This is a genomic window from Shewanella marisflavi (assembly GCF_023283925.1).
GTDB lineage: Bacteria > Pseudomonadota > Gammaproteobacteria > Enterobacterales > Shewanellaceae > Shewanella > Shewanella marisflavi.
Window position 1 is genome coordinate 172,205 of sequence record NZ_JAKIKX010000001.1, and the last position, 230,686, is coordinate 402,890.

General features: G+C 50.8%; 189 protein-coding genes, 2 tRNA genes, 1 pseudogene and 1 riboswitch (2 of these 193 cut by a window edge). Of the genes and pseudogenes, 91 read left to right on the top strand and 101 right to left on the bottom strand.

What is annotated here, in order from left to right; translation table 11 throughout:
• On the bottom strand, positions 1-726 hold the 5' portion of the coding sequence (locus tag L2712_RS00780; protein ID WP_248976595.1) for a S46 family peptidase. 1,479 nt of this gene lie to the left of the window's left edge; 726 of the gene's 2,205 nt are visible here — the first part of the coding sequence; its start codon is at positions 724-726; the stop codon falls past the left edge of the window.
• A gap of 116 nt (positions 727-842) precedes the next feature.
• On the opposite strand from L2712_RS00780, the gene dnaB reads away from it, so the two are divergent.
• From dnaB to L2712_RS00795, 3 genes are all read left to right on the top strand, one after another.
• Positions 843-2,249 (top strand): replicative DNA helicase, encoded by a 1,407-nt coding sequence (dnaB, locus tag L2712_RS00785; protein WP_033540760.1) that lies wholly within the window; start codon positions 843-845, stop codon positions 2,247-2,249.
• Between the two features lie 155 nt (positions 2,250-2,404).
• The gene (alr, locus tag L2712_RS00790; RefSeq protein ID WP_248976596.1) at positions 2,405-3,481 is read left to right on the top strand and encodes an alanine racemase; all 1,077 of its coding nucleotides are present in this window, start codon (positions 2,405-2,407) and stop codon (positions 3,479-3,481) included.
• Between the two features lie 13 nt (positions 3,482-3,494).
• Entirely contained in the window at positions 3,495-4,766 is a 1,272-nt protein-coding gene (locus tag L2712_RS00795) for a BamA/TamA family outer membrane protein (protein WP_248976597.1), read from the top strand.
• A 25-nt stretch (positions 4,767-4,791) separates the two neighbouring features.
• On the opposite strand, the gene L2712_RS00800 is transcribed toward L2712_RS00795, so the two are convergent.
• Positions 4,792-5,256: a chemotaxis protein CheX gene (locus L2712_RS00800; RefSeq protein WP_033540758.1), complete on the bottom strand. Its 465-nt coding sequence runs from the start codon at positions 5,254-5,256 to the stop codon at positions 4,792-4,794.
• Positions 5,257-5,564: 308 nt separating this feature from the next.
• On the opposite strand from L2712_RS00800, the gene L2712_RS00805 reads away from it, so the two are divergent.
• Both L2712_RS00805 and L2712_RS00810 read left to right on the top strand, forming a co-directional pair.
• Positions 5,565-6,578, top strand: a complete 1,014-nt coding sequence (locus tag L2712_RS00805) for an NAD(P)H-quinone oxidoreductase (RefSeq protein ID WP_248976598.1) — start codon at positions 5,565-5,567, stop codon at positions 6,576-6,578.
• A gap of 297 nt (positions 6,579-6,875) precedes the next feature.
• Entirely contained in the window at positions 6,876-7,310 is a 435-nt protein-coding gene (locus L2712_RS00810) for a hypothetical protein (protein ID WP_033540756.1), read from the top strand.
• A 133-nt stretch (positions 7,311-7,443) separates the two neighbouring features.
• Here L2712_RS00810 and L2712_RS00815 read toward each other — a convergent pair whose 3' ends face one another.
• From L2712_RS00815 to cutA, 5 genes are all read right to left on the bottom strand, one after another.
• Positions 7,444-8,481 (bottom strand): aldose epimerase family protein, encoded by a 1,038-nt coding sequence (locus tag L2712_RS00815; RefSeq protein ID WP_248977051.1) that lies wholly within the window; start codon positions 8,479-8,481, stop codon positions 7,444-7,446.
• Positions 8,482-8,600: 119 nt separating this feature from the next.
• The gene (gene galK, locus L2712_RS00820) at positions 8,601-9,767 is read right to left on the bottom strand and encodes a galactokinase (RefSeq protein WP_033540768.1); all 1,167 of its coding nucleotides are present in this window, start codon (positions 9,765-9,767) and stop codon (positions 8,601-8,603) included.
• A 400-nt stretch (positions 9,768-10,167) separates the two neighbouring features.
• Positions 10,168-11,796, bottom strand: coding sequence for a cation:proton antiporter family protein (locus L2712_RS00825; protein ID WP_033540755.1), 1,629 nt, complete (start codon positions 11,794-11,796; stop codon positions 10,168-10,170).
• 140 nt (positions 11,797-11,936) lie between these two features.
• Positions 11,937-13,742, bottom strand: a complete 1,806-nt coding sequence (locus L2712_RS00830) for a protein-disulfide reductase DsbD (protein WP_033540754.1) — start codon at positions 13,740-13,742, stop codon at positions 11,937-11,939.
• Positions 13,739-14,062: a divalent-cation tolerance protein CutA gene (gene cutA, locus L2712_RS00835; RefSeq protein ID WP_088905475.1), complete on the bottom strand. Its 324-nt coding sequence runs from the start codon at positions 14,060-14,062 to the stop codon at positions 13,739-13,741. Before cutA ends, L2712_RS00830 begins: the two co-directional genes overlap by 4 nt.
• Before the next feature lie 259 nt (positions 14,063-14,321).
• On the opposite strand from cutA, the gene L2712_RS00840 reads away from it, so the two are divergent.
• Positions 14,322-14,921, top strand: coding sequence for an FxsA family protein (locus L2712_RS00840; protein WP_033540752.1), 600 nt, complete (start codon positions 14,322-14,324; stop codon positions 14,919-14,921).
• 52 nt (positions 14,922-14,973) lie between these two features.
• On the opposite strand, the gene L2712_RS00845 is transcribed toward L2712_RS00840, so the two are convergent.
• Positions 14,974-16,815 carry a protein kinase domain-containing protein gene (locus L2712_RS00845; RefSeq protein ID WP_248976599.1) on the bottom strand — a complete coding sequence of 614 codons (1,842 nt, stop codon included), beginning with the start codon at positions 16,813-16,815 and terminating at the stop codon, positions 14,974-14,976.
• A 212-nt stretch (positions 16,816-17,027) separates the two neighbouring features.
• Between L2712_RS00845 and L2712_RS00850 the strand changes: the two genes are divergently transcribed.
• Positions 17,028-17,372 (top strand): hypothetical protein, encoded by a 345-nt coding sequence (locus L2712_RS00850; RefSeq protein WP_033540750.1) that lies wholly within the window; start codon positions 17,028-17,030, stop codon positions 17,370-17,372.
• A 72-nt stretch (positions 17,373-17,444) separates the two neighbouring features.
• Positions 17,445-18,101 (top strand): thiopurine S-methyltransferase, encoded by a 657-nt coding sequence (locus L2712_RS00855; RefSeq protein WP_248976600.1) that lies wholly within the window; start codon positions 17,445-17,447, stop codon positions 18,099-18,101.
• 90 nt (positions 18,102-18,191) lie between these two features.
• Here the strand turns inward: L2712_RS00855 and L2712_RS00860 are convergent, their stop codons facing one another.
• Positions 18,192-19,214 carry a porin gene (locus L2712_RS00860; protein WP_248976601.1) on the bottom strand — a complete coding sequence of 341 codons (1,023 nt, stop codon included), beginning with the start codon at positions 19,212-19,214 and terminating at the stop codon, positions 18,192-18,194.
• 438 nt (positions 19,215-19,652) lie between these two features.
• Positions 19,653-20,711 (bottom strand): porin, encoded by a 1,059-nt coding sequence (locus L2712_RS00865; RefSeq protein ID WP_088905470.1) that lies wholly within the window; start codon positions 20,709-20,711, stop codon positions 19,653-19,655.
• Positions 20,712-21,067: 356 nt separating this feature from the next.
• Between L2712_RS00865 and tcdA the strand changes: the two genes are divergently transcribed.
• Together tcdA and pepT are read left to right on the top strand one after the other, a co-directional pair.
• Positions 21,068-21,892, top strand: coding sequence for a tRNA cyclic N6-threonylcarbamoyladenosine(37) synthase TcdA (tcdA, locus tag L2712_RS00870; RefSeq protein ID WP_033537793.1), 825 nt, complete (start codon positions 21,068-21,070; stop codon positions 21,890-21,892).
• A 125-nt stretch (positions 21,893-22,017) separates the two neighbouring features.
• Entirely contained in the window at positions 22,018-23,247 is a 1,230-nt protein-coding gene (gene pepT / locus L2712_RS00875) for a peptidase T (RefSeq protein WP_248976602.1), read from the top strand.
• Here the strand turns inward: pepT and L2712_RS00880 are convergent.
• A complete protein-coding gene (locus L2712_RS00880) occupies positions 23,236-24,876 on the bottom strand; it encodes a sensor histidine kinase (RefSeq protein ID WP_033537795.1) in 1,641 nt (546 codons plus the stop codon). The genes pepT and L2712_RS00880 overlap by 12 nt on opposite strands.
• A 229-nt stretch (positions 24,877-25,105) precedes the next feature.
• Between L2712_RS00880 and L2712_RS00885 the strand changes: the two genes are divergently transcribed.
• Positions 25,106-25,717, top strand: a complete 612-nt coding sequence (locus tag L2712_RS00885; RefSeq protein WP_033537796.1) for a superinfection exclusion B family protein — start codon at positions 25,106-25,108, stop codon at positions 25,715-25,717.
• Between the two features lie 86 nt (positions 25,718-25,803).
• Here L2712_RS00885 and L2712_RS00890 read toward each other — a convergent pair whose 3' ends face one another.
• Positions 25,804-25,932: a DUF3149 domain-containing protein gene (locus L2712_RS00890; RefSeq protein WP_081953754.1), complete on the bottom strand. Its 129-nt coding sequence runs from the start codon at positions 25,930-25,932 to the stop codon at positions 25,804-25,806.
• Between the two features lie 314 nt (positions 25,933-26,246).
• Here L2712_RS00890 and L2712_RS00895 point away from each other — a divergent pair.
• Together L2712_RS00895 and L2712_RS00900 are read left to right on the top strand one after the other, a co-directional pair.
• A tRNA-Leu gene (locus L2712_RS00895) sits at positions 26,247-26,331 on the top strand.
• Between the two features lie 46 nt (positions 26,332-26,377).
• A tRNA-Leu gene (locus L2712_RS00900) sits at positions 26,378-26,464 on the top strand.
• A gap of 343 nt (positions 26,465-26,807) precedes the next feature.
• On the opposite strand, the gene L2712_RS00905 is transcribed toward L2712_RS00900, so the two are convergent.
• The 3 genes from L2712_RS00905 to L2712_RS00915 all read right to left on the bottom strand — a co-directional run bounded on the left by L2712_RS00905 (position 26,808) and on the right by L2712_RS00915 (position 30,907).
• Entirely contained in the window at positions 26,808-27,854 is a 1,047-nt protein-coding gene (locus tag L2712_RS00905; RefSeq protein ID WP_248977052.1) for a site-2 protease family protein, read from the bottom strand.
• Between the two features lie 169 nt (positions 27,855-28,023).
• Positions 28,024-29,694, bottom strand: coding sequence for a flagellar assembly protein A (locus L2712_RS00910; protein ID WP_088905466.1), 1,671 nt, complete (start codon positions 29,692-29,694; stop codon positions 28,024-28,026).
• Between the two features lie 184 nt (positions 29,695-29,878).
• The gene (locus tag L2712_RS00915) at positions 29,879-30,907 is read right to left on the bottom strand and encodes a methyltransferase (protein ID WP_248977053.1); all 1,029 of its coding nucleotides are present in this window, start codon (positions 30,905-30,907) and stop codon (positions 29,879-29,881) included.
• Between the two features lie 202 nt (positions 30,908-31,109).
• On the opposite strand from L2712_RS00915, the gene L2712_RS00920 reads away from it, so the two are divergent.
• Genes L2712_RS00920 through L2712_RS00930 form a run of 3 tightly spaced genes read left to right on the top strand, consistent with a single transcriptional unit; the run spans position 31,110 to position 35,158 of the window.
• The gene (locus L2712_RS00920; protein ID WP_346347559.1) at positions 31,110-31,529 is read left to right on the top strand and encodes a hypothetical protein; all 420 of its coding nucleotides are present in this window, start codon (positions 31,110-31,112) and stop codon (positions 31,527-31,529) included.
• Positions 31,513-32,676 carry a hypothetical protein gene (locus L2712_RS00925; RefSeq protein ID WP_033537800.1) on the top strand — a complete coding sequence of 388 codons (1,164 nt, stop codon included), beginning with the start codon at positions 31,513-31,515 and terminating at the stop codon, positions 32,674-32,676. The genes L2712_RS00920 and L2712_RS00925 overlap by 17 nt, the downstream gene beginning before the upstream one ends.
• A gap of 52 nt (positions 32,677-32,728) precedes the next feature.
• Complete coding sequence (locus tag L2712_RS00930; protein WP_248976604.1) at positions 32,729-35,158, top strand: putative bifunctional diguanylate cyclase/phosphodiesterase; 2,430 nt, start codon at positions 32,729-32,731, stop codon at positions 35,156-35,158.
• 9 nt (positions 35,159-35,167) lie between these two features.
• On the opposite strand, the gene L2712_RS00935 is transcribed toward L2712_RS00930, so the two are convergent.
• The 6 genes from L2712_RS00935 to L2712_RS00960 form a co-directional block, all read right to left on the bottom strand.
• Positions 35,168-36,652 (bottom strand): alkaline phosphatase, encoded by a 1,485-nt coding sequence (locus tag L2712_RS00935; protein WP_248976605.1) that lies wholly within the window; start codon positions 36,650-36,652, stop codon positions 35,168-35,170.
• A gap of 12 nt (positions 36,653-36,664) precedes the next feature.
• Positions 36,665-37,612: a glutathione synthase gene (gshB, locus tag L2712_RS00940; RefSeq protein WP_248976606.1), complete on the bottom strand. Its 948-nt coding sequence runs from the start codon at positions 37,610-37,612 to the stop codon at positions 36,665-36,667.
• Between the two features lie 40 nt (positions 37,613-37,652).
• The gene (rsmE, locus tag L2712_RS00945; protein WP_248976607.1) at positions 37,653-38,384 is read right to left on the bottom strand and encodes a 16S rRNA (uracil(1498)-N(3))-methyltransferase; all 732 of its coding nucleotides are present in this window, start codon (positions 38,382-38,384) and stop codon (positions 37,653-37,655) included.
• A gap of 3 nt (positions 38,385-38,387) precedes the next feature.
• The gene (locus L2712_RS00950) at positions 38,388-39,149 is read right to left on the bottom strand and encodes an endonuclease (RefSeq protein WP_428619562.1); all 762 of its coding nucleotides are present in this window, start codon (positions 39,147-39,149) and stop codon (positions 38,388-38,390) included.
• Between the two features lie 151 nt (positions 39,150-39,300).
• A complete protein-coding gene (locus tag L2712_RS00955; protein WP_248976608.1) occupies positions 39,301-39,858 on the bottom strand; it encodes a SprT family zinc-dependent metalloprotease in 558 nt (185 codons plus the stop codon).
• A gap of 57 nt (positions 39,859-39,915) precedes the next feature.
• A complete protein-coding gene (locus L2712_RS00960) occupies positions 39,916-41,064 on the bottom strand; it encodes a C15 family peptidase (RefSeq protein WP_033537805.1) in 1,149 nt (382 codons plus the stop codon).
• 416 nt (positions 41,065-41,480) lie between these two features.
• On the opposite strand from L2712_RS00960, the gene blaOXA reads away from it, so the two are divergent.
• Entirely contained in the window at positions 41,481-42,197 is a 717-nt protein-coding gene (gene blaOXA / locus L2712_RS00965; RefSeq protein WP_248976609.1) for a class D beta-lactamase, read from the top strand.
• Positions 42,198-42,274: 77 nt separating this feature from the next.
• Here blaOXA and L2712_RS00970 read toward each other — a convergent pair whose 3' ends face one another.
• The gene (locus L2712_RS00970) at positions 42,275-43,186 is read right to left on the bottom strand and encodes a LysR family transcriptional regulator (protein WP_088905458.1); all 912 of its coding nucleotides are present in this window, start codon (positions 43,184-43,186) and stop codon (positions 42,275-42,277) included.
• Positions 43,187-43,306: 120 nt separating this feature from the next.
• Between L2712_RS00970 and L2712_RS00975 the strand changes: the two genes are divergently transcribed.
• On the top strand, positions 43,307-47,857 hold the full coding sequence (locus L2712_RS00975; protein WP_248976610.1) for an ATP-binding protein: 4,551 nt from the start codon (positions 43,307-43,309) through the stop codon (positions 47,855-47,857).
• Between the two features lie 61 nt (positions 47,858-47,918).
• Here L2712_RS00975 and L2712_RS00980 read toward each other — a convergent pair whose 3' ends face one another.
• Positions 47,919-49,112, bottom strand: coding sequence for a cation:proton antiporter (locus L2712_RS00980; protein WP_248976611.1), 1,194 nt, complete (start codon positions 49,110-49,112; stop codon positions 47,919-47,921).
• Positions 49,113-49,234: 122 nt separating this feature from the next.
• Between L2712_RS00980 and L2712_RS00985 the strand changes: the two genes are divergently transcribed.
• Positions 49,235-50,107: a universal stress protein gene (locus L2712_RS00985; RefSeq protein WP_033537809.1), complete on the top strand. Its 873-nt coding sequence runs from the start codon at positions 49,235-49,237 to the stop codon at positions 50,105-50,107.
• On the opposite strand, the gene L2712_RS00990 is transcribed toward L2712_RS00985, so the two are convergent.
• Both L2712_RS00990 and L2712_RS00995 read right to left on the bottom strand, forming a co-directional pair.
• Positions 50,073-52,664: a cation-translocating P-type ATPase gene (locus tag L2712_RS00990; RefSeq protein ID WP_248976612.1), complete on the bottom strand. Its 2,592-nt coding sequence runs from the start codon at positions 52,662-52,664 to the stop codon at positions 50,073-50,075. The two genes, L2712_RS00985 and L2712_RS00990, sit on opposite strands and share 35 nt — an antisense overlap.
• A gap of 125 nt (positions 52,665-52,789) precedes the next feature.
• Positions 52,790-53,050 (bottom strand): DUF5062 family protein, encoded by a 261-nt coding sequence (locus tag L2712_RS00995; protein WP_033537811.1) that lies wholly within the window; start codon positions 53,048-53,050, stop codon positions 52,790-52,792.
• Positions 53,051-53,193: 143 nt separating this feature from the next.
• On the opposite strand from L2712_RS00995, the gene L2712_RS01000 reads away from it, so the two are divergent.
• The gene (locus L2712_RS01000) at positions 53,194-53,601 is read left to right on the top strand and encodes a VOC family protein (protein WP_346347557.1); all 408 of its coding nucleotides are present in this window, start codon (positions 53,194-53,196) and stop codon (positions 53,599-53,601) included.
• Between the two features lie 412 nt (positions 53,602-54,013).
• Here L2712_RS01000 and L2712_RS01005 read toward each other — a convergent pair whose 3' ends face one another.
• Positions 54,014-54,643 carry a hypothetical protein gene (locus L2712_RS01005; protein WP_248976613.1) on the bottom strand — a complete coding sequence of 210 codons (630 nt, stop codon included), beginning with the start codon at positions 54,641-54,643 and terminating at the stop codon, positions 54,014-54,016.
• A gap of 458 nt (positions 54,644-55,101) precedes the next feature.
• Between L2712_RS01005 and L2712_RS01010 the strand changes: the two genes are divergently transcribed.
• Positions 55,102-56,304 (top strand): IS4 family transposase, encoded by a 1,203-nt coding sequence (locus L2712_RS01010; RefSeq protein ID WP_248976614.1) that lies wholly within the window; start codon positions 55,102-55,104, stop codon positions 56,302-56,304.
• 93 nt (positions 56,305-56,397) lie between these two features.
• Here L2712_RS01010 and L2712_RS01015 read toward each other — a convergent pair whose 3' ends face one another.
• The 4 genes from L2712_RS01015 to L2712_RS01030 form a co-directional block, all read right to left on the bottom strand.
• A complete protein-coding gene (locus L2712_RS01015; RefSeq protein ID WP_248976615.1) occupies positions 56,398-56,928 on the bottom strand; it encodes a hypothetical protein in 531 nt (176 codons plus the stop codon).
• A gap of 851 nt (positions 56,929-57,779) precedes the next feature.
• Positions 57,780-58,526 (bottom strand): pseudouridine synthase, encoded by a 747-nt coding sequence (locus tag L2712_RS01020; protein WP_248976616.1) that lies wholly within the window; start codon positions 58,524-58,526, stop codon positions 57,780-57,782.
• Positions 58,527-58,533: 7 nt separating this feature from the next.
• Positions 58,534-59,235, bottom strand: coding sequence for a DUF998 domain-containing protein (locus L2712_RS01025; protein ID WP_248976617.1), 702 nt, complete (start codon positions 59,233-59,235; stop codon positions 58,534-58,536).
• A 246-nt stretch (positions 59,236-59,481) separates the two neighbouring features.
• Positions 59,482-60,822, bottom strand: a complete 1,341-nt coding sequence (locus tag L2712_RS01030; RefSeq protein ID WP_033537815.1) for a Na+/H+ antiporter NhaC family protein — start codon at positions 60,820-60,822, stop codon at positions 59,482-59,484.
• A 364-nt stretch (positions 60,823-61,186) separates the two neighbouring features.
• Between L2712_RS01030 and L2712_RS01035 the strand changes: the two genes are divergently transcribed.
• The gene (locus L2712_RS01035) at positions 61,187-61,711 is read left to right on the top strand and encodes a DUF3087 family protein (RefSeq protein ID WP_248976618.1); all 525 of its coding nucleotides are present in this window, start codon (positions 61,187-61,189) and stop codon (positions 61,709-61,711) included.
• 14 nt (positions 61,712-61,725) lie between these two features.
• On the opposite strand, the gene L2712_RS01040 is transcribed toward L2712_RS01035, so the two are convergent.
• Complete coding sequence (locus tag L2712_RS01040) at positions 61,726-62,664, bottom strand: LysR family transcriptional regulator (protein WP_033537817.1); 939 nt, start codon at positions 62,662-62,664, stop codon at positions 61,726-61,728.
• 131 nt (positions 62,665-62,795) lie between these two features.
• On the opposite strand from L2712_RS01040, the gene L2712_RS01045 reads away from it, so the two are divergent.
• The 3 genes from L2712_RS01045 to lgt all read left to right on the top strand — a co-directional run bounded on the left by L2712_RS01045 (position 62,796) and on the right by lgt (position 66,521).
• The gene (locus L2712_RS01045) at positions 62,796-64,253 is read left to right on the top strand and encodes an NAD-dependent succinate-semialdehyde dehydrogenase (protein ID WP_248976619.1); all 1,458 of its coding nucleotides are present in this window, start codon (positions 62,796-62,798) and stop codon (positions 64,251-64,253) included.
• A 17-nt stretch (positions 64,254-64,270) separates the two neighbouring features.
• Entirely contained in the window at positions 64,271-65,551 is a 1,281-nt protein-coding gene (gene gabT / locus L2712_RS01050; RefSeq protein WP_248976620.1) for a 4-aminobutyrate--2-oxoglutarate transaminase, read from the top strand.
• 178 nt (positions 65,552-65,729) lie between these two features.
• Complete coding sequence (gene lgt / locus L2712_RS01055; protein WP_248976621.1) at positions 65,730-66,521, top strand: prolipoprotein diacylglyceryl transferase; 792 nt, start codon at positions 65,730-65,732, stop codon at positions 66,519-66,521.
• Between the two features lie 89 nt (positions 66,522-66,610).
• On the opposite strand, the gene L2712_RS01060 is transcribed toward lgt, so the two are convergent.
• The 4 genes from L2712_RS01060 to L2712_RS01075 all read right to left on the bottom strand — a co-directional run bounded on the left by L2712_RS01060 (position 66,611) and on the right by L2712_RS01075 (position 70,463).
• A complete protein-coding gene (locus L2712_RS01060) occupies positions 66,611-67,327 on the bottom strand; it encodes an oxidative stress defense protein (protein ID WP_248976622.1) in 717 nt (238 codons plus the stop codon).
• Positions 67,328-67,722: 395 nt separating this feature from the next.
• Positions 67,723-67,968, bottom strand: coding sequence for a hypothetical protein (locus L2712_RS01065; RefSeq protein ID WP_052125459.1), 246 nt, complete (start codon positions 67,966-67,968; stop codon positions 67,723-67,725).
• 464 nt (positions 67,969-68,432) lie between these two features.
• Entirely contained in the window at positions 68,433-69,332 is a 900-nt protein-coding gene (gene rluF, locus L2712_RS01070; RefSeq protein WP_248976623.1) for a 23S rRNA pseudouridine(2604) synthase RluF, read from the bottom strand.
• A 162-nt stretch (positions 69,333-69,494) separates the two neighbouring features.
• A complete protein-coding gene (locus L2712_RS01075) occupies positions 69,495-70,463 on the bottom strand; it encodes a sensor domain-containing diguanylate cyclase (protein ID WP_248976624.1) in 969 nt (322 codons plus the stop codon).
• A 425-nt stretch (positions 70,464-70,888) separates the two neighbouring features.
• On the opposite strand from L2712_RS01075, the gene L2712_RS01080 reads away from it, so the two are divergent.
• Complete coding sequence (locus L2712_RS01080) at positions 70,889-71,905, top strand: glucosaminidase domain-containing protein (RefSeq protein WP_248976625.1); 1,017 nt, start codon at positions 70,889-70,891, stop codon at positions 71,903-71,905.
• 3 nt (positions 71,906-71,908) lie between these two features.
• On the opposite strand, the gene nrfD is transcribed toward L2712_RS01080, so the two are convergent.
• The 4 genes from nrfD to L2712_RS01100 all read right to left on the bottom strand — a co-directional run bounded on the left by nrfD (position 71,909) and on the right by L2712_RS01100 (position 74,629).
• Positions 71,909-72,850 (bottom strand): cytochrome c nitrite reductase subunit NrfD, encoded by a 942-nt coding sequence (gene nrfD / locus L2712_RS01085; protein WP_248976626.1) that lies wholly within the window; start codon positions 72,848-72,850, stop codon positions 71,909-71,911.
• Positions 72,847-73,539 carry a 4Fe-4S dicluster domain-containing protein gene (locus L2712_RS01090; RefSeq protein ID WP_248976627.1) on the bottom strand — a complete coding sequence of 231 codons (693 nt, stop codon included), beginning with the start codon at positions 73,537-73,539 and terminating at the stop codon, positions 72,847-72,849. The genes nrfD and L2712_RS01090 overlap by 4 nt, the downstream gene beginning before the upstream one ends.
• Positions 73,540-73,549: 10 nt before the next feature.
• A complete protein-coding gene (locus L2712_RS01095; protein ID WP_033537827.1) occupies positions 73,550-74,017 on the bottom strand; it encodes a cytochrome c3 family protein in 468 nt (155 codons plus the stop codon).
• 102 nt (positions 74,018-74,119) lie between these two features.
• Positions 74,120-74,629 (bottom strand): PDDEXK family nuclease, encoded by a 510-nt coding sequence (locus L2712_RS01100; protein ID WP_033537828.1) that lies wholly within the window; start codon positions 74,627-74,629, stop codon positions 74,120-74,122.
• Positions 74,630-75,009: 380 nt separating this feature from the next.
• Here L2712_RS01100 and L2712_RS01105 point away from each other — a divergent pair, with 380 nt between their 5' ends.
• Positions 75,010-75,984: a LysR family transcriptional regulator gene (locus L2712_RS01105; protein WP_248976628.1), complete on the top strand. Its 975-nt coding sequence runs from the start codon at positions 75,010-75,012 to the stop codon at positions 75,982-75,984.
• Between the two features lie 10 nt (positions 75,985-75,994).
• Here the strand turns inward: L2712_RS01105 and L2712_RS01110 are convergent, their stop codons facing one another.
• Entirely contained in the window at positions 75,995-76,972 is a 978-nt protein-coding gene (locus tag L2712_RS01110; RefSeq protein ID WP_033537830.1) for a LysR family transcriptional regulator, read from the bottom strand.
• A gap of 1,055 nt (positions 76,973-78,027) precedes the next feature.
• Positions 78,028-81,069: a DUF2339 domain-containing protein gene (locus L2712_RS01115; RefSeq protein WP_248976629.1), complete on the bottom strand. Its 3,042-nt coding sequence runs from the start codon at positions 81,067-81,069 to the stop codon at positions 78,028-78,030.
• Between the two features lie 1,123 nt (positions 81,070-82,192).
• Between L2712_RS01115 and mpl the strand changes: the two genes are divergently transcribed.
• The 5 genes from mpl (at position 82,193) to L2712_RS01140 (ending at position 86,624) form a co-directional block, all read left to right on the top strand.
• The gene (gene mpl / locus L2712_RS01120; protein WP_248976630.1) at positions 82,193-83,578 is read left to right on the top strand and encodes a UDP-N-acetylmuramate:L-alanyl-gamma-D-glutamyl-meso-diaminopimelate ligase; all 1,386 of its coding nucleotides are present in this window, start codon (positions 82,193-82,195) and stop codon (positions 83,576-83,578) included.
• 27 nt (positions 83,579-83,605) lie between these two features.
• Positions 83,606-84,265 (top strand): flavin prenyltransferase UbiX, encoded by a 660-nt coding sequence (locus tag L2712_RS01125; protein WP_088905438.1) that lies wholly within the window; start codon positions 83,606-83,608, stop codon positions 84,263-84,265.
• Positions 84,266-84,283: 18 nt separating this feature from the next.
• Positions 84,284-84,814, top strand: coding sequence for a hypoxanthine phosphoribosyltransferase (hpt, locus tag L2712_RS01130; RefSeq protein ID WP_033537836.1), 531 nt, complete (start codon positions 84,284-84,286; stop codon positions 84,812-84,814).
• Between the two features lie 83 nt (positions 84,815-84,897).
• A complete protein-coding gene (locus L2712_RS01135) occupies positions 84,898-85,839 on the top strand; it encodes an ABC transporter ATP-binding protein (RefSeq protein WP_033537837.1) in 942 nt (313 codons plus the stop codon).
• Positions 85,840-85,853: 14 nt separating this feature from the next.
• Positions 85,854-86,624: an ABC transporter permease gene (locus tag L2712_RS01140; RefSeq protein WP_033538003.1), complete on the top strand. Its 771-nt coding sequence runs from the start codon at positions 85,854-85,856 to the stop codon at positions 86,622-86,624.
• A 99-nt stretch (positions 86,625-86,723) separates the two neighbouring features.
• On the opposite strand, the gene L2712_RS01145 is transcribed toward L2712_RS01140, so the two are convergent.
• The 12 genes from L2712_RS01145 to sfsA form a co-directional block, all read right to left on the bottom strand.
• On the bottom strand, positions 86,724-87,035 hold the full coding sequence (locus L2712_RS01145) for a DUF4144 domain-containing protein (protein ID WP_248976631.1): 312 nt from the start codon (positions 87,033-87,035) through the stop codon (positions 86,724-86,726).
• Positions 87,035-87,451, bottom strand: a complete 417-nt coding sequence (locus tag L2712_RS01150) for a hypothetical protein (protein ID WP_033537839.1) — start codon at positions 87,449-87,451, stop codon at positions 87,035-87,037. Before L2712_RS01150 ends, L2712_RS01145 begins: the two co-directional genes overlap by 1 nt.
• Positions 87,452-87,472: 21 nt before the next feature.
• The gene (locus tag L2712_RS01155; RefSeq protein WP_248976632.1) at positions 87,473-88,015 is read right to left on the bottom strand and encodes a DUF4124 domain-containing protein; all 543 of its coding nucleotides are present in this window, start codon (positions 88,013-88,015) and stop codon (positions 87,473-87,475) included.
• A gap of 322 nt (positions 88,016-88,337) precedes the next feature.
• Complete coding sequence (locus L2712_RS01160; protein WP_248976633.1) at positions 88,338-91,142, bottom strand: FAD-binding and (Fe-S)-binding domain-containing protein; 2,805 nt, start codon at positions 91,140-91,142, stop codon at positions 88,338-88,340.
• Positions 91,143-91,209: 67 nt separating this feature from the next.
• Complete coding sequence (locus tag L2712_RS01165) at positions 91,210-92,856, bottom strand: L-lactate permease (protein ID WP_088905433.1); 1,647 nt, start codon at positions 92,854-92,856, stop codon at positions 91,210-91,212.
• A gap of 785 nt (positions 92,857-93,641) precedes the next feature.
• Positions 93,642-94,487 carry a pantoate--beta-alanine ligase gene (panC, locus tag L2712_RS01170; RefSeq protein WP_033537843.1) on the bottom strand — a complete coding sequence of 282 codons (846 nt, stop codon included), beginning with the start codon at positions 94,485-94,487 and terminating at the stop codon, positions 93,642-93,644.
• A gap of 17 nt (positions 94,488-94,504) precedes the next feature.
• On the bottom strand, positions 94,505-95,299 hold the full coding sequence (panB, locus tag L2712_RS01175) for a 3-methyl-2-oxobutanoate hydroxymethyltransferase (RefSeq protein WP_248976634.1): 795 nt from the start codon (positions 95,297-95,299) through the stop codon (positions 94,505-94,507).
• Positions 95,300-95,642: 343 nt separating this feature from the next.
• Positions 95,643-96,131 carry a 2-amino-4-hydroxy-6-hydroxymethyldihydropteridine diphosphokinase gene (gene folK / locus L2712_RS01180; RefSeq protein WP_248976635.1) on the bottom strand — a complete coding sequence of 163 codons (489 nt, stop codon included), beginning with the start codon at positions 96,129-96,131 and terminating at the stop codon, positions 95,643-95,645.
• Positions 96,131-97,573 (bottom strand): polynucleotide adenylyltransferase PcnB, encoded by a 1,443-nt coding sequence (pcnB, locus tag L2712_RS01185; RefSeq protein ID WP_248976636.1) that lies wholly within the window; start codon positions 97,571-97,573, stop codon positions 96,131-96,133. Before pcnB ends, folK begins: the two co-directional genes overlap by 1 nt.
• 92 nt (positions 97,574-97,665) lie before the next feature.
• Positions 97,666-98,571 carry a tRNA glutamyl-Q(34) synthetase GluQRS gene (gene gluQRS, locus L2712_RS01190; RefSeq protein WP_248977056.1) on the bottom strand — a complete coding sequence of 302 codons (906 nt, stop codon included), beginning with the start codon at positions 98,569-98,571 and terminating at the stop codon, positions 97,666-97,668.
• Between the two features lie 107 nt (positions 98,572-98,678).
• On the bottom strand, positions 98,679-99,122 hold the full coding sequence (gene dksA, locus L2712_RS01195) for an RNA polymerase-binding protein DksA (protein ID WP_011866925.1): 444 nt from the start codon (positions 99,120-99,122) through the stop codon (positions 98,679-98,681).
• A 158-nt stretch (positions 99,123-99,280) separates the two neighbouring features.
• Positions 99,281-99,985: a DNA/RNA nuclease SfsA gene (sfsA, locus tag L2712_RS01200; protein WP_248976637.1), complete on the bottom strand. Its 705-nt coding sequence runs from the start codon at positions 99,983-99,985 to the stop codon at positions 99,281-99,283.
• Between the two features lie 263 nt (positions 99,986-100,248).
• Between sfsA and pepB the strand changes: the two genes are divergently transcribed.
• Positions 100,249-101,526: an aminopeptidase PepB gene (pepB, locus tag L2712_RS01205; RefSeq protein ID WP_248976638.1), complete on the top strand. Its 1,278-nt coding sequence runs from the start codon at positions 100,249-100,251 to the stop codon at positions 101,524-101,526.
• Between the two features lie 45 nt (positions 101,527-101,571).
• Here the strand turns inward: pepB and thpR are convergent, their stop codons facing one another.
• Positions 101,572-102,090: an RNA 2',3'-cyclic phosphodiesterase gene (thpR, locus tag L2712_RS01210; RefSeq protein ID WP_248976639.1), complete on the bottom strand. Its 519-nt coding sequence runs from the start codon at positions 102,088-102,090 to the stop codon at positions 101,572-101,574.
• A 235-nt stretch (positions 102,091-102,325) separates the two neighbouring features.
• On the opposite strand from thpR, the gene L2712_RS01215 reads away from it, so the two are divergent.
• The 3 genes from L2712_RS01215 to mrcB all read left to right on the top strand — a co-directional run bounded on the left by L2712_RS01215 (position 102,326) and on the right by mrcB (position 109,484).
• Positions 102,326-104,524, top strand: a complete 2,199-nt coding sequence (locus L2712_RS01215; RefSeq protein WP_248976640.1) for a putative bifunctional diguanylate cyclase/phosphodiesterase — start codon at positions 102,326-102,328, stop codon at positions 104,522-104,524.
• Positions 104,525-104,624: 100 nt separating this feature from the next.
• Positions 104,625-107,117, top strand: a complete 2,493-nt coding sequence (gene hrpB / locus L2712_RS01220) for an ATP-dependent helicase HrpB (protein WP_248976641.1) — start codon at positions 104,625-104,627, stop codon at positions 107,115-107,117.
• A gap of 30 nt (positions 107,118-107,147) precedes the next feature.
• Complete coding sequence (gene mrcB / locus L2712_RS01225; protein ID WP_248976642.1) at positions 107,148-109,484, top strand: penicillin-binding protein 1B; 2,337 nt, start codon at positions 107,148-107,150, stop codon at positions 109,482-109,484.
• 79 nt (positions 109,485-109,563) lie between these two features.
• Here the strand turns inward: mrcB and L2712_RS01230 are convergent, their stop codons facing one another.
• From L2712_RS01230 to L2712_RS01245, 4 genes are all read right to left on the bottom strand, one after another.
• On the bottom strand, positions 109,564-110,367 hold the full coding sequence (locus L2712_RS01230) for a PepSY domain-containing protein (RefSeq protein WP_248976643.1): 804 nt from the start codon (positions 110,365-110,367) through the stop codon (positions 109,564-109,566).
• A 148-nt stretch (positions 110,368-110,515) separates the two neighbouring features.
• Positions 110,516-111,031: an FMN-binding protein gene (locus tag L2712_RS01235; protein ID WP_248976644.1), complete on the bottom strand. Its 516-nt coding sequence runs from the start codon at positions 111,029-111,031 to the stop codon at positions 110,516-110,518.
• A gap of 129 nt (positions 111,032-111,160) precedes the next feature.
• Positions 111,161-112,330: a porin gene (locus tag L2712_RS01240; RefSeq protein WP_033538005.1), complete on the bottom strand. Its 1,170-nt coding sequence runs from the start codon at positions 112,328-112,330 to the stop codon at positions 111,161-111,163.
• 362 nt (positions 112,331-112,692) lie between these two features.
• Positions 112,693-114,885, bottom strand: a complete 2,193-nt coding sequence (locus L2712_RS01245) for a TonB-dependent receptor family protein (protein ID WP_248976645.1) — start codon at positions 114,883-114,885, stop codon at positions 112,693-112,695.
• Between the two features lie 198 nt (positions 114,886-115,083).
• Between L2712_RS01245 and L2712_RS01250 the strand changes: the two genes are divergently transcribed.
• The 7 genes from L2712_RS01250 (at position 115,084) to L2712_RS01280 (ending at position 127,231) form a co-directional block, all read left to right on the top strand.
• Positions 115,084-115,797, top strand: coding sequence for a DUF3581 domain-containing protein (locus L2712_RS01250; RefSeq protein ID WP_033537856.1), 714 nt, complete (start codon positions 115,084-115,086; stop codon positions 115,795-115,797).
• A 303-nt stretch (positions 115,798-116,100) separates the two neighbouring features.
• On the top strand, positions 116,101-119,772 hold the full coding sequence (locus tag L2712_RS01255; RefSeq protein ID WP_248976646.1) for an ATP-binding protein: 3,672 nt from the start codon (positions 116,101-116,103) through the stop codon (positions 119,770-119,772).
• Complete coding sequence (locus L2712_RS01260; RefSeq protein ID WP_248976647.1) at positions 119,773-120,426, top strand: condensin complex protein MksE; 654 nt, start codon at positions 119,773-119,775, stop codon at positions 120,424-120,426. It begins immediately after the preceding gene.
• Between the two features lies 1 nt (position 120,427).
• Positions 120,428-121,648, top strand: coding sequence for a phosphoenolpyruvate carboxylase (locus L2712_RS01265; protein ID WP_248976648.1), 1,221 nt, complete (start codon positions 120,428-120,430; stop codon positions 121,646-121,648).
• 530 nt (positions 121,649-122,178) lie between these two features.
• A complete protein-coding gene (locus tag L2712_RS01270; protein WP_140946940.1) occupies positions 122,179-123,456 on the top strand; it encodes a dicarboxylate/amino acid:cation symporter in 1,278 nt (425 codons plus the stop codon).
• A gap of 257 nt (positions 123,457-123,713) precedes the next feature.
• Positions 123,714-124,274 (top strand): hypothetical protein, encoded by a 561-nt coding sequence (locus tag L2712_RS01275; RefSeq protein ID WP_033537861.1) that lies wholly within the window; start codon positions 123,714-123,716, stop codon positions 124,272-124,274.
• Complete coding sequence (locus L2712_RS01280; RefSeq protein WP_248976649.1) at positions 124,271-127,231, top strand: prolyl oligopeptidase family serine peptidase; 2,961 nt, start codon at positions 124,271-124,273, stop codon at positions 127,229-127,231. The genes L2712_RS01275 and L2712_RS01280 overlap by 4 nt, the downstream gene beginning before the upstream one ends.
• 77 nt (positions 127,232-127,308) lie before the next feature.
• On the opposite strand, the gene L2712_RS01285 is transcribed toward L2712_RS01280, so the two are convergent.
• Together L2712_RS01285 and L2712_RS01290 are read right to left on the bottom strand one after the other, a co-directional pair.
• A complete protein-coding gene (locus tag L2712_RS01285; protein WP_248976650.1) occupies positions 127,309-128,691 on the bottom strand; it encodes a sigma-54-dependent transcriptional regulator in 1,383 nt (460 codons plus the stop codon).
• Between the two features lie 9 nt (positions 128,692-128,700).
• Positions 128,701-130,665, bottom strand: a complete 1,965-nt coding sequence (locus L2712_RS01290) for an ATP-binding protein (protein ID WP_248976651.1) — start codon at positions 130,663-130,665, stop codon at positions 128,701-128,703.
• A 387-nt stretch (positions 130,666-131,052) separates the two neighbouring features.
• On the opposite strand from L2712_RS01290, the gene L2712_RS01295 reads away from it, so the two are divergent.
• From L2712_RS01295 to L2712_RS01305, 3 genes are all read left to right on the top strand, one after another.
• On the top strand, positions 131,053-132,843 hold the full coding sequence (locus L2712_RS01295; RefSeq protein WP_088905414.1) for a flavocytochrome c: 1,791 nt from the start codon (positions 131,053-131,055) through the stop codon (positions 132,841-132,843).
• Between the two features lie 873 nt (positions 132,844-133,716).
• On the top strand, positions 133,717-134,061 hold the full coding sequence (locus tag L2712_RS01300) for a hypothetical protein (protein WP_248976652.1): 345 nt from the start codon (positions 133,717-133,719) through the stop codon (positions 134,059-134,061).
• A 65-nt stretch (positions 134,062-134,126) separates the two neighbouring features.
• The gene (locus L2712_RS01305) at positions 134,127-135,155 is read left to right on the top strand and encodes a hypothetical protein (RefSeq protein ID WP_033537868.1); all 1,029 of its coding nucleotides are present in this window, start codon (positions 134,127-134,129) and stop codon (positions 135,153-135,155) included.
• Between the two features lie 84 nt (positions 135,156-135,239).
• Here L2712_RS01305 and L2712_RS01310 read toward each other — a convergent pair whose 3' ends face one another.
• Complete coding sequence (locus L2712_RS01310) at positions 135,240-136,229, bottom strand: class 1 fructose-bisphosphatase (protein ID WP_248976653.1); 990 nt, start codon at positions 136,227-136,229, stop codon at positions 135,240-135,242.
• Positions 136,230-136,444: 215 nt separating this feature from the next.
• On the opposite strand from L2712_RS01310, the gene L2712_RS01315 reads away from it, so the two are divergent.
• Positions 136,445-138,697 (top strand): S9 family peptidase, encoded by a 2,253-nt coding sequence (locus L2712_RS01315; protein WP_248976654.1) that lies wholly within the window; start codon positions 136,445-136,447, stop codon positions 138,695-138,697.
• A gap of 601 nt (positions 138,698-139,298) precedes the next feature.
• Here the strand turns inward: L2712_RS01315 and arcA are convergent.
• Positions 139,299-140,018, bottom strand: coding sequence for a two-component system response regulator ArcA (gene arcA / locus L2712_RS01320; protein ID WP_033537875.1), 720 nt, complete (start codon positions 140,016-140,018; stop codon positions 139,299-139,301).
• 576 nt (positions 140,019-140,594) lie between these two features.
• On the opposite strand from arcA, the gene L2712_RS01325 reads away from it, so the two are divergent.
• From L2712_RS01325 to L2712_RS01335, 3 genes are all read left to right on the top strand, one after another.
• Positions 140,595-141,026, top strand: coding sequence for a DUF3293 domain-containing protein (locus L2712_RS01325; RefSeq protein WP_088905409.1), 432 nt, complete (start codon positions 140,595-140,597; stop codon positions 141,024-141,026).
• Positions 141,027-141,130: 104 nt separating this feature from the next.
• Positions 141,131-141,307, top strand: a riboswitch (Lysine riboswitch).
• A gap of 129 nt (positions 141,308-141,436) precedes the next feature.
• Complete coding sequence (gene lysC / locus L2712_RS01330; RefSeq protein ID WP_248976655.1) at positions 141,437-142,789, top strand: lysine-sensitive aspartokinase 3; 1,353 nt, start codon at positions 141,437-141,439, stop codon at positions 142,787-142,789.
• A gap of 2 nt (positions 142,790-142,791) precedes the next feature.
• Positions 142,792-143,898 carry a succinylglutamate desuccinylase/aspartoacylase family protein gene (locus L2712_RS01335; RefSeq protein WP_248976656.1) on the top strand — a complete coding sequence of 369 codons (1,107 nt, stop codon included), beginning with the start codon at positions 142,792-142,794 and terminating at the stop codon, positions 143,896-143,898.
• 89 nt (positions 143,899-143,987) lie between these two features.
• On the opposite strand, the gene L2712_RS01340 is transcribed toward L2712_RS01335, so the two are convergent.
• From L2712_RS01340 to L2712_RS01365, 6 genes are all read right to left on the bottom strand, one after another.
• Positions 143,988-147,836, bottom strand: a complete 3,849-nt coding sequence (locus tag L2712_RS01340) for a S8 family serine peptidase (RefSeq protein ID WP_248976657.1) — start codon at positions 147,834-147,836, stop codon at positions 143,988-143,990.
• Between the two features lie 220 nt (positions 147,837-148,056).
• Positions 148,057-148,518 (bottom strand): transcriptional regulator AsnC, encoded by a 462-nt coding sequence (gene asnC / locus L2712_RS01345; protein ID WP_011864588.1) that lies wholly within the window; start codon positions 148,516-148,518, stop codon positions 148,057-148,059.
• 115 nt (positions 148,519-148,633) lie between these two features.
• Complete coding sequence (gene rluA / locus L2712_RS01350) at positions 148,634-149,311, bottom strand: bifunctional tRNA pseudouridine(32) synthase/23S rRNA pseudouridine(746) synthase RluA (protein WP_248976658.1); 678 nt, start codon at positions 149,309-149,311, stop codon at positions 148,634-148,636.
• 116 nt (positions 149,312-149,427) lie between these two features.
• On the bottom strand, positions 149,428-149,715 hold the full coding sequence (locus L2712_RS01355) for a hypothetical protein (RefSeq protein WP_033537881.1): 288 nt from the start codon (positions 149,713-149,715) through the stop codon (positions 149,428-149,430).
• A 25-nt stretch (positions 149,716-149,740) separates the two neighbouring features.
• A complete protein-coding gene (locus L2712_RS01360) occupies positions 149,741-150,271 on the bottom strand; it encodes a class I SAM-dependent methyltransferase (protein ID WP_248976659.1) in 531 nt (176 codons plus the stop codon).
• Complete coding sequence (locus L2712_RS01365; RefSeq protein ID WP_248976660.1) at positions 150,246-150,662, bottom strand: hypothetical protein; 417 nt, start codon at positions 150,660-150,662, stop codon at positions 150,246-150,248. The genes L2712_RS01360 and L2712_RS01365 overlap by 26 nt, the downstream gene beginning before the upstream one ends.
• Positions 150,663-150,883: 221 nt before the next feature.
• Between L2712_RS01365 and L2712_RS01370 the strand changes: the two genes are divergently transcribed.
• Entirely contained in the window at positions 150,884-151,873 is a 990-nt protein-coding gene (locus L2712_RS01370; RefSeq protein WP_088905406.1) for a 2-hydroxyacid dehydrogenase, read from the top strand.
• Between the two features lie 80 nt (positions 151,874-151,953).
• Entirely contained in the window at positions 151,954-152,691 is a 738-nt protein-coding gene (locus L2712_RS01375; protein ID WP_248976661.1) for a dienelactone hydrolase family protein, read from the top strand.
• 117 nt (positions 152,692-152,808) lie between these two features.
• Here L2712_RS01375 and L2712_RS01380 read toward each other — a convergent pair whose 3' ends face one another.
• Complete coding sequence (locus L2712_RS01380) at positions 152,809-153,777, bottom strand: magnesium transporter CorA family protein (RefSeq protein WP_088905404.1); 969 nt, start codon at positions 153,775-153,777, stop codon at positions 152,809-152,811.
• Between the two features lie 16 nt (positions 153,778-153,793).
• Complete coding sequence (locus L2712_RS01385) at positions 153,794-154,339, bottom strand: mechanosensitive ion channel domain-containing protein (RefSeq protein ID WP_033537886.1); 546 nt, start codon at positions 154,337-154,339, stop codon at positions 153,794-153,796.
• A 255-nt stretch (positions 154,340-154,594) separates the two neighbouring features.
• On the opposite strand from L2712_RS01385, the gene L2712_RS01390 reads away from it, so the two are divergent.
• The 4 genes from L2712_RS01390 (at position 154,595) to L2712_RS01405 (ending at position 159,121) form a co-directional block, all read left to right on the top strand.
• Entirely contained in the window at positions 154,595-155,341 is a 747-nt protein-coding gene (locus L2712_RS01390; protein WP_033537887.1) for a spermidine synthase, read from the top strand.
• A 195-nt stretch (positions 155,342-155,536) separates the two neighbouring features.
• Positions 155,537-156,106, top strand: coding sequence for an alkyl hydroperoxide reductase subunit C (gene ahpC, locus L2712_RS01395; protein ID WP_248976662.1), 570 nt, complete (start codon positions 155,537-155,539; stop codon positions 156,104-156,106).
• Positions 156,107-156,277: 171 nt separating this feature from the next.
• On the top strand, positions 156,278-157,843 hold the full coding sequence (gene ahpF, locus L2712_RS01400; RefSeq protein ID WP_248976663.1) for an alkyl hydroperoxide reductase subunit F: 1,566 nt from the start codon (positions 156,278-156,280) through the stop codon (positions 157,841-157,843).
• A gap of 126 nt (positions 157,844-157,969) precedes the next feature.
• Complete coding sequence (locus tag L2712_RS01405; protein WP_248976664.1) at positions 157,970-159,121, top strand: GGDEF domain-containing protein; 1,152 nt, start codon at positions 157,970-157,972, stop codon at positions 159,119-159,121.
• 57 nt (positions 159,122-159,178) lie between these two features.
• Here the strand turns inward: L2712_RS01405 and L2712_RS01410 are convergent, their stop codons facing one another.
• From L2712_RS01410 to L2712_RS01420, 3 genes are all read right to left on the bottom strand, one after another.
• Positions 159,179-159,376 carry a hypothetical protein gene (locus tag L2712_RS01410; RefSeq protein ID WP_011864602.1) on the bottom strand — a complete coding sequence of 66 codons (198 nt, stop codon included), beginning with the start codon at positions 159,374-159,376 and terminating at the stop codon, positions 159,179-159,181.
• A 104-nt stretch (positions 159,377-159,480) separates the two neighbouring features.
• A complete protein-coding gene (locus L2712_RS01415) occupies positions 159,481-160,902 on the bottom strand; it encodes a cytochrome C biosynthesis protein (protein ID WP_248976665.1) in 1,422 nt (473 codons plus the stop codon).
• 217 nt (positions 160,903-161,119) lie between these two features.
• A complete protein-coding gene (locus L2712_RS01420; RefSeq protein ID WP_033537892.1) occupies positions 161,120-161,557 on the bottom strand; it encodes an OmpA family protein in 438 nt (145 codons plus the stop codon).
• Between the two features lie 322 nt (positions 161,558-161,879).
• Between L2712_RS01420 and ohrR the strand changes: the two genes are divergently transcribed.
• From ohrR to chrA, 4 genes are all read left to right on the top strand, one after another.
• The gene (gene ohrR / locus L2712_RS01425; RefSeq protein WP_269768262.1) at positions 161,880-162,335 is read left to right on the top strand and encodes a transcriptional regulator OhrR; all 456 of its coding nucleotides are present in this window, start codon (positions 161,880-161,882) and stop codon (positions 162,333-162,335) included.
• A 26-nt stretch (positions 162,336-162,361) separates the two neighbouring features.
• Complete coding sequence (locus L2712_RS01430) at positions 162,362-163,591, top strand: glycerol-3-phosphate dehydrogenase/oxidase (RefSeq protein ID WP_248976666.1); 1,230 nt, start codon at positions 162,362-162,364, stop codon at positions 163,589-163,591.
• 42 nt (positions 163,592-163,633) lie between these two features.
• Positions 163,634-164,770, top strand: coding sequence for a 23S rRNA (uracil(747)-C(5))-methyltransferase RlmC (gene rlmC / locus L2712_RS01435; protein WP_248976667.1), 1,137 nt, complete (start codon positions 163,634-163,636; stop codon positions 164,768-164,770).
• A gap of 68 nt (positions 164,771-164,838) precedes the next feature.
• Positions 164,839-166,011, top strand: a complete 1,173-nt coding sequence (chrA, locus tag L2712_RS01440) for a chromate efflux transporter (protein ID WP_248976668.1) — start codon at positions 164,839-164,841, stop codon at positions 166,009-166,011.
• Here the strand turns inward: chrA and L2712_RS01445 are convergent.
• The 4 genes from L2712_RS01445 to L2712_RS01460 are packed head-to-tail and all read right to left on the bottom strand — an operon-like array spanning position 166,004 to position 169,134.
• A complete protein-coding gene (locus tag L2712_RS01445) occupies positions 166,004-167,215 on the bottom strand; it encodes an ATP-binding protein (protein WP_248976669.1) in 1,212 nt (403 codons plus the stop codon). The genes chrA and L2712_RS01445 overlap by 8 nt on opposite strands.
• On the bottom strand, positions 167,215-167,916 hold the full coding sequence (locus tag L2712_RS01450; RefSeq protein WP_248976670.1) for a response regulator transcription factor: 702 nt from the start codon (positions 167,914-167,916) through the stop codon (positions 167,215-167,217). Before L2712_RS01450 ends, L2712_RS01445 begins: the two co-directional genes overlap by 1 nt.
• Positions 167,913-168,308 (bottom strand): DUF3019 domain-containing protein, encoded by a 396-nt coding sequence (locus tag L2712_RS01455; protein ID WP_157705010.1) that lies wholly within the window; start codon positions 168,306-168,308, stop codon positions 167,913-167,915. Before L2712_RS01455 ends, L2712_RS01450 begins: the two co-directional genes overlap by 4 nt.
• The gene (locus L2712_RS01460) at positions 168,298-169,134 is read right to left on the bottom strand and encodes a MipA/OmpV family protein (RefSeq protein ID WP_248976671.1); all 837 of its coding nucleotides are present in this window, start codon (positions 169,132-169,134) and stop codon (positions 168,298-168,300) included. The genes L2712_RS01455 and L2712_RS01460 overlap by 11 nt, the downstream gene beginning before the upstream one ends.
• A gap of 625 nt (positions 169,135-169,759) precedes the next feature.
• On the opposite strand from L2712_RS01460, the gene L2712_RS01465 reads away from it, so the two are divergent.
• The gene (locus L2712_RS01465) at positions 169,760-174,880 is read left to right on the top strand and encodes a S8 family serine peptidase (protein ID WP_248976672.1); all 5,121 of its coding nucleotides are present in this window, start codon (positions 169,760-169,762) and stop codon (positions 174,878-174,880) included.
• Between the two features lie 219 nt (positions 174,881-175,099).
• A complete protein-coding gene (locus L2712_RS01470) occupies positions 175,100-176,764 on the top strand; it encodes a methyl-accepting chemotaxis protein (RefSeq protein ID WP_248976673.1) in 1,665 nt (554 codons plus the stop codon).
• 68 nt (positions 176,765-176,832) lie between these two features.
• Here L2712_RS01470 and fdhF read toward each other — a convergent pair whose 3' ends face one another.
• Both fdhF and L2712_RS01480 read right to left on the bottom strand, forming a co-directional pair.
• Positions 176,833-181,065 (bottom strand): formate dehydrogenase subunit alpha, encoded by a 4,233-nt coding sequence (fdhF, locus tag L2712_RS01475; protein ID WP_248976674.1) that lies wholly within the window; start codon positions 181,063-181,065, stop codon positions 176,833-176,835.
• Positions 181,066-181,320: 255 nt separating this feature from the next.
• Positions 181,321-182,301, bottom strand: coding sequence for an ion channel (locus L2712_RS01480; protein ID WP_033537903.1), 981 nt, complete (start codon positions 182,299-182,301; stop codon positions 181,321-181,323).
• 252 nt (positions 182,302-182,553) lie between these two features.
• Here L2712_RS01480 and prfB point away from each other — a divergent pair.
• The 3 genes from prfB (at position 182,554) to L2712_RS01495 (ending at position 187,942) form a co-directional block, all read left to right on the top strand.
• Positions 182,554-183,652, top strand: a protein-coding gene (gene prfB, locus L2712_RS01485; RefSeq protein WP_161783148.1) for a peptide chain release factor 2 whose coding sequence is annotated in 2 segments (ribosomal slippage) — positions 182,554-182,628 and positions 182,630-183,652 — 1,098 coding nt in all. Because the reading frame shifts where the segments join, the coding sequence is not laid out codon by codon here.
• Between the two features lie 12 nt (positions 183,653-183,664).
• On the top strand, positions 183,665-185,167 hold the full coding sequence (gene lysS / locus L2712_RS01490) for a lysine--tRNA ligase (protein ID WP_033537904.1): 1,503 nt from the start codon (positions 183,665-183,667) through the stop codon (positions 185,165-185,167).
• A gap of 294 nt (positions 185,168-185,461) precedes the next feature.
• On the top strand, positions 185,462-187,942 hold the full coding sequence (locus L2712_RS01495) for a putative bifunctional diguanylate cyclase/phosphodiesterase (protein ID WP_248976675.1): 2,481 nt from the start codon (positions 185,462-185,464) through the stop codon (positions 187,940-187,942).
• A gap of 93 nt (positions 187,943-188,035) precedes the next feature.
• On the opposite strand, the gene L2712_RS01500 is transcribed toward L2712_RS01495, so the two are convergent.
• Positions 188,036-188,581: a pseudouridine synthase gene (locus L2712_RS01500; protein ID WP_248977057.1), complete on the bottom strand. Its 546-nt coding sequence runs from the start codon at positions 188,579-188,581 to the stop codon at positions 188,036-188,038.
• Positions 188,582-188,835: 254 nt separating this feature from the next.
• On the opposite strand from L2712_RS01500, the gene nagB reads away from it, so the two are divergent.
• From nagB to L2712_RS01530, 6 genes are all read left to right on the top strand, one after another.
• Positions 188,836-189,639 carry a glucosamine-6-phosphate deaminase gene (gene nagB, locus L2712_RS01505; RefSeq protein WP_033537906.1) on the top strand — a complete coding sequence of 268 codons (804 nt, stop codon included), beginning with the start codon at positions 188,836-188,838 and terminating at the stop codon, positions 189,637-189,639.
• Positions 189,640-189,872: 233 nt separating this feature from the next.
• A complete protein-coding gene (locus L2712_RS01510; protein ID WP_033537907.1) occupies positions 189,873-190,409 on the top strand; it encodes an SRPBCC family protein in 537 nt (178 codons plus the stop codon).
• Positions 190,410-190,437: 28 nt separating this feature from the next.
• A complete protein-coding gene (locus L2712_RS01515; RefSeq protein ID WP_248976676.1) occupies positions 190,438-190,755 on the top strand; it encodes a cupin domain-containing protein in 318 nt (105 codons plus the stop codon).
• A 166-nt stretch (positions 190,756-190,921) separates the two neighbouring features.
• Positions 190,922-192,835, top strand: a complete 1,914-nt coding sequence (locus L2712_RS01520; protein ID WP_248976677.1) for a peptidase U32 family protein — start codon at positions 190,922-190,924, stop codon at positions 192,833-192,835.
• A gap of 40 nt (positions 192,836-192,875) precedes the next feature.
• The gene (locus L2712_RS01525) at positions 192,876-193,250 is read left to right on the top strand and encodes a PH domain-containing protein (protein ID WP_033537910.1); all 375 of its coding nucleotides are present in this window, start codon (positions 192,876-192,878) and stop codon (positions 193,248-193,250) included.
• 214 nt (positions 193,251-193,464) lie between these two features.
• On the top strand, positions 193,465-194,442 hold the full coding sequence (locus L2712_RS01530; RefSeq protein ID WP_248976678.1) for a catalase family peroxidase: 978 nt from the start codon (positions 193,465-193,467) through the stop codon (positions 194,440-194,442).
• 22 nt (positions 194,443-194,464) lie between these two features.
• Here L2712_RS01530 and L2712_RS01535 read toward each other — a convergent pair whose 3' ends face one another.
• The 4 genes and pseudogenes from L2712_RS01535 to L2712_RS01550 form a co-directional block, all read right to left on the bottom strand.
• The gene (locus L2712_RS01535) at positions 194,465-194,746 is read right to left on the bottom strand and encodes a helix-hairpin-helix domain-containing protein (RefSeq protein ID WP_033537912.1); all 282 of its coding nucleotides are present in this window, start codon (positions 194,744-194,746) and stop codon (positions 194,465-194,467) included.
• 63 nt (positions 194,747-194,809) lie between these two features.
• The gene (locus tag L2712_RS01540; RefSeq protein ID WP_248976679.1) at positions 194,810-195,403 is read right to left on the bottom strand and encodes a LysE family translocator; all 594 of its coding nucleotides are present in this window, start codon (positions 195,401-195,403) and stop codon (positions 194,810-194,812) included.
• A gap of 3 nt (positions 195,404-195,406) precedes the next feature.
• The gene (locus L2712_RS01545) at positions 195,407-195,568 is read right to left on the bottom strand and encodes a hypothetical protein (RefSeq protein ID WP_248976680.1); all 162 of its coding nucleotides are present in this window, start codon (positions 195,566-195,568) and stop codon (positions 195,407-195,409) included.
• 41 nt (positions 195,569-195,609) lie between these two features.
• Positions 195,610-196,514 (bottom strand): annotated as a pseudogene (locus L2712_RS01550) (LysR family transcriptional regulator).
• Positions 196,515-196,619: 105 nt separating this feature from the next.
• On the opposite strand from L2712_RS01550, the gene L2712_RS01555 reads away from it, so the two are divergent.
• A complete protein-coding gene (locus tag L2712_RS01555; protein WP_248976681.1) occupies positions 196,620-197,249 on the top strand; it encodes an NAD(P)-dependent oxidoreductase in 630 nt (209 codons plus the stop codon).
• Positions 197,250-197,361: 112 nt separating this feature from the next.
• Here L2712_RS01555 and rpiA read toward each other — a convergent pair whose 3' ends face one another.
• Positions 197,362-198,021 (bottom strand): ribose-5-phosphate isomerase RpiA, encoded by a 660-nt coding sequence (rpiA, locus tag L2712_RS01560; protein ID WP_248976682.1) that lies wholly within the window; start codon positions 198,019-198,021, stop codon positions 197,362-197,364.
• 301 nt (positions 198,022-198,322) lie between these two features.
• Here rpiA and L2712_RS01565 point away from each other — a divergent pair, with 301 nt between their 5' ends.
• Positions 198,323-199,246 (top strand): DUF808 domain-containing protein, encoded by a 924-nt coding sequence (locus tag L2712_RS01565; protein ID WP_033537917.1) that lies wholly within the window; start codon positions 198,323-198,325, stop codon positions 199,244-199,246.
• Between the two features lie 177 nt (positions 199,247-199,423).
• On the opposite strand, the gene L2712_RS01570 is transcribed toward L2712_RS01565, so the two are convergent.
• Positions 199,424-200,317 (bottom strand): LysR substrate-binding domain-containing protein, encoded by an 894-nt coding sequence (locus L2712_RS01570; RefSeq protein ID WP_248976683.1) that lies wholly within the window; start codon positions 200,315-200,317, stop codon positions 199,424-199,426.
• 102 nt (positions 200,318-200,419) lie between these two features.
• On the opposite strand from L2712_RS01570, the gene L2712_RS01575 reads away from it, so the two are divergent.
• Both L2712_RS01575 and L2712_RS01580 read left to right on the top strand, forming a co-directional pair.
• A complete protein-coding gene (locus tag L2712_RS01575) occupies positions 200,420-200,839 on the top strand; it encodes a CidA/LrgA family protein (RefSeq protein WP_088905378.1) in 420 nt (139 codons plus the stop codon).
• A 1-nt stretch (position 200,840) separates the two neighbouring features.
• On the top strand, positions 200,841-201,542 hold the full coding sequence (locus L2712_RS01580; protein WP_248976684.1) for an LrgB family protein: 702 nt from the start codon (positions 200,841-200,843) through the stop codon (positions 201,540-201,542).
• A 76-nt stretch (positions 201,543-201,618) separates the two neighbouring features.
• Here L2712_RS01580 and L2712_RS01585 read toward each other — a convergent pair whose 3' ends face one another.
• Positions 201,619-202,038, bottom strand: coding sequence for a CBS domain-containing protein (locus L2712_RS01585; RefSeq protein WP_248976685.1), 420 nt, complete (start codon positions 202,036-202,038; stop codon positions 201,619-201,621).
• Positions 202,039-202,384: 346 nt separating this feature from the next.
• On the opposite strand from L2712_RS01585, the gene L2712_RS01590 reads away from it, so the two are divergent.
• Together L2712_RS01590 and L2712_RS01595 are read left to right on the top strand one after the other, a co-directional pair.
• Positions 202,385-204,157 (top strand): alkaline phosphatase D family protein, encoded by a 1,773-nt coding sequence (locus L2712_RS01590; RefSeq protein ID WP_248976686.1) that lies wholly within the window; start codon positions 202,385-202,387, stop codon positions 204,155-204,157.
• Positions 204,158-204,561: 404 nt separating this feature from the next.
• Complete coding sequence (locus L2712_RS01595; protein WP_088905374.1) at positions 204,562-205,128, top strand: phosphoribosyltransferase; 567 nt, start codon at positions 204,562-204,564, stop codon at positions 205,126-205,128.
• Between the two features lie 59 nt (positions 205,129-205,187).
• Here the strand turns inward: L2712_RS01595 and L2712_RS01600 are convergent, their stop codons facing one another.
• From L2712_RS01600 to L2712_RS01625, 6 genes are all read right to left on the bottom strand, one after another.
• Positions 205,188-205,400 carry a hypothetical protein gene (locus L2712_RS01600; RefSeq protein WP_248976687.1) on the bottom strand — a complete coding sequence of 71 codons (213 nt, stop codon included), beginning with the start codon at positions 205,398-205,400 and terminating at the stop codon, positions 205,188-205,190.
• A 68-nt stretch (positions 205,401-205,468) separates the two neighbouring features.
• A complete protein-coding gene (locus L2712_RS01605) occupies positions 205,469-208,057 on the bottom strand; it encodes an ERAP1-like C-terminal domain-containing protein (protein ID WP_248976688.1) in 2,589 nt (862 codons plus the stop codon).
• 289 nt (positions 208,058-208,346) lie between these two features.
• Positions 208,347-208,940: a penicillin-binding protein activator LpoB gene (gene lpoB / locus L2712_RS01610; protein ID WP_248976689.1), complete on the bottom strand. Its 594-nt coding sequence runs from the start codon at positions 208,938-208,940 to the stop codon at positions 208,347-208,349.
• A 25-nt stretch (positions 208,941-208,965) separates the two neighbouring features.
• A complete protein-coding gene (locus tag L2712_RS01615; protein WP_248976690.1) occupies positions 208,966-210,375 on the bottom strand; it encodes a COG3014 family protein in 1,410 nt (469 codons plus the stop codon).
• A gap of 78 nt (positions 210,376-210,453) precedes the next feature.
• On the bottom strand, positions 210,454-210,666 hold the full coding sequence (locus tag L2712_RS01620) for a SlyX family protein (protein WP_033537926.1): 213 nt from the start codon (positions 210,664-210,666) through the stop codon (positions 210,454-210,456).
• 8 nt (positions 210,667-210,674) lie between these two features.
• The gene (locus tag L2712_RS01625) at positions 210,675-211,646 is read right to left on the bottom strand and encodes a WD40 repeat domain-containing protein (RefSeq protein WP_248976691.1); all 972 of its coding nucleotides are present in this window, start codon (positions 211,644-211,646) and stop codon (positions 210,675-210,677) included.
• A gap of 186 nt (positions 211,647-211,832) precedes the next feature.
• On the opposite strand from L2712_RS01625, the gene fkpA reads away from it, so the two are divergent.
• Complete coding sequence (gene fkpA, locus L2712_RS01630) at positions 211,833-212,591, top strand: FKBP-type peptidyl-prolyl cis-trans isomerase (RefSeq protein ID WP_033537928.1); 759 nt, start codon at positions 211,833-211,835, stop codon at positions 212,589-212,591.
• A gap of 168 nt (positions 212,592-212,759) precedes the next feature.
• Entirely contained in the window at positions 212,760-213,134 is a 375-nt protein-coding gene (locus tag L2712_RS01635) for a YacL family protein (RefSeq protein WP_033537929.1), read from the top strand.
• 66 nt (positions 213,135-213,200) lie between these two features.
• On the opposite strand, the gene L2712_RS01640 is transcribed toward L2712_RS01635, so the two are convergent.
• Positions 213,201-213,830: a response regulator gene (locus L2712_RS01640; protein ID WP_248976692.1), complete on the bottom strand. Its 630-nt coding sequence runs from the start codon at positions 213,828-213,830 to the stop codon at positions 213,201-213,203.
• Between the two features lie 62 nt (positions 213,831-213,892).
• A complete protein-coding gene (gene narQ, locus L2712_RS01645; RefSeq protein WP_248976693.1) occupies positions 213,893-215,596 on the bottom strand; it encodes a nitrate/nitrite two-component system sensor histidine kinase NarQ in 1,704 nt (567 codons plus the stop codon).
• 247 nt (positions 215,597-215,843) lie between these two features.
• On the opposite strand from narQ, the gene nrfA reads away from it, so the two are divergent.
• Positions 215,844-217,244 (top strand): ammonia-forming nitrite reductase cytochrome c552 subunit, encoded by a 1,401-nt coding sequence (gene nrfA, locus L2712_RS01650; RefSeq protein ID WP_248976694.1) that lies wholly within the window; start codon positions 215,844-215,846, stop codon positions 217,242-217,244.
• A gap of 56 nt (positions 217,245-217,300) precedes the next feature.
• Here nrfA and L2712_RS01655 read toward each other — a convergent pair whose 3' ends face one another.
• Positions 217,301-217,843: a hydrolase gene (locus tag L2712_RS01655; protein WP_088905368.1), complete on the bottom strand. Its 543-nt coding sequence runs from the start codon at positions 217,841-217,843 to the stop codon at positions 217,301-217,303.
• 252 nt (positions 217,844-218,095) lie between these two features.
• On the opposite strand from L2712_RS01655, the gene L2712_RS01660 reads away from it, so the two are divergent.
• The 4 genes from L2712_RS01660 (at position 218,096) to L2712_RS01675 (ending at position 221,404) form a co-directional block, all read left to right on the top strand.
• Entirely contained in the window at positions 218,096-218,434 is a 339-nt protein-coding gene (locus L2712_RS01660) for a P-II family nitrogen regulator (protein ID WP_033537934.1), read from the top strand.
• Between the two features lie 12 nt (positions 218,435-218,446).
• Positions 218,447-219,697 (top strand): ammonium transporter, encoded by a 1,251-nt coding sequence (locus tag L2712_RS01665; protein WP_088905367.1) that lies wholly within the window; start codon positions 218,447-218,449, stop codon positions 219,695-219,697.
• A gap of 107 nt (positions 219,698-219,804) precedes the next feature.
• A complete protein-coding gene (locus L2712_RS01670) occupies positions 219,805-220,131 on the top strand; it encodes a hypothetical protein (RefSeq protein ID WP_248976695.1) in 327 nt (108 codons plus the stop codon).
• 91 nt (positions 220,132-220,222) lie between these two features.
• Positions 220,223-221,404, top strand: coding sequence for a tetratricopeptide repeat protein (locus L2712_RS01675; RefSeq protein ID WP_248976696.1), 1,182 nt, complete (start codon positions 220,223-220,225; stop codon positions 221,402-221,404).
• 44 nt (positions 221,405-221,448) lie between these two features.
• On the opposite strand, the gene L2712_RS01680 is transcribed toward L2712_RS01675, so the two are convergent.
• Positions 221,449-222,147 (bottom strand): substrate-binding periplasmic protein, encoded by a 699-nt coding sequence (locus L2712_RS01680; protein ID WP_248976697.1) that lies wholly within the window; start codon positions 222,145-222,147, stop codon positions 221,449-221,451.
• 379 nt (positions 222,148-222,526) lie between these two features.
• Here L2712_RS01680 and aroG point away from each other — a divergent pair, with 379 nt between their 5' ends.
• The gene (aroG, locus tag L2712_RS01685) at positions 222,527-223,579 is read left to right on the top strand and encodes a 3-deoxy-7-phosphoheptulonate synthase AroG (RefSeq protein ID WP_248976698.1); all 1,053 of its coding nucleotides are present in this window, start codon (positions 222,527-222,529) and stop codon (positions 223,577-223,579) included.
• A gap of 54 nt (positions 223,580-223,633) precedes the next feature.
• Here aroG and L2712_RS01690 read toward each other — a convergent pair whose 3' ends face one another.
• Positions 223,634-223,810, bottom strand: a complete 177-nt coding sequence (locus L2712_RS01690; protein ID WP_088905362.1) for a hypothetical protein — start codon at positions 223,808-223,810, stop codon at positions 223,634-223,636.
• Positions 223,811-224,218: 408 nt separating this feature from the next.
• Between L2712_RS01690 and L2712_RS01695 the strand changes: the two genes are divergently transcribed.
• The gene (locus L2712_RS01695) at positions 224,219-225,994 is read left to right on the top strand and encodes an ABCB family ABC transporter ATP-binding protein/permease (protein WP_248976699.1); all 1,776 of its coding nucleotides are present in this window, start codon (positions 224,219-224,221) and stop codon (positions 225,992-225,994) included.
• Positions 225,995-226,068: 74 nt separating this feature from the next.
• On the top strand, positions 226,069-226,332 hold the full coding sequence (locus L2712_RS01700) for a hypothetical protein (RefSeq protein ID WP_248976700.1): 264 nt from the start codon (positions 226,069-226,071) through the stop codon (positions 226,330-226,332).
• Here L2712_RS01700 and L2712_RS01705 read toward each other — a convergent pair.
• Both L2712_RS01705 and L2712_RS01710 read right to left on the bottom strand, forming a co-directional pair.
• On the bottom strand, positions 226,329-226,538 hold the full coding sequence (locus L2712_RS01705) for a hypothetical protein (protein ID WP_248976701.1): 210 nt from the start codon (positions 226,536-226,538) through the stop codon (positions 226,329-226,331). The two genes, L2712_RS01700 and L2712_RS01705, sit on opposite strands and share 4 nt — an antisense overlap.
• 114 nt (positions 226,539-226,652) lie before the next feature.
• Positions 226,653-227,189 carry a histidine phosphatase family protein gene (locus L2712_RS01710; RefSeq protein WP_248976702.1) on the bottom strand — a complete coding sequence of 179 codons (537 nt, stop codon included), beginning with the start codon at positions 227,187-227,189 and terminating at the stop codon, positions 226,653-226,655.
• Between the two features lie 154 nt (positions 227,190-227,343).
• Here L2712_RS01710 and L2712_RS01715 point away from each other — a divergent pair, with 154 nt between their 5' ends.
• The 3 genes from L2712_RS01715 to L2712_RS01725 all read left to right on the top strand — a co-directional run bounded on the left by L2712_RS01715 (position 227,344) and on the right by L2712_RS01725 (position 229,405).
• Positions 227,344-227,925 carry a DUF5610 domain-containing protein gene (locus tag L2712_RS01715; protein WP_033537941.1) on the top strand — a complete coding sequence of 194 codons (582 nt, stop codon included), beginning with the start codon at positions 227,344-227,346 and terminating at the stop codon, positions 227,923-227,925.
• Between the two features lie 129 nt (positions 227,926-228,054).
• On the top strand, positions 228,055-228,795 hold the full coding sequence (locus tag L2712_RS01720) for a ferredoxin--NADP reductase (protein ID WP_248976703.1): 741 nt from the start codon (positions 228,055-228,057) through the stop codon (positions 228,793-228,795).
• A gap of 10 nt (positions 228,796-228,805) precedes the next feature.
• Positions 228,806-229,405, top strand: coding sequence for a glutathione S-transferase N-terminal domain-containing protein (locus L2712_RS01725; RefSeq protein ID WP_248976704.1), 600 nt, complete (start codon positions 228,806-228,808; stop codon positions 229,403-229,405).
• Here L2712_RS01725 and L2712_RS01730 read toward each other — a convergent pair.
• The gene (locus L2712_RS01730; RefSeq protein WP_052125467.1) at positions 229,395-229,865 is read right to left on the bottom strand and encodes a hypothetical protein; all 471 of its coding nucleotides are present in this window, start codon (positions 229,863-229,865) and stop codon (positions 229,395-229,397) included. The genes L2712_RS01725 and L2712_RS01730 overlap by 11 nt on opposite strands.
• 171 nt (positions 229,866-230,036) lie before the next feature.
• Here L2712_RS01730 and L2712_RS01735 point away from each other — a divergent pair, with 171 nt between their 5' ends.
• A protein-coding gene (locus tag L2712_RS01735) for a Fe(3+) ABC transporter substrate-binding protein (protein WP_248976705.1) crosses the window boundary here: on the top strand, positions 230,037-230,686 show its 5' portion. 358 nt of this gene lie beyond the right edge of the window; only the first 650 of its 1,008 coding nucleotides appear in the window; the start codon lies at positions 230,037-230,039; its stop codon lies beyond the right edge, outside the window.

The following is a 230,686-nucleotide window of genomic DNA, read 5'->3' on the forward strand; positions in this document are numbered from 1 at the left end:
CTTAGGCTTGAAGGGCACGTTATCTGGCGAGTAGGCCGCGGGCTTACCATCTTTGCCGACATAGGCGCGCAGGAAGGTAAAGTCGCCCGAATGGCGTGGGTATTCATAGTTGTCTATGTCGCCGCCGAATGAGCCGACGCTCTTTGGTGGCGCATACACCAGACGCACGTCGCGAATGATCAACTGCTTGATCAGATAGTATTCCAGGCCATTGTGGAAGCTGCGCACCGAACAGCGATAGTTGTCATCGCTCTCACACTCTTTAATCAATGCCTTACGATTGGCTTGGATCTCTTCGTAGCGCTTTAGCGGGTCGTCGCTGAGATCTTTAGTGACCTGCTGGCTCACATTGGTCACCGCCTCGGTGATATAGAGTCGCTCGTTAGGACCGGCAGAAGGTTCGTCCGCTTGTTTGCTCGCCAGGAAGCCATCGGCGATATAGTTATGCTCTTTTTTGCTGTTGTATTGAATCGCACGGTAGGCGCAGTGGTGATTCGTCACAACTAACCCTTGGGGGGATACGAAACTGGCGGTACAATACCCGAGTCCGACAACTGCATTCATCGGATATTGCGTCAGATCGGCAAGTTGCTTTGCTGGAATTTCGATACCGCGTTCGCTCAGCTTGTCGGCGATCGAAGGCATTTGATACGGTTGCCATTGCCCTTCATCGGCAATCACAGCGCCAGATGACAGCATTAAGGCTGCAACCAATGCTTTGCGCATGTTTATTCCTTAATTATTATGTGTAAGTTTGTAGGACGAACAGGTTAAGCGCCTGTTTCTGCTTGACCCCGGTTTTATACCATATTTTGCCTAATCGTTGGAAATTTGGAGAGTTAATGTCACAGCAAGGTGGATTTCAGGCTAAGAAAAAGCCTAGAGATATTCAGATCGATGCATTGAAGATGCCGCCACATTCGATTGAGGCCGAGCAGTCTGTGCTCGGTGGCTTGATGTTGGATTCAGAAGCCTGGGATAAGGTGGCTGAAGCCGTGGTGAAGGATGACTTTTATTCCCGTTCCCACAAGATGATCTTTACCGCCATGGAATCTTTGGTGGCGGCGGGTCAGCCAATCGATCTGATCACCGTCTCCGAGCAGTTGGAGCTGGAAGATCACTTAGAAGATGCCGGTGGTTTCGCTTACTTAGGCGAGATAGCCAAAAACACTCCAAGCGCGGGTAACATTCTCTCCTACGCGGCCATCGTGCGTGAGCGCGCCGTGGTGCGTGAGATGATCAAGGTAGCCAACGAGATCGCCGATGCGGGCTTTAACCCCGAGGGGCGTAACTCCAGTGAGCTGCTGGATCTGGCCGAGAGCAAGGTATTTAAGATCGCCGAGCAGCGCGCCAATGCCAACGAAGGCCCTGAGGGGATCAAGACCATCCTCGAGAAGACGGTCGATAAGATCGAGGCGCTGTATAACAACCCCCACAATGGTGTGACCGGGGTGTCCAGCGGCTTTGGCGATCTCGATCGCATGACGGCGGGTTTCCAGTCGGGTGACTTGATCATCGTCGCGGCGCGTCCCTCTATGGGTAAGACCACCTTCGCCATGAACCTGTGTGAACAGGCGGCGCTGCACGAAGATAAGCCAGTGCTCATCTTCAGCTTGGAGATGCCCTCGGAGCAGATCATGATGCGTATGCTGGCCTCTCTTGGCCGGGTGGATCAAACCAAGATACGTACGGGTCAGCTCGACGATGACGATTGGGCAAGGGTTTCCTCGACCATGGGGATCATGCTTGAGCAGGGCAAGATGTATATCGATGATGGCTCGGGCCTGACACCGACCGAGGTGCGTAGCCGTGCCAGACGTATTGCCCGCGAATATGGCGGCCTGTCGATGATCATGATCGATTACCTTCAGTTGATGCAGGTGCCCGCTCTGTCCGATAACCGAACGCTGGAGATCGCCGAGATCTCACGCTCGCTGAAGGCCTTGGCTAAAGAACTCGAGATCCCCGTGATCGCGCTATCGCAGCTTAACCGTTCTTTGGAGCAACGTGCCGATAAGCGCCCAGTAAACTCAGACTTGCGTGAGTCAGGCTCTATTGAGCAGGATGCGGATTTGATCATGTTTATTTATCGTGATGAGGTGTATAACGACGACTCAGAAGATAAGGGCACCGCGGAGATCATCATAGGTAAGCAGCGTAACGGTCCCATCGGGCGTGTGCGTTTGACCTTCCAGGGCCAGTTCTCTCGTTTCGATAATTATGCCGGTCCGCAGTTCGAAGAAGATTAATCCGATTCATACCAATCACAATGAGTGAGCTGTTATTTATTGCGCTTGGTATAAGCTCATAGGGTGAGATTAAACTTGGTTTAAACTGCCCTATGGGTCGCTATTTTGCGTTACCCTCATCAGAGTCTCGACGTTATTAACATTAAGGTTATTGTTTGAAACCCTTTCCCCGAGCAGAGATTAGCGGCGATGCGCTGAAGTCTAATCTGCAGCGATTACGCCAATTGGCCCCCCAGAGTAAGGTGATGGCCGTGGTGAAGGCCAACGGTTATGGACATGGCCTGTTGAATGTGGCCAAGTGTCTCAAGAGCGCCGACGGTTTCGGTTTGGCGCGCCTGGAAGAGGCGCTGGAACTCAGGTCTGGCGGGGTGATGGCCAAATTACTGCTGCTCGAAGGCTTCTTTCGAGCAAGTGATGTCGCGACTCTGGTCGAGCACGATATCGATACCGTGGTGCACCATGAATCTCAGCTGGAGATGCTAGAGGCCGCCGAGCTGACTAAGCCTGTGACCGTCTGGATGAAGATAGATACCGGCATGCACCGCCTGGGCTTTACCTTAGATCAGTTTGAGGCCGTCTATCAGCGGCTAATGGCCTGTCCCAACGTGGCTAAGCCTATTCATCTGATGACCCATTTTGCCTGCGCCGATGAGCCGGACAATTCAGCCACCGCCGAGCAGGCACGCCGCTTTAGCCAATTAACCAAGGCGTTGCCGGGCGATCGCACCCTGGCGAACTCGGCAGCCACCCTCTATTGGCCTACCACTCAGGCCGATTGGATCCGCCCTGGGATAGCGCTCTACGGCGTGTCGCCGGTCGTTGGCGATCTTGGTCGCAACCATGGTCTGGAGCCCGCCATGGAGCTGGTGTCGCAGCTTATCGCGGTGCGTGATCATAAGGCCGGTGATCCGGTCGGCTACGGCAGTTACTGGCACGCCAAACAAGATACTAAGCTAGGCGTAGTCGCCATAGGCTACGGCGACGGTTACCCCCGTAATGCCCCAGAAGGTACACCTGTGTGGGTTAATGGCCGTCTGGTGCCTGTGGTGGGGCGCGTTTCTATGGATATGCTTACCGTCGATCTGGGGATTGATGCCACAGACAAGGTAGGGGATACTGCCGTGCTTTGGGGTAAGACGCTGCCGGTGGAAGAGGTGGCCGAACATATCGGTACCATCGCCTATGAGCTGGTGACTAAGCTCACGCCTCGTGTGGCCGTTTGCCTCGAATAGTAAGGTGTCTGGCTTGTCATTTTTATTAGTCGGCGCTAATCGCATCGCGCCGCGACTCTCTCGTTTTATCTTGTTACTGCTTACCCTGTCGCTGGGCAGTCATGTTCAGGCCAATGAAGATCTGGCGCCTCGTGTCCAGGTGAGCAGTCAGGATGAAGGTTTAGCGCCTGATTATGTGGCTGTGCCCTTTATCTTCTCCACAGAAAGCCTAAGCACCTCAGTGGGCGCTGCTGGGGTGATCAAACATGCCGGTCAGCAACAGGCATCCTTATTTGCCATCGGGCTGGTTACGGCTAATGACTCCTGGGTGACCTATCTCGCCGCTAACGATTATCAGCTACCGGGAGTGACCAACTGGTTATTCTCGGCGGAGGTGTATCGTGGCCACTACAGCGAAGGGATCTATTACCTGACACCTCCAGGGGATACCACGCCACAGCGGGTGGTGGCCCAGGGGGATGAATCTTTTGCCAAGCTGCACCTTAAATATGTGCTGCCTTGGGGACGAGGCGCCGACGGGGCGGCGGCGAGTCTGCGCCCTGCGAGCTCTAATAGCCTGAACTGGAACCCGCTGACCTCTGGGGTGAGTAGCGTTGAATTGACCCCTTTCTATAACCAGCAAAGCCTGCAAGGCTTTGAGTTTTTACCCGAGTCCGCCAAAGGCTTGGAGCTGGAGCTTGCCTGGGATAATCGTGATAACCGCGAAAACAGCAAGCGAGGTGGACGAACCAGCCTCACACTTACCCGAGACTGGGGCAGTGCGCGGCGTCAAAGCTGGACGACCTGGGAGTTTGAACAGAGCCTCTATCTCTCATTAGGCCAAAGTGATTGGTTTGACTCCAGGGTATTGGCCGCCAACATTTACTTAGCCGATACTCCGACCTGGAATGATTTTGATGAGGCCAGTCAGCTTTATCATCGCCCACCGGGATTTGCCGGGGTTAGTCTGGGGGGATTTAATCGTTTGCGTGGTTATAGTGGCGATCAGTTTACCGGTCGCAGCGCATTGCTCTACGCCGCCGAATATCGGGTGCAACCTAAATGGCAGCCTCTTAAAACTTGGCCGCTATTTAACCTGTTTGAGATCCCTTGGTGGCAATGGACGCTGTTTGCCGAGGTAGGTAAGGTGAGCGATGAATTTAGCTTAGATAGTTTGCACAGTCAGATGAAAGGCACCCTGGGTGCAGGCATACGCTTCGAGGTCGAGGGCGTAGTGGTGCGCACCGATTTGGCGTTTGGGGAAGAGGAAGGCCAGTTCTGGATCATGGTCAACCAGCCTTTTTAGGGCATCTTTCGGCGAAGGCTATCAGTTAGCCTTCGAAACAGATCTCAATATAGGCGGTGCCATAAAGACTGTTAAACGGCATGATGAGCTTCTGGCCGTCTGATTTGTGCGCTATGGTGTGGTCCTTGCCCGATACCACAACTGGAGTCGCCATATCGAACTCATAGCCTTTGTCGCTTAGCAGGTTTTTAGCCCCGCCAGTGACCATATTGGTCAGCTCGCCAACGAGATCTGTGACCTCTTCATTGATACTTTCCGGTTTTTCCCCCAACATCTTGTTCATGATCTCTAAGATCAGGGGCTCTTCGAAGGTGATCGATAGCGAACCTTTGGTTTGCGGGCCGACCATGCCGATGAGGCCGGAGACATCCCCCTTAGCCAGATTGTCTTTTTTCAGATTGGGCTTGCCGGGTTTTAGCTCTATGTTAGCCATAGTGTTGAGCACATTGAGCAGAGATTCGAGAAAAGGATTGATAAAGTCTACGTTCATCGCAAATGTGGCTCCTCATTGTGGTAACAGATTGAAGCATATCGGACTATAAGCTTAGGTGAGAAATAGCGTTAAAGCCTCTCCTCTTTGCACCACCATAACATAAAGCTCGGTAGGGGCGACAAGTGTTTTCTTGCTAACTCTCTAATGAGAAAGAAATTTGTGACGCCTTGACGGTTTTCGCTTTTCCAATTGTTCCAGTGTGGGGTTAGTTTGCAATACTTGCCCTTTACATGAGTTTCGCGCTAGCCTCTGCTCATCTTCTTTTTAGGGCGCCTAATACGCCGCCCCAAGAGTCTGGAGCCTTTATGACTGCTCTTCCTTCTCGCTATACCCATATTCAATTTGCCGCCCCCGGCGGTCCAGAGGTGCTCAGTCTGGGGCAGAGCCAGTTGCCTGAGATAGCATCGGATCAGGTGCTCATTAAGGTAGAGTATGCCGGGGTCAATGGCCCGGATGTCGCGCAGCGTCGCGGTCTCTATCCGCCACCACCAGGCGCCAGCGACATTCTGGGGTTAGAGGTCTCGGGTACCGTCGTCGCCTTGGGCTCTCAGGTGACAGCTTGGCAGCTGGGCGATAAAGTCTGCGCCTTGGTGCCTGGGGGAGGTTATGGTGAGTATGTGGTGACCTGGGCGGCGCACTGCCTGCCCATTCCCACTGGGGTGACCATGGCTCAGGCGGCGGCCCTGCCGGAGACCTTTTTTACCGTCTGGGGACATCTATTTATGCGCGGCGGTCTCAAACCCGGTGAGACACTGCTTATCCATGGTGGCTCAGGGGGCATTGGCTCGGCGGCAGTCACTTTAGCGAAACAATTCGCTGTTAAGGTGCTGGTCACTTGCGGGAGCCAGGAGAAGATAGGTTATTGTCTGGGGCTCGGCGCCGACCAAGGCTTTAATTATCACGATGAGGATCTGCTGGCCCAGATAAAGGCGGCGGCGCCCCAAGGGGTGGATCTGGTGCTGGATATGGCTTCAGGGGATATGATCGATCTCAACCTCAAGGCATTGGCCATTGAGGGCAGGTTGGTCACTATTGCTCTGCAGCGTGGCAGGCGTGCCGATGTGGATGTAGCACTACTGATGGCAAAGCGCATCTGGTGGACCGGGGCGACCCTAAGGCCACAGTCTGTGGAGGCTAAGCAGGCGATTGCCCAAGGATTACTAGAGCAGATATGGCCGAAATTTGCCACGCCCCAAGGGGATAAATTAGTGCCTCATCTGTTTGCCGAATTTCCTTTGGGTGAAGCCGCTAAGGCTCACGCGCTGATGGAGTCGGGACAACATAGAGGAAAGCTAGTGTTGAAGGTGTCGTCAAATTAGTGCAAAAGCCCTTATCTCAATGGCGAATGCAGTTTTTTCACTTTGAGAAGAAGCGCGTCAGAAAAAACTTGAATAACTGATTTGATCGGCTAAATTCGTTACTAGTAAGTACCGAGTGAACATTTTGATAGCAATTGAATAAAATAGATCTATTTGGCTATTGATTTCTGGCGGTATTTATTAAAAATGTGTGGGCTATTGTCCAGAGGCGTTTCTGACGATGGCAGCGACTAAGCTAACAGTTGTCAGCTTTATAATTTTATATTGGTATGTGTTGATTTAAGGGTATTAGCATATATGTATGACACGTCTAAAGAACCTGTTTGGTATGGTGAACTTCGTACGGCTCGAGGTAATACTATCCTCATTCACGACAAAGAGTTTCCCGAGGCTACTGCGGGGCGAGTTTATCTCTATAACACGGTAAGAGATGCCGTGATTGAATATGCCGAGGACATCGTAAAGGTGAACTTGCATGACCTTACGGACGAGGAGCTTAAGGCAGCTAAAGCTGAATATGATGCAAACTGGTTAGCGACCCGAGCAGCTTTCATGCAGCAGCATGCGGGATGGGTTGAAGCGATACATGCTAAACCTGCGCCAGCGCCGAAAAAGGTTAAGATCGATCCCGAAGACAGTGCCAGCGATGATGACGACGATGATGTCGAACTCGAAGTCGATAGCCTGGATGACGGTTATGACGATTGGTCTGATGATGACGACCGTAACTAGGGGTCTCGCTTAGTCAGCCGCCATCTTTAGGTAAGAGGTTCTGGGCACTCTGGAACCCCTACCTAAAATTTTTATCTCTCTTCTGTTTGTTTTCCTATTCCAGCCTCGCGTTTGTTTCCGCGACAGTTATCGCTTAACCCACATCAAACTGATAGCGACTCATGTGGTGATATACCTCTCCTGGCATGAGCCAAGGTGTACCCGGAAGGCTTGGTTGATTAGGGGCGTCGGGTAGCTGTTGGGGCTCAATACAGACCGCCTGATAAGAGGCTAGTGTCTGTCCCTGTTTCCCTTGCGTGCCGCCGAGGAAGTTACTGCCGTAGATCTGTACCCCAGGTTGATTGGTATAGAGGGTCAGACGGCGTCCCGAGTTCGGCGCGCTAATTGTGCCAAAGCGGCTCAGTGCCTTGCCATCATGATGGGGCGTCAGATAGCAGTGATCGATTCCTTGAGTCTCCTCGCTTGCCAGCTGCTTGCGCAGGTCGCCAAGTGCCTGACCTTCACGCAGATCCAGTGGCGTACCAACAACAGAGGCGATCGCCTGTGGGATCCCTTGACCATCTGTGGTCAGGTAGTGCTGACTGTCGCTTTGGATAAGATGCGCGGCGCTGCTGATCTCGCTGGCGCCTTCTAGGTTGAAGTAGCTGTGCTGGGTCAGGCTAATGGGGCAGGGCTTATCTGTGCTAGCCAGGATCTCCACGTATAGATTGTTACCCACCAAGCGGTAATCGAGCTGAATATTGGCGTTACCGGGAAAGCCCATGTCGCCATCTGGGCTAAACAGGCTGAGACGGACGCCATCATTTAGCTGGCCGATATGCCAAAGCTTGCGATTGAAGCCCTCACGGCCGCCGTGAAGACAGTTGCTTTGGTGATTGTTATCCAGTGAAAAGCGCTGACTATCTCTGTGCAGCTGGGCACCGGCGATACGATTGGCGTAGCGTCCGGCGATGGCGCCGAGATGGGCGTCTTGTTTCAGGTAGTCTTGGGCGCTGTCACATCCTAGTACGATGTTGCCGCGTTCTCCGTCACGATCCGGCGTCCACAGGGAGCGGATAATACCGCCCAGGCTGAGGACCTCCAAGGCCAGCGTGCCATTGTCGATAATGACGCGCTCAATCTGGCCACCACGGGGATCGTTCCAGGCATCGAGTGGGCGAAAACGTACCATGATCATCTTTTCCTTAAGCGATTAAAGTTGGGCCCTATTGTATTATCTCGCCCTTTGACGAGGGGATGAATACGTATGCCAAACAGCGATTTAGAGCCCTTTAGTTTAGCGACTCGCTATCAGTAGAGTTCGTCGTCCAATCTGGAGGCGCCCTGGCTGGCCGAGCAGAGATAGACGCTGGCTTCTATGCCTGTAGCTGCCTGATATTCGCGCTCTACCGCCTCGACGACGGCATCGGTGAGGTCGTGATCCACCAGTGCGACCACGCAGCCACCAAAGCCGCCACCTGTCATACGCACACCACCGCGATCGCCGACCACGGCGTGGATGATATCAACCAGTTTGTCGATTTCTGGCAAGGTAATTTCAAAATCGTCACGCATGGATTGATGGGATTGAGCCATGAGCTCACTTAGCTTGGCGATGTTACCCGCCTCTAACGCGTGGGCGGCATTTTGGGTGCGGCGGTTTTCGCTTAGCACGTGGTGGGCGCGGCGATAGCTGACTTCGGGCAGCTGGGCTTTGGCGCTCTCCAGGGAGCGAAGCTCCAGATGGCGCAGACTTTCAACACCAAAATGTTCGGCGACCTGATGGCATTGCTCACGGCGCAGAGATAATTCAGATTCCACCGGGCCGCGGGGTAGGTTGGAGTTAACTATGATTAGGCTAAGACTTTCTGGGATGGGGACTGGCTCACAGTCCAGATCTTCGCAGTCGATCAGCAGAGCATGTTCCTCTTCGCCCATGGCGCTGATCATCTGATCCATGATGCCACTGGCGTAGCCGACATACAGGTTTTCGCCGCGCTGTGCCATTTGAGCGACCGCCAGGGGAGATAGTCTGAGCTGGCTGCAATCATTGAGAGCCGTACCAAAGGCCAGCTCTAAAGCCGCCGATGAGGAGAGGCCTGCGCCTAAGGGTACATTGCTCACCACCGCCAAATCTAACCCCTTGGCGGGCAAACCACTGGCCGACAGGGCTGCGGTAAAGCCTTTGAGGTACTTGACCCAGCTGTCATGGGGATCCATTTCGCCCTCTTGGCCGAAGTGCCAGGTGTGGATCTGGCCTGGAAAGGCGTCGGACACGGCGCGGAATTTATCATCGTCACGCTGTTTCACGGCGATGACGGTGTGAAAATTGATGGCTGCTGGCAGGACGAACCCGTCGTTATAGTCTGTATGTTCGCCAATCAGGTTAACCCTTCCCGGCGCCTGATAGAGATCGTCGGCCGTGGTCCCAAAGGTCTGCACAAATAGTTTATTGGCGCGCTGTGCGGTATTCGACATTGGTGTTGAACTTCTCAGAAAAAAGTTAGCGTACTCTGCCCAGGTGGTGGCAGCCTTGTTCATGGTTGTTGCTACCATGAGTCATCCTTGTCATTTTTATATCACGTCTCACTATTTGATGTAACTGAGATTTGTTTGCTATGAACGGGAAAATGTTGTGATTTGACAGGATTTAGGGAAATCCGCTTTCGCTAGGCAGTCATTTAGCCTGTTTAGATGGGGATTCTTTGGTCCTTTGGCTGGGGCGCTATTTTAGAGCTATCTCTCAAGGGGAGAGGTAAGTGACTCTCCCCCTTTTATGCCTATGGCAGCACCGCATTGCACGTGCCACTTTTTCTCAGGCTGGCAAGTACACTCCTAGATACATAGGATACAGTCTCTAGGAGTGTAGGAGGTGGAGTTAACTGCTGCTCTCTATGGGCTCGACGGGGATGTCGGCGTCATGTTGCTTGCCCGATTTAAGCTCGGAGATCACATGGTCGACAAAACCGGCACCGGCGGCCTCGTAGAGGTTAAACACGCTGTGTACTCCAGCGGCCTTGAGCGACTGGGCATCTTCGCTGTACTGTACGATGGCGCTGAGCTTACCTTGGTAATCCAGGCGTTTTAGTTGCTCTACCGCAAATTGATTACCCACATGGTGAGGCATGGCCAAAAGCACCAGCTCCAGGTTAGGGGCTCGGTCGAGTTTCTCCCAGAAGTCGGTATCCGAGGCATCGCCTTGCACTACGTTGCGCCCTTGCTCCCGGTGGAAGTCCACCAGTTCCTGTTTATGCTCAATGCCTAGGATCTCACCGTCAAACTGATTGGCCAGTTCGTCATAGGCACCGCTACCGATACGCCCCATCCCCAAGATAAGAAAGCGTGGATTGCCCACGGGGATCTGCCTGTCTTCAGGATGCAGCGGGTGTTTTTCCAGCTTCTGCAATCGGCTCTGAAACTTCTGATACAGGCGGGCAGAGGAGGCATTCAGTGGTGCGGCAAACAGAAAGCTCAGGCTCAGGGCCACGGCCAGGATCACCATCCATTGCTCTGGCAACCAGCCTTTGCTGGTGGCCACGGCGGCGACGATTAGGCCGAACTCGCTGTAGTTACCCAGGTTAAATGAAGTCATCAAGGAGGTGCGCGAACGCAGCTTGAAGTGGGTCAGCAGATAGAGGAAGAGGACTATCTTTATCGGTACGACTAGCACTAAGAGCGCTGCGAGGCCGATATCGCTAAAGCTTGGTAAACCGTTGAGACCGACGGTGAGGAAGAAGGCCACCAGAAACAGTTCTTTAAAATAGAAGAGGGATTTAGCCAGCTCAGAAGACTTGGCATGGCCTGCCAGCAGGATACCAATAATAAGCGCGCCCAGATCTGGCTTGAGTCCCACCAGTTCGAACAGACCGGCGCCGACCACCAACGCCATGACCAGACCGAACAGCACCAGTAGCTCGCCATGACCGACCTTATCGAAGGCCTTATAAATAAGGGGCTTGGCAAAGGGCAGCAGTAATAAGCCTAAGGCCCAAATTGAGGGAATATCCCCCTTAGAGATCGTCAGGAAGGCGACGGCAAAGATATCCTGCATGATCAAGATACCTATGGCGACGCGGCCATAGAGAGATTGCATGTCACCTTTATCTTCGAGCACCTTGACGGCGAAGATGGTGCTGGAAAAGCTCAGGGCGAAGGCGAGCAGGGCGAGTTGATTAAAGTCTAGTCCGCTCAGTTGCTCTAACCCCAATAGGCCCAGGAGCTTTAGCAGGGGGACCAGGAAGATCATAGAGCCCATCAGATGCAGGCTGGAGCCCGCCCAGACCTCGGCCTTAAACAGGCTGCGAATGTCCAGTTTGAGGCCAATGGCGAACAGCAGTAGGGTCACCCCTAGCTCAGCCAGCTGTTCCAGCAGTGGCAGGCTACTCTCGTCGATACCAAAGAGAAACAGTGCAAAACCCGCGACCAGATAACCTATAAGCGGTGGTAAACCGATACGACTGACTAGCATGCCACAGGCTAAGGTGATGATGAGAATGGCGGGTTCCATGTTGCTCCTAAAGGTCCATGAGGTTGGTATACCCCTGATTGTATAAGAATTGGGTTAACTTTAAATGAAAAATTATCATTTTATGGCGTAATAAAAAGCCTCCCGAAGGAGGCTGTTATCTAATGTACTACGACGGCAAGCTATTGCCCTAGCAGATGATCCAGATGGGCTGCAAACTCAGCCGGCTTCATAAAGCCAGTGACTCTGAGATCGTCACGGATCTCGCCACTGGCATCGAACATCAGCAGAGTGGGAAGACCCAGTACATCATAATGCTCCAGCAGTTCGATATCGATAGCGTCATTTTTAGTCACATCTGCCTGTAGGAAGACCATCTGCGCCAGGCGTGATTGCACGTCCGGGTCGACGAAGGTGATATTCTCAAACTCTTTACAGGCGACACACCAGTCGGCGTAGAGATCCAGCATCACAGGTTTACCCTGGGCACTGGCGCTGGCCACCTCGGCCTTAAGCTCTTCGAGCGACTTAATGGTCTTGTGAGTCACGCCATGGCTAGCAGCGCCTGTTTGCATCTGATAGCCAAGGCTATTCATCACCGCTTGGAAGCCATAGGAGAAGCTGGCCAGCAGAGTAAGTAGCAGTAAGACTGAGCGCACCGTCTGCTTCCAGTTAAACTCGGTGAGCTTATTTTGGTGCATCAGGTAAGCGGTCAAGCTGATGCCCCATAGCGCCCAGAGAAGATCTGAAACCAGACCCGTCCAGATACGCCCTAGCATCACGATAGAGACGGCGATCAGCAGGAAGCCGAAGATTGTCTTAATCACATCCATCCAGGCGCCCGCGCGCGGCAGTAGTTTACCGCCAGAGGAGCCGATGATCAGCAAAGGTAAGCCCATGCCCATGCTCAGCACATACAGCGCCAGAAAGCCCTGCATCAGGTCGCCGGTTTGCGCCACATAGACCAAGGCACCAGACAGTGGTGCCGTGGTGCAGGGAGATGCCACCAGACCCGAGATGATCCCCATAACGAAGACGCCAATTACATTGCCGCCTTTTTGGTTGTTGGAGAAGCGGTTCATCTTCTCCTGCCAGCTCGATGGCAGCTTAAGATCGTACAGGCCAAACATGGAGAGGCTGAGTACGAAGAAGAGGATGGCCAGCACGATAAGCACCGCTGGGTGTTGCAGCGCGGCCTGGTATTTCATGCCCGCCGAGGCGACGATAAGCCCCAGCAAGGAATAGGTGATCGCCATCCCCTGGACATAGACCATGGAGAGGCTAAAGGCTTTAGCTGTTGAGAGCTTTTCGCCTTGGCCTACAATGATGCCCGACAGGATTGGGTACATGGGGAAGACACAAGGTGTCAGCGCCAGTCCTACACCTAGGCCGAAGAAGATCACTAAGGTCCACAGCAGGTTGTCGCCCGACAGCATCTGGCTGAGGGAGTCTTGTTGGGTGATCGGGCCTGTACCCGCTGGCGTGGTCGCGGCAGGCGCGGCCTTTAGTGCTTCAGGTAAGAGCCCCGCATTGGCACTGACTTGGGTTAGAGGCGCGCTTCGCGTGGTGGGTGGGAAGCACAATTTACCCTCGGCGCAGCCCATGAAGGTGACCTTGATGTTGGATTCATTGGCGGCTTCTTTGAGAGCGACAGGGATCTCGACATAGCTATAATAGACTTCTTGCTCACCAAAATAGTCATCGGTGTGAGACTTACCCTTTGGCAGCTGGATCTCGCCTAGGGTCGCGCCATCGGCCTCAAACTTGAGTTTGTCGCGATATAGGTAGTAGCCGTCGGCGATCACCCAGCTTATCTTGACCAAGTTGCCTTGCTGCTGCGCATCGAAGACGAAGGCTTGATCCACCGGCATTAGCTGGGGTTCATCTTTAAGGAAATCAAACTTACTCTTACTGAAGATGCCTTCGCTTTGTGCCCCTGGGGCGACTAGCAGCAAGGTTGAGAGCAGGAGGAACAGTATTTTCTTCATGATAGTGTGGTTTCTTTTATCCATGCTAAATAGGCCGCTGAACCTGTGTGGATCTCTGTTGCGATAAGTTCAGGGACTTCGTAGGGATGTAGTGACAGTAACTTGTGTTCGACTTTTTCATAATGACGGGCGAGGCATTTTAACTGTAATACCACCTCGGTCTCCTGGCACACTTTACCTTCCCAGGTGTAGAGTGAGGTGACGGGGGCAGAGATCTGAACGCAGGCAGCCAACTTGGCCTCGACTAGGGCGTGTGCCAGAGTGTTGGCTGTGGCCTGATCTGGGCAGCTGGTGGTCACGAGTAAACATTTTTCCTGCATCTGGTATTTGGGCCCTGCTTGCTCATTCATCGGGAGTTAAGTTAAACGGGTTATACTGCACCGCGACAGTGTCACGAGTGCTGCTACTTTACGTGTTTTGTCGTCGACTTGCATTAAGCTATTACTAAAATAGTGAGCTTATCCTAAGTTTGTGGCGTCCTCAAAATCGCGCTAAAGTTGACCTGACTTGAAAGTAGACCCGTTCGCCCCCATTTAGTTTTCAATGAATTAGAAATTTACGTCAATTTGTGAGGTCAGTGTGTTTTTTATCCTATTGATAATCTTTGTTCTCATACCCGTTATTGAGCTCAATGTGCTGATCCGCGTTGGCGAAAGCTTAGGCAGTTGGACGACAGTGGGCTTAGTGCTCTTTACTGCCGTGGTGGGAGTTTCTTTGGTGCGCAGCCAGGGGATTCAGACCCTGATGCAGGTGCAACAAAAGTTAGCTCGCGGAGAAGCGCCGGGTAAAGAGATTGTCGAAGGCATGATGTTGGCGATGGCCGGCTTATTGCTGTTGATCCCAGGGTTTGTCACCGACTTTATTGGTCTCTTGCTGTTAACGCCGCTGACCCGTAGTCCAATAGCGGGTTTTCTTTATCAGCGCATGCAGATCAAGGTTAGCCAGCAGGGGGGCTTTCATGGTGGTTTTGGTCAAGGGCCTTTTGGGCCAAATGGCTCGGCTGGTGGCCGTTCACCATTCGATCGCTCACCCTTCGATGAGCAGGGTAACACCTTCGATGGTGACTATGAGCGTAAGCCTGATCCCACAGATAAAGTCGATGAGGCCAATCAGTTAGATGACAAGCCGTCTAAAGCGGATAAATCGGCGCAAGAGGATAAGGATCAGCCTAAGTCTTAATGCCTTTTGCTTGGCGCGTCGTGACACTTGGCGCGCTACTCAAGCTGCTAGGCTACTTCTGTGCTGATTGCTTTTCGAGTATCGCCTTGGGATTTCGGGGGTAGAAGCGATCAGCTTTCTTGTCGATATGCTGAAAACGGCGAGTATTCTTATAGGGCAGTTTCATAAAGCCCGATACACCCTTTCCCTGAATTTTATTCACATGACTGAGGATCCTATCCAAGCTCGCCCTGAAGGCCGCCTGTTTACGCGGGTTTAACAGCCGCAGGTAGCTGTGGATTTTCATGTGGTTAGGGAGCACTTCGAAGATGATGCAGCCGGTGTGATGGATCTGGTTGATCCAGCCAAGCTCTGTCATGATCTCCTTGGGCAGCTCCAGGTTTTCATCGGGGTCGCGGCCATCTTCGAAATAGGAGTGTAGCCTGGATTTATCCTCCAGCGAGGGCACATCACCCACCTCAAAAGGTAACTGTTGATCCGGGCTTGGACTGAAAGGCTGACTGGTATCATCTCGCTCCAGGTGCAGTGTATCTCGGGCGTTGAAGAAACAGGCCTTAAATACCCCGATTCGGTGAATGCCCCGCGCCAGGGTCACCATATTGTTGACCGCCAGGGTGAGCGCCGCCTTCTCCTCTTCGTTGTAGGTCGCTAGATTGGAGTCAATAAATACCCCAGACTCCTGCCAATGGATAGCTAGGCCGCCCACTAAGGAGTATTGTCCCACCCGACTGACTGCGGCGATAAAGCCCTTCTCGGTATCTCCCATGCCCGCCATAAAGTTTCGGTAGTATTTCTCCAGTTGCAGATCGTCCATCTTCTCGATGGGCTCATCTTCGTTATGTTCCCGCAGGAAGGATTTGCGTGAGCTGTAGGTGACCGTTTCCACATCTTTAGCTTGTTTTAAGGTCCACACAGGGATCTCAGGCTGGAGCGGTGGGCTGGGTAGATCTGGCAGATGCAGGCGATGGCTGTGGCTCATGCTTTTGAGAAAGTAGTCGCCGGCGCGGTTACGGGTCTTGGGATCGTCACTGAGCATGCCGTCTAAGGTTCGTGCCAGCTCTACCGGTAGGCCAATGCTACTGGCGGGGATCACCTTGCTGCCAAAACGACTGGCCTGGCCTGAGGCCAGGGCATAGAGGGTCGCCGCTACCCCTTGTTCGTCAAATCTGGGGCTGGAGAGTGCGCCATTAAGCTGCTCTTCACCGATAAAGTAAACATCTCCCATGCGGGCATTGGTGTGTTGCTGGTCGCTAGAGAGCAGATCCATTACATTGCCGTTGACTGGGTTGCCGTCAGAGTCACGCTGGGCAAACACCGCCGAACCCCAGTCGATCAGCGACAGGTGGTCGCGCTCCATGTCATACACTAGGTTCGATGGCTTAATGTCTCCATGTACCAAGGGGCGACCATTGTGTAGATAGTTGAGGATCTGCGCCAGCTGCCTGGCAATACTGACGATGACCCGCACTGGCAGGGCACCGTGTTTGAGGCAGAGTTTGTCGAGATCTTCTCCCGGCGCCCTGGCCATCACCAAGATCCCCTGTTTGCCCACATGTTCAAACTTGATCACAGGTGGCACATTGGGATGGATCACCTGGGAGAGCATATAGGCTTCCTCTTCCAGCCTGTCCTGGATCTGCTGAGGCAGAGTGATGCGTGAGAATTTAAATACATGGGCCTGACCATGGCCGTTGATCCCGGCAAAGACGAAGCCATAGGCTCCCTTACCGACTAATTCGATCTCTTGATAGCCAAGCTTGCTAAGCTGCTGTTTACAAAGTCTTATCCACGCCCTGTGTTTACGGGCATCATCGGCCTTGAGCAGGTAGATTGATTGCTCTTCCGAGATGTAAAAGTGTTGCAGTTCCGGGCTGGGTGCTTGGCTGTTGGGCATGAGTCATATCACTGAATGTTGATATGTTTTTATAACAAGAAGCGGCCATAGGGCACAATAGCTAGATTTTTCATCGCTGTGATTCCTAACCGATATTTTTGGATGAGATGTTGACCTATATCAATTCTGTTACATACACATACAGGTAACCTGAAGCTAATATAAAACTATGCTTCATTGAGTAAGCAATTTTGAACAGTGAGGAGGGCGAAATGACGGAACTGGATAAAGCCCTATTAATAGAGTTGTTGGAGTACCCGAGGAAGCGCATCGTACAGTCGATGGAGCTGAAGTTTTGTCCTCATGCTGGTTTTTTTAATAGTGTCGATCCCCAGTGTATCCACTGCCATCAGGGCATGGAATGTATCTGGATGAATCATAACGATGAGCTGGTGGCCGTCGAGCGTAAATCGGTGGAGGAGCTTAAGCAGCAGTTGCTGATTGCCGTTGATTTTATCGATTCCAGCTTGACCCCGCATCATCTGTCTCGCCGCAATTGTGAGTGTGAAAATTGTGTCTGGCTAAGACGGGTACAGAAAGTGCTGGATCTTCAATAAGCGCTAGCATCTGGAACCATGAGGTATTAGAGTACCTTGCATATTTAGACACTTGCATTTGCGGAGCTAACTATGCAACCCGGTTTCTGGCATGACAAATGGGCCTCTCAGCAGATAGGTTTTCATCTCGACGAGGTCAACGCCCTTCTTATCGACTATTGGCCGCAGCTTAAGCTGGCTGCTGGTAGCCAAGTTTTCGTTCCCCTGTGTGGTAAAACCTTAGATCTTTGTTATCTGGCCGAGCAGGGGCTTGAGGTGATCGGCTGTGAGCTGAACCAAAGCGCGGTCGAGCAGTTTTTCAGTGACAACGAGCTGCCTGTAGAGCGCCAATCGAGTGGTGAGCATGAGTGTTACCGCACCGAGCAGGTGAGCATCTATCAGGGCGATCTGTTTCAGCTGCCAAAGGAACCCCTAGAGGCGGTAAGCGGATTTTATGACAGGGCGGCGTTGATCGCTTGGCCACCAGAGATGCGCCAGCAATATGTTGAGCACCTAGCTAGCTTGCTGCCACCTAAGAGTATTGGCTTGCTGATCACCTTAGATTATCCACAAGAAGCGCTAAATGGCCCGCCATTTGCGGTATCTGATGCCTGGATTTTGCAGCATATGAGCCCCTATTTTGAGATTGAGTGTCTGAGCACCCAAGATGTGTTGGCCGAGAATCCAAGGTTTGTGAAAAAACAGGTGCCTTGGTTGACCGAGTCTGTTTATCGCTTGGTGAGACGTTAAGGGAAAAAGCTAACAGCGCAAATAGCGTGTGTTAAAAAGCAAAAAGGCGACCTTGGGTCGCCTTTTTTATCTTAGCGCTAAGCGCCAGGATTAGAAGTCGTAACGTACACCTACAGTGAATACGTTTTCGTCTTCTAGATCAACTTTCATACCAGCGACTTTGTGGTCACCTTCGTACATCGCATAGTGGCCATAGACTAGCGTAGACTTAGCTACACGGTAGTCAGCACCGATGACGAAGTTAGTCACGTTGATGTCAGTACCAGTAACGCCTTTGGCATTTTTGTAGTACTTACCGAAGCCTGCTTCATCTACACCGTACTCGGCTTTGATGTTAACGCCGTTCAGGTTATAAGCCAGGTTAACCAGGTAAGTGTTGTTGTCGTCAGAACCATCTGCAATGCTTTCAGAGTTCTGGAATAGACCGCCAACTTTAAAGTTGCCAACCTTGAATTGAGCCACACCACGGTATGCGTCGATACCAGAGATGCCTTTATTGTATGCTACTGCTAGGTAGTAGCTTTGTTCTTTGAACTTCTTGTCACCAAGAGTTGCACTGACTGCATACTGCTCTTCTGGATCTTCAACACCAGCTTGGTTGTTGTCTTCCATTAGGTAAGTAGCGTTTAAAGTCAGAATGTTAGCGATGCGTGGTGAGTAGTACCAGAAACCGTCAGCGCTACGAGTCTGTGCGCCTACTAAGCGGTCGATATCGGCGTTTGAGTTACCGAATAGGTCGATGCCACCTTCAGATTGCTTGAATACAGTGTCGTTACGACCCGCAAGCAGTGCACCAGCTGCGCCTTTAATACCTAGGAAAGTGTTACGCGCCTTGAATACGTCGCCTTTAGAAGAAGTATTCTCAACTTGGAACTCCATCTGGTAGATAACATCTACACCGTCAGAGATCTTTTCTGAACCTTTAACACCTAGGTTAGAGAAGTTGTTTTCGATGACAGTACCGTCTTTACCTTCTTGAGTGGTAAATCCATTGTCAGAGTTTGTTAGTGTTAGGTCCAAACGACCGTAGAAGTTAGGGCCATCGGCTAGCGCGCCGAATGAGGTCAGTGCAATAACAGATGCAACTGATGCAGAGATTAGAGATTTTTTCATGTGTTGTGCTCCCAAGAACTGAGTTCTTTTCCATTTTTTAATGGTTATTAACATAGTTTCCATAATTTGCTACGAGCGTCCGTTTTCGTAACAAAGTTGGCCAGAAGTTTACAGTTTTATGGCAGTAAGAGTGTGGCGCAGATCAAATTTCTGGTTATCCAGGTTAGCTTTACGAGGAATTTGTGACAGATCTGTCTCGTGTGTTTGAGAAACTGGCAATCCTTGTAAAATTAACGTGTTCAGACTACTCACAAAGGAGTAGTTCTGCGCCGTCTCCGTCATTAAACTGTAACTTATTAAGAGGTTGCTAAAATTGTAGGAGCTTTGATAGGAAATGCATAATAATGTTTAAAAAATGTGCGGTTACGCACAGTTGGAGAGAGTAATGGGCAAAAAAAAGCGGCCATAGGCCGCTTTTTTAATGAATATGGGTCGCGATTAGAAATCGAAACGCATACCTAGCGTGACGATATCATCGCCAAGATCTTGTGTTGCACCTGCTAGTTTCAGGTCACCATCATATTTGGTGTAGTGGCCGTAGAACAGTGTGCTCTTGCTGATGCGGTAATCTGCACCAATGCTGAACTGTTGTAGATCGACATCTGATACGGTTTCCATACCAGCGCCATCGGCGTTACCGACGAAACGGCTGACATATTTACCCAGGCCTGAGTCGTCACTACCAAACATGGCTTTAATTTTCACATTGCCCAGTACGTATGCAGCGTTAACGAAGTAGGTATCACCCTCTAGGTTGGCATATTTAGCGTCAATATGTTCACTGTTCTGATATAGACCACCAATGATGAAGTTACCGAGTTTGACTTGAGCCACACCACGGTAAGCTTTTACATCGTCGATATTTTCGTTATAGGCGGCGGCTACATAGTAACGTTGTGCCTTGAGGGCCTTATCGCCAAAAGTTGCACTTAGGGCATACATGCTATCTGGCGCGACGCGCTCATCACCATTGTATGTGACATAGTTGTCTTCAACCAGGTAGGTAGCGTTTATGGTCAAAAGGTCAGCAATTTTTGGTGAGTAGTAAGTGATACCGTCAGCGGTACGTGACTGACCTGCAACCAGTAGATCGATATCTGAGTTGGTGTTGCCAAATAGGTCGAAACCGCCTTCAGCAGCTTTAAATACTGTGTCGTTACGACCAATAAGGCCAGTACCGCCAACCCCTTTCAAACCAAGGTAAGTGTTACGTGCTGCAAAGGTCTTGCCTGAGTTATCAAAGTTGCTAACGCCAAATTCCATCTGGTAGATCACTTCAAGGCCATCGCTGATTTTCTCGCTGCCCTTGACTCCTAACCAGGAGAAGTTGTTTTCTATAATAGTGCCATCTTTCTGGTTTTGGGTCGCAATGCCATTATCTGAATGAGTAAAAGCGAGATCGGCACGGCCATAAAATTGTGGGCCGTCTGCGAGAGCGGTAAACGAGGTGGCAGCGAGTGTTGCAATGATGCTTGCCGATAGAACAGATTTTTTCATTATCATCTTCCTGTAGCGATTAGGGCCATCTGGGCGAAGGCCTTTGATTTTTTTTAGCTAACGAGAGTCAAAGGGCCGAAGAAAGTCTCTTCTTTAGCCGCTAATGTTTTGCGGCGTCAGTGTGCCGATAAGTCAAAAGACGGTATGTGACTAAGTTCACAAATCATTGGTTTTACGTGAGTTTTATCATGTATTTTTACATTTAAAAACAGATGGTTAATTTGATTTTTACTCGCTATTACCGTCCGGCATCTTTGGCAATAAATCCTCTATGATGCGTTAACATCTGTAGCGACTTTTTCTTTTTGGGGTTTCACATCTGTTTGCGGTAAAATTGCGGGGTTTTCTCAATCATAATGGAGCCTGCCTTGAGCTTGCCTGAACTCTCTGAAGCCTATCTCAATCGTTTTGCCGGTATCGGCCGACTCTATGGCGCCAATGCTCTGAAGCATTTTGCGCAATCTCATGTTGCTGTAGTGGGTATCGGAGGCGTGGGAACCTGGGTGGCTGAGGCGTTAGCGCGCAGTGGCATTGGAGAGATCACTCTGATTGATCTCGATGATATCTGTGTCACCAATACCAACCGTCAGTTGCATGCGCTCAAGGACACCATTGGAGAGTCAAAGGTGGCCGTGATGGCCGAGCGAATCGCTCAGATTAATCCAGAGTGCAAGGTTAACCAAGTGGAAGACTTTATTACCACAGATAACCTGAATGACTATTTTAATGGTCGCAAGCAGGGAGGCCTCTTGGATTATGTGGTTGACTGCATTGATGCGGTAAAACCTAAGGCAGCATTGATTGCTCATTGTAAACGCCAGAAGTTACCCATAGTGACAGTGGGCGGCGCCGGTGGACAGACGGATCCGACTCAGATCCAGGTGGCCGACTTAGCCAAAACCTATCAAGATCCGCTGTTGGCCAAGGTAAGAAACTTGCTGCGCCGTGAATACAACTTTTCAAAGAATACTCAGCGCCGCTTTAGTATTGAGGCGGTGTTTTCAACCGAGCAGCTGGTTTATCCGCAAGCGGACGGTAGTGTCTGTAATGTTAAGGCGACTGCCGAAGGCAGTATGCGTATGGACTGTGCCTCTGGATTTGGTGCCGTTACCGTGGTGACCGGCAGCTTCGGTTTTACCGCCGTGAGCCGGGTGTTGACTAAGCTCGCCGCTAAGGCGTGAGCACTAAGGCTGATTGCTAAGGCGTAGAGTCCTGATAATTAAATTACCTAAAAATTGATTTAAGTCTAAAGTCGGCCTCTGGCAGCTTGTTAGACTCGGTCGACATTTTTTGCTGGTGATTGATTATGAAACAGGCTCTGTTAAATCGATTTTTACGCTATGTGCAATATGATACTCAGTCAGATGCTAGCCAGAGTGGTTGCCCTAGTACGCAGGGACAACTGGCGCTGGCCGATCAGCTTAAAGAGGAGCTGACCCAGTTAGGCTTTAGTGAAGTGGCTTTGTCGTCGACTGGATATCTGACCGCTTTAGTACCCGCTAGGGTCGAAGGGGTCCCGCCCATCGGCTTTATTGCCCACCTGGATACGGCGCCCGATTTTAGCGGCGCCAATGTGCGTCCTCAATTGGTTGAAAACTATGATGGTGGCGATATTCCACTTGGTGAGCAGCATCAGCTGTCCCCTAAGGAATTTCCCGAGTTAGATCAGTATCTGGGGCAGACACTGATCACCACTGATGGCTCGACGCTACTTGGCGCCGACGATAAAGCTGGTATCGCCGAGATAGTGACGGCTCTATCGGCCTTGATTCAAGATCCCGATAGCCAACACGGTGATATCTACCTCTGTTTCACCCCTGATGAAGAGATAGGTAGAGGGGCTGACCTATTTGATTTTGATGCCTTTAGGGCACAGTGGGCCTATACAGTCGATGGTGGGGAGCTAGGTGGCTTGGAGTATGAAAACTTCAATGCCGCAACGGCTGTGGTGACCGCGAAAGGTAATAACTGTCATCCGGGCTCGGCCTTTGGGGTGATGGTCAATGCCCAGACGATGGCGGCGCGCTTTCACGCCAAAATGCCCCTGGGCGATACTCCCGAAAACAGTCGTGATTACGCTGGCTTTTTCCACCTTATCGAGATGAAAGGGGTGACTGAAGAGGCGCAGTTGACCTACATCATTCGCGACTTCGATCTGGATCAATTTGAGCAACGCAAGCGCTGGCTCACCGAGCGAGTAGAGGCCTGTAACGCTCAGCTGCAGCAGGGAGCCTTGACGGTTAGCATCACCGACAGTTATTACAACATGCGTGAGCAGTTAATCCCTCATCCCCATATTGTCGATATTGCCAAGCAGGCGATGCACCAGCTTAATATTACGCCAAAGATCAAGCCGATAAGAGGTGGCACTGATGGCAGTCGTCTCTCCTACATGGGGCTACCTTGCCCGAATCTGTTTACCGGCGGGCATAACTTCCATGGTAAGCATGAGTTTATCTCTCTGGAGTCCATGGTGAAGGCAACCCAAGTGATCATGGCGATCTGCCAGTTGACGGCGCAAAAGTTAAAAACCTGATGGGGTGGAGATATTGAGTTCGATGGTGTCAGTGTCGAGTAGCTCCACCGGAAAACTCACCTCGAAGCAGGCGCCGCCCAGTTCACTATCGTCTTGATAGCTGATCTCGCCCTTGAGGAGGGTGACTGCGTTAAAGGCGGCGGAGAGGCCAAGCCCTGTTCCGCCTTCTGAGCGTGTGGTGGTATAGAAGGGCTCGAAGATGTGGTTGGCCGCTTCGCTGTCAACGCCCGGCCCATCATCCTGAATGCGGATGTTGAGCTGTCCCTTTTCGACTCGGGCATCGATTCTGAGCTTGCCCTGCTGGCGCCCTTTAAAGCCGTGAGCATAGGCGTTCGACAGCAGATTGGTGATGATTTGTTTAAACAGGCTGAGGTTGGTAATGATATTGAGGTCCTCATCGACCCGGTAGTCGACCTCGGCTAACTTGTCGCCATAGAGGAAACGCATCGATTCGTGGTGCTCAATCAAGCCTTGTTTAACGTTGATACTGCGCTTTTCCTCCTGGCTCTGCTCTGCAGCTATGGTCTTGAATTTTTGGATCAGCGTGCTGGCGCGGGTGATATTGCTGATGATCAGCTCGCAGCTTTGTTGATACTCCTCCAAGATGGCGTTGATCTCCTCCAGAGTGGCGTTTTCGCTGTGGATCAAGCTAATCAGCTCTTCGATATGGATCAGTTGGGTGCTGGCGGCGGTGAGACAGATGCCGATGGGGGTATTGATCTCGTGCGCTACGCCTGAGACCAAGCCGCCAAGGGCCGCCATCTTCTCTTGTTCAACCAGCACCTCTTGTGCTCGCTTAAGCACTAATAGAGATTGCTCAAGCTCTTTCGTTCGCTCTTTTACCTGGCGGGCCAGCTCCTCTTTGTAGCTTCGTTCCAACTCGAGTAGGCGTTCTCGATCCGTCAAGGCTTCCTGTAGCTCCTGTTTGGAAGCCTTGATGTCATCAAAGGAGCGTCTGAGTTGTTGTTGCATCTCATTAATCGCCTTGGCGACCAGCCAAAATTCATCATTCTTATGGCTGTTTTTGACGAATACTAAGGGCTCAAACTTTCCATCCAGATTGATGTTTTGGCTGTAGTCACTGAGCTTAAGTAGGTGACGGGTAACCAAAAACCACACCAAGAAGAGGATGAAGCCGGCGACGATAAAGGTTTTGATCGCATTGGAGAGCAGTATGATGATGGCGCGATCGAGCAGTTTTTCATAGACCACCTTGAGGTCTGCCTGTACCAGCAGGGTGCCCACATCGATGTTCTCATTGCCTGAGGCGTAGATTAGCTGAAAGCGCTTCTCTATGGTGTTTTCTGGAGTAGCGGTACCTGCTTGCCAGTGTTGACCACTGTCGTCGTTAATTTCTATGTAGGTGATGTCAGGCAGCTGGATAAGGCCATCGATTTGGGTATTGATCAGGCGTTCGTCGATCACCCAGATGCTGGCGGCCAGCACATCCAGATTGACCTTCTCTATACTGTCAAATTGGCGCGTGATGCGATTGACATCGCTGCGATAATCATTAATTAACTGAAATCCGGTGGTCAGCAAAGTAATAAGCGAGCTAAAGAGAATGATCGACAAGGTAAGCTTTCTGCCGATAGGACTCTTGAGTAGCTGAGCGGTGAGATTTGCCATTTATCTGTGTCGCTTATCCTAAGCACCCAAAAACGGCCGGGAATTGACGCTTGGTGCACTGTCCAAAAACCATAGCTTTAAGCATAGCCTGATTCTGATGTTCTGCTTGTCTTGTCAGTAAAAAGTGTCGCCAAGGTGATGTTTGTAAAGTCATTATGGGAATTGTCTTATTGGCATTTTACTTGCATTTGTTTGCGGTACTGCAGGTTTTTTGACACTAGGTATCAAGATGGAAAAATTAAATCTGATGCTGTTTAAACAGACGAGTCCCAAACAAGTGATCTTTAATTTGATGTTGTGGCTGACCTTAATCAGCTCTGTGTTATTGTTTGCTCCGGCCTCATTGATGCGTACCTTGAGGTTAGACGACTTAGTGAATCAGTATGCGCACTTTATTGGTCTCGGTCTTATTGTGGGCGCGGCCTATCTGTTGACCCAGGTGGCTAACTATTTTCTCGATGAGGCGATTAAGCACCTAAAGGGGAAGCGAACAACCGAAACTATTGAGAAGAAGGTGAGATTACTCGATCCGACTGAGCGCGCGCTGCTGAGGGAGTTTTTCCTGCAAGGGGAAACAGTATTGACCCTGCCGGAAAGTGAGCCCGCGGTGCAGAGCCTGCTAAAGGCGAATATCTTAGAGTATATGGGTAACAAACAGCAGTATGCCATTCATGGGCCTACTGCCGATTTTAAGATTGCCATGGAGGCGAGATCTCATCTGAATCGTCAGGTGTTGCGCCTGCCACAGGGCGAACCCAATCCCGAACAGTTGCAACTGCTGATTAAGGCGAGACCGCACTTCATTCACAGTGTTGTACCGGGACGAAAGCACGCCGCTTAATACTATCTGGGTTCAGCAAAAAAAGAGGGGGCATTAGCCCCCATTTGCATTAGAAATGTTACTTTCTCTGGACCTTGGAGTCCTATCTATTGTGGTTTCGACTTAGAAATAAACAGCCACATGAGATATGACATTATGCCAATGGTCGTGAAGATAACTATCATAGATAGCAGGCCAATGGGGTTACCAAACATTAAATCTAACCAAAATGCCATTTGAGAAATCCTCTTTCGCAGATGTTTATAACGTTGTCGAAGCTAAATTAGCGCGAATAGATATGAGAGATGCTGATCTCGATCAATGAATGTTGTCAATTTGATAATGGTTCATCTCGTTTTAGTTTGATTTTGTGAGTTGGTAGACGATTTGCCTATAGAGCGACATTGGGGAAATATTCCTTTGTTTAGGGCTGCGGATGAAAAATCGGCAGTCGGTAATAAAGGTATCGCAAAAGGCTTGCCATTAGCTAAAGCAAAGGTATAATTCCGTTCACTTACCCGAGAGGAGTAAGTATAGTCTGATTGATAATGCCGGAGTGGTGGAATTGGTAGACACGACGGATTCAAAATCCGTTTCCTTCGGGAGTGACGGTTCAAGTCCGTCCTTCGGTACCATTATCAATGATTCTCTTAGAGAGATAGCCATTTAGGCAGACAAGATGCAGATGTGGTGGAATTGGTAGACACGCTAGCTTCAGGTGCTAGTGGCTTAACGGCCGTGCGAGTTCAAGTCTCGCCATCTGTACCAACTTGTGACTGATAAGATGCAATCCCTAAGAATAGAACCTGCTTAACGCAGGTTTTTTTATGCCTAAAATTTGTCGATAGTCTCGATAAATCCTCAAAACGTCAGACCCCATCTGATCCATTTTCTCTTAAGTTTATGATTTTTAAAGTCACCATCTTTGTTCTTAGCTAGGGACCTCTTGGCAAGATATCGCCAGACACAGATTCGCTGCAGTGCGCGGTTTCAGCCGCATTATCAAGGCTGGGTTTTAGGAGAAGAGCGAGGGTTTTATAGTGCTTGGTCTCTTAGTCATTATCAGATTAGCCCCTTGCCGCTTAGGTGACAGCAAGGGGAATTGGCGAGCTTAGCTTTGCAGTATCTTGAGCGGTAACCCGAGTATGTCGTCACCTGTGCCAGCCAGATACCAGATGATCGCCACCAGGGCGCCGACGGTGAGCAGATACCAGATAGTAGAGAAAAGCTGGCCATATCTGTCCAGGGGTAAGAGGTGGCTTTGATGTCGACTCTTCCACTCAAATATTATCTCTAGGGTGCCGATCAGCAACAGGAAGCCAAGCAAAGCCAGCCCCAGACTGTAGCTGATGAAGACACCAATGGCCGCGCCAGCCACACAGGCGATAAGTCCCATCAGGCTGTTCATCGAGAAGCTGATACTCTTGAGAATATGGCCACCATCTAAGGGGAGTATCGGCAGCAAGTTGAACAGGTTGAGCAGGGCGTTGAAGGCGGCGAGCCCGGCAAACAACGGGTTGTCTGTGAGCCAATAGGCGACCAGAGCGGCAATCGACATTAGCAGACCGAAGGTGGGGCCCATGATGGAGATCACCACATCCTGCCAGCGGGTGTTAATTTTTTCATCGCTCAGCGCCAGGCCACCCATGAAGGGGATTAGGTAGATCCCCTTGGTTTTCATGCCAAAATATTTCATCGCACGGATATGGCCATACTCATGAAATACCAAGCAGGCGATGAGCGCCAGGGCGAATTGGAAGGAGAAGAGCCAGGAGTAGGCTGCCACACTGGCACCAGCCAGGACCACCTTAATCACCTTGGCACTCTTAAGCAGCTTAAAACCTAGAGAGGCCAGCCCGACCAGACTGAACTTTTGCTGTGGCTTTACTGGGACTACAGGTGTCTGGCGCTCAATATCTTTAGTGTTGCGACTGCCTTCGCTGAGGATGGTCTCTTCGCTCAATAGGCGATAGTTAAGCTTAAAGGGTTGCCAGATGAGGTCGACTTCAAGTGTCAGTGGGATTTTGTGAACCGTTTGGGTGTTGGGATCCTGGCGGCTTAATTCAAACTCATGGTTTCTTAGCCCCTGGTTATCGGCGCTGGCTTCTTTGACCGACACCAGTTGGTTGTCCCAAAAGAGTTGTTGCCAGCCGGCCATTGAGCCTTCCAGTCTCAACTCTTTACCCAAACAGTCTATTCTCAGTAGTTCCACTTGTTATCCGTTATAAGTTACCGCTATCTGGCGGGGATTATGCCTGTAAAGTCGTGCCAAAGAAAAGAGGCCCGACAATTTTGCCAGGCCTCATTAATCGATTGCTGCACTATGACTATTTACGATTACTGTAATCGAAACTGATCTCCTGGCCCTCGTTAACCACTATGCAGGGGCCATGTTCACGTTGGGTTCGATTAAATGCCGGACCTATATGCAGCTCGACATTGGCGAAGATATGTTTACATGCCTCGATGCGATAGGTCTGATAGTAGTTATCCACTTCCTGCTTGATGCTGTTGTACTCTTGCTCTTCGCGAGACCACTCCTGGGTGATGCGGCGCTTCTCCTCCAGCATTCCCTTAACCTGCTCAACCATGAGGGCGTCATCTTGCCATTCGGCCTTGGGGGGCAGTTTATTTAGGCTGGATTCAATATTAAGCTTGGCCACCACCATATGCTTGATCCCCTGATCAAGCTGTTTGAGCTCCTCTTTCAGCTCGCTGCACTTCATGGCGCAGAATACTTCGGTCTTAGTGCCAGCCGTGGCGCCAATGATCACCGCCTTAACGCCTTTATCTGCATTGGCAATCCCCCCTACCAGATCGCCACGGCGGCCGTTGGCGTCGCTGACGATAAGTTGTCCTGAGGTTCGGGAGTGGCTGTGCAGCAGTTGTTTAGTGACCAGTATATCGCCCTCGGCATCAAGCTCTGAGTACTGTACGAACTGCGCCGAGATCTGCCCTTTGGCAGAAAGTTTGGTGGAGAGTTGATCTTCCTTAAGCTGGCGGCCGATAACCCCCTTACTGACGGTGATATCCCCATCGGCGATCAGTTGCGCCGAGTCGACAAATCCCATGACAGTAATGTCACCGGTGGATTTAACCACCATGCCTTCGTGCACGTCACCTGTAACCAGAATACTGCCCTTAAAGTCGACATTGCCGTAGCCGATATCCACATCTTTAATCTGCAGTACGTCGTCAACCTGCATCCCCGTCTTGGTTTCTACGGGTTGGCCAGCGACGGTAGCGATGAGTACATTGGGATCGGATTCTGGTATCACAGTCCCTGCGCCAGCGGTCAATTTGAGATCCTTACCCGCTATCGGTAATAAGGGTTCGCCCTGCACATTGTAGCCCTGTGTGCCTTCAGTGGCGGGGACTTTGATCATCAGCTTGTCATTGGGTTTGACCATGATGATCTCTCCCAGGTTGCGCATATCGACAGTGCCATCGGCGCGCTCCTGAGGTTGCAACAGACGCTCCCTTGCGAGCGGCACCTTACGTTCAACGACGGCATTGGTGCCGTTGACGGCGGGCTTGCCGTGGGCGATCACTTCGCTGCAGCTTTGTCCCGGTGCAAGATTTGGTTGTTTGGCGAGTAGTGATTCTATTCTGACCTTGCTCAGCCCCATGCTGATCTGTTCACTCTTTAATGCTCTGAGAATATCTTGCAGTGTGACAGGCTTGCCGCCCCATGGAGCTGTGAGTGTCATCTCGGCGCTCATCTTGTCGTCGCTGAGATTGATGAGGAGTTCGGCGTCTTTACGCTCGGCGATCTCGAAGAAGAGTTCATATTGACCATCTTCCTGGCCGATAATCTTGTTGACTTGGGCAACTGCTTTTTCGATCACATTCTGTCGAGGACGTAGCTGACAAAATTCGGGTAGGGTGAGTAGTTCGGTGATGGCGTCCACCGTCAGTGGGCCATGGCTATTGGGAATAACTTTTAATTCGGCTTTATTTCCGTCGCTACTCAGTTCTATCAGTCCAGGATCCAGCATATTGATTTCCGCAGTTTAATTATTATTTTAGTTAGTATTCTCCCGAGTATAACAGCATAAAGTTTGACCTATGAAGCCCTATTTTATGATGAACATGAAGCACATGATTGAAATGCGACCTGGCGCGATAAAGCCGGGTAAGACCGGCTATAAATAACAGATTAGCCAATAGTTGCTAAAGTCATCACGCCTTTTGATTGGCGTAGACCTTGTACCTGTTGTTTTCGGCTGTCACATTTACCTCGTTGAAAAACTTGGCGATAGTGTCAGCGTAGGGGAGATGACGGTTGGCAACGATCTGCCAAACACCGCCGATATTGAGCTGGGCCTCGCTCTCCTGCACAAAGCGAGTCGCTATTTCTGTGGTGCTGTCCAGGCCATCGTGAAATGGTGGGTTGGAGATAATGGCATCGAACTTCCCTTGTGTTTGCGCCAAACCATCAGAGGCATAGACCTTGGCTTGCATGTCGTTGGCCTTTAGGGTGAGTTCACAGGAGGCGAGCGCCATAGCGTTGATATCGACACATTCGAGCTTAAGTGTCGGGTTCGCCTTGAGCAGCGCTGCGGTGATCACCCCGGCGCCACAGCCAAAGTCCAGTACCCGCCCCTTGAGCGTCGGCAGATGTTGCAGTAAGAGCTCAGTGCCCTCATCGAGGCGTTTCTCGCTAAAGACGCCGACCAGATTGCAGATGGTCAGTTCACCCTGAGGTGTCACTAGCGTGTAGCGCTTGACCCAATCGTTAAGCGAGATAGCCGGGGCTGCAGTTTGCAGCGAGCTGGTATAAAGCATGCAGTGGCGAGCGTTGTCGCGTTTGATGCCCGGCTCGAAATAGTTAGGCAGTTGTTTGGTGATAGAGCGAATACCGCCCTTCTTTTCGCCCACAATGATCAGGTCACCGCCTGGCTGAAGATGGTTCGCCGCCAAGTTAAGCAGATAAGGCGCCAGGCTTTTCGACTTGGGGTAAAACAGCACTACCGCATCGAAAACTTGCTCTTTTGGCAGCTGGTGGCCGAAGTGACAGGATAATCGGGCATTTTCATGGCCTTTGACCTGCTGATAGTGGTTAAAATCTAGGGCTAATGTAGTGACTTTATCGGCCGTCTCCAGCAATGCCGTTGCCAATAGATCGCACTCATGATTAATGAGTAAAACGTTTTTTGATTCAAATAGTTCAATGTTTCTAAGGACAACTTGAGACGGATTAGAGAGCACGAAAACCACAAGATAATAGAGAATTTGCGGCAATTATAGCCTAAGCCCCTAGATTATCAGTAACATTTATTATGCCAGTTGGCTAAATCTTGCCTAAGCTATATTTCATTAGACAATAAATATCCTTTGTTATGTGAGATTTGCCGCATCAACAAGGTGAATGGGGATTAGAGGAGCGGAAATGCGACGAGTGTCGACATGGATGTGCTTATTGAGCTTATGTTGCGCCAACCTTTTCGCGGCTCAGGTGATTGTTAACGACTCCGTTGATGCCACAGATCTCACCCCTAAAGAGCTCAAGTTGATCTTTGCCATGCAGAAGCTGTACTGGCCCGATGGACAGAAGATTAAGGTCTTTGTCTTACCCAGCGATTCCCCTATACATAAAGAGTTTTGTTATCAGCAGCTTGAGTTGATGCCCTATGTGCTGCGTCATCGTTGGGATCGGCTGGTATTTTCCGGGATCGGTGAGCGACCAACCACCTTAGCCTCTGAGGCAGAGATGCGTGCACGGATCGCCAAAACGCCTGGTGCTATAGGCTATGTATCGGGGAGCGACGAGAGTCAAGCGATTGAGGTGAGTGAGCAGAGTCAAGGAGGACAAGATGAAGCCGAGCATTAGTAGCCTATGCCTGCTGGCACTTTTCATGGGGCCGGCGTTTGCCGATCAGTGGCAGTTAAATGGTTTCATTGGTCAGGGCTATATTAGCGCCGACGGGAGCGAATTTATTGTTGGTGAGTCCGGCGATACCTTTGATGTGACTGAGGCGGCGCTGCACCTCTCCTGGAATCCGGATGAGCACTTTCGTTTGGCTGGTGCGGCGCGTTATCGTCATTGGGGGACTTTAGATGAATCGGGCCTTGCTGCTGATTATCTGTTTGCCGAGTATAAATTTACGTTGAAACAAGGCTACCTCGGAGCCAGGGGGGGGCTGTTTAAGAGTGAGGCCGGCTTCTATACCAGCACCCGAGATGTTTCCTTTACCCGGCCAGGCATCTTGTTGCCCCAATCTGTCTATAGTGATTTTTTTCGCGATTCATTGCTGCATATCACCGGTGGTGAGCTGTTTGGCCGTCACCCTGTGTTCGATGGTTCGATTGAATGGCACTTGACCTTAGGGGATGCTCAGACCTCGGATGATTTGAATCGTAATGTTCTGGGCTCAGAGACTTATGGAGACTTCGATGCCGATGGCTACTGGGGGTCGGACATAGAGTATCAGGATGACAGTTTGCGTCTAGGGCTAACCTATTTTGATGCTAAGAGTGCTTTTGATGCTTACCAGGAAGGTCCCTTTAGCGATGGTAGCTTGCGCTCTAAACACTTGATTGTTTCGGCCCAGTATCGAGTTGACTTTCTTGAGTTTACAGCGGAATACCTGCATTTTGATCGCGACATTGACGGGGTCTTTGTTCGGCCTGGAGCAGGTACCTATGAGGTCAGAGGTTATGGGTATTATCTGGATGTACGCGGCTATCTGCCGGGCGATGTGGAACTCTTTCTCCGTTACGATCGTCAAGTGAGGGATGAGGATGACCCTGATGGCAAAGATCTGCCCGCAGGGGGCTTACCGGCTCATTTTGGCTATGCCAACGACTGGACATTAGGAGCGCGCTGGTTACCTGCAAAAGACTGGATGCTGGAGGCCGAATATCACTGGGTGCGTGGCGGTGGTTGGGTGACCCCTATTTTGCGACCTAATCCTGAGACGCAAGATAAGGATTGGTCACTGTTTGCCATTGAACTCTCCTATAAGTTCCAGTGGTGACACCATGATAGTGAACCACCCAAATCGTTTCGTGAGTATCAAATGGAAGCTGATGATAGCTGTCGTTTTGATCCTCACAGTTGTCGGTGCGGCCATCAGTACCCTGGCTTATCGACAGCTACTTAATCAGGAGAAAGTATTACTCGAAGCTCAGCGCGATAAGCTGGCCCAAAGCCTCTCTTATTCCTTAAGCACTGCGGTAGAGCATTCGCTGCAGGCGGCGATGCAGCTGGGCTTTGTCGCCAACGCGAAAGGGGATGACGGTGCCGAAGGTTATCAATTGCTGCTGAGTGAAAACTGGCCAGATGTACAGCTCTACTGGGACTTGAAAAGGTTTGGGCTCTATAGCCTGGATGGTGATCGGCTAGCTCATGCAGGCGAGCCCAACTCGGAGGATGATCTCAACTGGCTGCTAAACAGCGACATCTCTTATGAACTCTCTTCAAGAGTGGTCTGTATTGAGGAGTGTGCGATCCAGGTGTTGGTCCCCACTCTGGTTAATTCCAAGCCTCATCTGTTTTTCTTTGAGTCCGCCCTGACCGAAGTGATCAGCCATTTTCGTACTGACAGATCTATTGAGCTAGCAGTGTTGGGTACACAGAAACCCGAAGCCGAGCCTGGGCCCTTATGGGGGCGTCATCTCTATAGCATCAGTAATCGCCCTAGCAGTTTCAGCTTGCTAAGTCATATGGCCGATAATTATTCCTGGCAGCAGATCTCCCTGGGCGATGAGATCTACGACTATCAAGGCAGTCGCTGGGCTGTGTGGTCTTTTCCACTGGATCAGGTGGCTAACGCGCCGACGATAGTGGTGTTGATGAATTTGGATCAGTGGCAACTCGTGCTCTCTAGTTTCCAGTTGGGGTTAGTGGGGACCTTGCTGGTGGGCCTCATCTTGGCGGCTGGGCTGGTGATGCTGGTCGCCTGGAAACCGGTACTTAGCTTAGCCCACCATGCCAGCCTGTTGCCCCTACTGGCGGATCATGACTTTGCCCGCGTACGTGCCAGTCTGCCGAGAAAGCCTTCTCTGTTTCCCGATGAGGTGGATCTTATTCACCAGGCCACTCGCCAGCTGGCCGACAATATGCAGGGGCTTGAAAGCGAGGTGGATGAATATACCCATGAGTTAGAGCGTCTGGCAATGCTCGATACCCTGACCGGCTTGCCCAATAAGTCGATGTTGAACCATGAGCTACAGACGGCTATCGCCTGTATCGCCAACGAGGACGACTGCGTTGTGCTGATGTTTCTGGATCTGGATGAATTTAAGCGGATCAATGACACCCTGGGCCATATCCAGGGGGATGAATTGCTCAAGATAGTCGCCGCCAGGTTAATCAATAGCGTAAGAGAGATGGATACCGTGTTTCGTCAGGGAGGCGATGAGTTTCTGATCTTGCTCAGGATGGTACGGGATGATCAGGAGGTCAGCAATGTGATCCATAGGATCTTTTCTGCCCTGCAACATCCTGTGGTGCTGGGGAGTCATAAGCTAATTGTGACCACCAGTATTGGCCTGGCCTACTGCACTTCGCCGCATATGCGAGCCGAAGAGCTAATACAACATGCGGATCTGGCAATGTATCAGGCCAAAAGTGCCGGACGCAGCAATTATCGGGTGTTCAGCGAGGAGATGCTGAATCAGGCGAACAACCGATTAATGATAGAGCAAAGCATAGAAGCGGCCATTAATGAGGAGCAACTGGTGCTCTTCCTTCAGCCTATCGTCGAACTTCGTGAGGCGAAGCTGAAAGGGTTCGAGGCGCTGATCCGCTGGTTCCATCCTGAGCGGGGGCTCATCATGCCGGGGGACTTTATTCCCGACATCGAACATAGTGAAGCGATTATTCATGTGGGTAATTATGTGATCCGCAAGGCGGCGGAGTTGATCGCTCAGTTTAAGTCAGCTGGTTGGTCTGAACTCTATATTGCCGTTAACCTGTCGGCGAAACACTTTCTCGCCCCCGATCTGCTCAACGTGGTGCGCCAAGAGGTGGATGCGCATGATATCTCGGCGCAGTCACTGGTGTTTGAGGTGACAGAGGAGAGCGTGATAGAGCAGGTGGAAAGTGCGATGGCAGCCATGGAGTCGCTTCAGTCGCTGGGGGTTAAGATTGCTATCGACGATTTTGGTACCGGCTACTCGTCACTGAGCTATCTTAAGCAGCTGCCGTTCGATCTATTGAAAATTGATCGCAGCTTTACTGCTAATGTGCTCGACGATGAGGCTGATGCTCATATCATCACTACGGTTATCGAATTGGCCCACAATCTCGGCCGACAGGTGGTTGCCGAAGGCATTGAAACTCAGCCGCAGGCGCAGTATTTGAGTTGCCAGCAATGTGAGTTAGGTCAGGGCTACTACTTCTCACGCCCCATGGATGTGACTTCTGTTTTCAAGGTGCTTAGCGAAATTGAGTACACCCGCATGTGGCCAGTGAATCAAACTCCCCAGCCTAAGCTGGTCAGGCAGGGGAGCTGAATCTGTCATCTAGGCTTGATTATCGACCTGGGTGACTGGTGCGGCAGATTGACTTTCGGCGCCTTCGCTCAGTAGGTCTTTGGCTTGCTGTAGCTCACCATTTTCCTCGTTTTGAGCAGGCGTTTCCTCTGTAGGCGTTACTTCTGAGGCTGGTTTTGCAGGCAATTTTACCTCTGCTTTAGGCTTGGGCATCTTAGGCAATAGGCTAATCAGTTTATTGGCGATATCTGTATTGTCCTGATGACCGGCAAAGAGCGGTGAGGCAGGCCCTGTGGCAAAGACCTGAACATCTACGCCTGTATGACCACCCGTGGTCCAGCCCGTGTTTGAGCGCTGGTCGATAAGCTTCTTGAGCTGGGTGGTCAATACTTTTTCACCCTGCATTCTGGCACTATCTAGGGTGTTGAACTCCTCAGCGCTTGGCGTAAAGCCAAGCAATTCACTCAGGCCTGTATGCCACTCGTCTTGGGCCAGTGCTTTCGCGGCGATGCGTGAAGGGCTGGCACCTATATCACGCAGTACCTGGCTGTCCCAGCGGTACTCGCCCTGGGTGCCAATAGATAAGCCTCCCGTGTTGTGGTCGGCGGTGATCACCAATAAGGTGTCCTGATGCTGACGCACATATTGCTCGACCACCTCGATGGCGCTGGCAAATTCATGCATCTCAGCCATGGCGGTAGCGATATCGTTGTTGTGACCCGCCCAATCGATGAGGCTGCCTTCAACCAGTAACACGAAGCCTTGCTCATTTTGCGAGAGAAGTTCGAGCGCCTTGGCTGTCATGGTGCTCAACCGTCTGGCTTCAGGCTCATCTATGGCCCAAGGAAGTTGTACATCGGCAAATAGCCCCATCACCTTAGGTTGGGTCACGTTATCTAGCAGCGCGGCATCTTTAAGCACCTGATAACCCTTAGCCTCGAACTGCTTGATCAGCTTGTCGGAGAAATAGCGCTGACCGCCGCCGAGCATGACATCGGCATCAGTGTTTAGATAGCTTTCTGCCAGAGCCTCGTAATTACGGCGGCTCTCGTTATGGCTTAAAAAGGCGGCTGGGGTCGCGTGGTTGATCTGGCTGGTCACGGCAACCCCTGTACTCATGCCACGTTTTTTCGCCAGTTCCATTAGGGTTGGTACTGGACGTTTGTCGGTATCGACCGAGACGGCGCCATTGTAGGTCTTAACCCCGGTTGCCAGCGCCGTGGCGGCGGCCGCCGAATCGGTGACGTAGCCGCTGACTGGTGCCGGATAGGTGCTGGCGTTGCCAACCAGCAAGCGGTCAAATACCGTCTGCTCTATCTCCTGAGTATTGGGATTATCTTGATAGTAACGATAGGCACTGACGTAGGCGGGCCCCATACCATCACCAACCATGATCACGATATTCTTGGGACGGCTCGGCGCCGACTGCGGGCCCAGCAGACTATCGGCCCAGAGACTGCCGGAAAGCAGCGCGGCCGATAGTGAAACTAGGCTGAGTAAACGGGTTAACTTCATTTGGTCTCCAGTTTAACGGGCGACACGCGCTTCGATGGCATCCATCAACATGCCGGTGATATCCACATCGAAGGCGGCCTCGATCTCTTTAATACAGGTCGGGCTGGTCACGTTGATCTCGGTGAGCTTGTCGCCTATCACATCAAGGCCGACGAAGATCAGTCCGCGCTTTTTCAGCTCTGGGCCTATAGCGTTGGCAATGGCCCAGTCACTGTCAGACAATGGTTGAGCCACACCACGACCGCCGGCGGCCAGGTTGCCCCGTGTTTCCCCTTTTTGTGGGATGCGCGCCAGGCTGTATGGCACAGGTACGCCATCGACCACCAAAATACGCTTGTCGCCGGCAGTGATGTCGGGAATAAAGGCCTGGACCATGGCATATTGCTGGCCATGATTGGTGAGAGTTTCGATGATCACCCCAAGGTTAGGATCTTGCGCCTTGACTCTAAAGATAGAGCTGCCGCCCATGCCATCTAAGGGTTTTAAGATAATGTCGCCTTTCTCTTGATAGAAAGCGCGAATGCGCTGGGCATCGCGGGTCACCAGAGTGTCAGGGGTAAATTCACTGAACCAGGCGGTAAACAGCTTTTCGTTGGCGTCACGCAGGCTTTGGGGCTTGTTGACGATCAGCGTGCCTTGCTCTTCGGCACGTTCCAGCATATAGGTGGCGTAGACGAATTCGGTATCGAATGGCGGGTCTTTACGCATCAAGATCACATCAAGTTCGGCCAGTGGTGTATCCACGGCTTCTTCGAGTTGATACCAGCTTTGGGGATCTTGTTGCACGCTGAGTCGACGCATATTGCCCATGGCCACACCGTTTACCATGGCCAGATCTTGCATCTCCATATAGTAAAGTTCGTAGCCCCGCGATTGCGCCGCCATCAGCATGGCGAAGCTGGAGTCTTTCTTGATGTTGATGTCGCTGATGGGATCCATCACTATGCCAAGCTTAATCATCTCATCTTTCCTTATGGTTAATGCGAAGGGAGCCGGGCCTTTAGCCCAGATCGCCAAATTTCAGTTGTAGTGCGCTTATCGCCGTTAAGGCCGCAGTCTCGGTGCGCAGTACGCGCGGCCCAAGCAAGACATCGGTAAAGGCGAAGTTTTCTGTCATCGCGATCTCCTGTGGCGACAAGCCGCCTTCTGGGCCGATCAACAGGCGTACCCTGTCGGTTTCCATCGACAGCCCTTGGATGCCATGGGCCGCTCTGGGATGCAGATTCAGTTTTAGCGCCTGGGTCGGCTCTGCACACCAATCGGCCAAATGCATGGCGGGCCTGACCTGAGGCACTGTGCTACGTCCAGATTGTTCGCAGGCACTGATCACTATCTTCTGCCACTGCTGGATCTTCTTTTCCAGTCGCTCGCCGGTTAGCTTCACGCCGCAGCGCTCAGAGAACAACGGGGTAATAGTATTGACCCCCAGTTCAACCGACTTCTGCAAGGTGAAGTCCATGCGATCGCCGCGGGAGATCACCTGACCCAGATGCAAGTTTAGGGGAGACTCATTGTCGTTAATCGCCTTTGAGAGGACCCGCACTTCGACGTTTTTCTTGCTGGCAGCGACGATCTCGGTCAAATAGTTGTGGCCGTCGCCATTAAAGAGTTCGAGCTGCTCGCCTTCGCCCATACGCAGCACACGGCCGACGTGGCCGGCAGCTTCATCGTCCAGCATCAGGGTTTGCTGGCAATCATAGTCACCTGGCTGATAGATCCTTGGAATTCTCATGCTCTACTCCGCGATACTTTGGGTATTTGTCAGTTTTTGGCACTGGGCCTGGACAAAGGGGTTGTGATTACCCTGCTTGGCCGCGATGGCCTGGTCTCTTCGGCATTCAATAGTATCAACTGGATAGCTTTTATCCCATGCCTGAAATAGTTTTAACTGACTTTTGGCGATCTTAAGGTCATAGGCCTGCTGCATATAGAGATAGGTGCGTGCTATTTGGCCACGGGTATGGCTGGGGGGCTCCACCTTTCTGCCTTTGAAATCTACCACCATGGCGCATTGACCATATTGCTGCGGCTTAGCATTCCATTGACTGAAGCGGTAGTTGCTGCGATCGCCGTTGACCTCGCCGATGGCGGGCACCAGGTTGTGCAGGTCGCTCTCCATCTTCTTAAACTGTTTATCTGTCCTGCCGCAGTTTTTACGGCCACCTTGTTGCCAGCATTGGCGCTGATGACCAAACTCCCAAGCCGGGACGATATGTTCCCACTCGATACGACTGGCGCGCTTCTCCTGTTTACGTACCTGATAGCCGCAGCCCTGAAAATTGGGTTGCCAAAGCTTGCCAGATATTTGTATATCACAGCCGCAATAGAAGCTCTTGGCTGGTAGCTCTTGGCTGTAGATGTTGCGGGCGACCTGTTTGGCCTGGTTAAAGCTACTGGGGTGAGAGGCGAGGGCGCCTGTAGAAAGGCCGAGCGCCAGCAGCGCTAAAACGCCACGCAGCAGCGGCCTCACACCAAAAGAGGTAGTAAGCACATTAATTCCCTAAATAAAGCATAAACGTTCGCCGCCTATCTCTGCCTGGCTCTATGGTTGGCTGGCTTGGTGGCGACGATGCTATTCGGTGCCTGCACCGATATCGATGCCGATTCTACGGGAATCGACTCAGATCAGGCAAGTTAAGCTGGATTCATTATGACTCGCCCTGCACTCGGCTGAGCGTTTCGTTACAGCGGCGACAGCGATATTGGGTCTGCTGGCGCTGTACCTTATTGTGTCGCCGAATGGAAAGTGGCACTACGCCGCACTGGCAACGGTAATTGTAGGTTTTACCCGCGACCGAGTCGGTATTCAAGCTGTGGGTGGTACTGGGGGACAGGCCATAAAGTTTGACCATCAATGCCTGCCACTCCTTGCCGTGAGGCTTTACCCGACCATAGAGCTGATAGGCGAGCAGGTGGCAGATCTCATGGGGCACGACCTGTTGGATAAAGACCTGAGGGTTTTCCGCGAGTAAGACAGGGTTAAACCTGAGTTTGTTGATCTGCAGATGGGCAGTGCCTGCGCTCTTGCCTCTAAGTTTAAAGTTGATCTCTGGGCGGGGAAAGCGGCGGCCAAGTTGTCTTTCAGCCAGCAGGTAACAATCTTCTACGGTCTTAACTATCGCCTGTTGATCGCTATTCAGCGCATCTTGGGAGACGGCCTTTTTATGGCGGGGTGGGGCAAACAGGGATTGAAGTGGTCGAAACATACTCGGGTCAAGGTTATTGGCGCCCGCCGGGTTAGCGGGCGTCTTTAAGGCTTGCCATTATAGCCGCGTCGCAGCGGCTTTGACCATCTCCTTGACCTGTTCCACTATCGCCATCTCAGTATCTGCCTCATAGGCTTTCACCTTTGGGGTGTGAATATGACCGACCTTGATAGGGCTGTTAAAACGTTGGCCGAGCAGTACGGCGCGATAGGAGATCTCATTCGAGAGGTAGCCACCGCCCGAACCATTGACCGAGGTCGCATTTTGCAACTCGGCCAGTGAGCTGGCGTCAAACTCACCCCGTGATAGGGTGGTGACTGTGTGGTTGTCATTGATCTTCCATCTGCCCTTGACCGACTGCATGGCATCAACCGGCAGCGAGAATTCAACGAATTCAGGACCATAGAGGGGCTTACCATCAAACATAGGTGCCTTTGGCGACTGGGCTGAGGCACCAGTGAGCACATTGAGATTATCGGGCGCTGCGGCGCTGCGGTTACGGCCTGGGAAACGTTCCAGATCGAAGTCGTCTCGTCCCATACTGACGGTGAAGATGGCGTTGACGCTCTTTTCTCGATAAACCGGAGTCAGCAGGGATTCGATGATCCCTTGGTCGAAGTCGGCGAAGCGAACCGGGATCATCACGGTTTCAATTTGAGCTTTTCTGCCATCGACAGTGAATTTGTAGCCGTCTAATGCCAGAGCCGTTAATCCCGAGGGGTTGCTCTGATCTATGTTGCGATCGAGGAAGAAGGGATCGAAGCCGGTCAGCAGAATGCGGATCTGGCTGTCGTCATCGAAATGAATGTCGCTAAAACCTCGAGAGGACTTTTCAACGGCCTTGAGCAATATGCTGCGTTGCCAGTCGGCCATATTATAGGCGGGCTTTGACTTTTTAAGGGTCTTCTTCATCGCCAGTCGGCTCCAATAAAGGGGCCTGTCATCCTGACCGCCAGATTGCACATCTCTGACCGCTTGTTGCCAGAGACGTTCGCCTTGATGGGCCACCATCTTTGTCATGATGAGTTCATCTTTTTGCTGGCGATACTTTTCATCTAAGTTATCGACCAGGGCTTGATAGCGATTGACGACATCGGGTATGGCCTGTGTTGCCTTGGGCAGGCGTAGCTCCTCAAGATCCAGGCTGGCGAAGGCGCTGCTACTCAGTAAGCTGGTCATCGCCAGGGCTATGGCTGTTTTACGCATGACATGGTTCCTTTGCAAAAACCTCTCACCCTTAACACTCGTGGTGGAGCATATTGGGCAATGATGGCTCAGGGCGGTTATCAATTTGAATTTATTATAGTCAACAACTGAGTATGCACGACATCAGGTCGCAAATAAAGACTTGAGATGGCTTGATAAAATGCCAGATTCTTGACACAAATCGCCATGAGTTTGCCCTCATGGCGGTAGCAGGAGTTGTTAGACTTGCTTATAGCATTTAATGAAGCATCAGATGATGCAGTGGCGATTATTTGGGGGAAGTGTCGATGACATTAGCTGCAACAAGGAAGTCTCTACGGTGGCTTAGTTTAGCCTTTTTTATCTGGGGTGGCATCGCAGTGGCGGCAGAGCCTGGGATGATATCTGAGTCGAAAATGGTGGCTGAAGATATAAAGGTGGACCGAGAGATACAGTCAGCCTTCGACGCCTTGGGGGCGAAAGGCGTCATGGTGCTGCTGGACGATAAACAGGGCAGAGTGCTGACCAACGACTTTGCCCGAAGCCAGCATGCCTATATTCCCGCCTCAACCTTTAAGATACCCCATAGTCTGTTGCTGCTTGAGGCGGGGATAGTAAAAGATGAGCATAGTCGGTTTGCCTGGGATGGGGTTAAGCGTGCTTATAGCCCTTGGAACCGTGACCATTCCTTTATTGATGCGATGAAGTATTCCGTGGTGCCCATCTATCAGAAACTGGCTTTGCAGCTGGGTGATAAACGTATGGCTCAGGGATTGGCTAAGCTCAATTATGGCAACGCTAATATTGGCGGCGGACTCGATAGCTTCTGGCTCGATGGTGAGCTGGCTATCAGCGCGCAACAGCAGGTGCAGTTCTTAAGGCGCCTCTATCACAATCAACTGCCAGTCTCCGAGCGCAGTCAGCGTATCGTTAAGACCATGATGCTCAACGAGGCCAACGGCGATTGGGTGCTAAGAGCCAAGACGGGCTATGGCGTGCGTAATGCCCAGAAACTTGGCTGGTGGGTTGGCTGGTTGGAGCGAGAGGAGAACACTTATTTCTTCGCCATGAATATGGATATCACCACAGATAAAGATCTGGCATTACGCAAGCAGGTGGTGAAGCAGCTTCTTAAGGCTAAGGGCTGGATGTGAGGGGCTTAATGGCTTAAAGGTGGTAAGGCGGTAAGCTTCCCTGCCTTATCAGCACTATCACCTTCCGATACTAAAACTTACATCATCATAGATTGCAGTGATTCATGGCTGCTGAAACGTTTGGTGAAGAAGTCTAAAAAGACGCTGATGTTGGTGGCCAGTTGGCGGCGACTGGAATACACACCATAGACCTTAAAGGGTTCTATCGGCCACTCCTGCAGCAGTGGTACCAGGCTACCACCTGCCAGCTCATTCTTACACACAGAGTTGGACAACATGGCGATACCAAAATCGTCCAATACCAGTTGTTTTACCATGATGGCGCTGTTCACCCTAACCTTACGTTTAAAGTTGACCATGGTTTTGCGATCCCCCTTGCCCAAGGGCCAGATGGGCGCAGAGCGCGAGGTTCCCAGCAAGATACCGCTGTGCTCACTTAACTCCTGAGGTGTTGCAGGGGTGCCGTTGGCCTTTAAGTAGCCAGGGCTAGCCACCAATATAGGTTGGCGCTCCAGTAGTAGACGGGCGACCAGATCAGAGGATTGCAGCGGGCCATACTTGATGGCGATATCATAACCTTCACCGACCAAGCCCACATCGTTATCGGTAAACTGGACGTCGAGGTCCACGTTGGGATAGAGGCGCATAAAGCTGCTACAGAGGTTGGCTATCAGCTCCTGGCTGAAGGAAACTGGTATGGCGATACGCAGTGAACCTGAGACGTCGTTGTGAGTATTTTCAATGGTTGCCTTGGCAGCCTCGATTTCATCGCTAATACTACTGCAGTGCTGATAAAAAAGCGCACCAACCTGAGTCAGGCTAAGATTACGGGTGTCACGCTGTAACAGGCGCACACCGAGCTGCTCTTCGAGCTGAGCCACCTTACGACTTATGGTTGATTTTGGCATGCCCGTATTACGAGCTGCCTGGGAGAACCCCTTGGCGCGAACGACTGCAGCAAAGAGCATCATACCGTTTAAATCTGGCATTATTTATCACTGTCTCAAATATGGAACAAAGCGTCTAAGCCAGTTTAATAGCATTTGACCCTATAACAAAGCTATATTTATTGGCTAAAAATTTTAGAGGCTAAAGCAGAGGATCTATTGATGACCAGCAACAATCAGCCCACAAACACGACTCAGGTTCAAACAGCCGATCCGCTTTTTCTTCAAGCCGAACATTTGGCTCAGGATTTTTCGCTGTTTCCTAAGCACAGTAAGCAAAGTCTTTCACAGCAGATAAAAGGTCTGCTTAGCGACGACGATATTCAAGCTAACTTAAAAGAGTTAGAGCAATTGGATGTTGATGGCTATGTGGCCAAAGTCATTCAGCCTACCTTAGATAAGGGCCGCCCAGGCGCTAAGCGCGTGATTGCGGATCTTAAAGGCAAGTTAATTGTCGAAAAACATATGGGGCCTTTCTATAGTGCCGAGATTGAACTGAACTTTGGATCTCGTACTCGCCGCATCGGTTTTATCGCCCAAGAGCGCACCACAAGTAACGGTGCCTGGATGCCAGAGCATCACCTGGCGGCCTGCACGGCCATTCGTCATTTTGCCGAACTTTCTATGCCTATCGTTTACCTCATCGACACACCGGGTGCCGATGCGGGTGAGATAGCCAACAGCCAAAACCAGGCGCATTCTATCTCTAAGGCGATTGCCGAGAGTGCTAACGTTGACGTACCGACAGTCGGTATCGTTATCGGCGCCGGTTATTCTGGCGGTGCGATCCCATTGGCCGCTGCTAACATCCTGTTGTCGCTACGTGACGGTATTTTCAACACCATTCAGCCACAGGGTCTGCAAAGCATCGCGCGTAAGTACAACCTCTCTTGGCAGGAATGTGCTAAGTCGGTAGGTGTGTCACCAGAAGAGCTATACACCTCAGGTTGTATCGATGGCATTATCGATTTCTCACCATCTGATAAAGATGAGCGCCAGCACAACCTGCGCCGCGCCATTATCAGCAGCATCGAGGCCGTTGAGCATGCGGCGGTGCAATTTGTTCGCGAATCTAAGGATCTGCGCGAACATTACGATCGCAGTCTGAACCGTTTCCTCCATCCTTCTAAGAACCTGGAAGCGCTTGAGCATCACGCTGAGCTGTCGGTGGCTAACAACCCAACTATGCACCTTAACCTGTTTGGTAGCTCATACCGTTACCTGCGTTACCTTACGCTGCGTAGCCGTATCCATTCGATCTCACAGGATCAGTATGGTCGCCTGTCTAAGGTGAGTGTGCCTGAAGGTGATCTGCTGGCGCGTATTCAGCAAGAGCAGGACAAGGTATTCCAGTCTTGGTTATCTAGCCCTGATAAGCTGGTATACGACGAAGAACTTAACAAGCTGTGGAGCAACTTTACCTCCAAGCGTGACGAAGTTTCTACCGAGCGTAACATGCTGACTCGCCTCATCTTAGGTGAGCCGAAGCAGAACTATAAGAAGGCCCGTAAGGCGCTGTTGTTCAACATCGGTTGGTCGCTGTACCACAGATGGAAGAGCAACGCCGAGAACAACTTCAAGGGGCTGATCCACTATCTTGAGAGTCTCCCAGACGAAGTCACTCAGGCAGATTGGCCTGAGCTGAACCAGCTGACGGTACTGGATGTGATCGTGCACGAAGAGCTGCGCGAGGACTTCATCTGGCAATGCTATAACATCTTGATCTTCAACGCGCTATACGACAACGTTGTGGGCAACCTTGCCTCTATCGCGAAAGAAGCCATGATGTCTAAGAGCCTGTCACGCGCCTCAGTTGACAGCCTGCTGCATGACTCAATCGACCGCGCTATCTCTAAGCAAGATACCGCCAACGATAAGAACAAGTTCTATAAGTGGCTGAAGTACTTCATGTCTCAGTCTAACCGCGCCGATCTGCTCACCAAAACCGAGCAGTGGAAGAGTGTTGGTTTCCCTCAGCTTAACGACTCTCTGTTCGTTATCCTGACTTACTTCTTTGAGCGTCTGCTGCCTGAATACTTCGCTAGCGAAGAGGAGAGCAGTGAGTACACGGGTGCCATCAACCCGGTTCGTATCGGTCGTCGTAAAGACTTCTGGAACCGTTTGACCATGGGTTATCAGGATCTGCTGATCCAGAAGGTACTGCGTGACGAGAAACGCGCCGGTAAGATGAGCTGGGAAAATGTGATTGCCAAGTTCTTTAGCGAGTTTGAAGAGCTAAACGGCGACAAGATGTCGGCTAATCTGCTGAACTTCCCTGGCTTCCGTCTCTCTATCGAAGACGCGCTAGACAAGGGTATCCGTCCTTGCGGTCTGATCACTGGTACTGCTGATTTCGAGTATCAGGGACAAACCATGCGCGTCGGTGTGGCAGTGTCTAACACTGCCTTCCAGGCCGGTGCCTTCGATATGGCCTCTGCCGAGAAGTTCTCTGCGCTGCTAATCGAGTGTGCTAAGCGTAAGCTGCCTGTGATCTGCTTTATCAGCTCAGGTGGTATGCAGACCAAAGAAGGTGCTGCGGCGCTCTTCTCTATGGCGGTAGTAAACGACCGTATTACCCGTTTCGTTCGTGATAACGAATTGCCGGTATTGATGTTTGGTTTCGGTGACTGTACTGGTGGTGCACAGGCGAGCTTCGTGACTCACCCGTTAGTACAGACTTACTACTTCTCTGGTACCAACATGCCGTTCGCGGGTCAGATGGTTGTCCCTGCGTATCTGCCGTCTACTTCTACCCTGTCGAACTATCTGTCTAAGGTACCTGGCGCCATGAACGCCCTTGTTACCAACCCATTTAGCGACACTATCGACGATCAGCTAAGCAGTATCGATCCGCTGATGCCTAAGCCAACGGCTAAGGTCGTTGATGTGATTGGTAACGCCATTTCGACCCTAGTGCCAGAGATGTTGATCACAGAGGAAGAGTTGGTACAGGACGATCCGCGTCAGCTGATGAAGCCGATTGACAAGGTTCTGGTACACGCTCGTGGTTGTACTGCGGTGAAACTGATCCGCAAGGCTCACGACAATAACATCAAGGTGGTACTGGTAGCGTCAGATCCTGACATGACCTCAGTACCGGCCGACATGCTGAACGAAAACGACAAACTGGTCTGTATCGGTGGTAACACCTCAGACGAGAGTTACCTCAACGCCTACTCGGTATTGAAGGTCGCCGAATATGAGCAGGTCGACGCGCTGCACCCAGGTATCGGCTTCCTGTCGGAAAGCCCGCAGTTTGCGGCTCTGTGTGTGAATAACGGCGTTAACTTCGTTGGTCCTAGCGTACACAGCATGACCACCATGGGTAACAAGTCGAATGCGATTAAGACGTCGCAGGCGCAAAATGTACCTGTGGTACCAGGTAGCCACGGTATTCTGACTAACGCCGAGCAGGCGGTGAACGTGGCCAACGAAATCGGCTACCCAGTGCTGCTTAAAGCGGTACAAGGTGGCGGCGGTAAGGGGATCCAGGTCGTTCAACGTCCAGAAGATATGATCTCTCTGTTCCAGAAGACCTCTACCGAAGCGGCTGCGGCCTTTGGTAACGGTGACCTCTACCTAGAGAAGTATGTGACCTCACTGCGTCATATCGAAGTCCAGTTGCTGCGTGACAAGTTTGGTAATACTAAGGTACTGGGTCTGCGTGACTGTTCGGTACAGCGTAACAACCAGAAGGTGATCGAAGAGTCTGGCTCAACCATGCTGCCTGAAGAGCTGAAGCAGAAGGTGATGGAATACACCCGCGCCCTCGGTGACGCCACAGACTACATGGGTGCAGGTACCGTAGAGTTCATCTACAACCTGGATGCCAACGAAGTCTACTTCATGGAGATGAACACACGTCTGCAGGTTGAACACCCTGTGACCGAGGCGACCTCAGGTATCGACATCGTGAGCGCAGGCTTCGACATCGCCGCTGGCCGCTCTATCGAACATCTCGAGCCACAAGAGATTGGCTATGCCATCGAAGTACGTGTGACCGCCGAGAAGGCCGCGCTGGATAGCAATGGTGTGCTTCAGTTGCTACCGCATCCTGGCGTTATCACAGAGTGTGTGATCCCAGAGCGTGACGATATCGAGATCATCTCAATTGCCGGTGAAGGCAAAGAGGTTTCACCATACTACGACAGCCTAATCGCACAGATCATCTGCCGTGGTGAAAGCCGTGAAGATGTGATCAACAAGCTGCATGATTACCTGGCTAATCAGGTAGTGATTAAAGGTATTGCGACTAACATTCCATTGTTAACTCGCATCCTGAAAGATGGCACCTTTAACGAAGGTGTGTACGACACTAACTATCTGCCACGCTTCATGGCTGAGCTGGATATTCCTGCGCTGATCGCCGAGATGGAAGCTGCCGCCGAGACTGTGGGCGTCGATACCGAGTCGCTGCGTGTGGGCGAGAGTAACGAGCTTAAGGTACTGGCTCAAGGTGCGGGTATCTTCTATACCTCACCAGCGCCTGGTGAAGCTGACTTCGTGAAGGAAGGTGACATAGTGACTGTGGATCAGACACTGGCACTGACCGAAGCGATGAAGATGTTCTCTCAGGTGACACTGGCTGGCTTCAACCGCCAAGGCGCCGTGCTCTACCCAGAGGACAAGCAGTATCGCATCGAGCGTATCCTGAACAGCAATGGTCAGCAGGTTTCGCAGGGTGAACTCCTCTTCGTAGTCTCTCCTGTCTAACTAGCCTGATTGAATCTCAATACCCGCCTAATGGCGGGTATTTTTTTGCCTGTAATTTAGATTACTTGCTGTCACTTGCCAGTGCCCACTTGAGTAGTAGCGGGCCGGCCAAAGTGGTGATGGCGATAATCAGCACCAGCTCGGTGAATAGCTTAGGGGAGATGACCCCCATCTGCAGCCCCATCTCGGCAAACACCAGTCCTACCTCGCCTCTGGGAACCATGGCACTACCAACAATCGCCTTGCTGCGCAGCGAGCCGGGTACATTGAACCCTGCCATAGCCTTGGTCGCTATAGCCAGTAGTGACAACATCAGCAGGGTTAACATCCCTGACCAGCCTAGGTCTATCTGACTTAGATCTAAGCTGATCCCCACGTAGACGAAGAAAATCGGCGCGAAGATATCCACTAAGGGTTTAGATTCGACCTCCATCTCGTGGGTGAAGGAGAAGGGGTTTTTTAGGTAGCGATTAAGTGGTGAGATAAATTGGCGACTCAGTGCCAGGCCTACCACGAAGCCGCCGAGTAGTGCGGGAGCGTGCAGGGCATGTGCCAGCCAGGCAAACAGACAGATGAGGATCATGGTGATGATTGCTTCATAGCCAGTTTCCTCCTCTCTCGGTTTTATGGCTCGAAACAGATACAGGAGTAAGCGTGCCAAGGGGGGAGCCAGAAACAGAAAGGCGCCGATTTTGAGGATCAGCAAGCCGCTGGGGATAAGTCCCACCTCGCCTGAACTGGCGAAATTAAACAGCAGGCTGAGCAATATCACACCAGCAATGTCATCGATCACCGCTGCACCTAAAATGATATGACCTTCCCGGCTCTGGGAGCGCTTTGCTTGGGCCATCACCCGCATCGAGACCCCTATACTGGTGGCGGTGAGCGCGCAGCCCAGATAGAGTGCGGTAAAGCCAGGAAGCTCCAGGTAGGCAAGACTGACCCAGCCGATAACGATTGCCGGTATGGCGATCCCCAATAGGGCGACGCCGACGGCGCTGCTTCCGGCTTGGAAGAGACGTTTGACCGAGGTTTCGCAGCCAATAGAGAAGAGCAGCAAGATCACGCCGAGTTCTGCCATAACGGCCAGGGTCTCGTGGGGGGCAATCCAGCCCAGTAAGCTGGGACCGATAAGGATACCGGCGGTGATCTCGCCGACGACGGCGGGCAGTTGCAGCCGCTTAAAGGCCTCGCCCAGTAGGCGACCGAAGAGCAGAATTAAAAACAGGGACAAGACGAAGTTATCTATGGCCATGGCAGGCTCGACTCCCTGAAAAGGGTGATAATGTGATCTTGGTCATTTTGATGACCGAGATCAAGGCGCAAGCTGTACAGTGTGACTAAGCTCAAATGAAGACTCATCGACAGGAGGTAGCCATGGACAAGGTATTTATTATTTCCCAGAAAGCCGAGGAACAAGCTGATGCGATTGAAAAGGGGATCGCCTTGGCCAAGGGGCTTGAGAAGGAGGCTGAGGTGTTTGCCTACAGCTATGAATCCTTCGCGGGTAAGGAACACTATAACCCCAGGTTGGGTGCCGCTGCCAAGGTAGCGTTGATGAGTCAGCGCAGCGATGAGATCGCCGCTAAGCTTAAGGCGCTTAAGGCAGACGATGTGGCGGTGCATAGTGTCTGGACTAAAGATCTGTTTGAGCATGCCTGTCATCACTCCATTCGTCATGGCTTCGATTTAATGGTCAAGGCAGTGCATAACAAGGAACACTACCTGCCGATGGACTGGCAATTGATCCGCCATGTTAGGATCCCCTTGATGTTGCTGTGTGATAATCCGCTACAGCGGGCAAAAACCGTGCTGATGGCGGTGGACCTGGGTAGCGATAACCCCATCAAGCAGAAGCTAAACCAGTGTGTCATTCAGCATGGTCGCCAATTGGCAGAGGCCATGGACTGTCAGCTGCATCTTGCCTACATCATCAGGGTGCCCAAGATCCTAAGAGACATGGACCTGATCGATACCCGCACCCTGGTCAAGGAGGCCTATCACAGGTATCAGGCGCAGTTGGACGATATTGGCCTGCATCAGGATCATGTGCATTTCTTGGCAGGAGACCCTGATCTCTGTCTTTATGAACTCTCCTGTCGCCTCAAGGCGGCCTATCTGGTGATGGGTGCCCGTCAGCGCAAGGGCCTGATGGGCATGGTTATCGGTAACACCGCCGAGGCCATGTTGAACCGCATTCGCAGCAATGTGCTGATCATTCCAGCTGACGATCAGCTTCTGCCTGCCTAAGTTTGAGCTTATGCTGCTGACGCCAGAGACGCTTGTGAAATTCATCGATGAACAGCAGCGTCGATGCGGCGCTCAGCAGTATCAGCCACTGTCCTAGCCCTATGGGGCTTATTCCCAGCGCCTGGCTGAGTCCAGGCGTATAACTGGCACCTATATGTATCCCTTGCGCTAACACTATGCCAAACAGTAGCAGGGGATTGCTGAGCATTGGCATCCGTAGCAACGAGTTGTGCTCTGAGCGGCTATTGAGGGCATGTACATTCTCAAACAGCACCATCAACATCAGGGTGAGGTTGCGAGCCTCGACCTCGCTGCTACCCATGTTGAGTAACAATGAAAAGAGGGCGAAGGCCACAAGCCCCATCCATAGCGCGCTCACGATTAGCCTTTCTAGCATCAGGCGGTCGAAGATAGGCTCACTGGGTTTGCGCGGTGGCTGATCTATCTCATGCCCCTCGCCGGGCTCGAAGGCCAGCGCGACATCCTGTACCCCATTGGTGACCAGATTGAGCCAGAGGATCTGCAAGGGGAACAGGGGAATAGGCAGAGCAAACAGCACGCTTAAGATAAACAGGAGCAGTTCGGCGGCGCCGGTACTGATCAGCAGATAGATCACCTTGCGGATATTGTTGTAGACGATGCGCCCCTCGATGATCCCTTTGACGATAGAGCTGAACTTGTCATCGGTAAGCACCAGATCGGCGCTCTCACGTGCCACATCTGTACCCTTGAGGCCCATTGCTATCCCCACATGGGCGTGTTTCAGCGCTGGTGCATCGTTGACCCCATCACCTGTCATGGCGACAAATTCTCCCTGACGAATCAAGGACTCGGTGATCTCCATCTTCTGCCTGGGCTGAACCCGGGCAAATACCCTGTGATTTGCGACCAGGTTATCGAACTCGCTGACACTGTGCTGCTGAGCCTGGCTTAGCTGCTCGCCAGTGATCACTCCATCTTGATCCTTGATTAGCTTGAGCTGACGCGCCAAGGCGAGTGCCGTGACCGGATGGTCGCCGGTGATCATGGCTACTTTTATCTGTGCCTGCCGACATTGTGCGACTGCGGTGATGGCGTCTTCGCGAAGGGGATCGCTCATGGCCACTAAGCCTAGAAACTCAAGCCCTTGCAGCGGTTGGTGCGGGTCGCTCACCTGGCCACTGGCCAGAGCCAATACCCGGTAGCCATGCTGAGCCAGCCAGTGGGTTTCATCATGCACTGCTTTAACTTGCTCAGGGGTTAGCTGACACATGGTCAGCAGCTTTTCCACCGCGCCCTTCACCGAGATCACCGAGGCACCATCTATCTGGTTAATGCTGGCACTGAACTGGTTTTCCGACTCATAGGCAAAGAGCTTTTCTTGCGGCGCCTGTTTGGCCTTATCCATCTCGAGATTGAGCTTATAGCCCAAGGTAAGAAAGGCGAGATCTACCCCATCACCGTCGGCATGAACCTGATCCGCGTCGAAAGAGAGGTGAGCTTCGTTAGCCAATACGCCAGCGAGCGCCAAGCGGTGCAGCTCGGGGTCATGGCTGGGTGATACTGGTACGCCATGGCCATGTTTGTGCACCAGTCCTGAGGGCGACAGCCCAGTACCTGCTACGTGAAAGCGTTCGCCTGAAAGCAGGCTGATCTGGCTGATGGTCATCTCGTTGACCGTGAGGGTGCCCGTTTTATCTGAGGCGATATAGGTGCAGGAACCTAAGGACTCTACCGCAACCAATTTGCGCACAATGACATTGGCCTGAGACATACGTTTCATGCCGATAGCTAAGGCGACCGTGATGGCGGCAGGCAGTCCCTCGGGAATGGCGGATACTGCTAGTGCGACCCCAAGCAGGAATACGTGGGAGAGATCTGCGCCTCGCAGCAAGGTCAGGGCGAAGATAAGCGCGATGATCAGCAAGGTGGCGATGGCAATGATTAGGGTAAAGCGCTCGATGCGCTGCATCAAAGGGGGCTTGGCACTGCCGCCTTGGTGCACCAGGTCGGCTATCTGACCTATTTGGGTGCGAGAACCTGTGGCAACCACTTCGCCTTCGGCGCGGCCATGGGTGACTAAGGTGCCAGCAAAGGCCAGATCTGTCTTTGCCACCGCCAGTGACTCACCGGTGAGCGCCGACTCATCCACCTTAAACTGGTTATGTTGTTCGATTTTGATATCGGCGCCAATACGATCGCCATTACTGAGCAGGACATAATCGCCGGGCACCAGGCTCTGGCTGTCGACCATCTTGGGATGACCATCGCGTATCACCTTGCTTTGTGAGGGGACCATCTCACTCAGCGCATCGGCGGCTTGCTGGGCAGAGTATTCCTGTACTGTACCTATGATGGCGTTGAGCATTAAGACGGCAAAGATAAAGATGGCGTTCAGCAGTTGGCCGAGCAGCAGACAGACGATAAAGGCCGCGAGCAGCACATAGATGAAGGCGCTCTTAAATTGGATGATAAACAGGTGTACGAAGCTGAGTCTTGCAGGTTTAGGCAGGCAATTGGGTCCATATTGCCTGAGTCGGTCATCTGCTTGTTGACTCGATAGTCCCGGCCCGGCCACAGTAACTCCTTGTGGTTTTTGCCTCAGGTGATGCTAGATCTATAGCCCATCTGGCGCCGGGTTGCTGGGAATCGGGGCTTGGCTTGATAAAGATCAAATCCAAGCGAGCCAACATCTTGACGAGATTACTCTTTTAAGGGGTGATCCTCTGGTAATTGGCGGTTGATCCATAGAATCAACTTGTGTTTCATATTGGGGCCATCTTCCTTGTCGTGTGCCAGGGGCTGGATCAATTTGTCCTTCACCAGCAGACGGTAGATGCACTCTACCTTATCTTTGGGGGAGATCCCCTTTTCAAAGTCGGCAAAGCCACGCTTCTTGGCGTAGCCAACGCCAATTTCCAGGGCCAGTTTTAACAGTTGTGCGTCGTGCTTCCCGTGTTTCATCGATTCGGCTCCATTAGCGGCGATACCCTCAAACTACCTTAGTTTCCGATGGGAACATACTGTTAGCGGCGTAAATTTGCTGTAAGTGTCATCTCTACTGCGCATCTGGCTATAATTACAACAAATTGAGCGCAATGAGGATAATGATGATTCAGGTTAGCGGCATAGATCACTTAGTATTTCGCACCACACGACTAGACGCCATGTTGCACTTTTACACTCAAGTGCTGGGCTGTCCCATCGAGCGGCAATTGGCCGATGAGGGACTAACCCAATTAAGAGCGGGTAAGGCATTGATCGATATCGTCACCTGCGACAGTAAGCTGGGCAAACTCGGCGGTGGCCCACCGGTGCAAGATGGCCGTAATGTCGACCATATCTGTCTGCTTATCGAACATATAGAGGAGCAGGCACTACTGGATTATCTCGCCGAGCAAGACATAGCGACCGAAGGGTTTGCCAAACGTTATGGGGCCCAAGGGTTTGGGCGCTCCCTCTATATCAATGACCCAGAGGGGAATGTGGTGGAGTTGAAGTTGGCTAAGGAGTAACTGAGACTCCTCATTCTCGAGTTGGGGATATTTTTGATTTTAAATGACTAACTTGTAGCGTTAACCGAAACTGTTTTGAATTGCTTGGCAGCAGGCCTTTCGTGCAAACATTCTTTTGGCACGCAGCAAGTCCATCCTTGGATGCTCTGCGAAATCATCCATGATTTCGAAGGCCAAAAGCATGTTTACACCTAGTTATCCATCTCTTCGATTGAACCGCACTTGGCCGTCATCATCTTCTAAAAGCTAAGTCATTTTTGGACAAGAATGAGTTAGAATTTTAGGCCTATTTCATCAGTTTCAGATTCATTTATGTATGGTCAGCGGTTTGTTAGGTATTTATACTCAAGCAGGGTGACTTGCAACGCATCAACTTTTAAGTTAATCGACACTCCAGTCACATCCTGCACTTTCACTTTCCATTCAGCTCCAGCTCTTTCTCTTTTTTTGATAAATCATCTAACGTTACTTTTGGATTTTCTTTTGCCATTTGAATAAAGAGCTCAGCATTCTGAAGTATTAAGTGCGCAAATGTACCTTTTTCTAGTTTATTGTTTTTATGGCCAATGTCTTTACGAATTTCTCTAAAGAAATCCTCCATTAGAAATATCGAATCCGCATCAGGATTACCTTTTTTGAGGTGCGTCATCCACTTGATATACTTTACGAGAACATCTTGCCCACCCCAAAGAACCATTTTTCGCTGCCACTCGCGCAAAAAATCTACAAGACTTTTTTGCTCTGATTCATCCTCATGTTCTGAATAAAACACTTTGAAAAATTCTTTCAGAAACTCATCGTAGATCTCTGTTTTCTTCTCACGATAATGTGCTTCAATATCTTTTTTACGCTCATAGTACTTACCCAAAACAACCGTCAAAGTTGATACCGTAACGGTGGTAAACGCAGTAATAGCGGCCAAAGCAACCTTTGAGTCTAAAGACTTAAATTGTCCCCAAATCTGAGATACTATCCAATACCCACCCCAAGCAATACCTATTAGCATTGCTAATCCAAGTAGAAACGATAAGGCTTTACGCATAACTCTCCTTGATGGCTAATGCCCAGCGTTGGCTGTCTCTCTGCCGCTGTTTGTTAGGTGTTCGGCGCGAGACCATGATTTACCCTATACGTTTTCTAGCAATTGCCGGAACAACTATTACCAGAGTAATTGCTAGCGCCGAGGTGAGCCACATTTCGTTGAGAGTGACATTGTAGCTTGCCTCCCCGTCAAAGGGACCAAATGCTGCGTGAAAGAACTCCGGCGGCGCCCCCCAGCCATGGTACATCCATTGATTCCACCAGGCTTGAGCAACGGTAAATGACACAAATATTAGCAGTGTCAGGAATGTTAATACTCTTAGAGCCGGTTTCATTTTTTAAACACCTAACGCTTTTTACTAGGGAATCCCCAGATAATTCCTTTTACAATCAATTAGTAGACACGCATGGTGCTGTTTGATCTAATCAATTTCGCCAAAAACAAACTAGAACAACACCATGCGTGACATTACGATACTACATGACTCTCTTAGCAATCAATGCGCTTCCATCCACAAAAAACGTCTTAATTCTCTTATGGTTGCCACTAAATCATTACTAGATGGTGATCAACTCTCTTTGACCCAGCTAGGCCGTAATATCTCTGGTAATGTGGCGCCTAAACACAGTATCAAACGCATTGACCGCTTGCTCGGTAATCGCCACATCAATAACGACCGATTGACGATATATCGCTGGCATGCAATGCATCTTTGCGGTGCTAACCCAATGCCTATAGTACTTGTCGATTGGGCCGATGTGAGAGAACAACTCCGCTTGATGACATTGCGCGCCTCCATCAGTGTTCAAGGGCGCAGCGTGACCCTTTATGAGCGTACTTTTGAATTCAAAGATTACAACGCACCTCGCAGCCACAATGTTTTTCTCACTGAGTTGGCAAAGGTGCTTCCGAATGGCTGCTGTCCACTAATCGTCACCGATGCTGGCTATCGCAATACTTGGTTCGCTCAAGTCGCCAGTCACGGCTGGTTTTGGTTAGGGCGTGTTCGTGGTGACGTCAGTTATCAGCATGTTGGAACACATCAATGGCACTCCAATAAGTCGCTTTATCCAACAGCAACGAACAAAGCCAAATACATCGGCCGTGTTAATCTCGCCAGGAAAAGCCCATTGCCCTGTCATTTACACCTGTACAAAGCGAAAGAAAAAGGTCGTAAAGACCGTCGTTCCTCAAAGGCTGGAAGAAACCATACCGCTCAAGCAAGCTACGGAAGAAGCAGCAAAGAGCCGTGGTTATTGGCAACCAATTTACCGCCTAACCACTTTAACTCGGTTCAAGTCACAAAGCTCTACGCTAAGCGAATGCAGATTGAAGAGACCTTTCGAGACTTGAAGAGTCCACAATACGGCATGGGGCTGAGGCACTGCAAAAGTCGTTGTCCGAAGCGGCTAGATGTGTTGCTGCTCGTCGCCATGCTGGCAGAAATTGCCTTATGGCTAATTGGTATCGTCGCCTTACATCTAGGCTGGCAAAAACACTTTCAGGCCAACACCATTCGGCATCGGCCTGTGCTGTCGATTGTCAGATTGGGGAAAAAGGTAAGGCGAAGAGAAAACTATCAAATAACAGCGCAGCATTTACACTGGGCAATACATGAATACATCAAGTTAGTTCACACTGCTGGGAGACCTGAGTTATGAGGGGATCCCCCAGCGCTTTTTATTAAGGGGCCGGAACTGCGTAGCAGTGGAGGTCCCAGCCCGCTAGCGGGCGACTTCAATTAATTGTTACATTCAAGAAAGCGTACCAAAGGTACGAGTTAATGTTTCTGAGATACTTATCCCCGCCGCTTTAAATATATCATCTCTGAATTCTTTAACTTTCTTGTATGCATTATTACAAAATTCTGGATTAGTATAATTATCCCACTCACAGTTAAGTGCAAGATTCATGTCTTTACGGTTGCTAACTATTATGGTGCGTTCAATGGGCTTTCCATGCGCCAATCCATTTCTAATATTTTTTATTTTCTCTAAAGTACAAAATAGATCGGACTCGTTGTTATACGGATATCCGATTGCTTTACACATCTTTTTCATTTTCTTGTAGTAACCATCATACTCCTTCCAACCTCGAACTTTTTTGCTGCCTACTAAGTTCATAAGTGCTTCGATTGTGAAGGCAAGAGCTATGAGAAAATTTTTACAGTCCAAAGTAATCGCATCACTTACACCATTCTCTACTTTCTCATTGATAACTCCTAAATTGTAATGAGATAGGTTTAGGAGGTCATTGTGGTGATAAATTCTAGATCTGAGTGCCATAATTTCTGCCCATGTGAATGTAACAACTTATTAGTAATAAATGGGGTCAGAGTTAACTTTATAAGGGAGTTGATTGGCGTGTGGAGATTGGCTTTTTCATTCCCTGAATGGCGTGGTCGATGTTTGATTCGAGTTGGCCTAGCTCTGTCCTTGATTGGTTACACATTAAGCTATTGGTCAGGGAGTAATCAACAAGTTCTGTCACATTTTTGTACGTTTTCTTCCTTGAAAATAATGATTTGCCTCAATGGCACTCAATGATGCTAAATCGAAGAGACGTTAGATACTCGGTGCAGATACGCCGGTGACCTTCGGTTTCAGGGATGAAACCGCAGAGCGGCCAGGGATGGCGCACAGTGTGTCACAGGCGTATCTGCACATAAGCTCACCGCAGGTGATAAATTGCCATGAAGGTGCGACCTTCAAGTCTCCTATAAATACAAATGTGGCCAAATGTTCCTCCCCAATGAGCACCCAATGACGCTAAATCGAAGAGACGTTGGATACTCGGTGTAGATACGCCGGTGAGCTTCCGAAACAGGGCCGCTCTTTGATATCCATGTCAACGCGGCATTCGTGAGTCCTTTCACATCAGATGTTTCGGCAGAGCCTAAAGGGACTATTCTCTATAAAACAAAGAGTCGGCGTCTCACAGGCGTATCTGCACATAGGCCCACCGTAGGTGATAGGTTGCCATGAAGGTACGACCTTCAACTCATTGAATAAATGAGCATGTCGCTAAATGCTAATCTAGTTGGCGACGAAAATTGGGGTATCAATAAGTTAGCACTCTAACTCCATATTCACACCAAACACTGTCATGCTATAACCTGTGTTGATACCTCTGGCCCTTAGGTTACAGGGCCAATAACGCCCAAGCCTTTTTCGAGGCTTGCTTTTAGGGCGGTAATCTCCTGTTTGGTCAACTCCCTCATTTCGCCTTCAGGCAAGTCGCCTAAGGTTAAGAACTCAATCGCTACGCGCTTAAGATCAACGACTTGGTAGCCAAGGGATTGACTCATACGGCGAATCTGCCGATTAAGCCCTTGGGTCAGTACGATCTCAAACTTATCGGGTGCCAGACGACTAAGGGTGCAGGGAAGTGTGGTGACCGACTTATAGCTGACCCCAGCCGCCATCTGCTCAAGAAAACGATTGTCGAAGGGCCTATCTAACCTGACATGATAACGTTTCTTATGGGCAAAGCTTGGATGCATCAAGCTTTGGGTTAATTCGCCATCATTGGTCAGCAGCAGTAATCCGTGAGAATCTTTATCTAGACGTCCTACAGGATAGAGGCGTGGCTGAGATGGCAGTATATGTAGCAAGCTGCTGGGATCTTGCGCTTGCAGGCGGCAATCTATGTCAACCGTTTTATTGAGCATCCAGTATTGCTTGGGAGCGATGGCTCCCTGTGGAATACCATCGACATAGACTGTCTGTGACGCTTGCTGGCCCGATGGGGTTGTGATCACCTCAACTTGGGTGGTGTGGTTGACTAACTCACCGCCAATGCTGACTCTTCCATCGCGGATCAACCGCGAGGCGGCGCGGCGAGAGCAGAGACCTGTTAAGGCGAGATACTGGGCCAGTCGCATGGGCTGACTAACCCTGGGCCGATACTTGGCTGGCCAGGTTGTCGTGGTAGCTGTGCAGAGCCAGTCGCTTGATCGTCAGGGCCAGAGTGACACACCAGATCATCACGAGATTGGTTTGTGCCCACATGGTAAAGGCGACCACGCATAGGGAGCTATCATTATGGACGCAAGGAGCAAAGTCGAGTAGCTCCCAGTCGAGCATGAGTGCCAAGCCCGTTGCCGACAGCAAGCCAAGACTGCTGACCAGCAAGAGAGGGGTTGAGCACAGAGATTTATGATTAACCCTGGCCGAGATTGTCAGAAAGTAGAGCAGTATGGTAGCTAACAGGAAAATGGTCGAAAACAACCTGTGTTCTTTGAGGTAGTTGATAGGGTAGATACCGATTAAGATGATGGTGATACCGACCACAAAGCCTGCGATGGCAATATAGTTGCCAAAATGGCCCAGCTTGAGTTGTCGCAAGCCGTACATAGAGAGCAAGATGCAGGAACCTGCCAAGATCAGCCCCATGTTGAAGATGTATGCCAGCGGTGACTCGGAGTAGTTACCTAAAAAATCGGGTCGCTGATTAAATGCCTCTATGCCAATAAGCTGAAATTGGGCAAACAGTGAGATAGAGATCCCCAGGGCAGAGATGAGCGCCCCGGCTAAGATGGTAAAGACCACCATGCGTTGCAGATCATAATTAATGGGTTGGTGTAGGGCCATTGTTATGCCATTTATTGTTATTTTAAATATAAAAAAGGAGCACCTCAGTACTCCTTTCTGTTTTGACCTTAGGGCTAAGTATAGCGCTTAACCATTTCGAGCCGGTCAACAATTATCTCCCTATGGCCACAGTTTAAGTGAAAGCCCCACTTTGTGAAACTGCTAAGGTGAAGATAGTCCCTTTTGAAGCGGCACTCAGGGTTGCCACTTTGCATAGTGACTACTTAGTAACGACTTAGTAATGACTTAGTGACGACGTCTCAGAATCACGATAGCCACTGCCACTATAGCCAAAATCATACAGTACCAGGCATGGGCGACAGCCTGCAGTGGACTAAGGCTAAAGATTGAAGCGACTAAGAGCGCCTGGGCACCGTAGGGGATAAGCCCCTGAATGATGCAGGAAAAGATATCTAAGATACTGGCGGCGCGCTTTGGAGTCACCTGATGTTTTTGAGCCAGATCTTTGGCGATATCGCCAGTAACCACGATAGATACCGTATTGTTGGCCACACAAGTGTTGGTTAGGGCCACGATACCCGCCATACCCAGTTCAGAGGCTCGGGTAGAGGCTTCGCCTTTGGCACTTGAAAAGCGAACGATCAGCTTCTCTATCTGTTTACTGACAAAAGCCAGACCACCCTGCTGCTGCATCAGGGCTGCAAGGCCGCCGACCAGCATAGAGAGGATGAAGATCTCCTGCATGTTGGTAAAGCCGGCGTAGATATCTTGGCCAAACTGGATTGGGCCATAATCTAGAGTCGCCCAACCTGTGACGCCAGCGAGCAGAATGCCTACCGTGAGTACGACGAAAACATTTAGCCCCGCAACTGCCAATACTAAGATGGTGAGGTAGGGGATAACTTTAATAAAGTCTATCTGTTGTGGCGCGACTTCGGCCTGCCCCTGACCCACTAAGGTAAAGACCACCAGGGTGATCAGCGAGGCTGGAATGGCGAAGATTAGGTTTTCTCTGAATTTGTCTTTCATTTCGCAGCCCTGGGTACGGGTTGCGGCAATGGTGGTGTCTGAGATGATCGATAGGTTATCACCAAAAAGGGCACCAGAGAGCACGGCACCAGCCATAATCGCAAGATCGATCTGAGCTTCTTCGGCCACGCCCAATGCGATAGGGGCAACGGCAGCAATGGTTCCCATTGAGGTCCCCATAGCGGTGGCGATGAAGGCGGCAATCACAAAGAAGCCTGGCAGCAAGAGACTAGAAGGGACTAGGGAGAGTCCTAGTGCTACGGTCGCATCGACACCGCCTGTGGCTTTAGCTACAGAGGCGAAGGCGCCCGCTAGCAGATAGATGAGGCACATGGCGATAATGTTGGAATGGCCGATGCCAGCAATAAAGGTTTCTATGCTTTGGTTAAGCTTCTGCTTGGAGATGAGCAGTGCCAGAATGATAGCGGGTAAGATGGCGACAACGCTAGGTAGCTGATAGAAAGCAAAGTCTACACCCTGGCTTTGAAAGTAAACGCCGACGCCGATAAACAGGGCCAGAAACAGAAATAGTGGCAACAAGGCAATAAAAGATGCCTTAGGTGCTGCAGTGGATTGGGCATGTGTTGGTGTAGTCAAAACTCTTCTCTCTTATCGCTAGACGTCTTACTCATAGACGTGTCGTTAAAACCGGATGTTTCCCTCTGGTTCCCATGCCCTCCTAGCTGGAACATCTCGCTAGCTGCGAAATGGATCATCTCAATAGGTGAGAGGATATGAGATCGAAAGACGTCTGTCAATTTAGACGTCTAGATGTTTTTACTGCTAAATGTTTGGTTGCTGTTAAATGCTTTAATGTATTTGTTAACAACTAAGTAGGGCTCTTGCTTAACTTGCCTAGCTTAAGTCGAGAGATCAAATTCTTTATCGTGTTAAAACTGCCACTTAGTGATGACTCATGCTAGGCTTGCGCCCATGTCTATTAGGGTGGAAATTGAGAAGAATGAAATTAATTGAGGTGAATAAGGTTCGATATCGCCAACATTTAAACCGTGTGATTGCGGTATTTATCGCCAGTTTGGCACTCTTGTCTTTGGTATTTGGCCAGCTGTTGATTGCACTTTTTGGTCATCAGGAGGTGGTGAGTGGCGAGTCGACCGGTAACCTGCACCTAAATTTTTTCGGTGTGTTGCTCGCATTTGCACTGTGCGCCGGAGGGCTGTATTCACAGCGTCATCGCGACTATTTTCGTGAGATCTATTATGTGTCACGTCTCAAGGCGTTACAAAACCGTATCTATCGAAAATATAAGGCGATAAAACAGGCGAGCGAGGCTAATGATCCCTCTGCGCTCACCCTATTACTCTTCTATTTTACCAGCCAGAAGCTGGTCTATCTGTTGGATGACAATACCCTGACTCTTAACGAGGTCGATAAGGAGCTTGATGGCATTAAGCAGCGTATCGAAGCCTTGGGGCTAGAGATTACAGTGCAAGATTTCAATGAGTCGCTGCTGGAGAAGTTTTAGCCCATCTATTCGCCCTAGCCTCGTTGCCCATCCAGGCCAAATACCTCATTGAAGGCCTGGGTGAGTAGCTCTACCTTGGCGCTCTCACGTGCCGACTGCTTAACGACCATCGACAGATTAAATCGATAACTGGCCGCCTCGCCATGAATGATCTTTATCTGTTTGGTCTTTAGTTCTTGTTGGATATAACTCAGGGGCAGATAACCTATATAGCATCCCGATAAAATTAAGGTTTTACGAGTATCAAACTGATACGCTTTGGCCGATAGGTTTAGCCGCTTTAACTGCTCTCTGCCTTCGGGGTCGATATCTACCCCAGGATGGATAGAGGGGGTCTTGGCCAGCATTTCGGCGCTGATCTCCTCGTCGCTGAGGTGAAAGTAGGGATGCTTGGCGCTGCAACAGAGGTAGATTGGCTCGCTGAAGATGGTTTGGTAGTTGAGTCCCTGGATCTGTTGATAGCTGGGTAACAAGCCTACGTGGGCCTTATCCTGTAGCAGGGATTTTTCTATCTGGTGCAGCGCCTCGCCGTCTAAAATCAGATGTAGCTGGGGTTGACGCTCATGAATGTAGGCGATCACCTCGGCGAGTTTCTGTTGCATGCCATGGTCTAATTGGTCGGCGCAAAGGATCACCAGTTCGCCGATTAACTCCTCGCCTAAATTATTAACAAACATAGAAAAGTCGTTGAGGGAATCGAAGAGTTCGATACAGGCATGATACACAGCTTGCCCCGCCTCCGTGAGGGCGAAACCACCTCGTCCCCGGCTACAGAGCTTAAGCTTCATGCGACTCTCGAGGTTAGACATATGTACGCTGATGGTGGAGCGGGTGACTCCGAGTTCGTTCTCTGCAGCGGCAAAGCCACCGTGCTCGACAACAGTGCGAAAGATACGTAGCAGACGCAGATCGTACTCGGTAATGGCTTTGGGGATGATGGACTGTTTGCTCATAAGTTTTACAGCCTTAAAACTTTGCGTTGAATATTTGGTATTTAACCTGAGTTACTTTTGCTATTCAATAGGGAAATGAGCGCTTATCGGCTTACCCTTTTCGATTCGGACTATTTACGCAGGAAATTGTTATGCAGGGAATTAAAGATACTCAGTTAATCAAGCTCGCCTCTTATATTGATGGCCAATGGAGATCGAGTGACCAGCAGTTCGACGTGGTGAACCCGGCCACCCAGCAAGTGATCGCCCAGGTGAGCGATGCTAGCTGCCAAGATACCGAGGCCGCTATTCTGGCTGCCAAGCGGGCATTGCCGGACTGGTCTAAACGTTCGGCTAACGAGCGCGCCGCCTTGATGCGTAAATGGTTTAACCTGATGATGGAGCATCAAGAAGATCTGGGTCGCCTGTTAACGCTGGAGCAGGGTAAGCCACTGGCGGAGGCTAAGGGGGAGATCGCCTATGGCGCCGCCTTTATCGACTGGTTTGCCGAGGAGGGCAAGCGTGTCTACGGCGATACCATTCCGGCTCCCGCCAATGACAAGCGTATCTTAGTGCTAAAACAGCCTGTGGGCGTGGTGGCCTCTATTACGCCCTGGAATTTCCCGAACGCCATGATTGCCCGTAAGGCGGCTGCAGCGCTCGGGGCTGGCTGTACCTTCGTGTCGCGTCCGTCACCGCTCACCCCTTTGTCTGCTTTGGCGATGGCCGAGCTGGCCGAGCGTGCGGGTATCCCTGCCGGGGTATTTAACATTGTTGTGGGTGAAGATGCCGTGGGCATGGGCAAGGTGCTGACTCAGCATCCCGATGTGGCCAAGTTTACCTTCACCGGCTCTACTGCCGTGGGCAAGATCTTGCTGGCTCAGTGCGCGACCAGCGTGAAGAAGGTCTCCATGGAGCTGGGGGGCAATGCGCCCTTTATCGTGTTTGATGATGCCGACATCGACGCCGCGGTGCAGGGCGCCTTGATCTCCAAGTATCGCAACGCGGGGCAAACCTGTGTCTGTACCAACCGTATCTTTGTGCAGAAAGGGATCGAGCAGGCCTTTACCGAGAAGTTCACCGCCGCGGTGGCGAACCTCAAGGTGGGCGATGGCCTGGGTGATGGCGTGACCGTTGGCCCTATGATCTCCAAAGATGCTGTGCAAAACGTGCTTAAGCTGGTGGATGACACCCTGGCCAGTGGCGCGAGCCTGGTCACAGGCGGTCAGCCAAGTGAACTGGGTGAAAGCTTCCTGTCGCCGGTTATCGTCACCAATGTGACTAACGAGATGCCTTTGGCCCGTAACGAGATCTTTGGTCCTGTGACGCCTATCATCAGCTTCGATAGTGAGGAGGAGGTGCTCGCCATGGCCAACGATACTGAGTATGGCCTGGCCGCCTATTTCTATGCCCGTGATATCGGCCGTATCTTCCGCGTCGCCGAGGGGCTGGAATATGGCATGGTCGGGGTCAACGAAGGGATCATCTCTAATGCCGCCGCGCCTTTTGGCGGGGTGAAGCAATCGGGTAACGGTCGCGAAGGCTCTAAGTATGGCCTGGACGATTATTTAGAAATTAAGTACCTGTGCCTTGGTGGCCTGGATAAGTAAGCATAAGGATTGAGACAATGAGTAACGCAGAATTACAGGCGCGTAAGACACAGGCTATCGCCAGAGGACAGGGCAATGCCTATCCCGTCTATGTGGAGCGAGCATCAAACGCCGAGCTATGGGATGTCGAGGGGAAGCGCTATATCGACTTCGGTACCGGGATCGCCGTGTGTAATACGGGCCACAGTCATCCTAAAGTGGTGGCGGCGGTCAAGGCGCAGCTGGATAACTTTAGCCATACCTGTGTCATGGTCAACCCTTATGAGTCGGCGGTAGCGCTGGCGGAGCAGCTTAATCAGTTAGCCCCGGGAGACAGCCAGAAGAAGACTATCTTTGTCACCACGGGTGCCGAGGCGGTGGAAAACTGTATCAAGATCGCCAGGGCCCACACCGGGCGTCGCGGTGTTATCGCCTTTAATGGTGGCTTTCATGGCCGCACTAACCTGACCATGGCGCTGACGGGCAAGATCACGCCCTATAAGCATCAATTTGGCCCCTTTGCCGGCGATATCTTCCACGCGCCTTATCCTATGGCGCTGCATGGCGTGAGCGTTAAAGATTCCCTCAAGGCGATAGAGAACCTGTTTAAGGTGGATATTGCCCCTTGCGATGTGGCAGCCATCATTGTCGAGCCAGTGCAGGGCGAGGGTGGGTTCTATGCGGCGCCGCCTGAGTTTTTACAGGTGCTCAGAGCCTTGTGTGACAAGCACGGTATCGTGCTGGTGATGGATGAGATCCAGACAGGCTTTGGCCGTACTGGCAAGATGTTTAGCTGCGAGCACGCAGGTGTCGAGCCAGATCTGATGACGATGGCCAAAGGGATCGCTGGTGGCTTCCCACTGGCGGCCGTAGTCGGTAAGAGCGAGATCATGGACGCGCCGCTGCCGGGCGGTCTGGGCGGCACCTATGGTGGCTCGCCGGTAGGCTGCGTGGCAGCGCTGGCGGTACTTGAGGTGATGAAAGAGGAGCAGCTGGTAGAGCGTGCGGTCAAGATAGGCGACACCTTTAATCAGGCGCTCTCTGCCCTCAAGGAGCAATATCCTCAGATCATTGGCGAGGTGCGTAACCAAGGGGCGATGATCGCCATGGAGTTAGTGATCGACGGTGACAGTGAACAGCCAAATACTGCCTTGACCCAGGCGATTATCGCCAATGCCGCCGAGCATGGGCTGGTGCTACTGGCCTGTGGTTTCTACGGTAACGTGATCCGTTTCCTGCCGGCGCTCACCATTAGCGATGAAGTGATGGCCGAGGGGCTTGCTAGGTTCAACACTCTATTTGCCTCTCTGGCGGATTAAGCTAGCAAGCGACAAGCCTATTGATGCAAAGCCTGCACCCTATGGTGCAGGCTTTTTTGTGTCTGTGTGCTGAAAATTGCCTCAAGACCTTGAATAAGCAAGTCGAAGCGCGTAAAACTGCCTGTCAGCAGAGATGTTTCATTAGGCCTGTCGGCCTCAAGCTAGGGAGCTTAGGTTTTTGGATCACTTTATTTGGAATATGGACCCAGTGATGGTCTCTTTCATGGGGCTAACCATACACTGGTACGGCGTGTTATTTGCCACGGCGATCGCCAGTGGTTTTCAGGTGATTAAGCATATTTATGTCCGTGAAGGACTCGATGTGGAGTCACTGGATAATCTTTTGATTTATTGCGTGGTGGGCATAGTGCTCGGTGCGCGCTTAGGACATGTTCTGTTTTATGATCCTGGATACTATTTTGCCCATCCGGCAAAGATCCTGGCGATCTGGGAAGGCGGATTGGCGAGCCACGGTGGTACTGTGGGTGTGGTGCTGGCTATGTACTACTACAAGCATAAAGTGAAGCTTCCGTTTCTTTTCCTGCTTGATCGTTTGGCGATCGCAACCGGCATTTTCTGTGTCTTCGTCCGTCTAGGTAATCTGGCTAACTCAGAGATTCTCGGCGTCGCAACCGACAAGCCTTGGGGGATCATCTTTGAGCGAATCGATATGGTGCCGCGCCATCCTGCGCAGTTATATGAGGCCTTAGCTTATCTGGTTATCTTTATCACCCTGTGGCTGCTCTATCGTTATACCGAGATGAAACGCAGAGAGGGAGCGCTGGTAGGTTTGTTCCTGGCCTTAGTGTTTGGGGCGCGTTACCTGATAGAGTTTGTCAAAGTGCGCCAGGCTGAGTTTGCACTGGATTGGAGCCTCAGCGTGGGTCAGATGCTCAGTGTGCCCTTTGTGTTAGCTGGATTAACTTTGTTGGTGATGGCCTATTTGAGGCCCCCTCGAGATTTACGCTAGCATCAAGTCAAACAAAGGCTCAACTTAGGTTGGGCCTTTGTTGCTTTTGTACTTTACTAAGGGCCAAGAGATAGGTGGGCTAAGGCCGATCACTTGAGGCGGTAGATCACCTCGACGCGATCGCTGATGCTGGTTTGTGCCTCTTGATAGCTCTCGCCTATGTCTCCTTGGGCCGCGGCGTTCATCTTATACACCATGGGGCGCACAGAGCCTTGTGCCTGATAGCGTATCTCCCAGATACCATCCAGATGCTCGCCAAATCCCTCTGCCAATGCCGCGGCTTTCTGCTGGGCATCCTTGATCGCCATCAGTCTGGCCTGCTCTATCATCTGCGCCTCTTTACTGGACTTGAAGTTGATCTGATGAATACGGTTAATCCCTTCATTGAGCGCCGTGTCCAGCAACTCGTTGAGTTGGTCTAATGCTCTTAGGGTGACAGTCACCTGACGACTGGCGCGATAACCAATCTCCTTGTTGGTACGGGTCTCAGGATCGTACAGGTGTTGTGGTTGCAGGTTAAGGTTGGCGCTCTGAATATCGCCCCGGGCGATGCCTGCCTTGGACAAACGGTTTAGAAATTCGCTAACCGCTTTGTCAGAACCCGCTTTGGCTTTCGTTGGGGTATCAGCCTTAGTGACTACCTCGACGGTAAGTTCAGCCATATCGGCCTTGACCACTAGTTCACTGGTGCCCACGGTTTCGATATGGGGAAAGTTAAGTTCCGCCGCGGCCGCGTCAGGCAAGGCAAGCAGGCTGGTAGTGAAAACCAGTGAGCTAAATAGTGTCGCAATCAGGGTCTTTTTCATCGAATACTCCAAACGTCAAAATAGATAGAAATCAGTAGATAGAAATCCGTTGTTTGAACTTATAGACGATGCTGAATCTAAAAGGGGTTAAAAATTTTTATTTAAGGCGTGGCTGGATCCCAAAAGAAAAAACCTGATGATTGAGCATCCTGCCAATCACCAGGCGAAAAGCGCCTTTGGGGGAGCGCTAGAGGTGCCACCTGTAAAACACCTCTTTTAAATGGTTTTGCGATTCTGGCCCGTCGTTAGGTCTCTGGCCCTCGACTTAGGCTATTATTTATGCTGCCCTCTAACCTAAAATCGCATGCTTCCTGCAGACCACTTATTCTATTTCCATTTTGTTTTACTGCCTTCCCTAGCCCTTGGCGAATCGATTTAGCTCTTGGCGAACCGATTTATCCCTGGATAAGCTTCAGCTCACGCATGAGTTGATTAAGTTGCAAAGTTAACTTGTCTATTTCGGCGCGCAGTACGCCGACACGTCCACCCTGTTGCTCGCTCTGTCTGACGAGTTGATAAACTGTCTTGGTGGAAACGCCAAATTGTTTGGCGACCTCAGAGAGCAGGCAATTGTTCATTTTCACTTCGGTGACGATGCGCTCTGCCATCTTTGGCGTGATACTTTTCGCTACTGTACTCATCTGCGACTCCTTATTGATGAATTTGGGGGTAAGCGGTTGTCTGATTAGTCGACATCCCACTGGCTAACGCCGAGGTGGAAGAGGAATTGCCACTCATCAAATAGGCTGACCGTTTTTAACCAAGGTTTCATCTTCTGCTCCTTATGGACGGGTCTTTGTCTCACCGCACTGCTGGTAAAACTGCCCTGCCCAATGACTACCTATTAAGTAGTATGTAAGTTCCGTGCCAACTTTTTATTATTTAATCAAGTGTGTGATATTTAATGTTATTTTGTAATTTGTATTATTGCTGGAAGATGTGATCTGGCGCACGGGGCTCACCAACTTGGTGCCTGCGTGGCTGACTTTGGTGCAGTGACGGCGAGTTGAGGCAATAGCCTTTGAGGTGAAGAGGTTGGTCGTTTAACTGAGGTGATTTAAGCAGTAAATCACAAGGCAGCCTTCAGGCTGCCTTGTGATTGGGGTTAGCGTTTGGGGCGTCTGGCATTGGGCTTACCGCGACTGGTGCCGGCAGGTTTTTTCTTGCGGCCGCCATGGTTTTGCATAAAGTGCTCAGGCCCTTCAATTTTTTCGCGTAACGATTGGTTGGGTTTTTTCTTGGCTGGCTTCTTGTTTGTCTTGGCCTTGGTGGTTTTCTTGTCTTCTGACGAGGAGTTTTCGATGAGCTTAAACAGGGTTGCTAGCTCTTCTTCGTCAAGATCGCGCCATTCGCCTATGGGGAGTCCCTTGAGCGACACATTCATGATGCTCTGACGCTCTAGTTTGGTCACTTCAAAATTGAAGTGTTCACACATACGACGGATCTGGCGGTTAAGGCCTTGCACCAAGACTATTTTAAATACAAAAGTGGAAACTTGTTCGACCTTACACTTCTTGGTGATAACACCAAGCATAGGTACACCCGCGCGCATACCGGTAAGAAAAGTCTCGGTGATTGGCTTATTGACCGTGACTAAATACTCTTTGTCGTGGTTGTTGCCTGCGCGCAATATCTTGTTGACCAGATCGCCGTTGTTGGTGAGGAAGATAAGGCCTTGAGAGTCTTTATCCAGGCGGCCGATAGGGAAGATGCGTTCACTGTGATTGACGAAGTCTACAATATTATCGCGTTCGCTGGCTTCGGTGGTACTCACGATACCAACGGGTTTGTTGAGGGCAATAAAGACCAGATCGGCGGCATCTCTGGGTTCGATATCTCGGCCGTTAACTTTCACCTTATCACCATAGCTGACGGTGTCACCAATCTTGGCTCGCTTGCCATTAATGAAAACATTGCCCTGTTCGATATAGCGATCAGCCTCTCGACGTGAGCAGATGCCACTCTCACTGATGTATTTATTAAGACGGGTTTCAAGTTCGCTCACAGTGGCTTCCTTTAATCGTGGGTCAATGGCGTGATTGACATATCGCTTGGCGCATTCGTTCGCTGTCGCGCGGAAAATTTGGGCTGGATGCTATCACAATTTAGGCTAGGTTTCAGTGTAGGCGATTAAGAATATCTGACCCTATTGCACAAGGGCTGTCGCTTATTCGGCTCCCCAGAATTGGTAGTCGTGCTTGCCCTGGGCCTTAACTTTATACATGGCGGCATCGGCCAGTTCGCAGGCGCTGGCAAAGTCATCGCTTGGGGCGAAGCAGTAGATACCTATGCTAAGACCAAGTTTTATCTCGGTATTTTCTAAGATGATCGGCTGGCGGTAGACATCAAGCAGTGCTTGGGCTCGATCGGCGAGTAAGGAAGGATCCTGGCTTGGATGTAAGATCAAAAACTCATCACCGCCTAAGCGGGCAATATGGGCCTGAGTGCCGATCACACCTTTGAGAGTATTGGCCACATGGATTAACAGCAGGTCGCCAAACTTGTGCCCCAGCTTATCATTCAGCTCTTTAAAGCCGTCGAGGTCGATGAAGAACAGGCTGCCTTGAGTGTGTTGGTATTGCTGCTCGAAGGCCTGGGTGATCGCCTGACGATTGCTTAGATTGGTGAGGGGATCGCAATGGGCCAGCTCAGATAGCTCCTGCTCATAGCGTTTCTCCTGGGTGATATCCATGTGAGTGCCCATCATGCGCAGCGGCGTGCCATCGGCCTTACGCTCGACGATACGGCCACGATCTGATACCCAGGTAACAGAGCCGTCTTTGTGGATCATGCGGTGCACCGCCTGATAGTAATCAGACTTGCCTGCAACATGATCTTCGAAGGCTTTGATCACCCACTCCTTGTCATCCGGATGCAGGTTCTGTTTCCAGCTATCCACATGGGCCGCCAACTCTTCTCGGCTAAAACCCAGCAATTCACCCCAACGCATATTAAATATGGTCAGGTTGCCGCTGGGAATATGTTGCTCCCACAGGCAGAGGCGGTTGCCGTCCAGTGCCGCGAAGAGTTTTTCTTCGGCGCGATCGTTGAGTAGTTTAAGCTTGGCATTCTCGCGCTTAAGCGCCGCAATTTCGGCTTCCAGTTGGCTAATGGATGGCTGCTCATTCGGCTCCATCTGGGGAGATCTCCTTTACATTTATCAGGCATAAGTTAACCACTATTGGGTACTGAAACAACTGTCTAAACAACATGGTACATTTTGCTACTTTTGTTGCGCGCCAAGGGGGGAGCGGGATGGGGCTTGGCTTGCCAAAGGTTTGGCATCAGTGGGCATAGTGGTTTTAATTGCGCTTTGACTTAACTTATTACCTCTTAAGCAAAAAATGACTGCTGGGTGGCTGGTTTTTCCTTGGTTAACCATAAGTATGGGTCGAGCGCTGTGGCATTTGGTCTTTAGTTTTCCTAATTACGATAATCGGCTTGCAGCGAAATATTACCGTCGAAATGCTGGCTTAGAGACTTTGGCCCAAGGATAGACTAGAGTAGGGAGTAGATGTGAGGCGACTGTCGCCTATCCTTTTATGTGCCTGAGGAGACGCTATGTCCATTGCTAGCCGCCCCCAAAAAATAACCCAGCCTATATTATTTATCTTCACCTCTATGATTATGGTGTGGGCCTTATGGTATCGCCCGGTTGCGGCCAGAGAGCTTGCTACTCAAGTGGATAGTCAGCAGGCCCAAACCAGCTTTACGACAGTGTCTAAGACGCGGCCAACCAAGACGCCTGAGGATGTGGAGATTGACTCGCTTGATGAGCTCATGGAGCTGTTTGATCGCTTGGACTATAACGATGCCAGCTGGCGGGCGGGTAATCGTGAGGTGCCCAGGCTCACCTTTAAGGCTGTCAGTGAGCGATGGCAGCAAACCTCATCGCAGATCCCGGTTCAGCTTAAGAAGAAAGTCTTCTTCCGGCTGATGGCGCCGTTGATCTTAGTGGCTAATGAGCAGATCTTATTGGAACGACAAACCATTGCGTTGGCGGCGCTGGATGACCCAGAGCTACTGACCCTGGCGCGTAAATATCGCTTAGCCGATGACACAGTTACTCAGCTTAGTGAGCAGGAGCGTCAACAACTGCTGATTAGGGTGGATATTATGCCGCCCTCCTTGGTGCTTGCGCAGGCAGCAAAAGAGAGTGGCTGGGCCACTTCACGCTTTACCGTCGAGGGTAACGCCTTCTTCGGTCAGTGGGATTTTAGCGGTAAGGGAATGAAGCCAAAGGAACAACGTAAGGAGCTGGGCAACTATGGCCTGGCCCGCTTTGATACGCCATTGGCCTCGGTAGAGGGCTATCTGCTAAACCTTAATACTCACGATGCTTATCAAAAGTTACGGGCATTGAGAGCGGAGCTAAGGGCTGGCAATAAGCCGATCTCTGGTCTGGTGCTGGCCGGAACCCTGGACAAGTATTCAGAGCGGGGGCAGGACTATATCGATGGTATTCGCGAGATGATCCGCTATAACAACTTGGATCAGGTGGATGAGGCTTACTTAAGTGACGGGGCGCCGCTGCAGCTTATCAGTAGCAAGGACGCCCCTCGAGTGAGTGGCCAGTAAGGATTAGACTCCCGTCATCTGGCCGGTATAGAGGATAAAGTTGCGCAGCAAGAACACCCCTATCAAACTGAAGCTGGCGGTTACCGCCACATAGGCAAATTTACGATCCGCCGATACCTTCATCCACAGGTTGAAGGCCAGCGGCAGGGTTAGGCCGATTCCTATCACCCCGGCCCAGAATATCCAGCCCCAGAAGCCAAAGCCTAATGCGTTGATTGCCGCGACCTGGCTCTGACCGCCCGAGAGGATTAAGCCGGCAAAGAAGGTAAACAGCAGGCCTATCTCGACTAAGATCAGCGGGATCTCTATGCCGTGAATAAAGCGCACCTCGACCCCATTGGGGTTGCCTCTGAGTAGCACGCCGCCCAGTAGGGTGGCCGCCGCACCAGAAGAGAGACCTGAGACCAAAAACAGCAAGGGCAATACTGGGTTATTCAGCAGCGGGAAGCCGATTAACGCCGACAGCAAAAAGCCAGTGTAGGCACCCAAGGAGATGGCGAGGATCACCAAGATACCTGTAATCGCCGCCTCTTGGCGCACCAGCCAGGTCAAGAGTTTATTGGCCAGGTTAAACCTCTGTCCAAGCAGCAGGGAGATCCTGCGCTGGAATACGCAGGCGATCCAGGCAAACAGTACCAGCTGGTAAGCCATCAGCACCAGCACGCCCATGGACATCACAGAGGTGGTGTTGTAGAACACCAATATCTTCCAAAAGTCCAAGGGGCGGGTGAGATCGAACACTAAGATCCCCAAGCCGCCAAATACAGCTAGCGGGGCAATGATGGCCGCTGCCTGTACAAAGGGCGAATGCCAGGCCTCATGGGCCAGCTTAAAGTGTTTCAGCATAATGGCGAAAAATACCGCCCCCGCAGAGAGTCCGGCCAGAAACAGGTAAATGGCGATAGGCCAATGCCATACCAGGCCTTCGAAATGAAAAGCACTCATAGCATTATCTCCCCATCTATGGTTTGAATATGGAACAGCTTAGGTCGGGTACCCAGATCCACCTTGGCACGGTAGCTGGGTTTACGCTTAAGCAGTTTCACCAGATCCGAGTCGGGATCTTTGAGGTTGCCAAAGGTCAGAGCCTTGGTGGGGCAGGCCTCAACACAGGCGGGTTGCAAGCCCTGAGACAAGCGGCTCTGCTGACAGAAATCGCATTTGTCGGCGGTGCGGGTCTCGGGGTTGATAAACCTGACCTGATAGGGGCAGGCGGCAAGGCAATATTGGCAGCCGACGCAGCGGTCGCTATTGACCGCGACTATGCCCGTCTCCTTATCGATATAGGCGGCGCCAGTTGGGCATACTCTGACACACGGAGCGGCTTCGCAGTGCTGGCAAGAGACGCGGCTGAAGCGATAGCTTTGCTCTGGGTATTCGCCAAAGGGACCACTACGCTCTATTTTCACCCGGGTCACGCCTTCGGGAACATGGTTGACTTCGCGACAGGCATCCGCGCAGGCGTTGCAGCCGATGCAGGCGTTTTCGTCATGCACCATGGCATATTTGATCTCAGGCGTCGGCTCAGTTGCCTGAGTGGAGTCGGCCTGGGGCGAGCGGGTGACGCCATAAACAGAGGCTCCCGCCAGCAAGGCGCCAACACCCTTGAGAAATTGACGTTTAGATACTTGCATCACAGGCCTCCTATTGTTTGACCTTATGGCAACTGACGCAGAGCTGACTATGTTGTTGCTTACTTAGGGACAACATAGGATCGCTTTCGGGGTGCAGTTTATGGCAGCTATCACAGCTCAGGCGATTAGCATGCACATTGTGCGTCCACTCGACCTCGCCTAGTGCCTGATGATCATGGCAGCTTAGGCAGATCCCTGTGCGTTGCTCGGCGGTTAGTGAACTATCTGGGCCAAAGGTGTTGAGTGTCGACCCTTTTTTCGGGTGCGTGCCCTTAGGGCCGTGACAGTCTTGGCAGAGAATGGCTAGGCCTGGGCTGGCATGTATGCCCTCGAGTTTGCCATTACGTTTGTGACATTTGATGCAGCTGCGGCTTGCTTGCTCGTCGGCGGCGAAGGTGGGGGCCGACATAAGGCCGGCAAGCCCAAGTGCTAAGGCGCTGACCAGCAGCACGGCAGTGCAAGGGGTAATTCGATACATAATGCATCCTTACACCTCAGTGAGCATGAGTTCGGGCGAATGAGGAGCGCCAAGTGGTCGGTTTGACGCTCATCTAGCGGGGTTGGTATGACTGAACCTCAATCATGCGGCGAGTGCTGTGCGCAGCAGGGCTTCGTCACAATGCTTGTCTTTGTCCAGCTTGATCAACTGAACCCCTATGTAATCCAAACATTTTTCGACAAACTTCATCTGCTCGGGAGAGCTGGCTGCAGGGTCGCTCACGACGAGTTTGACTGCAGAAGATTCGTTGTCGACGACCACATAATCAAGGTGGCAGTGATCCATAAATTCCTGCACCTCATCATGATTTTTGATTGAATCATCTATGTCGACTACATTCACCAGTGATGCCCCATATAGAATATCGTAGCGATTTGCGGCGATAGCCTTCAGGCCTTTGAGAAACTGCATAGATTCTTTGTCGAGCAAATGTGGCTTGATGCTCACGGCGGCATCGACCAACTGTGCCTCATTTGATCTAAAGAACTTAATACACGTCATGACAAAGGTCACGATGACGAGAGGACAAATGATGAACAAAACAAAGTACATAAACGCATAGCTTAAAATAACGGTAGCGGTGGTGTTCATGATAAACCTCCAAGGTTTTTTTCATTTTTAACTCTCCACTTAATTATTACGTTATGCGGGATATTTACAATAACTATTGAAATCGGATTATTAAAATTTAGGGCTGGGTCAGATACTTGTTTTTGGTTATTTCAAATTACAGATAATCAATACTTGGATATGTGTTTTTTAATTATTGGATATCTGTGTTTCTAAGCGGGTTTTGATTTAATTTTTATAAAAATAGTGTTTTGCGAGCGCCATGTAAATGATTGAAATTTAGAAATATGATCAAGATCTATTTTATTTGTTTTATTAAGTTTTAATAAATTCATTGTCAGGGTAATTATATTTACTATACTCTGAATGGGTATATTCATTGTCGGGAGAGGTATTTTGAAATGAAAAATATGACTCTAGATAGTTTAGATATGCTTAGTGCTAATATATTAGTTAATTTGTATGAAAAGCATTCTGCCTCTTCGGTTGCTATGGAGATGAATATACCAGCGCCTAAAGTGAGTCGCTGCTTGCAACATGCCAGGATGATCTTTAACGATCCCCTCTTTATTCGGAAGAAGCATGGCCTGGAGCCCAATGAGTTTACCCGCCAACTCTATCCCCTAGTGAAAGCCCTAGTGCAGTGTGGCGAGCAGTTGCATCAATTGGAGCTGTGCCATGGCATGGCTGCTAGTCACAACATGGTGATCTATGTGAGCGATCTGCTGATCGCTCATCTGCCCCAGCGCTTGAGTGGCGCCATCAGCGAGGCGCAGCTGCCCATCAGCTATGAGTTACGTTCTGGTTCATCCGACATTATTGAAGATCTGACTCAGGGGTTGGTGGATCTGGCGATCCTTAGCGAGTCGTCGGCCGAGGGGTTACAAGACCCGCGCCTTGAAGTTGAGCCTCTTAAGCAGTTAACCCATCTGTATCTACTTTGCTCCCTCAATCATCCTATTTTGCATCAGGAGATCAGCCTGGATAATATCGCGGCCTATCCCTACCTGAGTGCCTTTAGCCAGATAGATAAACAGTCGCCGGATCCTTTCCTGCGCTACTGTCGGCAGCATAAACTGGCCTGTCATCTGGCGCCCACGGATTTGGGGCTGGAGGGCTTGGGGTTTCATCAGCTGTTTCGCTATCTCTCTGACGACAAAACAGTGAGTCTACTGCCCTATAACAAGGTGTATGAACAGAGCGATCTGCTTCCCGGTCTGCATGTTTGCTGCCTGTCGGCCAATGACACTGAGCGCCTGTATCGGGATCAAGCCTACCCCAGGCTGTATCTGCTGAGCGCCAAGCAGCATAGCTGCGCCCACCTTGACTGGTTAAAGCAAGAGATCAGGCTGTTGATCAATCAGAGCGTGCACTAGTCTTGGCGTTTTACGCTGGGTTTGCGATTCGTTCCTGAGCTGCCTCGTCGCAGTGAGCTTGCATCTCATTGAGTTTCTTTGTAAGTAGATTACGTAGACAGTTGACCAGCTCAGGTTTAATGCTTTTGTGACAGTGCAGATAATAGCTTTCCTTCTCTAATCCACTGGTTTGTAACCAGATCTTAGATACATCCAGGTAGTCCACATCATCACGATTCTCGAAATAGGTCATCGACATCGCAGAGGAGAGTAGGGCGACATCGTTACTGTGACTGACATGATCCACTAACATACGCAAACTGGGACTCTTGAGGGCCACGTGAATATCGATTTTCTTGGATCTTGCGTAGCGCTCTATAGGATGGGGCTCTTGCTCCTGAAGGTGAGTGTTAACCAGAGCGATATGATAATTGAACAGCTCTGTCATGGGATCTGTGCTGCTTAGCAGTGGGTGTCCGCGTCTTGTCACGATAAAGAAGTGGGTGATATCTCCCAGTTTATAGTTATTGATCATGGGGTGGTCGATAGGCTCGGTGGAGATGCTGCAATCTACCTTACCCTGACACAGGCGTTGATTGATCTTATCGGTCCAAGGCTGAATATTGATGCTGACGCCGCCCTCGATACAGTGACAGGTATTGTGGACGCAGTTCATCGCCATCAGGGACCACTGCTCATAAGTAGCGACGCTCAACTGATACGGCTCTGCGCCTTTGTCTATGGTCGCGGCGACTATCTTGTCGAACTGCTCCACTATGGTCTGCACCATAGGGTAGATGGTTAAGGCGACCTGGTTGGGCTCGAAGCCATACTGCTGGCGAATAAAGAGCTCATCTTCCAGCACCTCACGCAGACAGGTAAGACTGCGACTCACCTTAGACTGGGTGGTGCGCAGCCGCTCGGCCACCGCACTGCCGCTCTTAAGCTCAACCAGTCCGATAAACACTTGTAGCGTAAAATAATCGAGTCGGCTTACTTTTTTCAGCATAGCGATATCCTTAGCAATGACGTCTATCTGCCAGCCTGTAATAGAGGCATAAATAATAGATCTTCCGATTAAATATTAACCAGTTGATAACTTTCCCTTGTAGCAGGAAACGGTTAAAAAAACTGCGGTTTGGGTCACAGTTGTATGGGATTGTTACTCACCCTCTAACAGCAATGGAGTGGGCGATTGTGTTGAAAACCTGGGTAGATCTAACTGTCTTACCCATATCTTTTTGGTGATTAACATTGGCCAGGTTCTTGGCATAGCGCTGCGCAGGTTTATGGGGACCTCATGGTCGAAGTAAGTTTCACACAGGGTTAATTCAGCCTTATGGCTGAGAAAGTCGTGGAACTCCGTTCCACACCAGGGCAAGAGGGGGATCTCCAGCAATCCCCCTCTTGCATCTCCCCGTGCCGCCCCAGACGAAGTTGTGATTCCTGCGTGGCTATTTGAAAATGACTAACGCTTCCGATGGGGCGTCTGATAGGCAGGATGCCTGAATGTCTTGAAGTGCATGGACGCAAGAAAAAGAGCAAGCCCCCCGAAAGCTAGCCTCACATCCATGTGAGTCTCACGCCATTTTCTGCTATCCACTCCGGCAACTTCGATGGGGAATTGGTTGGCCACAACCTACATTGAAGCAAACAAGTAAAAGTTTACTCTGAGCCGACTATTCTCTGGCGCCCCGACGAAGTTGTTGATCCTCATGCTTCAATGAAAATCGCCTAACGACTCGGATGGGACTCCTGTCCCCCCGAGTCTTAGCCATCGTCCATGATGGCTATACGGCATTTTTATCTGCGCCCTTCGGTTCTGGCATCCTGCTTCGCCCTACCTCCTGCATCCATGCAGTCGTCGGCAACTTCGATGGGGATTCATCGTAGCCACAACCTTCATTTAAACAAATACGTAAAAGTTTACTCTGCCCCTACTAATTCAAAATGCCACCCTAGGTGATGGATAAAAAGAGGAGCAATAGCTCCTCTTTTTTTGTTTGGTTGTCGGCAGAAAGACGCGAATGTAACGGCTTTTCTTCGATGGGGGGCGTCGGTGGACTAAGAGTGGGTCATCTCAAGATTCTCCTGACTGGCTGCCTGTAATCGATTCTTACTCTTTTGATAAAAGTAGGCCACGGTGAGCAAGATGGCGCCTATGATGATGAAGGCGACGACCTTCTGCAGCAGTTCGAAGGAGGCCATATCGACAAATAGGGTCTTGATACAGGCTAGACCAAAGAGAATACCAGCCAGGCGCACTAGACTTTCCTGTCGGGGCCGCAGGCTGATAAACATCAGTGTACTGCCATGGCAGACCAACAAGATGCTGCTGATTGGTGCGGCTATCTTGGTGCCCAGCTGATAGCTCCAGATAAAGTAACTCATCGCCAACAGGCCGTGCCAACCCCACAGCAGCAAAGGTTTCGGCAGTAGCTTCTTGTGCTGGGCTATGGCGAGTCGATTGCCCTTTAGATACCAGGCCAGTACCAGGAGTATGCCTAGCTCGCTGAGGCTAAACAGCAGATTAGTCATATCCAGCACCAGCGGGCGCTCGCTGTGCAATATAATTGGCATTAGTGATAGCAAGATAAGTAAGCCGTAGGCCAAGAGATAGCCGGGCTTGAGCGCCTTGGCGAAACGTTTACCCAGAGCATTGTCCCGCTCTAGCAGCAGGGCAAAGTAGGTGGTCAAAGCCAAGAACACCAAGGACCAACCCGGTGCAATAAGCCCCGACAGGCTCTGTACGGCGACGGCGACAACTAAGGCAAAATAGAAGGGGCTTAGGTGCCAGGGGAAGATCAGCAGCAAGCGCCAGCGGCGATTTAAGCCGGCATAAAGCCTGAGTATGCTGCCCATCGCGAGGGCACCCAGGGCGAGGGCGATAAGCCCCTGCCATTGATTGTCAAGACAACTGATAGCGGTGGTTAGTATGGCTGTAGAAACTAGTATCTGGGTTTCAATGACCTGGCTTCTGTGTCGTACCAGGCGGGCCAGAGCGAGACTTAAGGCGCTTGCAAGCCAGAGATAGATGGGGAGCAGTTCCTGATAGCTGCGCAGCACCTTGGGGAGCAGCAATAGCGGTAAGGCAAGGTAACAGCCGAGCTGGACGTAATAGGCCAGACGCAGCAAGGGAGAGTCGCTAAAGTGCCGCTTGTACCAGTAATAAGCCAGTAGCAGGCTGCTAAACAGTTCGATGCGTGCCAGCTTGGCATTAAGTGGCTGATCGCCATAGGTGATGCTATTGGCTTCCACCGTTCCGATGAAAATTAAACCGACTAGTGGCAGTAGCCATATCCAGGCCATGATCTCGCTAAAGCGCAGCTGGCCTCTGGCGCTGTAGTGAAGCAGCAGCAGGCTGAGCAGAGGTAAAATGGTCAAATAGTAGGTGTCAGAGATTAGGTAAGCGATAAACAGAATACTGATGCAGGCAAGTTGCCCCAAAGCCTCTCTTAACAGCGTGTGGATCAGCCGCTCCGGCATTGTTAATACGACGAGCTGTGTCGTGATGAGTCGAGTCGCCGCCCAACAGGCGAGGGTGGTGAGCACCATGCTCATACTCAAGAGCACTGGGTTCTCCAGAGTGGCTGTTAGGCCATCAAACAGGCTGAGCAGGTTACTCGCGATCCCTACCAGGAGTAGCAGATATGCCTCAGTGCGAATGGAGATGAAATCATGTTTGCAGCCCAGCCAGAGCAGTAACAGGGCCTCGACTAAAAGCACCAGCCCCAGAAGTTCGGTGCTGATAAGATAGAGGGCAGCTATCCCTGCAAATACCCCCGCGGCGGCCAACATCAGCGGTGCAATCAGGGGATCACGCCTTACTTTCCAAACTATTAGGACGCTTATTAGAGCGTTGATAGCAAAGATCTCTCCTGCATAGGCAGTAAACTCACTCAAGGTGTAAAGAATGAAACAAAGCATGGCGACTGGCACCATGAGCAAACGGGCATTCAGTTTCATCTTGCGCTGTAAAGCGAGGCTGCTTAGTCCATACAGATAGAAGAGGCCGTTGATGCAGAGCATCGCCATGATCGCCATGGAATCGATTGGCGTGAGAGGCAGAAATAGGAAGAAACTCAGCAACTGCACACAGGCGATATGTAGCAGTGCCGTGATCTCGATAAGCGCTGGCCAGTTGAGTCTGTGGCTCTGTGCCAGAGAGCAGGCGCCTATGATGAGCAAATAGGGGAGATAGAGCAGTGGTGCTTGGCTGGCATCGAGCAGCATAAGTGGCGCCAGCGAGCCGCCGCACAGGGCGATAACGGCCACCACCTTGGTCGCTAGTTTCATCGACAGGCCATAGCCCAAAAGTGTGTTTGCCAGCATCAGCAAGAAGACGAGACTCTCAGGTATCAGCTCATAATAGGGGCCGAGGAAATAGATGGCGAGGTAGTTTAAGATGACGCCTAAGCCGACGATGCCCGAGGCATAGTCCTCCATGCCGGGTCGGGCGCGCCGGATAAACAGGCCGCCGGCGATCACCGTATTGGCGGTTACCAATGCCAGTATTGCCTTGCCCATCTCAGAGAACCAATGATTGATAGAGTACTGTAACAGGTAGCCGAAACCGAGCGTCAGTGTGATGATGCCGGCTAGGGTCATCAGAAATACCGCGCTCTGTCCCTTATCCCGATAGTGATCATAAAAGCCCTTCGCCTGCTCGCCGAGGGCGGCAAAGGGGCCGAGTAGTAGGGGGACTATCTGTCCCAGAGTTCCCTGTAGCTGCGCTGATGCTTTGGCTAACTGAGGATTAATACCAGCACGGGGACCTTTTTGAGGGGGATTCTGACTAGGAGCCTGTTTCTGGTTTTGCTTATCTGAATGCCAAATTTCATGGTGGTAGCCTGTATTTGCGGGTGAGGCAGATAGGCTCTCTTTTTCTGGCAATAGTTGCTCTTGAGTGGCACAGGCTTGAGTTTGGGTGTCAGTTTGGGTCTCTTGAAGGTGAGATTCTTGCGCGTTGACTCGCTCACTTAGTTGCGATAACTGCAGGCTAAATAGCGCCAGTTGCCGACTGAGCGTCGCCTGATCTGCGGCTTGTTGTGATTTGAGCGCATCAAGCGCCTGGCTGAGTTTGTTGACATCTTCCTTTAGTGTCATCGCCTTTCCTTTGGTCTTGCCAGCTTGTCCTTAGAATTTTCATTGTACTTGCAGTTGGGAAGTTAGGGAAATGATTGGTTTTTGTAAGAATGCAGCCTTGAGGCTGTTCATTCGTATTCCAAACTCCATTTGGAAATGAAAGTCGTGGGATTCCATCCCATACCCGGGGATGTGCGACCTGACGGTCGAGGTAAGTGTCACACAGGGTTAATTCAGCCTTATGGCTGAGTAAGTCGTGGAACTCCGTTCCATACTAGGGTCGGAGTGGCCTTTCGGCCTGAATTGAGTTTCCCAAACTACGTTTGGATTAACGTCGTGGGATTCCATCCCACACCCGGGCAAGGAGGACTGCTCGTCCTCGCCCTCCTTGCATCCACCCTGACGCCCCGACGAAGTTGTTGATCCTCATGCTTCAATGAAAATCGCCTAACGACTCGGATGGGACTCCTGTCCCCCCGAGTCTTAGCCATCGTCCATGATGGCTATACGGCATTTTCATCTACGCATTTCGGCAACTTCGATGGGGATTTCTCGTAGCCACAACCGGCATTTGGTTTTTAAATTGAGTTTGGGTTTAGCACTTAGGTTTTTGTTTGGCCTTGTGGCCATTGATTTATTTTCCAAACTCCGTTTGGGAATGAGAGTCGTGGGATTCCATCCCACACCTGGGCAAGGAGGACTGCTCGTCCTCGCCCTCCTTGCATCCACCCTGACGCCCCGACGAAGTTGTTGATCCTCATGCTTCAATGAAAATCGCCTAACGACTCGGATGGAACTCCTGTCCCCCCGAGTCTTAGCCATCGTCCATGATGGCTATACGGCATTTTCAATAAGCCACGTAGGGATCACAACTTCGTCTGGGGCGCTGGGGGATTTCCAAAAGGGGAGCAAGCGATTTTCCCCTTTTGGTCGGGTGTGGGTTGAAGACCCACGACTTTCATCTCCAAACGAAGTTTGGAAAACGTAAGGCTGCACTCTTGACGTCAGCCATACAAACGAAGTTTGAACAAACCTCTCCTTATGACGTTAGTCATCAAAACGTTATTTAAACCATTGTTAACTGACAATGGTGACACGAATCGTTAGAATAACCCCCAGATTATTCCTATCCAGAGCCAACCCCATGCATGTACATATCTTAGGCATCTGCGGCACCTTTATGGGTGGTCTCGCACTCCTTGCTCGCGCTAACGGTCACAAGGTCACGGGCAGCGATGCCAACGTCTATCCGCCCATGAGCACTCAGCTCGAAGAGCAGGGGATAGAGCTTATCCAGGGCTTCGACCCAAGCCAATTGGGGCAAAATGAAGATGACGCGCCGGATCTGGTGGTGATAGGTAACGCCATGAGTCGTGGCAACCCCTGCGTCGAAGCCGTGCTCAATCGTGGTCTGAAATATACCTCTGGACCGCAGTTTTTGGCGGAGCATATTCTGACCAATCGCTGGGTGCTGGCCGTGTCGGGCACCCATGGTAAGACGTCGACCACCAGCATGCTGGCCTGGATTTTGGAAGATTGCGGCTATGAGCCAGGCTTTTTGATTGGCGGTGTGCCGCAAAACTTCGGTGTGTCGGCGCGCTTGGGTAACTCGCCGTTTTTCGTGGTAGAGGCCGATGAATATGACAGCGCCTTCTTCGATAAACGCTCTAAGTTTGTCCACTATCAGCCACGTACTCTGGTGATCAATAACCTGGAGTTCGATCACGCCGATATTTTCGATGATTTAAAAGCGATCCAACGTCAGTTTAATCACGTTATACGCACAGTACCGGGTCAGGGCAAAATCATCTGGCCGTCGGCGAGTAACGCCGTACGTGAGGTGATCGACATGGGCTGCTGGAGTGAGCAGGAAACCTTTAATCTGATGGCGGGTAGCCCAGGCTGGTACAGCGAGCTGCTAAGCGAAGATGGCCACAGATTCGAGCTGTTTTTCGATGGCGAGTCCCAGGGCGTACTCGACTGGTCGCTTATCGGTCAGCACAATGTAGAAAATGCCACCATGGCGATCGCCGCAGCCCGTCATGTGGGCGTCAAGCCCGCGGCGGCTATCGAGGCGCTGACCCGTTTCGCACCGCCAAAACGTCGTATGGAGCTGATCGGCACGGTAAATGATATCGCCGTGTATGATGACTTTGCCCACCACCCGACGGCCATCGCCACCACGCTGCAGGGCTGCCGCGCCAAGGTGGGAGAGGGTCGCATTCTGGTGGTGCTTGAGCCGCGTTCTAATACCATGAAGCGCGGCGTGCATAAGGATACTCTGGCCGGCTCTATGGCGCTGGCAGATGCCGCCTATCTGTATCAGGCTGACAATATCGACTGGGACGTGGAAGCGGCGATGGCTAAGGCCGAATTACCCGTGACTGTGCTATACCAGATAGATGAGTTGGTGGGCAGGGTTGCAACCGACGCTCGCCCTGGCGACACCATCATAGTAATGAGTAACGGCGGCTTCGGCGGCCTGCACGGTAAGTTGCTGCACAAGTTGGAACTTAAGCTCAAGCGTTAAACTCGCGTCTTAAACGAAGAGAGTAATATGAATTATCCCAAGAAGGCCAAGGCGATCAGCCTGGCCTGGACCGGCGCCTCGGGTGCCCCCTATGGACTCAAGCTGCTGGAATGCCTGTTGATGGCCGATTACCAGGTGTTTTTGATGATCTCCAGTGCGGCGCGGGTTGTGCTGGCGACCGAACATGGCCTGCAGCTGAGCGCCAATGGCGACAAGGCTAAGGCACAGCTACTGGCATTGTTTGCCGAGCAGGGACTCACGCCAAAAGGGGAGCTGCATGTGCTGGGTAAGGAGGAGTGGTTTTCGCCACCGGCCTCTGGCTCGGCGGCGCCAAAGCAGATGGTGATCTGCCCCTGCAGCACAGGCACCCTGGCGGCGGTAGCCACAGGCATGAGCAATAGTCTGTTAGAGCGCGCCGCCGATGTGGTGATAAAGGAGCGCGGTCAGCTGATTCTGGTGCCACGGGAAACTCCCTTTAGCAGTATACACTTAGAGCATATGCTATCCTTGTCTCGTCTGGGGGCGACCATAATGCCTGCGGCACCTGGCTTTTATCATGATCCCAAATCGGTGCAAGATCTGGTAGACTTCATGGTCGCTCGGATTTTAGATCATCTGGGCGTCGACCACGCGTTAACCAAGCGTTGGGGCTATGATAAGCACAGTGCCGACAATCGCGACAATTAACACAAATTTGAGAAGAGTATGAAACACACCACCGAAGTGATGATCTCGGCTGATGAGATTGAACAACAACTGGATATCCTGGCTGCGCAGATCAATGCCCATTACGCCAACAGCGAGCGCCTCTTGATGGTGGGCCTGCTAAAAGGGTCTGTGGTCTTTATGGCCGACCTTTGCCGCCGTATTAAGGGCCATGTTGAGATCGATTTCATGTCGGTATCCAGCTACGGCAACGCCATGACCAGTTCGCGCGATGTGAAGATTTTAAAAGATGTGCAGTCTGACATCGAAGGGCGCGATGTGTTGATCGTCGAAGATCTTATCGATTCGGGTAACACTCTAAATAAGGTGCGTGAGATGCTGATGCTGCGCGCGCCTAAGAGCCTAGCGCTTTGCACCCTGCTGGATAAGCCTGAGCGCCGTGAGGTAGATGTACCGGTCGACTTTATTGGTTTCACCATTCCCGACGAATTTATCGTGGGCTATGGTATCGACTACGCTGAGCAGTATCGTAATCTGCCTTATATCGCCAAAGTCGTACCCTTAGATTAATCGCATTTTAGCAATACCCTAAACTCCTGCCCTGTGCGGGAGTTTTTATTTACTCGCATTTGTCAAAAGAACGGAAGTAACTAATGACCCAAGAGCCATATGCTTTAGTGATTGACTCGCTTAGGAAGACCTACAAGGGCGGTGTCGAAGCGGTAAAAGGGATTAGCCTTAAGGTTGAGGCGGGGGATTTCTTTGCCCTGCTAGGGCCTAACGGCGCCGGCAAATCCACTACCATAGGGGTGATCTGCTCCCTGGTGCAGAAGAGTTCTGGCAAGGTTAAGGTGTTCGAGCATGATATCGACACCCAACTTGAGCTGGCCAAGATGTCTATCGGTCTGGTGCCTCAGGAGTTCAACTTTAACCAGTTTGAGACGGTGCAGCAGATAGTGGTCAATCAGGCCGGTTATTTTGGTGTCTCCCGCGAGCAGGCTTTCGAGCGTGCCGAGAAGTACCTGAGTCAGCTGGATCTGTGGGATAAGCGTAACAGCCCGGCCCGTGCCCTCTCTGGCGGTATGAAGCGCCGCTTGATGATCGCCCGCGCCCTGATGCATGAGCCTAAGTTACTGATCCTCGATGAGCCCACCGCCGGGGTGGACATTGAGCTGCGACGCTCCATGTGGACCTTTTTAACTGAGCTTAACCGCAAGGGAGTGACCATCATCTTGACCACTCATTATCTGGAAGAGGCCGAGATGCTGTGTCGTAACATAGGCATTATCGACAAGGGCGAGTTGGTGGAGTGTACCAGCATGAAGTCTTTGCTCAGCCGCCTGAATATGGAAACCTTTGTGTTTGACCTCAGTGCCGATATCAGCGAGCCGCCATCGCTTAAAGGGATCAACTGCCGTCTGAGCGACCCACACACACTCGAGGTGGATGTGGAGAAGGCCCACAGCATCAATAGCGTATTCGCCCAGCTCACCGAGCAGGGGATCGAGGTGTTGTCGATGCGCAACAAGGCCAATCGATTAGAGGAGCTGTTTGTGGAGTTGGTTGAGCAAGGTAAGGGAGGTGCCAAAGTATGAGCTCGAGCATGAATATGAAGCATGTCTATTTTACCGCCTTTAAGAGCATATTGATCAAAGAGGTGACCCGTTTCACCCGTATCTGGGTACAGACCTTGGTGCCGCCAGCTATCTCTATGACGCTCTACTTCCTGATCTTCGGTAACCTAGTGGGTAAGCGTATCGGCGAGATGGGCGGCGTGAGCTATATGGAGTTTATCGCGCCTGGGCTTATCATGATGTCGGTGATCACCGCCTCCTACTCCAACGTGGCGTCCTCCTTTTTCAGCGCTAAGTTCCAGCGCAATCTGGAGGAGCTTATTGTCGCGCCGGTACCACACTATGTAATGATTGCCGGGTATGTGGGCGGCGGCGTGGCGAGAGGCCTGTGTGTCGGCACCATAGTCACTCTGGTGGCCATGTTCTTCGTTGATATCAGTCTGCACCATGCGGGGCTGGTGGCCCTGACTGTGCTGCTGACCGCTATCTTGTTCGCCCTGGGCGGCCTGATTAATGCGGTGTTTGCCAAGAGTTATGATGATATCAGCATAGTGCCGACCTTTGTGTTGACGCCGCTGACCTACTTAGGTGGCGTCTTCTATTCGCTGACCCTGTTGCCTGACTTCTGGCAAGGGGTATCTCAGCTGAACCCTGTGGTCTATATGATCAACGTGTTCCGCTACGGCTTCCTTGGCTATGCCGATATCAGTATCTCGCTGTCGGTGGCGATCATGGTGGGCTTCTGCGTGGGTCTCTGGCTGGTGGCTTACTACCTGATCAGCCGTGGCATAGGCCTGAGAACCTAACCCTATATAGCCAGATATATTCAATAAAAAGCCCCATGAAATTGGGGCTTTTTTGTGGATGGATTGTGTGTGTGAGGGGGAAGCAGCCTGGTTGTCGCCTCATTGGTCGTCGAGATAGCGCACTATCTCAAACAACTGGCTAATCGACTTGGCGCCGATTTTAGCGCTGCAGAAGTGACCGTTTTGGCAGGCGTACTCACTGACCCAGTCGATAAGCTGGGCTAACGAAATAGGCTCCACCAAGGGGATGAACTCGCCCGCTTGGCAGCGATAGGCTGCGCCCTGACGGTCGATAATAAGCAGGGCATCTTTAGGCAGATGGGCGCTTTCACGCTGCAAGTCATTCTGGTTATCGATAAGTAACAGCTGTTTGTCGCCGCAGACCTTGAGTAATAGGGGAAAGTGGATCATCAGATGCGCGTTGGCGCCTCCTCCGGCTCTATGTCTGGATGCTTCTGCTGGCAGCCTAGGTGATAATAGGCGCCGAGCTTATCTTCTATACCATGGGCTAAGCCAAAGGCATAACCCTTGATATAGATAAATAGATACAGGGGAGCGTCTTGGCCATCATCGTAGGCGGCCAGCGCTTGATGCAGATCTTGATTAATCTGTTGCTGATCTATCTCATATCCCATGTCGGTGGCCAGCTTAGCGCACAGCAGCGGCGCGATCACCTCACTTTGGGTGGTGAGATATTGGGCATGATCGACGAAGCTTTCAATATTGGGTTCCCTAGAGGTACTGGCAGGGCTAATGAACTGGTGGCGCAGATATAACCCCACGAGCAGCAGGCCGATAATAAGCAAGCTCAACTGGGTTTTGTTCATGGCCTTCCTCTTGGTCTTTGGTTAGTTTTGCTCGCCTTGTTTGCTACTTGCCTCTAACGCCGGATCTTCAGCTTCCTCATTTGCGATGCGCTGTTTGTGCTGTTCCAAGGTGGCCATGGCATCGAGATTGAGTTGAATCAAGCCATCGAAGTAAAGGTTCATCTCCTCGAGCTTGGCAAGAAACTCTGGGTCATTCTTAGCCTGTTTTTGCCAATAGCGTTTACGATCCAGCTTCTGTTTTTCACTGGCCCTTAGGATCTCATAATAGCTGTTTTCCTGTTTGAGCCGGTATATTTCGGCATCGATTAGCTGCAGTAATTTTTCTTGGGTAAGAGTGCGCTTGTTTAATAAGGTCTGCAGGGGATCGAGCTTTTCCGCTTTTTGATCACTGTCGGTTTCCGTGGTGATCCCTAGTTGATACTCGATATGGTGCTGTTTGAAATCTTTGGGACAGGAGGTCTGACTAAAGACGATCTTTTCGCCCTTGATGCACTTATAGATGCCGTTGGCTTGGCTCAGGCCGGGAAGCAACAGAAGTGCGATGGCTAGGAGCAGTTTTCCCATGGGGCGATAATTCCTCTATCTGCGTCGAGTCGTGGGCTGACGGTATTAACCTGAGGTGAAATGTCGTCGTAACGACTCTATTCCTTATTTCATCTATCAGGTTTGGCAATACTTAGGCGGGTCGGCTACTTGGGTATCGCGCTATATGACTTGCTAATACTATGGCGCAAGTCACGGATTAACACCAGTATTTTGCATGACGTGTGGGATCTTCGTTTGTTTTGTCGTGGGGGAAAGATAAAAAAACCGCGATGTGAGCTGATGTCACACCGCGGAGTTTGCTTGGGTGGGTTATCTAAACCTTAAATCGGTTGCGACTAACCTATCGGCTACACTCCTCTAGGAGGTAGGCCAGGTGGCGATAGGAGATACCGCTGTGATGTGATAGACCCACTTCACACATACGGTTAGCGTAATAGCCTTCCTTGATGTCCGCAGGGATCAGTTTCTTGATGTTGCGCAGCGCACTGGCGTTCATCTCAGGCTTGTACAAGCCCTTCTCACCCGCATAACCACAACACTCGATGCCTTCAGGTAGCTTAACGCCTGCACTACAGGCATCGGCTAAAGCTTGCATCTTAGGCTCAAGCTTCATCTTACGCGCACTACAACCAAAGTGCAGCGCGACGTTAACCTTCTTGGTGAAGGTCAGTTTAGGCAAGATCTTATCGTGCATAAACTCGACCAAGTCGGTGATTTCCACCTTAGGGTTACCTGTCAGGGTGCGGTAAGTACAAGAGAGGGCATCGACCACAACGGGTACCTTGCCGTTTTCACTTAGTGCGCTTAGTGCATCGATTAGCTCATCGCGCTTAGCATCGGCATTTTTAAAGTCACCCTTAGATTCCCACATCTGACCGCAGCATAGATGACGGGTATTGTCAGGGGTCACCACATTGTAACCGGCACGTTCAAGTAAGGTAACCACGACATCGGGTAGGGTGCGATTGTCTGGGTCTAGTGGTGTTGGACCGAAAGTCCGACCGCCACATGCTGGGAAGTAGACCACGGTTTCTTTGTCTGGAGATGCTGGCGATGGCTTAGGCAGGTTAGCGCCTTTAGCGAAATCAGGATTCCAGTAAGGTACCTCTTTAGACACCATGCGGCCCACTTTCATCAGACCGTTGGTGACGCTGTCGCCGGTGACCTTATGGATGATGTTGAGTATATTGAAACCTGTGCTGATCACCTGGTTTACCGCGCCAAAATGTTTGGCTTGGAAATCCAGTACTTTCTGCTCAGTGGTAGTGATATAAGGTGTACGTAGCTTACGTACCAGATTACCCATGCTGTTGTCTACCGGACAGGCGATAGTACACAGCTGACAGGCCGCGCAGGTGTCGACCACATCATACTTGGCGGCAGCGCGCATCTCTTCTGCGGCTTGCTTGTCGCCAGAGGCGTCGAGACGGGCGATTTCACGTAAAGTCGCGATACGCTGACGTGGAGTGAAGTTGAGCGCAGAGGTCGGGCAGGTCTTCTCACAGAAACCACACTCAATACATCTGTCTACAAAGTCATCGACCACAGGGCAAGGCTTGATGTTCTTAACGTGCACGTTAGCATCATCGTTGAGAATCACCCCTGGGTTGAGCAGGCCTTGTGGATCGAAGATCTGCTTGATGCGCTTCATCAGGGTATAGGCATCGGCGCCCCATTCCATTTCGACGAAAGGTGCTACCGCGCGGCCTGTGCCGTGCTCGGCCTTCATTGAGCCATCGTACTTGTTGATCACCATCTCTGCCACATCTTGCATAAAGGCGTGGAAGCGGTCGATATCTTCCTGTGAGGCGAAGGTCGGTGTGATGATAAAGTGGAAGTTACCCGCTAATGCGTGACCGTAAATCACCCCTTCAGGGTAGCCGTGCTTGTGGAATAGCTCGGTAAGATCGGTCGCGGCATTGGCCAGATGTTCTAGTTCAAAGGCCACATCTTCGATGATAACCGAGGTGCCTTTAGGACGCTCACCACCAATGATCGGGAACAGGCCTGAGCGCATTGCCCAGTACTTGCTGTAAACCTCTGGGTCACGGCTAAAGGTGATAGGACGCTCAGTTTCGATATGAGCCAGTTTGGCGATCACATCTTGGGTGTATACGTCCAGAGTGGCTTCATCGTTAGCACGAGATTCGATAAGCAGAATCGCAGAGCCTTCAGGTAGCTCGCTCAACCAATCAGGCATCCCTTTCTTACCGGTTACGGCTTTAATCGATGCCCAGTCCAGTAGCTCGGCAGCGGCGACGCTGTCAGATTTGATTGGTGGGATGGCACGGGCCGCATCTTCCATGTTGAAGAATACCGCCATGGCAGAAGCCTTGAACTTGGCCTCATCGACCGTGTTATAGGTTACTTCTTCGACGAAGGCCAGGGTGCCTTCAGCGCCGACGATCAGGTGGTTGATCAACTCAAATGGGTCTTCAAAATCCACCAGGGCATTAATGCTGTAGCCTGTGGTGTTCTTGATAGAGTATTTTTTACGAATACGATCGGCCAGTACAGGGTTGCTGCTGGTGAGTTTCGCCAGTTCGGTCAGCTCGGTAAGTAGCTCCTGATGCGACTCTTTAAATGCTGCCTTAGAGCGCTCACAGCCAGTATCTAGACGGGTACCGTCGGCAAACAGTAGCTTAGCCGAGGCGATGGTCTGATAGCTGTTCTGGGCCGTGCCACAGCACATGCCTGAGGCGTTGTTTGAGACGATACCGCCAACCATGGCTGATGCCAGAGTCGCTGGGTCGGGACCAATCTTTTTGTTGAAGGGCTTAAGTACCATATTGGCGTCGCTGCCAATGACTGCCGCGCCTAATGAGATTCGAGTGTGATCATCGCTAACGGCGATCTTTCTAAAACCATCATGGCCCAGGATCAATAAAATCCCTTCGCCAATCGCCTGACCAGACAAACTGGTACCAGCTGCGCGGAAGGTGACTGGGGCATTGTGGGCTCGTGCCACTTCTAGGGTGCTTTTCGCATCCTCTAAGGTTTCGGCGTGTACCACTACCTCAGGGACGATACGGAAATAACTGGCATCTGTTGACCAGGCAAAACGACGCACTGCATCGTCTGTTACTGCTTCATTACCGAGTTTTGCGCGTAAATCTGCGACTACTGCTGAATAATTAATCGACATAACATTACTCTTTTAGTTGACCCACAGAAAGGCGGGGTCATCACTTCCGCCTTTCTCGAGTTATCTGCTATAGACCGCCCCATAGGCTGGCGATAGTACCTGCAATCAAGGCATAACCCAGAGCGACTGGCATTGTTTTACGGATAATTTCTGATTCACGGCCTGCCATACCCACTACGGTAGCGGCAGCAACTACGTTCATCACACACATCATGTTACCCGCGTTGGCACCTATACCCTGAAGGGCTAGGACTAACGCGTGGTTCATACCGATGTTGTCGGCAACACTATATTGTAGACCCGAGAACATCATGTTAGAGAAGGTTGCAGAACCTGATAGGAAGGCACCGAAGATACCTACGATAGGTGACATCCAGGCCCAGATAGCGCCCATAGAGCCTGCAAGCATGTCAGCCAGAGCTACCGGCATAGACTGTAGACCCGCTTCGTTTGTCCCTGAGTTTAGGAAGATCTTAACCATAGGCACTGAAGCGCCTAGAGAGATGATAGTCGGTAGCATTGACTTGCAAGAGACAGTGATTGACTCTTTGATGGCTGGTGACTTCATCTTAAAGAGCACGAAACCCAGTATACACACTAGCACAAAGAAGGCGCCCGGGGCGTACAAGGTCGCGAAACCGGCTTTCAGTTCGGTGCCCAGCAGGTTAGTCCAGCTGATGTTAAAGCTGGTCAACCAAGACTTAAGCGGTGCAACGGTACGTGACAGTACTAGCAGACCTGCCATGATGATATACGGAGTCCAAGCGGCAACCTGAGAGAATTGTGCCTTTGTCTCAATCTTAGCTTTGCCTTCTTGGTTATCATTTTCAGCGAAATCGTTCCAAGGTGTCTCAGGCAGTAGCAGACCTTTACGAGCTACTGGGATCACAATGGCCATACCGACAAGCGCACCAATTACAGATGGGAACTCAGGACCGGCGAAGAAGTTGATCAACCATGCTGGTACAGTAAAGGCAAGACCGGCGAACAGGGCAAACTTCCAGATAGCCAGACCTTCTTTGAAGGACTTGTTACGACCGAAGAAGCCTGTCAGTACTGCAACCAGTACAAGCGGGATTAGAGAACCTGTGATCAAGTCGATAGTGATCATGTGCAGTGCAATAAACTGCGCATAGTCAGCGAAACTTGTACCATGCTGAGCGATCTGCTCGGCAGCCATGCTCACACCGCCTTGCATCAGACCCTGCTCCATACCGAAGAGGACTGGTAGACCGATGGCGCCAAAGGAAACACTGGTGGAGTCGGCGATAAGGGCAACCACGGCGGCGGCGATAGGAGGTACGCCTAGGAGAACCAATAATGGCGCGCCGATGGCAGCAGGGGTACCGAAACCGGCACTGCCTTCAATAAATGAACCAAACAACCAACAGATAATGATCACCTGAACGCGGGCATCAGCACTGATATTGGTAAATCCTGCGCGGATAGTATCCATGGCCCCTGAGTATTTCAGGGTATTAAGCAGGAATACAGCACCGAAGATGATGCTGAGTGGGGTGAGGGCGGAGAGTAGCCCTTCAACCACGGAGGCACCGAGTATGGTGGTATCCATTTGCCAGATAAAGACGGCGGCAAGGCCGGTCATTACCATTGAGATGGGCATGGCGCGCGATGCAGGCATCTTGAGTAGCACCAAAAATAGCATAACGCTGATTACAGGCGTCAAACTGGCGAGTAGTTGAAGTAGGGTCATGATTGCCTCTTACTGTCGTCACTTGGTAGTTTTAATTTGTCGATGCTGACTCGTCCGATGCAGCATAGTGTGTTGGGGGAAAGCTATTCCTAAATGGAATCGGTTTATCCTTGATGCGTAATAAACGCTAATTCATCAAATGCAAATATGATCTAGATCATTATGTGCTGATTATGTGAGATGGAGTTAGATGTGTGTGAACTTAGTCTGACGCCTTAAACTAGAAATGTGACACAGGTCACTGGGCGGCGAGGTCAGTTATAACTTTTCGGAACTAATAATAGGTTTATTAGCCAAAAAACAGGTATTTTAAAGAGTAATTACTCTAATTAGGTCTCGAAAGTGGAAAAATCTGATCTGATAATTTCAGTTTAGAAGCTAATCGTTTCGGTGACGCTCTTGGGTCACTGTGACCCATGTCACCTTGCAACTCCTATGTGGAGAAGTTGAATTCTTGGTAAATAGGTATTACCACTTGCTTTCAGTGTATTAGGTTCGATAAGTGGTAATCTGTCTGAATCTTATGTAAATGAAATGCAGGTGATCTGGATCAGGGTCACTTTTTTGAGCTTTCCTCATATACGTAATTTATTTTCCAAATTTTGCGCAAATAATGGCCAGGGTTGTGAGCCGATTTGGTGCGCAGCCAATGAGTTAAGAAGGATATTTGCGTGTAAGTTGCCGCGATTTGGTGCAGAGATGGGGGAGAAGCGAGGTAAAAAAGAGATGAGGGCCAAAATCGGCTTCATCTTAGAGAGCTAAAATGAAGCCGTTAAGGTTAACGCTTATCGCTGAAAACAGAGGTTATCGATCAATCGCGTGCTACCCATGAAGGCAGCGGCTAAGATCACTAACTGCTTGTCATCATCACCGACGGCTTGCAGGTTAGCGGCGTTACGCACCGACAGATAATCAGGCTTGAATCCAGCCTGGTGCAGTTGCTCCTGAGCGCGCTGCACTACATTAGGGATAGCTTGACCAGCCGTGATCGCCTCAGCCATCTCATCCAAGGTGCGCTTTAGCTGAGCCGCTTGCTGTTTCTGCTCCTCACTGAGGTAGCCGTTGCGCGAACTCATCGCCAAACCTGAGTCTTCCCTGATGGTATCAACGCCAATGATTTCAATAGGCAGGGAAAGATCTTCTACCATGGCCTTGATCACCATGAGTTGCTGAAAATCTTTCTTACCAAATAGCGCCACGTCAGGTTGGACGATATTAAATAGCTTACAGACTATGGTGGTGACACCGCGAAAATGACCCGGACGACTGGCACCACATAGTTCATCCGATAGCCCTGGCACCTCAACAAAGGTCTGCTGATCCATTCCCTTGGGGTAGATGATGGCAGGCGTTGGCGTAAACAGCAGCTCGGCACCGGCAGCTTCGAGAGCAGCTTGATCGGCGGCTAAAGTACGTGGATAGGCGTCCAGATCTTCGTTTTGCCCAAATTGCATCGGATTAACGAAGATAGAGACCACCACGTGATCGGCCTGTTTTAGCGCCTCGGTGACCAGGGTGATGTGCCCCTGATGCAGGTTGCCCATGGTGGGGACAAAAGCCACTGTCTCGCCAGCTCTTTTCCACTGACGCACCTTACTGCGTATCTCGGCGATATCTTGGGTGGTGTACATGTTACTGCTACCTTAATTTAGCTAAATGTATGCTCGGCAGCGGGGAAGACCCCCTTGTCGACTTCTTCGATATAGGCGCGAATCGCGCTGCGGATCTCGCCGGTTTGAGCCAGATAGTTTTTCGAGAAGCGAGGAATATAGCCGCTAGAGATCCCTAATACGTCGTGCATGACCAGGATCTGACCGTCTGTGTCAGCGCCTGCGCCAATACCGATAACCGGAATCGTTAGCGCCTCTGTGATGCTTTTCGCCAGTGCAGCCGGGATGCATTCGACCACCAATAGCTGAGCACCTGCCGCCTCGATAGCCTTGGCTTCATCGATAATGCGCTGGGCGTTGTCGGCATCTCGCCCCTGAACCTTAAAGCCGCCAAAAACATGTACAGACTGAGGTGTGAGTCCTAAGTGAGCACAGACGGGAATGCCACGTTCGGTCAGCTTGGTTACAGTCTCAAGTAGCCAGTGGCCGCCCTCTAATTTGACCATGTTGGCGCCTGATTGCATGAGCACTGTGGCGTTGTTCATCGCCTGCTCTGGCGTAGCATAGCTCATAAACGGCATATCGGCGATCAACAGAGAGCGCTTGATACCGCGGCGCACGCAGCGGGTGTGATAGGCAATATCTTCAATGGTGACCGGCAGGGTGTCGTCATGACCCTGCAACACCATGCCTAACGAGTCGCCCACGAGGAGGACGTCTATCCCTTCGCTGTCGAAGGCGCCGCCGAAGCTGGCGTCATAGGCGGTGAGTGCAGTGAACTTCTTACCTTCCTGCTTGAACTTCAGCAGGGTAGAGCTGGTTATTTTGGACATAATGCTGGTCTTAACTTTGATTTAGAAAAGGATTCGGCCTAGGGTCTGTTTACCTTTCAGGTTTAATTTTTGTTCAATCTAAAAGCGTTTTGCTCTAGGCGCGTGCTGTGCCGCTTAGTTTTTCTATGCAAATAGCACGCAACGCAGGACAAGGCGTGTTTAGATGAACCCTTAGGGCAGCTTTTGCAGTCCATTTCTACGGCGTTATCGCCCGTCTATGTAGAATAACTACATTACACAGGCTCTGCCTGGTATAAATCGTCTACAAAATGCTGGAAAACAAAACAGTAAAGGTCAACAGACTCTACAGTAGTGTGCTTTATAAGCTAACTGGCGCCTAAGTTCAATGATCCAGGGCGAGTTGTTGAACTTGGCTCTTAAGTTCGGGGCTGATGAGTGATGCTAGTGGGGTACCACAAGGAAGGATCAGTTCAGGAGACAGATCGTACAGAGGGATCAGCACGAAGCTGCGACTCTTCATGCCGTAGTGCGGCACCTTAAGACGGGGAATATCCAGCTGCCAGTCACCATAGAGCAGCAGATCCAGATCTAAAGTTCTCGCGCCCCAACGCACTTGCCGCACTCTGCCCTGTTCGTTTTCGATGGCTTGTAAAGCATCGAGTAGCGCCAATGGTGCGAGCATAGTCTGAAAGCGAGCCACCCCATTGAGGTAGTCCGGCTGCGGCACATCACCCATAGGGGCACTTTGGTAATAGGGGGAGACGCTCACCTGTCCGTCGCTTGCCAGGGATTTCAGTGCCTGACAGGCTTGATCCAATTGGTCTTTTGGGGACGCGAGATTGGCCCCCAGTGCGACGTAGACAATGAGCATTATTCGGCTTTAGGTGCTTTCTTTGGGCTGCGACGACGGCGGTTGTTGCGGTTGCGGCTGCCTTTATTGACACTGCGGGCAATCACGCTTCGCTGCTCTTCGTTACCTTCGACAAAGCTCTTCCACCAGGCGGCGGATTTGGCGACATTGCCACCTTCGGCTTCTGCTCTGAGTAGCAGCAGATCATAGGCGGCGCGGAACTTAGGATGCTCGATAAACTTAAAGGCGCGGGTGCCCTGGTTACGGTCGAATCTCAGTTGCAGCTGCCAGATATCTTTTGCCGGTGTGCTGAATCGACGGGGAATACTGATGGTGCGGCATTGCTGCTCCATCACGTCGCCCATTGCAGCGTAGAAGGCATCATATTGGGTTAGGCCACTTTCCAGCGCGATATCATCGGCTCTTTGGCTCAGGGGATACCAAAGCATGGCGGCATAGAAGAAGGCCGGAGTGACCGACTTGTCAGCCTGGACGCGCTCATCAGTGTTGCGCATGATCGCCTTGACCAGTTTATTAACCGGTCCCTTAGGATCTTCCTCTAACAGGTTATCGACCAGCGGGAAGAGGGGGGCGAACAGGCCAAAGTCGCGCATCATGGCTAGGTTGTTTTCTGCCTGACCGTTAAAGAAGAGTTTAAGCACCTCTTCATACATACGGGCGGCGGGAATATCTTGAAGCAGCGGCGCCAGTTCATAGATTGGCTCACTCGCGGCCTTATCTATGTTCATCCCCAGCTTTGTGGCGAAGCGCACGGCGCGCAGCATGCGCACAGGGTCTTCACGGTAGCGTTTTTGCGGATCGCCAATCAGGCGCAGGGTACGAGACTCGAGATCTTGTAAACCGCCGCCATAGCTGTGGATGGAGAAATCGCTGATGTCATAGTAGAGGGCGTTGACGGTAAAGTCGCGGCGCTCGGCATCTTCATCTATGGTGCCATAGACGTTGTCGCGCAGTAGGCGCCCTTCAGCATTGACCTTAGAGATCTTCTCGCCACTATCAACATGGTGCCCACGTAGGGTGGCAACTTCGATAACATCGCGACCAAAGACGATATGGGCCAGGCGGAATCTGCGCCCAACCAGGCGACAGTTGCGAAACAGCTTCTTAATCTCTTCCGGTGTGGCATTGGTGACCACATCGAAATCCTTTGGCTCGAGACCGAGGAGGATGTCACGCACGCCACCACCCACCAGGTAGGCTTTATAGCCAGACTTGTGTAGACGATAGAGTACCTTAATAGCGTTTTCGCTAATTTGCTTACGAGAGATTGCATGGTGTTTGCGTGCAACTATCTCTAGGCTTAGTCCCGCTTGTGTGGTTTCTGTGGTGTTTTGATTGTCGTCAAAAAGCTGCTTACAGAATTGACTAATACGGCGAAAAATAGGACACCTCGAACTTGGATCTTGAGTTAGGGTTAAAACTAGGCCGCTATGATAACCCAAATATGGGTTAAAGAGTATACCCGGGCTTTCCCGGTCAACTGGGTTTCGTGACGGCGGTTAGGTTTTGCATTTCACTACTTTAGCGCATCGACTTAAGCGCCTTGCGGCAGAATGATCTCCTGCTGACACGGGATCCGCTTCAGGTCAAATTGGCTGATGGCCTGGGCTAACATGGTTTCAACTTGGTCGATATCGCAAGGAGCTTGCCCCAGAAAGGCGAGCGCGGCATTGATACTGGCCTGAGGCGCCTCGATATCGATCGCCGGGGCATGATTCTGTTTTGAGAGCTTCATCCCAGGTTGGGCGCAGGCCAGTGGCAGATGTAGCCACTTAGGTGCCGTTTCGCCAAATAGCTCAAAGAGCGTGGCTTGGCGGGCGCTGGAAGTAAGCAGGTCGGCGCCGCGCACCACTTCGGTGATCCCTTGAAAGGCATCGTCCATGACCACCGCCAGCTGGTAGGCGTAGAGGCTGTCGCGGCGCTTGATAATAAAGTCCTCAGCCGCAAAGTCTGGTTCGACCTGGATAGGACCCAGTAACTCATCATTAAAATGGTCTATGGCCAAGGTATTGTGAATGCGTATCGCGCCTTCAGTATGTTTAGGCATGCGCGCAGAGCAGCGGCCATCATAGGTGCCGCCCATCGCCTGGATCTGTTTGCGGGTGCATTGGCAAAAGTAGGCTTTGTCCTGCTGAACTAATGCGTCAAGCTGTGCCTGGTAGGCGCCTAGGCGATCGCTTTGATAGAGCACGGCGTCGTCCCAGTGCAGGCCATAGGCATCTAGAGTCTTGAGGATAAGGTCGCTGGCACCTATGACCTCTCTCGGGGGATCGATATCTTCGATGCGCACCAACCATTTACCTTGGTTTGCGCGGGCGCGTAGAAAGCTACCTAGCGCGGCAATTAAGGAGCCAAAATGCAGTGGACCCGAGGGGGAGGGGGCGAATCGACCAACATAGGTCTTTGTGCCGGTGGCTTGGGGCGCGACGGCTTTGGGCATAGTGGTTTGAGTATTTGGGGGTTGAGAGTGGTCTGCTTGAACTATCACGGCAAAACCTTTAACGACACATCATAAAAAAGCGGGGCTAAGCCCCGCTTTACGCCAGATTAACCGGCCATCTGTTTCTCTTTGATCTCGGCGAGCGTCTTACAGTCGATACAGAGATCGGCCGTTGGACGAGCTTCGAGACGGCGGATACCGATTTCGATACCGCATGAATCACAGAAACCGAAATCGTCGTCTTCGATCTTCTGCAATGTCTTTTCAATCTTCTTGATCAGCTTACGCTCTCTATCACGGGCGCGTAGTTCAAGACTGAACTCCTCTTCTTGAGCCGCACGGTCGACAGGGTCTGGGAAGTTAGCCGCTTCATCTTGCATATGATTCAGGGTGCGATCCACCTCTTCACGGAGCTGACTACGCCAAGCATCGAGAATTTTTTTGAAGTGACCCAGTTGAGCGGTATTCATATATTCCTCACCTGGTTTTTCCTGGTAAGGATCTACACCTGCGATAGCGAGCACGCCAAGTTTTTTAGTGCCTTCAGGCATAACGCATCTCCTGTTAATCATTTGCGTTGTAGGGCGTCTTTATTAAAGGCCGATATCTATATCAGAATCTGATATACCACGCAAATTTTTTAAGCTGTCATAAGTTTATCTTTTGACTATGTCCTCTATTACGCATTAATTCAACTTTTACCTTCTATTTACAACTTGACAGGGCAGGATTTAATCAGACTGGCACCACTTGGGGATAATTTACTGCTGTAGGCTAGGATCTCCACCCCATTTTGGTGGGCCTGAGTCAGAAGCTCGGCGTAGTCTGGGTCGATATGTTTGGCGGCGGCCACCGAGGTGATCCCCGTGTGTTGCACCACAAATAGCAGTACCGCTCTGTGGCCTTGCTTGACCATCTCCATCAGTTCACGCAGATGTTTTTGTCCCCGAGTGGTGACCGCATCGGGAAAGTAACCCTGGCCCTCTTCTAATAAGGTACAACTTTTGACTTCTATATAGCAGGCGGGTTTGCCCTCGCTCTGCAGTAATAGATCGATGCGGCTATTCTCACTGCCATATTTTACCTCGCGGCGCAGGGTGTCGTAGCCGCTCAGATCGGTAATCACGCCCGCCTCAATCGCCTCAGCCGCCAGGGCATTCGCGCACCCAGTGTTGATCCCTATGATGTGGCCCTCATCTGAGGCCGCTTGTTCCCAGGTATGGGCATATTTGCGTTTGGGATTGTCAGAGGTGGAGAACCAGACGGGCTCGCCGGGATAGAGGCAGTTGCGCATCGAGCCCGTGTTAGGACAGTGGATGGTGATCTCTGAGCCATCATCAAGTTGCACATCGGCGAGGAAGCGCTTGTAGCGTCTGAGCAATATTCCCTGTTCAAATGCGGGGGTAAAAATCATCTTGTCGACCTTATTATGCTGCTTATTATTTCTGTGGCTGGGTTTGGCGTTGGTTTGCTATCTCTATCTGGTAACAGACCACGGCTGAGCGCAGCGATTCTACCTTATTTAGCATTATGCTGTCGCATCGCCCTGCTGGCACAGGGGTAATGGGGTTGATTTAAGCGATTAGATAAAGGCCCATGATTGGCGTTATACTTGGCGCCATTATAAGGCGGAGCCGCTAAAGGTTTCGCGACTCTCTGTACAGAAAAGGAATAACTATGAGCGATGTGATGAAGATTTATCTGACCAGCGATGCACCAGCAGCCCATTGGGGCAGCGCAGATGTGACCTTTACGGCGGGCCAAGCCAATATCCATCTGCAGGCGGGCGATCAGCTACGTCAGGTGCAGCAGGCGGCGCGTAAGCTACGCAATCAAGGGATTAACGAGGTGGCATTAGAAGGTGAGATCTGGGATCTTCACACTCAGTGGGCCTTCGCCCAAGGCTTTGCTACGGCCAAGCAGATAGGCAAGATAGCCTGGACTGGCGACGACGCCATCAAGAAAGTGCTGGACGACAGACGCGACAGCGCGGCCTTCGCCAGGCAGTTGATCAACGAGACTCCTGAAAACTTGGCGCCGGTGACCCTGGCGAATCAGGCTGCCCAGTGGCTGACTAAAGTCGGTGGCGACAAGGTGAGCTATCGCATCGTTGAGGGTGAAGCCCTGCTGGAAGAGAAGTGGATAGGCATTCACTCTGTGGGCCGCGGCAGTGAGCGTGCGCCTGCGCTGCTCGAACTGGACTATAACCCACTGGGTGAAGACGCTCCTGTGTCGGCGGCGCTAGTGGGTAAAGGGATCACCTTCGACTCAGGCGGTTACAGCATCAAGGCGTCCGAAGGCATGCTGGGGATGAAGTGCGACATGGGCGGCGCGGCGACAGTGACGGCAGCGCTGGGCCTGGCGATCAAGTCTGGTCTGAATAAGCGTGTCAAGCTGTTCCTCTGCTGCGCCGAGAACCTGATCAGTGGCCGTGCCTATAAGCTGGGGGATATCCTCACCTACAAGAATGGCGTCTCGGTTGAGGTGGTAAACACAGATGCCGAGGGGCGTTTGGTATTGGCCGATGGCCTGCAAGCCGCCTGTGAGACAGGTGCACCGCTGGTGATCGATGCCGCGACCCTGACCGGTGCCGCCGTGATGGCCGTGGGGACTCAGTACAACGCCATCTTCTCGCCAAGTCGTGAGTTGATTAACCGCACCCAAGAGAAGGCTTCATCTGTCGCCGAGATGGTGTGGCCACTTCCCCTCGATCCTTGGCACAAAGAGATGTGTCCATCTGCCTATGCCGATACTGCCAACAGTCGTCCGGTCAAAGGTGGCGGAGCTGGCGGTGCCTCAAACGCTGCCGGTTTCTTGTGGCGCTTTGTGTCGGATGACACTCAGTGGCTACATATGGATCTGGCCTCGGCCTTTGCCGATTCGGCCAATGGCTTGTGGGCGGCGGGGGCGACCGCTCACGGCGTGTTAACCATTGCCGAGTTGCTGCAAGACTAAGCTAAGCAGTAGTGAATGAGAAAAACGCGCCAAGGGCGCGTTTTTTTATGTAAGTGTCCAGGAGGCCAATATCTCATATTGCACGCCTTGCTCACTGCTTTGGGAGTGATATAGATGCAGGGCATGGCCATTGAGGGTAAGACTCGGGGATTTGATATCGGGCAGTGCCTTAGCCTTACGCATCAGGGTGATATGAGGCTGGAAGCTATGCTCACTGGTATGTAGCCCGAGTTGCTGCGCCAAACGCTGACATAGGTTAAACAGGGAGACTAGTTGCGGGTCTCGCGCCTCGCCTTTGAGGCAGAGGATCTTCGGCTTGTCCCAATGCGCTAGCGTGTTGAGCGTCACTTCAAAAGCCGGCAGCCGGCGTTGGTGGGCGAGCCGCGCTAAGGTTTCGCTTAGGGCCTCTTGCTGCGCCGCGCTACATTGGCCGAGAAAGGCTAGCGTCATATGCAGATTGTCTCTAGGGACTATGCGCCCTTCGCCACCAATGTTTGCCTGCAGCTGAGTCAATGTGTCGAGCTGAGCAGCATTGGGAGAGATGGCAAGAAAGAGTCGTTTCATGGGTCTATCACCTGGTTGCCGATAAAGGCCAAAGTGTGTTACAAAAATACAAAGCGAATAATATTCTATTTGTTTGATTTTAAGCGAGTTATTTCGTCAATGCTGCATGAGTAGCTAAATGTGTCCTGTTGTCGCGTACTACTAGTGTTTACAACTTAACCTATGGGTAATTCTATGATTTCTGACTATAATCAGTGTCTGTATCAGATTAGCCAATCTAAGGATTAGATAGTATATGTCATCCGATACGCAACACGGATCTCGATCGCTCGAGCAAACTCTTGCTTATTTGTGCGAGCATGATCTTGAAGAGGAACTGCAGCTAGTGTTGCAGGAACTTGCCATCGATAATAATTGCGATGGCTTGTTTTTGTTACGTATTGGCAAAGGCCGTCTGCCTGTGCAGATTGAGGCTATGTATCAGTCTGATACATCCATCTTCAGTAAGCGCGACGCCGAATTGTTACTCAGCCGGGTGGCCAATAATCGCCACCTGCATTCCTATACCTCGCTGCGCGAACCGGCCATCGTTGAAGATGTGGCGGCCGCTATTGACGATGACGATAGTCGTGTACGCCTGAATCAGGCCAAGATCCGTAGTGTATTGCTTTTACCCGTCGGTGGGATCAAGCAATATATTTTCGGGGCTTACCGCTACAACTGCGAAGGACATTGGCCAGAGCTCGTCAGGCAAAAACTATTGTTGGCGGGAAATTTACTGGGTCTGGCGCAAGAGGTGACGCATCAGCGATTAGCGGCCAAGAATAATGAACTGGTCTGTATCGAACATCTCTATCGCCTACCTATTCCCTGTGTGCATGTCGGTGCCGATGATAGGGTGATACGTTTTAATCAGAGCGCATCTGAAACCTTGCGTGTAGAGACGCTACAGCGAATAGAAAGTCTGGTACCTGCATTAGCTCAAAAACGCTTTCTCGATACCATGAACCTGGTTAAAGATCAGGTGCTTGAGCAGTCGAGCTGCGAGGTGCCGCTCAAATTTTCCCCCAATGAGGTCGATTCCAAGGTGACCTTTCTCTCCCTCTCAGGGGAGGATGGCCCAATACTCATGTTGGTTGAGCCCGTGAAAGAGGTGGTGGAAGTCACTGATGAGCAGCGACTCTCGCTGAACTTTGATAGCTTAACTGGCCTGCCAAATCGCGCCTATTTTGAGGCTATCTATGATCTGTCCAATCCCTGTGACTGTGAACGTGCCACCTTTGTTGGTTTCATTAATATAGACAGATTTCAAATAGTCAATAATGTCAGTGGCCACAGGGCTGGCGACCATTTGCTGTGCCAGTTGGCCTCTCGCTTGAGCCAGTTGGTGCGCAAGGAAGATGTGGTTGCCAGGCTAAGCGGTGATGAATTTGGCATTTTAATGCCTAATATCGATGGGAAGATTGCCGAGCAGGTGGCAGAACGTATCTGTCAGGCGTTGGCTAACCATGAATTTAGCTGGGAAGGGCGTAAACATTGCGTGAGCGTTAGCATGGGAGTGGCCCGCTGCGAGAGTGATATAGATTCGATATCGGATCTGCTGCGGCGCGCCAGTGCCGCCTGCCGCTTGGCCAAGGAGAAGGGCGGCAACGCCTGGTATTTCTATAGTGCTCAGGATCCTGTGGTAGAGAAGCTCAATACCGAGATGAGCGCCTCGGTGGATATCATTGGCGCCCTGGCTAACGACAGATTTGAGCTCTTTTATCAGCCCATAGAACCCCTGAGTGTGAGTGACGAAGGCTTACATCTGGAGATCTTGCTGCGGATGCGATCTGCCGATGGCGAGCTGATCGCGCCGGGGATCTTTCTGCCCGCCGCCGAGCGCTTTAACCTGGTGGCCAAGCTGGATCGCTGGGTGATCGACAAGCTGCTGCGCTGGGGCAGTGAACATATCGATATCTGGCAATCTTTGAGTATGGTATCGGTTAACCTCTCGGCCTTGTCGATCGGTGATAGCGAATTTATCAATTGGCTGGAGATGCGTTTGCTGGGCGAGCCCGAACTGGTGGCCAAGCTCTGCTTTGAGATCACTGAGACGGCGGCGGTCAGCCAGCTGGATCAGGCGACGGAGTTGATCAGCATGGTGAAACCCATGGGATGCAAACTGGCGCTGGATGATTTTGGCTCAGGTTTCTCAAGTTTTGCCTATCTCAAGCTGCTCGATGTGGACTATGTGAAGATAGACGGACAGTTTATTCTACAACTGTGTGATGACAGGGCGGATCAGGCGATCGTCTCGGCCATCTGCCAACTTGGCCGCGACATGGATTTTGAAATCGTGGCGGAATTTGTCGAGTCGGTTGAAGTGGCCAAACATCTGGCGCGCTTGGGCGTCGAGTATGGTCAAGGCTATGGCATTGCCCGGCCGACATCCTTGGCGACCTTGAGTTCGGGTGAAGGCCTGCATTGGTATCGCCAGCTCTATTGTGAATAGATGTTAACCTTATAGCGCCCTTTAGCCGAGGCGCGTATGTTTAGTTTTGCCTTCATCCCTAGTAAACTGTCGCCAGTTTTTTGCCGATTGAACACCACCTTTGAACCAAGTACCTATCCATACACTCCTGCCTGAGATCCAACAGGCCCTGGAAAGCCATTCGCAGGTGATTCTGCAGGCGCCAACCGGGGCGGGTAAGTCGACCGCGTTGCCGCTGGCGATGCTCGACTGGTCACAGATACAGGGCAAGATTCTAATGTTGGAACCCAGACGTATCGCGGCGCGCAATGTCGCGCACTTTATTGCTGCGCAGCGGGGAGAGTCCGTAGGGCAATCGGTGGGTTATCGGGTACGCGGTGAGTCCAGCATCAGCGCCAAGACGCGTCTCGAAGTGGTGACCGAAGGGGTGTTGACCCGGATGATCCAGCAAGATCCTGAGTTATCGGATTATGGGTTGATCATCTTCGATGAGATCCATGAGCGCCATCTGACGACAGATCTTGGGCTGGCGCTGGCACTTGAGGTGCAGGCCTCGTTTCGCGAAGATCTCAAGATCATGGCGATGTCGGCCACTCTGGATGGCTTGCCTCTCTCAGATTTAATGCCTGATGCTGCTAGTCTTGTCAGCGAAGGGCGCAGCTATCCTGTCAGTTTGAGTTATCGTCCCGGCGCCGCTCATCAAGATTGGTTGCCCCATATGGCCAAGGTGATAGTCGACGCCTTGAGTGAGCATCAGCAGGGCTCTTTACTGGCGTTTCTGCCCGGCCAGCGCGAGATTGGGCGTTTACAAACCCTATTATCGGAGCGGCTCGACAGCAAGGTGTTCCTGATAGCACCTCTCTATGGCGCCTTGCCGCCCAAACAACAAGATGCCGCTATTGCCGCTCCGCCTAAGGGGATGCGTAAGTTAGTGCTGGCGACTAATGTGGCCGAGTCGAGTCTGACCATTGAAGATATTCAGCTGGTGGTCGATGCCGGTTATAAGCGTCAGGCCAGCTTTAATCCCAAGACGGCGGTGAATCGACTGTCACTGAAACGGATCAGCCAATCTTCAGCGGCCCAGCGCGCCGGCCGCGCCGGGCGTCTTAGCGCTGGCCACTGCATCAGGCTCTGGCCACAGCAGGAGCATGAGCGTCTGCTCAAGGCCGACGAGCCGGAAATTCAACATGGTGATCTCACCAATGCAGCCTTGGATGCTGCTTTCTGGGGAGTGAACACCCTACAAGCCTTGCCCCTTATTTCGCCGCCTAACGCGGCCAATGAAACCGTTGCCTGGGAGCTGCTTACTCAGCTTGAATTGGTGGATAGTCAGCGGCGCATAACGGCCCATGGCCGCGCCGCCTATCAGCTTGGCTGTCATCCCCGTCTGGCACATATGTTGTTGGCCGCCAAGGCGTTGGAAGAGAGCGGGAGTCCCTACTATTTGCCGCTGGCGGCGGTATTGGCGGCGCTACTTGAGGCGCGAGCCTTGCCCCGACGCGGCGCAGATATTACGCGATATTTAAACGAGGCCCGGGGGGGCGAGATTGCTAAGCTTGCGCAGCAATATCTGGTGAGAGTGGGCGGGAATAAAGCCTTTAGCCAGGTGTTGAGTGAGAGCCGGGATCAGGATATTGCTATTTTATTGGCGCTGGCGTTTCCCGATCGCATCGCCAAGGCGCGTGGGGTGAAGGGCTATCAACTTGCCTGCGGTGCTGGGGTGGCACTCGGCGATGACGATGCGCTGCAGGGGGAGCCTTGGCTGGTGGTGGCCGATTTTCAGGAGAGCGATGGGCAAAGTAGTGGCCGCATTCTGCTGGCGGCTAAGTTGGATCCTGCCTTGTTTGACGGCGCCCTGGCAAACAGGGGGCAGACCCAAGTCGTGACTGGCTGGGATGAGGATAAGGCGCGTTTTTACGGTTTATCTCAACGGCGTATCGGGGCTATCATATTGAGCGAACGCCCCTTAGCGGCTCTGGACGAAGAGACGATTCATCAGGCTATCTATCAGCTGATCCGTACTAAAGGCCTTTCGCTGCTGGGATTTGATGATAAGGTGGAGCAGCTCAGGCGTCGGGTGGCGCTGGCGCGTCAGTTTGAACTGGCGGGAGACTGGCCCGATGTTAGCGATGAATCCCTATTGGCCGAGTTGCCCAAGTGGCTGGGACCCTATCTCGATGGGGTGCGCCGCCTGAACCAGCTCAAGGGACTGGATTTTTACACTCTGCTGCTCAATCGCCTGGAATGGAGCCAGCAGCAGACATTAAACGAACTACTGCCGACCCACTGGCCGATGAAAACGGGTACTCGGGCGGCGATACGTTATGACGATTCGGGACGCGCTCTGCTTAGCGTGCGTCTGCAGGAGGCGCTGGGCATGGCTCAGAGTCCGCGTCTGGCCCAAGGTAAATTGGTGGTGACCATGGAGCTCCTGTCGCCAGCCATGCGACCGTTGGCGTTAACCGCCGATCTGGCCAACTTCTGGACTGGCCCCTATGTCGAGGTAAAGAAAGAGATGAAGGGTCGTTACCCTAAGCATCTATGGCCCGACGATCCGGCCAACACCTTGCCCACCAAATTAACCAAGAAAAAGATGTCAGCAAATGGGCAGTGATCGCCCTTTTGCTGTTTGACTGGAAAAGAGATGACGAATAAAGAGACGCCAAAGCAACGTAAGCCGCGTAAGTCGGCCAATGGCAAGACAAGCAAGCCTAAAGCCAGTGCCGTAAAGCCGGGATGGGGGCGCAAGATCTGGTCTTTGAGCTGGAAGCTCGGCCTGATCCTGTTTGCCGCCTTAACGATTTATAGCATCTATCTGGATCAGATCATCGCCCGTAAGTTTGAAGGGCAAAAGTGGCATCTGCCAGCGCAGGTATTTAGCCGTTCTATGGCGCTTTATCCTGGGGCGGCGGTGAGTCATGATCAGTTGATCGCCGAGCTAAAGCTATTGGGTTATCGTAAGGTGGCTAATCCCCGTCAGGTGGGAGAGTTTTCCGCCTCTAAGACCAAGGTGGATCTCTGGCGACGTCCCTTCCTGCATCCTCAAGGTTCCCAAGAGGAACAGCGGGTGATGATCACCTTCGACAGCCAAGGGGTCGCCTCTGTAGCGCGCAGTGATAACCGTGAACTTGCGGTGTTTCATCTCGAACCCGTACTGCTGGATCGCATGATCACAGGTGATGGCGAAGATAGGTTGTTTGTGGCCACAGATAAGATGCCTAAGGCGATTGTGGATGCCTTGATCTTGGTAGAAGACAGAAGTTTTTACGAGCATCACGGGGTAAATCCCTTTGCCATAGTGCGCGCCGCTATGGTGAATATCAGTGCCGGACGTACAGTACAAGGTGGCTCAACCCTGACCCAGCAGCTGGCGAAAAACTTCTTTCTTTCCAGCGAGCGTTCCATCATACGTAAGCTCAGAGAAGCCTTGATGGCGCTGATCATCGATTTTCGTTATGACAAGGACGAGATCTTAGAGGCCTACCTCAACGAGGTGTATATGGGTCAGGATAAGTCTCGCGCCGTGCACGGAATGGGGCTGGCCTCTCAGTTCTATTTTGGTCGACCTATTGCCGAGCTGACTTTAGCTCAACAGGCGTTTCTGGTCGCCGCGATTAAGGGCCCTTCTTACTACAACCCTTGGCGTTACCCTGAGCGGGCACAGGAACGACGGGATCTGGTGCTGCGTCTCTTGATGGAGTCTGGCCAACTGCCTGTGGCTCAGTATAAGGCGGCGGTGGAGTCACCTCTTGGGGTGCGCCAATTTAGTCGACCTGTGCACAAGAAGCTACCGGCGTTCTTTGCCGTGGTACGCGGTGAACTGTCGCGTCGTTTCGGCGATGCTTTGCTGCAACAGTCGGGCATCAAGGTTTACACAACCTTAGATCCTTTGGCTCAGGAGGCTGCTGAGCTGGCGGTGCGTAAGACGATGCAGCAGCTGGAGCAGCGAGACAAGGCTTTACAAGTTGGTATGGTGGTGACCGACAAATATTCAGCCGGTATTGCGGCCATGGTGGGCGACAAGGTGCCTAGTTACCATGGTTTTAACCGTGCGGTGGAGATCCGCAGGCCAATAGGCTCGTTAATCAAACCTTTTGTCTATGCCACGGCCTTGAGCCAGGGGGATAAATATACCCTGGCAACGCCGTTAAAGGATGAGCCCATCACGTTGACCAACTCTCATGGTAAGACCTGGTCACCGCAAAACGTGACCAAGCAGTTCTCTGGCGAAGTGCCTCTGATGACGGCCTTTAAGAAGTCGATGAACGTACCGACGGTAAACTTAGGGATGGCCATAGGCACAGATGCGGTGGCGACCACTCTGGCCAAGTCTGGCTGGGATGAAGAGATCCCCGATTATCCCTCAATGTTGTTGGGTGCAGTCAATGGCTCGCCGCTAATGGTGGCCCAGGTGTATCAGACGTTGGCGGACAATGGTCGTTATCGTCAGCTTAATGCGGTGACCCATGTGCTGGATGCAGACAATCAGCCCCTGGCGGCCAGCCAGAGCAACGCCAGCCAGGCATTGCCTGTAGCCAGCGACTTCCTGGTACAGCATGCCATGACTCAGGTGGTTGCATCTGGTACCGCTGCCAAGTTGGGGCAGGCGTTTCCTGGGGTTACCCTGGCGGGTAAGACTGGCACCAGTAATGATTCACGCGACTCTTGGTTTGCCGGTTTCGATGAACGTAACGTGGCAGCGGTTTGGGTTGGCTTGGATGACAATGGCAAGACAAGCCTTTACGGCAGCAGTGGTGCCATGGCCGTGTATCAGGCCTTCCTCAAACAGCGTGCGCCTATTGGTTTAAGACGCACACCTGTCGAAGGCGTGGTAAATGGTTACTTCGATGCCAAGACAGGCGTTGCCAAGCAGGCTAAGTGCGGCAATGTTATTGCCGTCCCCGCGCTGACTGAGAGCTATCATCCGGCGAAGAACTGTGGCGAGCCGCTCTCTTGGTGGCAGAAACTGATGGGTGGCTAAGCCGCCCGGGTTAATCACAGTAATAAAAAAGCTCACCTAAGGTGAGCTTTTTTATTACTCTTTAGCAGGGCTATATATCTTACTTCAGGCGGCGCTGCTTGGGTCTTGCTTGCTGCCAAAGATAGAGACCAGAGATGGCCATGAAGATTAAACTGAGGGCCACCAGGTCCATCATCAGGGTGCCGGGCAGGCCTATGATGCGGCCACTGTGTAGGTCAAGCAACACACGTTCCCAATTGAGGTGCATGGCGCGGGCGGTAAGCGAAAGGCGCTGGCTGACGCCAGAGGTCGTTTCGTTGGCGAGGGGCGTTTGCCAGTCTAAGGGGACAAGTGGTTTTGCCGCTTGCCAGTCGATGAGGTCGGCGTCACTTAAGTAACTGCCGGAAGCCGTGTTCAGCCAAAGCTGTTGGCTATCGCCTTGGGGAACAAGGGCCAGTGCACTTAGATCCTGGGGTAGGCCTGTGGCTCGGCTCTGCTGCTCGAGCAAGTTACCTGCTTGATCAAGCAGATACAGATGTTGGTCATCGATGGCCACATAGTGATTGCCATAGGCAAGGGCGCCAAGTAGCGGTCCTTGAGCCTCCAATACAGGTTTATCCTTGAGCCAAAGCAGGTTATCGCTCGCCGCGAGCAGGGGCTCTGTAGCGAAGACCATGATCTGGTTAGGCGCCTTGATACCATAATGATCCAGTAACCAGGCTTGATTAACATGAGCCGTATCTAGCTTGAGTTCATTGCTGTGGTTGATCAAGATGCCAGTCGCGGCGACCAAGACCACCAGGATAGCACTGGCAATGCCTAGACGTCTGTGCCAGGGTCTGAACACTTTGGCGAGTTTTTGCCACAGAGGTTTACGGTGGGGATGGCGAGGTTTGTTTGTCATCTATGGCTTTCTTTATTTTGGCTATGTTAGGACGTTAGCAATCCCAGGTAAAAGGATGCGGGCTGGTGGCCCAAGGAATACAAAAAGAGCAGGGGTATCCTGCTCGCTGGCCATAATATAACACTAACAGGGCAGATCGCCATCTGTGCTATTGAGTCACCTTGTCGTCTAGATAGAGGGCGATACGTGATAGCTTGGTGAGTGCGCGCACCGACAGGGTGGCGCCTGTGATACCATCGATATTGCGATCCAGTTGGTGATCGCCGGTCAATTTAGCCTGTTTAAATTGATCGGTGAAAAACTCGTGACGCACCTCATCACCTCGACTCTCGCGATAGACAAGCACCTTGGTTTGGGCGATCGCCTTGTTTTTGATATGTATGCCGACCGTGATGGGGGATTCCTTACCTATCTCTTCGAGGATCCATACGGTTTCGCCTTCCTGCTGCCAGTAACGTACTCGCATCTTGTTAAATTTATGGGCCAAGATATCTTCGATCACTTGCTTATCATCATCTTCTAACCAGTAGACCTTTGCCTTTGGCATAGGGGCGGCGAAGGCTTGGGTAATAAAGTCTTCGTTGCTTTGATAGACACTGGCGGCCTGCACGCAGAAGGCGGCGAAGAGTGAGGCAAATATGAGCTTAACAGAAAGAGATTTCATTGATTAATCCAGTAGCAAGGTAATGGATGAGGCCTGTGATAATGAATCCATTCACTATGGCTAAGACACCTCGTAAAGTGTCTTAGCCATAGGCAGTGCTCGTTTGGAGCACTGCTATGGAGAGCTAGCTTAGAATTGGTAGCCAACGCCTAGGTTGAAACCATCGGCATCTTTAGCGCCGCCAACTTTTTCGTAGTCAGCTTTAAATACTACATTTTCGTGTAACCAGTAGTTAATACCTACGTTGGTTTGCTCGACCTTAGTGTCGTCGCCGTTACCTGCATTGTTGTCATACTCGTTGTAGCGAGCAAAGATGCCAATGCTTTCATTGAAGCGGTAAGATGGCTCAATGTACCAACCGTTTTGCTCGTCGCGACCCAATGCTTCTGCTTCTTTACCGTCGATATCCCACTGAGCATACAGTGCCTTAACGGTGAAGTTTTCGATGCTGTAGATAGCATGAGCGGTTAACAAAGTCGCTGAAGCCGTGTCAACACCCGCTTTACCTTGAGTGAGATCAGACTGATATTGTGCCGTAGCCGCTAGCTCTAAACCTGCAACGCCTGTGTATTTAATGCGTGCGGTATAGGCTAGATCCGAGGCGTCAGCTTTAGCAACTTTTTGACGACCACCGCGGATGTTATAAGTATCATCAACTTTCAGACCTGATGTGATGGCACCGTCAAAGGCCAGACCTGGTGCTGCTTTGATGTTGAGGTTGATACCCGCTTCCCACCAAGTCGCTGGCAAGATGTTTTTCTCAACAGGGTTACGTTCAACACCGTAGAACGCTGGTGGCTCGTGAGTTTCGTTGATGATGCCTACAGGCATTAGGAACAAACCTGCTTTACCGGTGAACATCTCGTTAAAGTCATGTTCTACATAAGCTTGTTCTAGTTCAACCTCGCCTGGCTTGTCATCACCAGAAAGTGCATGTTCAATTTCTAGCTCAGAGAAGAAACGTGTGTTTTCTGTGAACTCATGGCCAAAGAACAGCACGAAACGATGGAAATCGATATCTTTTTTGTCTTTACCTGATTTGTTGTCTGTGATGTTGTTGTAATGAAGTTCACCATAACCACCGATAGTGGTCGCACTCTTGGCTGAGCTGGTTTCTTCAACGGCATCAGCGGTTTTTTCTACACGTTGCTCAGTTTGCTCAAGACGCTTCTCAAGATCTTGCAGTACTTTCTGCTGCTGCTCGATCACTTTACGCAGTTCCTGAGTTTCATCAGAGGCAATAGCGGCTTGGCTAGCAAATGCGCTGACTAGCGCGGCGGCAATTAGCGTTTTCTTCATCATTTCTCATCCCAGTTGTTGTATCAGGGTTATTAAGTTGCTGGCGATTCTATCAATCGGATATCGTAATGCAAACAATTATCATTAAGTTTTTTGATTGAGATCAACATTTGTAAAGAAAGCGTAAATTGCTGTGGTGGTGTGCAGCTGGGATGAACTAGAAATAAATCACTTTATTAACAAATGTTTGCATTGCATTTAGCCTTGCAGTTTTTCTGTAATAAAGGTTAATGCTTGGTTGTGCAATAAGTGTGCAGCAGGCCTGGTGTTAACTGTCTTATCCATTTGAGGGCAGAGTCATCACCTCTAATTGTGATTCGCTGATTGAAAATTGCCCCTTGGGAGTCCAAGGGGCGGTAGCCTTAGAATTGGTAGCGATAACCTAGGGTGACGGATAATGGTTTACCAGCAAAGTTTGAACCATGGATCTTGGTGGTGACATAGCTGGTGTCGAACAGATTTTCTGCGCTGAGATAAACCTCATGAGCCTCACCTAGATGGTAGCGTCCTGAGAGGTCGACAATGGTTTTGGCTTCGATCAGCTGCTCTGTGGCGATCGCCCCTTGACCTGCTTGGGTACGAATGTCATCGGTATAGCGTGCCGCTAGAGTGATCTGCCAGTTGTCACCGGCCATTGCTGCCGATGCAAATAGTTGATTTTCTGGCAAGTAAGGCAATTTATAGCCAGCCTCTACTTCTCCCCAAGGGTCAAAATCTGAGGTAAAGCTTTTGGCGAATTCGGCCTGTGTGTAGGTGTAAGCGAGCTTAACTGGAAAGCTGATATCGCCGTCGTGATTAAAGGTGTGATCTAAACTGAGTTCGAGACCACTGACTTCTACTTCGCCGCCATTGTATTGGTTGCCAATATTGTCATCATCACAGCCTTGTGCAGCGGTACAGTTACCATGCATGTTGCTGTAATCACTGTAAAAGAAGATGGCTTCAGCATTAAGGTTACCACTGTTGAAGCGCGCACCTGCCTCATAGTTCCAACTTAACTCTTCCTGACGATCACTGTTACCAGGTGCGGCAGGGGAGAAACCTTTCTGCACACCAGCCAGCAGTAACCAGTTGTCATCAAGCTGATAACTGGCCGAGAGAGACGGAAGCAGTGCCGAGAAGCTGTTGCGAACATCTTTATCGGCTTCGCCGTCTCTGCCGACATTACTCTTACCCCAGTCGAGGCGACGAGTGTCGACATCTTCATAACGTAGGCCTGCGGTGATATTGAACTGGCCGATCTGAATTTTATCCTGAACATAGAGGGCGATAGCCTGGGCACTATCGATACGGTTAGAGTCGGTACCTGGGATCCCTGCGTTGCTCAAACGCATGACCTGATCTGCTCCCATGTTGTATTTATCTACCCACTGAAACCTGTCCATCTCATCTTCATGGTAGCGGGCCCCGATGGCGATTTCGTGATTATCCAGTAACCAGTTGAGCTCACTTTGAATACCTTGAGACAGATATTGACGATTATTGGCTTTAACATCAACGCTAAGATCGCCACTGGTGGGATCGCTATCGAAGTCAGCAGCTATTTGCGTGCCGTCGCCGCTGATGCTCTGTCCGTTCACTTTACTGGTTTTGTACCAGTTACGGGCAAACTCGTTGTAATAAACTATGGTGCCTAGCGACAAGCTGTCGTTGAGATCGATAAGATGATTAAGTTGCAGCTGCTTGTGCTCTGTGGTCATCTTGTCTTTCTGAGACGAAGAATATCTTTGGTAGGGATTGGCGGCAAAGTCGGCGTCGGTAAGGCCCATATAGGTTTCGTTGGAGATCTCGTCGGAATACTTAAGTTTCAATTCGAGGGTTTGCTGGTATTGGCTGGCCTTGTCACTGCGAATACTCACCTTGGCTAAAGCGTCGTTTTTAGTGAATCCAGTGTTGCCATCGACGCCGTTAATGTCGCGAAAACCATCGGCCTGGTAGCGATAAAGTTCGGCGACTGCGCCGATGCGCTCACCCTGTCCGCCGGCGAAAGCATGTAGCTTGCCAAATCCATGTTGACCGGCAGCGATATCCACTTGACCCGCGAGGTCTTGCTCAGGGATCTGACGTGAGATGAGGTTGAGCACGCCGCCCGTTGTGCGTGGGCCATATTTGACCGTAGAGCTGCCCTTAAGCACTTCGATAGATTGCATTCTGCCTGACGTAGGAAAGTAGTAGGCTGCAGGAGAAGCATAAGGAGCGGGCGCTGTCAGTACACCATCTTCCATTACCGTGATTTTTTCGGAGCGGTTTTGGCCTGTTCCGCGCATGCCAAGATTTGGCCGCAAACCGAAACCATCTTCCTCCTGAACATAGACACCGGGCACGGAGGCGAGAGTGCGCATTATGTCACTGTATTTAAAGCTATCGAGTTCGGCTTGGGTGATTTGGTGAGCACTACCCGGGACGGTATTAAGCGGATTGCGCTGGCCGAAAATGGTTAATTGTTCTAGTGGTTTAGCCGTTTCATCACCAGCTTGGGCATAGCTGGGGGTGGCAAGGACTGATAGCAGACTCAAGCTGATAAGACTAAGCGAGGTATTAAGCGGGCGTAACATACAATCTCCAATGAAAATGCGAATGATTATCTTTTACGTGGAGATGTTAGTGTTGAGTCCTTAATTTTAACTTAAATGGTTAGACGTTTACGTTTGTTAAATTTTGTATCTTTAAGTCATCGGAGAACTATTTGGTGGGTTTTGCTATAGACTGTGCCTCTTAAATATTAACTATCCCCCTATCGCTATCGAGCCATTATGTTTCTAAGTCCTTATTTTAAAAAAGATCAGCAAGTTGTTTCCGTCTCAGCACAGCAAGCGAGCGAGTTCGCTAAAGGTGTGGCGCAAGACTTCAACCCTATCCATGATGTCGATGCCAAGAAATTTTGCGTCCCCGGAGATCTGCTGTTTGCCTTAGTACTTGGTCAGTATGGACTTAGCCAGAAGATGCAGTTTCGTTTCGAGGGCATGGTAGGCAATGGGGTTAATCTGGTCTTTCCCGATAACGTAAGCGATGCCTTTGCCATTTTGGATGATAAGGATAAGCAATACCTCAGCGTCGAGCGCAGCGGTGATAGTACCTTGTGTGAAGTGCAGACAGAGTCTTTTATTCGCAGCTATGTGGCTTTCTCTGGCTTAAACTTCACCCATGTGCTGGTGCCGCTGATGAGGCAGCATGGTGTGATGATCAACCCTGCGCGTCCCTTAGTGATCTATGAAAGCATGTCGTTCGACCTGGCGAGTCTGGATTTTAAACATATCGAGCTGTCCCTGGTCGAGCAGAAGCTGGCTATCGAGGGTAAGCGCGGGGATGTGACTCTGAAGTTTGAGCTGCACTGCGGCGAGACCTTAGTGGGCACAGGAGAGAAGACACTCGTGCTTAGCGGCCTGCGTCCACTTGAAGCCGAGAGCATGGATGAGATGGTGGCCCGCTACGAGGCGCGCCGTGTGAGTTACCAGCAAGGCAACTAACATCTTGGGGTCGGCGCGAGTCGGCCCCTATTACTACTCTTTAGCAGCCACGCTGCGCTACTTAGTTTGATATCTTAACTTCACACCTTTTGCTCTAGCTCTTTGTTCTGCAGGCTTGCCATTGCCTTGAAAACCACCTGAAATCGGCTGTGACGCACGCTTTTTAAACGACTATCCCATCCAAGCCCTGGGCCAGATTGCCAAGACACTGGCTTTGTTTTACTTTAGTGGGATTGTTTTGCTATTCCCCTTTGCTGCTTGCCCTTCGGGGCGGCCGACAAGCTCGTTTGGATAAGGAAAGAGATGCCAAGCTTAAATCGAATCGTGCTGATCAATACGCACCTCCCTGGCGTTGTGGAACTCGCCCTCGATGGACACACTAATATTTGTGGCACCAATGCCTCGGGCAAGACCACGCTGCAGCGTCTGGTGCCCGTGTTTTATGGTGAATATCCCAGCCGTGTGGTGCCCTCGACCCGTGACAGCTTCGAGCGTTGGTACCTGCCCCATGACTCCAGTTACATCATCTATGAGTACAAGCGTGACGACGGCCTGCTGACCCAAGCGGTGCTGGCCTCTGCCGGTGATGGCAAAGGGGTCAACTACCGTTTTATCGGTAAAGGCTTCGAGCTGGCTGATTATGTGAAGTCCCAGCAAGGGGAGTCGATTCTCTGCCATAACATGGCTGAGCTGGGCCGTGAGATGAAACGCGCCGGTGTGGCGGTGACCAACCTGCTGAACACCCGCGAATATCGCGCCATCATTCAAAACGATCGCACTCTGCTTAGCACTGGCAGCAACCGTAGTGAGCTCAGGGCTTACGCCCGTCAATTCTCTCTGTGTCAGCATGAGCATACGCTGCGTCACATAGAGAAGTTGGCCAAGGCGGTGCACTCTAAAGAGGGCAAGATGGAGACCATCAAGTCGATGATTGCCGCCATCTTAGAGGAGGATGGGGTTAACCCGCCCAGCTCACGGCTTAATCCACAGCGCGTCGAGTCTTGGATCCGCGAAAGTCAGTTGATCCAGGGCTTCGAGCAGATCCGCCCTGAATTTGACAAGTTAGAGCAGGAGTTCAATCAGCTACTCAGCGCCGAGCAGCGTCTGGCTGGCCTGAAACGTGGCTATGGTAAGGATGAATCTCAGGAGATAGAGCGTCAGGAGATCCATCAGCAGCGCTCAAAAGATCTGGGTAACAAGTTGCGTCAGCTCGACGATGAGTGGAAGGAGTTGCGCGACGAGCTCAACCTAGATCTCTCTGCCGCCAAGGGGGATGTGGCCAAGATAGAGCATGAGCTGGATATTATCGAAGATCAGCATGCAGGTTTTCTCGATGCCGACATCGAGCAGGCCAAGCTGGATCTTGAGCAGCTACCCAGCTGGCGCGCCAGCCTGGAAAATCTCACCGAGCGTCATAAGCTACAGACAGAGAAGCACCAGGATATTGAGGCGGCCTACAACGCCCGTCGCAGCAAGATAGGCGAGAACCTCAACCGTGAGCTGGAACAGCTCGACAAGGAGCAGGACAAGCATCGCGAAGCCAGGGACAAACAGCAGGAGGCTGGCCGCGAGGAGCTGGCAGCCCTAGAGCAACGCTGGCGAGAGCAGATGGAGGCGGGCCGCGCTAAGCACAATGAGCAGGAATACCTGCTCAAGTTGACGGCGGCCGAGTTGCAGATGCAGGTTAATAGTGTCACCTACAGCGAGGAAGAGAAGCTGGCCCTGGCGGTGTTTGACGAGCGTATCTCCCGCGCCGACGAGGAGCAAGAAGCTTGCAACGCCATGGTAGATCGCCTCACGGCTGAGGAGCGTAAGCTCAGAGCCAAGCGGGATCAGGCCAATGAAAGCCTGAGACAGGCAGGCGTTCGTGTGATTGAGCGCCAGGGGGCGCTGGATGAATTGCATCAGGTGCTTTTCCCTCAATCCCATACTCTGCTTGAGTATCTACGTAAGGAAGTACAGGGCTGGGAAGAGAGCATAGGTAAGCTGATTAACCCTGAACTTTTACATCGCAGTGACCTGCATCCGGCCAAATCGGCAGATGGTGATAGCTTCTGCGGTGTCGAGTTGGATCTCAAGGCGTTGGCGACTCCAGAATATGCGGCCTCGGAGCAGGAACTCAGAGGACGTTACAGCGAGGCCGAGGAGGCACTGGCGAGCGCCAAACAGCTACAGACAGAGGCTGAAGAAGCCTTAGTGGCCATCAATGCCGAGCTGGATAAACTCAACCGCGAACTTACCTTTGCTAAGACGGCTTATAAAAACAGCCGCGACGATCTGCGCCGCCTGTTCGACGAGAAGCGCGCTGAGCAGGAGAAAATTAATCAGGCGCTAAGCGCCCGTAAGGCTGATTCCCAGAAGCGTCTCGCCCGTCTCGACAGTGAGATGAAACAGCTTAAGGCTCAGCATCAGGAGTGGCTCGAGGAGCAAAACGAGCAGGCGCTCGAGGCGCGCATGGAGAAGAAGGCCTACTGGCAGGAAGTGGTTGGCGCCTTGGATGCCCAGCTGTCACAGGTAAAACAGAATATTAGTGAGCGCCGCCAGGCGGCCAAGGCGGAACAGAAGGCCTGCGAGCAGTGGTATAAGGATGAGCTGAAATCCCGCGGCGTCGATGAAGATAAGATCTTGAAGTTGAAGCAGGAGATCCGCACGCTTGAAAGCAATATCGGCAAGGCGGAGCAGCGACGCAGTGAGGTACTGCGTTTCGACGACTGGTATCAACATACCTGGCTTGCCCGTAAGCCTAAGCTGCAGACCGAACTGAGCAAGGTGAAGATGGCGGTGACCGAGTTGAGTCAACAGCTCACCACTAAGGCCAACGAGGTGAAACATCAGCGCCAGCAATATGATAGCGAGCGCAAGCAGTCTGATTCGATTCAGGTAGAGGCCTCGGAGAACTTGACCAAGCTGCGCGCCGTGATGCGCAAACTGGCCGAGCTGAAACTGCCCTCGAGTCAGGACGAGATGCAAGGTGGCCTTACCGAGCGATTGCGTCAGGGTGAAGAACTGCTGCTGCGCCGGGATCAGCTAATGGGCTCGGTGAAGCAGTATATTGAGCATTTCGATTCGGTGATCGCCAGCAAGTCGGGCTCTAGTTTGTCGGAGACCTGGGAGCGCGCCCGCGAGGAGTCGAGCTTTGTTAACGACAAGGGCATTCGCCTGTTGGATTATCGCAAGCTGGTACCGCAACTTGAGCAGCTGCTCAACGTCATGGTGCCTCAGGCGATCATGGGGCTGAGAGAGCAGGGGCGTAACTTTGGTATCGATTTGACCGCGTTTTACGATGTATTGGCGGATATCGATCGCCGCATCGCCTCGCAGAGTGCCCGCATCACCCGCGAGGTGGGCGAAGAGCTGTTCCTCGACGGCGTCAGCGAGTCGGCGGTGCGTATCCGCTCGCGCATCAGTGAGCTAGAGTTCTGGCCAGAGTTGGAGGAGTTCGTTAAGGCGTTTAAACAGTGGAAAGCCGAGGGCTTTGCCGACTTGCCTGATGAGCACTACACCAGCAGCATGCGCCGCGCGTTGGATATCATCGGCCGCGCCGCCCTAACCGGCGGTATCGCCAAACTGTTAGAGATCGAGCTGCGCCTGAAAGAGGGCAACAGCGATCTGGTGATCCGCACCGACCGTCAGCTTAACGAATCCTCGAGCCATGGTATGGCTTATCTGATCCTGTGTAAGTTCCTGCTGGCCTTTACCCGCCTGCTGCGTGGCCGCGCCGATGTGACCATTCACTGGCCGATCGACGAGCTGGGCACACTGCACCACGGTAACGTGAAGAAGATCTTCGATGCCTGTGAGAACAATAACATCTCTGTGTTGGGCGCTTTCCCTAACCCCGAGTCAGAGGTGCTCAACCTGTTTGCTAACCGCTACATCATCAATAAGCAAACTAAGAAATTACAAGTGGTTAAGCCGCAAGTTAACCCCATAGCCGATAAGCTGAGCCAGCGTTTTGCCAAGGAGGCTGTGTAAATGAGCAGTAGCACACAAACCGTATTAGTGGGCCAGGGCGCCTTGATTGAAGCCTTGCTGCGTGGCGAGTTTATCTGCCGTACCAGTAACGAAGAGGCCTGGCGCGCACTCAAGTCGCAAGCCACTCGTGATAACGTCGAGCAATACCTGAATCTGATTAATCGCACCCTGGCCTCGGCCGGAGAGGGCGAGGTGTTCTTCTGCGGTTACCTGCAACTGGGGGACGATGAACGTAAGGTGATCTCCAGTCAGTTTCGCGATATCTGCCATGCGCTGCTCCCCTTGGTGGAATGGTTAGTACTGGTACAAGAGGCCAGCGGTCAGGATGCGCCATTGTCTGAAGGTGCGGCGGTGCGGCTCAACGAGTTGCAGACCCGTATCGAAGATACCCCAGCATTTCGCGAGCAGCTGGCTAAGATCAGCCACTATCGCCTGTTTGGCTCCAGCTCTACCCAGGTGGATGCACAGATCAAGTTGGTGTTTAAACGTCTGGTGGAGCTGGGATATCTGCTGCGTCCTAACCAGGAGAAGCAGATCTATATCGCCACCGGCAAGTTGGATTACCTCTATGAGGTGATCCGTTTCATCGATGAAACCGAAGGACTCAGCCTGGAGGCCCAGGCGGAAACCGCAACCCAGAGGGACTTGATCTGATATGAGTAGCAACTTACATCAGGCGGGGGTCACGCTACTTAAGCAGCTGGGACGCCATGCGGATCTCATCATGGATGTCTACCTGTCCGGTTCAGTGACCGAAGAGGGGGAGCGCGCAAGCGCCGTCGACAAGCTGCGTAAGGCGGATATCTTGTGGCAGCCCGAGGGCGAACAGGGACTGAGGCTGAAGCGTTCGGTGCGCGCCCTGCTGGAAGAGGTGCTGAGCGATGAGCGTAATCGTCAGATCGATGCCAATGTCGGCTCCTCTCTCGCTACCATCAAGACCCTAGCTGACCACTACAAGGAGGCTCGTCAGGCGGCTGATTACAGTGCCAGCGAGGCTTATTTGGCGGATCTCAGCGAGCAGGTTTACAGCTTTACCGAAGGGCTGAAGTACTCGATTCGTGTGCTTTGGAGCCGGATCAACAACGAGTTCGGCTATGTGGGCACCATCAACGCCAAGATACGTGAAAACGAACTGGCCCAGAGCCAGGTGACCGAACTGCTTAATGGTCTGGAGATGTTCCAGTTTAGCGAGTTGGGTGAAATCGCTGGGGATATCCGTGAGCTGCGTAAACTACTGGTGACCCGCTTGCAGGAGACGTTGAGCGACTGTACTCAGGAGCTGAGTGTCGTGCAGGGGCGTTTATTGGAGCTGCTGGGACGTTTCCGTCAGATCCAGGGGCGTACCCGCCTGCTTAAAGGGTGGCTGCTCTATACGGATATGCATCCAGATTATGAGGTGGCGGATCATGTGAGTCATAAGCAGTTGCCAACTCTGTTTAACCGCGCCGAGGCAATTCTGGCTCCAGCTGCAGTGGATGTCGCCAATACCAGCCAAGAAGCTGAACTGCTTAGTTTAGTATCGCAGATTAAAAGTATTAGCCGTGCTGGTCGCGATCCTCTGGTGCGCGAACACGATATGCCCTTCGCCTTGGTGGAGGCGGAAGATTTCGACATCCCTGATAATCCGCTCAAACTGGCGGTGGATGAGTATTTCTGCGCTGTGATCGATTCGGGACTAAGACAGTCGGCACTCGATTATCACCAAGCGCAAGGACTCGACTGGGATACCGAGAGCTGGTTGTATCAAGTGATCTGTGGTTACGAGGGCTTGCCCGAGGAACACAGACGCTATTTTGAGCTTGAGCCGATTGGCGAGCCTCACGCACTCTACAGTGGTAATTTTATTATTCGCGATGTGGAGCTCTGGTTGGCTTAAAGGCGAAATTTATTGGGTTTTCTGATTTTAAAGTCGTTAAATCATTAGGTTAATAACTATTGATTTGACGACTTTGCTATTTTGTTCTTCTCTTTTCTATCTCCTGTTTATTGTTTCCTCACTAGTGCAACTCACTGCCATGCCTACCTGGTTGATTTGTTGTGCTGTTTTTCTGCCTATTTACGACTTTTGCATCCGCATTGACTGTAATCCGTAGAGACTTTCACTGCTTGTTGGTGATGCCTTTGTGGCTATTTTGTTGTCTATTTGTGCTAAAAGTAAAAGTTTATTCACCACACCTATCTGGTTGGTGTGATTTTTTGTATTAAAAATCATTGCATTATTATGTCTGTGGTTGATTGTTTGCTGGTCTGATCAATTTAACGTACTGAGATTATGATTGAATTTATGGGTAGCATGATCCACTATCACTGACCAGTAACGGGAAAGCTAAGGCTTTCATTCTCATCTCCACGTATAGATGGAGAGTGTAAAGCGCACGATAGATGCGCACATAACAAGGCAAGCAGATGACAAAATCACTTTCAACACGCATCTTTATCGGGCTGTTTTCTGGCCTGATCTTGGGTAGCATTATTCAGTATTTTTTAGCCGATGTGGGCTTCTTCTCCGGCACTTTGGTCGAGGTCGCTTCAGGCGTAGGCACCATGTTCGTCAATATGATCATGATGATGGTGGTGCCTCTTGTCTTCGTCAGTATCGTCTGTGGCGTGCTGGAGCTCGACGACCTTAAGAGCTTTGGTCGTCTCGGCGGTAAGACGTTCGGTTTCTATATTATCAATACGCTAGTGGCCATCTTCGCCGCTTTGGCTGTGGCATTGCTGCTTAAACCTGGGCTTGGGGTCGATATGACAGGTGGCAGCGGCGCAGAGATCACTGCCACTGAGCTGCCTAACCTGATGCAGCTAATTGTTAACATAGTGCCTAGCAACCCGGTGGCTGCGTTCACTTCAGGCAATATGCTCCAGGTGATCTTTATGGCGCTGTTGGTGGGGGGCGTGATTAAGTCGATGGGCAGCGCCGTGCCACTGTTAAAGCAGGGCTTTACTGAAGGCAATAAGTTGATGATGAAGCTCATCAGCCTGGTAATGCAGTTGGCGCCATTTGGTGTGTTTGCCCTGATGTTCAAGCTGGGTGCAACCTTAGAAGCCAGTCTCTTCGTGAGCGTGATAGAGTATCTGGTGGTGATCTTAAGCTTGTTATTGCTATGGATCTTTGTGGTCTATCCTTGGGCGGTGAGTCTGTTTACTCCTGTGTCGGCCAAGGCGTTCAGAGCTAAGACCCAAGAGCAGATTCTCTTCTCTTTGTCGACCGCAAGCTCTAATGCCACCATTCCTGTAACCATGCGTACTCTGACCGAGAAGCTTGGGGTTAAGCGCGCCGTGGCCGGTTTCGGTGTTCCGCTGGGCGCAACCATGAACATGGGCGGTGTCTCTATCTATATCACCATCGCTATCTTCTTCGTGGCAAACTCTTTCGGCGCGCCGATCGCTATGGAACAACTGCCTGCACTGCTGTTTAGTATCTTCCTGCTCTCTGTGGGTGCTGGTGGTGTGCCAGGTGGCGGCATGGTGATGATAGGCGTATTGATCCACCAAATGGGCTTACCCGTTGAAGCTTTCGTGATCGTTGCGGCCTTGGACAGACTGATCGACATGGTACTGACCTCTTGTAATGTCGTGGGTGATGCCGCTGTGCTCACCATAGTCGATGCCACCGAAAATGGCCATGAAACACAAGACCTAGAATCATCTGTGTCGCGTCCAAGCGAAGTAAGCTCTAGTTAACGGATAGCCTTAACTTGACTAGGAAATGGCTCGCCTTTTTGGCGGGCTTTTTTGTTTCTAGCCTTTGATTGAATAGTCTCTACGATACGGTATAGAGGTAAGGATTTATTAGTAAACAGTTAATTAACTTATTGTTAAAAATGTTGATTTTTCGTTTCGTTGGGGTATTTTAGGACGCTTGATGTAGCACTTTATGACTAGACAATGATATGCGGCAAGCCGCTGTCACTTCGAATAGATTGATGAAAGGGAATTCGATGAAACGACTAATGACCTTATTGCTCATCTTAGTGATGAGTACGCTCTCTGGCTGTGCCCAAAGGCTGCAGTCCATTTCAAAAGATGTTGATAAAACTTTGGCTGAGAACAGCGGTTACCTGTTGATCGGTGTTGATACTAACTGGGGTCTTCACAGCATTCTTATCGGTGGTGATAATCGCTTGATGCTGACCGAACGCGATCTCAAAACAGGCAGCAACTATATTCTGGTAACTGTGCCGGCTGGTCAGTATCGCATCCAAGATGTGAAATTTACCCGTTACGTCTATATGGCACTTGAGGAGGGCTATTGGGATTTTGAAGTCCGGCCAAATCAAGTGAGCTATGTGGGAGATTTGGATATAGACATAAGAGGGCTGTGGGAGATCACGTCTGCAGAGATTATTCTTGAAAACCGTTCGACTAAAGCGCTGCGTTTTCTCGAGTCCTCTTTTCCTAACATATTGCAGTCGCGCCAAGTGCGTTATTCCGGTCCTGGAGAAGATAACTTTCTCGAATTTGCTGAAGGTCTAGCCAAGTCGAAGGAGGCTGCACTATGAAATATATCATTGCTTTGGTGCTGCTCATCGGCAGTTTTTCTACCCAAGGGGTCCCCATTCCTGCTTCGACACTTTATCGCTCTCCCATGATGTCGCAAGTGACTTTCACTCCCGATGGTCAGTACATCTCGGCGCTTATCGTGGAGGAGGGGAAATCTTATATCTCACTCATAGATACCCGAGACAAGGAGTATCAACATATTGGTTCATTTAATTCAGATGAACGACTCAGTGGATATAGTTGGATTGATAATGAGACGCTCTATATCAGTTATTTATGGCGAGGCGAAGTAAGGAGTGTGTTACTTAAGCTCTCCCAGCAAGAGGGAAAGTTTACCTCTGAACTGGTTAAGCTTCCCGAGGATAGCTATTTAGTCGATCCTCTCATTGATGAACCTGGCTATATACTCTTTGCCAAGAATCGATACAAGGGACGCCCTAGCAATCAACTGTATAAGCTTACTATCCAGCAGTTGGTTGATAAAGATTTCGATAAGGCCAGCCTTCTCGAACACAAGCTGAAAGATGTCGTTTACTTTGGCTGGGATGATATACGTAGGGTTTTGTTTGCCGTGACCGTTGATATCGAAGCGATGAAGGGGGAGGTACTCTATCGTGAATTAACCGAGCTGCGTTGGAAGACCCTGTTTGAGATCACAGATAAGAAGATGCAGTTTAGCCCTGTTGGCTTTATTGGTGATGAAAAGCTGGCGGTCTTGAGTAATGAGCATACCGATAAAATTGCACTTTATGAGTTTGATATTGCCAGTCAAAAGCTAGGCAAAGTTATCTATGAACATCCTAAGTATGATCTCGTTGACGCTCAGGTGAATATTGCCGGTAATGGTGTTAGCGCGGTGACCTATGTTGAGAATGGGCAGCATGTCAGTCAATTTCTTGATAACAGTACGACAGAAACTGACTCTCTGATAGCACGCCATTTCAAAGGTAAAGAAGGGGTGATCAGTGCCTATGCAAAAGACAACAGGCATCAAGTGTTGTTTGTTTATGCCTCGAATGATCCAGGTAGCTATTACCTCTATGACCGTCAGGCGGATAGGGTTGAACTGTTAACCGAACTCAATCCCGAACTGATGGCATATGAACTATCAGAGACAAAGGTTTTTTCGGTAGAGAGTGCGCCAGGTGTGGATGTCGAGGGGTATCTGACTTTACCCAATCAGAAAAGTCGCAATGGCGTCCTGTTGGTCATGCCGCATGGTGGACCAATCGGAATTCGTGATTATAACTACTTTAACAATGATACTCAGTATTTTACGAGTCGAGGTTTTACCGTTTTAAGAGTAAATTTCCGCGGTTCACAGGGCTATGGTAAGTCTTTCCTTAACAGTGGTAAGGGAGAGTTCGGTAAGGCAATCGAGCAAGATATCACCGCTGCCGTCAACCATGTTAGCAAGCAACACACTTTCGAGAAAATGTGCGCCATGGGAGCGAGTTATGGCGGTTATTCAGCCTTAATGCTAGCAATAAAGCATCCCGACGATTATCAATGTGCCATAGGTGCTTACGGCATCTATGATCTCCCCCTCTTGTTCAACGGCAGCAATTACAAGGTGCTGGAGGAGTATCGTAAGACTGTAAGCGAAGTCGTTGGTGAGCTTAGTGATGATCTGCTGCAATATTCGCCCGTTTACCTGGCCGATAAGATAAAGGCTCCGGTGTTGCTGATCGCCGGCAAAGAGGATCGTATCGCCGACTTTGAACACTCTCAACGTATGCAATATGTACTGGAGAAGCAAAATAAGTCAGTCGAACATCTTTATTATGACAGGACGGCTCATGGTCAGAATACCTGGTACTGGCAGCAACATGAGAATGCGTATGTGGCCGATTACCTGAAACGAACCTTGGCCCTGAAGGAATATCATGAGATGTCTGGCGTTAAGCCTGAGCTTGCACAGCAGCTTGGGGACGATTTGGCCACTATCGCCGATGGCTATAACTTTAAGAATAAAGTTGAAAATAGTCCTTCTCAGGCGCTGGCCTACTATCGTCAAGCGGCATTAGCCGGCGACGGTCGCTCTGCCTATAACTACGGCGTTAAGCTGGTTTACAAAGGCAAGCAGTTGCTTAAAGAGACTCAAGGAGAAGAGACTAAAGAGCTCATGGGAGTTGACGATAGCCTGGAAGGCGCACGTTTGGTGGCTGAAGGTATTAGTTGGGCAGAGAAAGGCTCGGCCTTAGGTTATGCGTCGGCCAGTCATTGGCTAGGAAAGATATACGATCAAGGCGAGCACGTTACTCAGGACCTGGCTAAGGCGGTGGATTTTTATAATGCGGCGGTGGAGCAGGGATATGATGCGCGAGCCCTGCTGCGAATGGGAAAAGTATATTGTCTTGCCGAAGATGAATTGAAAGACGTGCAGCGTTGCACCGAACTACTTGCCCTGTCTAAGTTGGCTGACTTACCGAAGAAAGAACAGAAAAATGCTGTGACCGAAGATTCGCGCAGCCTCCTGCGTTGGGTAATAGGTCAGTTGTATGCCCACGGGCATTTCGATGCTAAAGAGACTCTGTTAATCCAAGACTTGGTGAAGCAGGAGTATGGTGTTTCGCTAGCACAAGTGGCGCTGGACGATGTCGAGATCGGGGCCGTTGAATACAGTCGTTATTATAAGAAGTATAGGGTTTATGATAAGGACAAACGTTTTAGCGCGTCACCTAGCCTTGAATTGGGGATGGTGTTTGGGGTGGAGCCTCAAAAAGGCGTTGATGAACAACGTAAGGTCGCCGTTATTGCCAAGTGGATAAAGGTCGACGATAAGGGACGTAAAGAGATAGTCCAGAGCGATCTGTTGTGGGGAAGTGCTGATGAAGACAATTGGAATACTCGAATCTCGTTCAAAGAGAAGGAGTTGTTTAAGGGTAAATTGACCGTTGAGTTGTCAGATTTAAATAATAATTTGCTGGCAACTAGGACGTTAGACATTCTTTAATTTAGCCGTTTGAGCATTAAAAAAGGGACGCGTTGGCGTCCCTTTTATTGTCTCAGACTAATGTTTACTGCGACCCGCTAATGCCCCTTGGTCAGACGGCGGCTGAGAGCACTTTGGCTGATCCCCAGCATCTGCGCTGCCGCAGTTTGGTTGTTGGCGGTGCGGCTCATGGCCTCGTCGATCAATGCCTGGTTCATCTGTGCCAGTGTCGGTAGGGATTTTGGGAAGATGATGTGATCGCCAGGCTCAGCATCCAGCGACTTGTGTTCTTTAACCGCCTCCATAAAGGGTGAGATGTTGAGCGTCACACCGTCGCTGCGGCTGACGGCATCGAATACCATGCCTTTGAGCTCATTCAGGTTACCGGGAAAGTCATAATCCAATAGTTTGGGCGCCAGATCTCTGGGTTGCTGGGGTGCGCTTAGCGACATCTCCTCGGCGGCCTCGGCGATAAAGTGATTGATCAACATTGCGATATCTAACGGGCGTTCTGCGAGTCGAGGCAGTTTTATCTTATGGGCGCGCAGGCGGTAGAGCAGATCGCTGCGAAATTCACCGCGCTTGTTGAGGGCCAGCAAATCGTCTTGAGTGGAGAGGACAAATTTACATTTGATGGGGAAGCGACTATCGCTGCCCAAGGGTGAGTAACTCTTGCTCTCGATAAGCTCCAGCAAGGTGATCTGCGCGCTCAGAGGCAGGGCACTGATTTCACTCAGATAGAGGACGCCACTACCCGCCTGGTGCAGCAGTCCGGTCACCGCATCGATTTCCCCGTTTGGCTGCTGGCTCAGTCGGCCGCAGAGTTTAAGTTCGAAGGTGTCGCTGGCAAACCCTGCGAGATTAAGGCTGACAAAGGGTTGCTCAGGGCTAAAAAGTTGATGGCAGGAGCGGGCAAATTCACTCTTACCCGTACCGCTTTCCCCTTGAATTAGCAGAGGCTCCGGGCTAAAGGCTACTGCCTCTAAATAGCGAAACTGATCCAGCAGCACAGGCTCACAGGTGAGAATATTATTAAACGCCTTGGGATTATCTAAGGTGCGACTGAGAAAGCGCTCCTTAATATGTAAGTAGTTGCGCTCCAGCCCTACGACTTCCAGCGCTCGTCGCACCGTATGGGCCAGATCGCTGACGTTGTCCGTCTTGATAAAGTAATCATAGGCACCATGCTTGATGCAGCGCACTGCGGTGTCTACTTCGTTAACCCCAGTCACGATAATCACCCGGGTATTGGGTGACTCGGCCCGTATCATGGCCAGCAGCTCTTCGCCCGAATGAAATGGCATGGTCAGATCCAGCAGTACCAAGGCGTAGTCGCCCACCTGTAGGCGATTCAGTACCTGGCGGCTGTCGACGCAGGTATCTATCTCCGCCTCGGGCACCAGGCGGTTTAAGGTGACAGCCAGGGTACGCAGCCAAGAAGCCTCGTCGTCGACCAAAAGGATATTGCGTGCAAGTTTCATCTGTTATTGCTACTCCTGAACCAAGGCAAAACTAAGTTGAATGCGGGTGCCTTTACCGGGTCTTGATTGTATCTGCATCAGGCCCTCATGCTCTTTGATAATACGGCTGCATACAGATAAGCCTAAGCCACTGCCACCCTCGGTGCGACGTGTGGTAAAAAAGGGCTCTGTGATCCGTTTAAGGGTTTGAGTGTCCATGCCACAACCATTGTCATTGACATTGATGATGGCGCGATCCTTGTCAATTTGTGTACTGATCTGAATATGCCCCTCTCTTGGCGGACAGGCGTGACAGGCGTTTTGGATTAGGTTGATCAGCACTTGATGCAACTGCTGGGCATTACCCAATATCATGGGGCTCGGCAGGTGCAGTAATTTGGTGATCTGAAGTGTTTTAGTCTGATTTGCCGTAAGACGCAGGGAGACGTCGACGACTTCATTAAGGCTGACGGGGGCATGGTCCTGTACCAAGTTTGGCAGGGCATAACGCTTGAGATCATTGACGATACGACTGATTCGCTTGGCGGCTTCCTCAATAGTGTCGCAGCCAACAGTCATTTCATCCATAGCCTGAGCTGGCGAGAGTCCGGCGATCTGCCAGAAGGGATTGCGCTGCTGATAATAATCGGCCGCAGGGCCTAAGTCTTTCATCGCCGCGGAGAACATTGAGATGGCATGTAAGATAAGCCCTGTGGGGTTGTTGATCTCATGGGCGATACCGGCGGACAACTCGCCAAGTGAGGCCAAGCGACTGGCTTCTTCGTTCGCCTGACGTAGCTGATGTTGTTCGGTGGATTCTTCGAGCAATATCACCACCTGATCGCTTGCGATAGGGTGGATCTGCAGTTGCCAATATTGCTGCTGATACATCATGTCGGCGATCAGGGATTTTTGTTGAGACAACACCTTCAACACAGCGGGCCTGAGGTCGAATGCCTGCCCATGGATATAATGAAATGCCTCAGAGATCAGCAGGTGCACATTGTTGTCGTTACTCCACAGGCGTTGTAGTTCATCATTGACGATTGTGACGCCATGAGGAATACCGTCGAGTACGGATTGAAACTGTTTGGAGATATTGGAGATCTCTGCCTCGACTCGCCGGCGTTGTATCAGTTCGGCGTCGAGGGCCTTTTTACGTCTGCGCAGGCTGGCACTAATAAAGCCTGTGTAGATCATGCCGGTCGCCGAGACGATAGCCACCAGAATCGCCAGAGAGAACATACGTTTTTCTGTCGATGTAAGATCGACCTTCTCTCGTCCGGTACCAAACCACTTGTTTACCAGACGATCATATTCCCCTGACAGCTTGAGTTGGCGCAGCGCGTCATTGATCTTGTGCATCAATGCCGCTTTTTCGGAGTTACAAACGAAGTTGAAGGCGCCGTAGATAAGGGCGTCACTAGAGCTGCGCACCGAAGGGTAGAGGGGGAGCAGGCGCCGGGCCACGAAGCTTTCGGCGATCACCACATCCACTTCGTTTTCGATCAGCAGCTTAAAGCCGGTTTCATAGAGATCCACATCGACGCGGTTAAATTTTTGTGGGTAGCCCGATAGATAAACATCGACAAAGGCGCCCTTTTTGATGGCGACCCGTTTACCCACTAAATCTGTCCAGTTGTTGATCAGCGCCTTGCCCTGCAAGGTATAGGCCCTGGCGTGGGTTGCATAGATGGGATCTGACTGACTCAGTTTCCTGTCTAGGTTGACCGGGCTAACTACGGCAATGACGTCGATATCGCTATCGGGATTGTGTACGTCGCTGACCAGTTGCTGGAAGCTCTTGCGGCGGATGATGATGCGTTTATCGATGATCTGTCCGATCCTGTTCATCAGCTCGACGTTGAACCCCTGGTCGACACCATTATTGCGCCACTCAAGTGGCGCCGTTTTTGAGTGAACACCAAAGACAATGCTCTCCTGAGCGAGTGCAGGAAAGCTGATAAATAGTATAAAGAGAAGTAAGCGTTTCATGGGGAAATGTTACGGCTTTTTAAAGCAATAAACTGTGCTGTATTACGCGAATTAGCGATTTCTGATCTAATGAAAAAGAGATGTGATCCAGGTCTCGCCACGCTATGCGTTTTTGCATATACCCCTTTGTGATTATGCATACTTGCATAGGCTCTCGTTGGGCATGTGATTGAGGTGTCATTTCTGATACTCATTACCCTTATCCGTTTGCCGCTTCGTCCTCCCTGATTAATCATTTAATTGAGCGATAGTGAGAGCCTGGGGTAGTCATCAATACCTATGAAGGCTTTCTTCTAAAGTTAAGTGTGAATCACTTTAATCTAAATATAATGTAAGTGCTTCTAAATTGGGCGGTTTTATCCGGTTCATTTAGAAGGGGGAGCAAAGATGAAAAAGATGAAACTTGCGGTTTGCCTAGCGACTTTGATGGGCACAGCCGGATTGATGGGTAATGCGATGGCAGCCGACAACCTGGCTGACTTCCATGCTCAAAACCAAGAGTGCGATAGCTGCCATACAGCCGATGGCGAGCTGTCCAACGACAGCCTAACTTACGAGAACGCTCAATGTGTTTCTTGTCACGGTACCCTTGCTGAAGTGGCTGAAACCACTAAGCATGAGCATTACAACGCCCACGACTCTCACTTCCCTGGCGATGTTGCCTGTACCTCTTGTCACAGCGCACACGAGAAGTCTATGGTTTACTGCGATTCTTGCCATAGCTTCGATTTCAACATGCCTTATGCGAAGAAGTGGGAACGTAATGAACCTTCTATTGCAGAATTGGCAAAAGATAAAGCAGAACGTCAAGCGGCTCTTGCTAGCGCACCTCGCGATACCGTAGACGTTGTTGTAGTGGGTTCTGGTGGCGCTGGCTTCTCTGCCGCGGTATCTGCCCATGATAATGGCGCAAAAGTCATTCTGATCGAGAAAGAGCCTGTTATCGGCGGTAACGCTAAGTTAGCCGCGGGTGGTATGAACGCTGCTTGGACTGATCAGCAGAAAGCTAAAGATATCAAAGATAGCCCTGAGCTAATGTTTAAAGACACCATGAAAGGTGGCCGTAACATTAACGATCCAGCGCTTGTTGAAGTGTTATCTTCTCACTCAAAAGGTTCTGTCGATTGGATGACCAAGATGGGCGCAGACCTCAATGACGTGGGTCGTATGGGTGGCGCCTCGGTTAACCGTTCACACCGTCCAACAGGTGGTGCTGGTGTCGGTGCTCATGTTGTACAAGTGCTGTACGATAATGCGCTTGAGCGTAACATCGATATCCGCATGAATACTCGTGGTATCGAAGTGCTAAAAGATGACAGCGGTAAGGTTAAAGGTATCCTGGTTAAGGGTATGTATAAGGGTTACTACTGGGTGAAAGCCGATGCGGTAATTCTGGCAACCGGTGGTTTCGCGAAGAACAATGAACGTGTTGCTAAGCTAGATCCTAAGCTAAAAGGCTTCATCTCTACTAACCAACCTGGTGCAGTGGGTGATGGTCTAGATGTCGCAGAAAACGCTGGCGCAGCGATGAAAGATGTTGAGTATATTCAGGCGCATCCAACACTGTCTGTTAAAGGTGGTGTGATGGTAACTGAAGCGGTACGTGGTAACGGTGCTATCTTAGTTAACCGTGAAGGCAAGCGTTTCGTTAACGAAATTACCACCCGAGACAAAGCTTCTGCGGCTATCCTGGGACAAACCGGTAAGTCTGCTTTCTTGATTTTCGATGATTCAGTTCGTAAGTCGCTGAAGAAGATCGACAAGTATATCGGCCTGGGTGTTGCACCAAGTGCAGATAGCCTAGAAAAGCTGGGTAAGATGGAAGGTATCGATGGTAAGGCATTGACCGAAACCGTGGCACGCTACAACAGCTTTGTCACTAGCGGTAAAGATGCTGACTTCGAACGTCCTAACCTACCACGCGCACTAAACGTAGGTAACTACTACGCTATCGAAGTCACACCTGGTGTTCACCACACTATGGGTGGTGTGATGATCGATACTAAAGCTGAGATCATGGATGCTAAGAAGCAAGTTATTCCTGGTCTGTATGGCGCAGGTGAAGTGACTGGTGGTGTTCACGGTGCAAACCGTCTTGGTGGTAACGCTATCTCTGACATCATCACCTTTGGTCGCCTAGCGGGTGAAGAAGCAGCGAAATACTCTAAGAAGAACTAAATCTTCTTAATTAACCTAACTCATAGGTTACTAACATAGTTTAGCAACATCCCAAAAGGTGGCTAGGAAGCCACCGCCAAAGCCACGGTCTCCGCCGTGGCTTTTTTGTATACGGATATGCTTATCCCCGGTGGCCAAGGAAGGCCAGAGAGGGGATTTGTGTCTGGAACACTTATGCCAATGCCCAGGGATGGAAGGCATTGGTATTTGTATACGGATATGCTTATCCCCAGTGGCCAAGGAAGGCCAGAGAGGGGGCTTGTGTCTGGAACACTTATGCCAATGCCCAGGGATGGAAGGCTTGGGTGTTTCTCTATCGATCACTTTTTAAATTGTTTGAGAGAGTAATAGCTGTTAACTTTTTGCGATTACTGAATAAAGTCTAGGTCGGTGACAAAGTTACACATAGTGTATACCTGTTGAGTCAGCAATATTAGTTAACCGCGTTATTTGAATTGTCAGTTGAGAGAGACGCTGTCATTGCGGCAGGTTGAGTCGGCTTCTAGTACCTGTGATAAGCTGTCGAATCGTTTGAAAATGGAGTTTTAAAAACAATGAACATTAACGCAACGCTCTGGGGACAAGTGTATTTTGCCCTTGCCCTTTTGGTGATTTACCTGACAATTAGGTTTGCAAAAGGAAGTGCTAACAATCTTGCGTTAGTTGTGTTTTATTCTTGTCTGTTAAATTTTATCTTTCCGCCTGTTGGATGGTTATATTGCTTCTATTGGTTTAGGCGCAGCGCTTCAGCGCAAATCAATGAATAGCAAGTTGAGGCTATAATCGAGTTTAGTAAAGCCGACTGTAAGTCTAAGTGTCACTTGTGGTGGCTGTTTGGGTGTTATGCATTAACAAGGAAGTAAGCCAAGGATTATGGACAGAGTCGTTGAAGTGTTAAAGGGTGAAGGGTTTAACGTCAGGCTTAAAAATCGTAAAGCCGTCGTGAAGTTAGATGGCTTGGCTAATCTTGTTACTGTGAGTAAAGATATTGCCGAGGATGAATATAAGCTTGGTACAAACGATTGGGGCATGTCGTTAGCGGCGGTCTTAATCCTTATACTCGGGCTTTATGGATATCAGCACCAGAGTGGTAGCTTCATTAATGCCGTTTTTATTGCTGGAGCCCTCTGGCTGTTTGTCGCCGTGTTGCTTACCGAGCTTAAAATGACAAAGTTGCGTGCCATTGTGGATAAGCTCAATCGAGAAAGACAAAGATAACAAGTAATTATCGCAATATCACAGTAGTCACTGTGCTAGACACAAATTAATGTCAGGGGGTAAACATGGATGTGACTAAGAAGCAGTTAGATGCTGCGGCGCGGGAAAATATCATTTCAGTTCAGCAGGCTGAAGCCCTTTATCAGTTCTTGGCGGCTCAGCCTAGTGCTAACCCTAAGTTTACCTTTACCCATGTGCTCTACTATTTAGGTGGGCTTATCGCCATCGGCGCGATGACACTTTTCATGAACTTAGGCTGGGAGTCATTTGGGGGCGCGGGCATTTTATCTATCTCAATGCTGTATGCGGCTATTGGCTTAAAGTTGACTAATAGGTTTTCGGCAAGAGGCCTCACCATTCCTGCTGGCATTTGCGCCACCTTCGTCGTCTGTTTAACGCCTTTAGCGATTTATGGGCTTCAACAATGGTTAGGCGTGTGGCCAGATTCGAATACATATAGAGAATATCACAGAGCCGTAACCTGGCATTGGTTATACATGGAGCTTGGTACATTAGTTGTCGGTGTCATTATTGCGTGGCGATATAAATATCCTTTTTTAATTATGCCTATTGCAGTCACGCTCTGGTACATGACGATGGATATAACGGTTGTGATCTCGGGTGATGACATAACCTGGGGGCTGAGATCCTTAGTCTCATTGTATTTAGGCCTATTAATGCTTGGTCTCGCTTTTTGGGTCGATATTCGGTCTCACCATAAAGCTGACTACGCCTTTTGGATCTATATTTTTGGGGTTATTGCTTTTTGGGGTGGGTTAACCTCTCAGCACTCTGATAATGAACTGTCTAAGTTTATCTACTTCTGCATTAATCTGTTGATGATTGGCGTTGGCGCGCTGCTCGTTCGTAGAGTGTTTGTGGTTTTTGGCGCCCTGGGCAGTTGCGGATATTTGAGTTATCTGGCCTATGATGTCTTTGAAGATAATTGGCTGTTTCCAATAGCCTTATCCATTATTGGGCTTGGAGTGGTGTATCTTGGTGTGCTTTGGCAAAAGCATGAAAAAGTTATTACGGAAAAATCGAGAGCTCTACTTCCGGCGCCACTAAGGGCATTATTGGAATCCAAGTCGTAAATCGCCTCTTTTGATGTTTTATGCGCTAATAAAAAAGTCGCCAACTGGCGACTTTTTATTGATTAAACAGCAGTGCAATCAAGATTACAGGCTGGGTTCTTCGCTGTAGTCCTGACCGTGGTATTCAAGGCAGGCATCGACTTCGTTAGCCGAACCTAAGATCACCGCGACGCGCTGGTGGATCTCACTTGGCTGAATATCCATGATGGTTTCATAGCCGGTAGAGGCCTTGCCACCGGCTTGCTCAACCAGGAAAGACATAGGGTTCGCCTCATACATCAGGCGCAGTTTGTAGGGCTTCTCTGGGTTCTTGTTGTCGGCCGGGTAGGTAAACAGGCCGCCGCGTGACAATACGCGGTGCACATCGCCCACCATGGCCGCTATCCAGCGCATGTTGAAAGACTTCTCACGCGGACCGATTTTGCCCAGTAGCAGGTCGGCGATATATGTCTGCATCGGGGCTTCCCAGAAACGCTGGTTTGACATATTGATGGCAAACTCGCTTGTGTCCTTGCTAATGGACATGGCTTCGTTGGTCAGCAGGTATTCGTTGGTTTCTGGGTTTAGGGTAAATAGCTGTACCCCTTGGCCTGTGGTGAGGGCCAGCATGGTGGATGGTCCGTAAAGCACATAGCCTGCGGCAACTTGCTGGCGACCTGGCTGTAAGAAGCTCTGCTCGCTGAGTTCACCCTGAGGTGCTGGCAGTACAGAGAAGATAGTGCCGACCAGAGAGTTGATATCGATGTTTGATGAGCCATCGAGAGGGTCGAAACAGACCAGGAAGTCGCCACTTTCACCCACTTCAACGATATGATCTTCCTCTTCTGAGGCCAGACCGCGAACCGAATTGTCGGCCTTTAGCGCGTCTTTAAGCATCTCGTTAGTGATCACGTCGAGCTTCTTCTGAGTCTCGCCCTGAACGTTTTCCTGCTCGGTGGCACCGAGTACGCCGGCGAGGGCGCCATGACGCACCGCGTGACTGATCGCTTTAGAGGTATCGGCCAGTGTGGTCAATAGCTGGGCTAGCGGGGCTTGGATCCCTTGAGTAGTAAGGTGTTGTGCCAGAGTTTGCATGTTATTTCCTATGACATTTGGAGCTAGGCTCACCATGGAGGTCAGATCGTATTTATAAATGCTAGTTATGCGGGCGATTCTACCCCAGTTGAATCATTTTTTCAGCGGCAATTTAGCCTGCCAAGATCGCGGTTTTTGTTTTATGTCACTTTAGGGCACAATGCTAGCCTGCGATTTGTTGGCTTTTAAACCTGTTTTATATCCAGGACATAATAATGACTAAAAAATGGATAAGTTCAGCCTTATTGGCGGTGCCTATGTTTTTATCTCAAACGGTAAGTGCGTCACAACCTCAACTTCCTCAGCCGGTCGGCGGTATGGAACCTTTAACCATAGAAAGACTCTATGCTTCGCCTGCGCTCGCGGGCAGTAGCCCCAGAGGGCTTAAGCTGTCGCCTGATGGTAAGCGGGTGACCTATCTGGCGGGACGCAAGGAAGATCAACACTTCTATGATCTCTGGCAGATGGAGGTGGCTACGGGCAAGCAGAGTATCTTGCTTGACGCTGATAAGCTGAAAAGCGCTGAGTTGTCAGATGAAGAGAAGGCGCGGCGTGAGCGTCAGCGTATCTATGGTCAGGGGATCATGGAATATTTTTGGGCAGACGATAGTCAGGCGCTCCTGATCCCGGCATCGGGCGCCCTCTATTACTATTCGTTGAGCGATAACAAGGTCACGCCGCTGCCTGTGGGCGAGGGCTTTACCACAGATGCTAAGCTGTCGCCTAAGGGGCATTATGTCTCTTTCGTTCGGGATCAAAATCTCTATGTATTTGACCTGCGCAGCCAAAAGCTGACCGCCCTGACCACAGATGGCGGCGGTGCGATTAAGAACGGTATGGCCGAGTTTGTCGCCCAGGAAGAGATGGACAGGATGACGGGCTACTGGTGGGCGCCGGATGAGTCGGCCATCGCCTTTACCCGCATCGATGAGTCCGGCGTTGAGCTGGTGACTCGCAATGAGATCTATGCCGATGGCATCAAGTTGACCGAGCAGCGATACCCCTATGCGGGTAAGAATAATGTCGTCATCGACTTAGGTGTAGTTACGCTGGCCGACAAGCAGGTGCGCTGGGTCGACTTGGGTGAAGAGAAGGATATCTATCTGCCGAGAGTGAAGTGGTTACCAGATAGTCTGCAGCTCTCTTTTCAGTGGCAGAGCCGAGATCAGAAGACATTAGATCTGCGCATTATAGATCTGCGCAGCCAAGATGCACCCATGACCATGATCCGCGAGGAGAGCGATGCCTGGGTGAACTTAAACAATGATCTGCATTTCCTTAAAAAATCGCCTCAGATGCTATGGGCGTCAGAGCGTGATGGCTTTAATCATCTTTATTTATTTGACTTGCAAGGACGACTGCTGAAGCGGTTGACCAAAGGCGATTGGGCTGTGGATGAGTTAGTGCATGTGGATGAGCAGGCGGGCTGGGTCTACTTTACCGGTCGCAAGGCCAGCGTGGTTGAAAAGCATCTGTTTCGCGTGCCATTAAAAGGTGGCGCGATTGAGCAGCTGAGTCAGCGTAGTGGTATGCATGCGCCGGTGTTTGCCGACAAGGAGTCTATCTATCTCGACTATTTCAACAGCCTGGCGCAGCCGCCGCAGATCAGTTTGCATGACGAGCAGGGCAAACATCTGGCTTGGGTAGAGCAGAATAAGGTGGATAAAGCTCATCCCCTCTATCCATTCTTTGGTCAGTGGCAGCTACCCGAGTTTGGTCAGATAAAGGCTGAAGATGGTCAGGCGCTGCAGTACCGACTGTTTAAACCGACGCAGTTTGACATCACTAAGCAATATCCTGTGGTGGTGCGCGTCTACGGTGGTCCCCACGCTCAGCTGGTGGTCAATAGCTGGAGTGAGCACGACTATTTCACTCAGTACTTACTGCAACAGGGTTTTATCGTATTCCAGCTGGATAATCGTGGCTCGGCCCATCGTGGTACCAAGTTCGAGCAGGTGATCTATAAACACCTGGGCGAAGCCGAGGTGAACGACCAAAAAGCGGGTGTCGATTATCTGCGCGGCCTTAGCTATGTGGATGGCAAGAATATTGCCATCTATGGTCACAGCTACGGCGGTTATATGGCCTTGATGAGCCTGTTTAAGGCCCCTGATTACTTCAAGGCTGCCATCTCGGGCGCGCCAGTAACCGACTGGTCGCTGTATGATACTCACTACACCGAGCGCTATCTGTCACACCCAGAGACGAATGCCGAAGGCTATGAGGCCAGTAGCGTATTGCCGTATGTGAAAGGCTATCAGTCAGGGCTACTCATGTATCACGGCATGGCCGATGATAATGTGTTGTTTGAAAACAGCACCCGCGTCTATAAGGCGTTGCAGGACGAGGGCAAGCTGTTCCAGATGATAGATTACCCCGGCTCTAAGCACTCGATGCGCGGCGAGAAGGTGCGTACCCACCTGTATCGCTCACTGGCTGACTTTCTCGAGAGGCAGCTGAAGCACTAGGCTATCGCTCTTAAGCCTTAGCCCAAAATAAAAGCCCTGTAGCTTTTCGAAAGTAGCAGGGCTTTTTTGTGGGAATAGCAGTCCTAAAGGCAGATGAATTTGTTTTGAATTAACTTTAATAAAGTACAGCAAATTTAACTTATGCTAGATAGTCTAGTTGTTGAGTCTTTGTGCACCTATCAAAAGAAGCGAAATCGAAGAGATAGAGATACTAGTGTAAACACGATTTTGGCCCTTGACGACAGGACGTCGTCGTGGAGCCTCCAAGGATGGAAATTCGGCGTGCCAAAATTGTGCTTGCACATCCCTCGCCGGGTAGGCGATTCAAAGGAATGCAGCGTGATGATGTAAATTAGGTAAGTGCTATTAAGTCTTTAGGTACAAATACCAAAGCTATCCATCCATGGGTTTTGGCATAAGTGTTCCAGACACAAACCCCCTCTTAGCTCATCCATGGGCTTCGGGGATAAGTACAATCCATGTACAAATCCCCTCTTTGGCCTTCCTTGGCCACCGGGGATGAGTACAGTCCATGTACAAAAAAGCCAGTCGTAAGACTGGCTTTTTAAACTAAATCACATTTGCGCTAGCTGGATGTGATTTATGCTTCTTCTAAGTTACCGCAGAAACGATAGCCTTCACCGTGGATGGTAGCGATGATCTCTGGCGTATCTGGCAAGCTTTCGAAGTGCTTACGGATACGACGGATAGTCACATCGACAGTACGGTCGTGTGGCTTAAGCTCACGGCCAGTCATCTTCATCAGCAGGTCAGCACGGGTTAGGATCTTACCTGGGTTCTCAACGAAGTGCAGCATGGCGCGGAATTCACTACGCGGCAGCTTGTATGACTCACCCTGTGGGCTTACCAGTGAACGGCTGTTGATCTCTAGGCTCCAACCGTTAAAACGGTAGAATTCTACGGCACTTTTCTCTTCGGCTTCGCCGCCAGTGCTGTTGACGCGAGTCAGCAGGTTGCGTGCACGGATAGTCAGTTCGCGTGGGTTAAATGGCTTAGTGATATAGTCATCAGCACCAATTTCCAGACCCAAAATCTTATCAACTTCGTTGTCACGACCGGTCAGGAAGATTAGACCGATGTTATTGATTTCACGAAGCTCACGCGCAAGCAGTAGACCATTCTTACCTGGAAGGTTGATATCCATCACGACAAGGTTGATCTTGTTTTCCTGCATGGCTTTATGCATCTCTGCGCCATCATTGGCTTCAGTTACCACATATCCTTCAGCCTCGAAAATACTTCTTAGCGTGTTCCGGGTAACGGCTTCATCTTCAACGATCAGAATGTGCGGGTTTTGCATATTTATTTACCTAATTTTTGTTTAAAACTGTTCTAACCATGAGCGCTAGTTGGTGTTGCTGCGCCCTGTCTGTCTTCGCGACAATTACTGAACTCACGTAGGTGCTTTCATCTAACTATATTGAAACAGCAACACACTTCATGATTAGTAAAGCAACGTATCTCTTTCAAAAGAAACGCGAACTGTATTCACTTCGATTAATAGTAGTCGGCATTAGTTCCGCTAACTATTTAATATTTTCAAGTTTAAATGCTAAATCAGCCTAAGCTCACATTTTATACAGGAAATCGACTAACTTTTGATGACCTTGTCGTCGACAAGATGTAACAAAAAGTATTTCATCGTGAGATGAGTGGAAGTGAATCAACGAACTTATTGTACTCGTTTTAGTCATTTGTTAACAAATGAAATGTTAACAAAATTACCTGGAGATATGATGTAAGTCACATCTATTTTTTTAAGCCTTTGATTTTAAAGTTATTAATAAAATTTAATAAAGTGACCTACATCACGCTACTAGGAAGCTGGGTGAATTTTGCTATAATCGACTGAATCTAATTTAGGAATATTTTAGTGATGAGCACAGGCAACGAACACTTTTGGCAATGTTATCAACAAACGCAATTCCTACTTACTCAACCTTTCTCTTCTTCATTATCTTTTGCAATCATCACCGCTTATAACCCCAAAGGCAAAAACCTCTCCCCCTCGCAAAATCGTCTTCTGGATAAACAGTTACAACGCCACATTTTACGTCTGCAATATCCATATCGTGCTTTGATCGGTGCATCGACCGACAGAGGCCATATGGAGAAGAGCTGGGCGGTGTCATTAGATAAGGCCGATGCGGTGGAGTTAGGTAAGGTGTTTAACCAAAATGCCATCTACTTTGTGGATAATGACGAGCTGTATTTAGTGCCTTGCCTGGTGGATTATGAGGAGTTGGGTTTAGGCAAGTTTTCCTCTCGGGTCTGCTTAGTCAACGAACTACCTGACATCAGCAATTAGCACCTGCAGCTATTATGAATAGCTTTCATTGTGGCGTGAGAAAATAACGTTGACTTTTTATTCCGTTATTTGATAGTTTTCAAGCATCCTAACCTTAAGGTTAGCGATACAGAAGAGGAGCGTTAACTAGGTAGTAAGCTTGAGGAGTCCAAACTCCGATGATGGTTTATGAGGGAGATTAGCGCCGAGATAGAGAGATGTTTGGTTTCATCTGTTTATCGGTCGACTGGGCTGAATCCCATCGATTGTCACCTGTTAATTGGTGGAGAGCTTCTGGTGGCAATCGCTGTTTCCCGTCTTGGGGTGCGTCATCTTTGCACCAGGCTCTTCGAACGAAGTAAGTTCGGAGCGTATTCAATGTTATTTATCTCTTTTCTGTCACTATCAGCTACTTGGGTTGAGGTGCGCTAATGTCTATTGTTGTTGCAAAATTTGGTGGAACTTCCGTTGCCGATTATGAGGCGATGAACCGCTGTGCCGATATTGTATTGGCCAATCCTGAAACCCGTGTGGTGGTGGTCAGCGCCTCGAGCGGCGTAACCAATCTTTTGGTGGAGTTGACGCAGGAGCGCCTCGACGATGAACGTCGCCAGCAACTGCTAAAGTCGATTGCCTCGATTCAATATAAGATCCTAGATGAACTAGGCCAGCCCCATGAAGAGGCTGCCCGCCTAGACGCTATCCTTAGCAGAATTGCGACCTTAAGTGAGACGCTTGCGCAAAGCCGTGATAAGGCAGTCATAGATGAATTGCTAGCTCAGGGCGAGCAATGTTCATCTGTACTGTTTGCTGCTGTGCTAAGAGAGAAGGGCGAGCGAGCCAGTGCCTTTGATGTGCGTCAGGTAATGCGCACCGATAGCCACTTTGGCCGCGCCGAGCCTCAAATCGAGGTGTTGCAAAGCCTCTGCAGCCAACATCTACTCCCCCTGCTCGCTGAGCAGCGTATCGTGACTCAAGGCTTTATTGGCGCCGATGAACATGGCGCGACAACAACGCTAGGCCGCGGCGGTAGTGACTATTCTGCCGCATTACTGGCTGAGGCACTGGATGCATCGGCGGTGGAGATCTGGACAGATGTGCCAGGTATCTTTACTACCGATCCTCGTCTGGCGCCAAATGCGCGTCCTATTCCTGAGATCAGTTTTAATGAGGCGGCCGAGATGGCGACCTTTGGCGCCAAGGTGTTGCACCCGGCAACCATATTACCGGCCGTCAGACATAAGATTCAGGTATTTGTGGGTTCCAGTAAGGCGCCTGAGCTGGGTGGCACCTGGATTCGCCATCAAGTTAGTGAAGAGCCCATCTACCGTGCGGTAGCGGTGCGCCGCGATCAGACTTTGCTTAATCTGCACAGCCTGCAGATGCTTCATGCCCAAGGTTTCTTGGCTGAAACCTTTGCCACTCTGGCAAGACATAAGATCAGTGTTGATTTGATCACCACTTCAGAGGTGAACGTATCGCTGACCTTAGATAAGACTGGCTCAGATTCGGCGGGCAATAGTTTGCTGAGCGAGGCTTTGTTACAGGAGCTGTCGCAACACTGCCGTGTACGCGTGGAAGAGGGCTTAGCCTTAGTCGCGATTGTCGGCAATAAGATTGCGACCACCTCCGGCGTGTGCCGCCGTGTATTTGAGGTGTTAGAGCCTCATAACGTGCGGATGATCTGTCAGGGGGCCAGCCCACATAACCTTTGTGTGTTGGTGGCCGAGTCTGAGGCGGCTCAGGTAGTGAGCGCCTTACATAAGAATCTATTCGAAGGATAAAGATGAAACCGAGCCGTTCGATGCTTAAGATTGGCGAGCTAGCCACTGGTCAAGATCTTGAGCTTACTCTGTTTGAGTTTTCCCCCGAGGAGATCAGCGGGCCTAGCGTCTATATTCAGGCCAATGTTCATGGCGCAGAGGTGCAGGGGAATGCCGTCATTTATCAGTTGATGCAGGCGCTTGAGCAGGTTGAGCTGAGGGGCAAGGTGACCCTAGTCCCTCTGGCGAACCCATTAGGGATCAATCAAAAGAGTGGCGAGTTTACACTGGGCAGGTTCGATCCCATTACCGGGGTTAACTGGAACCGAGAGTATCTCGATCATAAGCTGGATATTGCCAGCTGGTATCAGGAGCATAGTCATCTTGGGGACCTAGAGCTTATTGCTCACTATAGGGCTCTGCTGGTAGAACGATGCCACAGTCGATTACATGAGCCTTGGGGGATCACTACTGGCCATAGGCTGGCGGTGAGTTTGCAGCAGATGGGGCATGAAGCGGATATCGTGCTGGATCTGCATACTGGTCCAAAGTCTTGCAAGCACCTCTATTGCCCTGAGTATGACAAAGATGCTGCCAAGGTTTTCTCTATTCCCTATACCTTGCTGATCCCCAATGAGTTTGGCGGGGCGATGGATGAGTCTATCTTCTGCCCCTGGTGGCAACTGAGCGAGTATTTATCCAGTCAGGGGCGTGAGCTTGAGGTGCCTGTATCGGCCTTTACCTTGGAGCTTGGGAGTCAGGAAAATATCGATCTGGCCGACGCCTTGGTTGATGTCGAAGGGATTTTGGCCTACCTCAGTCAACGAGGCGTGATTGGTGAGTGTATTGTGCCTGCAGATATGCCTAGGTATGCCTGTTATTTGAAAGATTACAAGAAGTACCATGCGCCACTGGGTGGTTTGGTGGAGTATAAGGCCAAGGTGGGGCAACCGCTTAATGCCGGCGAGCCACTCGCTAACATTTTACGTGTCGACAGGTATGGAGAAAAAGAGGCCATAGTGCCTTTAAGTCTGCCGGTAGATTGCGTGCCTGTGCTGCACTTTGCGTCGGCTTCAGTGTACCAAGGCACAGAGCTTTATAAGGTGATGACTAAGGTGTTTGCGCTTTAGCTTTATTGCTAGACCTGCTTAGTATGTCGATATGCAAAAAATAAAAAAAGGGAGCCAAGCGGCTCCCTTTTTCTGTTTAAGCTATCTACTTATTTACGACGACGTAGCGCAGCAAATGGTAGCATTAGCAGTGCAAACCAACCCAGTGAACCACCAGAAGATCTCTCTTCTTTGGCGTTAACAGTAATGGTTGCAGTACCCGCTTCACTTTCAAGTTCACCATCGCTAGCCACAACAGAGAAGGTCAGCGTGTGGTCACCCATTGGAGCGGTAAACTTAATTTCCGCACCACCATTGTTAAAGGTAACAGGTGTACCCGATGTTTGTGTCCAAGTGTAAGTGAGGCTGTCACCATCAACGTCTTTGCCGTTAGCCTTAGCGGTAACCACGAAGCCTTCGGTACTTGTCATACCTGTAGGTGCAACAGTTGGCGCATCGTTAACGTTGTTTACCATCACATTCACAGTCGTTACTTCGTTAAGGTTGCCTTCAGCATCCGTAGAAGTGTAAGTGAATGAGTCTTTACCGAAGAAATCATCTTCAGGTGTGTAGGTAACGGTACCATCTTTTTCAAGAGTCACTTCACCGTGTGCAGGCTCATCGACGATTGTCGCTTCACCTAGGGCACCCGCTGGTGCAACATCTATGATGCGTTGCGCATTAGCTGTCATGCCGTCACCAGTTACAGAGACGCGAGCTACTTTCTTAGTCACAGTGTCATTATCTAACACGTTTGCTTCCAAGGTCGCTTCTTCGTCAACAGAGAAGTTGTCTGTTTGACCTGGGTTGAAGCTAGTTGGTGTCGCAAGGTAGTCGATTTCTACGCTGCCTGAAGAGGTCGCTTGCAGTGCAACATAATCGTCAGTAGTAACAGTGCCACCTTGTCCATTGTAGTGGAAGGTTGTACCTACGCTACCGCTGATGTTTTCCGCACCGATAGTGACATTGCTTGGCATGTTAGGGATATCTAGGTAGTTGAACCAAATATCTTCTACGTCACCAGTTTGGATCCATAGGCTGAAGCTGTACTTGTTGCCAGAGGCATCAGCATATAGCTGAGCATCTTTCCATTCGACAACAATCCACTGACTCTCACCTGCGGCAACAACCTGAATGCCTAGCTGTCCACCACCAGTGTCGTCGGCAGTGCCGTCGCTTAGGTCGTAGTCACTCCAGAATGGTGCCAGAATGTTGTTTGGATTAGCGCTATCTGGTAGCGCCTTGTTGTTCCAAGTTCCAGACGTTGAACCGCCACCAACAACCGCAAGACCGTTGTCAGAGATAGTTAGCTGAGTGTAAGTCGCACCGTTGTACTTAAATGCCGGTAGGTTGAAGGTGAATGATTTCTCATCACATCCGTCGGCACAGGCAGGTACATAGGCGAGGTCTAAATCGAAGATACTTGGGCTTGCGCCGGTTCCTTTACCAGTCTGCATTTCTGGTAGTTCAAGTTGACCTACCCAAGTGATGCGGCCAAGAGCTTCATCGACTTCGAAACCATTTTGTGATGCGCCATTTAGCGTCACGGTCACATCGTCGGCAGAGGTAAGTTTAGTACCCTCTGGAGCCATAGCAGTAACGGTTACGGTATTTTCAAAGATAGTGTTGTTCACTACGGCTTTGATTGGCATATCTTCCGCAGCAGTCAGATCAGCCTTGGTTGCCATGGTAGAGATTAGTGACGCATCACTTGATTCTTTAGCTAGGATGGCAACGGGTAGGTGAGCATCTTGGTGAGATGCGCTCTTGATCATGACGTTACCGAAGATCCAAGCACCGTATTCACTGTAAGTTGAGTCAACGGTTACCGTGAAGGTTGCTGATTCGCCAGCTTCCAGCTCCAGTGATGAAGGCGATACGCTGATACCTGCGCTATCAGACGAAGCTGAAAGCTCCCAAGAGGTCTTCTCGTCACTCTTGTTGTATACGGTACGCGTGAAAGTACATGGACCAACACAAGAATCTGAAGCGATAGATGGCTTGTCGAAAGTCAGTACTGCTTTAGCCGCAGCATCCAAATCCATACGACCCGCACCCATTGCAAATGGGTCGGCTGGCGTTACTGCATCATCATCAAGCACACCGTCCATGTGCGCAGTAGAGGTTAGCGCTGTCTTGATGTCGTTGGCTGACCAGTCTGGGTGTAGCTGGCTCATCAAGGCTGCGGCACCTGCAACGTGCGGGCTAGCCATACTGGTACCTGTCATAGTGGTAAAATCAGTACCGTCTTGATCAGGAGAGGTTGCAGACAGGATAGAAGTACCTGGCGCTGCTAGATCTGGCTTCAGAATGTTTTGGTTACCGTTAGGGCCACGAGAGCTTGAGTCATTCAGAAGATCAGCAAACTTGCTATTAACGATACGAGTGACTTCTGCTGCGATAGTACCTGTTGTGTTATCGCCCAGACTTTCAAGAATTGCTGCGCCGTCTGCATTAGAGATCATTACTGCAGGCAGTGTTGAGTCTGGCATGTACATAGAGATTGGAGCACCTGGTACGCTGTTGTAAACGACCAATGCTTTCGCACCCGCAGCTTCAGCGTTTTCAGCCTTGGTTGCAAATGAACATGAACCGCGAGATATCAGTGCGATACCGTCTTTGAAAGAGTCGGCAGCAAACGGTGTACAGCCAAGGGTGTTTTCTGCATCGATATTAGCAGCAGCAATAATAGGTGCTGTGATATCTGTTTCTAACAGGCCATTGTTACCTTGCAGTGCAAGAATCTCTTCACCGTCAACGGTTAGGGCGTTAGCAAAGAAGCGACCCGTTGTGGTGTTAGCAACTGTAATACCTGATTCGATACAGGCTGGACAACCGATAGTTTGTGGGCCATTACCGTCGTTACCTGCAGCGGTAACAACTACTACGCCAGCGGCTTCAGCGGCTTCATACATAGCCTTGTATGGGCTGTTGGCTGGGTCGCCACCAGCGCCGCCACCCCATGAGTTATTGATAACATCTGCGCCATCATTAACGGCATGCTCCATCGCTTCCATTAGCATGATGTTAGAGCCGCCGCCGCGAGCACATTCTGAATTAGTAAACAGAGCTTTGTAGACCATGAGGTAGGCTGCAGGTGCAACACCTGATAGCTCAACTTCTACACCTTCATAGGTTGTAGTGACCTTATTACCTACAGAAGTACCGGCAACGTGAGAACCGTGGCCACCGTAACCTAGTGGGCTCATATGTTCATCGGCACACACTTCAAAAGTGGGTTGTGACCAACGGGCAACGATTAGCTTGTCGTTACAGAAGCTTGCATCGACTGTTGAACAGTAGTCATCGCCTGGCATTCCTTCAGTCGGTTTTGTGAAACCTTCGCCTGCAAACATTGGGTTTTCTGGACGAATACCTGTATCAATTACCGCTACGCGAACGTCTTTACCCGCGTTTTCCATACCAGAAACCGCTTCCCACATCGCTTCAGAGTTGATGACGTCGTGAGATGAATCCATGTTCACTTCGTACATGGTCTCTGGGTAGACAGACTTAACGTTAGGCATAGCCGCTAGCTGCTCTATGCTTAGGCCTTGACCAACAATTGTTACACCATTGAATAGGGTCTTAAAGCTTTGCTCAACTTTGGCGTTAGGCACTTTTTTCGCCAGTTCATTCACAAATTGTGATTGCTCTTTGGCGAGGAAGCTAGCATAGCTTTGGGCTGGTGCTGACTGTACGTTAACTTTTTGGCCTTTCTTAGGGGCTGTTGCAGCCAGTGAATCTATCCCGCCTTGGTATTTAGCTACTGCAGGAGAGTTCAGTTCAATGATGAAACGCTGCGGAGCAACTTGTGAAGGCTGAGAAGCTGCTGGCTTCTTATAGCTATCAGCAGAGGTAATTTCCGGAGCATATGGGTTTGCGGTGTACTGGTTGCTGGCTACAGCCGCACTCGAGATCAGCGCTGCTGAAATGGCTAGAGATAATTTAGTTTTCACAACTTCTTCCTTGTCAAATAGAAGTGTTTTGAGACACAAAACACTATTGGTATTGCTGTAACTTTGGTTACTAATACTTTCTTATTTTGTTGCTGTCGTGTTGACGGCTTGTTCTTTTTAACACAAAAGATTGCCAAAGTTAAAGCGGGTAGATGAAAAAGTTGTAAGTAGTTTTTTAGTAGTAGTATTCACTAAGGCTGAAAGCCCTAGTGAGACTGGCTTAAGGTTTAACCGCGCGGCTGATGGGGTTTTGTAAACTAATGAGTGTCTCAGTGGATTGAATCTCATCGATGGACTGAATGCGATTGATGAGCACATGTTGTAAACCATCGATAGATTGGCACATCACCTTCACAAAGATGCTGTAGTTGCCTGTGGTGTAGTAGGCCTCAGTCACTTCTTCTAGGGCATTGAGTTTGGCGATGGCGGCGGGGTAGTCGCCGGCGCTTTTGAGATTAATCCCGATAAAACAGCAGACGTCATAACCGAGCGCCTTGGGGTTTACCGTGATCTGGGCGCCCGTGATAATACCTGCCTGTTTCATCTTCTCTACTCGCACATGTATGGTGCCGGCACTCACACCAAAGCGTTTCGCCAACTCAGCGAAAGGGGTACGGGCCTCCTCCATAAGTGCTGAGAGGATCTGATTGTCGAGCTGATCACGCTGAAATGAACTATCCATTACTACATACCATTTTAAGTCAATAATATGAGGTAATTTACGGTATTGTTTAGCAAACTGCTAATTTTTTAGCGAGATGATTAAAGTTGTAGGTGTAAGCCAGTATGTCGTGGGCCTATTGTTGATCTGTGACCTGAGTAAAGGGGATCGGCGTGCTAAAGGTCATCGGCTGCTTGCTGTAGGGATGGGTCAGACTCAGCGATTGGGCGTGTAGCAACAAACGTGGTGCCAGACGCTTGGCCAGCAGATCGGCATAGAAGTTATCGCCCAGGATAGGATGACCTATGGCCATCATGTGCACACGTAGCTGGTGAGAGCGCCCGGTGATGGGGGTTAGCTTAACCAAGGTGGAGCGACGGGCTCGGCTAACCACCTCAAACAGTGTCTTAGAGGCCTTGCCCACTTGGTGGTCTACCTTTTGTTTAGGACGATTGGGCCAATCGCAGATAAGAGGGTAATCGACGCTGCCTTGTTCCGGTTTTACATGACCGGCGACCCGCGCATAGTAGATCTTATGGGTTTCCCTATCGCGAAACTGACGCTTGAGTTCCCGCTCGGCGCTGCGCCTTAATGCTACGACGATAATGCCTGACGTGGCCATATCGAGACGATGGACAATTTGAGCGTTAGGATGATCGCGTAAGACGCGGGTGTAAACGCTGTCATGATAGGCAGGATCGCGCCCTGGCACAGAAAGGAGGCCTGAGGGCTTATTGACCACCATAATATCCTTATCCTCATGAAGGATCTCGAGCCAGGGCTCGGTAGGCGGCGCATACACAAAATCAGTCATAACATGTCTTGACGGCTAAAAGGGCTGCAAAGATACCGCTAAGAGGGCGCTTAATGCAAGTGTAGCGCCCTAAAACTGAGAGTCTATAAACGGGCTAACTGTGTAGAAAATACCACTTAAAAACCGTGTCCATTGACATGCATGATGGCAAAGGTCCAGACCACGAAGGCCAGGCTTAGATGGATGAAGGCGTAGACGCCCTGATCCAGTCGCTCAATGCCTTTGGCCTGCCAGATCAGCTTGGCGTGCAATAAGATATTGAGAGGAAACAGCATAAAGAGTGGGTAGAAGGCGATGGCACTATCGTCGCCAAATAAGGCGCGCGATACTATCGACCAAAATACCATAAGGGCGGTAACTAATGGCGGTGCGGCGAGCTGGTACTGTTCGGGGTAGGGAAACATTAATCGTCCTTAACGCTTATAGATCCTAGTTAGCTGGTTTTCGGCCAATATATTGCGCCTTAAAGCAAGGCGTCTCTTCACAGCCTACATTACCTTCGAAAGTGTGCAAAGTCTCCCAGTTGGAAAAGCATTTTACTAACTCTGCCTCGTGCAACAAGAAATCAGGGTTTTTCGGTCTGCCCACCTCTGCCTGTTGAGTGATAAAGGTTTCGTAGATAATCAGCCCACCAGGCTTGATGCTCTCTTTAATGGTCTCAAATAAGGGGCGGTGCAGATAGTTGAATACCAGGACAATGTCATATTGAGCTTTGGGAAGCTGCGCCTCGCCAGTTTCCAGGTCCTTGGTTTTGGCCTGACAGTGAGGCGGTAGTTTGGGGAGGCGGCTTACGTCTCTGTCGACAAAGCTCACATGAGCGCCTTGGGCGGCCAACCAGAGGCCATTACGGCCACTGCCGCAGGCCAGGTCGAGCACCTGGGGATGGGTCTCTAGCCCTAAAAGCTGACTATTTTGCGTCAGCAGCGGCGCGGCTTCAGCCTTTAATCTCTTTTCGTCCATCTAAGCGGCGTCCATGCAGTATTGAAAAATGTCTCAGACCCGCAGGGCCATGGGAGACGACCACCGACAGCAGCACTATGGCGATCAGCAGTTCAGGTTTAGAGTTAGCCAAGGGAATAAACAGCGCCAGAAGGCCGAGTTTCACTAACGTGAGCACTCCCTTAAGCTGAATAAGCCAACGCCAATCTCTCACTACCTCCCAGAGCATTAGCAGGCTGCCGCTGCCCATGGCTAAGATCCAATAGTTGCACCACAGCGTTTTGTCGACACCCAACAAGATACCGCCGCCAGCGCCTGTTATGCCTAAAATATGCAGGGCGCGCAGACTGGTTTTACTCAGGCGTTGTAGCCAAAATTTTTTCTCGGAAATCGGCTTATGCTTATGACTCATAGGGCGAAAGGTCTGTGAAAATTTGCGCCAGCTTAGCAGGAAATGGCTATAAAACACATTGGCAGCTCACAAAGATAACCATTTCGTGATCCAGAAGGTGATTTATCTTTGTTAAGTCACATCTTTCCTTAGCTATAATGGAGCGATAACAGGTTGAGGCAATTTGTGATTACTAGGATGACAAGCCTTTACCCCATTTAGATCACTATTAGGTAGCCAAGATGAGAATAGGTTTTTTTAGTGCCAAGCACTATGACATGGAACATTTCAACCGCACCAACCAGGCCTTCGGCGCGCAGATAGAGTATTTTGATTACCGTCTGTGCATGCAGACGGCCAAACTGGCCTATGGCTTCGAGGTGATCTGCGCCTTCGTTAATGACTCTCTCTGTGAAGAGGTGTTGGTCGAGCTCGCTAAAAATGGCACAAAGATCATTGCGATGCGCTGCGCCGGTTTCAACAATGTCGATCTGGACGCTGCGACGCGTTTGGGGATCAGGGTAGTCAATGTGCCCGCTTATTCTCCGGAGTCGGTGGCTGAGCATACTGTGGCTCTGATGCTGACCCTAAACCGCAAGGTGCATAAGGCTTATCAACGTACCCGTGATGCCAACTTTTCCCTCGAAGGGCTGGTGGGCTTTAACATGCATGGCCGTACTGTAGGTGTGATAGGCACGGGTAAGATTGGGGTCGCCACCATCAAGATCCTGTTGGGATTTGGCTGCACAGTAGTAGCCTATGATCCTTACCCTAATCAGCTTGTGACAGATATGGGGATTGACTATCTGCCACTGGACGAGCTGTACGCGGTTAGCGATATCATCAGCCTGCATTGCCCGCTGACCAAAGAGAATCACCATCTGCTCAACAAAGAAAGTTTTGAGAAGATGAAACCAGGAGTCATGGTGATCAACACCAGTCGTGGTGGCTTATTAAATGCGTTCGATGCCATGGAGGCGCTCAAGACGGGCCAGATAGGCTCTCTGGGACTGGATGTTTACGAAAACGAGAAAGAGCTATTCTTCGAGGATAAGTCGAACCAGATCATTCAGGATGACGTATTTAGGCGCCTGTCGGCCTGTCATAACGTGATCTTTACCGGTCACCAGGCTTTCTTAACAGAAGAGGCCCTGGGTGCTATCGCCCATACCAGTTTGACCAATGTGCGTCAGCTGCTCAATGGCGAAACCTGCCCTAATCAACTATCTTAAATCGTCAATCGGGTTTCACCTGACAAGCTTGGCTCAGGCTGATAACTTAAGGGTAAGTTTATTGGCCTGAGGGCAAGATTATGATGGTAAAACAGGAAGTTCACGACATAGACACGCCAACGGGCAAGATGCGCTGTTATCTCTATCGCCCCGACAGTGAAGGTCTCTTTTCGACGATTATCTTCTATTCGGAAATTTTCCAGCAAACAGCGCCCATTGCGCGGGCGGCCACCATGATGGCCGGTCATGGCTTTGTGGTGTTAGTGCCGGAAGTGTTTCACGAACTCAATCCCATAGGCACAGTGTTGGCCTATGACGATGAAGGTAAAGATAAAGGCAATCAGGATAAATTTACCAAGGCGCTGGAACAACACGACAGCGATACTCAGGCGCTGGTGGACTTTGCCATGAGTCAGCCATTTTGTACCAATCAGGTGGGGGCTATGGGGGTCTGTATCGGTGGTCACTTAGCCTACCGCGCCGCACTCAATATCGATGTTGTCGCTGCGTTTTGTCTCTATCCTACAGATATTCATTCCAATACCTTGCCGGCCAATCCTGGGAACGACTCTTTGAGCCGCACCGGGGATATCGAGGCGGAGCTGGTGCTCGTCTTTGGTAAGCAGGATCCCCATGTGCCGAGTGAGGGGCGAAGACTCATTTACGACAAGCTCACCGAGACGGGGCGCAAGTTCACTTATCTTGAGGTCAATGCTCAGCATGCCTTTATGCGTGATGAGGGGGATAGATACGATCCCGCCCTGGCGCTGCAGATCTATCAACAGGCGGTCGCCTTCTTTCAGCGGACGCTGCGTTAATCGTACTGCTTGGGTAAAAGTTGGTTGAACTAAAAGGCGAACCTGAGGTTCGCCTTTTGTCTTTCTCTAAACACTCTGTTTTAAAAGCTGTGCTAAACGCTTGGCACTAGCAGCTGACTAGAGCCATTTTCGGCGCCTAAACAGCCAGATCAACACGGCGGTGATGGTGAGCATCACGCCCCAAACGATAAAGTAGCCGTCTTTATATTTGAGCTCAGGAATATACTCGAAGTTCATGCCGTAGATCCCTGCAATAAAGGTCAGTGGTACAAAGATAGCTGTGATAATGGTCAATACCTTCATGATGTTATTGAGCCTATGGGCACTGATGGAGATATAACCGTCGATCAGATCGCTGGAAACCTGGTAGAAGAGATCCGCCAGGCTGGCGGCCCTATGCTGGTGCTCGCAGACATCGTTGATCTCGTGGTAGAGACTGTCGTCGAAGGGAACCGATGGGGCGCTGCGCAGGGTGTCAAACAGCTCCACGTGATAATGAAAGTTGCGTCTTAGGCGGGTGAGATCTGTCTTATACAGCACCACCTCGGCCAAGATCTTATCATCTGCCGTGGTCAGCATCACTGTCTCCAGCTCCTCCAGGCGGCTTTCGAGATCGAACAAGATCTTATGGTAACGCTTAACCACATAGCGGCTGAGTTTCAGCGCCACGGCGCCGGTGTTTTGCAGCGACAGCTCACCCACCTCCAGTGCATTCATAGTACGTTCGATGGAGAGTGAGCGTTTGCTGTGACGGGTGACGATAAAACGTGGACCGACGAAGAGCGCCAACACTATGTTGTCACAGTTGATGGAGTCGGAGTCTGCCGATAGCCCCCTGAGCAGCATAAAGGTATGACCGTCAAAATCTTCCACCTTGGGGGGATGACGATCCCGGGAGGCATCCTGTAGCGCCAGCGGATGCAGGCCAAAATCCCGCTGCAAAGACTCGCTCAACTGATCGTCTATCTCGCCGTCGATATTAAGCCAGAGTATGGTGTCTTCTCGCTGTTGCCAGCTAGCGATTTGCGAGGCATCACCTCTGGTGAGCGTATCGGTTTGCGGATCATAGTGTAATGTCGTGAGCATCTATGCCCCCTGTCGGTTAATCGCTTTGTACTTGAGTATGGTCTTTCTCTGGCGATTCGCTTAACGGTTTGGTCTGCGTCTGATTTAATTTCAATACCCCTTTTTGCAACATCAGGTTGTTGGGGTAGGTGATGGTGATGCCGTCACTGCGCTCGATCAGCACATGGAACAGGCTGATCTCGGCGATGATGCCTGTGACATCCTCATCCTTGTCGATGATCTTGATGCGGTCACCGATGCGATAGGGGAAGACGAAGAAGATTAAGACCCCAGCGGTGATGTTGCTTAAAATCGACCACTGGGCCACTAGGGCTACACCCAGTACGGCAAATACCGAGGAGATAAACAGTGAGACCTGTTGATACTCAATGCCCAATGACACCACCCACAGACAGGCGATGATGATAAATAGCAGATAGGTAATATATTGAGTCACCAGCTTAGTGCGCTTAAAGGAGACCTGTTTGGATTCGGCCAGCTTGGCTACCCAGTTGGTCAGCAGGCGCTGTGCAAAAACAAATATGCCGATGTAGAGGCAGCTAATAAGCAGAGTTTGAGTCATGGCGTGTGAGAAATCAGCTAAAGATTTCAAACAAATACTATAAGAATTGTCCGATTGCAATGTGAACTTGAGCTTAAAAAAACACGCCCCTTGGTGGGCGGTTATGACGCTGTGAGTCGCCTTACTCAGTATTTAGTGCCAAAGGCCTGTGCGCGATAGGCGCTTTTGTACTTTGCTTGCTGTGCTGCGCAAGGATTTGCGGCATACTAGCGCCTTTATCGCGCCTGTCACTGTTGGCGCCCAGCGGAGAAGCAGATGTCAGATTTTACCACCCTATATTCCAGTGAGGATGCCTTTGGCCCACTATTGGTGATGGAAGATAGGGAGGTGCGGCTACTTTCCTTTGGTGACAACGATGAGCAGAGCAAATTATCTAAGTCTGCTCTGCATCTCCCTATGCATACCTATCTGCAGGCCATGTTATTGGTGCTGCTGTTTATCAAGCCCAAGCGGGTGATAATACTCGGTCTGGGGGGCGGGGGACTTATTCAGGCGCTGCGTCATTTCGATCGGGGTATCAATATTACCGCCGTTGAGCTGAGAGAGGCGGTGATCGACATTGCCAAACGCTTCTTTTGGCTACCCCTGGGCAAGAAACTTAACCTTGTTCATCAAGATGCCAATGCATTTCTGGCCGAAGGCAAGCACAAGAAGGCTGATGTTATCTTTGCCGATATCTATCATGCCGGAGGCGTGGATGAGCAGCAGCATAGTGAGGTATTTATTGCCAATGCCGCGGCGCTGCTCAAGGTCGATGGTTATCTGGTGCTTAACTGCTGGAAGGAGCACAGCCGCAATCAAGCCTTACTCGCCTTGCTCAAAGAACACTTTAGCGATGTGTACGCCTGTCTGACTGGCGGTGGCAATTGGGTCGTGATCGCCGGTAAACAAGCCAGGCAGATAAGCAGTAGTGGCCTAAAGAGCGAGGCGCAGCAGTTATCGCAGCGACTCGACTTTCCGTTGGCCCGCAGCCTGACCCGTTTTGAACCCTGGGAGTCCTAATCCGTTTCATTTCCCTTCATCGGTTTTTATCACAATAATAAGTTCAATCTTAAAAACCGATTAGTATGATAGCTTTTATCCGTTATATTTAATTATCCAGTCTCGTTATTATCTTCACATCGACAAAGAACACGGGGTTAAGGCAAACGCCTCACCCCACAAATTTACTGTTAATAACGAGCACTGGAGTAAACAATGACTCAATCTATCATCAATACCGAAATCAAGCCTTTCTCTGCCACTGCCTATCACAATGGCGATTTCGTCTCTGTGACAGAGCAAGACCTACTGGGTAAGTGGTCAGTAGTTTTCTTCTACCCTGCTGACTTCACCTTCGTCTGCCCAACAGAGCTAGGTGACATGGCTGACCATTACGAGAAGCTGCAATCAATGGGCGTTGAAGTGTACTCAGTGTCTACCGATACGCACTTTACCCACAAGGCATGGCACGACAGCTCAGACACCATCGGCAAGATCAACTACCCAATGATCGGTGACCCAACAGGTGTTATCTCACGCAACTTTGGCGTGATGATTGAAGAGGAAGGTCTGGCACTACGTGGCACCTTCGTTATCAACCCAGAAGGTCAGATCAAGGTTGCCGAAATTCATGACCTAGGCATTGGTCGTAGCGCTTCTGAGCTGGTACGTAAGATTCTAGCGGCTCAGTATGTTGCCACACACGACGGCGAAGTTTGCCCAGCAGCATGGCAGCCAGGTGAAGATACACTAGCACCTTCATTGGACCTAGTAGGTAAGATTTAAACATCACCTAAGGTCACTCGGGCCTCATCATCTCGAGTGACCTGGCGAAAGCCAAAGTAATTTTCATCATCATCTTTTTTATTGCCGGTTCATCTCCCCCTGCATTAGAGCCGGCAATTTTTCCCTAAGTTTTTGGCTCCCGTTGGGAGCCTCTTTTTCCTAGGAGTTATCATGTTAGATGCGAATGTAAAAAATCAGCTGACTACCTATCTGCAAAACCTCAAGCGCCCAGTTGAACTTGTCGTATCGGCAGATGAGCGTCCTAAAGCACAAGAATTAATGGCGTTGGCAAAAGATATTGCCTCGTTGTCGGATCTCGTGTCGTTGACCGAATCAGAGGGTGTACGTACCCCGTCGATGACCATCACTAATGCCGATACCGCGAGTCAGATCCACTTTGCCGGTTTGCCGATGGGCCATGAATTTACATCCTTGGTGCTGGCATTGCTGCACACGGGTGGCCATCCGATCAAGCTTGCGCCTGAAGTGATAGAGCAGATCCGTGACCTGCCAGGTGAATATCGCTTCGAGACTTATGTATCGCTGAGCTGTCAAACCTGTCCCGAGGTGGTGCAGGCGCTTAATATGATGGCGGCAATCAACCCTAATATTCAAAACACCATGATAGATGGCGCCTTGTTCCAGGATGAAGTGAACGAGCGCAACATCATGGCGGTACCTTCTGTTTACCTTAATGGCGAGCCGTTTTCAGTGGGTGGGATCAGCGTTGTCGAGATCCTTAACAAGCTGGACGTTAATGCGGCCAGCCGCCAAGCGGAAAAGTTAAATCAGAAAGAGGCCTTCGACGTGTTAGTGGTTGGTGGTGGCCCGGCTGGCGCCTCGGCAGCGATTTATGCGGCGCGTAAGGGCTTAAGAACCGGTATCCTGGCGGACAAATTTGGCGGCCAGGTGGCCGAAACCGTAGGAATTGAAAACTTTATCTCGGTGAAAGCCACCGAAGGCCCGAAATTAGTGGCTAATCTCGAATCTCATGTGCATGACTATGATGTCGATATCATGGATAACCAGCGTGCCTTAAGTCTCAAGTCCGGTGAGTTGTTTGAGATCCAAACCGAAAGTGGCGCACTACTGCGCAGCAAAACGGTACTTCTGGCCACAGGCGCTCGCTGGCGCGAGATGAATGTGCCGGGTGAGCAGGAGTATCGCGGCAAAGGCGTCGCCTATTGCCCACACTGTGACGGCCCGCTGTTTAAGGGTAAGCGCGTCGCCGTGATTGGCGGTGGTAACTCGGGCATAGAGGCGGCCATCGATCTTGCCAATATCGTTGAGCATGTCACTGTGCTTGAGTTTGACAGCAAGCTGCGCGCCGATGACGTGTTACAACGCAAGGCAGCCTCTATGGGCAATATTGAGATAATCACCCAGGCCATGACGACGGAAGTGGTCGGTGATGGCAAGCGAGTGCAAGGACTGAACTACACCGATAGGGCAACAGGTGAAAGTCATCATATCGCCCTCGCCGGTATCTTTGTGCAGATTGGCTTGGTACCTAATGCCGAGTGGCTCAAGGGGACACTCGACTTGACCGAGCGGGGCGAGATCATGGTTGATGCCAAGGGTCAAACCTCACTGCCTGGCGTATTTGCAGCAGGTGATGTGACTAACTCTGCCTATAAGCAGATCATCATCGCCATGGGTAGCGGTGCAACCGCTTCGCTTGGCGCATTCGACTACCTGATCCGTCTGGGTGAGCCGGCAGACGCAGTCGCTGCTTAATGGCAAAGGCGAGTATAAATAGTAAACAGCCAGCCTAATGCTGGCTGTTTTTTTATTCGTCTTTATAATTACTTAAGCTGAGTGAGTGTGAATAGTGTTGTAAAAGAGGGGCGAGCGCAGAGAAGGATGAATAGTAAGCCAAAAAGCTTTGACCAACTCCTAGTCCAGGAGACCCATATCTACCTTTGCCGTTCGGTAAAGTGGACCGCTTACCTGTCCGTATTTCTGCTGGTTGCCATTTTTTTTGCCACAGTGTTGCAAAAGCATCATCTGTTGAGTGTGCAGGATCTCTTGGTGTTGCAGATGCCTGCCTTGTGTATCGCCCTGTTTGGTCTGGCCGGCATTCTCTATCGTCAGCCTGAACGGCATCGCTTAGGATTGGTGCTGGCTTACCTGTTGGTGTTAGAGGTCGCCTGGATCTACTTTGTGGTGGGGCATTATTGGCTCACCAGCTCCTACAGCATATTAGGTGAATATACCTCTCTGGCTATTGTCGATTCAGTGGTGGATGTACTGGTGTTTACCTTTGCCATTTCACTGTTTCCGCTGCGTAACTGGTTATTGGTAAGCGTCATTCCGCTTTTATCGGTCAGTTTAGTGACTAGGATTATCGAGACTCCGGAAAACCCTATCTTTGCCGTGACCAAGTTTACCTGTCTCTTGGTGATCATGGTGACCGGGCAAAAAGTGTTGCAGGAGTGGTTTAGAAAGGCGATCTTGCGAGATGCGGAGAAGCAACAGCTATTGCAACAGTTTAAGCACATGGCACTGATTGATGGCCTGACTAATTTGAGTAATCGACGTCATTTCGATGAGGTGCTGGCGCTCGAGGTGAAAGCCGCTGAGCGTACCCAGGATCCTCTGAGCATGATCCTTCTGGATGTGGACTACTTTAAACGACTCAATGATAGTATTGGGCATCAGCAAGGAGATAAGTGTTTGATCCGTATAGCAGAGGTACTACACGGTATCGCCTCTCGTCCAAGGGATCTTGCCGCTCGTTATGGTGGTGAGGAGTTTGCGGTCATATTGCCCGATACCGATCTCAATGGCGCAAGCCATATTGCTGAGCAGATCCGCGCGGCGCTGAAGGCTGCTGAGATAGCTCATCCTGATTCAGATTTAGGTGCATTTGTGACAGTCTCTCAGGGCGTTAGCCTATGGCAGCCAGGGCTGACTGCCCAGGATTTGACCGCCAGCGCCGATCAGCTGCTTTACCTCAGTAAGGCGCAAGGACGGGATTGTTTCAGTGTGGGCGTGGCGAAGGCTGAAGAGTAGGCCATACTGCGAGTATGAAAAAGCCCTCTAGATGAGGGCTTTTAAATTTTATGCTGATTAAGCTGTGGTATTAATATTGTGACCACTGTTTCCTACAGGCCCAGCACTCGGCGCCGAGTCAACTGCTTCAATCAGTTGTAGCGCAATCTCTCCCTCTGCTTGTTGCTGCTCTTTAGCGAGTTGTGCAACTTTTACCCCAACGCTTCCATTGCTTAGGTTAGGTTGTAGATTACTGGTACCAACTGTTATTGCCATGCTTACCGCCTTAAACTGGGTGAAAGTCTATAGTTAACCAATTTTACATAGGTTAACTATAGTGCTATCGGCGTCATTTTGGAAAACTTGAGCCATTATCTGCGCTATTGCTTCACCGTTTTGCGCTTGTCTATCTGTTTGCGAGTGATGCTGATAATAAAGGTTAGTACGATAGATGCTAGAATCAAGCCAACCGCGAGTACAGCATTTTGCAGTGCCGTCGGGTCGAGTGCCAACATGCCCCCAAGACCGATCATCATGATCCCTGACATGAGTTTCAGGGTTTGTCCCTCTTTCTCAGAGAGTTTGCGTTTACCTAAGGTGGCGCTAAAGGCGATCACTATGGCTGCTAACGGGATAACATAAACCACATTGTAGAAGGCAAGATAGAGGTAACGCTCATATGCTGGGAGCTCGTGCATTGACAGTACGCTGGTGTAGATCATCGGAAAGCCTGCGGTACACAGTAGCTCATAAGCATTAGCCAATATCGCCAGTACAACAGTCCCTGCAATCATGGCCGCCATACTGCTGGCACTGGTGAGTTTACCCATGCGCTTAATGAGGCCAGTACGGTTTTCTGCCGACATGGACAGGCTCACTTCCCCTTTGGTAAAGAAGTAATCCTTGATGTTAATGGTGCCGGCAATCAGTGCCAGAATACCTGCCCCGAGAATGATCAGGCCACCATCGCTGCCAGCGCCCAATAATTCAAAGATGTTGAGCCAGGCAATCATAAACAGGAAGTAGATAAAACCTGAGAAGAACACAAAGATCCCCCCAACTATCAACATGCGGGTGCGACTCTTGGCGTTAACCATAATAGAGAGTAAAAACAGCAGCACGAAGAAGGCGCATGGGTTAAAGGCGTCAACGCCAGCCAGTACTACGGTGAGCACAGGTAAGGAAAGCTGCTCTGGTGCGAAGACGCCGATCAGCGGCAGCTCAATGGGCTGTACCTTAGTAACTGGTGCGGCCTCGGGATTTTCACCTAAACCTATGTCACAGGTGCCGGGGTCGCTGCTGGCACTACAGGTAGCAAATAAGGGTTCTCCTTGGCCTGAGGACTCACCAGCATGGGGTTGGGTATCATCTGCTTGCACAACACCGCCTAAGGCTCGGTAGCAGGCCTTGAGCTGTGACAAGATAAATTGTCCGGTTACTGCCTCACTGCTATAGCCCACAGTGGCTTGCTCACAGGCGGCGATATAGGGGACTGAACGCGCTGCCACTTTGGTTTTTTCGGCTATGCTCTGCCATTTTTTCTGGGTGCCCGCTTGAGAAACCATGTGTGATTCAAGCTCTATCCAGGGATACTTCTCTGGAAGGCTGTCGATAAAGGGATGAGCCTCGGCGCAGTGCGGACAGGTCTTAGACCAGAAAAAATAGAGTTTAATCTTAAGCTGACCGTCGGCGTCGACATAATGCCAAGTGGCATTTTCAGATACTGAATTATCTGCTGCCTGTGTGAAACTGGGTAATGCACTGGAGAGTAGCAGAAAACAAAACATCAGGGCTCTAAACATAATCCCTCCCGGGGCTGGTTTGCCAAAAGACTATGACAAAGGCGTTCTAGGGATAGTGTACTGCGCGCCAACGGCGAGGCTAAGTTTATGTTTCAGATTTGCAACATAAATCTTGAAATATACTGGAAATGTTAACTTGCGCGGATTTTTATGTGTGCGGCCAGCGCCGCCCGGCAGTTAAGTGCACAGGCGACGAGTTTTAAAATCGCTGATGGGTTTACTTAAGCAGATTGCGACTGGGGGCGACAGCGCTGGCAATGGCTGTCTCACCACTTTCTTGCTGACACCAATGCATACTCAGTGTTCGGGTATCTTCCTGGCTTGCGGTTAGTAGTTTGGTGACCACAGGCTGGTGGTAGTCTGACTTCGTCAGGAAGTTTTTTACTCGCTCAATACGGCGATTGGCGAGCCAGAGATTATATTCCCTGATCTTTTTGTCTGTTTCGCCCTTGTAGAGCGGGAATTCCAGTAGCAGATAGCCCGTATCAGCCTGGGTCTTTTCGATCAGCTGTTGTAGTTGTTTGGCATATTGGCTGTCGAAATATGAGCTGTTTTTGTCAAAAGGGATATCGCCCAAACTGATGTTTTGTGGGCAGCGAGCATGGACCTGTGCCGCAAAGAGAATTGACAAGATCACTAGCAGTTGTCGCTTCATAGTGAACACCTCCAATGTGTTTTTTAGTGTATAGAGCTAAATAATGCTGGGAATTTAGGGGATTGTCGCTGGAAAAGCAACCGTATTCACAGGTGGGTTTTAGGCTTTATGTCGATGAGTTTGAGTATTTAACCTAGCGCCAGTATTTAGTCGGTTTGCATCTAGATGGTTTTGCTAAGTTATTTGCTTAAGTCTATGTAAAATTGACGGATTATTGACTGTTTACGCATCAAAAAAATTTATTGATAAATTTTCACTTTAGTCGGTTCATGGCGTAAACTTGGCAAAAGTTGTGTGCAATTTAATAATGGTAGCCTTACCCATGAGCCAAGATACTCAGCCTAACCCGTTGGCACTCGAAAACCAGGTTTGTTTCTCACTATACAGCGCCGCCAATGCCATGGTACGTGCCTATCGTCCTCTGTTGGAAGCGTTGGATTTGACCTATTCGCAATACTTGGCGATGTTGGTGTTATGGGAACACCCAGGGATCAGCGTTAAGACCTTAGGTGAGCAGTTACACCTGGATTCTGGCACCCTGACACCCTTGCTCAAACGGCTGGAAACTAAAGGGTTAGTCACCCGTGGCCGCAGTGATACCGATGAGCGAGTGCGAGTGCTACAACTAACTGATGAGGGCAGGGCGTTGCAACAAGAGGCTAAGTCGGTTCCACTGCAGATGCGTTGCAAGCTGGGGGGGGAACCCGAGGAGTTTGCCGAGCTTAAGCGCTTATGTGATAAGGCCTATGAGTATCTGCAACGGGCGAGCCAAGGTTAAAGGTTAATTAAACCAAAGGAAGCGCTATGCAAGCAGTGGATTTAGTCGTGATTGGCGGCGGTATTACCGGGATTGGGATCGCCCAATGTGCCCAGGCTGCTGGTTACTCTGTGGTGCTGCTTGAAAAAGATGGGCTGGGTGAGAAGACCTCGTCGAACTCCAGTAAACTGATCCATGGTGGCCTGCGCTATCTTGAGTCGGGTCAGGTGAGTTTGGTGCGCGAATCGCTTGCCGAGCGCAAGGCGCTACTGACCTTAGCCCCCGAGCTGGTAAAGCCAGTACCCTTCTATATTCCTATCTATAGTGACAGTCGGCGCGGTCCCTTGGCCATTCGCGCCGGGCTCAGCCTCTACGCCCTGCTCAGTGAGTTTGACCCCTTGGGGCAGTTCAAGTCGATACCCGCTAACCAGTGGGGTCAGCTCGCCGGACTCAAACTGAAAGGGCTAAGGGCCGTGTTTCGCTATTGGGATGCCCAGACAGATGATGCCAGCCTGACTCTGGCGGTGGCCGAAAGCGCTCGGTCACTTGGCGCTCAGCTGCTGACCCAAGTAGAGCTTAAGCAGATAGAGCACAGGCCAGATTCTTGTATCGTGAGCTATGAAGCGGGCGGTGAAACGCATTGGCTTAGCAGTCGCTGTGTTATCAATGCCACAGGGCCCTGGGTCAATCAGACCCTGGGGCAGGTGGTCCCTAAAATCGAGGCTTCACCGGTTGAGCTGGTGCAAGGCAGTCATCTGGTGCTGGATATTCCCGCGCCGAGTGGCATCTTCTACCTGGAGTCTATCTACGATAAGCGCGTGGTGTTCGTTATGCCTTGGCAGGGAAAGACCATGCTAGGGACTACCGAAACCCCTATCGATGCCGTCGACGCAGCGGGTGTGACCCATGCAGAAGAGGCTTACCTGCTGGGGGTCTATCGTCACTATTTTCCGCTGTCTGAAAGCCAAGGGCCTCTTGGCGATCGGATCATAGGCCGTTATTGCGGCGTGAGGGTGTTGCCAAAGCAGTCGGGAGAGGCGTTCGATCTGCCCAGAGACACCATGATGGTGTCTAGCGAGACACACCCGAATTTGTTGACTGTCTATGGCGGCAAGCTCACCACCTTCAGGCATACGGCCAAGGAGGCCGTAGCCTGGGTGAAAACGCGCCGCGGGGTTAAGCCGGTGCGGGCCGATGTCGACAGTTTAAGGCTGACACCTGTGCAAGCGACCCAGAGTACACCTGACAATGGTGATTTTTCTCCTCAAAAAGGCTAAAGTAAGGCGCCTTTTTTAAGCCTAGCTGCGAGCAAAATATCTGTGAAGTGTGCCTATTTCGATGCCAATCAATGCCTTTCCTGCCGTCATCTCAAGACGCCCCTGAACGAACAGGTGGCCGCGAAATCGGCGACGCTCGAGGCACTGCTAAAAGATCTGCCGGTAGAGCAGTGGCTGCCTCCTGTGGTGGGGCCTGAGTCAGGCTTTCGTAATAAGGCCAAGATGGTGGTTTTAGGCGCCGCCCATCAACCCCTATTGGGGCTGGTGAGCCCTAGCGGTGAGGCGGTAAGCCTGTGTGACTGTAGCCTGTATCCTCAAGATATGCAGCAACTGCTGCATCGGCTGGAATGCTTTGTACGCCAGGCGGGGATCCCGCCCTATCGCGTAGATAAGGCCAAGGGCGAGCTGAAGTTTATTCTGCTGACCCGCAGCCAGGTGCGCGGAGAATATATGCTGCGCTTCGTAATGCGCTCCGAGCAGGCGATTCCCCGTATCGAGCGCGAACTGCCAGCACTTTTGGCGGAGCATCCTGAGATCAAGGTGGTGTCGGTTAATTTGCAGCCCGTGCACATGGCTATCTTGGAAGGGGAGGAGGAGATCTTTCTGACCCAAGCCACACGTCTCGAGGAAGTGTTTAATCAGGTGCCCCTCTATATTCGCCCAAAAAGTTTCTTTCAGACCCATCCCGAGGTGGCGGCCAAGCTCTACCAAAGTGCCCGTGAATGGACGCGGGAGTTGGCGCCAAAATCGATTTGGGATCTCTTCTGTGGAGTGGGGGGCTTTGGTTTGCACTGCGCCTCTAAGGACGTCGCCCTTACCGGTATTGAGATAGAGGCTGAAGCCATTGCCTGCGCCAAGATGTCCGCCGAGACGCTGGGCTTGACCAATGTGCGCTTCACCGCGCTCGATTCCACCACCTTCGCCAGCGACAGTCGCGGTGAAGAGAAACCGGATCTTATTATCGTCAACCCACCCAGACGGGGAATTGGCGAGGCGCTGTGCCATTCGCTCAGTGAATTTGCGCCCCAGGCGATTCTCTATTCAAGCTGTAACCCCAAGACACTGGCCAAAGATCTGCGCGCCATTACAGGGTATCGAGTGACTAAGGTGCAGCTGTTTGACATGTTCCCCCATACGGATCACTTTGAAGTGCTGGTGATGTTGCAGCGTCAAGCCTAACGCTTGTCATCGGCGCGTCATCTTGCTGTCATAATCTAGTCTCATCAACCTAAGATGAGGAGGTTAGCTTGGGAGCGGTTTTCAAACAGTTTCTGCTGTTAGGTCTGGTCTGTTTTGGCGGGCCTGCGGCCCATATCGGTTATTTTAAGCGACGTTTTGTCGATGAGCTTAAGTGGCTCGATGCAGAGCGCTTTGGGGCTATTGTGGCCTTGAGTCAGGTGATCCCAGGGCCTGGATCAAGCCAGGTGGGATTTGCCATTGGCCATCACAGGGCTGGCATTACCGGTGCCATCGCGGCCTTTGCTGGCTTTACCTTACCCTCATTTATACTCCTTTACCTATTGGCGGTGGCGAGCCTTGGCTGGCTGGATACCAGCTGGTTTCAGGGACTGACCCACGGCTTTAAGCTGCTCGCTGTGGTGGTGGTCGCCGACGCCGTGTTGGGAATGTTTAGCCAGTTTTGTCGCCAAGGGCTGACTCGATTGCTGATGTTGTGCGCCGCCTTAGTGACGCTGCTGCTGGGCGGCCTGGAAAGTCAGCTGGCGATTTTGCTGATGGCTGCCGGTATTGGCGGCTATTATTTGTCCCCTACTGCCCTGGAAAGTATGCCCGATGAACCCCTGCAGTCCCTGAGGCTGAAACCTATACCACTTGCGCTGTTTTTGCTGCTTTTTGGCGTCGCCTTGTGGTGGATAGGATCGGGCGGTGGGCTAACCCAAGTGTTTGCGCAGTTTTATCAGGCGGGCGCCTTGGTATTTGGTGGCGGCCATGTAGTGCTGCCGCTACTTGAAAGCAGTGTTGGTCAGCAGCTAAGCAGTGAACGTTTTCTTACTGGCTATGCGCTGGCTCAGGCGGTACCCGGGCCCATGTTCACCCTGGCCGCATTTCTCGGGGCCGAGTCTTGGTCAGACGCGCCGCTGTTAGGCGCCATAGTGGCAACCATGGCGATCTTTTTGCCCGGTTTTTTACTGCAGCTGTCAGTGCTTAGCAGTTGGCAGGCCTTGATGGCCAGGCCAAAATTTCGCGGCGCCATTATGGGGCTGAATGCCGCCGTGGTGGGCTTGCTGCTGGCGGCGCTGATCTCGCCGGTGATCACTTCTGCCATAGCTTCTGCACTGGATCTTCTGTGGGTGTTAGTGGGAGGCTATCTGTTGCGGCGTTATCGCCCCAGCATCTTGTGGCTCTTATTAGGCTATGGCCTGCTGGGGGTAGTGCTTGGCGTGGCGAGCGGTGTTAATTAACCGCTTGATTACGCCATTGAATGGTAAGGCAGGCGCCGCCCAAATGGCTGGCTTGGGCGACCTCTAGTCGTCCCTGATGCCAGATGGCTATCTTGCGGGCAATGTATAGCCCCAGGCCATAACCCGAGCCGTCTGATTGTTCCTTATCCCGGGCAAAGGCAGCCAGTAGCTGCTTGCCTTTGCCTTCGAAGCCCGGGCCATCATCTTCGACGCGGATCTGGCAGTTGCCCTGGTCACAGTAAAAACTCACCTCGATGCGGCTTTGGGCGAAGCGAAGGGCATTCATGATCAGGTTTTGGGTGGCAATGGTCATGGAGTTGGGGTCGAGGCACACCTGGTTGTCATCACCATCGAAATCGATCGCTATCTTGTGCTGGTAGATAGCAAATTTCTCCTCCAGCTGCTTGAGAAACTGTTTCGGCGTCACCCAACTCTTCTTCAGCTGGTTTTCTCTATGTTCTAACTTGGCAAAGGAGAGATAGTTGCTGGCCAGCTGCTCTATCTCATCGATATCGGCGTTAAGTCGCTGCCAATACTTGTCATCCAGTTGCGCCTTACTCAGTTGCAGGGCAAAGCGCATACGTGCCAGCGGGGTCCTGACCTCGTGGGAGATGGTGCGCGACAGCTCCTTATGCATCTGCAAAAAGTCGACAATCTGTACCGTGACCTCGTTAAATACCTTGGCCAGTGGATAAATGGCCGAGCGTTTGCTGATGATCTGCTCCATCTTTCTCGGGTTAGCACCGAAGTCGACAGCCGATTGCTGCAGGCGAGAGAGATCCCGAAACAGCGGCCAGATCAGCAGTAGGGCGAGAGAGCCTAGGCTTGCATAGAGGGCAAAAATAATCAGCTCGGTGGGCATGGGGTGGTTAAGTGGCTTCACTACGGGGCCAAAGGCGATAATCTCATTTTTATCAGTTGCTTGGCGGTAGTAGTAGGTTTCGCCGCCACTAAGAGTAAGGGCGATGGTTTCACCCTGGCCAAGCTTGTCGCTAAGATCGCTTGGCAAGGCCAGCTCATCGGCTGGCAGGCGGCGGATCAGGACACTCGCATCTTTGTCGCTCAAACCACGAAACACACTGTCGACATCTATCTGGTAAGACTCTACCTGCTGCATGGCGCTGTGGATTTCGCTGAAGGACCAGATGATCAGCGCACTGCTTAATATCAGTAGCGCATAGAGACGGTAGAATTGATATTTCATTAGCGAACCGACGTCTGCGGCAGATAGTTAAACAGATAACCTTGGCCATGGACTGTCTTGATGGTGAGCCCGGCAATCTGGTAGCTGTCTATCTTCTTTCTCAGACGACTGATTTTAAGATCTATTGCTCTATCCAGGCCGTCGTAGGGCCGCCCCACATATTGTTCAAACAGAAATTCGCGGCTGAGCACCTTGCCCGGATGTTGGGCGAAGATCCACAAGAGATCAAATTCTTGAGTGGTTACCTTCTGCGCCTTACCGGCAATCGACAGCTGCTGGTGGGTGTGATCTATGGTGAAGTCATGCAGTGTGATGGCTTCAGACTTTGCCTCACAAGGCATTTTTCTCAGGTTAGCCTTAATGCGTGCCACCAAGAGCTCTGGATTGACCGGCTTGACAATATAGTCGCTGGCGCCGAGTTCCAGGCCTTTTATCTGGTCGTGCTGACCATCGAGGGCGGTCATAAAGATGATCACGCATTGATAGCGCTGTTGCAGCTCGGCAAACAGACTAAAGCCGTCGGAATCTGGCAGCATGATATCGCAGATGATGAGATCGAACCTCTGATCGGCAGGCAACTTGGTGACCGCTTGGGCCGATTCGCTATGGGTCAGGTCGAAGCCTTGCTGTGTCAGGTAGAGCAGGGTGAGTTCGGCCAAATCCAGATCATCTTCGATCAGCAGTATCTTAGGTTTGGTCATAACAAGTTCCAGTTAAGTCCTCGCCGTTTACGGGTGTTAACGGGTTGATAAGTGGCGAGTTTGATAGTCACTTCGTCGAGTATTTTGTCGTTAAGAGTCTTAATCAATACCTGGGTATCCTGGGTGAGGGTCAGCTCGAGCAGGTGATCCACATCCAAGCTGTCGAAGCACTGTTCGGGCGCGTTGCGCAGAGCTATCCAGATACAGGTTTGTTCAAGGGCATCGAGTCGATAGCTGATCTTAAGCGTCATATGACAGGGGCTACCAGCCTCAATGACGGCACAAGTCTTAGGTTTGACATTGACCTGTGTGGTGTTGCCATAGGAGTAAAAGCTGGCGACCAAGGACAGTAGCAGCAGGTATTTCATCAGGCTGACGGCGTTAGAAGGCATAGCTGACTCCAACGAAACCCGATAGGTATCCATCCTTTTCTACCATAAGGTTTTTGGTGATCTCATCTCCTAACCAAGTGAAGGTGATTATCGCGACGAAGTTGACATCTTGCCAGAGAGGCAGATTGAGCACGCCACTGGTATGGTAATTAATCGCGGCCGATTGAGGTTGAGGAACACGGCTTCGGCCCAGTTCAGATTGGGTAAAGTGATAGTAATAGCTGATCAGCTTGCTGCTTTTACGGATCGCACCGACCTCAAATCCCAGTGCGCCCCACGAAAATGCCGCGTTCTTTTTTACCTTAAAATGCACTTCGCTGCCTTGGTGCACACCACTGACATCGTGAAAATAACCTAGGGTAATGTCGGCGTAGGGGGTGAGCCAGCTAGTGCTCAGGCCGCCAAGATAGGAGATGTTGCGCTCAATTTCTACCTCAGGGATCTCTGGACCAAACAGCGGCTGTTTATTGGGTTTGAAACCGAGTATGTCGCTGAGAAAGACCTTGTTCCAGCCATCCAGTTCGAAGAAGAAGCCGTCTTCGTTGAGACGTGTTTGCAGATCCACCAAGAATCGCTCTGACTCATAAAGGCTATAGCCTAAGGTGAAGTTTTCGATATAGAAGCGTTCATCATAATAGGACCAGCTAGGTAGTGCATAAGTGATGATATCGTCGGATTTCGCTCTGGGGTTCTCGATTCCGCCATAGCCTGCGGCGAGGGTGAAGTGAAATTCGCCCGTGGTAATATCATCTATCTGGTCATCGGCCCTGGCTTCGAACAGGATAAACCCTGATAAGAAAATAAGACCCGACAAAAGGTACTTCATGGTCTTCACCCACATCCTAAAACAGAAGAGTAGAATCTAAAACGATCCTAGGTTAAAAGTCTGTAAAAATATTAACAAGTGTACAAAATGCTACATGCATTGCCATGCTATTTCGAGTAGGGCATGGGCGGTTTTTGTGTCCCCGTTGGCCTGGCTGAACCTAGTACCATAGGGGACTTTGCTGAGCTTTTACCGCCATGAATAGATCTGAATAATCATGCCTTGTCAGTTTATACAAGGTACTGAGCCATCGTCGCCATTAGTCCTGAAGTTTCGCTATTGACAGACTGTGCTTAGCAATTTTTCCATGGCTTTCACCTCAATATGTAGCCGTTTTGTTGTATTTGAGCCATGAGGCTAGTCTAGTTGGGTTTTAGCTTATTTAGCTGTTTTAAATCAATTTATATTAATTTTACAAAGCGCTTAAACTTAGGTGCACGTCCCCTTTCTTAACTAAATTCACCCAGTGTTAACTATATGTTTGTTTTTTAACAAAACTACAAAATGCTACACCAAAGCAGTCTCCCTTTGTTTCGGCAACATGATTATATGTCATTTCGCTGGTGAATATATATGCAAATAAAAAATCTCATCAGGGCATAACTAAAATAAGGTGGACAGTTTCATGAGAGTGAAAACATTAGTAACAGCTGTGGCGGCAGCGCTCTATAGCGCCGGCATGGTGCAAGCGGCAGCAGTGTCGCCAGGTAAGGTCGAAAGACTCGAGCCATTGAAAATTACCGCAGAGCAGGCGAAGCAGCTCAACGCTGCTAGTGCGCAGCAGGTTAACCTGTTGCAAAACGACGGCCTTAACGTGCAGATCGCTCGTCAGAGCGATAAGTTCGTTGTCGAAGAGGGTTTGACAGGAGAGCACGTTTATATCGTCAGACTCCATCAGAAGCCCCTGGCACAGGCGGGCGCTAACCTGTTGGCTCAAGGTGGCAGTGAGCGAAACACTGTTAAGACTAAACCCGGTGAGGCCAAGTTGTTTGTCGCTGGTCAGCCGGTAAATCGCGAGATTAAACAGTATCGCGATCAGCTACTGAGCAAGCAGCAAGCCGTGATTGCCGAGTTGTCGGCTACCCTTGGCGATCGCCCTGTGCGCCAGCAGTTTACTAATGCGGTCAATGGTTTCTCTATGGCCATGACTCAAGAAGAGGCTCAACGCGTATCGCAACAGGCCAATGTGGCCTCTGTTCGTCGTTCTAAGACCTATGAGCTCTTCTCTGACGTTGGCCCAGAGCTGATCGGTGCCGATAAGATCTGGACAGGCAGTGTGACGGATTCTGTGCCCTACAAAGGGGAGAATGTGATCGTCGGTATTATCGATACCGGGGTAAACACAGACCATAGATCTTTTGCCGATGTCGGCGATGATGGTTATGACCATACCAACCCTTGGGGCGCTGGCCAATATGTGGGTGACTGTTTGAAAGAGGGCTTCGAAGGCCTGTGTAACGACAAACTCATTGGTGTACGCTCCTATCCTGTGATCACCGACTTTTTTACCAGCGGTGAATATGGCGACACTCGCCCTGCAGTGGGTGAAGATTATCAGGGACACGGATCTCACGTGGCCTCTACCGCCGCGGGTAACGTGCTGTTAGATGTGGACTTTGTTAATCCTGCACCGGGCGCCGTCAACGATGGCAGCGTGGTTAAAGAAGCACTCTTCCCGCGCATGAGCGGTGTGGCACCTCACGCCAACATCATCTCTTATCAGGTCTGTCATCCATCAAATGAAATCAATCGCGGCTGTCCGGGTGAAGCCCTGATCGCTGGTATCGAAGATGCCATCAGCGATGGTGTGGATGTGATTAACTTCTCTATCGGTGGCCAGGACTCTCATCCTTGGAGCGACGACGTGGAACTGGCGTTCCTGTCTGCTCGCGAAGCCGGGATCTCTGTGGCGGCTGCGGCAGGTAACTCTGGCCAGCCTCAGGGATATCAAGAATATTTCGGCGCCATCGATCATGCCTCACCTTGGTTGATGAACGTGGCGGCGAGCACTCACTCGCGTGAGATCTTGGTTGAGACCAAGCTAGTCGATCCTATGGGTGGCAGTGAAATGCCGCGCTGGAGCGAGATCGTCGGCGGTGCGGTGAACACCAGCTCGGTAACGGGTTTAGTGGTGAAGGCCAGCGACTATGGCGATGAATATTGTGGCGAGCCATTCCCTGCAGGGACCTTCGATTTGACCGATGCGGGTGGTAACCCGAGCGATGTGATCGTGGTATGTAAGCGTAATAATCTCAACGATCCTAATGGTATTGCCCGTAACGCCAAGGCCGACAACATTAAGGCAGGCGGCGCCGATGGCATGATTATGTACAACTATGCCAATGCCGACACTATCGTGGCGACGGCGGCTTATTCAGTGCCTAGCATCCATATCACCAAACAAGAGTGGGATGGTCGCTGGGACAACGGCATGTCGGGTTACGGCCTGAGCGATTGGTTAGCTAAAGGTAGCGACCATGTGCTAACCATCTCTGAAACTTTAATCGATCGCGACCTGGATCCTGAGCGCGCCGATTGGTTGGCAGCCTTCTCGTCTCGTGGCCCTAGCCCGTCGACACCAGAAGCCCTGATCCCGGCCGTTGCCGCTCCTGGCGTTAACATCTATGCGGCCTTTGCCGATGAGCATCCGTTTGTAAGCGGCGGCGCCTCGGGTGACTTTGCCTTCCTGAGCGGTACATCTATGGCCTCGCCGCATGTTGCCGGTGCCATGGCACTGCTTAAGCAGGCTAAGCCAAGCTGGAGCGCTACCGAGATTCAATCTGCCCTGGCAATGACCGCCGAGAACAAGGTGCAGTACCGTAGACTCAATGATGAGAATGGCGATGTGGTTCTGGCGTCGACCTACCGTGCTGGTACAGGCCGTATCAATGTGGCCAATGCTGCCAAGGCTGGCTTCATCATGGATGAGACAGTGGATAACTTTAAGGCTGCCGATCCGCAAAACGGTGGCGCGGTGCACAAGTTGAATATCCCTCAGCTAGTGAACTTCGAGTGTAAGCCACAGTGTCAATGGATCCGCACTATCAAGGCCACCACAGCGGGTAGCTGGAGTGTGACCCATGATGACGTGATTAACTGGGCGTTTGATTCTCGTTCACAGCTCTCACAAAACGGTGTGTCTATTAAGGTAACGCCGAGCGAGTTTACCCTGGAAGCGGGCGAAACCTTGGATATCGTGGTCGAAGCGTCGATCATGGATACCCAAGATTGGTTCAGCAACGCGGAAGTGGAGCTGCACTCTAATCTGATCTTCACCGAAACAACGGGCAATGCATCAGAAGCTCATTGGCCTGTCGTCTTTAAATATGACAAGAACGGCATGCCGGGACGTCTGGCAGCGACTGCCCATCGTAACGACGGCAATGCTATCGTTAAGGGCATCAATCTACCGGAAGGTGACAACATCTACGGTCGTATCTTTACGCCGGTGAAGGCTGATGTGAAGAGCATTACTCTGCCAAAAGATGACGACGGTCAGTTCCCTTGGAGCAGCAATGCAGATTTGACTGTACCTATGGAAGATCGCGTAGATGAAGCGACCCATGTTGAGATGATTCAGGTACCGGCAAATGCTCGTCGTTTGATGGTCGAAACCTTTGGTACCACAGAGAGTGAACTGGAAGGCTCCTTAGATAAAGGTAATCTGCTGGTTTATGTGGGTAAGGACTATAACGGTAACGGTAAGGCGGATCCGTTTGAAGAGTTACTGTGTGTCTCTAACCACATTCAGTACAACAACTTCTGTAACATCAACCAGCCAGAAGAAGGCCAATATTGGGCACTGTTCTACAACCCAAGAAAGGGAGCGGCGCAGAACAACTACTATGACGCGATGGAAGAGACCTTCGAATTTGCGACAACCGTAGTGACTGACGATGTAGCTGCTAACATGAGCCTGGAAGTACCTGCCAGCAATGGTCAGGATCCAGTGGATATCCAGGTGAACTGGAACATACCTGAGATGGTTGAAGGCGATGTTTACTATTCACTGATCGACTTTGGCAGTTCAGAGATCAACGCTGGCAACATAGGCAAGGTGGCCTTTAAGCTTGAGCGTGGTATCGATGATGTACATCTGGATGTGCCGCAAACCGGTGCCCATCTGGGTGAGCAGGTGCCATTCACCTTCGAGGTTCAGCCTAACGATAGCGGTGCGGATCGTGCCTTTACCATTAGCGCCGATATCCCAGGAGGCCTGAGCCTGAATGTGGAAGATGTATTGACCTCATCTAAAGAGATAGTGACAGATATCACGGTAGAAGATGGCAAGCTGACCATTAGCGGTATTCAGCCTAATACGGCGGATGTTGAAGCTAGCTACAATATAACCACTAACTTAGAAGATGCCATGTGCCGCACGCCAGACTTTGGTAACAAGAATCCGGGTGGCTATGTGGATCTCGAAGAGTTCCGTATCTACCCAATGTTCAGCGGTTTCGCACCAGTTGAATACGATGCCAATGGCCGTGCCATCAATGGTAAGGACAACAACATCCTTTACCGTAAAGGGATTGAGCTACCTATCGATGTGATCTTCAGTGGTCGTTATGACAACTTCCATCTGTATAACAACAGTGAAAACCTCAACGTAGGTAAGCAAAATGCACTGGATATTCATGCTCACGGCATAGTATCGCTATGGGAAGGTCAGCCTTTCTTCTTCCCATATCATGATATCTTCCCGTATAACAGCTTCCCGTATGAGACGATCGGTATGATGTGGCGTGGTTTCGAGGTGCTGGACGTCAATGCACCAAAAGCTATCTTGTCGGCGCCACTGGTGAATAACTGGAGTGAGCGTTCAGGTATTTCGATTGCCAGCACGCAAACCGGTTGGGGTATCCTGGAATACGATAATGCACGTACATACCTGCCAGCGGGCCGTGATGCGAACCGCGTTTATCAGTGGCAAGAGCTGGATGACAGATTCGACTTCGAGCTGATCTTCAACGTCAATACTCGTCATGGTGATGGTGAGTACGAGATGATGATGGCCTATGACAATCTGGACTTTGGTTCACAAGACGGTCGCGGTTCTGTCGGTCTTCAAGGTTTCCGAGGTGCGCTGTATCAGTATGGTCCTTTGGAAAAATATCTTGGCGAGCAGTTCAGCTATGGTGAGTTGGATAAGAAGCTGTCTGACGGCCTGGTGATCTGTTACGACTATGTGGGTCCTGAGTCATCACAGTTCCAGGTCACCGCTTGGACTCGCGTGAAGGACAATGCCGCCGGTCAGGATCTTACGGTTAACGCCGTGAGTCAGGTAGAAGGCATGGCCGATATCAATATGAGTCATACGGTAAGTGTTGCGTCTAACATTAGCCTGGGCTCAATCGCCGACCAGAGTGTTGCTGAGAACACTAGCCTGGAAGGTATTACCGTGATGTACGCCGATGAGCAAAACAGTGTTAACCAGATCACCGTGACCGGTGAGCATATCACTGCGGTCGTCGACGGCCACACCTCTGGCAGCGAAATCACTATCACACCAGAAGAAAACTTCTATGGTGAGGTAGAAGTCACTGTCACAGTGAGTGATGTGGAAAATCCTGCGGATGCAGCATCGACCAGCTTTATGCTGACGGTTGTCTCTGACGGTGTTGAGCCACAGCCTGAGCCAGAAGTTCTGCCAGAAGTTGAAGAGAGTGACGACGGCGGTGCACTAGGCTTTGGTGCCCTGATGCTGCTGGTATTTGCTGGTCTGCGTCGCAAGGTTGCACGTTAATCTCCACAACTAGTCATTAGGGTCACTTCGACCTAAATCATTAACTTAAGTGATCGCCAGTATTCTAGGGATGGAATACTGGCTTTTTTGTTAGTGGGGGGAGTTACATCAGGTAGATAATATTGATCTATTACAATTTATTTCGTATTAGCCACTGACATGAGTACTTTTTGACTATATTTTACATACGTATGAAATAAATCCTGTTTGGAGATAAGTATGTGGCAATTAAGAATGAAGAATAAGCTGTTGGTATTTGCTCTCCTGCCTCTGATATTAAGTTTTATATTTTTAGTTTCAATTACCTACAATTTGGAATCTAACTCGCTCGAAGAGAATATGGAGACCTTTAAAACCAGTCTTTACAGCGAACGTAAGGCGCAGCTAAAAGATCAGGTCGATATCGCCTTAGACATAGTCTCACACCAGGTGTCACTTGGGGCGGCAGGCGACGTCAACAAGGCGCTGCGCAATGTACGCTTTGGTAGTGCGGGCTATTTCTTTATTTATGATTTTGACGGTTATAACCGTTTTCACGCCGTTAATACCGCTTTGGAAGGTACGGCGCAGATTGGCATGACAGACCCTAATGGTAAAAAGATCGTCGTTGGTTTAATCGATGCGGCTAGAAGCGGTGACGGATTTTTTATGTACGACTATGCCAAGCCAGGCGTCACAGGCTTAGTGCCTAAGATTGGCTATGCCGCTACAGTGCCGGGTAAAAACTGGATCTTGGGTACAGGTGCCTACACCGACGATATCGATGCTCAAGTGGAAAGCTATCGTGAGGTGATGACTCAACATATGAGCGAGAAGGCGATGATGATCTTGGCCTTTGCCTTGGTGCTGGTGGTGATCACTGCCGTGGTGATGTTGGTGGCGGCTCAGCGTATGGTTAACCCTATTCATAATATGGTGCAAAACCTTGAAGATATTGCCAAAGGTGAAGGGGATTTAACTAAGCGTCTCGACGTGCAGGGGGTGGATGAAATTGCCATGCTTGGCCGCGCCTTCAATCAGTTTGTCGATAAGCTACAGGGGATCATCAAGGATGTGGCCAGAGCCACGGTCGAGGTGAAAATTGGCGCGGATAATATCTCGTCGCAGACGTCAGCCATGGCGCAGCAGCTGATCAGTCATAACAACGAGACAGATCAAGTGGTGACAGCCATTACCGAGATGTCGGCAACCGCCTCAGAGGTGGCCATGAGCACAACTCAGGTGGCCGAGGCGACTCAGGCGGCGACTCAAGATGTGGGTAACGCCCAGCAGTGTGTCGACAGCTCGCTACATGAAGTGTCGACCCTGATGTCTGAAATCGATATGGCCGCCGGACACATCAACTCGCTCAATGAGCAGTCACAGAAGATCAACAGTGTGCTGAGCGTGATCGGTGGCATTGCCGAGCAGACTAACTTGCTCGCCCTGAATGCTGCCATCGAGGCAGCCCGCGCCGGTGAACAGGGTCGAGGTTTTGCCGTGGTGGCTGACGAGGTGCGTAGCCTGGCCAGTCGCACTCAGGCCAGCACCTTAGAGATTAACGAGATGCTGTCTGAATTGCATAACCTGGTATCGCTGGCCGTCAGCAGTATGGAGTCGAGCCAGCAGAGTTGCCATCGTTCGGTGACCTCGTCGCGGGCTATCTCAGATAGTTTAGGAGCGGTAACCTCTGCGGTGACCTCAATCAATGATATGAGTACTCAGATTGCGACAGCCGCCACAGAGCAAAGCTCGGTGACCGAGGAGATCAACCGCAACGTGTTTGCCATCCAAGATATCGTTAATGAGCTGTTGCAGGCGAGTAACAGCGCCTCAGATACCAGCCAGACATTGGCTAATGAGGGACGCACTCTAGACAGCCTAGTAGGACAATTTAAGGTGTAGCGAGTGTTATAAATAAGAAGGCCGCAACTCATGTTGCGGCCTTTTTTATGGCCTGAGCGCTAGCCAGCCTATGACCAGGTTATCGCCTCACTGGCCTTGTCGATTCTGACAGCACAGATCTTAAATTCGGGGATCTTGGCCACTGGGTCGAGCACATTATTGGTGAGCTTGTTAGCCGCCGCCTCTGCAAAATGGAACGGCAAGAACAAGACGCCAGGCTGGGCACGACGGGTGACAAAGGCCGCGATATTGATGCTGCCGCGACGGGTCGACAGGGTCAACATATCGCCATTGGCTATCTGCAGGCGATCGGCGTCTATGGCCGACATCATCACCCTAGGTGAACCCAGCTCGTTGAGGCCTGCGGTCTTGCGGGTGAGCGTGCCTGTGTGGAACTGCTCCAGCAGACGTCCGGTCGACAGGGTGAAGGGGTAATCTTCACAGGGCAGTTCGGCTGGCAGTCGATAACTAACCGGCTGCATCTTGCCTTTGCCGCGGGTGAAGCTTTGCTGATGCATTAATGGTGTGCCGTCATGCCCCTTTTCCGGGCAGGGCCACTGCTTGCCCAGCAGACCGCGTTCGCTATTGGGATCGGTATCCTGCCAGTCGATGCCATGATACTGAGGCGTCACCTGAGTCAGTTCCTGCCAGATCGCCTGCTCGTTGTCATAGTGCCAATCGGCCTGCATCAGCTTGGCGATATCTGTGATGATCTGCCAGTCGGGTCTAGCCTGACCAGGGCTGTTAATCGCCGCCTGCAGTCGCTGTACCCTGCGTTCTGTGTTGGTGAAGTGCCCTTGCTTCTCGGCGAAACTGGCTGCAGGTAACACCACATCGGCCAACTGCGCCGTTTCAGTCATAAAGATATCTTGCACGATCAGTAGCTCGGCCGACTCCAGCCCTTGCATCACATGGGCTTGATCCGGGTCGCTCAGTACGGGGTTTTCTCCCATGACATAGAGCGCCTTAAGCTTGCCATGGGCCAGAGCGTGCATCATCTCGGTGGCGGCTAAGCCGATTTGATTCGGCAGATTCTCTTGCTGCCAGGCGCGTTTGAATTTCGCCTGAACCTCAGGATCGGTCACCTTCTGGTAGCCGGTGAAGTAGTTGGGCAGTGCGCCCATGTCACAGGCGCCCTGAACATTGCTCTGACCGCGCAGTGGGTTAATTCCAGCGCCTTCAATGCCTATGTTGCCACACAGAAGTTGCAGGTTGGCAATGGCGGTGACGTTGTCATGGCCCGAGGTGTGCTGGGTGATCCCCATGGCGTAGTAGATAGCGGTTTTCTCAGCTGTACCTATCATCTTGGCCAGACGCGCTATCTCATCGGCGGTGACCCCAGTGATCTTGGCCGCATTGTCTAGGCTGTAATCTGGCTTCATCACCTCGGCAAAGAGCTCGTCGAAGCCTTCGACACGGCGACTGATGTAGTCGCTGTCGTGCCAGCCATGCTTGATGATCTCCTGCATGATGGCGTTGAGCAGCATGACGTCGCTGCCGGGGCGGTGACGCAGGTAGAGTTCGGCGCTGTCGGCAATGCTGACCCGCTTAGGATCGGCGACCACTAACCGGGCGCCATGTTGGCTGACCGCCTGTTTGATCTTGGAGGCGATGATGGGGTGCGCCGACTCGGTATCCGAACCTAGGATAAAGATAAGATCCGAGAATTTTATCGACGGAATATCATTGGTCATCGCGCCGCTGCCCAGACTCTCTTGCAGGGCGGTCACGGTCGAGGCATGACACAGGCGCGCACAGTGATCTATGTTGTTGGTGCCGATAACACTTCTAAACAACTTTTGGAACAGATAGTTATCTTCGTTGGTCGCCTTGGCCGAAGCCAAGCCCGCAATGGCGTTGCCACCATGTTCTGCCTTGATGCGGTTAAGCTTGTCGCCGATAAAGCTTAGGGCTTCTGGCCAGCTAACGGGGACTAACTCGCCTTGCTTGCGCAGCAGTGGCTGGGTCAGGCGTTGCTGGCTATTAATAAAGTCGAAACCGAAGCGGCCCTTGACGCAGAGCATCCCCTCGTTGACCTCGGATCGGCTGTCGCCGGAGACGCGTTTGATCTCACCTGTCACGGGATTGCTATGGATGATGACACGACAGCCCACGCCGCAATAGGTGCACACGGTTGAGGTCTGTTTCAGTTCGCTCTTAACGCCCTGGCGCTTGTCTCTGGCATCGGTCAAGGCGCCAGTTGGGCAGACCTGAACACAGTTGCCACATTGTACGCACTGGCTGTCAGCCATGGTGGCGCGAAAACCGGCGCGAGGTGCCTGACGGCTAGGTTCTGTGGCGACTTCCTGGGGCAAAGCCAGGTAGCTGTCGGGCTCAAAACTGATCGCCTTGTGTCCCGATTGTTGGTGACAAACGGCGACGCAGGCGCCGCAACTGATACAACGATTAGGATCGAAGTTGATAAAGGGGCTGCTGGTATCCTGAGTAAAGGCGCGGTGGTCCTGCTTATCTAGCGTGGCACCGTCGACACGGTATTCAGTGGCGTAGTCGCGCAGGGCACATTCGGTATTGGCCTGACAGCCGCACTCCAGACAGCGGGCGGCTTCGAGCATCGCCTCTTCATCGTTAAAGCCCAGCTCTATCTCATCGAAGTTGCTGAGGCGTTTATTGATCGCCAGCTCTGGCATCTTGGCCTTGGCTTGCAGCAATCTGTCAGGGAAGTGTTGCTCATCTGGCTTTTGCTTGTCCTGCTTCTGCGAATTAAAGGGGGCTTGTGTGAGTTCGCAGCTTAGCTCACCACTGAGTAGCTTCTCGATAGCATTAGCCGCCTTACGACCATCGGCCACCGCTGCGACCGCAGTCGCTGGACCTGTGCGCGAGTCGCCTAGTACAAAGAGTTTCTCTACCCCGGATGACATAGTGTGTTCACAGCCGGAGAAGGTGTTCCAGCGGGTCAGCGCCACCTCACCGGTGGAGAGCTGGCTTTCAGGGTGGATCAAAAACTCCATGTCCGGGGTCTGGGAGACGGCAGGGATAACGGTATCGAAATCTTCGGTAAAGGTTTCGCCAGTGGCCTTAGGTGAACGTCTGCCCGATGCGTCTGGCTCGCCCAGGCACATCTTTTCAAAGGTGACGGCTGTGACACGGCCATCGGCATCGCCATGGTTTTCCACTGGGTTGGTGAGGAAGTAGAAACGCACGCCCTCATGCTCCGCCTCTTCGATCTCATAGTCTTCTGCCGGCATCTCGTCTCGGGTACGGCGATAGACAAGCGTTACCTCGGCGCCTTTACGCAGTGCGGTGCGGGCACAGTCGATAGCCGTGTTACCGCCGCCGATCACAGCCACTTTCTTGCCTGTATGGTAGCGGTTTTCCATGCAGTGATCTTTGAGGTAATCCACTCCCAGGTAGCAGCCTTCAAGATCCACGCCTGGATAGTTCATGGGCACTGCCTTTTGGGCGCCAATGGCGAGACAGACGGCGTCGAATTGACTGATTAACGCCTTGAGGTGGATATCTTGGCCAAGACGGGTATTGGTCTGTATCGTGAGGCCGTTTTGGCACAGTAGGTCGATCTCTTTGTCGAGAATTGCCTTAGGAAGACGGTACTCGGGAATACCATATCTTAGCCAGCCGCCCGCCTGGGGCATGGATTCATAGATGGTAACCTCGTGCCCGGCATTCGAAAGGTAGTAACCGGCGCTGATGCCGGCAGGACCGCTGCCTATGATGGCGACCTTTTTACCGGTAGCGGGGGCCTTGGGCGGCACATAGGTATCGTCGCTGTCGAGATCGAAATCGGCGGCGTGGCGTTTAAGTTGACGTATAGCCAGGGGCTCATCCAGTTCGCCGCGTCGACAGGCGGATTCACAAAAGGCTGGGCAGACACGGCCGATAGAGAGCGGCAGGGGCAGGGTCTGTTTGATCACCTTGACCGCTTCTTTATGGTTCCCTTGGGCGATATGCAGTAGATAGGATTGTACATCCACACCGGCCGGACAAGCCTGCTGGCAGGGGGCTTCGCAGTCGGCGAAGTGATCGCTCAGTAGATGTTTCAGCGCACTCTGACGGCGTTTACTGAGTGCGGCGGAGTGGGTGATCACTTCCAGTGGCGCTTGGATCTCAGTTTTGCAGGCCTTGACTGTGCTGAGCTGGCCGTTGGCATCGCGCAGCTCTACATAGCAGAGATTGCAATCCTGTTTGCCTTCGAGCTTGTCGTCCAGTTGTTTACCCAGATGACATAAATTTGGGATCGCTATACCCGCTGCCTTGGCGCAGGTTAACAGATCGTCGCCCCGGTTGGCTTTGACGATTTGACCGTCGAAGGTGAGTTCTATCATTGTAGGGACCTTTTATTAGAATCTAAGCGTTAGCTAGGTAACCTTGGTCTCGATGGCAAATCTATTTTTAGGTGAATGCTTAAAGGTAAATTAGAGAAACAAGGTTTGCTTGAGTATACCTAGAGCCCTTTTCGCCACAGGTCTTAGTAGTGATTTTTTGTGCTGCATTTGCAGTGTTGTTCACAAATTGCGCTGGGTTTGTTGGCTTGCACCATGCTGGTGGTGATGTGGTTTGAGGTGGATCACAGTTTGCGGTTAGCGGGTCATCTTCTTAACGAACACCACCACGAACAGGGCAATGGTAAAGCTGCCGGTAAAAGCCTCGATGGCGGCGATTGCCCGGGAGTAACCTATGGGCGTAAAGTCGCCGTAGCCCAAGGTGGTAAAGGTGACGACTGAGTAGTAGAGGCAATTGAAGAATAGCGTCAGGTTGGTCCAGAACTCATTGCTCCACTTAAACACGTGGACGTTGCCGTCATAGTTTAAGCCTGTAAACAGGTAGAGCAGCGCGCAGACGAAAATAAACCCCATCGAAAATCCGATCACCCTGTTAGGGGCTTCGCCATAGCCGCAGAAGATATCGATTATCTTAGACAGAATGCGGGAATAACTGAATTTGGGCATCTGGTGGCGGCGCATGGTGAGCTCTTTACGCAGGTAATTACCGCCCATGGCAAACAAGCCTTCGCGCTCGGCGGCCTTGCGCAGATCCCGGTAGATCTCCTCGGCCTGTTCGAAATAGTCCTGGGCGATCTCCTGCTCGCCTACCCGCTCAGCCTCATTGGCCAGGCGCTCCTGCTTTAACACCTTGCCGGTATTGATGTTCTCTATCTTGGCACCATTCCATTTGATCCCAAGCAGGTTGGTGCCCACCAGATTGGCACAGTGCACATTGGCCTCGCGCAGATCGGCCTTCATCAGGCTGGCATGTTGCAAGTTGAGGTTAAACATGTGCGCCCCTTGCAGGTTGGCGCGGTACAGCTCGGCATGGCTCATGTCGAAGCCGGTTTTTTGGTGGTGTCTGACCAGATCTATGCCGGGCAGATTGGCCCGTTTGAGAGAGATCCCCCGTAGCATGCCGCCTCCACGGGCAAAGGCCTCTAGGCGGGCGATATCTTCCGGCTTATCTTTAATGATTTTAGGATCATGCCAATAGCATAGGCCTGAGGCTTCGGCTGGTTCGGTGCAGGAGAAGCCTTCATCTTCATGGTAGCAACATTGGTTCTTTGGTTTCATATTGAACAGTATAGCCAGCCTTTAGAAAAGGGGGGGATCGAATCTGTGGGGTAGGGTTTGACTGCCATTTCTGCTGTGATATCGCCACTTTATGTAGCATGACTTCACAACATCGGCTCTGCCTTGTATGAATTGCCTACAAACTGCTGCAGAAATAAACAGGGAAGGTCAACAGCCCCTATGCGAATAGGGGCGATTGAGTTAAAATACCGCGTTTGCATTCCTGCCTATCGATTTTTAAGTAGAAGAGTCATGTTTGAAGTAAATCCGGTTAAATCTAAAATCAAGGAGCTGGCTGAGCGTACCCAACTTCTTCGGGGGTATCTTTGACTACGATGCCAAGAGTGAGCGTCTAGAAGAAGTTAGCCGAGAGCTGGAAAGCTCGGAAGTGTGGAACGACCCAGATAATGCCCAGGCTCTGGGGAAAGAGCGTGCCGCATTAGAAGCCGTTGTTAAGACCATAGATGATATGGACAGTGGCCTTGAGGATGTCGAAGGCCTGCTGGAACTGGCTATCGAAGAGGAAGACGAAGACACTTTTAACGATGCTAACAGCGAGTTGGCACAGTTAGAGAAACGTCTGGAAGAGCTTGAGTTTCGCCGCATGTTCTCGGGTCCTCACGATGCATCAGATTGTTATCTGGATATCCAGTCGGGCTCAGGTGGTACCGAGGCGCAGGATTGGGCCAACATGGTACTGCGTATGTATCTGCGTTGGGGCGAAGCCAAAGGTTATAAGCCAGAGCTTATGGAAGTGACCGACGGTGATGTGGCCGGTATCAAGGGTGCGACCATTAAGTTTACCGGTGAATATGCTTTCGGTTCACTGCGCACCGAAACGGGCGTGCATCGCTTAGTGCGTAAGTCACCGTTCGACTCTTCGGGCAAGCGTCATACCTCTTTCTGTTCTGTGTTTGTCTACCCGGAAATTGATGACTCTATCGAGATCGATATTAATCCGGCGGATCTGCGTATCGACACCTATCGCGCTTCGGGCGCGGGTGGTCAGCACGTTAACAAGACGGAATCGGCGATTCGTATTACTCACTTGCCTACTAATACTGTGGTGCAGTGTCAGAACGATAGATCCCAGCACAAGAACCGTGACTCGGCAATGAAGCAGCTAAAGGCTAAGTTGTACGAACTGGAAATGTTAAAACAGAATGCCGATAAGCAAGCCGCCGAAGATGCTAAGTCTGATATCGGTTGGGGTAGCCAGATCCGTTCTTACGTGCTGGATGATGCCCGTATTAAAGATCTGCGTACCGGCGTCGAAAATCGCAATACTCAGAGCGTCCTCGATGGCGATCTGGACAAGTTTATTGAAGCTAGCCTGAAATCTGGCCTTTAACGAGAGAAGAAGATGACTGAACAAACTCAAGACGAAAACAAGTTAATTGCAGAGCGCCGTGCCAAGTTAGATCACGTTCGCGCTTCTTGCCCTGCTAACGGTCACCCGAATAACTTCGATCGAAAACACAAGGCTGCAGATATCCAGGCCGAGTACGGTCACTACAGCAAAGAAGAGCTGGAAGAGATGAATGTCCAGCGCTCTATCGCTGGTCGTATCATGGCTAAGCGTGGTCCCTTCCTGGTGATCCAGGATGTGAGCGGTCGCATCCAGGCCTATGCCGGTAAAGATGTGCAGAAAGAGCTTAAGGCCAAGTATCAAGGCTTGGATATTGGTGACATTATCGGTGTGACCGGTCAGCTGCACCTGTCTGGTAAGGGTGACCTCTATGTCAACATGGAAGAGTATCAGCTGCTGACTAAGGCGCTGCGTCCGCTGCCAGAGAAGTTCCACGGCCTGACTGACCAAGAGATGCGCTACCGCCAGCGTTATGTAGACCTTATCGTCAACGAAGAGTCTCGTGCGGCATTTGTCATGCGCTCTAAAGTGGTTACGGCTATCCGTAACTTCATGGTTAGCAAAGAGTTTATGGAAGTAGAAACCCCTATGATGCACAGCATCCCGGGTGGTGCTTCGGCGCGTCCTTTCATTACTCATCACAATGCGCTGGATATCGAGATGTATCTGCGTATCGCCCCTGAACTTTACCTTAAGCGTCTGGTTGTAGGTGGTTTCGAGCGTGTGTTTGAGATCAACCGTAACTTCCGTAACGAAGGTCTGTCGCCACGCCATAACCCAGAATTCACTATGATGGAATTCTATATGGCCTACGCCGACTACAAGGATCTGATGGATCTGACCGAAGAGATGCTCTCGTCAATTGCCAAAGATCTGCTGGGTGATACTAAGCTGCCTTATGGCGATCACACCATCGACTTTGGTGGTCCATACGAGCGTCTGAGCATGCTGGATGCGATCAAGAAGTACAATCCAGACAATGAGACCATTCAGTCGATGACCTATGAAGAGGTAAAAGACGTCGAGTTTATGCGTAACCTGGCTAAGAGCCTGGGCATGACCATCGAGAAGTTCTGGACCTGTGGTCAGCTATTGGAAGAGATCTTCGGTGAAACCGCTGAGCCTAAGCTGATGCAGCCTACCTTCATTACAGGTTATCCTGCTGATATCTCGCCGCTGGCACGTCGTAACGATGAAAACCATTTCATCACTGACCGTTTCGAGTTCTTTATCGGTGGTCGTGAAGTGGCTAACGGCTTTAGCGAGCTGAACGATGCTGAAGATCAAGATAAGCGTTTCAAGGCCCAGGTAGATGCTAAAGATGCGGGTGACGACGAAGCCATGTTCTATGACGCCGATTACATCACGGCGCTTGAGCACGGTCTGCCACCGACTGCGGGTCAAGGTATAGGTATCGACCGTTTGGTGATGCTATTTACTAATACGCACACTATTCGTGACGTGATCCTCTTCCCGGCGATGCGTCCCCAGGGGTAAGCAAATTCGCTCGTGACAAAACCAGCCTAAGGGCTGGTTTTTTTATCTCTGCGGCTGGGGGTTATCAGCCACTTCTGATTTTATCTTGGTTTAAATGACTGATAAGTTAATCTATTTCTAGTGTAAGATGAGGTGAATTCTGGTCATGACCTGAACTTTGTTCGCTTTAACATGTTTTTGTTAATTTAAGGTTAATTTATGCCGTTTGCCTGTGTCCATCTAGATAAATTGGCGATATGCTAGCAAAGGGATTATGGGATAGTGACAGTAGCTCGTCGCTCTCGGAGACGAATAGTGATAGATATCAAGATTCCAGCGCAAGCGATACAGGAGTGGCAAGAGGCGATAGAGACCTTGGCACAAGCCTTTGACGGCAGTGTTTTCCTGGTTAGCTTAACCGCCTCTGATAGCCTGTCACCTTTGCTGGCTGAGGGTGATAACAACCAAGCTCATAGACTGAGCGTTGAGCAGTTGTGTGCTCAGGGGCTCAAGTTATTTCGCGCCTACATAGAACAATCCCATTTGCCTCCGGCACCCGTTTATGTCGGTGATATCGCACTGCACCCTATCTTCTGGCCTTCTCAAGCCATTTATGGCGCCATCTGCCTAATCCCTAATGAACAAGCGGGTCATGGTGATCGGGTTGCAGCCTTGGTGCGAATGACCTGCCAGGCGATTCAATATCGCTTGGTGACCCTGTATCAAGACCACCGGCAGCAGCTGTTATCGTCACAGCCAGACAGATCGCCCAGAGTAGATCTGCAGCTATTTATCGATAGCCTGCCTGAGCATGTGTGGATGAAAGATGTTGCTGGGCGCTACGTACTGGTCAACCGCAGTGTTGAGCTTGCCTGGGGCCGTAGTCGAGATCAGCTGCTTAACCGCACCGACGATGAGATCTTCGAGCCAGATGTGGCCGAGGGGTTTGTGACGGGGGATTATGAGTCGATTGTGCGCGGTGTGCACGTTGCGACAGCTGAGTGTGAGGCCAATGATATTGACCAATCTCAATCTTGGTTGGAAACCACTAAGGTGCCCGTGGTGGCGGCCGATGGCACCCTGGAAGGGGTGATTGGCATCACACGCAATATTAGTTCTCATAAGGCGGCCCAAGAGCAGCTGGAACTGGCTGCCAATGTTTTTGAGAACTCAGTAGAAGGTGTAGTGATCACCAATGCTGAAGGTCAGATAGTGGAAGTGCATGGCGCCTTCAGTGAGATCACAGGCTACAGCCGTGAAGAGGTACTGGGGAAAAATCCGCGCATCCTTAATTCGGGTCGACATGACAAAGCCTTTTTCGATCGTCTGTGGCATTCACTCTTAACCAATGGCAAGTGGCATGGCGAGATCTGGAATCGTCGCAAGAGCGGCGCCATCTATCCCGAACAGCTGACTATTAGCTCCATGTATGATGACGATCATCAGGTGCGCTATTTTGTCGCCGTATTTGCCGACATCTCGGCGCAGAAGAAGAGTGAAAAAGAGCTGGCGAGGCTGGCATACCAAGATCCCTTAACTAAGCTCCCCAATCGTTTGATGCTCTCGGCCAATCTGGAGCAGGAGCTGCGCCATGCTGTGCGAGAAGAGACTGAACTGGCATTGATCTTTATCGATGTGGACCTGTTTAAGCATATTAACGATAGTTATGGTCATGTGGCGGGTGACTCTATCCTGGTCGAGGTCGCCAGACGCTTAGGACAGAAATTGGGAAATGAGGGGACTCTGGCCAGGCTCGGCAGTGACGAGTTTATCGCCGTACTGCCCCATATCGAGAGTGGCGATCATGTCTCGCTTATGGTGAGTCGTCTGCGAGAGGTATTTGATACGCCGTTTCTATTTGACGATGAAGCCAGTATTCGTTTGACTGCCAGTATGGGGGTTGCCATCTATCCGGGTGATGGCGAAAGTGGCGATACGCTGTTGCGTAATGCCGACACGGCCATGCATAGGGCTAAGCGCAATGGCCGTAATAATTACGCCTTCTATACCCAGTCGCTAACATTAGAATCTGTGGAGCACCTTAAGTTACAGAGCGCCCTGCACGATGCTATCAGTAATGGCACCTTCTACTTAGTCTATCAACCTAAGTTAGATCTGAGCTCAGGCGCATGCATTGGTTTTGAGGCCTTGCTGCGCTGGCAAGATCCGCAGCTTGGGCAGATCTCACCCGCGGTGTTTATTCCCGTTGCAGAGAAGATAGGTTTGATTAACGAGATAGGTCACTGGGTATTGAAACAGGCCGCGGCTCAGGCTGCTCTGTGGTTGGCTCAGGGGAAAGCGTTTGGACGCATCTCAGTGAACGTGGCGGGGCCGCAGCTGCAACAGAAGCATTTCTTCGATCAAGTTAGGCGAGTGCTCGATGAAGCTGGGGTACCCCCAGAGTATCTGGAGCTGGAGGTGACCGAGAGCTGTATGATGTCTGATCCTTTGGCTGTAATTGAGGTACTCAAACAGCTAGGTGAGCTGGGCGTCGAGTTGTCGGTGGATGACTTTGGTACCGGCTATTCATCACTTAACTATCTGAAACGTTTGCCGATCCATAAGCTAAAGATAGATCAGTCATTTATTCGCGATATTCCTAGCGATAGCAACAATACCGCTATCGCTAAGGCGGTGATCGCCTTAGGCCATGCGTTGAACCTCTGCATTATCGCAGAGGGGGTTGAGACACCGGAGCAGGCGGCATTTCTTAAGGCGGCGGGGTGCGATCAGGCGCAGGGCTATCTGTACAGTCAGCCCAGAGTCGTCGACGAGCTGGGTGACTTTCTGCGTTAGGCTTGCTTTAACCGCTTTGCCTGCTTGTTTTTACATCTGGGGATTTCACATTAGTCGCTTTTTTCTGAGTCTGTCGTCAGCGCCTGAGCAACTTTAGACTAGACTCAGCGGCCGAACCTCACCCGGCGTCAGCTTGCCCAAGTGAATATCGCCTATTCGTACTCGCACCAGCCTTAAGGTGGCAAAGCCAACGGCTGCAGTCATCTTGCGGATCTGACGATTCTTGCCCTCAGTGATAGTGATGCTCACCCAGCTGGTGGGGCCGTGGCGCGCATCTCTTATCTTTCTTCCCCGCGGCGGTAAATCGGGCGTCAGTGTTAGACGGTGTGCCCGGCAAGGCAGGGTGTAATATTTCTCCCCTTTAATGCCTATCTCAACGCCTTCGCAGAGCCTGGTAATCGCCTGGTCGGTGATCTCTCCATCGAGCTGTACATAGTATTCCTTCTCAATCGATTTACTGCGGATATTGTGGCTGGTCTTGCCATCAGTGGTGAGTAATAGCAGGCCCTCGGAGTCATGGTCCAAACGGCCTATGGCCATGATGCCAGCGGGAAATTCGCCTAGCTCTGATAGGTTGGGTTTACGTTTACGCCGCTCGGCAATAAATTGACTGAGAAAGCCATAAGGCTTGTAGATCATAAAGTGCTGCGCTTGGGGATTGGCTGAATCTGCGGTCACTGAGATAGGGCTCTTGTGGAAAAGTATCGAGTCGATCTTAGCACGAAAACGGCGTCGATATTATCGTCAGATTAATAATGACAACGCTGTCATTTGTGGTTATAGTAATGTTAATTCCTCTAATGAGCGCGCCATCTCTGGGGTCATTTCAATTGCGGTTGAATGGGCGCGACTGTGAACATTGCGACTAACATAGGGCTGGGACGAGTCAAATTATGCAAATTGTTATTCTACGAGACAGCGCCGAGGTGGCGGAATATGGTGCCAACCTCATCATCAATCAGCTTAAGCGTAAGCCCGACTCAGTACTGGGGTTGGCGACCGGCTCGACGCCAGTATCTCTTTATCAGCGACTGGTGGCGGCCAATCAAGCCGGAGAGATCTCTTTTAAGAGCGTCACCAGTTTTAACTTGGATGAGTATCTGGGGCTAGATGCTGACCATCCACAGAGTTATCGCCACTTCATGAATCAGCAGCTGTTCGATGCCATCGACATCGACAAGGCTAACACCCATGTGCCGCCGGGAGATGCCGAAGATCCTATCGCTGCCTGTGAGCAATATGAGGCGCAGATCCAAGCCGCGGGTGGCATAGATATCCAACTGCTCGGCATCGGGCGCAATGGTCATATCGGTTTCAACGAACCCTCATCTGGCTTGATGTCACGCACCCGGGTCAAGACACTGACCAAGGCGACGATTGAGGATAATGCCCGCTTCTTTGCGCAGGGAGAGTATCAGCCCCATCTGTCGATCACTATGGGCATTGGCACCATTTTAGATGCCAAGAAGGTGTTGCTGCTGGCGACCGGTGAAAACAAGGCTGAGGCGATTCGTGCCACGGTAGAAGGGGCCTTAAGCGCCGCCTGTCCGGCATCGGCGCTGCAACTGCATAGAGACGCCGTGTTAGTGATCGACGAGGCTGCAGCGTCAAAGCTGGCTGACAAAGATTTCTACAAGCATATCGAGGCGGAAAACCAGCTGCTACAGGCTAGGCTAGCGGCCCTCAAGGCTGGTTAATCGCCATAGGGACTCGGCTCCTCAGACATTTCTGGTTTTGGTAAAGGGCGTCTCTTAATCGAGGCGCTTTTTTGCTTTGTGGCAATGGTGTTTGCAAGCTCTTGTTAATTATGGGCTCTCTCTTGGGGTTCTTCGCTGATGTGGCTTTCCAAAGCCTTGATTCTTGACTATGTTAAGACGAGTAGGTTAACACTGGTTGGCGTGCTGGCAACGACCATTTGAAGGAACTCGCCATGTTAAAAAAGCTGCTGATACTCGTGCTGCTATTGCTCTCCTCTCCCTTTATCGCCGCCCTCTTTATCGAAGAGGATTATCATGTTAATACCCATATCGTTATCGATAAACCTAAGGATCAGGTTTTTAACTTCTTGAGAATGCTCAAAAATCAGGATCAGTTTAGCGTCTGGGCCAAGATGGACTCGGCCATGGAGCAATATTATCGTGGGGAGGATGGCACCGTAGGCTTTGTTTCCGGCTGGCGCAGTGACAACCCTGATGTCGGTTCGGGGGAGCAGGAGATTAAGGCGATTTTCCCCGGTAAGCGCATAGAGTATGAGCTGAGGTTTAAGACGCCGTTCGAAGCGGTGTCACCTGCCTATATTACCACCGAGGCGCTGGGGCCGAATCAGACCGAGGTCCACTGGGGCTTCAGTGGTCATATGGCCTATCCGATGAACATACTGCTGCCTTTGATGCAGGTCGATGCAATGGTCGAACGGGATCTGAGCCAGGGACTAGACAACCTTAAGACCCTGTTAGAGGCAAACTAAGCCAAGGCTTTGCCGTAAAGGAACGTCTATGGAAACACGTAACATCTTTCAATCTTTGCCCCAGGATCTGAGCCAGGAGGTATTCGAGCCTCTGGTGGATACGGGCGCAGTGTTAATCGAGCGTATTGTCTCCAAGGCCCATCGCACGCCAGAGGCGCAATGGTACGATCAAGACAGAAGCGAGTGGGTCATGGTGTTACAGGGGGAGGCGACCTTAGTGTTTGAGTATGCCGAGGTGGTGCATCTCAAGGTGGGCGACCACCTCAATATTCCCGCCCATGTTAAACACAGAGTCAGCTGGACCAGCGAGCGCGAGGAGACTATCTGGCTGGCGGTGCATTATTAAGTCTGTGGTGATTCATAACGTCTGAAGCATTAATCAAACGGCCTGCGAGGCTGAAGAATGGCTAATTTGGCGAAAAAGTGCGCGGCGGCGAGGTGTTTTGTGAGCCAGGTCTGTTATAATCGCGCCCCTAATTTTTATCTATCTGTGATCTGATTCGAGACTCCTCATGGACAAGCCTGAGATTTTTATCCCCGATAGCGCCCCGATAGCGCCGGTAACTACCCGCTCAAACCGCCTCGAGCTGTTGGCGCCCGCTAAGAATGCCGACTATGGTATCGAGGCCATCAAGCATGGTGCCGATGCCGTCTATATCGGTGGCCCGGCCTTCGGTGCCAGAGCGACTGCTGGTAACAGCGTCGAGGATATCGCGCGTCTATGTGAGTTTGCCCACCGCTATCATGCCCAGGTGTTTGTCGCCATCAATACCATCTTGATGGACGATGAACTGGAAGCGGCGCAGAAGCTGATCTGGCAAGTATATGAAGCTGGTGCAGATGCCTTGATCGTGCAGGATATGGGGGTACTCCAGCTGGACATCCCGCCTATCGCCCTGCACGCCAGTACCCAGATGGATAATCGTAATCCCGAGAAGGTCGCTTTTCTTGAGCAGGTGGGTTTCTCTCAGGTGGTGCTTGCCCGTGAACTGGGGCTGAGTCAGATCCGTGATGTGGCGGCCAAGACGAACATGCAGCTGGAGTTCTTCATCCATGGCGCTCTGTGCGTTGCCTATAGCGGTCTGTGTAACCTGAGTCACGCCTTTAGTAACCGCAGTGCCAACCGAGGTGAGTGTTCGCAGATGTGTCGCCTGCCTGGTGATCTCAAGACGCGTCAGGGTGAGGTGTTGGCACAAAATGAGCACCTGCTATCGCTCAAAGACAACAACCAGACAGATAATTTAGAGGCGCTGATCGACGCTGGTATTCGCTCCTTTAAGATTGAAGGGCGACTTAAAGATCTTAGCTATGTGAAAAACGTGACCGCTCACTATCGTCAGGAGCTGGACAAGATCATGGCGCGTCGTCCAGAGTTTGTTGCCTCAAGTCATGGCCGCTGTGAGCATACCTTTACCCCCAATACCGAGAAGACCTTTAACCGTGGTCGCACCGACTATTTCGTTAATGAGCGTAGCCAGGGGGTCAGCGATTTCCGCTCGCCTAAATATATCGGCGAAGAGGTGGGCAAGGTGGCGGCCCTGGGTAAAGACTTTATTCAGGTCGAATCGCTCCATAGCTTCAATAATGGTGACGGCCTGTGTTACTTCCCACCTAATTATGAGAAGGCCAAACAGTCTGACGATAAGCTGCAGGGGCTCAGGGTTAACCGCGCCGACGGCAACAAGCTGTATGTGATTGCCGTGCCGGGCGATCTCAAGGTAGGCGCTACCTTGTATCGTAACCATGATCAGGCGTTCGAAACTGTGCTGGCCAAAGAGTCGGCTAAGCGGATCATCAAGGTGGATATGACCCTGAGCGATACCGAGCAAGGGGTCGCGCTGACCATGACAGACCAATATGGCCTGAGCGCAAGCTGTGAGCTTGAGCTGGAAAAGACACCTGCCACAGACGCAGACAAGACACTGAACAATATACGTAAACAGCTGAGCAAGCTGGGTAGCACAGACTTTGAGGCGCGCGAAATACGTATCGACACCGCCAGTCCCTGGTTTATGCCGGCCTCATTACTTAATGGCCTGCGCCGCGATACCGTTGCCGCCCTTGAGCTGGCTCGCGTCGAGGGTTATGAGCGGCCACAGGCGTGGAAATACAACCAAGACGCGGTTTATCCCTTTAAGCATCTGAGCTTCATGGGTAACGTGGCTAACGAGAAGGCGAAAGATTTCTACACCCGTCATGGGGTGATTGAGATTGAGGACACCTATGAGAAGAACGGCGTTACCGAAGATGCGCCACTCATGGTCACCAAGCACTGTCTGCGCTTTAACTTTAACCTCTGCCCGAAAGAGGTGCCCGGCATCAAGGCTGAGCCGCTGCAGATAGAGATAGGTAAAGATGTGCTCAAGCTGGTATTCGACTGCCCTAAATGTGAAATGATGGTTGTCGGTGCCAATCGCCAGGTATAGGCTAGAGAACAAATTAAGTTCACTTTAAAGGAGATAAAGTATGGGACTGTTAGATGCACTGATGGGTAATGCCGCCGAAGTCGACCTGCAAGAATTGGCGCAGGAACTGGGGCCTATTATGGGAGACAACGAGCAGTTGGCGCTGGCTTACCGCGTGGTGCGCGATATGTTTGTGTTTACTAACAAGCGTCTTATCCTCATCGATAAGCAGGGAGTGACAGGCAAGAAGGTGAGTTATCACTCTGTTCCTTATAAGGCGATCACCCATTTTGAGGTGGAAACTGCCGGTACCTTCGATATGGACGCCGAGTTAAAGCTGTGGATCTCGGGTCAAAAGGAGCCCTTGGTAAAAGAGCTGAAGAAGGGCACTGACGTGGTGGGCATTCAGAAGACGATTGCTAACTTTTCCCTGTAATGCCAATCTTTGACATATTTTTTGATTGATTAAGCCCAGGCCTAAGTCTGGGCTTTTTGTTGCCTAGCCTAGCTGGCAAGCCGATTGTGGAGGCCTGCTTGGGAGATATTCCTATCAATGGGTGTTATAGGGGAAAGATAATCCTTCCTCTCTGGGTCTTATACTGCTCAAGGCTAATTTAGCCAGATGTAAATAGACCAAGGAGATCGATTTGATGGGACATTTAGCGAGGCTTTTCTTTCTATTGCTACCGACCTTTTTACTGAGTTCGCCTGCCAATTCAGCGGTGCAGGGGAATGATTTTATTGAAGTGTTTGAGCAGCTTTCCGGTAAGCATCCAGGCGTCAGGAAAGGTCATGCCAAGGGCGTGTGTGCTCTGGGTAGCTTTTCGCCTTCTAAGGAGGCAGCGCTCTATTCACATGCCAACTTATTCAGTGGTCAAGATATTAAAGCCAGTATTCGCTTCTCCATGGCGGGGGGGAACCCTTATGCCGATGAGACCGCGCGCTCTCCGCGCGGCATAGGTGTGCAATTTAGTTTGCCTAATGGGGCTGTGCATAATATTGCCGGCCTGACGACCCCCGTCTTTCCCGGTAAAGATCCCGAAACTTTTCTTGGGCTGCTGAAAACCTTGCTACCCAACGAGCAGGGCAAAGTTGATTTCGCCAAGCTAGCAGAGTATCGACAGGCACACCCCAGTACTCTGCCGCAGTTTAATTGGTTGCAAAGCCATAACCCGCCGAGTTCATACTCCCGTGCCCAATACTTTGGTATTCATGCTTTCTATCTGGTCGATGAGAAGGGTCAGAAAACGAAGTTTAAATGGCGTTTGGTACCGGACGAGGGGGAGTTGCCTCTGACAGAAGAACAGATGGCGCAGTTACCGAAAAGCTTTCTTGCTAAAAAATTACAGCAAGAACTGAGTGACGGCCAGCGCTCATTCGACTTACAGGCTATCATTGGCGAAGCCCAAGATCCGGTAAATGATCCTTCACAGGCCTGGCCTGAGTCTCGAAAGGTGATAAGCCTGGGTAAGTTAACGATGCACAGTGCTGGCGACGATCATTGTGAGAAGATCAACTATGATCCCAATGTGTTGGCAAAGGGCGTATTGCCCAGTAGCGATCCTGTATTAAAGCTCAGATCTGTCGCCTATGCTATCTCATTCGCCAAGCGTTTGAGCGGCAACTAACCCAAATGTAAGGCGCACGAAATCACTTCTTGTTCGCCAAATGGGCCTTACGCTCGGCGGTGTAGTGCCACCAAGGCTGAGCGTCTTCTCCCTCCATAAAGCGCACCGCGGCGATAAAGACATCGATGACACAAGGATCCTGCCGACAGCCCGTGATGGCCTCTAACCGCGCGTGCATCTGGTAAGGGTCTTGCCCGATAAGATCCTTAGGGTGATGCAGTGCAAGCTGATGGAAATCCGCCGCCGTGGCCTTACCCACATTGGGGATCATGGTGAACTCCTTGATGGCGCTGCGATCTGACATCTTGTTATTTTCCTAGTAACCCAATTTTAAGTGTATGGCGTTTGGCGTTGTTTGTCTGTAGAGCTAGGGAAGCAGGGCATAGCTCACCGCTAGCAACATGGCGATGGCGAAACTGATGCGCATTATTCGCGCCGCTCTGGGGCGGGCAAACAGCGGGCGCAGCAGACCGCCGAAGATCAGCCAGAGAGTGTCGACCAGAGTTGCCACCATGAGTGCGCAGACACCTGTCGCCAGATATCCTAAGGCGGTGTTTTCCAGCGGCAACAGGAACTGCGAAAAGATGGCCAGAAAGGCGGCATAGGCCTTTGGGTTAAGTAGATTGAGGATGAAGCCATCTTTGAAACTGGGCGCCTGTTTTGCCGCATCTAGGCTGGTGATCGGCGCGCTGGCAATCTTGTAAGCGATGAAGGCGATATAAGCGGCGCCGAGCAGCTGACAGACAAGTCTAAGTTCGGGAAAGCGGCTAAATAGGGCGGCGAGTCCTGCACTGGCACCTATGATGGCGACCGAGAGGCCAAGGAGTATGCCCAGCAGAAACGGGGCGCCGCGGCGGATACCAAAGGTGGCCCCGGTGGCAGCAAGCGCCAGTGGCGCCGGGCCTGGTGAGCCTAAGAGTAAACCAGTGGCGACGATTAATGACAGTACAGCTTCCAGCATGCCTTATTCCTTGTAGCGCTGTGTCTTTGGCGCAAAGTGTCCTTGGAACTTAGTGTCCTTGTAACATAGTGTCTGTGTGGCAATGAATACCATCAGCATCATATCCTGATCCCTTGCCATGTAAAGGTAGAAGCTGAGATCCACACCCGCTGCCAGTGCAAGCAAATCGCTACGCCTTAGCCGATTTGTTTACACTAGGGCTTTTTCTATTGGTTAGCAGGTCGCCACTTATTGATGTCTTTTTGCCAGCGCTCGGCGATAAAGTCGATGAAGTGGCGTACGAGATGCTGCTGATAGCTACGCAGAGATAGACGGCCCACAGTGTCTTGCTGGGCAGATGATGACCTTGCAAGACCTCAACGAGTTCACCCGAGGCTAAGTGAGGATTGGCGAGATCGCAGGGCAAGAGAATGATCCCCTTACCACCAATGGCAGCTTTTAGCAGTACGCCCATGTCGTTGGCCTGCAGATTGCCGCTGATACTCTGCGCTATGGTCTGGTTATCTTTGACGAAATCCCATCGGCTCTGGCTGCTGTGAAGCAGGCAGTTATGCATCCTAAGATCGCTTATCTGCGTGATCGCCGGGTGCTGGCTTAGATAGCGGGGAGAGGCGCATAGTGCTGAGTCTATCTGCATCAGGCGGCGAGCGATAAGGCTCTCGTCCGGTTGATGGGTATAGCGTAGGGCGATATCGACGCGCTCGCCAACCAGTTGTGCCAGTTCGTCAGACAATACCAACTGTATCTTGACTTGAGGGTGTTGGCGGGTAAAAGCGTCGATAGCCTCGAATAACAAGTTTTGCCCTAAGCCGATGGGAGAGGCGACTCTGATGCTGCCTACCAGTTCCAGCCTGTGACGCTGGGAACGGCTCTCCAGGCTAGCGACTTCGTCTAGGATCTTCTGGCAATAGATGAAGGCTTCCTCACCTTGCACGCTAAGGCTGACACTGCGAGTGGTGCGGTGCAATAACCTGAGGCCAAGCCAGCGCTCAACTTCCTGTACGTGTCTGGAGACCTGTAAGCGGCTGAGATCCAACTGCTCGGCGGCCTGGGTAAAGCTGCCGCAGCTGGCCACCTCGACGAAACTACGAATCGCGCTGATCTTATCCATATTAGTATCTTATGTTGAAACAATATTGCTCTATTTACGCTGTTTATCACGATATCTTGGCTAAGTAAACTAATGCCAATTTAGTCACACAGCGAGGAACAGAAGATGAATATTGCAATTATCGGTGCTACAGGTTGGATAGGTAGCGCCATTATGCAAGAGGCGTTGAGCCGTGAGTTAAGGGTAACCCCCTTGGTCAGAGACCCTGCAAAATTGAATGAGACGGTGCAGGCGCGTCAGTTAGATTTGAGTGAGACGATCACCCCGGAACACTTTAACGATATCGATCTGGTGATCGCCGCCATTGGTGGTCGTGCCAATGGACAGCACGAGTTGGTCCCAAAGAGTGCTCAGGCGCTACTTGAACTGCTGCCTAAGACACAGGTGAAACGTCTCTTGTGGGTTGGCGGCGCCGGCAGTTTGGAGCTTGCCCCTGGGCAGATGTTGGTGCAATCGCCCGATTTCCACCCTGAATACAAAGATGAGGCTCTTGCCCAAGGGGAGGCGCTTAAGGTGTTCAGAGAAAGTGATTCACCACTGAACTGGACCTTTGTCAGCCCCGCGGCAGAGATCTATCCTGGTGACAGTGAAGGTACTTATCGTATCGGTGGCGATCAGTTTTTTACCGATGAGCAGGGACGCAGCCGCATCTCGGTAGCCGATTATGCCAAGGCAATGGTCGATCTGGTGGGCACAGACAACCATGCCCGTCAGCGGATCAGCGTGGCCTACTAACGAGATATCTGGCTGTGGCGTTGAGTGACATTGACTGCTGAGTTTGATGATAAAAAAAGCCACTCTAGGAGTGGCTTTTTGGTATGACTAAACTTGGTGTGTCAGCTTAGTGCTATAGCTTAACCGTCTTCACCCCATCTGGGGTACCTACCAGCAGGACGTCTGCGCCGCGGTTGGCGAACAGGCCGTTAGTGACGACACCAACGATCTGATTGAGCTTTTCTTCCAGCTCTTTCGGGTTAACGATTTTCATGTTGTACACATCGAGGATCACGTTGCCATTGTCGGTGATCACACCCTCACGGTAAACCGGATCGCCGCCTAACTTCACGATCTCGCGGGCCACGTATGAGCGCGCCATAGGGATCACTTCGACAGGCAGTGGGAATTCACCCAGAACATCGACTTCTTTCGTGTTATCCACGATGCAGACAAACTTGTCGGCCACGGCGGCAACAATCTTCTCGCGGGTAAGGGCGGCGCCACCGCCTTTGATCATGTCCATATGGCCGTTGATCTCATCGGCACCATCGACATAGACAGAAAGTTGGTCAACTGAGTTGAGATCGAAAACTGGGATCCCTAATGCCTTCATTTTCTCAGTTGAGGCCTCAGAACTAGACACCGCGCCTTCGATATCGGCCTTGATGGTCGCCAGGGCATCGATAAAGTGATTAACGGTCGAGCCTGTGCCCACACCGACAATACTGTCTTTTTCGACATATTCGAGGGCAGCCCAACCTGCGGCTTTTTTCATTTCATCTTGAGTCATAAGGAGTTCCTATTAAGGATATACGAAGCATTTGGTCGTCATTATACCCCTAGTTGCGCCAGAGCGTATGTCAAATGACACAGTTTGTTAGTTTGCCTGGCAATTTGGCTTAAAGCTCACCTTAAACAATTGTGCTAAACCTCCCAAGCTAATGCGCTATCAGGCGTTTTACTCGCTAGCCACTGGAAAAGTGTCAGGCTAAAGAGTAGGTTACGCTAATAGTTCGCTCGGGCACCTTTGTGATGTTTGATAACGCGCAAATGGGGCAGACAAAGGATATTGAAAGAGTTAAGGAGAGAGCATGGCTGGCGCGAGTCTATTAAGCCTGTTGGATGATATCGCAGCAATATTGGATGATGTTGCCCTGATGAGTAAGGTTGCAGCCCGTAAAACCGCGGGTGTGCTGGGGGATGATTTGGCGTTAAATGCCCAGCAGGTCTCAGGGGTCAATGCCGACCGTGAATTGCCTGTGGTGTGGGCCGTGGCTAAGGGGTCGATGCGCAATAAATGCATCTTGGTTCCCGCGGCGCTGCTGATCAGTGCCTTTATTCCCTGGGCGGTGACGCCGCTGCTGATGTTTGGTGGCCTGTTTCTCTGTTATGAGGGTTTCGAGAAGGTCTATCACTCGCTTACCCATAAGCATGAGCCTGCCATGAGCGAGAGTGAGATGATAAAGGCCGCCGAAGATCTCAAGGCATTTGAGACGCAGAAGGTGGCTGGAGCGATCCGCACCGACTTTGTGCTCTCTGCCGAGATCATCGCTATTACCTTAGGCGTGGTGGCCGAGAGTAGTTTCATGACTCAGGTAGTGACTCTGGCGGTCATCGCCGTGCTGATGACCGTTGGGGTATATGGTTTGGTGGCGGGGATCGTCAAACTTGACGATGCGGGCCTCTATTTGAGTCAGCGTCAGGGGGATAGCTTAACTAGACGATTTGGCCGTAAGCTTGGCGGCGCCTTGGTCAATGCGGCACCTTATCTGATGCGGGGGCTGACCGTGGTTGGCACCATCGCTATGTTCATGGTGGGTGGCGGGATCCTGACCCATGGTGTGCATGCCATCGGCAGCTATTTTGAGCAGGCGGCTCACTGGGTTGAGCAGTTTGCCTTGGTAGGGCCTGTACTGGCGTGGATCACCCCGAGTCTTCTCAATGCGCTGTTCGGCGTCTTAGTGGGGGCGGCAGCCCTGGTGGTGATGTCTCTTTTTTCACGGATTCGTCGCTAACACTGAGTTAAGTTATTGCCTTGTGTGGCGGTATCATTTTGTGTTTTATCGCCTTTCATAGTTAGATGGCTGCTACCACTCTAAAGTGACATGTTTGGGGGCTGACTCAGTCGGGCGTTGTCAGGCAATGCCTTTGTACTGCCTTTGCACTGCCTGATGGATGAATCCCCCTGGCAATTAGGGGCTGGTGGCCTGATGTTGTTTCACCAGCGCTATCATCGCCTGGGCGGCAAAAGAGAGGCTATGATCCTTGCGCCAGAATAGGCTCATCTGCCAACTGAGATCTGTCTCTGTCAGTGCCTTGAGACATACCCCTTGGTGGCGGTAGCGCTCGGCAATGAATTTAGGTAGTAACATCACGCCAATGCCCGCTGCCACTAAGGCCACGCCAAATTCAGGCTGATTCACCTGAGTGGGGTGCGTGATGGTCACTCCAGATTTTTGACAGGCGTTGAGCACCATCTCGTGCAGGGAAAACTCTGGTTCAAACAAGATCTGAGCATAGCCGTCGAGCTGGCCCAGGGGGATCTCGCTAAGGTTAGCCAGTGTATGTTCGCTGGGAAGCACGACCACCATAGGCTCTGTGTGGATGGCAATTCCTTCGTACTGCTCTTTAAGATCGATAATGCCGGTTGCAAGTTCTATCTCTCCTTGTTGCAGTGCCGAGGTCTGCTCGACACCGCCCCGCACCAGCAGTTGGGTTTCAATCTCTGGATAGGCCTGACGATACTTGGCGATGATGGGGGCGAATAGTTCTGCACTGCCCAGAGGCGCCAGTCCCAGTCGCAAGCATCCTTTGCTCAGTCCCTTCAGCTTATCCAGCTCTTCTGTTAGCGCCCTCTTGGCTGCAAGTAGCGTCAGCGCATGGCGGTAAACCACTTCGCCATGGGGGGTGAGTTGAACCTTAGTTCCTCGTTTGCCTCGGGTCAGCAGGGGAAGCTCGAGTTCGGCTTCTAGCTGGGCTATCGATTTAGAAAGGGCGGGCTGGCTGAGGTGGATACGCTCGGCGGCGCGATTGAAACCGCCAGAGTCCACCACGTCGACAAAATACTGTAGTGCCTTAAGATCCATATTTAGATAGCTTTTGGTAATTAGTTTTATAAATAATATTCATTTTTTTTATTTAAATGGCAAGCGTAAGATCCCTTTATCTTCTTTTGGGCTGAGTATGTGATGGCCATTTATCTTCTCTCTTTTCGAAATCTGTTACAGCTGGCGCTTCAGGTCGGATTATTATCTCTGCTAGCCATTGGTGCCCAGTGGTTGGTGACGCGACTGGCGTTGCCATTACCCAGTGGTGTGATAGGTCTGGCGGCGCTGCTGACTCTGTTGGCATTAAACTGGTTACCTGAGCGCTTTGTGGCGCGCGGCGCGGCCTGGTTGCTCGGTGAGTTGCTGCTCTTCTTTATTCCACCTGTGGTTGCCTCGATTCATTATGCCCCCTTGTTAGAGCAATATGGGGTCAGCTTACTCTGTACCTTAGTGCTGGGCAGTGGCTGCGTTTTGTTGTTCACCGGCTTAGTGATCGATCGCGTGTTCAAGTATGAGCGTCGTTTGCGCCGACCAATCGCTGATTCGACTAAGGGAGCCTAGAATGTTTTCCTTTTTGCACCTCTCACTTTTGGGGCTGGCCTGTCTGCTGGCAACGCTAGTCAGCTATGGGGTGAGCAAACGCCTCTATCGGCATTTCGGCTACTGGTACTTATCGCCTATGCTGCTTACGCCAGCGATACTGCTGGCTCTGGTCGGTTTTTTTGCCATCCCCTTACCAACTTATTTCGAATACAACCATTATTTAAGTATGTTGCTGGCACCGGCGACTATCGCCTTTGCCCTGCCTATCTACCGAGAGCGCCGGTTGATCAGGCGTTACCCTTTGACTCTGAGTCTTGGAGTGTTGACCGGGTTGCTGGTTGGGCTGCTCTCTTCCTGGTTACTGAGTCAGGTGATCTATCTGCCGCCTGAGTTATCACATAGTCTCTTGGTGCGATCTGTGTCGACGCCATTTGCCCTGGAAGCAACAACGGAGTTTGGTGGTGTGCCGGACCTGACCGCCGTATTAGTGCTTATGACGGGTGTACTGGGGATGGTGTTATGTGGGCCTGTATTTAAGCTCGCCAGAATCTCCAGCCCCTTGGCGAAGGGAGCGGCCTTAGGTGCCAGTGCTCATGGCGTAGGGGCGGCTAAAGCCGCCGAATATGGTCGGGAAGAGGGGGTTGTCGCCAGCCTGACCATGATCTTTACTGGTATCGCCATGGTGGTCGGCGCGCCATTATTCGCCTATTTATTGGTATAGCTTTTTGGGCCGCGCTCTATCGTAATGGCCAAACCATTATTTTGCGCCTTAGCCCTTGCCTAAGCTTTCGTCTGCGCTATTGCTTAAGCAGTGTGGCGCAGAGTTTGACGAAATCCGAAGAAGTGAGAATGCCAATCACCTTATGGCTATCGTCTACCACAGGCAGGCAGCCCAACTTGTTGTCGATAAAGTAATCGACAATGACTAACAGGGGCTCATCCAGAGTGACTTTTTGAAACTCCCTTTCCATGATGTCGGCCACTAAGGTGCGACGTTCTTGACGATCTAACCCTTCATTGCCGTAATGGGTCAGTATGCTCATTACGGTCGCTATCATCTTCTTATGGGTCAGTATGCCGACTAGGGCGCCGTCATTTTCGCTGACTACCGGCAGGTGACGCACGCCGCGGCTACTCATTAACAGGTGAGCATCTTTAATCGTGGCCTGATCGCTGATACACACGATTTCCGTGGTCATGATATCGCTAACTCGCATGGTCGACTCCTTCAACTATGGTGATGGCTTAATCATAACAGCTTGTGATAAATGCTCTAGTCTGTATGAAGTAAGGGGCCTTTGGTTGGCTAAATATGCTGTCTCACTCCAATTATTTATCTGTTTTTAATATTTTTAGCTGCTTTGTCCGGTGAGACTAGTTAGAACTATCTGTTGCTGTGACCATAATAATTTTGCAATATTGTTAATTGACAATTAAGGTCATTGGACCTCTTACCAGGAATAACAATAACAAGGTCAGTTATCTTTCGAAGTATGAGTTTTCAGCTTCACATGATGTGGGGGAGAGGCGCTAGGGATAACAGGCTCAAATAAAGGAATAACAATGAAAACGAAATATTCTCGCAGGGATTTTTTGGCCATGTCGGCCAAGGGTGTCGGTGCCGCAGTGGTCTCCTATGGCTTGATGGGCTGTTCGAGCAGTGATGACGATAAGGTGGAAACCGCCGCCAAGGTACAATTTCTGCACGGTGTCGCCAGTGGCGATCCCACTCACAGCGCCGTGATCCTCTGGACCCGAGTGACTCCCGAAGTCGATGGCGATATTAACGTCAGCTGGGAGATCGCCACAGATGCCAGCTTTACTCAATTGATCTCTAACGGTGAGATGACCACTAATGCCGAGCGCGACTATACGGTGAAAGTCGATGCTATCGGCCTGGATTCGGGTACCGCTTACTACTATCGCTTCATGTCTGGCGAGCAAGCCTCGGATGTGGGCATGACCAAGACACTGCCAGAGGGCGCCGTCGAGCAGGTCAAGCTGGCAGTCATGTCATGTGCTAATTTCCCAGCCGGTCACTTTAATGTCTATCAGTTGGCGAGTGAGCAGGAAGGGCTGGACGCCGTGGTGCATCTGGGTGACTACATCTATGAATATGCTCGCGAGGGTTATGCCAGCGAAAATGCGGCCGAGCTTGGCCGTGAGGTTTTGCCTGCCGGTGAACTCTTTACCTTAAGCGATTATCGTACCCGTTACGGCCAATACCGTGGCGACACTGCCTTACAGAAACTGCACGCCAAGGTGCCTTTCATCACCGTATGGGATGACCATGAGGTCGCCAACGATACTTGGTCTGACGGCGCGGAAAATCATAATGAAGGTGAAGGAGACTTCGAGCTGCGTAAGATGGCGGCGCTGCAAGCCTATTTTGAGTGGCTGCCAATTCGTCCTTGGCGTGAAGGTAATCACGAGGAGATCTATCGCTCCTTTAGCTTTGGCGATCTGGTCGATCTGCATATGTTGGACACTCGTGTGCTGGCGCGTGATAAGCAGCTGGATTATGCCGACTATGTCGACGGGGCCACAGGTGCCATGGACAGCGCCCGCTTTATGGCGGATGTGACCAGCAGCGATCGCACCTTGCTCGGCGCCGACCAACTGCAGTGGTTGCAGGCGAGCCTGCTTAGCGCCACCGGTAAATGGCAGGTGCTGGGACAACAGGTTTTGATGGGCACCATGATGTTACCTGCGGCGATCGCCATGCAGAAGCTGTCTGTGTATCAGTATGCCGAACTTGGGGCTCTGGCGCAGCTGGCGGCCCGCGCGGCGGCGAATGACCCTACGCTAACGGCGCAGGAATACAGTTATCTTATTGGTAATCAACACAAGCTAACTCCTGAAGTGATGGCCTTGTTACAGATGCCATCTATTCCCTATAACTTAGATGCCTGGGATGGTTATGCCTATGAGCGCGAGGTGATCTTGGCCACGGCAAAGGCGACGGGGGCAAACCTGGTAGTGATTGCCGGGGATACTCATAACGCCTGGGCAAACGAGCTTAAGGACAGTCATGGTGATGTGGTAGGGGTTGAGTACGCGACCAGCTCAGTTTCATCGCCTGGACTTGAGTATTACTTAGGCATTAGTGAGGATCAGCAAGGCGTGACCGAAGCGGGCGTGGTCGAGCTGGTGGAAGGGCTTAAGTACACCAACTTAAGGGACCGTGGTTTTATGTTGCTGACCTTTACTCCAGAGACGGTGCGCAGTGACTGGCACTATGTCGATACCATACTGGATACCGAATTCAGTGAGGCAAGTGACAAACATTACGCGGCCGTGACTATGGCGGGTGAGCCCAAGATTGCCGCGGCGTGAGCCTAAATTAGTCGATGTAGCCGCCTTCGAGGCGGCTTTTTATCTTATTGCCCATAGTAATAATTTAAGCTTGTTTAAATGCTCTATAGGGCTGTTCACCAATTTTGATTGTCGTTATCTAAGGTTTTTCCTTGTTTTCAGGCATTTTATCTAGCCATTGCTGAGCACTTGCTTGGGGGATTGGTATAAAAAAATGGATCCCCAGTTCAAGTTTCACGATTTAGTTCAGCACCTCTGGTTTTTTTAGTATAAAATTCAGCTCCAAATCCCGTAGCCCTGCTTGTTGTCGTGTTGAAACTCAATACGCCGCCCTTGTGCTACGCTGCATTTGGGGTGAAGCCTAATCGAAAAAGGATTACTTCCTCCCTCTCAAAGACCAAATAGAAAAAGATGGGGACGGCCTGATGTCTGATAAACACTTTATTACCGCACAAGAACTGCTGGAGGATTCTTTCCGACTAGCGGCGCAAGTTTATGAAAGCGGCTTTAGGCCACAGTTCATTGTTGGCATTTGGCGTGGTGGCGCTCCGATAGGGATCGCGGTACAGGAATATTTTGATTTCAAAAAGGTCGAGACAGATCATATTGCAGTACGTACCTCTTCTTACTACGGTATAGGCACGGACAAACAGAGCAAACAGATCAAGGTGCACGGCCTGCATTATATCGTTGAGAACGCTAACGCCGATGATGGCTTGCTGATTGTCGATGATGTGTTCGATTCGGGCCGTAGTATCCATGCCCTGAAAGAGAAGCTGGCTGAGCTGATGCGTCTTAACATGCCACGAGATGTGCGCATTGCCTGCCCATACTACAAGCCGAAGAATACTGCGGTGTCGTTAAAACCAGACTATTTTATCCATGAGTCTGAAGATTGGTTGGTATTCCCGCACGAGGTGTCTGGCTTGTCGCCAGAGGAGATCGCCAGCGGTAAGGGCGACTTGAAGAATATCAAAGATCTGTTCGTTTAAGCTTGTCGCTAACAATGCCACCCATTAGGGTGGCATTTTTTATCTCTGCCAGTTAACTGCTAGAGCTTATCTATCTCATCCCTTAGCTGATAAGCCTTATCGGTAACGATTTTCTCTAAGGTGACTATACGAGCCTTGAGCTGATCTATCTCCGCCTTAAGTTGATCCAGCTCGCTGTTGTCCTCTTTGACCTGACGTTTGTTATGTTCCTTAAAGGCCGCAAAGGCGAAGGCTCCTATGATGGCGATGGCGGCAAGTTGAAAAATGCCCATGGGATTCTCCTGTTGACTAGGCTACTGGCTGCTCTTTTCACTATAACCTAAAATCCTTTGCCATAGGTCTAGGGAAGATGCTGCATCGCCTCCAATACGCGAATACACTCTTGCTCTGCCTCTATGGTTTGGTTGATCCCCTTCAAGGTGGTTGGGCTATATCCCTCTGGTTGTGCCAGCAATGCCTGTAGGCGCGCGACACTGGCATAGTTGCAACTTCTGGGAAGCAGGTAGCGGGTATATTGCTGCATAAAGGCTTGGCTGTTGCGTTTATCCAGCTGCGTCAGTTCATCGAGACGTTGCTCGGCGCTCGCCTGACTCAAGGCTTTCTGTTCGCTGGGGTAGAGCTGACGCATCACGAGCGTCAATTTTTCCAGTAATTGTGGATCACTCTCTTGAGTGTGAGACTGTACTCGTTCAAACCACTGGCGCTTCTCTTTGGCGCTGGGTCTGGCGACCAGAGCGCTCAGCGCGGCCTGTTGGGCGAGTTTGGAGTCGTCGGCCTGTTTTTCCCGCTGCACCAGTCGCTCGGCACCTGGGTAATCATAACGATTGAGGTGGATCAGCATCTGCCAGCGACGCTCTGGCGTAAGGGTGATACCACTTAATTGCTCTTTGCCATCGAGCAGTGCCGCCAGATGCCGTTTGGCCTGGTGACTGACGGCAAAGTGCAGATAGTTGTCAAACCACAGAGATTGCACTTCAGGCTGAGCTTTGTTGCTGATAGTCAGTCGCAGGCTCATCTGGGCAATGGCATTGAGAGCCTGCCGGCTATAGCGTTGCTGATTAGGGCTCATCTGTTCCAGCATCGCCTTGGCCTGACGCAGCAGCTCTTGAGCGCTCTCAAGCACCTGAGGCTCGGACTCAGCGGGCAGGTTGATTAGGCTGCTGCCGATAAAGCGGTTAAGGGGCAGTTCGCCCGCAAGGACTGACTCCCACAGGGTTTGCCAAAGCATGAGACGCAGCTCAGGCTCTTCGAGGCTACTCAGGTGCAGCAGCGCCGTTTCCAGTGAGGTGTCATCGAGCTTGACCCTGACATAGGCCTTATTCTGATAGTTACTAAACACCAGATCCGGGCAGCGCACGCCATTAAGATGTTTCACCGTCGTGTGCTCACCCTGATAGGTTACCTCGGACACCAGATTCTTATGCAGTGCATGGCGCCCTAGGGTAAATAAGCCTAGCTTGACCCTATTAGATGCTGCGCCGCCATTTAGCTGGTGGAGATCAAAATGGCTAATGCGTCCCCCCTCGCAGCTGAAACGGGTTGTTAGGCGAGTGACACCAGCGCGCATAAAAGCTTCTTGTCCCCACTGGCTGAGTGGCTGATTGGTGACAGTCTCCAGGCTCAAAAGAAAGTCGTTCAAATCGGCATTTTGCAGGGGATAGGTCTTAAGGTAGTGAGCTATCCCTTGGTAAAAATGGGATTCGCCCAACATAAATTTAAGCTGGCTAAGCTGAGCGATTGCCTTGTTTAGATTTGGCACTGTATTGCCATCAAATAGCTCCAGGCTATTGGCGACCTGCCGCGCTATTTGAGGCGCGCTGCGGCTATAGTTATCCAGGGCTAAGCTGGCCTCTATTGGCTTATCGATAAGTTGAGTCTCGGCATCATCGGCGACAAGATGCGCCAGGCTCTGATTTAGCCAGAATTGATCCCACCACTTTAGGGTGACCAGATTTCCCAGCCACTGCTCGGCCAGAGCTTGTCGAAGTAAACGGCCCGGAACGGCTGCCGCTAAGCTTGCCAGATTAAAACTTGTTTGCCCCATACTAGCGCGAAAGTCAGAGGGCAGATGGGGGACTATGGCCTGGGTATAATGGCCAAAGGGATAGGGGGTCGCCAGACGCTGCTCATAGTAGCTCATGGCCTGAGCGGTTTGCGTTAACCAAGTATTTGCTTCTATTTGTGATGCGACAGATTGAGGTGCCAGTAGCTGTAAGGTGATGCCATCTTTATCTTGCTGCCAGCTTTGGTAGGGACCCGCCAGTAGTGAGAAGTTATGGGGGCTGACCGGCAAACTGGGGGTAAATTGCCATAGCGTATTATCGCCCTGGGCCTGGCTGTTTTGCAGAGTTGCAGCACTAGCGAGTTGCCACTCTTTAGGGGCGAGTACACTGAGCTGGTAGCTGGCTCTAAGATCCGGTTGATCGAACTGGGGCATCATGGTTTGCGCACTCGATGGCAGAAAGTGCGAATAGAGATAGCGTTGACCATCGGCGGGATCTTGGTATTGGATCAAGCCCTGATCGCCCTGGCTATAGGCCTTGCGAAAGTGCAGGCTGATCAGGTTGTTGCCGCTACGCAGTAACGTCGCAGGGATCAGGAGTCGGTTGCCGTCATAATTGGGGTAAAGCTTCTGAGCGTTGATCACCAGATTGCTGATCTGTGCCTGCTTGAAGTCTAGCCTTAATGCCTGCTGGTTATCCGTAAGCCTAAACTGGATCTGAGTTTCGCCTGTTAATTGCCTGTCATTGGTGACATCCAGATGGAGTTGGTAGCTTACCTCGCTGACCCGATTCGCTCGCTGCTGGGCAATAGTGGCGCTGATACCGTCCTGATTGGTTGAGGGCTGCTTAGGGGCGGGGGCCGTGCTCTGGCATGCGCTAATCAAAAGAGTGGTAAGGCTAATAGCGCAAAGCGAAAACAGTTTCAAAATGGGTCCTTGTTAGCTGACTGATGGGTGTAAGGCTTAGGCATTAAGGTTTAGGCATTAAAGCTTATCCATTAAGACTTAGTTATTAAGGCTTAGTTATTAAGGCTAAGCTGGCGATGTTTAGCTGTGCCAATAGCGGCCTCATTCTACATGACTCTTTGGCCGCGCAGTAGAATTTATCGGCAGAAATTGTGTGATGTTTTTCAGGGTAGAAGCCAGCCTGAGCAAGAGAACGCCATAAAAAACCAGCACTAGGCTGGTTTTTATTGGCTCATTCGGCAGGGTTCACTTACATGCCGAGGAAAGACTTAGACTTGGTCTTACGGATCTCTTTTTCGTCAGACCATTCGATCAGACCCGTTTCCAGATCCATTAGACGCATGGTCATCTTGTAATAGACATCTGTGGTGCTGCCATCTTGCTTGACGATGCTCGATAGATTGCCGTAAAGCATAAACTGGGCGCCAATTTGACGGCCGAAGTTGATGGCGGTCGATGGGTCTACCATGCCTGAATTGTTTTGGTAATCCAGTTGCTTGCGAACTGCGTCGACCTTAGTCATGTCGATAAAACGGAACTTGCCCGAGCGTAACAGCTTATTGCTGATAGAGTCTGTTACCGATTCGGTATCGATATGTTCCGAGGTCTTGTTCTTGATCTTGTCGACAAAGATGATTGGACGATCTTTGGCTGTCATGGCAATCACGGGTGGGAAACTCAGCATGCTGTCGACCATCTTGGCGGTGATCGCCTGCAGATCGGTAGAACCGAAGTTTTCATTGACGGTTTCGACTTCAGTTGCATCACCGTACTGGACCTTAGATTGACAGCCTGCCAGGCCGATAGCCACTGCAATGATAAAAATGAGGTTGAATTTTTTCATAAAAATACCGATTCCTTTATCTAGATTAGATGATTATTGAATAAAAACGGGTGAAATTACCAGTATCAATTATCCAAATTAATGTGGTTTTATCGCTTTTTACGTCAATCGTTTGCATTTGGGACTGCCCTATGCGGATCTCATATTGACCGGCATCCAGATAACGCCTGGCTAGTTGTGCCTGCCTTGGCAGAGTCAACCAGCTACGCCTGTCGGCTTGCTCTGTGACCACGTTAAAGATCTGCATGGCTATGGCACCGGCATCTAACTCGTCCCGGCGCCGCTTAGATTCACTTCGTACACTGCGCGCCATCTCTGCCTTAGCGTATACCCTGGCCGCTTGTCGTATTAAGGCGCTGGGCAGTTCCTCTTTAAGTGCCGTGATGGCTAAGGCATCTATATTGGCGAGTGGCGCCGCGCGCAGCACAGTGCCAAACCCGGCTATCTCCGCGGCACTCATTGCCGCGCGCTGTGGAGGGTAGGTGGCTAGCGAAGCCGTTTGCCAGTTACCATCAATTCGAAAAGGTACGGTAAAGCTTTGCTTCTCTGGGACAAAGCCTCTCTCGACCAAAACGACAACCTGTCCCTGGCCTGGCTTGGCGAGCAGCGCATCGCCCCAACGGCGCTTAAACTCCTCATACTGTGGCATGGCCAGTTTTTTGGCGAGCCGCACCAAATCTTGCTGCAGATAAGGGTTGTCAGGGGCTATTTGAGCGGCCTTACGATAATCGATAAAGGCATCGTTTTCTTCCCCCAATAGCTCATGTAGCAGACCCGTGGTGTAGTAACTATAGGCGTTTAAGAAAGAGCTTGTAGTGGTTCCGGCCGCTCGGCCAAGTCGATTAACCTCGGCGTCTATGGTGCCGTTGGCCATCGCCTGTACCGACGCTTGAGACTTTTGGTATCTGGCCTGCTCGCTTTGTTGTAGCTCATTACTGCGCCTGACTTCCACCAGAGCACCTTGACTGTCCCCGCTAAAGAGGTAGTTGAGGGCCTGATATTGATGCAACATGATGCGCTCATAGCCCGGACCACGGTAGGGGATCACATTGTCGTTGATGAACAAGCTGCTGGCCTTTGCTCCCAGATCGGATGCGCTGAGCACTGCCTGTTGATCAAATTTTTCATAGGCTTTTGCCGCCTGTTGATAGTAGCTCTTGCTGGCTTCAAAGTCGCCGCTGATCTGTGCGATTCGCCCCGCCTCCTGGGCATATAAGAGTCCATCCTGGCCCGTGATGGCATCGTCGAGCTGATGGTAAAGCCCGGGTGATGCTTGTCTGCCGAGTTCTGCCTTGATGGGGGCAAGTTGTGAAGGGTAGCTAATGAAAATACTGTTAAAGGCGCAGCCCGATAGACAGAGTGAGACTAGGGTGGTGAGCAGCGGCGCTGTATAACCCTTGATGACTCTGACAAACGCATTTGGCTGACTTGGCATATAGATTCAAATCCTTTATGAGCGGTTTTCCATCTTTGAGCATGACGCTTTCAGGTGCGCCGATGGCCGCCGCACACCTTAGTAGTGTGGTGGCGGTGTCTCTTCTGCTTGACTGGCAATGTTGCTGGGTTCTACCTGTGACAGCTTGCTGGTCAGTAAACGTAATTTTTCCTGCTGCTCGGCAAGAAGATCGTTGAGTCTGATCACCTGCTGATTCAGTGACTCTATGGTGTCGTCCTGAAAAGCCAGTTTCATCTCGAGATCTTCGATTCTTTGTTCTAGTTGCACCAAATGTTCCTTTATTGCTGTGGCATGGGCCAAGTCTCTAGCAAACCGTTGCTGGCGAAGCTGATGATCTGCCCATTGGGGGTTTCTGCCACTGAGTATACAACGGCGCCCTTGATTTGCGCACGTTCGGTGCGGGTAACTTGCCAGTTTGCGAGCATTTTTCCATCGGTGACCCGCCAAACGTTCACTTCTCGAGCCGGGGTGCCTGTGAGAAGGGTGAGATTATTATTGGTAAAGCGTGCAGTGGAAAAGTTCATTGTGCGCCGCTTTATTTTCAGTTGTGAGACGGCGTCGCCGCTTTGGGTCTGCCATATCTTGGCCTGATCTGTACTGTCGGCGGCAAAGGCCAGACTGGCATCTTGGCTTAGACTGACCTGAAGCACACGGCTGGGGAGCTGCCACTGACGCTGTGGCTGGCCGGTATTCGCTTGCCAGAGAACCACCTGGTTATCATTCCCGCCAGACAATGCCCAGCGACCATCGGCCGAGAGAGCCACGCTGTTCACTTTCTCACTATGGCCGAGGAATTTAATCAAGGTGTTGGTTTGATGGTTGAGTGACATTACGCTGCCGTCGGTGAGGCCGATCAGCAAGGTGCCATTGTTAGCAAGTGCCAGGGTTTGTCCTGTGGCAGGTAGTGACCACCATCCCAAGGGTTGGCCATCCTCCATGTTCCACAGGGCAACTGAGTCACGGCTGAGGGAGGCGGCATACTTTAGGTTATCCGATAGAGCTGTATCTATGGCTGTGCCCCCTTGACCACCATGGAGCCATTGGTATTTCAGCGTCTGTGTTTGTAGATCCCAAAGTTGTAGATTGTTACTGGTGGTGCTGACCAGCAGATGGCTGGCATTGGGCGAGAGGCTGGCATCATAGCTGGGCTCGGCGATGATACTGTTGACCTGAGGCTTTGGCTGGCAGGCACTCAGCAGGAGTGTACAAGCTATCAGTGTACAAAAATGCAGCAAGCTGGATTTGCTCATGAACTTGTTCCTGGTTTAGTTGTCTCTAGCTCAAGCGCTATTACATGTGCTGGCAAAAATACCCCGCCAGCCTTCTAGATGAAACTTCATCAATGTAATTGGTATATGTTAATTAACTAGTATAAAGTGGTTCGTCTTAGAAGAGTAAGGTTATTGTAACCACAAGAAAATGCTGAGGAAGCTTTAATGAAGTCGATTTATAAAATGTCACTGGTCGCGTTGGCGGTGGTTGGTCTAACTGCTTGTAATCAAGAACAAAAAACAACAAAACCGGCAGAAGTCAAACTCGAGACTCAGGCGCAGAAGCAAGCCTATAGTGTCGGCGCGTCTATTGGTAAATATATGTCAGGCCATATTAAAGAGCAGGAAGAGTTGGGTCTGCCTGTGGATCGTAGCCTGATCATTCAAGGTTTTAGCAACGGTTTGAACGATGAGCTTAAGCTTACCGAAGAAGAGATGCAGACAGTACTGCAAGGTCTTGACGAGCAGCTTAATGAGAAACGTCAGGCACAAGCGACTGCATTGGCTGAAAAAGCCCAGGCAGAAAGCGCTGCTTTCCTAGAAGCCAACAAGGCGAAAGAAGGTGTGGTGACGACTGAATCTGGTCTGCAGTATGAAGTGATCACTGAAGGAACGGGCGATAAGCCAGCGGCAGAAGACACGGTTGAAGTACACTATGTGGGTACGCTGATCGATGGCACCGAATTTGACAGTTCAATCGCTCGTGGTCAGAGCGCTAAGTTCCCGCTAAACCGCGTTATCCCAGGTTGGACCGAAGGCGTGCAGCTGATGCCAGTGGGTGCTAAGTACCGCTTCGTTATCCCTTCAGAGCTGGCTTATGGTAACCGTGATACCGGTAGCATTCCTGCCAACTCGACACTAATCTTTGAAGTGGAACTACTTTCTATCGAGAAGGCGGTACCAGCTGAAGAAGCAGCCAAATAAGCTTGATTTAGCTAATTAAAGGGCGCTGAGGCGCCCTTTTTTATGCCTGCGCGTTAGCGTCAGTGGCAGATCAATTTATCGGCGTTTACCCTGTGCTCGAGCGGATATTCCTGCAATTGTCTTTTTCTTAGTTTAAAATTTGCAGAGCATTATTTGGGAAGACAGTTTATGGAATATGAATTTCGCCGCAATACATTAACCGGAACCTTGGTAGCCCAATTCACCATGGATCACGAGATAATGGGGCTTTGGTTTGTCGATGAGTTGGGCGAAGACAAGACTTTAATCGGCCAGGTGCAAGAGGCGATAGCGGCATTGCAGCAGGGTAAGATTAGAGAGCAGCGTTTTATTGGCCAAGCAGTGTCCATTGAACTGGATGAAGAGCAGGTAAGAGTGTTTGCCAACGTGCTCGAGACGGAGGACGACACCCTGCTGGATGAGTCTATGTCTCTGTATGATGGCGAGTCTCAGGCCTATTGCGGCTTGGAAGATTTTGAGGCGGCGCTTAATAGTTGGCAAGCCTTTATCGATGAGAGTCGATGATTTATTGGTCAGATCTAAAAAGGCAGCCTTAGGCTGCCTTTTTTATAAACTCGCGCAAGGTCAAGTTTATTGGTTTAAGTAACGTACCGCCATTTCGGTGCGCGACTTGGCATTTGCTTTACGCAGCAGGTTTTTGACATGGACTTTAACCGTGCCTTCACTGATATGTAGCTGCTCAGAGATTACCCGGTTGCTCTTGCCTTCGGCCAACTGCTCGAGGATCTGTAACTCTCTTGGCGTCAGGTTAGCTATCCAGTCCTGCTCGTTCGCGCCATCTTTCAGTTCGTAGATAAACTCCTCAACCGAATCAGAGATCACTCGGTGACCCTGCATGGCATTTTTGAGTTTCTCCAATAGCAGATCCGGCTCAGTATCTTTGAGTAGGTAACCATCGGCGCCGGCTCTCACGAGGCGGATAACGTCCTGCTTCGCATCAGATACCGTAAGGATCACTATGCGGCTGGTCACTCCTTCCTGACGCAAAGCGTTCAGGGTATCTAGCCCTGTCATTCCTTTCATGTTGAGGTCTAACAGTACGATATCCGGTTCGTTTTCGGCAATTGCCGACAGGGCATCTAGGCCGCTGCCTGCTTCACCAAAGAGGGTGAAGTCTGAATCAGAGGTGATAAGTTGACAGATCCCACGACGTAACAGGGGATGATCGTCCACAACCAAAACTGAATAGGGTTTGCCCATTTGTATAGCCTCCACTGAGGTCTGTTTTGTTTAACAATTAGTATTTTATATCGTCAGTATCCCTACTGACTAGGCTCTTTTTCAGGTGGGAAGATCAAGGTCACCGTCGTTCCCCCCTGTTCATTGCTGCTGAAGTCTACCACACCTGAGAGGCGACTTGCGCGTTCATGCATGATTCCTATGCCAAAATGTTGATCTCTTTCTTTTAGCTTCTCTAAGCCTACCCCGTCATCACTGATACTGATCTTGACGTTGTTGCCGCTGCGAGTGCAGGAGATGTGAATGTGATCAGCCTGAGCATGCTTGATGGCATTGAGGGTAGCTTCTCGGGTGAGCTGCAGGACATGTATATGTTGATGTGCACCCAAAAGTTGTATGGGTAGCTTGTCCTCCAGGGTTATCTTGGCGGTGGTTTGTCCCCTGAGCTGATCCAGCATCATCTCAATGGCATGATTGAGGTTAGGATCCTTAATGGTGAGCCTGAAGGTGGACAGGAGCTCCCTTAACTGAACATAAGCGGTATTAACCCCTTCGTTGATCTCTTTGAGCTGTTCCTCTACTTGAGGGCTGCGGCATTGATTATCGAGTCCCTTGGAGAGCAGGTTGACCTGAATTTTAAGAAAGGACAGTAACTGACCCAGAGAATCGTGTAGCTCGCGAGCGATCACGCCACGCTCCTCCATCAAGGCTAATTGCTGGCGTTGTTCACCCGAGTTATGGATGACGATAGAGCGGGCCAACATGATGGCGAAGTTTTTAAAGAGCGGATGATTGATCTCCCCAAGCGAAGTGACCTCCAAATAGCCAAGTTCGTTGTCGGCAAATTTTAGCGGGAAACGTGTTTGACTGCGCGAGGTGTTAGGCCAGCCGCCATCGGCATCAATATAGAGTTTCTCTTTGTCATCTTGAGCGATCACCAGACGCAAGAAGCTGTTGGGCTCGTGCGCTCGCAATTGATTCAGCGCTTGCTTAAGGGTGCTGAGCTCCAGTTTCCCTGAGTGCAGCATCACCAAGTTGTCATAAAGCAGTGTTAATTCATTATTGGCGCGAGTCAGTGCAAAGGTCTTCTCTTTGACCTGGTTTTCCAAATTGTTATACAGAGTTGATAGCTCTTTAGCACTGCTGGCCAGGGCATTGCTGAGGGAGCTGAGCTCGATATATTCACTATCAGGCATGGTGACATCAAACTCCCCCTTAGAGATGGTGTTAGCAGACTCCATCAGCTGATTTAGGGGGGTTACCACTTTACGCTTTGTAAAGCGTACCGCAAAGAAAGCGATTAATAACATGAGTCCCAGGCCTGAGATCTGGCTTGCCGCCAGTAACTTGAGTTTGAAGGCGGCGAACTCTTCGGTTTCCAGTACGAACAGATCTATGGTGTCGACAAAATCTTTAAGTGCAGAGACGTAGAGGCGGCTGTTTTCTTCTTCAATATACTGCTTCATCATCTGCCATTTTTCGATTACTAGCAGGTATTGAGAGGAGAGATCATCCGGTGTCATCCAGTCCAGGGAGCGTTTCAAGGCATCCGAGTGCAGGGTGGCTTCAAATTCTTTGATTTTTTCGTCTGCCTCTTCACTGCCAGAGTTGGCATAGAACATCAGGCGGTAACTTTGCATTCGCAGCGAGCCGGAAGCGTTGATGGCTCTGGCATCCCCGAGACTATATGCCAAATTGGCTATAGCGAATGTGGCGAGTCCACTGGAAAGTAAAATTAGGGTTAACATTAACCTTAATATTGTGGAGGTGAGACTGCCTTTCTTCATGTATTAGAACTCATTAAATTATAGAGAGAAATCGGAACTTTGGACTATGTTACTTGTTTAGCAGTCGCTGATAAAATTAACAAAGTGGCAAAAATGTGACCAACAACACATTCACACTATGATCTGCCTCAAGTTTTACCCCGGATACCCCATAAGGGGTATATTTTTAATAGGCTTAAGGGACTAACTTTGGCCTTGGAGATGTTGTGGTTATAAAGACTACTATAAAAAGTAACACGGAGATGAGATGGTGAGAACATTAACGACTAAAACCTTTGCACTAAGTGCTTTGGTCGCTGCTAGCCTAATGGCTACTGGCGCAATGGCAAGTGAAAAAACTGAGCCCCGCAATGAAGTTTATAAAGATAAGTTTTCTAAGCAGTACAACAGCTGGCATGACACTGCTGAAAGCAAAGAAATTGTAGATATGCTTGAAGAAGTACCTAGCCTGGTTGTGTTATGGGCAGGTTATGGCTTCGCGAAAGATTATAATGCGCCTCGTGGTCATATGTATGCAGTGACTGACGTTCGTAACACGCTTCGTACCGGTGCACCAAAGTCTGCTGAAGATGGCCCAATGCCAATGGCATGTTGGTCTTGTAAGAGCCCTGATGTGCCTCGCGTTATTGAAGAGCAGGGCGAAGATGGCTACTTCACTGGTAAGTGGTACAAAGGCGGTGCTGAAATCGCTAATACTATCGGTTGTGCAGATTGCCACGAGAAAGGTTCTTCTAAACTACGTATGTCTCGTCCATTTGCCGACCGCGCAATGGCAACATTAGGCACACCATTTGATAAAGCGTCTAAGAAAGACAAGCAGTCAATGGTTTGTGGTCAGTGTCACGTAGAATACTACTTCGAGAAGACTAAAGATCGTAAAGGCTTTGTGAAGTTCCCATGGGATATGGGTACAACTGTTGAGCAGATGGAAGTCTACTACGACAACATGGAGTTCGCAGATTGGACTCACGCTTTGTCTAAGACACCAATGCTCAAAGCACAGCACCCAGGTTATGAAACTTGGCAGCTAGGCGTACACGGTAAGAACAACGTTAGCTGTACTGACTGTCATATGCCTAAAGTTAAGAATGCTGAAGGTCGTAAGTTTACCGACCACAAGGTAGGTAACCCATTCGATCGCTTCGAAGAAACCTGTGCGACTTGTCACTCTCAAAGCAAAGAGTTCATGGTTAACTTAACTAAAGAGCGTAAAGTTAAAGTTGCTGACCTTAAAGAACGTGCTGAGTCTCAGTTAGTTAAAGCGCACTTTGAAGCTAAAGCGGCTTGGGACGCTGGCGCAACTGAAGCTGAAATGAAGCCTATCTTAATGGATATCCGTCATTCACAGTGGCGCTGGGATTATGCTACTGCCTCTCACGGTGTAGCGGCTCACGCGGCTGACGAAGCACTGCGCATACTCGGTACTGCAGTAGATAAAGCGGGTGATGCACGTATCAAGCTTGCTCAACTGCTAGCGAAGAAAGGTGTTCAGCAACCAATCGCTATCCCTGATGTTTCAACTAAGGCTAAGGCACAAGCAGCTCTTGGTATGGACATGAAGAAGATGAATGCCGATAAGGAAGAGTTCAAGAAGAATGTACTTCCTAAGTGGGATGCTGAAGCTAAGAAGCGCGAAGCAACTTACTAATACATCCCCCCTGCATAGTAAAAGCCCCGGTTATCCGGGGCTTTTTTATATCGTTGCTACTTTATCATCTTGAGCAGAGCCTTGAACCTGTCGCCACTGGCATGGGCTTGCAGTTCAAACAATAGTGATTCGCTATTGGTCAGCAATGCACCGTGCTGCGTCATCATCTCACAGCCTAATTGCTTATTGGTTTGTGTTCTGGATGAAACCGCGTCGGTTACCAGGTGCACCTCGTATTGATTATCCAGAAGATCCCGGCAGGTCTGATAGACACAGATATGGGTCTCAATACCTGTAAGCAATACCTTGGGTCTGCCATATTGGTGTAGGGCTTGCCTGAAAGGCTCTGCATGCCAGCCGCTAAAATGCTCTTTTGCAATAGGCTGATAGTGAGGTGTTAATAAATTCGCTAATTCAGGACTAGTGGCACCGAGTTTATCCGGAATCTGTTCCAGCCAGATGATAGGGATCTCGAACAGTTCGGCGGCCTTGATAAGGTTAGTGAGTTTAGCCTCTAGCTCATTGGCCTCATGCATCATGGTGGCCAGCTTTCCCTGTACATCCACAATGATCAGAACACATTCCTGTGGTTTTAACATAATGCTCTCCTCGGCTGATGGGTACTCAATCATACCTGCATATTGCGCCGAACCAATCCGTCATAAGTCGAATACCTGATTGCGCTATTTTTGTGCGCCGCATGCATGCCTGCACCCTCTTGGTGCATTTATATGCAAGTTGTTTGGGGGAAATGTTTATAACTACATGAATGTTATGGTTTTGTAATTGTGGCCTAATGATTGAATTGTCTTTGGCATCAGCAAGATTATTAGGATGAGTCGGAGGCGGTAATGAAATTAATCAGCGCAATAATTAAGCCATTTAAACTCGATGATGTGCGAGAAGCCATTGCAGGGTTGGGCATAGAAGGCATGACGGTGACAGAAGTAAAAGGTTTCGGTCGTCAAAAAGGTCATACAGAGTTGTATCGAGGTGCCGAATATCAGGTGGATTTTCTGCCTAAGGTGAAACTTGATATTGCGACCAAGGCTGAAAATGTCGATCACCTTATCGAGTCAATCGTCGCGGCAGCGCGTACTGGCAAGATAGGTGATGGCAAGATTTTCGTGACGGATCTCGATCAGGTGATCCGTATCCGTACCGGCGAACTCGATAACGAAGCACTTTAAGGGGGATATCCAATGGAAGAGTTAACGGCACTAGGTGCGACTGTATCTGAGTTGAGATTCGCGCTCGATACCTTTTATTTCTTGATTTCTGGCGCTTTGGTGATGTGGATGGCTGCTGGGTTTGCCATGCTGGAAGCCGGCCTGGTGCGCTCTAAAAACACCACAGAAATCCTAACCAAGAACGTTTGTCTCTATTCGATCGCCTGCATCATGTATCTAGTGGTGGGCTATAACATCATGTATGTGGATAACGCTGAAGGTGGCTGGTTACCCTCGTTTGCCAGTTTAATTGGTTCACAGGCCAGTGATGCTGACCATGCGTTAGAGTCGGATTTCTTCTTCCAGGTCGTTTTTGTGGCGACTGCCATGTCTATCGTCTCGGGAGCCGTTGCCGAGCGTATGAAGTTGTGGGCATTTCTCATCTTCTCAGTGGTTATGACTGGGGTTATCTATCCTGTCGAAGGTTACTGGACTTGGGGCGGCGGCTTCCTCTCGGAAGCTGGATTTGTCGACTTTGCCGGTAGTGGTATTGTTCACATGGCCGGTGCCGCTGCGGCTATCTCAGGTGTGTTGTTGCTGGGTGCTCGTAAAGGTAAGTATGGTCCTAACGGGCAGGTCAATCCGATTCCTGGCTCTAACCTGCCGATGGCGACCTTGGGTATGTTTATTTTGTGGATGGGTTGGTTCGGGTTTAACGGTGGATCGCAGTTACTGGTGTCAGATGCCGAGAATGCCTCTGCCGTGGCGAAGATCTTTGTTAACACTAACTCTGCCGCCGCCTTCGGTGCAGTGTCAGCCCTAATAGTCTGTAAGATGGTGTGGGGCAAGGCTGATTTGACCATGATATTAAACGGCGCATTGGCTGGCCTGGTAGCGATAACCGCAGATCCCTTATCACCGTCATTGCCGTTGGCTGGCGTGATCGGCATGGTTGCTGGTGGCTTGGTTGTCTTCTCTATCGTGATGTTTGACCGAGTGAAAATTGATGATCCTGTTGGCGCCATTTCGGTGCACGGTGTGGCAGGTCTGTTTGGTCTGGTGTTGGTGCCGCTCTCAAACGCCGATGCCACCTTATTGGGACAGCTCTATGGCGCAGGGGTGATATTTGCTTGGGTATTTAGTGCATCGTTTGTCGTCTGGTATCTGCTGAAAGTGACCATGGGCATCCGCGTCACAGAAGAGGAAGAGTACAATGGAATGGACGCTTCTGATTGTGGTATCGACGCTTACCCTGAATTTGTATCGCTAAAAAGCGCCAGCTAATACCTAATCCTGATAGGCGTAAATAGAAAACAGGGCCCTGCCACATGGTATGGGCCCTGTTTTTTGTATTATGCTAGTTCAAGTTAGCTTGGTTAGAGGGCGCGACAATGAGAGTCTGGTTAGGTGTGCTGTTGATGGCAGTGATTGTGGGTGAGTTACAGGCGGGGCAGGTGGTGGTGCGCAAATCGAGTGAACCTTTCGATGCTTTTGCCGTGCGTGATCAGGTGCAGCGAGATTTTGAGTGGCGCGAATCGCTGCGCTTACAGCAGCAAATCCAGATCTTACAAAGTCTGCCTCTTGGTTGTGCGCTATTTAAGCATCCCTATGCCTATTATCGGTGCGGTGCGAGTTTCTATCGCCCCTATCTGTATCAGACGGACAATCATCCAGGTCAGCAACTCTATATTCAGATCGATCCTCCTTCGCCCAAATGATTGTTAATATTTTGTAACGCTTTGCAGGGGCAAAACCCAAAAGGCTACTTTATGATAGATCTTAGGGTGCCATCATAAGCGTAGGTTAAAGATGAGAAGGCTAATTGAGTGTCAATGCGCTATGTTACTGTTATTGCTAATAGTCAGCGGTTGTGCCAGCGGCCCAGGTAAGGAGACCATCGCGAATATAGAGCAATACTTTGTCGATAATGAATTTGCAGAGGTAGCGGTTGAAGTGACCCCTGATGAGCTGTTTGCCTTGCCTCCTCAGGTGGAAGTGGATCTTCGACAAGAGTATAAGCGCAGTCGTATGGCGCGAGACTATATTGCCGCTAACCTTTGGCTAGCCAATTACATTAATGCCGACAATGGCGGCTTTAAGTACCAAGACAACCTTACCAAAACTCCGATGGATACTTTCAATGCCCGCGCCGGGAACTGTTTGTCTTTGGTGCTATTGAGTGCCTCGCTCGCAGACGCCCTGGGGGTCGATGTGGAGTTTCAAGAGGTCGATGTTCCGCCAGTATGGGATAAGGCGGGGGATTTCTACTTGGTGAATGGACATATTAACCTGCGTCTCATACCGCGAGAGAGCAGTGAGACCTTTCTTGCGGACAAGAATGCACTTCAGATCGATTTCCTGCCGGAGCGCAGCATGCGAGGTTATGCCAAGCGACGTATCGACAGAACCACTGTGATGGCGATGTTTTATAACAATGTGGCTGCCGAGTCTTTGGTTGAAGGCAAATATGATTTGTCCTACGCCTATTTGAAACAGAGTCTGCAATTGAAAGCCGATTTTATTCCGGCGTTGAACACCTTGGCGATTCTTTATCGTTATAAAGGCTTGGATGAGAAGGCTGAGGTTCTCTATAAGTTGGCATTGTCGCAAAATAGCGAAGATATGAATGCGCTGTTTAATTATGGGGTGCTGCTCGCCAGTCAAAATCGGCTAGAGGAGTGGGCTGAGGTCCATAAAACGCTGGAGTTGGTCAGGATACGTAACCCTTATTACTACTATGATATGGCTCAGCAAGCCTATTCAGATCATGAATACCAAACCGCATTGACATGGTATAAGCGTGCTGTAGAAAAGGCCGATTATCGGCATGAGTTCTACTTTGGATTATCTCGCGCTTATTGGGCTATGGGAGACGAGCGCCGGGCCAAGTTGAATATGCAAAAAGCGCTCTCACTGTCGGTTGATGAATATAACCAGAAACGTTACCAGGCTAAGTTGCAGGCGATGCAATCTCATCTCGGGATGCATTAATCCTGCTGGGGCAGTTTGCCTGCATCACTCGCTATATTAATCCGTTAGCCACCTGGGGCAAGCTTTCCTGTCGCTTCCTCTTGCTCCAGTTGTGCAATGCCTAAATCTATTTTTTCTGCCAAGCTTTTGTCGTGACAGGCTATTTTACGTGGTGCTTGGGAAAATAGTGGGTGTTCTCGAGTGGCTAGGCCAGTATCAAGTTTAAATTTGAGTTGATTGCGATAGTAGTCAAATATGCGCCTTTCTAAAATAATCGCATCGACCCGTCCAGAGAAGAGCATCATCACCTGGCTTCGCTGACTATTTGACTCCCCATACTTTGGATTGCCTTTCGCCATGTCATAAAATGTACTGCCCAAATATTGTGTTGCATTTTGGAACCCCATTACCGAGAGGCTTGCCAGATCGTTAACGTTTTCAATTACTATTGCCTTGCTCGCTAAGGTAAATACACTATTTTGATAGCTGATCAGGCTGCGAGTGTAATAGAGGTCGTTGAGATTGTCCGGTGCGTTAATGAGGCAATCGACGTTTTTACTCAATACCTGACGAATTGCCCGTTTATTGGGTGATAAATAGATGTGCTCTATCGACATCTGTTGTTTTGCCAGGGCGGCTGTCAGCCTGTCATATTGAATGCCACTTTGGCCGTTGGCAAAGAAATAGGGGGGGATAGTGTTGCTGACGGCAAAAGTGCGTTTGTCGATAGTATGATTGCCTAAAGCTTTGACAGAAAATAGCATAAAACAGCTTAGTAACAGCAACCTTCTCATTCGTATTTTTCATCCCCTTTACTCAATCGCGTTGGCGTTAGCCTATCTATTCGAGTGAGTTGTATTAGTGTGTTTTAGCTTGATGAATACCTACTATAGATAGGCTTCTGTGTGATTTCCATCTAAATATTAACACTTTGTTCTGTTAGATCTGGCAACCATCGCAGCTTGTTTGTTAGAAGTCTTGAAAATAAAAAATATTTAATTCAATTATAACAATTGGTTATTGTTATCTTTTTTATTTTATTAATGTTTGGTTGCAATAGAGTGGGATACTGGATAAATTGAATTCAGTAGTGCAATAGAGAGACACGTATTTAATCCAGAGCCGGAGTGGAAAATTTTTATCATGTATTATCAAACTGATGACGTTCGCATTAATAAAATAAAAGAGTTATTACCCCCTGTTGCGATTCTTGAGCGATTTCCGGCAAGCGAAAATGCATCGGCGACAGTGTTTAATGCACGGCAGAATATCCACAATATCCTCAAAAAAGAAGATGATCGTCTGTTGGTGATTATCGGACCTTGTTCTATTCATGATCCTAAAGCCGCGCTCGAATATGGTGAGCGTCTGGTTAAGTTACGAGAGCAGTATCGTGACCAACTGGAAGTGGTCATGCGGGTTTATTTTGAAAAACCGCGCACGACTGTGGGTTGGAAGGGACTGATTAATGACCCTTATATGGACAACAGCTTCAAGCTCAATGATGGTTTGCGCACCGCGAGAAAATTATTGCTGGATCTTAATGAGCTGGGCATCCCAACGGCGGGCGAGTTCTTAGATATGATCACACCACAGTATGTGGCGGACCTTATGTGTTGGGGCGCAATTGGTGCTCGCACCACAGAATCTCAAGTGCATAGAGAGTTAGCTTCGGGTTTGTCATGTCCTGTCGGCTTTAAAAATGGGACTGACGGTACCATTAAGGTGGCGATTGATGCTATCGGCGCAGCCAGTGCTCCACATCATTTTCTTTCAGTGACCAAGTTTGGCCATTCAGCCATTGTGTCGACCAAGGGAAATCCCGATTGCCACATCATTTTACGTGGGGGGAAAGAGCCCAATTACAGTGCTGAACATGTGAAGGCGATCAGTGAGCAGTTGACTAAAGCGAACCTAGCGCAAAATATCATGGTGGACTTTAGCCATGCCAATAGCAGCAAGCGATATAAGCGGCAGATGCTGGTGGCCGAAGATGTTGCACAGCAAGTGGGTAAGGGTGAACGCGCTATTTTTGGCGTGATGGTAGAAAGCCATCTGGTTGAGGGTCGACAGGATTATGTTGAAGGACAACCTCTATGCTACGGCCAGAGTATCACTGATGCCTGTATTGGCTGGGAAGACACCGAAACCTTGCTGGCAAGGCTGAATCAAAGTGTTATCGAGCGGCGCGCTTAAACGACAGTCATTAAAAAAGGAAGCTTTAGGCTTCCTTTTTTATTATTGGCAATCTCATTTGTTTTGCTGCTGCACCAAATATTCATTGGCTTTAGCAAGACTGCCAAAAGACGATATTAAGTTATTTTGGCCCTTTTGCTGGATTTCTGGGCTGTTCGATTCGGTCATCATCCATACCCAAGTTTGTATCAGTGGCAATGGAGGGTATTGCACGTCAGATGATTGTGGCATATCGGCTTCCTTTAAAATGTGGGGTTATTCTTGCTCTGCGCTTAGCTCTGCTAACCCATCTTAAGCTGAGCTTGAGATTATCAAAATCTAAGGCAAGAGATAACAATAAATACCCCTGTGAAACATTAAAGTGATAATTATCTCACTCGGAATAGTTCTTTTTTCTAGTTTGGTTGCAAATAAATAGGTCGAAAGTAGTATCTATTGTTCCCGGGGAGCTTGTCAATTGGGTCTCCTTGCCCCCTGATTTCAATGTTGTGACTGAGTCACTGAGTTGTCATTTAATGCTCGCAGTGAAATGGACTGGTGATGCACATTTGTCATGAGGTAAGATGGTGTATCTAGTGGCTTTTACCTTAATTTCGCCTAAATGCCATCGTCTCTCTTTTGATGCTAGCTGGAGTTGCAATGCGTCCCTCTCTCTATTTTGATGGTCCAATCGATAAACTTAATTGGCATGTGTTGAAACTCCTTTGGCCCTATTTACTCGAGTTTAAGGGGCGAGTCCTTTTGGCGCTTGCCTGTCTGGTGGTGGCTAAGTTAGCCAGTGTCGGCTTACCTTTTGTGTTAAAGGAGTTGGTCGATACCCTGGGCGATGCATCAAATCTACAGTTGGTTAGCGTGCCTATTGCACTAGTGGTTGCCTATGGTGGATTACGTCTACTTAATACCGTGATTTCAGAGGTACGAGATACTCTGTTCGGCCGAGTGACTGAGCGTGCCATCCGCCGTTTAGGATTATCGGTTTTTGAACATCTACATAGGTTGGATCTGGCCTTCCATCTGGAGCGCCGTACCGGTGGCTTGTCGCGGGATATTGAGCGTGGCACCAGTGGCGTCAGCTTCCTGATGCGTTTTATGGTGTTTAATATTGTACCAACCCTACTTGAGATCGCTCTGGTGGTGGGGATCCTCTTCTACAACTACGGCTGGGCTTTTGCGGCGATAACCCTCAGTGCCGTAGTTGCCTATATTCTCTTTTCCGTGCTGGCCACTGAGTGGCGTACTGGATTTGTGCGGGAAGCCGCTCAAGCGGATTCGCAATCAAATACCCGTGCGATAGACAGTCTGCTTAACTACGAGACGGTTAAATATTTCAATAATGAAACCTATGAATCAGAGCAATATGATCATGCTTTGGAGCGCTGGGAAGTCGCTAAGCGTAAGAATCGTCTCTCACTGTTTGCCTTGAATGCCGGTCAGGCATTTATTATCTCCTTGGCGATGACGCTTATGTTGGCATTGGCCGCGACTCAGGTGACCGAGGGACTCATGACTATAGGTGACTTCGTACTGATTAACGCCTTTATGATGCAACTCTTTATGCCCCTTAATTTCTTGGGGTTTGTCTACCGGGAGATCCGTGGCGCGCTGGCCAATATCGAGCGAATGTTTAGCTTGCTAGACAGGGAGCCTAAGGTGATAGACACTTCTGATGCTAAGTCACCTGAGCTACCCCAAGGTAGCCTCAAATTTGAGGGCGTTAGTTTTCACTATGGTGATCGCCCAATTTTATCTGATGTGAGCTTCGAGATCCCTGCCGGTCATAAGGTGGCGATAGTGGGTGATAGCGGTGCAGGTAAGTCTACTATCGTAAAGTTGCTGTTTCGCTTCTATGAGGCGCAGCAGGGGCGAGTTACCATAGACGGACATGACATTCTGGGTCTCACTCAGCATGCACTGCGCAGCGCTATCGCCATTGTTCCACAAGATACTGTGCTGTTTAATGATTCGCTGCTGGAGAACATTCGCTATGGCTCACCGGGTGCCAGTGATGAAGAGGTGATGGAGGCGGTCAAACTGGCCCACCTGTCGACCTTTGTTTCTCAATTAAGTGAAGGCTGGCACACAAAGGTAGGCGAGAGAGGGTTAAAATTGTCCGGCGGAGAGAAGCAGCGAGTCGCAATAGCCAGGGCGATTCTTAAAGGTTCGCCTTTGCTGGTGTTCGATGAAGCGACCTCGTCGCTCGATAGCCATTCAGAGCAGGCTATCTTGAATGCACTTAAAGAGATGGCAAAGGGGCACACCAGTTTAGTGATTGCTCATCGGCTCTCGACTGTGGTGGATGCGGATCAGATCCTTGTATTGAGTCAGGGTAAGATAGTTGAGCGCGGCGATCATCAAAGCCTGTTGGCGGCAGATGGTCTGTATAAGAAGTTATGGACGGTCCAAAATCAGCACTAAAAGTGTGGGATTAAGTCTTTATTCAGGTTTGATTAGCATAATATTGTAAACATAGTGCTCACGGAGAAGAATCCATGAAGAATATTCCAATACACGCCAGCATTGAAGGTCAAACCCGGGTCGTCGACACAGATTGGCTAGCCATTATGGCAACGCTAAGAGAACGTGGACTGGAACAGGATGAGCTGCAATTGGTCTATTCACAGCTGAATTCTTATCTCAAAGTGACTACAAGAGGACTTACCTTAGCTAAGATACCGCCTTCAATGGCTATTGAGGGGATTACACGTGAGGTGAAGGGGTCTACCTATGAAGATATGGGAGTGGTTCGACTTTAAGCTGTCTTTGAGGTGTTTATCGGCTTCCAGCCATCGCAAAGTAGGCTGAGTTTGGGGTTTTGGGGTTCATAGGGGGTCAGCCTGATGATCTCCCCAGCCTTAAAACAGATGGTTTCGCCTTCGATAACAGTGAGTCGGTCACAGTTTTGGCAACTGACCGACAGTGGTTTACTCTTACTTCCCGAACCAAAAAACGAATTACTCACCAGTTAATCTCCGTGGTCACGCTTAACGCCAATTCTCTGGCGCTATTCCATATGTTGCTAATGTAATCAAGTTTAGCCTATAAATCTAGCGCTATCTAGACTAATGTCTAATCCTTAATGGGTAATGGCTGAAGATGCACCATATTGAGTCTTTATCAGACTGCTTGGACCATTTTCGGGTACTGAAAGTATATATAAATGGTTATATTCATTCTCTTTTAATTGTGGGATTTTGGGTCCTTTGAGTGCATCTATGATTGGTGCCAGGGTATTTGAGTGACCCGCGATAATCACATTGCCCTCCTCTTGGTTCACCCGTTCGACAATTGCCTTTATGTGCGCCGCTAGATCCGGTCCGGCATCGACTATAGTTACAGGGAGTTGACGGGCGCTGATAATCGGCGCCAGTGTTTCTTGGGTACGCCGATACTGAGTTGCTATAGCCAGGCTTAGCGGGGTGTTAGCTAAGGTCTCTATTAGCGCCTGAGCCCTAATTTTCCCCTGTTCTGTCAGTGATGGATCTCGTCCGTTAGCCGCCTTTTCGGCGTGGCGAACTAGAATGACGGTTTTCCCCTCACTCCCTTGATTTGCCTCAGCTAAAGGCTGGTAGAGCAAAAGCGAGATGAGGGCATAGCTTAACAGTTTTAACATGGGTAACCTCAGGCATCTTGAGCTGGTTTGTTAGGATAAACCATTTATTGGTCGATGCCGATGTAAGATTACATGATCAATTTGTTTAAAGTTGGCTATAAAATGGTCGATAATAGAGGTTGAGGGTGAATTTAATTTCTTGAGAGAGGCGATTATGGAGATTCAAAATCACGGCGGAGCCGTATCAGCGGCGGCGCGAAATAAAACAGATTCGACAACGAATCATGGTCAGCAAGTCTCCGAAGTGGCCAAGAACAAGACGGCATTGGCAGCCAGTAAGCAGTTGATGAATGCGGCTATCTTATCGGCGCAGCAGGAGGTCAACCTCAGTGCTGGTAATGAACCTATGCAGCTGCTGTACAAAGCGGCTATCGAAGCCATTAATGAGGAGTTAGCGCCGACCATGGGTGAACATGCCATCGAAACGGCAGTTGCTCAAGGGGTCGATACATCGCCAGAAGCGACAGCCGATCGCATCGTCAGCTTTGCAACCCAGTTTTTTGCTATTCATCAGGAGCAAAACCGAGGCCTCTCCTTCGATGAGCAACTTAACTCCTTTATGGATATTATCGGTGGTGCTATCGATCAAGGTTTCGACGAGGCCAAGGATATTTTATCCGGCCTTAAAGTCTTGGAAGGAGATATTGCCGATGGTGTCGATAAGACCTACAGCTTAGTGCAGGAAGGTCTGCAGGCTTTTAGAGACAGTTTTAATGATGATACGGCGCAAGAATAGTGCTTGCTTACATTCCAATATCATTGATTAAACCCCTTAGACTAAGGGGTTTTTTGTTGTCTTGACTCTAGCTAAAAATCTATCAATGATGGGACTAACAGTATCCATAAGGCCGATAGAGGTAGCGAGATGTGGGGAGAGGCGAAGGTAGTAGAGCGAATAGACTGGAGTGATCAATTATTTACCCTGAAGTTGTCGGCCGATATTGGTGACTTTATTGCCGGGCAATTTATTAAACTATCGCTACATATCGACGATAAACGTGTCGCCCGGGCTTATTCACTGGTCAATGCCCCGCATGAGTCCCTGTTGGAGGTTCTGGCGGTCAGCGTCGATGATGGACTCTTGTCTCCCAAGCTGCAGGCCCTTAACCCTGGGGATAGCGTCGATATCTCTACTAAAGCGGCTGGGTTTATGACCCTGGATGAACTGCCAAAACAGGGTAAGCACTTATGGCTGTTTGCTACAGGCACAGCCGTTGGTCCCTTTATTTCCATGATGAGAACTGCTGAGCCGTGGCAGAGATTTGAGCGTGTGATCTTAGTCTATGGTGTAAGATATCAAGAAGATCTCGCCTATTACCAAGAGCTTAAGACATTCGAGGCTCAGTATCCCGGCCTGTTCTCCTTGGTCACTTCAGTGACGCGTGAGCCAGTGGAAGGGGCGATCAGCTGCCGCATCACTCAAGGGGTCGAGAGTGGCCTTATTGAGCAGCGAGTCGGCTTGTCACTCAATCCGCAAGATTCACAGGTGATGATTTGCGGTCATCCAGAGATGATTAAAGAGTTGAATACCTTGTTACAGTCCCGCGGATTGGCGAAAAACCTTCGTCGGGCGCCAGGGCAGATAACTGTTGAAAAATATTGGTAGAGGATTCGAGATGCAACTATTGTTTTCTGAGGCGTCACCCTATGCGAGAACGGTTCGGGTGGTGATTGCGCAATTTGCCGTGGCGGGTATAGAGCAAGTTAGTGTTAATCCGCTTGAGAATGGCGAGCTGCTGCTTACTGCCAACCCTTTGGCTAAGATCCCTTGCCTCATGTTAAACGATGGCGGCGCCCTGTATGACAGCGAGGTGATCCTGCGATATCTGGATCATGAATACTGTGGTGGTAAGCTGTTTGGTCAGCCTGGGGACTCTTGGTATGGCGAGACGCAATACTCGCTGATTAAGGGCTTACTCGACAGCGCGGTGGCGTTAAGACAGGAGCAGATGCGTGATGATGAAGGACTGCGCAGCCCCTTTTGGACCGCGAGATTTGAGCAAGCTCTGTTGAGGGGGTTAGCGCAGATCGAACAGATGGGAATTTCGGGTCACAGTCAGCTTTCTCTTCAGCAGATCTGTTTAGCCTGTTTATTGGAATATCTGGACTTTCGGCATCCAGATTTGGATTGGCGTAAGATTGCACCTGCAACGGCTAGGTGGTTAAAGTCCTTTTCTAAGTTAGAGGCTATGGTCAGCACTCGACCTAATGTCTAGTATCGCTTTGGCGTCGACCCTTACTTGGTTGGTGGCGCCTGTTGGTTTCGCCAAAGACACCATAGAGCTCGCGAGTGACGCCAAAGTCTAGCCGCCTATCTTCTGTCTGTCCCCGCCTGTCCTCATGGTGTCGATAGCGGCAACTGCAATCCGCTTTAGTACAACCCGCTAAGGGGAGGGGTGGAGCATCGTCAGATAGAAATCGCTTGCCCTTGAGTTTTTCTGCATTTTTACATAAGCCTTCATCACTCACAATTTCGACACAGTGATAGGGGTGGATGGTGTTGTGTTTGACGCTCGGCGCATGAGGAACTTCTTCGCTGATCACGCTAGCACTGAGGTTTGATGGCTGGGGCTGAGAGCGGCGTGAACGTTTCACTTTTACCCGGGTAAACCTGTGTTTAAAAAGGAATAAAAGTAATATAACGGCGAGTATAAGGGCGAGAATTTCCAAAAACATGTGAGCTCCTTTTTTAAGCCGAGTCTTTTGAGTTTAGTCAGAGAGGCTTTTTTGGTCAAAATGAGACATCAAGGGGATTTTTACCTGTTTACTCTTGCCGTATAGCCTAAGATTGATTACGCTAACCGCGATTGATAATGGTTATCATTAACTTTGTTTGGGAGTACTCTCATGAGATTCATGAAGCGTTTGGCTGTTTTTGGGTTTGCTTGTGTGGCATCTGTTGCCAATGCGGCTGATAGTGTTACTGTTTATTCTTATCGTCAGGCTTTTCTTATTGATCCTATTTTGGCGGACTTCACCAAGGAGACCGGCATTAAAGTGAATCTGGTGTTCTCCAAGCAAGGCATCGCCGAACGTATGGCAAGAGAGGGACGCTTATCCCCAGTGGATCTGGTGCTGACCTCTGATTTCTCTCGTTTGATGGAGTTGGCCGATAAGCAGCTAGTGGCGCCGGTGGACAGTGAGTTACTGACAAACAATATTCCAGCGAATCTACGTTCACCCGACGGTGATTGGTTTGCTCTGACCAAGCGGGTTCGTAACATCTACTCCTCCAAGGAACGTCTGGGCCCACTGACGATCGATTATGAAGATCTTGCCGATCCTAAGTTTAAGGGCAAGATCTGTACCCGTAGTGGTAAGCATCCCTACAATATCTCTTTGGTTGCCTCAATGATCGCCCATCATGGTGAGGCGAAGACTAAAGAGTGGCTAGAAGGCTTTAAAGCAAATCTGGCGCGAAAGCCACAGGGTAATGACAGAGCTCAGGTTAAAGCCGTTAAAGAAGGCCTGTGTGATATCGCCGTCGGTAATAGCTA

Excerpts from the sequence above, each read along its gene's own strand:
- L2712_RS01625 (WP_248976691.1), bottom strand. The coding sequence starts at position 211,646 with ATGAGCAAATCCAGCTTGCTGCATTTTTGTACACTGATAGCTTGTACA.
- panC (WP_033537843.1), bottom strand. The coding sequence starts at position 94,487 with ATGTACACCACCCAAGATATCGCCGAGATACGCAGTAAGGTGCGTCAG.
- L2712_RS01580 (WP_248976684.1), top strand. The coding sequence starts at position 200,841 with ATGTTTTCCTTTTTGCACCTCTCACTTTTGGGGCTGGCCTGTCTGCTG.
- rluA (WP_248976658.1), bottom strand. The coding sequence starts at position 149,311 with ATGACTGATTTTGTGTATGCGCCGCCTACCGAGCCCTGGCTCGAGATC.
- L2712_RS01535 (WP_033537912.1), bottom strand. The coding sequence starts at position 194,746 with ATGTCAGATCGCAGCGCCATCAAGGAGTTCACCATGATCCCCAATGTG.
- L2712_RS01565 (WP_033537917.1), top strand. The coding sequence starts at position 198,323 with ATGGCTGGCGCGAGTCTATTAAGCCTGTTGGATGATATCGCAGCAATA.
- L2712_RS01575 (WP_088905378.1), top strand. The coding sequence starts at position 200,420 with ATGGCCATTTATCTTCTCTCTTTTCGAAATCTGTTACAGCTGGCGCTT.
- L2712_RS01290 (WP_248976651.1), bottom strand. The coding sequence starts at position 130,665 with ATGAAACGCTTACTTCTCTTTATACTATTTATCAGCTTTCCTGCACTC.
- L2712_RS01465 (WP_248976672.1), top strand. The coding sequence starts at position 169,760 with ATGAGAGTGAAAACATTAGTAACAGCTGTGGCGGCAGCGCTCTATAGC.
- L2712_RS01300 (WP_248976652.1), top strand. The coding sequence starts at position 133,717 with ATGGACAGAGTCGTTGAAGTGTTAAAGGGTGAAGGGTTTAACGTCAGG.
- L2712_RS01000 (WP_346347557.1), top strand. The coding sequence starts at position 53,194 with ATGATGATTCAGGTTAGCGGCATAGATCACTTAGTATTTCGCACCACA.
- L2712_RS01480 (WP_033537903.1), bottom strand. The coding sequence starts at position 182,301 with ATGAAACCAAAGAACCAATGTTGCTACCATGAAGATGAAGGCTTCTCC.
- L2712_RS00810 (WP_033540756.1), top strand. The coding sequence starts at position 6,876 with ATGTATGACACGTCTAAAGAACCTGTTTGGTATGGTGAACTTCGTACG.
- narQ (WP_248976693.1), bottom strand. The coding sequence starts at position 215,596 with ATGAAGAAAGGCAGTCTCACCTCCACAATATTAAGGTTAATGTTAACC.
- nagB (WP_033537906.1), top strand. The coding sequence starts at position 188,836 with ATGCAAATTGTTATTCTACGAGACAGCGCCGAGGTGGCGGAATATGGT.
- L2712_RS01720 (WP_248976703.1), top strand. The coding sequence starts at position 228,055 with ATGTGGGGAGAGGCGAAGGTAGTAGAGCGAATAGACTGGAGTGATCAA.
- L2712_RS01570 (WP_248976683.1), bottom strand. The coding sequence starts at position 200,317 with ATGGATCTTAAGGCACTACAGTATTTTGTCGACGTGGTGGACTCTGGC.
- mpl (WP_248976630.1), top strand. The coding sequence starts at position 82,193 with ATGCATGTACATATCTTAGGCATCTGCGGCACCTTTATGGGTGGTCTC.
- gabT (WP_248976620.1), top strand. The coding sequence starts at position 64,271 with ATGAGTAACGCAGAATTACAGGCGCGTAAGACACAGGCTATCGCCAGA.
- galK (WP_033540768.1), bottom strand. The coding sequence starts at position 9,767 with ATGTCGAATACCGCACAGCGCGCCAATAAACTATTTGTGCAGACCTTT.
- L2712_RS01105 (WP_248976628.1), top strand. The coding sequence starts at position 75,010 with ATGAAAAATATGACTCTAGATAGTTTAGATATGCTTAGTGCTAATATA.
- L2712_RS01660 (WP_033537934.1), top strand. The coding sequence starts at position 218,096 with ATGAAATTAATCAGCGCAATAATTAAGCCATTTAAACTCGATGATGTG.
- L2712_RS01385 (WP_033537886.1), bottom strand. The coding sequence starts at position 154,339 with ATGACTCAAACTCTGCTTATTAGCTGCCTCTACATCGGCATATTTGTT.
- L2712_RS01260 (WP_248976647.1), top strand. The coding sequence starts at position 119,773 with ATGAGCAGTAGCACACAAACCGTATTAGTGGGCCAGGGCGCCTTGATT.
- L2712_RS01140 (WP_033538003.1), top strand. The coding sequence starts at position 85,854 with ATGAAGCATGTCTATTTTACCGCCTTTAAGAGCATATTGATCAAAGAG.
- L2712_RS01045 (WP_248976619.1), top strand. The coding sequence starts at position 62,796 with ATGCAGGGAATTAAAGATACTCAGTTAATCAAGCTCGCCTCTTATATT.
- L2712_RS00885 (WP_033537796.1), top strand. The coding sequence starts at position 25,106 with ATGGAAAAATTAAATCTGATGCTGTTTAAACAGACGAGTCCCAAACAA.
- lpoB (WP_248976689.1), bottom strand. The coding sequence starts at position 208,940 with ATGAAAAAATTCAACCTCATTTTTATCATTGCAGTGGCTATCGGCCTG.
- L2712_RS01405 (WP_248976664.1), top strand. The coding sequence starts at position 157,970 with ATGAATAGTAAGCCAAAAAGCTTTGACCAACTCCTAGTCCAGGAGACC.
- L2712_RS01155 (WP_248976632.1), bottom strand. The coding sequence starts at position 88,015 with ATGGGAAAACTGCTCCTAGCCATCGCACTTCTGTTGCTTCCCGGCCTG.
- L2712_RS00925 (WP_033537800.1), top strand. The coding sequence starts at position 31,513 with ATGAAGCCGAGCATTAGTAGCCTATGCCTGCTGGCACTTTTCATGGGG.
- L2712_RS01675 (WP_248976696.1), top strand. The coding sequence starts at position 220,223 with ATGAGAAGGCTAATTGAGTGTCAATGCGCTATGTTACTGTTATTGCTA.
- L2712_RS00960 (WP_033537805.1), bottom strand. The coding sequence starts at position 41,064 with ATGCGTAAAACAGCCATAGCCCTGGCGATGACCAGCTTACTGAGTAGC.
- L2712_RS01025 (WP_248976617.1), bottom strand. The coding sequence starts at position 59,235 with ATGGCCCTACACCAACCCATTAATTATGATCTGCAACGCATGGTGGTC.
- L2712_RS01585 (WP_248976685.1), bottom strand. The coding sequence starts at position 202,038 with ATGCGAGTTAGCGATATCATGACCACGGAAATCGTGTGTATCAGCGAT.
- L2712_RS01530 (WP_248976678.1), top strand. The coding sequence starts at position 193,465 with ATGGGACATTTAGCGAGGCTTTTCTTTCTATTGCTACCGACCTTTTTA.
- L2712_RS01275 (WP_033537861.1), top strand. The coding sequence starts at position 123,714 with ATGAAACGACTAATGACCTTATTGCTCATCTTAGTGATGAGTACGCTC.
- L2712_RS00865 (WP_088905470.1), bottom strand. The coding sequence starts at position 20,711 with ATGAAAAAATCTGTTCTATCGGCAAGCATCATTGCAACACTCGCTGCC.
- L2712_RS00920 (WP_346347559.1), top strand. The coding sequence starts at position 31,110 with ATGTGCTTATTGAGCTTATGTTGCGCCAACCTTTTCGCGGCTCAGGTG.
- L2712_RS01670 (WP_248976695.1), top strand. The coding sequence starts at position 219,805 with ATGAGAGTCTGGTTAGGTGTGCTGTTGATGGCAGTGATTGTGGGTGAG.
- L2712_RS01160 (WP_248976633.1), bottom strand. The coding sequence starts at position 91,142 with ATGTCGATTAATTATTCAGCAGTAGTCGCAGATTTACGCGCAAAACTC.
- L2712_RS01525 (WP_033537910.1), top strand. The coding sequence starts at position 192,876 with ATGGGACTGTTAGATGCACTGATGGGTAATGCCGCCGAAGTCGACCTG.
- L2712_RS00815 (WP_248977051.1), bottom strand. The coding sequence starts at position 8,481 with ATGGTACGTTTTCGCCCACTCGATGCCTGGAACGATCCCCGTGGTGGC.
- L2712_RS00930 (WP_248976604.1), top strand. The coding sequence starts at position 32,729 with ATGATAGCTGTCGTTTTGATCCTCACAGTTGTCGGTGCGGCCATCAGT.
- L2712_RS01640 (WP_248976692.1), bottom strand. The coding sequence starts at position 213,830 with ATGGGCAAACCCTATTCAGTTTTGGTTGTGGACGATCATCCCCTGTTA.
- sfsA (WP_248976637.1), bottom strand. The coding sequence starts at position 99,985 with ATGATTTTTACCCCCGCATTTGAACAGGGAATATTGCTCAGACGCTAC.
- L2712_RS01370 (WP_088905406.1), top strand. The coding sequence starts at position 150,884 with ATGAGAATAGGTTTTTTTAGTGCCAAGCACTATGACATGGAACATTTC.
- L2712_RS01510 (WP_033537907.1), top strand. The coding sequence starts at position 189,873 with ATGTTAAAAAAGCTGCTGATACTCGTGCTGCTATTGCTCTCCTCTCCC.
- L2712_RS01100 (WP_033537828.1), bottom strand. The coding sequence starts at position 74,629 with ATGAACACCACCGCTACCGTTATTTTAAGCTATGCGTTTATGTACTTT.
- L2712_RS01520 (WP_248976677.1), top strand. The coding sequence starts at position 190,922 with ATGGACAAGCCTGAGATTTTTATCCCCGATAGCGCCCCGATAGCGCCG.
- ahpF (WP_248976663.1), top strand. The coding sequence starts at position 156,278 with ATGTTAGATGCGAATGTAAAAAATCAGCTGACTACCTATCTGCAAAAC.
- nrfA (WP_248976694.1), top strand. The coding sequence starts at position 215,844 with ATGGTGAGAACATTAACGACTAAAACCTTTGCACTAAGTGCTTTGGTC.
- L2712_RS00845 (WP_248976599.1), bottom strand. The coding sequence starts at position 16,815 with ATGCCCAACAGCCAAGCACCCAGCCCGGAACTGCAACACTTTTACATC.
- L2712_RS01265 (WP_248976648.1), top strand. The coding sequence starts at position 120,428 with ATGAGTAGCAACTTACATCAGGCGGGGGTCACGCTACTTAAGCAGCTG.
- L2712_RS01245 (WP_248976645.1), bottom strand. The coding sequence starts at position 114,885 with ATGTTACGCCCGCTTAATACCTCGCTTAGTCTTATCAGCTTGAGTCTG.
- L2712_RS01540 (WP_248976679.1), bottom strand. The coding sequence starts at position 195,403 with ATGCTGGAAGCTGTACTGTCATTAATCGTCGCCACTGGTTTACTCTTA.
- L2712_RS01040 (WP_033537817.1), bottom strand. The coding sequence starts at position 62,664 with ATGAGCAAACAGTCCATCATCCCCAAAGCCATTACCGAGTACGATCTG.
- L2712_RS01450 (WP_248976670.1), bottom strand. The coding sequence starts at position 167,916 with ATGACCAAACCTAAGATACTGCTGATCGAAGATGATCTGGATTTGGCC.
- L2712_RS01090 (WP_248976627.1), bottom strand. The coding sequence starts at position 73,539 with ATGCAAGTATCTAAACGTCAATTTCTCAAGGGTGTTGGCGCCTTGCTG.
- cutA (WP_088905475.1), bottom strand. The coding sequence starts at position 14,062 with ATGCAGGAAAAATGTTTACTCGTGACCACCAGCTGCCCAGATCAGGCC.
- L2712_RS01595 (WP_088905374.1), top strand. The coding sequence starts at position 204,562 with ATGTCTGATAAACACTTTATTACCGCACAAGAACTGCTGGAGGATTCT.
- L2712_RS01355 (WP_033537881.1), bottom strand. The coding sequence starts at position 149,715 with ATGTTTCCCTACCCCGAACAGTACCAGCTCGCCGCACCGCCATTAGTT.
- L2712_RS01305 (WP_033537868.1), top strand. The coding sequence starts at position 134,127 with ATGGATGTGACTAAGAAGCAGTTAGATGCTGCGGCGCGGGAAAATATC.
- L2712_RS01125 (WP_088905438.1), top strand. The coding sequence starts at position 83,606 with ATGAATTATCCCAAGAAGGCCAAGGCGATCAGCCTGGCCTGGACCGGC.
- rsmE (WP_248976607.1), bottom strand. The coding sequence starts at position 38,384 with ATGAGAATTCCAAGGATCTATCAGCCAGGTGACTATGATTGCCAGCAA.
- L2712_RS01420 (WP_033537892.1), bottom strand. The coding sequence starts at position 161,557 with ATGAAGCGACAACTGCTAGTGATCTTGTCAATTCTCTTTGCGGCACAG.
- fkpA (WP_033537928.1), top strand. The coding sequence starts at position 211,833 with ATGAAGTCGATTTATAAAATGTCACTGGTCGCGTTGGCGGTGGTTGGT.
- L2712_RS01655 (WP_088905368.1), bottom strand. The coding sequence starts at position 217,843 with ATGTTAAAACCACAGGAATGTGTTCTGATCATTGTGGATGTACAGGGA.
- L2712_RS01095 (WP_033537827.1), bottom strand. The coding sequence starts at position 74,017 with ATGTATCGAATTACCCCTTGCACTGCCGTGCTGCTGGTCAGCGCCTTA.
- panB (WP_248976634.1), bottom strand. The coding sequence starts at position 95,299 with ATGTCCAAAATAACCAGCTCTACCCTGCTGAAGTTCAAGCAGGAAGGT.
- L2712_RS01635 (WP_033537929.1), top strand. The coding sequence starts at position 212,760 with ATGGAATATGAATTTCGCCGCAATACATTAACCGGAACCTTGGTAGCC.
- L2712_RS01150 (WP_033537839.1), bottom strand. The coding sequence starts at position 87,451 with ATGAACAAAACCCAGTTGAGCTTGCTTATTATCGGCCTGCTGCTCGTG.
- L2712_RS01410 (WP_011864602.1), bottom strand. The coding sequence starts at position 159,376 with ATGGCAATAACAGTTGGTACCAGTAATCTACAACCTAACCTAAGCAAT.
- L2712_RS00910 (WP_088905466.1), bottom strand. The coding sequence starts at position 29,694 with ATGCTGGATCCTGGACTGATAGAACTGAGTAGCGACGGAAATAAAGCC.
- pepB (WP_248976638.1), top strand. The coding sequence starts at position 100,249 with ATGAGCGATGTGATGAAGATTTATCTGACCAGCGATGCACCAGCAGCC.
- L2712_RS01710 (WP_248976702.1), bottom strand. The coding sequence starts at position 227,189 with ATGTTAAAACTGTTAAGCTATGCCCTCATCTCGCTTTTGCTCTACCAG.
- pepT (WP_248976602.1), top strand. The coding sequence starts at position 22,018 with ATGAAACAGGCTCTGTTAAATCGATTTTTACGCTATGTGCAATATGAT.
- L2712_RS00955 (WP_248976608.1), bottom strand. The coding sequence starts at position 39,858 with ATGTTTCGACCACTTCAATCCCTGTTTGCCCCACCCCGCCATAAAAAG.
- L2712_RS01295 (WP_088905414.1), top strand. The coding sequence starts at position 131,053 with ATGAAAAAGATGAAACTTGCGGTTTGCCTAGCGACTTTGATGGGCACA.
- L2712_RS01725 (WP_248976704.1), top strand. The coding sequence starts at position 228,806 with ATGCAACTATTGTTTTCTGAGGCGTCACCCTATGCGAGAACGGTTCGG.
- L2712_RS00855 (WP_248976600.1), top strand. The coding sequence starts at position 17,445 with ATGCAACCCGGTTTCTGGCATGACAAATGGGCCTCTCAGCAGATAGGT.
- L2712_RS01240 (WP_033538005.1), bottom strand. The coding sequence starts at position 112,330 with ATGAAGAAAACGCTAATTGCCGCCGCGCTAGTCAGCGCATTTGCTAGC.
- L2712_RS01145 (WP_248976631.1), bottom strand. The coding sequence starts at position 87,035 with ATGATCCACTTTCCCCTATTACTCAAGGTCTGCGGCGACAAACAGCTG.
- lysS (WP_033537904.1), top strand. The coding sequence starts at position 183,665 with ATGACTGAACAAACTCAAGACGAAAACAAGTTAATTGCAGAGCGCCGT.
- folK (WP_248976635.1), bottom strand. The coding sequence starts at position 96,131 with ATGCTCATTGTCTACGTCGCACTGGGGGCCAATCTCGCGTCCCCAAAA.
- L2712_RS00805 (WP_248976598.1), top strand. The coding sequence starts at position 5,565 with ATGACTGCTCTTCCTTCTCGCTATACCCATATTCAATTTGCCGCCCCC.
- L2712_RS01665 (WP_088905367.1), top strand. The coding sequence starts at position 218,447 with ATGGAAGAGTTAACGGCACTAGGTGCGACTGTATCTGAGTTGAGATTC.
- L2712_RS00860 (WP_248976601.1), bottom strand. The coding sequence starts at position 19,214 with ATGAAAAAATCTCTAATCTCTGCATCAGTTGCATCTGTTATTGCACTG.
- L2712_RS01230 (WP_248976643.1), bottom strand. The coding sequence starts at position 110,367 with ATGACAAACAAACCTCGCCATCCCCACCGTAAACCTCTGTGGCAAAAA.
- L2712_RS01445 (WP_248976669.1), bottom strand. The coding sequence starts at position 167,215 with ATGAAATATCAATTCTACCGTCTCTATGCGCTACTGATATTAAGCAGT.
- thpR (WP_248976639.1), bottom strand. The coding sequence starts at position 102,090 with ATGAAACGACTCTTTCTTGCCATCTCTCCCAATGCTGCTCAGCTCGAC.
- L2712_RS01555 (WP_248976681.1), top strand. The coding sequence starts at position 196,620 with ATGAATATTGCAATTATCGGTGCTACAGGTTGGATAGGTAGCGCCATT.
- dnaB (WP_033540760.1), top strand. The coding sequence starts at position 843 with ATGTCACAGCAAGGTGGATTTCAGGCTAAGAAAAAGCCTAGAGATATT.
- L2712_RS01360 (WP_248976659.1), bottom strand. The coding sequence starts at position 150,271 with ATGGACGAAAAGAGATTAAAGGCTGAAGCCGCGCCGCTGCTGACGCAA.
- L2712_RS01590 (WP_248976686.1), top strand. The coding sequence starts at position 202,385 with ATGAAAACGAAATATTCTCGCAGGGATTTTTTGGCCATGTCGGCCAAG.
- dksA (WP_011866925.1), bottom strand. The coding sequence starts at position 99,122 with ATGCCTGAAGGCACTAAAAAACTTGGCGTGCTCGCTATCGCAGGTGTA.
- L2712_RS01380 (WP_088905404.1), bottom strand. The coding sequence starts at position 153,777 with ATGCTCACGACATTACACTATGATCCGCAAACCGATACGCTCACCAGA.
- L2712_RS01460 (WP_248976671.1), bottom strand. The coding sequence starts at position 169,134 with ATGAAGTACCTTTTGTCGGGTCTTATTTTCTTATCAGGGTTTATCCTG.
- L2712_RS01135 (WP_033537837.1), top strand. The coding sequence starts at position 84,898 with ATGACCCAAGAGCCATATGCTTTAGTGATTGACTCGCTTAGGAAGACC.
- L2712_RS01285 (WP_248976650.1), bottom strand. The coding sequence starts at position 128,691 with ATGAAACTTGCACGCAATATCCTTTTGGTCGACGACGAGGCTTCTTGG.
- L2712_RS01115 (WP_248976629.1), bottom strand. The coding sequence starts at position 81,069 with ATGACACTAAAGGAAGATGTCAACAAACTCAGCCAGGCGCTTGATGCG.
- L2712_RS00850 (WP_033540750.1), top strand. The coding sequence starts at position 17,028 with ATGACGGAACTGGATAAAGCCCTATTAATAGAGTTGTTGGAGTACCCG.
- L2712_RS01515 (WP_248976676.1), top strand. The coding sequence starts at position 190,438 with ATGGAAACACGTAACATCTTTCAATCTTTGCCCCAGGATCTGAGCCAG.
- L2712_RS01065 (WP_052125459.1), bottom strand. The coding sequence starts at position 67,968 with ATGAGTACAGTAGCGAAAAGTATCACGCCAAAGATGGCAGAGCGCATC.
- L2712_RS01325 (WP_088905409.1), top strand. The coding sequence starts at position 140,595 with ATGAGCACAGGCAACGAACACTTTTGGCAATGTTATCAACAAACGCAA.
- L2712_RS01250 (WP_033537856.1), top strand. The coding sequence starts at position 115,084 with ATGTTTCTAAGTCCTTATTTTAAAAAAGATCAGCAAGTTGTTTCCGTC.
- fdhF (WP_248976674.1), bottom strand. The coding sequence starts at position 181,065 with ATGATAGAACTCACCTTCGACGGTCAAATCGTCAAAGCCAACCGGGGC.
- L2712_RS01730 (WP_052125467.1), bottom strand. The coding sequence starts at position 229,865 with ATGTTTTTGGAAATTCTCGCCCTTATACTCGCCGTTATATTACTTTTA.
- L2712_RS01700 (WP_248976700.1), top strand. The coding sequence starts at position 226,069 with ATGAAGAATATTCCAATACACGCCAGCATTGAAGGTCAAACCCGGGTC.
- ohrR (WP_269768262.1), top strand. The coding sequence starts at position 161,880 with ATGAGCCAAGATACTCAGCCTAACCCGTTGGCACTCGAAAACCAGGTT.
- L2712_RS00830 (WP_033540754.1), bottom strand. The coding sequence starts at position 13,742 with ATGAAGAAAATACTGTTCCTCCTGCTCTCAACCTTGCTGCTAGTCGCC.
- L2712_RS01015 (WP_248976615.1), bottom strand. The coding sequence starts at position 56,928 with ATGGCACTCAGATCTAGAATTTATCACCACAATGACCTCCTAAACCTA.
- L2712_RS00935 (WP_248976605.1), bottom strand. The coding sequence starts at position 36,652 with ATGAAGTTAACCCGTTTACTCAGCCTAGTTTCACTATCGGCCGCGCTG.
- L2712_RS01455 (WP_157705010.1), bottom strand. The coding sequence starts at position 168,308 with ATGCCTTCTAACGCCGTCAGCCTGATGAAATACCTGCTGCTACTGTCC.
- L2712_RS01715 (WP_033537941.1), top strand. The coding sequence starts at position 227,344 with ATGGAGATTCAAAATCACGGCGGAGCCGTATCAGCGGCGGCGCGAAAT.
- L2712_RS01035 (WP_248976618.1), top strand. The coding sequence starts at position 61,187 with ATGAAATTAATTGAGGTGAATAAGGTTCGATATCGCCAACATTTAAAC.
- L2712_RS01310 (WP_248976653.1), bottom strand. The coding sequence starts at position 136,229 with ATGCAAACTCTGGCACAACACCTTACTACTCAAGGGATCCAAGCCCCG.
- tcdA (WP_033537793.1), top strand. The coding sequence starts at position 21,068 with ATGGAGCCTGCCTTGAGCTTGCCTGAACTCTCTGAAGCCTATCTCAAT.
- L2712_RS00985 (WP_033537809.1), top strand. The coding sequence starts at position 49,235 with ATGGACAAGGTATTTATTATTTCCCAGAAAGCCGAGGAACAAGCTGAT.
- ahpC (WP_248976662.1), top strand. The coding sequence starts at position 155,537 with ATGACTCAATCTATCATCAATACCGAAATCAAGCCTTTCTCTGCCACT.
- L2712_RS01600 (WP_248976687.1), bottom strand. The coding sequence starts at position 205,400 with ATGGGCATTTTTCAACTTGCCGCCATCGCCATCATAGGAGCCTTCGCC.
- L2712_RS01005 (WP_248976613.1), bottom strand. The coding sequence starts at position 54,643 with ATGCGTAAAGCCTTATCGTTTCTACTTGGATTAGCAATGCTAATAGGT.
- nrfD (WP_248976626.1), bottom strand. The coding sequence starts at position 72,850 with ATGAGTGCTTTTCATTTCGAAGGCCTGGTATGGCATTGGCCTATCGCC.
- L2712_RS01165 (WP_088905433.1), bottom strand. The coding sequence starts at position 92,856 with ATGACCCTACTTCAACTACTCGCCAGTTTGACGCCTGTAATCAGCGTT.
- L2712_RS01075 (WP_248976624.1), bottom strand. The coding sequence starts at position 70,463 with ATGGAGCCGAATGAGCAGCCATCCATTAGCCAACTGGAAGCCGAAATT.
- L2712_RS00980 (WP_248976611.1), bottom strand. The coding sequence starts at position 49,112 with ATGGCCATAGATAACTTCGTCTTGTCCCTGTTTTTAATTCTGCTCTTC.
- L2712_RS01695 (WP_248976699.1), top strand. The coding sequence starts at position 224,219 with ATGCGTCCCTCTCTCTATTTTGATGGTCCAATCGATAAACTTAATTGG.
- rpiA (WP_248976682.1), bottom strand. The coding sequence starts at position 198,021 with ATGACTCAAGATGAAATGAAAAAAGCCGCAGGTTGGGCTGCCCTCGAA.
- L2712_RS01415 (WP_248976665.1), bottom strand. The coding sequence starts at position 160,902 with ATGTTTAGAGCCCTGATGTTTTGTTTTCTGCTACTCTCCAGTGCATTA.
- aroG (WP_248976698.1), top strand. The coding sequence starts at position 222,527 with ATGTATTATCAAACTGATGACGTTCGCATTAATAAAATAAAAGAGTTA.
- L2712_RS00995 (WP_033537811.1), bottom strand. The coding sequence starts at position 53,050 with ATGAAACACGGGAAGCACGACGCACAACTGTTAAAACTGGCCCTGGAA.
- arcA (WP_033537875.1), bottom strand. The coding sequence starts at position 140,018 with ATGCAAAACCCGCACATTCTGATCGTTGAAGATGAAGCCGTTACCCGG.
- L2712_RS01375 (WP_248976661.1), top strand. The coding sequence starts at position 151,954 with ATGATGGTAAAACAGGAAGTTCACGACATAGACACGCCAACGGGCAAG.
- L2712_RS00880 (WP_033537795.1), bottom strand. The coding sequence starts at position 24,876 with ATGGCAAATCTCACCGCTCAGCTACTCAAGAGTCCTATCGGCAGAAAG.
- L2712_RS01500 (WP_248977057.1), bottom strand. The coding sequence starts at position 188,581 with ATGATCTACAAGCCTTATGGCTTTCTCAGTCAATTTATTGCCGAGCGG.
- L2712_RS01235 (WP_248976644.1), bottom strand. The coding sequence starts at position 111,031 with ATGAAATCTCTTTCTGTTAAGCTCATATTTGCCTCACTCTTCGCCGCC.
- L2712_RS01010 (WP_248976614.1), top strand. The coding sequence starts at position 55,102 with ATGCGTGACATTACGATACTACATGACTCTCTTAGCAATCAATGCGCT.
- L2712_RS00975 (WP_248976610.1), top strand. The coding sequence starts at position 43,307 with ATGACCAGCAACAATCAGCCCACAAACACGACTCAGGTTCAAACAGCC.
- L2712_RS01255 (WP_248976646.1), top strand. The coding sequence starts at position 116,101 with ATGCCAAGCTTAAATCGAATCGTGCTGATCAATACGCACCTCCCTGGC.
- L2712_RS01270 (WP_140946940.1), top strand. The coding sequence starts at position 122,179 with ATGACAAAATCACTTTCAACACGCATCTTTATCGGGCTGTTTTCTGGC.
- L2712_RS01280 (WP_248976649.1), top strand. The coding sequence starts at position 124,271 with ATGAAATATATCATTGCTTTGGTGCTGCTCATCGGCAGTTTTTCTACC.
- L2712_RS00825 (WP_033540755.1), bottom strand. The coding sequence starts at position 11,796 with ATGGAACCCGCCATTCTCATCATCACCTTAGCCTGTGGCATGCTAGTC.
- L2712_RS00970 (WP_088905458.1), bottom strand. The coding sequence starts at position 43,186 with ATGCCAGATTTAAACGGTATGATGCTCTTTGCTGCAGTCGTTCGCGCC.
- L2712_RS01215 (WP_248976640.1), top strand. The coding sequence starts at position 102,326 with ATGTCATCCGATACGCAACACGGATCTCGATCGCTCGAGCAAACTCTT.
- L2712_RS00890 (WP_081953754.1), bottom strand. The coding sequence starts at position 25,932 with ATGGCATTTTGGTTAGATTTAATGTTTGGTAACCCCATTGGCCTGCTA.
- L2712_RS01315 (WP_248976654.1), top strand. The coding sequence starts at position 136,445 with ATGACTAAAAAATGGATAAGTTCAGCCTTATTGGCGGTGCCTATGTTT.
- L2712_RS01080 (WP_248976625.1), top strand. The coding sequence starts at position 70,889 with ATGTCCATTGCTAGCCGCCCCCAAAAAATAACCCAGCCTATATTATTT.
- L2712_RS01365 (WP_248976660.1), bottom strand. The coding sequence starts at position 150,662 with ATGAGTCATAAGCATAAGCCGATTTCCGAGAAAAAATTTTGGCTACAA.
- L2712_RS01110 (WP_033537830.1), bottom strand. The coding sequence starts at position 76,972 with ATGCTGAAAAAAGTAAGCCGACTCGATTATTTTACGCTACAAGTGTTT.
- hpt (WP_033537836.1), top strand. The coding sequence starts at position 84,284 with ATGAAACACACCACCGAAGTGATGATCTCGGCTGATGAGATTGAACAA.
- L2712_RS01470 (WP_248976673.1), top strand. The coding sequence starts at position 175,100 with ATGTGGCAATTAAGAATGAAGAATAAGCTGTTGGTATTTGCTCTCCTG.
- mrcB (WP_248976642.1), top strand. The coding sequence starts at position 107,148 with ATGACGAATAAAGAGACGCCAAAGCAACGTAAGCCGCGTAAGTCGGCC.
- L2712_RS01430 (WP_248976666.1), top strand. The coding sequence starts at position 162,362 with ATGCAAGCAGTGGATTTAGTCGTGATTGGCGGCGGTATTACCGGGATT.
- L2712_RS01020 (WP_248976616.1), bottom strand. The coding sequence starts at position 58,526 with ATGCGACTGGCCCAGTATCTCGCCTTAACAGGTCTCTGCTCTCGCCGC.
- L2712_RS01690 (WP_088905362.1), bottom strand. The coding sequence starts at position 223,810 with ATGCCACAATCATCTGACGTGCAATACCCTCCATTGCCACTGATACAA.
- L2712_RS00800 (WP_033540758.1), bottom strand. The coding sequence starts at position 5,256 with ATGAACGTAGACTTTATCAATCCTTTTCTCGAATCTCTGCTCAATGTG.
- L2712_RS01060 (WP_248976622.1), bottom strand. The coding sequence starts at position 67,327 with ATGAAAAAGACCCTGATTGCGACACTATTTAGCTCACTGGTTTTCACT.
- lysC (WP_248976655.1), top strand. The coding sequence starts at position 141,437 with ATGTCTATTGTTGTTGCAAAATTTGGTGGAACTTCCGTTGCCGATTAT.
- L2712_RS01680 (WP_248976697.1), bottom strand. The coding sequence starts at position 222,147 with ATGCTATTTTCTGTCAAAGCTTTAGGCAATCATACTATCGACAAACGC.
- L2712_RS01390 (WP_033537887.1), top strand. The coding sequence starts at position 154,595 with ATGTCAGATTTTACCACCCTATATTCCAGTGAGGATGCCTTTGGCCCA.
- asnC (WP_011864588.1), bottom strand. The coding sequence starts at position 148,518 with ATGGATAGTTCATTTCAGCGTGATCAGCTCGACAATCAGATCCTCTCA.
- gshB (WP_248976606.1), bottom strand. The coding sequence starts at position 37,612 with ATGATTAAGCTTGGCATAGTGATGGATCCCATCAGCGACATCAACATC.
- L2712_RS01615 (WP_248976690.1), bottom strand. The coding sequence starts at position 210,375 with ATGCCAAGTCAGCCAAATGCGTTTGTCAGAGTCATCAAGGGTTATACA.
- L2712_RS01335 (WP_248976656.1), top strand. The coding sequence starts at position 142,792 with ATGAAACCGAGCCGTTCGATGCTTAAGATTGGCGAGCTAGCCACTGGT.
- L2712_RS00905 (WP_248977052.1), bottom strand. The coding sequence starts at position 27,854 with ATGGCCGGCTGGCAACAACTCTTTTGGGACAACCAACTGGTGTCGGTC.
- gluQRS (WP_248977056.1), bottom strand. The coding sequence starts at position 98,571 with ATGCCCAAAGCCGTCGCGCCCCAAGCCACCGGCACAAAGACCTATGTT.